Genomic DNA, 221,788 nt, shown 5'->3' with positions numbered 1-221,788 from the left:
CAGCTGGTCGCTGGACGGGGCCGCCATTGCGGAAGCGGAACTCTTCGACGGCAAGCTCGCGCTGCTGACCAATGCGCTGGCCGACATCGAGCGCGGCTTCCGGGTGCTGAAGTCCGATATCGAGATCGCCCCGGTCCACCACCGGCTGCCCGAGCGCATCCGCGCCCACGCGCTGATCTGCTTCCTGGCGCTCGTCCTCTACCGCGTCATGCGCATGCGGCTGAAGGCGAAGGGCCATGCGGCGAGCCCCCGCACCGCGCTCGATCTCCTCGCCCGCATCCAGAAGCACACCGCCCACGCCGGCAAGCGCAGCTTCCACGGCCTGAGCAAAACCACCCCGGAGCAACTCGACCTCTTTCACGCCCTGAGCCTGCCAAAACCGGCCTGACACCGCTCGTGTTGTCACATTTTCGGCGAATCGGCCTGAACGATGTCAAATGCTTAGCGACTTTGCTGATGAACTTGGGCGGGCCAGCACCACTGCCGCCGATCCATTCCCGGCGGGCCTTGCGGATGCGCGAGCCCGCGAATGGGACGGCGGTCTGGCAAGGGGCTCTGGAACAGGGTGCAGGTTACCCCGTCGGAGGACCAGGACCTTGGGGAAGGGGACGCGCCGCATCCCCGGCGGAACCAGCGGGAGCGGAAGATCATGATCCAACGTATTGCAACTGTCCTCTGGCTTTGTGCCTGTCCTGGCGGAGCGTCCATCGCGCAGGAGTGCCCGGCCGCCGTGCCCTTCGCGACAGCGGACAGTCTTGACGATCTGGCCGCGCGCTGCGGCGTGACAGCGGACGCGATCCTGCGGGCGAATGGCGCAAGCAGCGAGGCGGAGCTGCACGATGCGGGCGCGGTCGCCATTCCCGGTCGCAATGACGATACCGAAGGCAGCCTTCTGGTGCAGGCGGGTGAGGTTCTGGAAGACACCGCGCGCGAGGCCGGTGCCGTCGCAGCCGAGGCTGGCGATGCTGCCGCGGATCATCTTGCCGGGACGGAGTTCGGCCAGAGCCTCAGGTACGCCATAGACCAGCCGTCGGCGCACGGCGCGACCATGCTTGTCACGCGGACGTCCCCAGGCCGGTTCCAGATCGAGGTTTCGGGGCTGCGGGCAGGCCAGGAGGTCACCGTCACCGCCTTCAGGCGCGGCGAGTTGCTCGCGCTGGATGCGGCCGTCGCCGATGGCGCCCTGACCGCGCATCTCATGCTGCCGGGGCTCGACGAGGAGGAACAGGCGGCCTTTGTGCTCGAGGCGCGCGAGGAGGATCTTCGGCTGACCGCCACATCGCCGGACGGGTGACCATCGGCGCGCCCGTGCTCACCCCGGCCGAGGGCGTTCCGGCCCGTGGCTGCAGGACGGCGGCTGAGGCCGCCGCGGGTTCAGGGGCTTGCGTCCCGCCACCCTGCCCCTGAGACATTGAGCCGGCGCTTCCGCGCCCGGATCTTGTGCAGGAACCTCATGCCCGGCCTGCCGTTGACATGGCAGGAACCTTCGGAGCAGCCCATGGCGACGCGCAGTGATTGGACCCTCCCGCTCGTGAAGGGTCGGCTCCGGCAAGGCCCCCGGATCAACCGGGTCACCGCACCGCGAGCGACCGACGCTGATCATGGGTAAGGCCGCCTTCCTGAGCCGCGCCGCAGGCCTCTTTGCCCAGGCGCGTCAGTCGCTGTGGTTCACGCCGGCCCTCTATGCCATTGTCGCCGTCACGGTCCTGCTGCTGGCTCCGGTCATCGCGCCGTTCATTCCGCCCGAGCTTGTGGAGCTCATCGGCCTCGACGGGGTCTATGATCTTCTCGACGCCCTGGCCAACACGCTTCTGGCGGTGGCGATCTTCTCGCTCGGGATCATGGCCTCGTCGATGCAGGCGGCCGCCGGCGCGGCCACGCCGCGGGCCCGGCCCCTGCTCATGAAGGACCGGACGGCGCAGAACGCGATCTCGACCTTCATCGGAGGCTTCATCTTTGCGATCGTGGGCCTCGTCGGCCTCTCGACCGAATATTACAACGACGCTTCGCGGGTGGTTCTGTTCCTCGCCTCCTGCGTCGTGATCCTGGCGGTCATCCTCGCCCTGATCCGCTGGATCGGCCGGCTGACCGGTCTCGGCGACGTCTCGGAGGTGACGGACCTGCTGGAAGAGACGGTGAAGGAGGCGCTGGCTGCGCATGCCCGCGATCCCTTCTTCGGCGGCGTTCGCAAGGACAGTGCGGATCGCGGCGGCTTCGACCTCTTCCCGCGCGGCTTTGGTCATGTGCAGGCCGTCGATGGCGAACGGCTCGCAGCTCTCGTCGAGGACCGGCGCCTGTCCCTGCACCTTCTGGTGCGGCCGGGCGCCTATGTCGATCCGAAGCGGCCGGTGCTTCGCGCCGCCGAACCGTTCGACGAAGAGACAGCCGACGCGCTTCTGGCTACCCTCACGATCGGCCCGGAGCGGAGGTTCGAGACCGATCCGCGCTACGGGCTGATCGCCCTGTCGGAGATCGCGTCTCGCGCGCTCTCGCCGGGGGTCAATGATCCGGGCACCGCGATCGGCGTCATCGGCACGGCCGTGCGCGTGCTGGCCTACTGGAGTGACAAATTGCAGGCAACTCCCGAGGTGCGTCACCCGCGTCTGCATGTCGTGCCGCTGGCGGCTGCGGATGTGATGGAGGACGCCTTCCGCTGGATCGCGCGCGACGGAGCCGGCCAGCTGGAGGTGCAGATCCGGCTGCAGAAAGCCCTGGCCACGCTGGCCGCGCACGATCCCCGCCTGTTTGGTGCCGCCGCCCGGCTTCTGTCGCGGGAATCGCTGGCTCGCGCGGCACAGGCGATGAAGATGCATCAGGACCTGGACCGGCTCAGGCTTGAGGTGGCCCAACTGGCTGCTCTCGGCGAGCACCCCGAGCGGTAGCCCCCGCGTTCGCGCAGGGTCAGACCGAGCCGCCCATGTCCGAGGATCAGGTGGCAAATCGAGGAGTGTCGGCTTGTGGTGCGGGACTACCGTGAACAGCAGGGCGGTGTTCCCCGGGACGAAGCGGCCCGGATCGTGGAGACGAACCAGCCCGAGCGCCCGCCGTCGGCCCGTCCTCCAGAGCGAAGATGAGGTCGGCGGTGCCGCGCCAGCCTGCCTCGTCGCCGAGCAGGCGCAGGGTCATCGTCACACCGGGCGCGGCGTAGGTGGCGGTCCCGGTCTCCTGCGGCCTCTTATCGAGCGCAATGAGGATGCCGTTGAGCTTCATCGCCGCCCGGCTCTCCGGGCTCGCCCAGAGGATCGAGTCATCCTCTTCGCTGCGAGCAAACGCGCGCGCGCGAGGATCGCCAGGTTCGCGGTGCGGTTGCGGTACATCCCCGACATGAAGCCCAGCATGATGACCGCCATCGTGGCGCCCATGAGCAACGCCATCCAGGCGCGGGTCTCCGAGAAGAAGACATGCTCCCAGGCATAGGTGTTCAGATACATCAGCCCGAACATCACGACGGTCGAGGTCAGGATCATCAGGGCGAAGCGCAGGTACGACATTGAAGGGCCCTTTCGTCTCGCGCCCTCCGCCCGGCCCGAGGGCCGCTGCGCAGGAGGGCTGGCGCCCCGTTCCGGGGGAACAACGGCCGGGTCTGCCACAAGGTTTCCGGTCGCTGCCTTTCACCCCGGTGGCACGGCCATCCTGATGCGCCCCGTTCCCATCGGTGCTCCACATCCCCGCGGCCACCGTGGCCCGGCAGACGGCGGCCGCACCGGAGCCGTCGGGATCATTGCCCGCAGAAGCGGGTTGTTCTTGCGGTGAACAGCGGGAGTGCAAGGATGAACGAACCGATCTTCTTCGACAGCTGGGCGGGGCTTGCGCGGACCGTTGTGGTCGGAATTGCCGCCTACGGCTTGCTCATCGCGATGCTGCGGGCCTCCGGCAAGCGCACCCTGAGCAAGATGAACGCGTTCGATTTCGTCGTGACGGTCGCGCTTGGCTCCACTCTGGCGACGGTTCTGCTCAACCGGTCGGTGCCGCTGGCCGAAGGGGTCGCGGCGCTGGCGCTGCTGATCTGCCTGCAATACGCCATAACCTGGCTCGCCGTCCGGGTTCCGGCCGTGCAGGCGCTGGTCAAGAGCGAGCCGACGCTGCTGCTGCACGACGGCTGCTTCCTGGACCAGGCCCTGAAGCGCCAGCGCGTGACCCGCGACGAGGTGCTTGCGGCGCTGCGGCAGAGCGGCATGGACGATCCGGCTGGCGCGCGCTCCGTCGTGCTCGAGACCGATGGCAGCCTGAGCGTCATCCCCCGCTAGCACGTCGATCATCCAGTCGCGTTCCGCACCGTCTGCCGCCAGAGGGGCGGTGCCGGAGCGGGTGGGGACAAAGCGCCGCCGTCAGGTCGCCGAAATCTTGCACAGGCGACCTATTGAAGCAGCTTCTGGCAAGCGGTTGCAGAAGCTGCATGTTTCAATTACGACATCCGTGTCGGTTTCGATCGACCTGCGCGCCCTGCGCGCCGGCTCATCGGCTGCCTTGCGGTCGGTATGGCATGTGGCCCTGCGCCTCCCTGGTGCTTTCCCTTCGGGCCCGGACAATCAAACGGATCTCCGGTGACAGCGGCGCGCCGGTCTTCGTCACGAATGCGCCGCAGACAGGAGAAAGCCCATGACGAAGCGCATCGCTTCCGCCTGGCTTGCCGCGTCGCTTGCCGCCCTCGCCGCTCCGGCTTGGGCGCAGGAGACGTGCGGCCGGATCAGCATCGCCGAGATGAACTGGGCCTCGGCCGGGGTGGCGGCGCAGGTGGACCGGATCATCCTCGAGGAAGCCTTCGGCTGCGACGTGGAGCTGGTCACCGGCGACACGATGCCGACCTTCACCTCGATGAACGAGAAGGGCGAGCCGGACATGGCGCCCGAGATGTGGGTGAACGCGGTGCGCGCACCGCTCGACGCCGCCGTGGAGGAGGGCCGTCTGGTGATCGCGGCGCCCATCCTCGAGGAAGGCGGCATCGAGGGCTGGTGGATCCCGCGCTATCTGGCCGAGGCCCATCCCGAGATCGACAGCGTCGAGGCGGCGCTCGCCCGTCCCGAACTGTTTCCCGCGCCCGAGGATCCCTCGGTCGGCGCCGTCCACAACTGCCCGCCCGGCTGGAACTGCCAGATCTCGACCGAGAACCTCTTCCGGGCGCTCGATGCCGAGAGCCGCGGCTTCACGCTCGTTGATACCGGCTCGTCGGCGGGGCTCGACGGCTCGATCGCCAATGCGTACGAGCGCAGGGCCGGCTGGTTCGGCTATTACTGGGCGCCGACGGCCATCCTCGGCAAGTATGACATGGTGCGCCTGCCGTTTTCGGTGCCCCACGACAAGGCCGAATGGGACAGCTGCACCGCGGTGCCCGACTGCGCCGAGCCCAAGGTGAACGCCTATCCGGTGTCCGAGGTCTTTACCGTCGTCACCCCCGCCTTTGCCGAGAAGGCCGGCGTGGCCATGGACTATGTCGGCGCGCGCCGGTGGAGCAACGGCACCGTGGGCGAGGTGCTGGCCTGGATGGACGAGAACCAGGCCACGAACGAGGAGGCGGCGCGTCACTTCCTCGAAACCTACCCCGAGTTGTGGCGTGCCTGGCTTCCGGCCGAGGCCGCCGACCGGGTCGCCGCGGCGCTCTGAGCCGGGCGATCCGACGGCCGGGCCGCCCCCAAGACCGGCCCGGCCCCCTTCCGATCCGATACGAAAGGAGCCGAGATGGCATCCGCCTGCTGGGGCTTGCCCGACGCGTTCTGCCAGTTTCCCGCGATGGACGGCAAGAGCCTCCTCCTGATGCGCAGGACCATCGACGGCACCTTCCGCGACATCGTGCGCAGCTGGTCCGGGGCCATCGACGCGGCCACGGCGCCCCTGCAGATCGCGCTGAACGCGCTGGAGCGGGCCTTCACCTCGACGCCCTGGATCGTGGTGCTGGCCCTCGTGCTGGCCATCGTCTGGGCCGGCTCGCGCAGCTGGCGCATCGTGGCGGGCACGGCCGTGGCGATGCTCGCCATCGGCTGGTTCGGCCTGTGGCGGGACACGATGGTGACGCTGGCGATGGTGTCGGTCTGCACCGCGATGGCCGTGGTCATCGGCCTGCCGATCGGCATCGCCGCCGCACGCTCGGACCGGATGCAGCGCGTGATCAACCCGGTGCTCGACGTCATGCAGACGCTGCCGAGCTTCGTCTACTTGATCCCGGTGGTGGTGATCTTCGGCATCGGCAAGGTGCCCGGCATGATCGCGGTGGTGATCTATGCCGTGCCGCCGATGATCCGGCTGACCAACCTCGGGATCCGGCTTGTCGATGCCCAGGTGCTGGAGGCGGCCGAGGCCTTCGGATCGTCCGGGCGGCAGAAGCTCTGGAACGTGCAACTGCCGCTTGCGCTGCCGGCGCTGATGACCGGGGTCAACCAGACCATCATGATGGCGCTTTCGATGGTCGTCGTGGCCTCGATGGTCGGCGTGGGGGGCCTTGGCAAGAACGTGCTGCAGGCGATCAACAACCAGTTCTTCACCCTCGGCTTCCTGAACGGCTTCGCGCTCGTCGCCATCGCGATCATCTTCGACCGCACGAGCCAGGCCTTCGGCCAGCGGCTCCAGCAGTATCGGGGGGCGGCGCATGACTGACCAGTCGGTTCCGACCCTCGAGGACGAGGACGAGGTCGCCACCCGCCCGGGTCTGGAGATCCGCGGCCTCTACAAGATTTTTGGCCCCAGCCCGTCGCGCTGGATCGGCGCGGTGAAGGCCGGGATGACCAAGACCGACCTCAACCGCCGCCACGGCCATGTGCTGGGCCTGACCGACATCTCGCTGTCGATCCCGCCGGGGCGGATCACCGTCATCATGGGCCTGTCCGGGTCGGGCAAGTCCACGCTGATCCGCCACATCAACGGGCTGATCGCCCCCACGGCGGGCGAGATCCTGTTTGACGGCACCGATGTCTGCCGCATGAGCGCGGCCGAGCTGCGCGGCTTCCGCCGCAGCCGCACCGCGATGGTGTTCCAGAAGTTCGCGCTCCTGCCGCATCGCACGGTGCTGGAGAACACGCGCTACGGGCTCGACATCCGCGGCGTTCCGCGCGCCGAGGCCGAGAGGGCAGCGCGGCGCTGGATCGCGCGCGTTGGCCTCGGTGGCTACGAGAACAGCTATCCGTCGCAGCTTTCGGGCGGGATGCAGCAGCGCGTGGGGCTGGCGCGGGCGCTGGCCACCGACGCCGAGATCCTGCTGATGGACGAAGCCTTTTCCGCGCTCGATCCGCTGATCCGGCTGGACATGCAGAGGATCCTGCTGGAGCTGCAGGAGGAGCTGCACCGCACCATCGTCTTCATCACCCACGACCTCGACGAGGCGCTGCGGCTGGGCGACCGGATCGCGATCCTGCGCGATGGTCGGCTGGAGCAGGTGGGCACCGGGCAGGACATCGTGCTGCGGCCCGCGAACGACTACATTGCCGCCTTCGTCCATGAGGTGAACCGCGCCCGCGTGATCCGCCTCTCCGCCGTGGCGACGCCGCTGGCCGAGACGGAGGAGGCGCCGCGCCTGGCCCTGCCCGACCGCCTCGTGCTCGAGGAGGCCGCGCGCGAGATGCTGGCCGCCGGGGCCGAGCGCGCCCTTGTGGTCGGCCCGCGCCGCAGGCCGCTGGGGATCGTGCGGATCGGCGACCTGCTGGCGGGCATGGTCCGCCCGTCCGGCCGTCCCCCGACGGATCAAGCGCCGACCGGACCCAGGGGGAAGCCATGAACGCGGAAGATCCCGAACTGTGGTTCAGCGATGCGATCGCCACCTTCGGTGACCGCCTGGCTGCGGCGCGCGAGGCGGCGGGTCTGACCGAGGCGGCGGCCGCGGCCGCGCTGGGCGTCGCGCCCGCGACCTACGACGGCTGGGAGAAGGACGCGGCGATGCCTCGCGCCAACCAGGTCCACATCCTTTCCGGCATCCTCGGCGTGTCTCTGACCTGGCTGCTGACCGGAGAGGGGCCAGGACTGTCCGGCCCCGACGATGCGCACGCAGAGGCGGCGATCGCACGGCTGACCGAAGACCTTGCCGAAACGCAGGCCAGGATGCAGCTGCTGGAGGCCCGCGTCCGGCAGATGATGATGCGCCTCGAATAGCCCGACGGGGCGATCCACCGGCGCGCCATCCCGGGCCTGCCCCGCGAGGCGGCCGAAGACAGCCCCGCGGCCGCGATGTTCAGTGGAACAACCTTCCGCCTGCCGGTCAGGCGTTGCTGTCCGAGAGCGCGTGATCTTCGAGATCCATGACATCCTCGGACGACTTGTCCCAGCCGGCCCGTTCGTCATCGGTCGCCCGCGGAGAAAAGAAGCCGGTGAAGGCGTAGAAGACACCGATCAGCGGCGCCGTCCAGCAGGCGAAGGCGAGCGGGATGTAGAGCAGGTTCTGGATGTCGCCCGACATGATCCCGAGCCCCAGCGCCGAGATCACGAAGGCGCCGCCGGCGTTCCACGGGATCAGCGGGCTCATCAGCGTCCCACCCTCTTCGACCGCGCGGCTGAGGTTCAGGGTGGAATAGCCCATCCCGCGGTAAAGCGGCGAATACATCCGCCCCGGCAGAGCGATGGAAATATAGGGGTCTCCGGCCACCAGATTGGTGGCGAAGGCGGTGGCGATGGCCGAGCTTTGCACCGCCGCGAAGGTCTTCACGCGCGCGATGATCGCCGTGATGATCGCCTCGAGGCAGCCGGTGCGCTCCAGCGCGCCCCCGAAGCCGAGCGCGATCAGCATCAGCGAGATGGTCCACATCATCGACTGGATGCCACCCGAGTTCAGCAGCGAGTCTATTTCGGCCACCCCGGTGTCGATGGCATAGCCTGACTGGGCGTAGGTGAAGACGTCATGCACGCCCGCGCCCTGCTGGAAGATCGCGATCAGCGCCCCCACCAGCACCCCTGCGAACAACGACGGCAGCGGCGGCTTGCGCATCAGCGCCAGAACCACGACCACGAGCGCCGGCAAGAGCGGCACGAGACCGATCTCGAACCTCGCGTCAAGTTCCCGGGTGATCCTGTCGATGGCGCCGAATGAGGCCTCGTCCGATCCGATGAGCGCGTAGCCGGCGGCCAGATAGGCCACCAGCGCGATCAGCATCGCGGGCACCGTCGTCGGCAGCATGTTGCGGATATGATCGAAGATGTTCACTCCGGTGACTGCGGGGGCGAGGTTGGTCGTGTCGGACAGCGGCGAGATCTTGTCGCCGAAGAACGCGCCCGAGACGACGGCGCCCGCCGTCCAGTAGGCCGGAATGCCGAAGCCTGCACCGATACCCATCAGCGCAAGGCCCACCGTGCCCACCGTGCCCCAGCTGGTGCCCAGCGAGAGCGAGACGACCGAACAGAGGATCATCGCCGCGGCGAGGAAGATCGACGGGTTCAGGATGGTCAGCCCGTAGTAGATCAGCGTCGGCACCGTTCCCGAGGCGATCCAGACCCCGATGATCATGCCCACCACGATCAGCACCGAGAGCGAGGGCATCGAGACATGGATGACGTGGAAGACCCCCTCGCGGATGTCCAGCCATTCCTGCCCGCGCAGCACGCCGACAAGCCCGGTGATCGCCAGTCCGATGACCAGAGGAATATGCGGGGTGAAGTCGCCGAAATAGAACAACTGAACGGCCAGGAGTCCGAGTGTCAGCAGGACCGGCACAAGGGCGAGTAGCAGGGGCGGCGGGTCGGGCCTCGGCTTTTCCATGTCTGCCTCACGAATGACTGTGACTGGAGGGAAAGCACGGGAACCGCCTCTCAGGTTCCGCAGGCGCTTGCCTCCGTGTGTCCGCCAGCGCAATCGACCCAGGAGTTCAGGCCATGGATTTTCGGGGTCTTGATGTGTCGCTCGACGAGACGCACATCTGCGTCGTCACCGAAAGCGGTCGCGCCGCGGCGCGGATCTGGGGACAAGGCGACAGAGGGGCTCCGTTGCGCCCATGAAGCGGGACGGTTCTTCTGCAACCGCGGTCACACCCGCTCGAGGGCCACCGCAATGCCCTGACCCACGCCGACGCACATGGTCGAGAGCGACCGGCGCCCGCCGGAGAGCTGGAGCTGGAGCGCGGCGGTTCCGGTGAGACGCGCGCCCGACATGCCCAGAGGATGACCGAGCGCGATGGCGCCCCCGTTCGGGTTCACCCGCGCATCGTCCTCGGAAATGCCTAGGTGCCGGAGCGTCGCAACAGCCTGTGCGGCGAAGGCCTCGTTCAGTTCGATCACGTCGAACTCCGCCTCCGTCAGCCCGAGCCGGGCCATCAGCTTCCGCGCGGCGGGCACGGGGCCCATGCCCATGATCCGCGGCGGGACGCCGGCCGTGGCCCCTCCCAGCACGCGCGCGATGGGCGTGAGCCCGTGGCGCCGGGCCGCGTCCTCGCTCGCGAGGATCAGCGCCGCCGCGCCGTCGTTGACGCCGCTGGAATTGCCCGCCGTGACCGATCCGCCCGGAAAGAGCGGCTTGAGCCTTGCCAGCGCCTCGAGCGTCGTTGCCCGCGGATGCTCGTCGCGCTCGACCGGGATCGGCTCGCCCTTGGGCTGCGGAACGAGGACCGGCGTGATCTCCTGCGCAAGCCGCCCGCTCGCCTGCGCCGCCGCGGCCTTCACCTGCGAGGCGAGGGCCATCGCATCCTGCGCCTCTCGGCCGATGCCGAAATCGCCGGCGACATTCTGCCCGGTCTGCGGCATGGACTCGACGCCGTGGGCCGCCTCCATCGCCGGATTGACGAAGCGCCAGCCGATGGTGGTGTCGTGGATCTCGGCCGTGCGCGAGAAGGCGGTCCCGGCCTTGGCAAGCACGAAGGGCGCGCGCGACATGCTCTCGACGCCGCCCGCGATCACGAGTTCCGCCTCGCCCGCCGCGAGCTGGCGGGCGGCGATCAGCACGGCGTCCATGCCCGAGCCGCAGAGCCGGTTGATCGTCGTGCCGCTGACGCCGACCGGCAGCCCAGCCAGCAGCGCCGACATGCGCGCCACGTTGCGGTTGTCGTCGCCCGCCTGATTGGCGCAGCCGAAGATCACGTCGTCCACCGCCTCCCAGTCCACGGCGCCGTTGCGGGCCATCAGGGCCTTCAGCGGCACCGCCCCCAGATCGTCCGCGCGGACGGAGGAGAGCACCCCGCCGTAGCGGCCGATGGGGGTGCGGATATAGTCGCAGATGAAGACCTCTGTCATGTCGGTGCGGCTCCTCCCTTGCGTGGATCGGCGTTGGTCGGGCCGGGGCACGCCGGCCCTCCCGCACGGGTCGGACCCTTGCGGGCGGTGTGGAACATCGGGCCGCCCTTGTGGCGCGGGAACCCGTAGCCATGGACCTCGACCAGATCGATGTCCGCCGGGCCTTGCGCGAGGCCCTCGTCGCAGATCCTCTGGCCTTCCTCGGCCATCGCGCCGATGAGCCGCTCCGCGATCTCCATGGCGCTCGGCCGGGGGCGCGGGGTCACCAGAGGGGCGATGAGCGCGGCCACCTCGGCCGACGGATGGGGCTGGCGGCTCTCGGGGGCGTAATCGTACCAGCCGCCGCCCGACTTCCGGCCGAGGCGGCCGGCGCGCACCAGCCGGTCGCCCGGCCCCTCGGGCAGGTCCTGCCCCTGTGCGCGCGCCGCCTCGCGGGCACGGAAGGCGATGTCGAGCCCGGCCATGTCCTGCATCTCGAACGGGCCCATCCCGAAGCCGAAGGCGCGCATCGCCTGATCGACCTCGGCGGGGCTGGCGCCCGCGAACAGAAGGGCCTCGGCTTCGGCGCGGTAGCGCTTGAGGATGCGGTTGCCGATGAAGCCCTCGCCGTTGCCCGCCTGCACCGGGATCTTGCCCAGCCGCGCGGCGAGCGCGAAGCCCGTCGCGAGCGTCCGGGACGTGGTAGCGGCCAGGGGCACGATCTCCAGGAGCTTCATCACCTGCGCCGGGCTGAAGAAATGCAGCGCGATGAAGCGGTCGGGGTTGGGCAGGCCCGCCACGATCCGCTCGGGGTCGAGGTAGGACGTGTTTGTGGCGAGGATCGCGTCCGGTCGGCAGAGGCGGGTGAGGTCTTCGAAGACCCGCCGCTTGACGGCGAGATCCTCAAAGACCGCCTCGATCACCAGATCGCAGACCGCGAGAGGGCCGAGGCCGACCGTGCCGCTGACGCGGGCCAGCCGGTCCGCCGCGCCCGCCCGATCCGTCAGCCCCCGCGTCACCTGCGCCTCGAAGATGGCCCTGACCCGCGTGAGGCCCGCCTCGAGCGCATCGGACCCGGTTTCGGCGAGCGTTACCTCGAGCCCCGCCGCGGCAATGGCGGCCGCGATGCCGCTGCCCATCGTGCCGCCGCCGATCACGCCGATGCGGGCCATGGGCGCGGGCTCGATGCCGCGGAGAGCGGCCGGGCGCACTGCGGCACGCTCGGCGAAGAAGAGATGGCGCAGGGCCGCGGCCTCGTCCGAGCCGCGCAGCCTCAGGAAAGTCTCGCGCTCGGCGCGCAGGCCGGCGGCGAAGCCCTCTGCCACGCCCACGTGGATCGCCTCGAGCGCCGCGACGGGTGCGGGGTTGCCCCGGGCCGCTTTGGCGATGCGCGCGCGGGCCTCCTCCCAGAAGGCGGGCCCGGGATCGGCGAGCGAAGCCGCGCCGGCCGGCTGGGGCAGGGGACCGTCGAGGGTGCGGGCGAAGGCCTGCGCCTCGGCGATCAGATCGCCCGCCGCGATCCGGTCCGCGAGGCCCGCGTCCTGCGCCTCATTGGCCGAAAGGGTGCGACCCGCGGTGATGACCTCGATGGCGGGGGCGAGGCCGATCCGCCGCGGCAGGCGCTGCGTGCCGCCTGCGCCGGGGATGAGGCCCAATGCAGTCTCGGGCAAGCCGAGCCGGGCCTCTTTCGCGAAGATCCGGTAATGGCAGCCGAGCGCCAGCTCGGCCCCGCCGCCGAGGGCGGCGCCGTTCAGCGCGGCGACCCAGGGCTTCCGCGCCGCCTCGATGGCCGCGATCACGTCGGGCAGATGCGGCTCCTCGGGCGGGCGGTCGAACTCGCCGATGTCCGCGCCGCCGACGAAGACCCGGCCTTCGCCTGTCAGCACCACGGCGCGCACGCTGTCGTCGGCCTCCAGCTCGGACGCCAGGGCGGCGAGTTTCTGGCGGACGGCGCGGCCGAGCGCGTTGACCGGAGGGTTGGCAAGGGTCAGGAGCGCGATCTGGTCGATGTCCCTGCGCCGGATGAGGTCGGTGGTCATGGTGCCTTGGGCCTTTCGATGATCTTGCCACAGAGGATGCCAGATCCCGGCCGACCCGGGGGCGGCCACGGCCAGATTAACCATGGCAGAAAGGGGCGCGCAAGATTTTTGATTGATTGGGCAATCAAAAATGTTGACTTGTCCAGCCAGAGGGACCACAACTGACGGCGGAGGCGGTGCCCGGTTGCACGGGGCCGTCGGAGAATGACGCAAGGTGCGGATGACGGGGGGCGGCGATGGCGCTGAATGACGCGGCGAAAGCGGTCGGTGCGGTGGGCGCGGCGATGCGGGATCACGTTCTCCTGCCGGCGCAGGAGATGGCGAAGCTCGGGAAGGCGGCGCAGCCGGTGCTGACCCATGCCGAGGGCATCTATGTCTATGCCGAGGACGGCCGCCGCCTGATCGACGGGCCGGCGGGCATGTGGTGCGCGCAGGTGGGCTACGGCCGGCGCGAGATCGTCGATGCCATGGCGCATCAGGCGATGGTTCTGCCCTACGCCTCGCCCTGGTACATGGCATCGAGCCCCGCGGCGCGGCTGGCCCAGAAGATCGCCACGCTGACGCCGGGCGATCTCAACCGGATCTTCTTCACCACCGGCGGCTCGACCGCGGTGGACAGCGCGCTGCGCTTCTCGGAATTCTACAACAACGTGCTGGGCCGGCCGCAGAAGAAGCGCATCATCGTGCGCTACGACGGCTATCACGGCTCGACCGCGCTCACCGCCGCCTGCACGGGGCGCACCGGCAACTGGCCGAACTTCGACATCGAGCAGGACCGGATCTCTTTCCTGTCGAGCCCGAACCCCCGCCACGCGGGCAACCGCAGCCAGGAGGCCTTCCTCGACGATCTGGTGCAGGAGTTCGAGGACCGGATCGAAAGCCTCGGCCCCGACACGATCGCGGCCTTCCTGGCCGAGCCGATCCTCGCCTCGGGCGGCGTCATCATCCCGCCCAAGGGCTATCACGCGCGCTTCAAGGCGATCTGCGAGAAGCACGACATCCTCTATATCTCGGACGAGGTGGTGACGGGCTTCGGCCGCTGCGGCGAGTGGTTCGCCTCGGAAAAGGTGTTCGGGGTGGTGCCGGACATCATCACCTTCGCCAAGGGCGTGACCTCGGGCTACGTCCCGCTCGGCGGGCTCGCGATCTCCGAGGCGGTGCTGGCGCGGATCTCGGGCGAGAATGCCAGGGGAAGCTGGTTCACCAACGGCTACACCTACAGCAACCAGCCGGTGGCCTGCGCCGCGGCGCTCGCCAACATCGAGCTGATGGAGCGCGAGGGCATCGTCGATCAGGCGCGCGAGATGGCGGATCATTTCGCCGCGGCGCTCGCTTCGCTGCGCGATCTGCCGGGCGTGGCGGAAACCCGGTCGGTGGGCCTCGTGGGTTGCGTGCAATGCCTGCTCGACCCGACCCGTGCGGACGGCACGGCCGAGGACAAGGCCTTCACGCTGAAGATCGACGAGCGCTGCTTCGAGCTGGGGCTGATCGTGCGCCCGCTGGGCGACCTCTGCGTGATCTCGCCGCCGCTCATCATCTCGCGCGCGCAGATCGACGACATGGTGGCGATCATGCGGCAGGCGATCACCGAAGTGGGCGCGGCCCACGGTCTGACCGCGAAAGAACCGGCCGCCGTCTGAGGCGGCCGCGACGAAACTCCCTCCGACAGGATCCAGATGCTGCAAGAGATCGACTGGCACGCCCGCGCCAAAGCCGTGGCCCTTCCGAACCGCCCCTTCATCGACGGCCAGTATGTCGACAGCCTGTCGGGCGAGACCTTCGCCTGCATCTATCCGGGCGACGGGCGCCTGCTGACCGATGTGGCCTCGTGCAATGCCGCGGATGTGGATGTCGCGGTGCGCTCGGCGCGCAAGGCGTTCGAGTCAGGCGTCTGGTCGCGGATGGCCCCGGCCGACCGGCGGCGCATCCTGCTGCGCTTCTCCGAGCTGATCCTTGCCCACCGCGAGGAGCTGGCGCTGCTCGAGACGCTCAACGTGGGCAAGCCCATCGCCAACGCCTACAACGGCGACGTGGTGAGCGCTGCCGCCTGCATCGCCTGGTATGCCGAGGCGATCGACAAGGTCTATGGCGAGGTGGCGGCCACGGCGCATGACATGACGACGCTCGTCATGCGCGAGCCGCTGGGGATCGTGGCGGCCGTGGTGCCGTGGAACTATCCGATGTCGATGGCCGCCTGGAAGCTCGGGCCTGCGCTCGCCACCGGCAATTCGGTGATCCTGAAGCCCGCCGAACAATCGCCCTTCACCGCGCTGAAGTTCGGCGAACTCGCCATCGAGGCGGGGATGCCTCCGGGGGTCCTGAACGTGGTGCCGGGGCTTGGTCATATCGCAGGCAAGGCGCTCGGGCTGCATATGGATGTCGATTGCGTGGGCTTCACCGGCTCGACCGAGGTCGGCAAGTATTTCATGCAGTATTCCGGTCAGTCCAATATCAAGCGCATCGGGCTCGAGCTTGGGGGCAAGTCGCCTCAGGTGGTGCTGGCGGATTGCGACGATCTGGACGCGGCGGCGGCCGGGATCGCGGCCGGCATCTTTGCCAACACCGGACAGGTCTGCAACGCGGGCTCGCGCCTCATCGTGGACGAGACGATCCACGACCAGCTCCTCGAGAAGATCGCGGCTCAGGCCAAGGTCTTTGCGCCCGGCGATCCGCTCGACACCGCCACCCGCATGGGCTCGATGGTGAGCGAAGAGCAGATGGACCGCGTGCTGGGTTATATCGACGCCGGCCGCGCCGACGGCGCGCGACCCGTGCTCGGCGGCGGCCGGGTGAAGACCGAGACCGGCGGCTTCTACATCGAGCCCACGATCTTCGAGGGTGTGCGCAACGACATGAAGATCGCGCAGGAAGAGATCTTCGGGCCCGTGCTCTCGGCCATCCCGGTGAAGGGCTTCGATGAGGCGATGGCGGTGGCCAATGACACCGTCTACGGGCTCGCGGGCGCGGTCTGGACCGGGTCTGTGAAGAACGCCCATCGCGCGGCCAAGGCGCTCCGCGCGGGCGTGGTCTGGGTCAACTGCTTCGACCGCGGCTCGCTCGCCGTGCCCTTCGGCGGCTTCAAGCAATCGGGCTTCGGCCGGGACAAGTCGCTGCATGCGATGGACAAATACACGGACCTCAAGGCGGTCTGGTTCGCTCATTGACCCTCGCGCGCCCCGCCTGCGCTGCGGGCGGGGTGCCTTTCCCTATCGCCACGCCACTGACTGGAGTCCAGCGATGTGGAAGGATGACGTCCTCGCCCAGACCGTCGTGCCCTATGAGGAGCGCCGCCGCCGGATCGAGGCCGAGCCCTTGCCGGAGAATATCGGGGCGCTCATCGACGCGGCCGCCGCGGAGGCCGGCGACCGGGTGGTGTGGAACTTCTTCGAGAGTGGCGAGACCCTCACATACGCCGAGATGCGCCGCAGGGTGAACGGGCTGGCCGCGAGCCTCGTGGCCCTCGGGATCGGCAAGGGCACCCATGTGGGGGTGATGCTGCCGAACGTCGAGGCCTTTCCGCTGACCTGGCTCGCGCTCGGGCGGATCGGAGCGGTGATGCTGCCGATCAATCCCGGCTATACGCCGCGCGAGATCGCCCATGTGATGAAGGTCGCCGAGGCGGAATGGGTGGTGACCCACGACAGCACGCGGGCCGTGCTCGACGAGGCGGACGCCGCGGGCTTGATCGCGCTGCCCGCGCAACGGCTGATCGTCGTGGGCCGGGCCGAGGGCGGGGCGCACGACTGGGCCGAGCTTGCATCGACGCCGCAGGACGCCTTCACCCCGCCCGAGCCGGTTGGGCATGACGATCTCCTGAACATCCAGTTCACCTCCGGCACCTCGGGCTTTCCCAAGGGCTGCATGCTCGGCCAGCGCTACTGGATCTCGGCCGGGAAGGTGAACGCCTTCCGCGACGGCCGGACCTACCGGCGCATCCTCGCCTCGACCCCTTTCTTCTACATGGATCCGCAGTGGCTCCTGCTGATGACGCTCTATCAGCGCGGCACCCTGTTCGTTGCGGCCCGGCAATCGACCAGCCGCTTCTCGGGCTGGCTTGTTGAGCATGAGATCGACTTCTGCCTGCTGCCCTGGGTGCTGCACGGCATGGCGCCGCAGCCGCATGACGCGCACAACCGGGTCGTGCGCGCCAACATCTACGGCTGCCCGCGCGACCTGCACCGCGGGCTCGAAGAGCGGTTCGACCTGAACGCCCGCGAGGCTTTCGGCATGACCGAGATCGGCCCGGCGATGTTCGCCCCCATCGAGCGCGCGGACAAGGTGGGCTCGGGCTCTTGCGGGCTGCCGTGTCCGTTCCGCGAATGCCGCATCGTGGGCGAGGACGGCCAGCCCGTCGCGCGGGGCGAGATCGGCGAACTGCAGATCCGCGGCCCGGGCATCATGCTCGGCTATTACAACAATCCCGAGGCCACGGCCGAGGTGCTGAAGGACGGCTGGTTCTCTTCGGGCGACCTGTTCCGCCAGGATGAGGACGGGTTCTTCCACATCTTGGGCCGCAAGAAGGACATGATCCGCCGCTCGGCCGAGAACATCGCCGCGCGTGAGGTCGAGACGGTGCTGGCCGCAGCGCCCGGAGTGGCCGAGGTGGCGGTGGTGGGCGTGCCCGATCCGCTGCGCGGCGAGGAGGTCAAGGCCTGCATCCGCCTGAAGGAGGGTGTAGTCGCCGATGCCGCGATCCTTGAGGGCATCGTGGCCACCGCACAGGCCGGGCTCGCCCCCTTCAAGGTGCCGCGGTTCTACGCCTTCGTCGAGGATTTCCCTCGCACCGCCTCGCTCAAGATCGCCAAGCCGCGGATCACCGCGGGCGTCGCCGACCTGCGCGCGGGCAGCTACGACCGCGCCACCGGGGAATGGATCCCCGCGACCGAGGGAGCCTCCGCATGAGCCCGCCGTATGATGCGATCATCGTGGGCGGCGGCCACAACGGGCTGACCTGCGGCGCCTATCTCGCGCGCGCGGGCGTGAAGGTTCTGGTGGTGGAACGTCAGCCCGTTGTCGGCGGCGCGGCGGTGACGGGCGAGATCGCGCCCGGCTACCGCAGTTCGCTCGCCTCCTATTATCAGGGGCTTCTGCAGCCGAAGGTCATCCTCGATCTCGAATTGCAGAAATATGGCTTCGAGGTGATCCCCGCCGCGCCCACCGTCTTCGCGCTCGAGGGCGGGCGCACCTTTACGATGTGGGACGATCCGGAGCGGTTCGCGGCCGAGATCGCGAAATTCTCGAACATCGACGGCGCGGCCTATGCCGGCTATCGCGCGCACATGCTGAAGATCGCGCCGCACATGAAGCAGCTTCTGTGGGAGGTGCCGGTCGATCCCGGCAGCGGCAAGATCCGGGATCTGAAGCGGCTCGCGGGCTTCGTCTGGCGCTTCCGCAAGGTCGGGCCGCAATTCTACGACATCTACAATCTCCTCACGATGAGCGCCTGGGACTATCTCTCGCGCTGGTTCACCTCCGACGAGGTGAAGCTGGTCCTGGGCTTCTTCGCCGGCGGGGGCGGGGCCAATTCCAGCCTGAAGACACCCGGTTCGGCCTATATGCTCGCGCGCGGCATCGTGCGCGACGGCGGCACCGCCGCGGGGCCCGCCGGCTTCATGAAGGGCGGGATGGGCGCCATTTCCGACGCGATCCGCCGCTCGGGCGAGGCGCATGGCATGGAGGTGCGCACCTCCTGCCCGGTGGAGAGGATCCTTGTCGAGAACGGCCGCGCCACGGGCGTGCGGCTGGAGGGCGGCGAGGAGATCCGCTCGAAGATCGTGATCGCCAATGCCACCGCCCGGACGACCTTCACCAAGCTTCTCGATCCCGCCGAACTCCCCGAGGAATTCAACCGCGACATCCGCAACATCCGCTGCGAGAGCACGGTCTTCCGGGTCAATCTGGCTCTCTCGGCGTTGCCCGAGGCGCCCATCTTCGGCCAGACCAATCCGCAGGGCGCCACCGTGCCCCAGATGACCATCGCGCCGAACGTGGCCTACATGGAGCGCGCCTGGCATCAGGCGCAGGGCGGCGAGATCGCCGAGGCGCCCTTCCTGATCGTCAAGGTCCCCTCGATCGTCGATCCGACGCTCGCGCCCGAGGGCCATCACATCATGAATGTCTTCGGCGGTCATGCGCCCTACACGCTCGCGCGGGGCGACTGGGACAGCCGCCGCGAGGAGCTGTGGGGCCGGGCGCTGGCCGTGCTGAAGAGCCAGTTCCCGGACATCGAGGACAAGATCCTGCATCGACAGATCCTGACGCCGCTGGACCTCGAGCGGATCTTCGATCTGCCGAACGGCCATGTCCATCACGGCGAGATCAGCGCGGACCAGATGTTCTTCCGCCGTCCTTCGCCGCAGTTCGCCGACTACCGCAGCCCGGTGGACCGTCTCTATCAGGCCTCGGCCTCGGTCCACCCCGGCGGCGGCGTGACCGGCGTTCCGGGCCACAATGCGGCGAAAGTCATCCTCGAAGACCGCCGGAAATGGAGCTGACCCGATGCTGATCGATTTTTCCTCGCGTCCGCCGCACCCGGATTTCTCGCCCGCCGCCCCGCATCTGGAGAATTACCGCCGGGTCTATCAGGCGAGCGAGCGCCGCTCGGCCGCCTCGGATGCGGCGCAGGGGCTCGACAGCTGGCTCGAGACCTACGAGCGGCTCGGCGCGCGCCATGTGGTGCTGAAGGCGCGCGATCTCACCACGACCTTCGGTTTCCAGATCTCCAACGAGGCGGTGGCCGAGTTCATCCGGGCGCACGGCCCGCGCTATGTGGGCTTCGCCGGCGTCGATCCCTGGCAGGCCGATGCGGTGGACCGCTTCGATCACGCGATCCGCCATCTCGGGCTGCGGGGGCTCAACCTGCAATGTTTCGAGCTGAAGATGCGCCCCGACGACGAGCGGCTCTTTCCGCTCTACGAGAAGGCCATCGACCTCGGCGTGCCGGTGAACATCCATTGCGGCATCAACTTCTCGACCCACACGCCCATGTCGATCGGCCGCCCAGAATATCTCGACAATGTCATGGTGCGCTTCCCGGAGTTGCGCGCCGTGGCCTCGCCGCCCGGCTGGCCCTGGGTGCAGGAGCTGATCGGCGTCGCCTGGCGCCATCCCAACCTCTCCATCGGGGTCCTGGCCGTCCGGCCGAAACTTCTCGCCAAGGCGCATTCGGGCTACGAGCCGCTGCTGCAATACGGCCGCACCCTCCTGAAGGAGAAGATCATCTTCGGATCGGCTTTTCCAATGATGCCGGTCGAGACAGCTTTGGCCGAACTCGACACGCTGGGGCTCGATGCGGACACGCGCCGGCTCTGGCTCCATGACAATGCGGCGGGGCTTCTGGGGCTCGAACCTGCCGGAACTTGACATTGACTTTCCGCCCTTTATTCCCGAGGGGACTGCGCCGCTCCCCGATCCTGCCGCAAAGTGACCAGAGCTCCCATGACCGAGCCGAAACCGAGAGCGAAACGCAGCGGCACTGCCCCGACGAGGACCCGCGACGATCAGGTCGTGGACCGGCGCCGGTCGCTGTTGAAGGCGGCGGTGAAGGTGATCTCGAAGCGCGGTCTGACGGGCGTCACCATCAACTCCATCGCCGCCGAGGCGCAATGCTCCTACGGCGTGGTCGCCTTCCACTTCCAGTCGAAGGAAGGCATCATCTTTGCCGCGCTGGATCATTCTGCGGCGGAATACGAGGCCTATCTGGCCCAGTTGAACGCCTCGCAGCGCGGTCCGGCCGAGCGGATCCGGCACATGATCGACACGGACTTCAGCCGCAAGGCGGCCGGTCACGAGTCCATCGCCCTCTGGCTCGCCTTCTGGGCCGAGGCTGCGCGGGTGCCCAGCTTCCGCAAACGCTGTGCGGCGCTCCGGGTGCAGTATAACGAGGCGGTGGCCGCCGATGTGGCCGAGCTTGCGGCGCTGCGCGGGCGGGCGGTCGAGGCCGAGCAGGTGGCGCTGACGCTGAACGCCATGATCTCGGGGCTCTGGGTCGAGAACCTGCTCCTGCCCATCACCGTCGCCGAGGGGCAGAAGCGCGGCCACGACGCTGCCACGGCCTATCTGCGGCTGATCTTCCCCGAGGATTTCTGAACCCCGGGGGCGTGGCCCGCGCCTCAGCCGCGCGCCGCCTCGAAGCCTTCCAGCAGGTGGACGACATTCTCGCCGATCGCCTCGATGGCATAGCCGCCCTCCATCGCGAAGAGGGTGGGCAGGCCGAGGGCGGCGATCATCGCGCCGATCTGCGGATAATCCCCGCTCTCCAGCCGGAAATGCGAGATCGGATCGCCCGCGAACGTGTCCACGCCCAGCGAGACCACCAGCCGGTCGGGGGCGAACGCGCGGATCCGCGCCAGTCCCTCGGTCAGCGCGCGGCGGTAGGCCGCGAAATCCGCGCCCCAGGGCAGGGGCAGGTTCAGGTTCGTGCCCTCTCCGTCACCCTCGCCGGTCTCGTCCGCAAAGCCGATGTAATAGGGGTATTCCTGCACCGGGTCGCCGTGAACCGAGACGGTCAGCACGTCGCCGCGGTCGTAGAAGATGTCCTGCGTCCCGTTGCCGTGGTGATAATCGATGTCGAGCACCGCCACCCGCGCCGCACCGAGGCTGCGGAACTGCTGCGCGGCGATCGCGGCATTGTTGAGGAAGCAGTAGCCGCCGAAATAGTCGCGCCCGGCATGGTGCCCCGGCGGGCGGCAGAGGGCGAAGGCCGCGGGCTCGCCCGCCTCGATCAGCGCCACGCCGGTCAGGCCGCAATCGACGGCCGCCCGCGCCGCCTCCCAGGTGCCGGCGAGGATCGGGCTGCTCATGTCGACGGCATAGCGCCCGAGTTCCGCCCCCGGCCGGACAGTCGGGATCGACCGCGACCGGCGCGGCGGCCAGAGATTGGGATAGGCCGGGATCGGCCCCATCTCGGCCGTCCAGCTCTCCCAGGCGCCTTCCAGGAACCGCACGAAGGCCGCGTCATGGACGGCCAGCACGGGCCCGAGGTCGAACGGCTCGGGCGCCATCACCGGCCCGAGGCCCGCGCGGGTGACGGCGGCCCGCACAAGCTCGGCCCGGCGGGGGATCTCGAAGGCCTCGACCCAGCCGCCGCGGTAGAATTCGCGCTCCACGCTCTGCAACGCGTGCTTTTCGGAGAAGATCGTTTTCATGGGGGCCTCAGAAGGGCAGGGAGGGGCGGGTGGCGTCGGTGCCATACCAGCCGCCGGTGGCGGCCTCGTAGGCGAGGCCCGCGGTGAAGACGGTCTGGTCGTCGTAGGTCCGGCCCACCAGCTGAATGCCGGTCGGCACGCCGTTCGGGGCATGGCCCGAGGGCACGGAGAGGACCGGGCAGCGGCTGAGCATGTTGAAGGGCCAGGCCATGGTCCAGCCGAGATAGGAATCGATCTGCTGCCCGTTGATGACCAGCGGATCGGAGAAATCGAACTCGGCCGGCACGGCGGGGATCGCGAGCGTGGGGCAGAGGAACAGGTCGAACCCTTCCATCATCGGGCCGAAATGCGACCAGATCCGCCCCTCGACCTCCATCCCCGCGAGATAGTCGCGGGTGGTGGTGGCGAGCGACTCGCGGGCGAAGCGGCGGGCGTAGGAGGTCAGCCGGTCCTCCCGCTCGTCCAGATACTCGGCGAGCCAGGCGCCGAAGAGCGCCCTGTGATGGGTGGCGGCGGCCCGATAGACCTCCCAGGACCAGGGGAGCGCCACCTCCGTGACCTCGGCGCCGAGCGTGCGGAACACCTCCAGCGCGGCGAGCGTGTTGGCCCGAACCGCCCTGTCGATCTCCATGAAGCCGAAATCCAGCGAATAGGCGATCTTCCAGCCCTTCACCCCCGACCGGTCGAGGCGCAGCTCGAGCTTCGGCTTCAGCGAGGCGATGTCTTCGGGATGCGGCCCGGCGAGCACGTTCTGCATCAGCAGGCAATCCTCGACCGTGCGCGCCATGGGGCCGGGATGGTTGTAGGGATCGAGGTTGAAGGGCGGCGTGGAGGGCACGCGGCCGTAGGGCGGCTTGAAGCCCACGACCCCCGAGGCCGATGCGGGGATCCGGATCGAGCCGCCGATGTCCGAGCCCGTGGCCAGCGGTGCGAGGCCCGCCGCCAGCGCCACCCCGGAACCGCCCGAAGAGCCGCCGGGCGTGAAGGCGGGGTTCCACGGATTGCGGGTCACGCCCCATTGCCGCGAGTGGCAGAAGGGGGCGCAGGAGAATTCCGGCGTGGTGGTGCGGGCATGGATCACCGCGCCCGCCTCCACCAGCCGCTGCACGACCGGCGCGCTCTTCGCCGCCACATGGTCCGCATAAAGGAGCGAGCCGTAGGTGGTGACCTTGCCCGCCATCATGGTCTCGTCCTTGAGCGCGGTCGGAACGCCGTCGATCCTGCCCGGTTTCTGCGCGCCCGACATGTAGCGCGCCTCGGACTGCCGCGCGGCCTCCAGCGCCTCCTCGGCATAGGTGAAGCAGACCGCGTTCAGCGTGGTGGCACTGGCCTCGATCCGCGAGAGCAGCTCGCTCACAACCTCGACCGGCGAGATTTTCCGGGCGGCGTAAAGAGCTGTCAGTTGCGTGGCGCCGAGATAGGCGAGGGAGGTGTCGGACATGCTGGGATGGGCCTCGGGCAGGGGTGCTTGCGAGGCATTCTGGCGGTTGCTCGATTGATTGGTCAATCAGTTTGTTGACAGGTTCCGATTTCCGCGTATCGTCGCTTTGACAAGATCGCCGGCGCGACGGATGGCTGCCCAAGACAGCCGCAACCCGGTGGGACTTCCAACGATAACCGAATCTGACAGGGTGAACACATGAACAAATCGCACCACCTGATGATGGACGATCTGGTCACGCGACTGCGACGCGGACAGCTGTCGCGCCGCGAGTTTCTGGCCCGCAGTTCGGCGCTGCTGGCGGCCGGGGCCGTGGTCGGCCTGCCGGGTGGATTGCGTGCGCAGGAGGCCGCGCCCAAGGCCGGGGGCTTCATGCGTCTGGGCCTGCACAATGCCTCTCAGAACGATAATCTCGACCCCGGCAGCTGGTCGACGAGCTGGACCGGCGCCTCGTTCAACGGCGGTGTCTATAACAACCTTGTCGAGATCCTGCCCGACGGCTCGGTCGCGGGCGATCTCGCCGAGAGCTGGGAGGCCGAGCCCGGCGCAAAGGTCTGGCGCTTCAAGCTGCGGTCGGGCGTGACCTTCCACAACGGCAAGAGCCTCGACGCCGAAGATGTGCGCCAGTCGCTCGAACACCACATGAAGCCGGACTCGACCTCCGGGGCGCGCGCCATCGTCGAGCAGATCGAGACGATCGAGGTCGAGGGGTCGGATACGGTCCGCATCACCCTCTCGGAGGGCAATGCCGATCTGCCCTATCTGCTGTCCGACTATCACCTGTCGATCTATCCGGCCCTCGACGGCGGCGGGATCGACATGGAGAGCGCCAACGGCACCGGGGCCTTCACCCTCGAGAGCTTCGAGCCGGGCATCGCCACCCGCCTCAAGCGCAACCCGAACTATCACAAGAACAACAAGCCCTATCTCGACGAGGTGGAGTTCATCAACATCACCGACGCCACGGCCCGGCTGAACGCGCTGCTGACGGGCGAGGTCGATTTCATCCAGGATCTCGACATCCGCAACGTGGCGATGGTCGAGCGCAGCGGCGATTTCTCGGTGCAGCGCATCCCGAGCCTGCGCCATTTCACCTTCGACATGGACACGCGCGTCGCGCCCTTCGACAATCCCGACGTGCGGCTGGCGCTGAAACATGCGCTCGACCGGGACGACGTGATCGAGAAGGTGTTCCTGGGCGAGGCCACGAAGGGCAACGACAATCCGGTGGCCTCGATCCAGAAGTTCCACCACGAACTGCCCGCGCGCGACTACAGCGTCGAGAAGGCCAGGGAGCATCTGGCGAAGGCCGGGCTCGATCAGGTCAGCGTTGATCTGTCGGTCGCCGAGAATGCCTTTGCCGGCGCCATCGAAGCGGCGACGCTCTACCAGCGGCATGCGGCCGAGGCCGGCATCACGATCAATATCGTCCAGGAGGCGGCCGACGGCTACTGGGAGAATGTCTGGCGCAAGAAGCCCTTCTGCGCCGTCGATTACTTCGGCCGCGCCACGGTCGACTGGCTCTTCTCGACGAGCTATGTCACCGGGGCGCCCTGGAACTCGGGCTGGTCGAACGCGCGGTTCGACGAACTGCACCAGATGGCCCGCGCCGAGACCGACGAGGCCAAGCGCATGGCCTGCTACGCCGAGATGCAGGAGATCCTGCGCGACGACGGCAATGTCATCACGGTGGCCTTCGTGAGCTGGCGCAATGCCGTCTCGAACCGCATCGGCTTCGGCGAGGTCGGCGGGCTGATGCCGCTCGACAACATGCGGATGTGCGAGCGGTGGTGGGTCAAGGACTGAGGCCCGGCCGGTCCGTTCCCGGGAAGCGCGGCGCGCGCCGGGCTCACGTTCCGACATTATCGTTCAGGGCGGAGGAAACCTGATGCGCTACCCCACGGGCCCCATCGGCGGGCCGATCCCGGTGCGGGCCCTGGGCCTCGCACCCTCGCGGCGGGCCTTTCTCGGCGGCGCGGCCGTCCTGGCCGGCGCCTTCTGCCTGCCCGCCTCGCTCCGGGCCGAGGAAGGGCCGAAGCGGGGCGGCCGGCTGCGCTACGGCGTCAATGACGGCTCGCAGCAGGATTCGCTCGAGCCCGGAAGCTGGGCGACGGTGATGTGCGGCGCGGCCTTCAACGGGGCGCTCTGCAACAACCTCGTCGAGCTTTTGCCGGACGGGTCGCTGGCGGGCGATCTGGCCGAACGCTGGGAGGAGGCGGAGGGGGCGACCCGCTGGACCTTCACGCTGCGCAAGGGCGTGACCTTCCACGACCGCCGCCCCTTCACGTCCGAGGATGCGCGGCAATCGCTGCTTCACCACATGGGCGAAGACAGCACCTCGGGCGCGCTCGCCATCGTCAGCCAGATCAAGGAGATCGCGGTCGAGGGCGAGGACCGGCTGATCGTGACACTCACGCAGGGCAATGCCGACTTCCCCTATCTGCTGTCGGACTATCACCTGTCGATCTTCCCGGCGAAGGAGGGGGGCGGCATCGACTGGGAAAGCGGCATCGGCACCGGCGCCTTCCGGCTGGACAGTTTCGAGCCCGGCGTCGCGGTCCGGCTGGTCCGCAATCCCCGCTATCACAAGCCGGGCCTGCCGCATTTCGACGAGGTCGAGTTCATCGCGATCCCCGACCGGGCGGCCCGGCTGAATGCGCTGCTGACCGGCGAGGTCGATGTGATCGAGGATCTCGACATCCGCAACGTCCCCCTCATCGAGCGCAACCCCGATCTGGTGCTGCACCGCACGCCGAGCCTGCGGCACCTGACCTTTGACATGAACTGCCAGACGGCGCCCTTCGACCATCCGGCGGTGCGTCAGGCCCTGAAGCTCAGCCTCGACCGCGAGGATGTGATCGCCAAGGTCTTCCTCGGCGAGGGCGAGACCGGCAACGACAATCCGGTGGCGCGGATCATGCCCTTCCGGGCCGAGACGCCGCCCGAGCACCGCTACGACCCCGAGGCCGCGCGGGCGCTTCTGGCCGAGGCCGGGATCGAGGGGCTCACGGTCGATCTCTCGGTCGCGGAGTCGGCCTTCCCCGGCGCGGTCGAGGCGGGGGTGCTGTTCCGCGAGCATGCGGCGCGCGCCGGCATCACCATCAACCTCGTGCAGGAGGCCGATGACGGCTACTGGGACAATGTCTGGCTGGTGAAGCCTTTCAACGCCGCGGACTGGTATGGGCGGGTCACGCTCGACTGGCTGTTCGCGACCTCCTACACCTCCGACGCGCCCTGGAACAACACGGGCTTCCGCAACTCCCGATTCGACGAGTTGCATGCGGCGGCGCGGTCGGAGACCGATCCGACCACGCGGGGCGCGCATTATGCCGAGATGCAGCAGATCCTGCATGACGAGGGCGGCGTGATCACGGTGGCCTTCGTCTCCTGGCTTCTCGCCATGTCCCGTGCCATCGGCCATGGCGAGACCGGAGGGATCCTGCCCGCCGACAATCACCGCTGCGCCGAGCGATGGTGGCGCACCGACATCTGATGCCTTCGGGTGGGCGGACCTGCCCGACCGTGCCCTCTCACCCGATCCCTGCCGGAGACTGCCGAGTATGAACAGAACTTCCCATCCGATCTTGTCCATGGTGGTCAGTCGGGTCGGTCTGGGGCTTCTCAGCCTCCTTATCGTGTCTCTGGTGATCTTCTTTTCCGTAAGCCTGCTGCCGGGCAGCTATGCCTCGGCCATCCTCGGGCAGAATGCGACGCCCGAGGCGGTGGCGGCTCTCGAGACGAAGCTCGGCCTCGACCGGCCGGCGCTCTGGCGCTACCTGAGCTGGCTCGGCGCGGCGGCGACGGGCGAGCTCGGCCAGTCCTTCGCCGGCCGGCCGGTGATGGCGGTGCTGGGGCCGCGGCTGCTCAACACGATCACGCTGGCCTCGATCACGGCCGCCATCGCCGTGCCGCTCGCGATCACGCTCGGCGTGATCTGCGCGCGGTTCCGCGGCCGGTTCATCGACCGCTTCCTGTCAACCTCGACGCTCGCCTCGATCTCGCTGCCCGAATTCTTCGTGGCCTATCTCATGATGATGATCTTCGCCGTGAAGCTGCAGTGGTTTCCCTCGATGGCGGGGATCCGCAACAGCATGGATCTGGGCGAGCAGCTCTACCGCATGGTGCTGCCGATCCTGACGCTTCTCCTCGTCATCCTCGCGCACATGATCCGCAACACGCGCGCGGCGATCCTGTCGGTGATGTCGAGCCCCTATGTCGAGATGGCGCGGCTGAAGGGCGAGTCCGAGGGCCGGGTCGTGATGCGTCAGGCGCTGCCCAACGCCATCGGCCCCATCGCGAGCGTGGTGGCGCTGAACCTCGCCTATCTCATCTCCGGCGTCGTCGTGATCGAGGTGGTCTTCGTCTATCCGGGCGTGGGGCAGGCGATGATCGATGCGGTGCGCAACCGCGACGTGCCGGTGATCCAGGCCTGCGCGCTGATCTTCGCCACGGCCTACATCGGCTTCAACCTGTTGGCGGACATCGTCTCGATCGTCAGCAATCCGCGCCTGCTGCATCCGCGCTGAGAGAGGGGTATCATGGACCAGAGCATCGACGCCCGCCCCGCCACGCCGTCGCGCCTGACCCGCGCCCGCAGGCTCCTCGCAACCGCGCCCTTCACCGCGCGACTGGGAATGGTCCTCCTCGCGATCTACGCCTTCGTTGCGATCTTCGCGCCCTGGATCGCGCCCTATGGCGAGGTCGAGGTGGTCTCGCGCATACCCTTCGACGGCTGGAGCGCCGAGCATCTGCTGGGCACCGACCAGCTCGGCCGGGATTTCCTGTCGCGGCTGATCTTCGGCGCGCGGAACTCGATCTCCATCGCCCTCGTGACCACGCTGATCTCCTTCGGGATCGGCTGCCTGCTCGGTGTCTTTTCGGCGCTGATCGGCGGCTTCGTCGATCAGGCGATCTCGCGCTTCGTGGATGCGCTGATGTCGGTGCCGGATCTGATCTTCATCCTGATGATCCTGTCGATCTTCGGCAATTCGATTCCGAACCTCATCCTCATCATCGCCGTGCTGACCTCGACCCGCTTCTTCCGCATCTCGCGCGCGGCGGCGCTGAACGTGGCGAGCCTCGATTTCGTCGAGGCGGCCCGGGTGCGCGGTGAAAACCTGCTCTGGATCTCGGTCCACGAGGTGTTCCCGAACGTGCTGCCGCTGATCCTGTCCGAGCTCGGGATGCGCTTCTGCTTCATCTTCCTGTCCATCGCGGCGCTCTCCTTCCTCGGCGTGGGCATCCAGCCGCCGATGGCGGAATGGGGCTCGATGGTCCGGGACAATGCGGCCCTCATCAACATGGGCGATATCACGCCGCTGATCCCGGCGGCCTCCATCGCGCTCCTCGCGATTGCGGTCAATTTCGTGGTCGACTGGCTGCTGAACCGGGTCAGCGGCCTGAACGAGGAGGGCTGAGCCATGGCTTCCGACCAATCCCCCGCCGTCCTCGAGATCCGCGACCTGAGGATCGAGGCGAAATCCTCGGACCACTGGTCCCAGATCGTCCGGGGAGTGAGCCTGACCCTGCGCAAGGGCGAGGTGCTGGGGCTTGTGGGGGAATCCGGCGCTGGCAAATCCACGGTGGGGCTCGCGGCCCTCGGCTACCTGCGGCCCGGAGCGCGTGCGAGCGGCGGCTCGGTGCGGCTGATGGGCACCGAGCTTCTCGCCATCCCCGAGGAACAGCGTCGCCGCCTGCGCGGCACGAAGGTGGCCTATGTGGCGCAGAGCGCGCAGGCGGCCTTCAATCCGGTGCATCGCTTGATGGATCAGATCACGTTGGTGGCGGTGGATCGCGGCGGCCTCTCGCGCGCGGAGGCCGAGAAACGGGCGGTGGCCCTCTTCACCGCGCTGCAGCTGCCCGACCCGCAGAATTTCGGCGCGCGCTACCCGCATCAGGTGTCGGGCGGCCAGCTGCAGCGGGCGATGGTGGCGATGGCCATGATCTGCAATCCGGCGCTGATCGTCTTCGACGAGCCGACCACCGCGCTCGATGTGACGACGCAGGTCGAGGTGCTGATCTCGATCCGCAAGGTGATCGCGGAGTTCGGCGTGGCCGCGATCTATATCACCCACGATCTGGCGGTCGTGGCGCAGATCGCCCATCGCGTGGCGGTCCTGCGCTATGGCGAGGTGGTGGAGGAGGCGCCGATCGCCGCGATCATGGATCACCCCGAGCATCCCTACACGCAGAGCCTCTGGGCGGTCCACGAGATGCCCGCGAACGACCCGGAAACCCAGGAGACGCCCCGCGCGCCGCTTCTGTCGGTCGAGGGTCTCGGCGCGCGCTTTGGCACGTTCGAGGTGCTTCAGGACATCGACCTGCGGATCGGGCGCGGCGAGACGGTGGCGCTGGTGGGCGAATCCGGCTCCGGCAAGTCGACGCTCGGCCGGGTGATCGCGGGGCTGAAGGCGCCCTCGGCGGGGCGGGCCCTCTTCGACGGGGCGGCGCTGCCCCCAAAGCTGCGGCAGCGCCCGCTCGAGCTGTTGCGCCGCATCCAGATCATCTACCAGTCGGCCGATACGGCGCTGAACCCGCGCCAGACGGTGCGCGCCATCGTGGGCCGGCCGCTGACCCTCTATCAGGGGTTGCGGGGCGTCGCGCGCGAGAAGCGGCTGATCGAGCTTCTGCGCATGGTCGAGCTTGATGCGAGCCATGCCGACCGGCTGCCCGGCCAGCTCTCGGGCGGCCAGAAGCAGCGCGTGGCCATCGCGCGGGCGCTGGCGGCGGAGCCGGAACTCATCATCTGCGACGAGATCACCTCGGCGCTCGACAAGGTGGTGCAGGCCGACGTGCTGCGGATGATGATCGGGCTGAAGGAACGTCTGGGCGTGTCCTACCTGTTCATCACCCACGACCTCGAGGTGGTGCGCGCCATTGCGGACCGGGTGGTTGTGATGCAGCACGGCCGCATCGTGGAGCAGGGCGAGAAAGGCAGGGTCTTCGCGCCGCCGCACGAGCCCTACACCGGGCGGCTCCTGGCCTCGGTCCCGGACATGGCGGTGGGCTGGCTCGACCGGATCATCGCGGGCCGCGCGGCCTGACCCGCGGGCCTTGCGGATCCTGCGGCGGTGAACCTCAGGGCCTGTGGTGCGGGTGGCGTGACCCTCAAGTGGGCCATCCCCTTGCCGGAGCCGGCCCGTTGCGCACATATCGCGTCGCAAAGGCAGAGCGCGAGGACGAGATGACAGTGCGGGAAACGGTAAGAGCGTGGATTGAGGCGCCGGCGGTGCGGCAGGGGATCATCGCGGTGATCCTTCTGAATGCGGTCCTGCTGGGGATGGAGACATCGCCCACCCTGATGGCCGCGGCCGGATCGCTGATCCTGACGCTGGACCGGCTGTGCCTTGCGATCTTCGTGCTGGAGCTGGCCCTGAAGATCTATGCCGAGCGGCTGCGGTTCTTCCGCTCGGGCTGGAATCTCTTCGACTTCGTGATCGTGGGCATCAGCCTGTTCCCGGTTGGGCAGGGACTGTCGGTGCTGCGCGCGATGCGCATCCTGCGGGTGCTGCGGGTGATCTCGGTCGCGCCGCGGCTGCGCCGGGTGGTCGAGGGCTTCATCACCGCGCTGCCCGGCATGGGTTCGGTCTTCCTGCTGATGGCGATCATCTTCTACATCGCGAGCGTCATGGCGACCAAGCTGTTCGGCACGGCCTTTCCCGAGTGGTTCGGCGACATCGGCCAGTCGGCCTATTCGCTGTTCCAGATCATGACGCTGGAAAGCTGGTCGATGGGCATCGTGCGCCCGGTGATGGAGCTTTATCCCTATGCCTGGGCCTTCTTCGTGCCCTTCATCATGGTCACGACCTTTGCGGTCGTGAACCTGCTGGTGGGCCTTATCGTCAACTCGATGCAGGACGCCCATTCCGCCGAGGATGTCTCGCGGACCGATGCCTACCGCGACGAGGTGCTGACGCGCCTTGCCGCCATCGAGGCGCGGCTGACCGCGGGCGACGAGACGCGCGGCTGACCGCCAACGCCCCCTCCTGGGCGATGAGCGCCGACACGGTGCAGGTGTGGAGAGCGCCGCTTCGGGATCGAGCCGCTGGAGGTTCCGGATCTCCCCGCCCGCGTCGAGGATCCGGACGGCGAGGCGGCTTGCGAGGCCCCGGTGTATGCCCATGGCGCCGGCCACCCCCGGACCGGCGGACATGCCATGCCCAGGAACGATGCAGGGGCCGCTATGACCAACCTTTCCGCCACCCCCTCGGCAGCGCCGCACCGTGCGGTTGGGCGCCGCCGGTCGGGCGGATTGTGCGTTCGCTTCGGGATGACGCCTTCAATGTCCACCACCTACGGAACACGATCGCCGTCCTCGGAACCGTTGCCGTCATCAGAGCCCATCGGCGACATGTACCGCTTGTTGCGTGACGGAGATCAACTGCGCCAGCCTCGCGGCCTCGCGGTTGATGTCGTGCCGCTCCAGCACGCGGAGGCGCGCGAGGCGGCCCATCTCGGCCAGAATATCGAGCGGCGTCTCGGCGAGGCGCTTGATCGCACGGGCGAGCGCCGTCGCATCTCCGGCCGGCACGAGATGACCCGTCTCCTCGGGCAGAACCAGCTCGGGGATGCCGGCGACCATCGTGCCGATCACCGGACGACCGGCGGCCATCGCCTCCATCACGACCATCGGCAAGCCCTCGGCAAAGGAGGGCAGGATCAGCGCCTGCGCCGCGGCCAGCTCTTGACGGACCCGGCTCTCGTCGGTCCAGCCGGTGAGGGTGACACGGCGCGCAAGCCCCCGCTCGGCGATCATCGCCTCGATCCGGCCGCGCAGGGGACCGTCTCCCACCAGCGTGAGATGCAGGTCGGGAAGTTGCGGAGCGGCCAGTGCAATGGCCTCGATCAGGAGCGCGAAGCCCTTCTGCTCGGTGATCCGGCCGACCGCGACGAGGCGCGGCCCGGTGGCGGGCAGGGGCAGGCTCTCGGGGAAGGCTTCGGGCTCGATCCCGCAATGGACGACATGGATGCGCCGCCAGTCGGCCGGCTCGGCCCACCTGTAGAGCTGGCTGCGCCCATAGGAGCTGATGGCCACCGTGAAGGCCGCGCGTTGCATCTTGATCGTCAGGTTGAGGGCAACGGGGGAGTCGAACTCGTCGGGACCGTGAACGGTGAAGCTGAAGCGGGGTCCGCCAAGCGCCTCGCACAGCATGGCGATGCTGGCGGCGGCGCCGCCGAAATGGGCGTGGACATGGGTGATGCCGAGCATCCGGGCCCGCTGGGCAAGATGGGCCGCGAAAAAGAGAAACACGGCATACCGGAGCCGGCCGCCCTGCGAGCCGCAGCGCGCTGCCAGCCGCATCCCGCCCCAGCCGTCCCGCGGGTGCCGGACCAGCCAGCCCAGGGCCGAGAGGAGGAGGCGAAGGGGCGGCTCGCGCAGCAGATGTTCGGTGGCGTCGTCCTCAACGAAATCGGCCGGATCCGCCAAGGCTGTACGTTCGCTGCGCACGGCGAAGCGGTGGATGCGGTGGCCCGCCCTCTCCAGCGCGCGGATCTCGCGGCGGATGAAGCTGTAGGAGGCGCGGGGATAGGTATTGACGAGATAACCAAGGCGCATTGCTGGAAAACCGGCGGAAGAATGATCCCTGAATAGGCCGCGCCCAGACCTCTGCCTAGTCCCGCGGCCGAGTGACGCTGCGGGAAGCGCCGTCTGCCGAATCATCCGAAAGCGGTGCGATTGCCACGATTGCGCCGCAAACCTTCCGCCAATTTGCGCAGATCACCCCTCAGCTTCAGCCATAGGATCAAAGCAGCAGAGGATTTGCCGATGGCCTTCGGAATCGTCTTCTCCAGCCTCGTCACGGGCCTGAGTCTCGCCGTCTGGGGGCTTTGGCAGGGCTACTCGATCCCCGCGGCGTTGCTTCTGCACATGATGGGGGGAACGCTCGGGGCCCTGCTGTTCCTCGGCATCGCCGTGATGCGCCCCACCGCGCGGCAGCCCTACCTGCGCGCCGAGGGCGGCGCGGCCAACTGAGGCGCCCGGTGTCAGACTTCCGCCGGTCGCCGGATCTCCTGCGCGGCCTCGAGCACCAGGGGATGCAGGCCAGCCCGCCCCTCGTCGATCAGCGCCAGCAATTGCCGGCGCATCCGCGGCTCCCAGAAATCGTTGATGTGGGCCGCGGTGCCTGCGACGGCTTCCGCGCGCGGCCGGGACGCGAAGAAGGTGGCGATCTGGTTCGCCATGTAGATCAGCTTGTCAGGCGACATGGGCGGCCTCGTCGGGGGTGATGCGCTGGGGATGGGTGAAGACCTCGCAGCGGTCGCCGCGGGCCATGGCCACGAGAGTGAGGCCGGCGTCCTCGGCCATCCGCACCGCGTGCGCCGTCGGGGCCGAGACGGCGATCAGAACCGGCGCCCCGAGGCGGGCGCATTTCTGCACCATGTCGATCGACACCCGGGACGTCAGGACGACGGCTCCGCGCCCGGCGGCGACGCCCTGCCGAAGCAGCGCCCCGGCCAGCTTGTCGAGCGCATTGTGCCGGCCCACGTCCTCGCGCACGGCGACCAGCCCTTGTCCGGACATCCAGAACCCCGCCGCGTGAACCGCGCGCGTCGCGTCATGGAGCGGCTGGTGATCGACAAGCCCGCCCACGGCGGACAGGCAATCCCGCGCGCCGAGGCGGACAGAGCTCGCCACCGGGGGCGGCGGTCGCAGCGCCTCTTCGAGGCTGTCGATGCCGCAGAGGCCACAGCCGACCGGGCCCGCCATCCGGCGGCGGCGCGCGGCGAGGCGCGCCTCGGCCTCGGCCGTGAGCCAGATCTGCAGGTCGATCCCCCGCGGCGTCTCGACCGGGGTGAGGCTCTCGATCTCCTCCGGCCGAGCGAAACCTTCGGTCAGTGCGAAGCCTGTGGCGAAGTCCTCAAGGTCGGCGGGGCTGGCCATCATCACCGCCTGCGTCGTGCCGTTGAAGCTGAGCGCGACCGCCACCTCTTCGGGCAGGCAGCGGGCGCCCGGCTCGGCCCGCCCCGGCGAAAGGGCGAGCCGCGGCAGGATCTGGCGCGTCGCGGTCATTCGGCCGCCGGCAGGATGCGGCGGGCCAGTTCGGACTGCAGGCGGTAATCCTCCTGCCAGTCCGAGGGACCGTTCGAGGGCGAGACCTGCACCGCCGTCACCTTGTATTCGGGGCAGTTGGTCGCCCAGTCCGAAAAGTCGGTCGTGATGACGTTGGCCTGCGTCGCGGGGTGGTGGAAGGTCGTATAGACCACGCCCGGAGAGACCCGATCGGTGAGTTTCGCGCGCAGCGTCGTCTCGCCCGCGCGCGAGGCAAGCCGCACCCAGTCCTCGTCCTTGACCCCCCGCACCTCGGCGTCGTGGGGATGGATCTCCAGCACGTCCTCGGGGTGCCAGATGCTGTTCGCCGTCCGCCGCGTCTGGGCCCCCACGTTGTATTGCGAGAGGATCCGCCCCGTGGTCAGCAGCAGCGGGAAACGCGGGCCGGTCCGTTCATCCGTCGCCACATATTCGGTGCGGATGAACCGTCCGCGCCCGCGCACGAAACCTTCGACATGCATGAGAGGCGTGCCCAGCGGGTGCTCTTCGTCGCAGGGCCACTGGATCGAGCCCGCCTCTTCCAGCCGCTCGTAGGAGACCCCGGCGAAGGAGGGCGTGGTGGCCGCGATCTCGTCCATGATCTGGCTCGGGTGCGTGTAGCCCCAGCCCGCGCCGAGCGCGTTGGCCAGCATCTGCGTCACTTCCCAGTCGGCGAAGCCGTTCTTCGGCGCCATGACCTTGCGCACGCGGTTGATGCGCCGCTCGGCGTTGGTGAAGGTGCCGTCCTTTTCCAGGAAGGACGAACCCGGCAGGAAGACATGGGCGTAGTTGGCGGTCTCGTTCAGGAAGAGGTCATGGACGATCACGCATTCCATCGCCGCAAGGCCCGCCGCGACATGGCGGGTGTCGGGGTCCGATTGCAGGATGTCCTCGCCCTGGCAATAGAGACCCTTGAAGGTGCCCTCGACCGCGGCATCGAGCATGTTGGGGATGCGCAGGCCCGGCTCGGGGTCGATCTCGACGCCCCAGAGCCGCTCGAACACCTCGCGCGCGGCGTCGCTCTTCACATGGCGGTAGCCCGGCAGTTCGTGCGGGAACGAGCCCATGTCGCAGGAGCCCTGCACGTTGTTCTGCCCGCGGAGCGGGTTGACGCCCACGCCCGGCCGCCCGATGTTGCCGGTGAGCATGGCAAGGTTCGCGATGCCGATGACGGTGGTCGAGCCCTGGCTGTGCTCGGTCACGCCCAGCCCGTAGTAGATCGCGGCGTTGCCGCCGGTGGCATAGAGGCGGGCGGCGGCGCGCAGCTCGGCCGCGGGCACGCCCGTCAGCGCCTCGACCGCTTCGGGCGAATGGCGGGGATCGGCGGCGAACTCGGCAAAATCCTGGAACTCGTCCCAGTCGCAGCGTTCGCGGATGAATGTGTCATCCGCCAGCCCCTCGGTCACGATCACATGGGCGAGCGCCGTGACCACGGCCACGTTGGTGCCCGGTCTCAGCGCGAGGTGATGGGCCGCGGCGGCATGCGGGCTCCTGACGAGATCAATGCGCCGCGGGTCGATGACGATCAGCTTTGCGCCCTGACGCAGCCGCTTCTTCAGTCGGCTTGCGAAGACCGGGTGGCCGTCGGTCGGGTTTGCCCCGATCACCATCACCACATCCGAGGCCTCGACGGAATCGAAGTCCTGCGTGCCGGCCGAGGTGCCGAAGGTCTGGCCAAGCCCGTAGCCGGTGGGCGAATGGCAGACGCGGGCGCAGGTGTCGGTGTTGTTGTTGCGGAAGACCGCACGGGTCAGCTTCTGGACGAGGTAGGTCTCCTCGTTCGTGCAGCGCGACGAGGTGATGACGCCGACCGACTGGCGGCCGTGCTTCTGCTGGATCGCGGTCAGGCGACGCGCGGCAAAGCCCAAGGCCTCGTCCCAGCTCACCTCCTGCCACGGGTCGTGGATCGACTCGCGCACCATCGGCTTCAGGATCCGGTCCTTGTGCGCCGCATAGCCGTAGGCGAAACGGCCCTTGACGCAGGAGTGGCCGTGGTTGGCCTTGCCGCCCTTGTAGGGGACCATCCGAACCAGCTCGTCCCCCCGCATCTCGGCCTTGAACGAGCAGCCGACACCGCAATAGGCGCAGGTGGTCACGACCGCGCGCTCGGGCGTGCCGATCTCGATCACCGACTTCTCCTGCAGGGTGGCGGTCGGGCAGGCCTGCACGCAGGCGCCGCAGCTCACGCAGTCGGAGGTGAGGAAACTGTCGCTCGCCATGCCGGCCGACACGCGGCTGTCGAAGCCGCGGCCCTCGATCGTCAGCGCGAAGGTGCCCTGCACCTCCTCGCAGGCCCGCACGCAGCGCGAGCAGACGATGCATTTCGACGGGTCGTAGGTGAAATAGGGGTTCGACTCGTCCTTGGCCATCCACTGCGGGTTCAGGTCGCCGCCGGCGTTGCGCGGGGTGAAGTGGTTTTCCACCGCCTCGTAGCGCACGTCGCGCAGACCCACCGCGCCCGCCATGTCCTGCAACTCGCAATCGCCGTTGGCGGCGCAGGTCAGGCAGTCGAGCGGATGGTCGGAGATGTAAAGCTCCATCACGCCGCGGCGGAGCTGCTTCAGCTTGGGGGTCTGGGTGCGCACCTTCATGCCCGGCGTGACGGGCGTGGTGCAGGAGGCGGGCGTGCCCGCGCGGCCCTCGATCTCGACGAGACACAGCCGGCAGGAGCCGAAGGCGTCGAGGCTGTCGGTCGCGCAGAGCTTCGGCACCGAGATGCCCGCCTCGGCCGCGGCCCGCATCACCGAGGTGCCCGCAGGCACCGTCACCGGAAAGCCGTCGATCTCGAGCGTCACGGTCTCGGTCGCGCGCGAGGCGGGTGTGCCGAAGTCACGGTCGTCGGGAAGGATGAAGTCTTTCATTCGGCTGCCTCCTTCATCGGGGCGAAATCGTCCGGGAAGTGGGTGAGGGCGCTCATGACCGGATAAGGGGTGAAACCGCCCAGGGCGCAAAGCGATCCCGATTTCATCGTGGCGCACAGATCCGTGAGAAGCGGGATCGCCGCCGCGTCGCCGCGGGCGATCCGGTCCACCGTCTCCATGCCGCGCACCGCGCCGATGCGGCAGGGCGTGCATTTCCCGCAGCTCTCGATGGCGCAGAACTCCATGGCGAAGCGCGCCTGCTTCAGCATGTCGGCCGTATCGTCGAAGACGACGATGCCGGCGTGCCCCACAAGGCCCTCGGCGCCCGCGAACTCCTCGTAGCAGAAGGGCGTGTCGAAGAGGGCGCGCGGGAAATAGGCCCCCAGCGGCCCGCCGACCTGCACCGCCTTGACCGGCCGCCCCGAGGCGGTGCCGCCCGCGATGTCATCGACGATCTGGCCGAGGCTCATGCCGAAGGCGATCTCGAACAGGCCGCCGCGCTTCACATTGCCCGCGATCTGCAGCGGGATCGTGCCGCGCGACCGGCCGAGGCCGAAGTCGCGGTAGTAGGCCGCGCCCTTCTGGAAGATCACCGGGATCGAGGCGAGCGAGATCACGTTGTTGACCACCGTCGGCTTGCCGAGGAAGCCCTCGAGCGCCGGAAGCGGCGGCTTGGCGCGCACCACGCCGCGCTTGCCCTCGAGCGAGTTCAGAAGCGACGTCTCTTCGCCGCAGACATAGGCCCCCGCGCCGACGCGGATCTCCATGTCGAAGGCGCGCCCCGAGCCCATGACCGAGGGACCGAGCAGCCCGTGGCCGCGGGCGATGCGGACGGCCTCGATCATCACCTCGACCGCATCGGGATATTCCGACCGCATGTAGACATAGCCGCGCGTGGCGCCGGTGGCGAGGCCCGCAATGGTCATGCCCTCGATCAGGGTGAAGGGGTCGCCCTCCATGATCATCCGGTCGGCGAAGGTGCCGCTGTCGCCCTCGTCCGCGTTGCAGACGATGTACTTCTGATCCGCCTGCGCCTCGGAAACGGTCTTCCACTTGATGCCGGTGGGAAAGCCCGCGCCGCCCCGCCCGCGGAGCCCTGACTCGATCACCTCCTGCAGGATCTCGGCGCGGCTCATGCCGATGGCGCGGTGGAGCCCCTCGAAGCCGCCGTGCGCCTCATACTCCTCGAGGCAGAGCGGATCGGTGATCCCGCAGCGCGCGAAGGTCAGGCGGGTCTGCATCATCAGCCAGGGCAGTTCCTCGGTCGGGCCGAGCGCCAGCGGATGCCGTTTCCAGTCCGCATCGAACAGGGCGGGCACGTCCTCCGGGGTGACAGGCCCGAAGGCCATGCGCCCGGCCTCGGTCTGGATCTCGACCAGTGGCTCGAGCCAGACCATCCCGCGCGACCCGTTGCGCACCAGCGTGAGCGGCAGGCCGCGCCGCCCGGCTTCGGCCTCGATGGCCGCTGCGACCGCGTCAGCGCCCACCGCCTTTGCCGCCGCATCGCGGGGGACGTAGATCCTCATGCCCGCACCTCCTCGAGGATCCGGTCGAGCCGGGCATCATCCACCCGTCCCACGACGCGCCCATCGACCAGCGCGGCCGGTGCGCAGGCGCAGAGGCCGAGGCAGAAGACGGGCTCGAGCGTCACGCCGCCGTCGGCCGTCGTCTGGTGCCAGCCGATGCCCAGCCGCGTCTGCGTCGCCTCGGCCAGCCGGTCGGCGCCCATGGACTGACACGCCTCGGCCCGGCACAGCTTGAGGACATGCCGGCCGTGCGGACGGGTGCGAAAATCGTGATAGAAGCTCATCACCCCATGCACTTCCGCGCGCGAGAGGTTCAGCCGCTCGGCAATCCGGGGCAGCGATTCGAGCGGGACATGGCCGAACGCCTCCTGCACGGCATGGAGGATCGGCAGGAGCGGACCCTCCAACCCCTCGTGCGCATCGAGAATTTCATCGACGCGCGCGCAAAACTCCGCTTCGGCCAGACGCATGCGGCCCCTCCCCTCCCTGGATGAGCGACAAAAATACGCAGCCTGATAGACACATCAATATCAAGGATCCGTGGATCCATTGATGCCGTCTATCAATCCCCGGCCAGTCGGCGGGCGGCGTCGATCAGCGCGGCCAGGATCGGTGTGTGCGGCTCGCGGTGGGGCGCGATGAGGCCGACCTGATGCTCGACCTCGGGCTGCGCGATGGGCGTGGCCCGCAGCCGCCCGTCGGCGGCGAAGAGGTCGGCCAGCTGTTTCGGAAGGATGCTGGCCCAGCGGCCGGTCATCACATGAGAGATCAGCGCGAGGGGCGAGTTCGACTCGACCGACGGTGTGGCCGGAGCGCCGGGGCCCGCGAGATGCTGGTTCACGATGCGCCGGTTCTGCATGTCGGCGGTCAGCAGGCAGAGCGGCAGGCGCGCGACATCGTCCCAGCCGATGCTGTCGCCCGGAGGCAGCGGGAAGTCGGGGGTGCAGACGAGGCGGTAGCTCTCGGCATAGAGCGGGATCTGCGTGACCCGGCCGAGCGGCTCATTGTCGAGATAGGTGATGCCCGCATCGAACTCGAGGCTCTCGATCCCCGAAAGGATCTCGGACGAGGTGCGCGACAGGATGCGGACATGCACTCCGGGATGGCGCTCGAGGAAGGGCGCGGTGAGGTCGGCGACCATCGGCACGGCGGTCGGGATCACGCCGATCCGCAGGTTGCCCGACAGGCCCGACCGCACCGCGCGCATCTCGTCGCGCAAGGCCCGCACGTCCCCCACGATCCGGCGCGCCCAGTCCAGCACCCGCGCCCCTTCGGGCGTCAGGCCCTGAAAGCGCGAGCCGCGAAAGACCAGTTGCACCCCCAGCTGGTCCTCGAGCTGACGGATCGCCGAGGACAGCGTGGGCTGCGTGACCCGGCAGGCCTCGGCCGCGCGCCCGAAGTGCCGCTCACGCGCGAGGGCGATGAACATCTCCAGCTTGTCGATCACGCGCTCTTCCCCCCGGCCTCGCTCCTCGGATCGCCGTCCGGCCGATCCGCCGGCAAGTTTTGCCGGAAGTGCGGCGGCTCTCTTCTTGTTCCGCGCCGGGCCTCGGCCTACATCGGGCGGATGAAACAGTATATACCGTTCATCAGGAAGGACCCGGTTGTCCCGGTGATCCGGCTTCAGGGCGTGATTGCGACCGGCGCGCGCGGCGGCCTGTCCGATCAGGGCCTTGCCTCCTTGATCGAGAAGGCCTTCCGGCGGGGCAAGCCGGCAGGCGTGGCGCTGGTCATCAACTCGCCCGGCGGCTCGCCGGTGCAGTCGAGCCTCATTGCCGCCCGCATCCGCCGACTGGCCGAAGAGCATGAGGTGCGCGTTCATGCCTTTGTCGAGGATGTGGCGGCCTCGGGCGGCTACTGGCTGGCCTGTGCGGGCGACGACATCTGGGTGGACGAAAGCTCGATCGTCGGCTCGATCGGGGTGATCTTCGCCAGCTTCGGCTTCCACGACTTCATGACGCGGAACGGGATCGAGCGGCGCGTGCACACGGCGGGGCGCTCCAAGTCGCTGGCCGATCCGTTCCTGCCCGAAAAGTCCGAGGATATCGAGCGGCTGAAGGCCCTGCAGGAGCCGATTCACCGCGCCTTCATCGACCATGTGAAGCGCAACCGCGGGGCTCGGCTTGACGAGTCGGCGGATCTCTTCAACGCCGACATCTGGACGGGCCAGGAGGCGGTGCGGCTGGGTCTGGCCGATGGCGTGGCCCATCTCGTGCCCAAGATGCAGGAGATTTACGGCGAGAAGGTGCGGCTCGTGCCCTATGGCCAGCGGCGACCGCTGCTGCAGCGGCTGGGGATGAACCTCTTCGGGCATGTCCTGTCCGAGATCGAGGACCGAAGCCTCTGGGCGCGATACGGTCTCTGATGCTGGTCAAGATCGTCACCCTCTTCCTGATCGGGATGGCGGCCGTCGCGCTGATCGGCCGCTTCCGCTTTCCCCGGATCGGCCGGAGGAGCGCCCGTGTCGCGCCGCCCACGATCTGCGGCCATTGCGGGCGCTACATCCTGGGCAAGGCGGAGTGTTCCTGCCGGAAGGGCCGGGGCTGATGCGGGCGCTGGTGACGGGCGCCGCCCGACGGCTCGGGCGCGAGATGGCACTCTGGCTCGCGGCGCGCGGCCATGATGTTGCGGTGCATTACTCGGGATCGGCCGACGAGGCGGAAGAGGTCGTGCGCGAGATCCGGGCGCAGGGCCGACGGGGGGCCTGCCTGCAGGCCGATCTTCTGGTCGAGGCCCAGACGGCCAGCCTCGTTCCGCGGGCGGCCGAGGCGCTGGGCGGGCCGCTCGACCTGCTGATCAACAACGCCTCGATCTTCGAGCGCGACACGATCGAGGGCGCCACCCGCGAGAGCTGGGACCGGCACATGGAGTCGAACCTGCGGGCGCCCTTCGTGCTGATCCAGCAATTTGCGGCGCAGGCCCCCGATCCGGTGAGGGATTCTCAAGATGAGCCTCTTTCGCGGGCTCTGGTTGTCAACATGATCGACCAGCGCGTGCTGCATCCGACGCCCGACTTCGCAACCTACACGCTAGCGAAGGTCGGGCTCTGGACGCTCACCCGCCTTGCCGCGCAGGAGCTGGCGCCCCGTGTTCGGGTCAACGGCATCGGCCCGGGGCCCACGCTTCAGGGCGCCCACCAGACCGCCGCGGACTTCGCGGCCGAGCGCGCGGGCACCGTTCTCGGGCGGGGGGCGAATCCGTCGGATATTACCGCGGCGCTTGGATTTCTCATCGATGCCCCTGCCGTGACAGGCCAGATGATCTGCATTGATGCCGGTCAACACCTCGGTCCGAAGGAGGCTTGCGGCCCGGGTGACCAGGCGCTCTCTTGGAAGTTGTCCACTTTATGAATTTTCATGTATCGAGCATGTGAAAATCCTTGAGCTTTCATGACTTTGGAATGACGAGATAAAAATTATCGCGTTGTATCAGAGTCTTGAGATACCGCACAATTTTTGCGCAAATGGACGAAACTGCCATGAGACAAGGGAAAATACGCGCTCCGCGTAGGTTTCCCTCAGACTTATCCACAGAAACGGTGGACAGCTTTTCTCTTGTGGCCGGGTCGCTATCGTTGCAGCGGTCGGCAGGAATCGTGAACGCGTTACAAGGACGGAGTCGGACGTGCAGGATGACGATACGGAAGGCCGCACCGTGCCGACCGGACATGCGGTGATCCACGGCTACCTGCGGACGCTGGACGGTTCGCCCGGCGTCTACCGGATGCTCGATGCGCAGAGCCAGGTGCTCTATGTGGGCAAGGCCCGCAACCTTCGGGCGAGAGTGTCGAACTATGCCCGTCCGTCAGGGCATTCGGGCCGGATCGCCCGGATGATCCGCGAGACCGCGAGCATGATGTTCCTCACAACGAGGACGGAGACCGAGGCGCTCCTCCTCGAGCAGAACCTCATCAAGCAGCTCAAGCCGCGCTACAACGTGCTGTTGCGCGACGACAAGAGCTTTCCGAACATCCTGATCGCCAAGGACCATGCCTTTCCGATGCTGAAGAAGCACCGGGGCAAGAAGTCCGAGAAGGGCAGCTACTTCGGCCCGTTCGCAAGCGCCGGGGCCGTCAACCGGACATTGAACCAGCTTCAGCGGGTGTTCCTGCTGCGCACCTGCTCGGACGCGACCTTCGACAGCCGCACGCGGCCCTGCCTGCTCTACCAGATCAAGCGCTGCTCTGCGCCCTGCGTGGGCCGGATCACGCCCGAGGACTATGCCGGAATGATCGGCGACGCCGAACGGTTTCTGCAGGGGCGGACGACGAAGGTGCAGGCCAACCTCGCCGAACAGATGCGCGCGGCCTCCGAGGCGATGGAGTTCGAGCGGGCGGCGGCGCTGCGCGACCGGATCAAGGCGCTGACCCAGGTGCAGTCCTCGCAGGGGATCAACCCGCGGGGCGTGGCCGAGGCCGACGTGATCGCCGTTCATCTGGAGGGCGGGCTGGCCTGCGTTCAGGTCTTCTTCATCCGCGCCAACCAGAGCTGGGGCAACCGCGACTTCTACCCCCGCACCGGCGCGGGGGCGGAAGAGCCCGAGATCCTCGAGGCCTTCCTCGCGCAGTTCTACGACGACAAGGAGCCGCCGCGGATGATCCTGCTGTCGCATCCGGTGGACAACCCCGACCTGGTGGCGCAGCTTCTGTCGCAGCGCGCCGGGCGCAAGGTGACGCTGGGCGTGCCGCAGCGGGGCGAGAAGGCCGAACTGGTCGAGAATGCCGCCCGCAACGCGCGCGAAAGCCTCGCGCGACGCATGGCCGAGAGCGCCACGCAGAACAAGCTGCTGGCGGGGCTGGCCGAGGCCTTCGATCTCGATGCCCCGCCGTGCCGGATCGAGGTCTATGACAACTCGCACATCCAGGGCACCCACGCCGTCGGCGGCATGATCGTGGCCGGACCCGAGGGCTTCCTCAAAAGCCAGTATCGCAAGTTCAACATCCGCGGCGCGGCCGGCGCGCAGGGCGACGACTTCGGCATGATGAAGGAGGTGCTGACCCGCCGGTTCGAACGCCTGCTGAAGGAAGACCCCGATCGCAAGTCCGACGCCTGGCCCGACCTTCTGCTGATCGACGGCGGCGCGGGGCAGGTCTCGGCCGTGCAGGAGATCCTGCAGGAGCTGGGCGTGGATGACATCCCCTTCATCGGCGTGGCCAAGGGCATCGACCGCGACGCCGGCAAGGAAGAGTTCCACCGCCCCGGCGAGCCGCCCTTCGCGTTGCGGATGAACGATCCGGTCCTGTATTTCGTCCAGCGCCTGCGCGACGAGGCGCACCGTTGGGCGATCGGCGCCCACCGGGCCAAGCGGGCCAAGGCGGTCAGCGCGACACCGCTCGACGAGATCCCCGGCGTGGGCGCGGCGCGGAAACGCGCGCTGCTGGCGCATTTCGGCTCGGCCAAGGCGGTTTCTCGGGCCGGGCTGCCCGATCTCTGCGCGGTCGAGGGCATCTCGGAGACCCTTGCCCAGACCATCCACGACCATTTTCATGGGGCCTGAGGCGCTTTCGGGGACACATGAGGCGGGGCGCCGCTGCCCAAGCCTCTTCCCCCGGCGGCGGCGAATGGCTAGACCTGCGGCATGAACTGGTCGATCCCGAATATCCTTACCGTTCTGCGCCTGCTGGCCGCGCCCGGCGTGGCGGTGATGTTCCTCTATTTCCATAGGCCCTGGGCCGACTGGTTCGCGCTGGCCCTCTTCATCCTGGCGGCGGTGACCGATTTCTTCGACGGCTACCTCGCCCGGCTCTGGAAGCAGGAATCGAAGTTCGGCGCCATGCTCGATCCGATCGCCGACAAGGCGATGGTGGTCATCGCGCTGGTGATCATCACCGGCTATTCCGGCATGAACCCCTGGCTGATCCTGCCCGTCACCGTGATTCTCTTCCGCGAGGTCTTCGTGTCGGGCCTGCGCGAGTTTCTCGGCGCGAAGGCGAGCCTTCTCAAGGTGACGAACCTCGCCAAGTGGAAGACGACGGCGCAGATGGTGGCCATCGCGATCCTGTTCCTCGGGACGGGGCTTGAGCATCTCGAGGGCATCGCCCGCCGCGGCATGACCTGGGAGCAATATGCCCAGGCGGTCAGCGCGGGACTGGCCGATCCGATCCGCAGCTGCGGGATGCACGGCTGCTCGTCTTACGCGACCTGGGTGGGGCTCGGGCTGATCTGGCTGGCGGCAGCCCTTACTTTTGTCACCGGATGGGACTATTTCAGGAAGGCGCTGCCCTACCTGAAGGACGAGAAATGATCGACCTGCTCTATTTCGCCTGGGTCCGCGAGCGGATCGGGCTGCCGCGCGAGCGGCTGGCGACCGAGGCCGCCACCGTGGCCGATCTGGTCGAAGAGCTGCGCGCGCGCGAGGACCGCTATGCGCTGGCCTTTGCCGATCTCTCGAGCCTGCGCGTGGCTCTCGATCAGGAGCTTGCGGATTTCGACGCCCCCCTGGCCGGGGTGCGTGAGGTGGCCTTCTTCCCGCCCATGACGGGCGGCTGAGGTGCGGGTGCTTGTCCAGGGCGCGCCGTTCGACTTCGGCGCCGAGGCCGCGGCCTTTTCCGCGGCCGCCGGAGGCGCCGGGGCCGTGGTGACCTTCACGGGCCTCGTGCGCGACCTGTCAGGCCGCTTGCAGGCGATGGAGATCGAGCATTATCCCGGCATGACCGAGCGGGCGATCGCGGCCATCGCCTCGGAGGCGGTGGAGCGGTGGCGGCTGGTCGATGCCCTGGTGATCCACCGATACGGGCGCCTCGGGCCGGGCGAGCCGATCATGATGGTGGCCACGGCCGCGGCCCACCGGGCAGAGGCTTTCGCGGCGGCCGAGTTCCTGATGGATTACCTCAAGTCGCGTGCCCCCTTCTGGAAGAAGGAAGTGACCGCCGACGGCGCCGACTGGGTGGCGGCGAAGGACGCGGATGAGGCGGCGCTGGGGCGCTGGTAGAAGAGGTCTCCGGCCGGCTTGGCGGCGCGCCGGTTTCTGGCGTGGCTCGGGGGCTGTCTGCCCCCGGCCGCCCCTGCGGGGCGGCTCCCCCGAGGATATTTGGACAGAGTGAACGGGCGGGGCGCGCGCGCGCTCAGCCTACCAGTTCGCGCGGCACGACGAAATCGGCGGGCTCGGCCATGCCGTAGCCGGCGTCGGCCCAGGCGATGTCGCCGAAGTCGGCCACGAGCGTGGCGCCGGTCGGATATTTCTGGAACTCGGTGCTGAGAGGCGGATGCTTGACCAGCCGGTGGGCGAATTCCGCGATGCCGGGATTGTGGCCGAGTATGCAGACCGTGTCGGCGGTCGCGTGGCGCAGGACGGCGAGCATGACGTCCGAGCCGGCATGGTAGAGCGCGGGTTTCAGAACCGGCGCGGGAGCGCTCGGCAGGAAGGGGGCGATGCCGTCCCATGTGGCGCGGGTGCGCAGCGCGTCCGAGCAGAGCACCTCGCCCGGCAGATAGCCGCGGGAGGCAAGCCACTGGCCGAGGTCGCGCGCCGCGCCCTCGCCCCTGGGATTGAGCGGACGGTCGTGGTCCGGGATCAGTGGATCGTCCCAGGCCGATTTCGCGTGGCGGATCAGGATCAGGCGCTTGGTCATCGGTGGAACTGCCTCATGTGGTAGGCGGATTGCGCCTCCATCCTTGCATGGGCTTGCGAGCGGGGGCAAGCGCGGCGAACCGCGCAGCCGTGCTCGAGGCACGGGGCGCCCTCGGGACGGTCGAGGAAGGCGTGGCAGGCCGGCACGTCGTAGCCCTCGGCGCCGAGCGCCCCCACGGGGCAGGCCGAAAGGCAGGGCTGGCTGGCGCAACGGGCGCAAGGAGAGATCCCGGCCACGGGCTGCAGCCGTTCACGAAGCGCGAGCGCACCGCGGCAGGAGAAGAAGAGCCCGGCCTCGTCATGGACGATCAGCCGCACCGGCGAGGCGAAGGCGCGCCCGGTGCGCAGGGCCCAGGCGTAAAAGGGCCACCAGGGCGGCCCGCCGAAGGGAAAAAGTGCGGTCGCGCCGAACTCGGCGGCCAGGGCGGTGATCGTGCGGGCCGACCAGCGGTCCATCGGGTCGGGGAGGCCGTCCCGCCACTCGGGCTGTGCGGTCATGTAGCCCCAGAAGCCCGGCTCGCGCGGGCCGAGGAGGATCAGGCTTCCGGTGCCCTCGGGCAGGCCGTCGCCGGGCTCTGCGGCAAATCCGCCCAGGATCGCGAGGGCATGGTCGGCGGCCCGCGCCTCGATCCGCGCCAGCATCAGCGGATGCGCGGCTTGATCCGCGGCTCGGTCGAGCGGATGATCGTGCCCGCGCCTTCGTCGGTGAAGATCTCGATCAGGCAGGCGTTGGGGATGCGCCCGTCGAGGATCACCACCGCGCGCACGCCCGCGTCGAGGGCCGCGAGGGCGGTCTCGGTCTTGGGGATCATGCCGCCCGAAATCGTGCCGGTCGCCACCATCTCGCGGACCTGGCTGGGGGTGAGCTGGCTCAGCACCTGTCCGCTTGCGTCCTTCACGCCGGCCACATCGGTCAGAAGGAGCAGCCGGTCGGCCTGGAGCGCGCCCGCGATGGCGCCCGCCGCCGTGTCTCCGTTGACGTTGAAGGTCTCGTTGTCGGCCATGCCGGTGGCCACGGGCGCCACCACCGGAATGATCCCGGCATTGTAGAGATCGCGCAGGACCTGCACGTTCATCTCGACCGGCTTGCCCACGAAGCCCAGCTCGGGGTCGTCGGCCACGCAGACCATCAGATCGTCGTCCTTGCCCGAGATGCCCACGGCGCGCCCGCCCTGGTCGTTGATCGCCTGCACGATCCGCTTGTTCACGAGGCCCGAGAGCACCATCTCGACCACCTCGACGGTGGCCTTGTCGGTGACCCGCTTGCCGCGCACGAACTCCGACTTGATGCCGAGCTTGCCCAGAAGCTCGTTGATCATGGGCCCTCCGCCGTGAACGACGACCGGGTTCACCCCCACCTGCCGCATCAGCACGATGTCGCGCGCGAACTCGGCCATCGCGGCCTCGTCGCCCATGGCGTTGCCGCCGAACTTCACCACCACGACGGCGCCCGCGTAGCGTTGCAGATAGGGCAGGGCCTCCGACAGGGTGCGGGCGGTGGCGACAGGGTCTCGCGTCATGGCGGATGCCTCATCCTCGGGCGGTTGTGGGGATTGCGGACGTGGTAACGGCTTTGCGCGACACTGCCAAGCGGCGGCGCCTTGCAAAAGCGCCCCGCTCGCGTAGCTTCGCCGAAAAGGGGACCGGGCGATGGGCGAACAGAAGACGATGGTGCTGACCGGCGCCAGCCGAGGCATCGGACATGCGACAGTGAAGCGATTCTCGCGCGAGGGATGGCGTGTGCTGACCTGCTCGCGCCAGCCGTTCGATCCGCGCTGCCCCTGGCCGGGGGGCGAGGAGAACCATATCCAGGTCGATCTCGCGAGCCCCGAGATGACCATTGCGGCGATCGAGGCGATCAAGGGCAAGATCGACGGCAAGCTTCATGCGCTGGTGAACAACGCGGGCGTTTCGCCCAAGGGGCCGAAGGGCGAGCGGCTGAGCACGATCACCACCGACCTGCGCACCTGGGGGCAGGTGTTCCACGTCAACTTCTTCGCCTGTGTCGTGCTCGCGCGTGGGCTGCAGGCCGAGTTGACAGCCGGCAAGGGGTCGATCGTCAACGTGACCTCGATCGCGGGCAGCCGGGTGCATCCGTTCGCGGGAGCGGCCTACGCCACCTCGAAGGCGGCGCTTGCGGCGCTGACGCGCGAGATGGCGCATGATTTCGGCCCGCTCGGTGTGCGGGTCAACGCCATCGCACCGGGCGAGGTCGAGACGTCGATCCTTTCGCCCGGAACCGACAAGATCGTCGAGAAGCTGCCGCTCCAGCGGCTCGGCCAGCCGAGCGAGGTGGCGGACCTGATCTGGTTCCTCTGCTCGGACCAGTCGAGCTACATCTCGGGCGCCGAGATCGAGGTCAACGGCGCCCAGCACGTCTGAGCATCAGGTCAGCGTGGCGATGATCGTCCGCAGCGTCTCGATCCCGAGGCCCTTTTCGGAACTGGTCATCACCAGCTCCGGGTAGGCGGCGGGGTGCTTCTTCAGCGCGCCCCGCACCTGCCCGAGCACCGCCTCGCGTTCGGCCTGGCTGACCTTGTCGGCCTTGGTCATCACCACCTGGAAGGTCACGGCCGAGCGGTCGAGAAGGTTCAGGATCTCTTCATCGACGGATTTGATCCCGTGGCGCGTGTCGATCAGGACGAAGGCGCGACGCAGCGTCTGGCGGCCGGCGAGGTAGCCCTTGAGCAGCCGCTGCCAGCGTTCGACGATCGGCTTCGGGGCCTCGGCATAGCCGTATCCCGGAAGGTCCACGAGGTAGCGGCTGGGCCCGAGTGCGAAATAGTTGATCTCCTGCGTCCGGCCCGGCGTGTTGGAGGCGCGCGCCAGCGCCTTGCGTCCGGTCAGAGCGTTGATCAGGCTCGACTTGCCGACGTTCGAGCGGCCCGCGAAGCAGACCTCGATCCGGTCGGCGGGCGGCAGGGCCTCCATCGTGGTCACGCCCTTGACGAAGTCGCAGGCGCCCGCGAAGAGCAGCCGGCCCGCCTCGCGGCTCGCCTCGTCGGGCTCGGGGGTGAGGGGGAAAGGCAGGGACGTCACGATCTCACCTCGTCGCCGATGGTCAGGGGGCCGCCCTCAAGGACGGTTGCGTAGATGCCGAAGTCGCGGTGGCCGTAGTGGGCCTGAAGCGCGCCGAGCGTGTCGGCATCGACCATGCCGGTCTCGGGGTCGGCCATGGTGGCGCGGCAGCGGGTGATCCGCTCCTCGATGCGCAGGAGGGCGGCGCCCACGCGGATCTCGCGCCCGATCAGGTCGAACTCGGTCCAGGGCTTCCATCCCTCGACCCACAGATTGCCGCGCCAGCGATGGATCGACAGGGGCTGGCCCATCCGGGCGGACAGCTCTTCCAGGCTCGAGAGCGAGAGGATCGAGATCGAGGGAAAGGCGCTGTCGGTCATGCCTCGGTCGGCCGAGACGACACGCGCGGGCCGAGGGCGGCCTTCGGGCATCAGCGGGGCCACCCAGTTGAGGAAGCCGGGCGTCTCCTGCGGATCGTCGGGCCGGAAGGCGAAGGGGCCGAGGTCAGGGTGCGAGAGCCGGACGGTGGCCGTGGCCTCATCCAGCGCGGCGGTGATGGCCATCAGACCGGGCGCCTTCGCGCCGCGGGTGAAGTTCTGGCAGGCCGACCATCCGTCGGACAGCCGCGCCGCCTCGTGCGCGACCGCCCAGTGACGGTCCCACGGCAGGCAGGCACCCGGCGAAAGCAGAACGGACGCGAGTTCCTCGCGTCCGTGGGCCTTGATCGGGTGACGGCAGATGTGGCGAAGCCGCGCCGTCATGGTTTCCGCTTCTTCGCCGCAGGCGGACGGCTGTCGTTCGCAGCCTTGCCGGCGCCCTGCGCGGCCGACTTGCGGCTGAAACCGGCCTTGATGTTGCCGAACAGGTCCGGGTGGTGGCCGTGGCTGCGCATGATCACATACTGCTGCGAGAAGGTGATCACGTTGTTGACGATCCAGTAGAGCACCAGGCCCGAGGCGAAGTGGCCGAGCATGAACATGAACACCCAGGGCATCCAGGCGAAGATCATCGCCTGCGCCTTGTCGGTGGGTGCCGGATTTAGCTTCTGCTGAAGCCACATCGAGATGCCGAGCAGGATCGGCAGGATCCCGATGAAGATCAGCGCCATGGTCGAGCCGGGCGTCGGTGCCGCCCAGGGGGCCAGTCCGAAGAAGTTGAAGATCGAGGACGGGTCGGGCGCCGAGAGGTCCGTGAGCCAGCCGAAGAAGGGGGCGTGGCGCAGTTCGATCGTGACGAAGATCACCTTGTAGAGCGAGAAGAAGATCGGGATCTGGATCAGGATCGGCAGGCAGCCCGCGGCGGGGTTGACCTGCTTTTCCTTGTAGAGCCGCATCATCTCGCGCTGCATGAGCATCTTGTCCTCGCCCGCGCGCTCGCGGAGCGCCTCGAGCTCGGGCTGCAGCTCCTTCATCCGCGCCATCGAGACGTAGGACTTGTAGGCCAGCGGCAGGACGAGCGCCTTGAGCAGGAAGGTCAGGGCGATGATGGCCAGACCCATGTTGCCGATCATCTGGTTCAGCCAGTGCAGCACCGCAAAGATCGGCTTGGTCAGGAAGAAGAACCAGCCCCAGTCGATCGAGTCGATGAAGCCCGGGATCGGCTCGGCGCCCTCGGTCGGCTCGATCGCGCCTTCGTTCTGGTAGGCGCGGATGGCTTCCCATTCCTTGGCGCCGGCAAAGAGGCGCGAGCTGACTTCCGCCGTGCCGCCGGGTGCCACGGTGACGAGCTGCTCACGGGTCTCGGCCTGGTAGATGTCTGCGCCCGGGACGTATTTGGTCACGCTGCTGAAGGGCTGGCCCTGCTGCGGGATCAGTGTCGTCATCCAGTACTTGTCGGTGAAGCCGATCCAGCCGTCCTGCTGCGCCTCGACCACCTCGGCCAGCGCCCCTTCGCGCGCAACCTGCGGCAGCTCGGCGATGTCGTCGTAATTGGTCTCGGTCAGCTCGCCGTCGGCGCGGCCCACCGCACCCTCGTGCAGCACGAAGAAGTTCTGCAGGTTCAGAGGCTTGCCATGGCGCGCCACGATCCCGTAGGGCGCGAGGCGGACAGCCTCGCCCGTCCGGTTCTCGACCGTCTGCGAGATGGTGAACATGTAGTGGTCATCGACCGAGATCGTCCGCGTGAAGACGAGGCCCTGGCCATTGTCCCATTCCAGCGTGACCGGCTGGTCCACGCCGAGGGTCGCGCCGCCGACCTGGGTCCAGGTCGTGTTGGCGCCGGGCACATCCTCATAGTCGAGCGCACCGGCCGGGGTCCAGCCGTAGAGCGCATAGTAGGCATTCGGTTCGCCCACCGGCGAGAGCAGGCGGACGATCTGCGAGCCGGGGTCCAGCGTCTCGTGGTACGACTTGAGCGAGAGATCGTCGATCCGCCCGCCCAGCATCGAGATCGAGCCCTGCAGCCGGGGCGTGTCGATCGCGACACGCGGCGTCTCGGGCAGTTCTGCGTCGGGCGGCACCGCGGTCATGGGCGCATCCGGAGTGGCCGAAGGAGCCAGCGCCGTTTCCTGCGTCGCGACAGTGGCGGGCTCGTCCTGCGTCACCGCCTCGGGAGGCGGGAACAGGAAGAACCAGACCATGATCACGAGGAAGCTGAGTCCGGTCGCCAGGATGAGGTTCTTGTTCTGATCGTCCATGAAAGACACGCGGTTCCTGTTCAGGGGTGCGGTCGTTCAACAGAAGGGGGCTGCAAAGGTCAAGCAGTTTTCCCCTCCCGGCCGCGGTGGATCGCCTCGCCCCGGAGCGGCTGCGCGCAGCCGAAACCTCACGATCCGGCCCGCGCACCGGGACGGAATAGCTCCTTCCGGGCGGCCAGCCAGCCGGTTGCATCCGCGAGGGGCATGGGCCGCGCGATCCCGTAGCCCTGCAGATGGCCGCAGCCGAGGCGGGTGAGGGTGGCCAGTTCTCCGGGCGTTTCCACACCTTCGGCCAGCGTCTCCAGCCCGAGTTGCGAGGCCATGGAAATGATCGCGGCGAGCATGGTGCGCTGGTTGCTGTCGGAATCGGCCCGGGTCACGAAGCTTCGGTCGATCTTGAGCCGGCGGAGGGCGAAGCGGCGGATGGTGGTGATCGAGGCGTGTCCGGTTCCGAAATCGTCGAGATCGATGCCGCAGCCCAGGGCCGCGAGGCCCGCGATGTTGTGAACGACCACATCGCTCGCGCCCTCGGCCACCACGGTCTCGAGGATCTCGACCGACAGCCGGGACGGGAGCAGGTCGAATCGGTCGATCTCCCACTTCAGCCGCTCGACGAGCCGCGGATTGCGCAGTTCGGAGGCGGAGAAGTTCACGGCCACGCTCGGAACCCGCAGGTCGTCGCGGTCCCACTGGCGAAGCGCCGAGAAGGCCTGAAACAGCATGACCTCGCCCAGTCGCTCGGACAGGCCCGCCTCCTCGACGGCGGGAAGGAACTCGCCCGGCAGGATCAGTCCGCGCTCGGGGTGCTGCCAGCGCGCCAGCACCTCGAATCCGCCGATGCCGCCATCGACCGCGCGGATCTGGGGCTGGAACCAGGCCCGGATCTGTCCGCCGTCGAGCGCGGCTTCGAGCACCTCCCGAAAGGCGTCGCGGTCCGCGCGCTTGCGGGCCATTCCCGGTGCAAAGGCCCGCACGGCACCGGGGCCGTTGCGCACGGCTTCGTCGGCCGCAACCTGCGCGGCGTCGAGCAGCGCCTTGCCCGAAGCGGTCTCCGTCTGCCCGGGCAGGGAAAAGCCGATCGAGCAGGTCACATAGAGCCGCGATCCGTCGATGCTGATCGGCGCCGCCAGTGCCGACTGCAGCCGGCTTGCCAGCCGCACCAGCGACTCGAGATCCAGCCGCCGCACGGGATAGAGCGCGACGGCAAGCCCGCCGCCCTCGAGCCGGGCCACCACATCGCCTTCGCGAAGCGCGCTGCAGAGACGCTCGGCGCTGCGGGCGAGCATCTCGGACTGCACGGCGCGCCCATGACGGTCGAGGAGTTTCTCCATCCCGTCGAACTGCAGCACGAGGCAGGCTGTCGTCCGTCCGGTTGCGGCGCGTTCGCCCAGCACACGGTCGAGGGCGGCGACGACATGCGGACGCAGCGCCAGCCCCTCGCCCGTGGAGGGGCCGCGGTCGCGGAACGTGCCGCCTGCCGCGTAAAGAAGCGGCAGGCCAAGGGCCATGAGCACCAGGGACCGCTCGCCCCCCAGCCAGTAGGCCAGAAGCGTCAGGGCGGGGAGGAAGGCAAGAAGCTCGGGCCGGCGGAGCAGGTTTCCGATGCGGACGAACGCCGCGGACGATCCGCCCATGACCTGCATTTGCATTCCCCTTCCGTGGCAGCGGGCCGGAGGCCCCGACTGCGCACCATAGGAGACGAGTCTCAGCGGGAGGTTAATCCCCGCCCCGAAGCTGCGGCGGCTCCGCCCCGTTTCTGCCCGACGCCGTTCCCGTGGCGAGTCCTGCAAAGTCGAACAGGCCCGGATCGAGAAGATGCGAGGGACGCGCGTTCATCAGCGCGCGGAACATCACCTGCCGCCTGCCCGGCGAACGCGCCTCCCAGCCGTCGAGGATCTGCTTTACCTGCTGACGCTGCAGTCCGTCCTGCGAACCGCAGAGGTCGCAGGGGATGATTGGATAGTTCATCGAGCGGGCGAACCGCTCGCAATCGGCCTCGGCGACGAAGGCGAGCGGACGGTAGACGAACAGGTCGCCCTCTTCGTTGACCAGCTTCGGCGGCATCGTGGCCAGCCGCCCGCCGTGGAAGAGGTTCATGAAGAAGGTCTCGAGGATGTCGTCGCGGTGGTGGCCGAGCACAATGGCCGAGCAGCCTTCCTCGCGCGCGATGCGGTAGAGGTTGCCGCGCCGGAGCCGCGAGCAGAGCGAGCAATAGGTGCGTCCCTGCGGGATCTTGTCCACGACGATGGAATAGGTGTCCTGGTACTCGATGCGGTGGGGGATTCCCATTCGGGTGAGAAATTCTGGCAGAACCGTCGCCGGGAAGCCGGGCTGGCCCTGATCGAGGTTGCAGGCCAGCAGCTCCACCGGCAACAGCCCGCGCCACTTCAACTCGATGAGGGCGGCCAGGAGAGTGAAGCTGTCTTTCCCGCCGGACAGGCAAACGAGCCAGCGTGCATCCCGCCCATCCACCATGCCGTATTGGTCCAGGGCCTCGCGGACGTTGCGCACGATGCGTTTGCGCAACTTTCGGAATTCCGTGGTCTGTGGAGCGCCCTGGAGGATAGGATGGATGTCATCTAGCTCATCGGTCATAAGCGGCGCCTCATGGGATAGCATGGGTCATGAAAGGGTCATGTGCCATAGCTGCCACCGAACTGACAGTGGTCGCGTGGCCTGCCTTGCCCTGCTGTCGATCTGATGTGAGAGAAGCTCGGCGGGATACTTGACGTCTTACCCCCACAGAGCCGGATGCGACAGGTTCAGGGCGGACCGAGCCGTCTCTCTGGCCCATGCTCAAGCGCCAGCGGCCCCTCCGACGTGAGGTCAAGCACGCGTTCGAGGCCCGGATGGATGCCGCAGTCCACGACCGCGAGGTCGCTTGCGCTGATGTATCAACCGCTTCGCCGGTGTTCAGGCCGAACCAGGCGCGCTGCCCCGGGCAGGTCGGCCCTGCAGCCTGGGTCATCGAGTCAGGATCGTCTTGCTGCCCGACTGCACCGTCCTGAGGTGGGCTCCGGCAAGGGCGTCTCTGGTCGTACCTCGGGCGCGCGCGGTGTCATGATTCATGATAACCATGCCGGTAGAGGCAGCGGGCATCGTAGGCCGCCCGGCCATCGCGGCTTCGGAAGAGGCACGCTCCGGGCAGCTCCCATGCGGACGGCGGGCGCTGGATGCCCCGGACGCAGGGCATGCCGGGACGGCGGTCGTTGCCGCAGACCGGAGGCGGCGGATAGGGCCGTCCCCAACCGTCCGGCGCCCTGTGGCGGATCGGCGGCGCGGCAGGCAGGCCGAGGGGGCGGTCCACCACCACGACAGGCGTGCGGCCGGCTGGCTGCGCCTCGGAGCAGCCGGGCAGGAGGAGCACCGGCGCCACCAGCGCAAGGGCCACGAGGGGCGCGGATCGGGATCTGAGCGGGAACATGACATCCTCCTGAAGGCAACCGGCCTCCCGCCGGCGTCCCCAAGGCTGGGCACCGCGCCCCTTGCCGAGCAATAGCGGGCCCCTGTCAGGAGATGACCCGCCGCCTGATAGGCGATAACAAGAGCCGGGATCGGGCTCCGACATTGATTATCCCCGGCCCGCTCCCCATCATCGGGACCACGAGAAACCGGAGTCGCTCCATGAGACTTTCCGCCCTGCTGGCCGTGCTCGCGCTTGCCGGCGCGCTCGCCGCGCCAGCCGAGGCCGCCTGCTACGCCGACTACAAGGCAAAGCAGGATCGCCCACTCCGCCTTCATTACGGTGTGGCGCAGGTGCCCGACAGCGCCTGCAACCGCAAGGCCGCCACACGCGTTCTGAAGCCACGCCTCGAGCAGGCGGGCTGGACGCTCCTGAACGTTCTCTCGACGTTCGGGCCCGAGGGACTGGACGAAAGGAAAGCGAGTGCAGGACGCTACTTCCTCCGCTACTGACGCGCTGAAGGCCGGCAACCGGGTCGTGGCCGGCGGAATCGCGGCCATCGTCCTGATCCTGTCGGCTGCGGCGGTGTTCCTCTTCCTCAACCTGCCCGATGCCGACGCCTTCAACGCGCGGGTCGAGCGCCTGTTCGTCGAGGTGGATGCCCTGCGCTCGGGGCCCGAGATCCGGCTGCTGGAGATCATCGCCCAGTCGGGCACCACCTTCTCGGAGGTGCTGGCCAGCTACCGGATGGTGATCTTCGTACTGCTGGTCTTCTCGACCTCGCTGCTGGTGGCGGCGCTGGTCCTGCTTGTGACCATCGTCGCGCTGAACCGGCGTATGTCGGCGATCCAGCGGTCGGGCATCCAGGTGGCCTCGCTGATGATCTCGCGCGAGAGCCGGTCGGTCTATATCAACGACATGGAGTTCAGCCTGACCGAGGCCGCGATCGAGACGCTCTCGGTGCTGGCCGAGGCGCGGATGGACGATGACGTGCTGACCGGGGCGCAGATCGAGGCGATGATCTCGGGCAAGAGCGTGACCGACTGCGACGAAGCGGCGGGGGCGACGCGCGTCAAGCGGCTGCGCGACGCGCTTGGCAACCAGATGGTGAGCGAACTGCTGGTCAAGACGATCGCGCGGCGCGGCTACATGCTGGCCGTGGGCAAGGACGTGATCCGCATGGTCTGAGCCCTTGCCCGCCCGCTGCGGGGCCATTCGCCGCGCTTGTGGCGCATGGCGGGCGGGCATAGGCTTTCCGATGAGCAGAGGAGAGCGGACATGACCCAGATCGACCCGGCCTTCACCGGCCAGACCGTCATCACCACCTTCGAGATGACGCCCGGCACCTGCGCCGACCTGCTGGAAGAGCTGCAGGCGGCGCTGGAGGATTTCATCCGCCACCAGCCCGGCTTCATCTCGGCGAGCCTGCATGTGAACGATGCGCAGACGCGGGTGGCCAACTACTCGCAATGGCGCAGGCGCGAGGACTTCCAGGCGATGCTGCGGGCGCCCGAGATGCGGGAGCGCACCCGCCGCTTCGCCTCGCTCTGCCGCAGCTTCGAGCCCGTCATGTATGATGTCGTCGCGGCCTGCTGACGGGTCGGCGCGTCGTCGCTGACGTCTCCGGCGGGGCGTGACGGGCGCGCGTGCCAGCCGGATTCGGTTTCGGCGATCATTCTTGCGGACAGGCGGACCCCGCCTGCGGTCTTCCGCGTTTCCCAGCCGGATCAGGGGAGAAGATGATGGAAGAGTTCATGCAAGGGGTGGGCGTCGTGGGTCTCGTGGTGCTGGCGGTGGTCGGGCTTGCGGCGGGCTGGATCGCGAGCCAGGTGTCCGGCGGACGCCACCGCGGTCGCTACATGCTGATCGGGCTGGTGAGCGCGATTGCCGCGCCGCTTCTGCTCGTGGCGCTGGGAGTGACGGTGCTGGCGGCGTCGGGTCTCGTGGCGATGGTGGTGGCCGCGCTGATCGGCGCCGTGATCGTGCTCTTCCTCGCGAGGCTCCTGTTCGACTGAGGCAGCGGGTCAGAAGTCGAGCCAGATCCCGAGCTTGAGCGCCGGATCGGCGTGTCCGCTGACGGGCAGGATCACCCCGAGTTCCAGTTTCAGGGGCGTGCTCAGGTCATAGACCAGTGAGCTTGCGAGGCGGGCGTCGAACCCCGCTTCGCGCCCCTGCTCGAGCTGAAGCTGCTCGATCCACATGATCCGGTCGTGCGGCCTGAGGCCGAGCGTGATCTCGGCCTTGGCGCTGGTCTCGGGCATCAGGTAGCTGTAGGTCGCCACCGTCCGACCGTGCACCTGCTGCGAGAAGGTGACGTCGCGGGCGGTCACGACGGCGCGGGCTTCGGCGGCCAGCCAGCCGGGGCCGAAGCGGGTCGTGATCCCGCGCCCCCAGCCGCCACCGACCTGAACCAGCGGCGCGACATCGCCCGCGATGAGGCTTGCGCCGATGCCGGCCGAGGCCGCGATCCGGTGCGGCCCGCGCTCCCACGCCTTCTGCGCCCAGAGGATCAGCTTGCCGTCGCCCTGCGCCGAGCGTCCGGCGTCGAGGCCCAGCGTGATCCGCTCGGTAAGCCCATATTCGGCCCAGAGGCCCGTCCAGCTGTCCCGCGCCTCGTCCTGTTGTTGCGAGAGGGTGAGGAAGATGCCGCCCTTCTCGCGCGGCCAGGGGCCGGAGACGGCCGGCGCCACGCCCCAGAGGAACACCCCGGCAAATGCCACCAGCCCGGCAAGGCGCATGAGAGCGGTTCGCATGGATGACCCTCCGACGCGCTTAGCCTGCGCCCGGCGTGGTTAAGGGTCTCTTAAGGGCAACCCGGGCGTCAGCGCCCGCGGCGCTTGTTGCCGCCGCGTTGGCCGGCCCGCCCGGCGGTGCTGCGGCCCGAGCTTTTCACCGCGGCCTCGGCGGCGTCCTCCACCGCGCTCTGCCGCGCCAGCGGATCGTCGGCGACGGCCAGTTCCACCGCCTCGAGGCGCTTGATCTCGTCGCGCAGCCGCGCCGCCTCCTCGAACTCGAGGTTCTCGGCGGCCTTGCGCATCGCGGTGCGCAGCCCGTCGAGATGCGCCGCAAGGTTCGAGCCTACCATCGGCTTCTCGACCTTCGCCGTCACCCGGTTCATGTCGGTGTCGCCCTGCCAGAGGCCAGCCAGCACGTCCTCGACGTTCTTCTTCACCGTCTGCGGCGTGATGCCATGCGCCTCGTTGTAGGCGATCTGCTTCTCGCGCCGACGCTCGGTCTCGCGCAGGGCGCGCTCCATGCTGCCGGTGATCCGGTCGGCATACATGATCACCCGCCCGTCGGCGTTCCGCGCCGCCCGGCCGATGGTCTGGATCAGCGAGGTTTCCGAGCGCAGGAAGCCCTCCTTGTCGGCATCGAGGATCGCCACCAGCCCGCATTCGGGAATGTCGAGCCCCTCGCGCAGCAGGTTGATCCCCACCAGCACGTCGAAGGCGCCAAGCCGCAGGTCGCGCAGGATCTCGATCCGCTCGATCGTGTCGATGTCGGAATGCATGTAGCGCACCCGGATGCCCTGTTCGTGCAGATACTCGGTCAGATCCTCGGCCATGCGCTTGGTCAGCACCGTCACCAGCGTCCTGAGGCCCGCGGCCGCCACCTTGCGGATCTCGTCCAGGAGGTCGTCCACCTGCATCTCGACCGGGCGGATCTCGACCATCGGATCGAGAAGGCCCGTGGGGCGGATCACCTGCTCGGCAAAGACGCCTCCGGCCTGCTCCAGCTCCCACGCGGAGGGGGTGGCCGAGACGAAGACCGACTGAGGCCGCATCGCGTCCCATTCCTCGAACTTGAGGGGGCGGTTGTCCATGCAGGAGGGCAGGCGGAACCCGTGCTCGGCCAGTGTGAACTTGCGCCGGTAGTCGCCCCGATACATGCCGCCGATCTGCGGCACCGTCACATGGCTTTCATCAGCGAAGACGATGGCATTGTCGGGGATGAACTCGAACAGCGTCGGCGGCGGCTCGCCCGGAGCGCGGCCGGTCAGGTAGCGCGAATAGTTCTCGATCCCGTTGCAGACGCCGGTCGCTTCCAGCATCTCGATGTCGAAGTTGGTGCGCTGCTCCAGCCGCTGCGCTTCCAGCAGCTTGCCCTCGGCCACCAGCTGGTCGAGCCGCTGGCGCAGCTCCTTCTTGATGCCCTGCACGGCCTGCTGCATCGTCGGCCGCGGCGTGACGTAGTGCGAATTCGCGTAGATGCGGATCTGCTTGAAGCTGTCGGTCTTGGCGCCGGTCAGCGGATCGAACTCCACGACGCTCTCCAGCTCCTCGCCGAAGAACGAGAAGCGCCAGGCCCGGTCTTCCAGGTGGGCGGGCCAGACCTCGAGCGAATCGCCCCGCACGCGGAAGCTGCCGCGCTGGAAGCCCTGATCGTTGCGCCGGTATTGCTGCGCCACCAGTTCGGCGATCACCTGCCGCTGGTCGTAGCTCTGCCCCACCACCAGATCCTGCGTCATCGCCGAATAGGTCTCGACCGAGCCGATGCCGTAGATGCACGAGACCGAGGCCACGATGATCACGTCGTCGCGTTCCAGCAGCGCCCGGGTGGCCGAGTGGCGCATCCGGTCGATCTGCTCGTTGATCTGCGATTCCTTCTCGATATAGGTGTCCGACCGCGGGACATAGGCCTCGGGCTGGTAGTAGTCGTAGTAGGACACGAAATATTCCACGGCGTTGTCGGGGAAGAAGCCCTTGAACTCGCCGTAAAGCTGCGCCGCCAGCGTCTTGTTCGGAGCCAGGATGATGGCCGGGCGCTGGGTCTCTTCGATGATCTTGGCCATGGTGAAGGTCTTGCCGGTGCCCGTGGCCCCCAGCAGCACCTGGTTCTGCTCGCCCGCCCGCACGCCCGAGGCCAGCTCGGCGATGGCCGTCGGCTGATCGCCCGCGGGTTTGAACGGAGTCTTCATCTCGAAACGCCGCCCGCCCTCGAGCTTGGGGCGGGTCAGCACCTCCGGGCGGTGCATCGGCATGTTCATATTGTTGTGCGGCATGGTGATTCCCCTCGGCCGCCTAGATTTGATCCGTTTTTGTTCGCAAACAAGGGAGCTGAGGCTGCTTCTTTACCGGCGTTTAACCATTGGCGGCTAGAAGGAGGGGGCAAGCAGCAGAACGCTGTCGGTCGGTTGCACCACACACCCCACCCACCCCTCCGTGATCGATCGACAGCCGCTTGCAACGCGGTCTGGAGGTCTTGATCTGCGGCGGGAAAGCCGCCAATAACGGGGCATCTTGCACGGAGGCCCCATGCGCGCGCGTATCTATCAGCCTGCCCGAAACGCCATGCAGTCCGGGACCGGAAAGGCCAAGGGCTGGGTTCTGGTGTTCGAGAGCCGCGAGGCCCGCGACATTGACCCGCTGATGGGCTGGACCTCGTCGGCGGACACGCAGAATCAGGTGATGCTGCATTTCGACAGCCGCGAAGCCGCGCTGGACTATGCCAAGGCGCACCGGATCGAGGTCGAGGTGACGGAGTCCAAGCCGCGCCGGCCGAACATCCGCCCGCGTGGCTATGGCGAGAACTTCGCCACCGACCGTCGGGGCGCCTGGACGCATTGAGCCTGGGCGGCACCGCCTAGAGAAAGCCGATCTAGAGAAAGCCGATCCACCGCCCCGCCACGAGCGTCGAGAGCCACAGCGCAGCCGATGCAAGCGCCGCGGCGCGCGTGACGGGCGTGGCAGGGCCGCCGGCCACGAAGGTCCTCCAGCCGCGGCCCAGGTGCAGGGCGGCGACGTTCAGGACCGCCGCCGCGATCAGCGCGAGCTTGATCAGGAAGGCGCGGTTGCCGAGGTAGTTCGGCGGATCGACACTGAACAGCCAGAGGCCGGTGGTGAGCGCAACCGCAAGCCCCACGCCCGCGCTTCGCACGAGGAACGGCGCCACCTCTCCCGCGCGCCGTCCGGCAACGATCATCAGGTCGAGCGGCAGGATCGCCCCGACGAGCAGGGCAATCCCGAGGATGTGGGCGGCATTGACCAGCAGGTAGGCCGTGCCCGAGCCGCGGATCAGATCCGCACCGGGCCAGCCCGCCAAAAGCTGCAGCATCAGCCCTGCGGCTCGATCAGTTCCGGGTAAAAGTCATAGGGCGTGCCGTCGATCGTGATGCGGACGGCCTTCATCAGGTTCGTGCCGTCCTTGGCGCGATGCCCGAGGACATGCACCGCAACGCCGGGTTCCGCGGTCTCGGCGGTGAAGCCCGCACGCTGGGTCTGGTTCGGGTTGCCCAGCTCGATCTGCCAGAGGGCCCCGTCCGGGGCGAGGATCTCGATCTTGGGATGCGGCGGGTTCATCGAGACCGACTGCAGTTCGCCCGTCACCTGCGACTGCTGCTCTTCGGCCCAGTTCCAGCCGTGATGGGCGAGGGCGGCAGTGCCGACGAGCGCGGCGGCGGCAAGCGCCAGTCCGAGGCGGGGAAGGATCATCGCGGTTCTCCGTGCTGGTTCAAGTGCCAACGCACAAGGAGCGCTCTCGGGCGACCGCGCTCACGCCTTGTTGATCCGGCCCGGTTCGTCCGGCATTCGCGCCGGGAGCAGCCACCCGGCTGTCATCCTGGTGCTGCAAAACTCTTGCATCAGGGGGGGGGTGGCCCTATACGCCCCCGTTCTTCCTTCTCGCGCGGGGGGTCTCATGATCCAGACACCTTTCTACCTGATCGATTCCGCCAGCCTCAAGCGGAACATGGCGGTCATCGACCGGCTCCGCGAGGGATCGGGGGCCAAGGCGCTGCTCGCGCTCAAATGCTTCGCGACATGGCCCGCCTTCGACTACATGCGCGACCACATGGACGGGACGACCTCCTCGTCGCTCTACGAGCTGCGGCTCGGGCGCGAGAAGTTCGGCAAGGAGACCCATGCCTATTCGGTGGCCTGGCCCGATCACGAGATCGATGAGGCGGTGGGCTACGCCGACAAGATCATCTTCAACTCGGTGGGCCAGCTTCAGCGGTTCAGGGACCGCACCGGCGGGATCGCGCGCGGATTGCGGCTGAACCCCGGCCTCTCGACCTCGGGCTTCGATCTGGCCGACCCGGCGCGGCCCTTCTCGCGGCTGGGCGAATGGAGCGCCGAGAAGATCGAGGCGGTGCTGCCCGACATCTCGGGCGTGATGATCCATTACAACTGCGAGAATGCCGATTTCGACCTGTTCGACCGGCAGCTGGCCGAGATCGAGGGCCGCTTCGGCGCGATCCTCGACCGGCTCGACTGGGTGAGCCTTGGTGGCGGCATCCATTTCACCGGCGAGGGCTATCCGGTGGACCGGCTGGCCGCGCGGCTGAAGGCCTTTGCCGCGGCGCACGGGGTTCAGGTCTATCTCGAGCCCGGCGAGGCGGCAATCACCCGCTCGGCCACGCTCGAGGTGACGGTGCTCGACCTGCTTGACAACGGCAAGCAGCTGGCCATCGTGGACAGTTCGGTCGAGGCGCACATGCTGGACCTGCTGATCTACCGGCAGTCCGCAAAGGTTGAACCCGACGCGGGCGATCATAGCTACATGGTCTGTGGCAAGTCCTGCCTGGCCGGAGACATCTTCGGCGAGTTCCGCTTTGCCGAGCCGCTGAAAGTGGGCGACCGCCTCTCCATCGCGGATGCTGCGGGCTACACGATGGTGAAGAAGAACTGGTTCAACGGGGTGAAGATGCCCTCGATCGTGATCCGCGAGCCCGACGGATCGCTGCGCGTGGCGCGCGAGTTCGGCTATGGCGACTATGCCTCGAGCCTCGGCTGAGGCGCTTCCCTCTGTCCTTGAAGGAGACGGTTCGAAGTGAAGAAGAACGTGTTGATCATCGGTGCCGGCGGCGTCGCACAGGTGGTGGCGCACAAGTGCGCGCAGAACAACGACGTGCTGGGTGACCTGCACATCGCCTCGCGCACACTCTCGAAATGCGAGGCGATCATCGCTTCGGTGCACGAGAAGGGCGCGATGAAGGGGACGGGCCGGTTCGACGCCCATGCCGTCGATGCGATGGATACCGCCGCCGTGGCCGCCCTGATCCGCGAGACGGGCGCCGGGATCGTGATCAACGTGGGCTCGGCCTTCGTCAACATGCCGGTGCTCGAGGCCTGCCTCGAGACGGGCGCGGCCTACATGGACACGGCGATCCACGAGGATCCGGCGAAGATCTGCGAGACGCCGCCGTGGTATGGCAACTACGAGTGGAAGCGGCGCGAGCGTTGCGCCGAGGCGGGCGTCACCGCGATCCTCGGCGTGGGCTTCGATCCGGGCGTGGTCAATGCCTATGCGCGGCTGGCTGCGGACGAGTACCTCGACGAGGTCGCCTCGATCGACATCGTGGACATCAACGCGGGCAGCCACGGGCGCTGGTTCTCGACCAACTTCGATCCCGAGATCAACTTCCGCGAGTTCACGGGCACGGTCTATTCGTGGCAGGACGGGGCGTGGCAGGCGAACCGGATGTTCGAGGTCGGGCAGGAGTTCGACCTGCCCGTGGTGGGCCGGCAGAAGGCCTACATGACCGGCCACGATGAGGTGCACTCGCTGGCGGCCAACTATCCGCAGGCGGACGTGCGCTTCTGGATGGGCTTCTCGGATCACTACATCAACGTCTTCATGGTGCTGAAGAACCTCGGGCTTCTGTCCGAGCAGCCGGTGACGACGGCCGAGGGGCTCGAGGTGATCCCGCTCAAGGTGGTGAAGGCGGTCCTGCCCGATCCCTCGTCGCTGGCGCCCGACTACACCGGCAAGACCTGCATCGGCGACATCGTGAAGGGGACGAAGGACGGCCAGCCGGCCGAAGTCTTCATCTACAACGTGGCCGACCATGCCGAAGCCTATGCCGAGGTCGGGTCGCAGGGGATCTCCTACACCGCCGGCGTGCCGCCCGTCGCCGCGGCCATCCTCGTGGCCGAGGGGACATGGGATGTGAAGAAGATGGTCAATGTCGAGGAGCTGGACCCGAAACCGTTCCTCGCGCTTCTGAACCGGATGGGCCTGCCCACGCGGATCAAGGACGCCGCCGGGGATCGCGCGCTCGAGTTCTGAGGGCGCCAATCGCGCTCTTTCCAGACCCCGGCCGCAGGCGTGGCCGGGGTCCTTTCTTTTGAGCGTTTATCGGCCCCCCCCCGGGCTCGCCCGGGGGGCTGCCTTCTCCAGGCGGAGCCTTGTCAGCCTTTGGACTGCGGATCCTCCGGCGCCTGTCCGGGCTGTTTCTGCGAGCGATGCGGCCCCGCCTCGCCCGGATCCTCGCGATCCCGCCCGGTGGGGTCGATCTGCTGCTGGCGCTGGTCCACGCTGTTGCCCTCGCGGCGGCGATCGCCGGGTGCGGACTTGTCATTGTCGGTCATGGCATCCTCCTGCGCGGTGAAACCGCTCAGGCGCCCGTCCGTTCCGCGTCTTCGCGGAAGCGCCGCGTCTCGAGCGCGGCGGCCATCAGCGTGCGGGTGTAGCTCTCCTGCGGGCGGTCGAAGATGTCGGCGGTCGGCCCCTCTTCCACGATGCGCCCCTCCTTCATCACCACGATGTAGTCGGACAGCGCCCGCACCACCGCAAGATCGTGGCTGATGAAGAGGTAGGACAGCCCGTGCCGCGCCTGCAGGTCGCGCAGCAGGTCCACGATCTGCTTCTGCACCGAGCGGTCGAGCGCCGAGGTCGGCTCGTCCAGCACGATGACCTTGGGCTTCAGGATCATCGAGCGGGCGATGGCGATGCGCTGGCGCTGGCCGCCCGAGAATTCGTGCGGATAGCGGTTACGCATGTCGGGGCTGAGGCCGACCTCGGCCAGCGCCTCGCCCGCGCGGCGGTCCCGCTCGCGCGAGGACAGGCCGGGCTCGTGGATCTTCAGCCCCTCGGTGATGATCCGCCCCACCGTCATCCGCGGCGACAGGCTGCCGAACGGGTCCTGGAACACCAGCTGCATCCGCTGCCGAAGGGGCCGCATCGCGGCCGGGTCGCGGGCCAGTTCGCGCCCCTCGAAGGTCACGAGACCCGCCGAGGGCAGAAGCCGCAGGAGCGCCCGGCCGAGCGTGGACTTGCCCGAGCCTGACTCGCCCACCACGCCGATGGTCTGTCCTTGCCGCAGCCGCACCGACACCCGGTCCACGGCGCGCAGCTCCTCGGCCTTGCGGAAAAGGCCGCCGCCGCTCGAGAAGGTCACCTCGATGTCCCGCCCCTCCATCAGCACGGGGGCGGTCTCGGGCGGGGGGGCCTTGGTGCCTTCGGGTTCCGCATCGAGCAGCATCCGCGTGTAGGGATGGGCAGGCGCCGCGAAGAGGGCGCCGGTCTCGCCGGTCTCGACCACCTCGCCCGCCTGCATCACATAGACCCGGTCGGCAAACCGCTGCACGATCCCGAGATCGTGGGTGATGAAGAGGATCGCCATGCCGAGCCGCTTCTGCAGATCGGCCAGAAGCGTCAGGATCTGCGCCTGGATCGTCACGTCGAGCGCGGTCGTGGGCTCGTCGGCGATCAGGATGTCGGGATCGCAGGCCAGCGCCATCGCGATCATCACCCGCTGGCGCTGCCCGCCCGACAATTCGTGCGGATAGCTGTCGATCCGCCGCTCGGGCTCGGGGATGCCGACGAGGCGCAAGAGGTCCACGATCCGCGGCCGCGCGGCTCGTTTTGAAAGCCCGCGGTGGAAGCGCAAGGGCTCGGCCAGCTGGTCGCCGATCCGGTAGAGCGGGTCGAGCGAGGTCATCGGCTCCTGGAAGATCATGGTGATCTTGTCGCCGCGCACCTTGTTCAACTCGCGCTCGGGCAGGCCGATCAGCTCGCGCCCGCGGTAGCGCGCCGAGCCGGTGGCGCGGCCGTTCTGCGCCAGAAGCCCCATCAGCGCCATCGTGGTCTGGCTTTTCCCCGAACCGCTTTCGCCGACGATGGCCACGGTCTCGCCGGGCATCACCGAGAGGTCGATGCCGCGCACGGCCTCCACCTCGCCGTCGTTGGTGTCGAAGGTGACGCGCAGTCCCTTGACGTCGAGAACAGGCTCCATCTCAGCGGTCCTTCGGGTCGAGGCTGTCGCGCAATCCGTCGCCGAGGAAGTTCAGCGCGAACAGGATCGCGGTCAGCGTGAGGGCAGGCCAGATCAAGAGCCACGGCGCGCCGCGCATGTTGGCGGCGCCTTCCGAGATCAGAAGGCCCAAAGAGGTCAGCGGCTCCTGCACGCCGAGGCCGAGGAAGGACAGCAGGCTTTCCAGCAGGATGGCCTTGGGCACCAGCAGCGTGACGAAGACGATCACCGGCCCGAGCGTGTTCGGCACTATGTGCCGAATCAGGATGCCCGCGCGCGTGGCCCCCAGCGCCTCGGCCGCCTGCACGAACTCCTGCCGTTTCAGGCTGAGCGTCTGGCCCCTTACGATCCGCGCCATGTCCAGCCACTCGGTCGCGCCGATGGCGATGAAGATGATGACGATGTTCCGGCCGAAGAACACCACGAGCAGGATCACGAAGAAGATGAAGGGCAGCGAGTAGAGGATGTCCACGATCCGCATCATCACGTTGTCCACCCGCCCGCCGAGATAGCCCGAGATCGCGCCGTAGGTAACGCCCAGAAGGAGCGCCATGGCCGAGGCGAGAAGGCCGATCGCGAGCGAGATCCGCACCCCGATGAAGATGCGCGACATCAGATCCCGCCCCACGGCATCGGTGCCGAAGAGGAAGTAGAGCTGCTCCACATCGGCCGAGAGCGTGCCGCTCAATCCGTCGGGCGCAAGGTCGAGCCGCGGATTGATGAAGAGGTCGGACCGCTGGAAATAGCGCAGGATGCGTTCGTCGATCGGCTCGTCGTCGGCGATCTCGACCGAGACGGTGCCGTTCTCGAGCACCGGCGTCCCCTCGACCCGGGCGCGGGCCATCGTGCGTTCGAAATTCGGGATCACCACATCGGCGCGCGGGTAAGGCTCGAGGCTGGCGGGCGCGCGGACGAACTGGGGATAGACCCGCGTGTAGTCGTGCGGCGAGAGCATCGGGCCGAAGATCCCGACGAGGCCGAGGAAGATCAGCACCAGCGCCGAGGCGACCGCGGCGCGGTTCTTCCGCAGGCGGATCCAGGCGTCCTGCCAGAGCGAGCGGCCGACGAGGGCATCGGGTGCGGGCGCGGGCGTGCCCGGTGTGGGAATGGGCATCTCAGTCATAGCGCACCCGCGGGTCGAGAAGGGTGTAGAGCAGGTCCACGATCAGGTTGAACAGCAGGATGAAGAGCGCGATCACCACCACCGTCCCCATCACCAGCGTGTAGTCCCGCCCCAGCGCGCCTTGCACGAAGTAGCGCCCGATGCCGGGCAGGCCGAAGATCGTCTCGACCACGACCGAGCCGGTCAGAAGCCCCGCGGCCGTCGGTCCGAGATAGCTCACCGCGGGCAGCATGGCGGCGCGCAGGGCGTGCTTGACCACCACGGTCCGGGCGGGCAGCCCGTAGGCGCGGGCGGTGCGGACATGGTTCGAGCGCAGCGCCTCGATGGTCGCCCCGCGCACGAGGCGCGCGATCACTGCCACCTGCGGCAGTGCCAGCGTCACCACCGGCAGCACCCAGTAGGCGGGGTCCGACGCGGACCAGCCGCCCGCGGGAAGCCAGCGCAGGATCACCCCGAAGAACAGGCTGAGCAGCGGCGCCACCACGAAATTCGGCGTCGTGATCCCGAAGGTGGCAAGCCCCACGATCGTGTAGTCGAGCCAGGAGTTCTGCCTCAGCGCGGCAATGGCCCCGAGGACGGTGCCGATCAGCACCGCAAGCGAGATCGCCAGCCCGCCGAGCAGCATCGACACCGGCAGGCCCGAGGCGAAGAGGTCGTTGACGCTGAAATCGCGCTTCGTGAAGGACGGTCCGAGATCGCCCCTCAGCAGGTTGCCCATGTAGGTCAGATATTGCGACCAGAGCGACCCGTCGAGGTTATAGGCCCGCTTGAGGTTCTCCATGATGAGCGGATCGAGCGGCCGCTCGAGGTCGAACGGGCCGCCCGGCGCCAGCCGGATCATGAAGAAGGTGAGCGTGACGATGATGAAGACGGTCGGCACGGCCGAAGCGAGCCGTCGCAGCGTGTAGCGAAGCATCGGAAAAGCCCTCGCAAGGGGGGCGCGACGGAGGATCCGCGCGCGCCCCGTAACGATTACTGGGACAGCGAGAGCCAGCGGGTCTGGTGGACGTCGGGCAGGTTGTCCTCGTAGCCCTGCACCCGGTCCGAAACGAGCGCGCGCGAGGAGTAGGTGAGCAGCGGGATCGCCGGCACCTCGTCGAGCAGGATCGTCTCGGCCTCGGCCATGATCTGTGCCCGCGCGTCGAGATCCTGGGTCTGGGCGGCCCTGTCCATCAGCGCGTCGTAATCGGCGTTCTCCCAGCGCGGATAGTTGAAGGGCACGCCGCCCTCGAACAGGAACAGGAAGTTCTGCGGGTCGGAATAGTCGCCGATCCAGCCCGCGCGCACGATGTCGAAGGCGCCGCCTTCCTTGAGGTAGTTGAAGTAGTTCGTCCCCTCCATCTCGTTCAGCGTCGCGTTGATGCCGATGTTCTTCAGCATGTCGGCGATGGCGGTCATCGTGTTGCGATGGTTCTCGGACGAGTTGTAGGAGAGCTGCACGGTCAGGCTGCCCTCGGCCACGCCCGCTTCCTCGAGGAGCGCCTTGGCCCGGTCCTCGCGGTCGAGCAGATCCTCTTCGGCATAATCGAGCGAGGGAGGCGTCTCGACATAGTTCGAGATGCCCGGCGGGACGATCGAATAGCCGGACAGCATCGTCTCCTGCCAGACCTGCTCGGCGATGAAGTCGCGGTCGAGCACGAGCGAGATCGCCTGACGCACGCGCTTGTCCTTGAGCGGGCTGCCGTCGGCGCCCTTCACCGGCAGGTAGTAGGTGCCGAGATAGGGCGCGATGCGCAGCTTCTCGCCGAGGTTCTGGCGCATGTAGCTCATCTGTTCGGCGGGCACGTCGGTGCAGATCTGCACCTCCTGCGCCTCGAAGCGCCGCAGGCAGGCCGAGCGATCCTCGAAGGGCACCCATTCGACGCGATCGACGGCGATGTCCTGCGCGCCGTGGAAATGTTCGTTCTTCTCCATCACGATGCGATCGTTCGGCACGAAGCTGACCAGCTTGTAGGCCCCGTTCGTGACCATCACGCCCGGCCGCGTGAAGTTCGCGCCTTCCGCCTCGACCGTCGCCGGATGCAGCGGCAGCGAGGACTGGTGCGTGAGCAGTTCGAGGAAGTAGGGGGTGGGCGCGTTCAGGGTGATTTGCAGCGTATGATCATCCACCGCCTCGACCCCCAGCTCTTCCGGGGTCATCTGGCCCGAGGCGACGGCTTCGGCGTTCAGGATCGGGTAGAGGATGTTGGCATAGACCGCCGCTGTCGCGGGCGTCACGATCCGGCGCAGCGCGAAGACGAAGTCGCCGGCCACCACCGGATCGCCGTTCGACCATTTCGCATCGTCGCGCAGCTTGAAGCTGTAGGTCAGACCATCCTCCGAGATCTCCCAGCTCTCGGCTACCCCCGGCACCACCTCGCCCCGCGCATCCTGCACCACGAGCCCCTCGTAGAGATCGTTCAGGATCCGGCTCTCGGCCACGGTCGAGGTCAGGTGATGGTCGAGCGTCGCGGGATCGGTGTCGTTGCCCCGGACAAGGGTCACCTGCGCAGCGGCAGCGCCGGCGCCTGCAACGATCATCGCGAGAAGACAGGCCCCGGTGCGGAGCGGCAAGCGTGTCATGGCGGGAAGTCCTCCGTGTTGGTCCTTCTGGTTGAATCGATCCTTCTGCATGTTTGCCCGCCGCCGGAAGATCGGATGCCGTCACGGCACCCCGGCATGAGCAAGATCTTGCCGGTCCCGGTGAACGACCTGCCGCGGCAGCGGTTCCCGACGCCCTCAGGCGGGCTGCTTCGGCAGGCGTGACAGGCTGAGCCCTTCGGCCGCCCTGAGATGGTTGTGAATGTCGGTGGCCGCGATCTCGGCCTGCGCCATGGCCACCGCGATCTGGTTGAGACCCGTCACCACGTCGCCCGCGGCCCAGACGCCCGGCAGTTCCGTGCGCTGGTGGGCATCGGTGCCGATCCGGCCGTCGGGCTGAAGGGCCATGCCCAGCGACCGGGGGAGGGCGGTCTGCGGATCGTTCCCGAGGCCGGCATAGAGCGTGTCGAACCGGCCGGGCTCGCCGTCCGCGAAATGAATGGTGACCCGCCGCCCTGCGGCCTCGATCCGCCGGATGGGGCGGCGGTCCACCCGCACCCCGGCATCGGCCAGCGGTCGATGCGACGCCTCCGGCAGATCCTGACCCATCGAGACGAGCGTGATCCTCGGGGAGTAGCTGCGCAGGAAGAGCGCCTCGCTCACGGCGCAATCCTCGTGCCCCAGAACGGCAATGCAATGGTCGATCACCTCGAACGCATCGCAGACCGGGCACTGCCGGATGAGCCCCTCGCGCACATGGCGCACCACGTCGGGCAGATCGGGCAGCCGGTCGCGGACCCCCGTCGCAAGGATGAGGTGGCGCGCCTCCAGTGGCCCCTGCTTCGTCTCGATCCGCCAGCCCCCATCCGGCAGGCGGCGCCCCGACTCGGCCGCGAGGGGAGCAGGCGAGATGCCCAGCCGCCCCAGTTGTGCCCGCATCCGCGAGAGAAGCTCGGCGCCGCGGATGCCGTCGGGGAAGGCGGGATGGTTGTGCGAGCGCGGGATCAGCGAGGCCCGGCTCTCGCCGCCGTCAAGCAGCAGGACGCTGCGCCGGAAGCGGGCGAGGAAGATGGCGGCGGTCAGGCCAGCGGGGCCGGCGCCCACGATGATGCAGTCGGCCATGTCGATCTGTCTCTCCCGATCCGGTCGGGGCGGACCTCGCCCCCGCAGCGTAAGCCGCAGCAACCTCCGGGCCCGCGCGGCATGAGCCGCAGCAACCCCTAGAGCCTGCCATCGTTCCGACAAAAAATGTTCGTCCAATGTGAACCAAGTCGGGGTTCCGCGCGTTTCGCCGCCGGCGAGGATTGGGAAGAGCTTGATGATTGCGGCAGAAGATCCGTTGCAGGACAGCGTGACGAGTGCGGCCAGGGTTCCTACGGATGTCAGACTGATCGGGAGTGTGCGGGTAATGACCTGCGAGGCCTCTCCGATCGGCCCGCAACCGCCGCCTGCGGCCGGAGTCATGCTCCACCTCAGCCGCGATCCTCGGCGGCCTTTCGCCTCGAACGTGGTGCTGCTGGTCGATGAGGCCGGTGACGCGGTGGCCGAGATCCCGAGCCTTCCGGTGCGCGTGCTGGCGGCGCTTCTCGACAACGGCTGCCAGTCCCTTGCGCTTGTCGAGGAGAGCGGGCCCCGCCTCTCGGTGGGGATCCATCTGGCGGCCCCCTTCTGAACAGGGGGCGCGCTTCACCCGAGGCGCAGGTTGCCGCCCGGGTGGGGGCGACAACCGTCTCGTTTCTCAGCCGCGCGGCTTTTTCGGAGGCGTGAAACGGCGGCTCGTGTCCGAGGCATCCGCGCGCGGTTTCCGCGGAGCGTCCTTCTTGGCGAAGTCCTTCTTGGCGCCCCCTTCGGCGCGCGGCTTTGCGGGCCGGTCGTCGCGCGCGCCCTTGTAGCCCGACGGACGGGCCGGGCGGGCATCCGGGCCGCGCTCGCGCGGGCCTGTCTCGTCCCGAGCCGGCTTGTCATGGGATTTGAAGCCCGCCGCCCGCGGCGCGCCCTCGCCGCGCGGCTTGCCGCGGGGGGCGTCGTCGCCGGCAGCACCGTGCGACTTGTAGCCGGTGGACCGGCCGGCCGTTCCGCCGTGCGACTTGTAGCCGGCCGAGCGGCCGGTGCCCTCGGCCCGCGTGGCCGCGCCCTTGTAGGCGGGCCGCGCCGGACGTTCGCCCTGCGGCTGCCGCGGCTTGCGCCCCTCGTCAGAGCCCTCGCGGCGGGCGCCGGTGCCTTCCTGCATCTCGCGCTTCGCGACATGCCCGCTGTCCTCGCGCCGGGGGCGGGCGGGGCGGTCGTCGGGCGTCCAGCCGCTGCGCGGAGCCTCGTCCCGCTCCTCCTCGACGAAGCGCGAGGGCTTGGGCTGGTAAGGCGCCTTCTCGCGCCGCGGGGCCTCGTCCCGCGTGCGGGCCGTGCGCTCGGCGAAAGGCTTGCGCGGCGCGCGTTCCGGCCGCTCGAGCGAGGGTTCGCCCTCCAGCCGGACCATGCCCACGCCGGCCTCGATCTCGAGCGCGTCGCCGAACTTCTTGGCGGCCGCCTTGGCGATCTGGACGAAGGTCTGCTCCTGCTGGACGCGGATCGCGCCGATCTCGTTCTTGGTGACACCGCCCGCTTCGCAGATCTTGGGCAGCAGCCAGCGCGCCTCGGCGCGTCCGGTGTGGCCCACGCCCACCGAATACCAGACGGCCTCGCCGAACTCGCCCCGTTCGCGCGGCGCGCGCTGCGCGGGTTCGGGCGGGGCCACGTCCTGAAGCACCTCGGGCGCCGAACGCGCCTCGCGCCAGAGCCGCACGAAGGCCGACGCCATCTGCGCGGGGCCGAACCGCTCGAGCAGCTTCTCGGCCAGCGGCATCTCCTCGGACAGATCCTGCCCGAGCACCGGATGTTCGAGCAGCCGCGCGTCGTCGCGTTCCTGCACCTCGTCGGCCGAGGGCGGCTTGCCCCAGTCGGCCACGAGCTTCGCCCCGGACAGCAGCCGCTGCGCCTTGCGCACCTCGGAGGGCGCGGCGATCAGCACCGACACGCCCTTGGCGCCCGCGCGGCCGGTCCGGCCCGAGCGGTGCAGCAGCGTCTCGGAGTTGGTGGGCAGATCGGCGTGGATCACCAGTTCGAGCCCCGGAAGGTCTATGCCGCGCGCGGCCACGTCGGTCGCGATGCAGACCCGCGCGCGCCCGTCGCGCAGCGCCTGCAGCGCATGGGTCCGCTCCTGCTGCGACAGCTCGCCCGAGAGCGCCACGACCTGAAAGCCGCGGTTGCCCATCCGCGCGAGAAGATGGTTCACCGCCATCCGCGTCTTGCAGAAGACGATCGCCGAGGGCGCCTCGTAGAAGCGCAGCACGTTGAAGATCGCATGTTCCCGGTCGCGCGCGCTGACGGTCAGGACGCGATACTCGATGTCGGCATGCTGCTTGCGCTCGCCCGCGGTCTGGATGCGGACGGCGTCCTGCTGGAACTCCTTGGCCAGCGCCTCGATCTCCTTCGGCACGGTGGCCGAGAACATCAGCGTGCGGCGTTCCTCGGGGGCGGAGCCAAGGATGAACTCCAGATCCTCGCGGAAGCCGAGGTCGAGCATCTCGTCGGCCTCGTCCAGCACCACGGCGCGCAGGCCGGTCAGATCCAGCGAGCCGCGCTCGATATGGTCGCGCAGGCGGCCGGGGGTGCCGACGACGATATGGGCGCCGCGTTCGAGCGCCCTACGCTCGGTGCGGTAGTCCATGCCGCCGACGCAGGTGGCAATCTGGGCGCCGGCTTCGGCATAGAGCCAGCCAAGCTCGCGCGCGACCTGCAGCGCCAGCTCGCGGGTGGGGGCGATGGCAAGCGCGATCGGCGTGTCGGCGAACAGGAGCCGGTCGGCGCCCTGCAGGATCTGGTCGGCCACGGCGATGCCGAAGGCCACGGTCTTGCCCGAGCCGGTCTGGGCCGAGACGAGCGCGTCGCGTCCGGCCACGCCTTCGGCGAGCACGGCCTCCTGCACGGGGGTGAGGGACTCGTAGCCCTTGGCGGCAAGCGCCGCGGCCAGCGGCGCGGCAATATCGGTATGGGTCATGTATCTGCCAAATGGGGGACGCGCAGCGGCGCCCGGGTTGACGGCCAACCTTCTCCCATCGCGGCCAGGCCTCCTCGCCCGCCGTCCCGAGGTTCCGGGCCGTCCGGGGGCTCTACAGGATTCGGGCGGCCCTGTATAGCGGCTTGACCGCGACGGGGCTGTCGCAGACCGATCGGACCGGGCCGGCGGAGGGTCGGCCCGTCCCTGCCAGGCATGCCTGCCGGTCTTTGCGGGGACGGCGCATGGTTTGCCTCTTGGCCTTTGCCGGACCGGCGCGCATATAGGGGCACCACGTCAGACGGAGGATGAACCCATGCTCGGATTCGGTGACAAGCCCGCGAACGGCGCCGCTCCGAAGGGCGATCTCGTGAAGGACACGTCAGAAGCGACCTTCATGCAGGATGTGATCGACGCCAGCCGCGAAGTGCCGGTGATCGTCGATTTCTGGGCGCCCTGGTGCGGGCCCTGCAAGACCCTGGGACCGGCGCTCGAGGCCGCGGTGACGGCCGCCAAGGGCAAGGTCCGCATGGTCAAGGTCAACGTGGACGAGAACCAGATGATCGCGGCGCAGCTGCGCATCCAGTCGATCCCGACCGTCTATGCCTTCTTTCAGGGCCAGCCGGTCGATGGCTTCCAGGGGGCGCTGCCGGCCTCGGAGGTGACGAAGTTCGTGGACAAGATCGCGGCCATGGGCGGCGATGGCGGTCTGGGCGACGCGCTGGCCGCGGCCGAGGAGATGCTGGCCGAAGGCGCCATCGTGGATGCGCTCGAGACTTTCGCCGCCATCCTCGGCGAAGAGCCCGAAAATGCTGCGGCCTATGCGGGCCTGATCCGCTGCCATCTGGCGGCCGGCGATCTGGATCAGGCCGAGGCCTATGCGGCGGCCGCCCCTGCCGCCATCGCCAAGGCCAAGGAGATCGAGGGCGCGCGCGCGCAGATCGAGCTGGCCCGGCAGGCCGCCAAGGCGGGGCCGGTGACCGAGCTGAGCCGGGCCGTCGAGGCGGATCCCGCCAACCATCAGGCGCGCTTCGACCTTGCGCTCGCGCTCCATGCCTCGGGCAAGGTCGAGGAGGCCGTGGACCAGCTTCTCGAACTGTTCCGCCGCGATCGCGAGTGGAACGAGGGCGCGGCGCGGACCCAGCTTTTCACCATCTTCGACGCGCTGAAGCCGACCGATCCGATCGTGCTGAAAGGGCGCCGGCGGCTGTCCTCGATGATATTTGCCTGAACGATGGGGCGCTCTAGTTCAGAGCCCATGATCAAGCAGGCCGATCTTCCCGACGTCATTCCGGTGTTCCCGCTGCCCGGAGCCCTGCTCCTGCCGCGGGCACGCCTGCCCCTTCATATCTTCGAGCCGCGCTATCTGCAGATGCTCGAGGACACGCTGAAGACGCCGCAGCGGCTGATCGGCATGGTGCAGCCGCGCGACGTGCCCGGAGGCGCGGAGAAGCGCCTTCATGCCATCGGCTGCGCGGGCCGCCTGACGGGCTTTTCCGAAACCGAGGACGGGCGCTACATGATCACCCTCTCGGGCATCTCGCGGTTTCGCGTCCTGTCCGAGGTGCAGGGGTTCACGCCCTACCGCCGCTGCACCGTGGACTGGAGCGACTTCACCCGCGATCTGGGCCCGACCGAGTCTGACTGCGGCTTCCGGCGGGATGCCTTTCTCGAGCTGCTCGGGCGCTACTTCGCCGCGATGGAGCTTTCAACCGACTGGGGCAGCCTGCGCGAGGCCGAGGAAGAGCTTCTCATCAACTCGCTCTCGATGCTTTGCCCCTTCGATCCCGAGGACAAGCAGGCGCTGCTCGAGGCGCCGTCGCTGGAAACCCGGCGCGAGACGCTGGTGACGCTGATCGAATTCGCCCTCAGGGGCGGCAATGGTGAAGAGGTGATGCAATGACCGAGTCCCCCCAGTTCGACCGCCGGATGCTCGAGGCGCTCGTCTGCCCCGTGTCCCAGTCGGGGCTGAGCTATGACGCCGAGCGGCAGGAGCTGGTGTCGCGCCAGGCTCGGCTGGCCTTTCCGATCCGCGACGGGATCCCGATCATGCTGGTGTCGGAAGCGCGCGAACTCTGACCCGCGGGGCCTTGGGCCGGCGCCGGGGGCTGTCTGCCCCCGGACCCCCGAGGATATTTGGGCAGAGTGAAAGGCTCAGATCGGGCGGCCCTGGAGCAGCCGGGGGAGATCCCCCGTGAGACCGGCGGCCTGCCGGATGAAGCCGCGGCGCAGGCCCGGAACGGCGTTCACGATTCCCATGCCGAGGTCACGCCCCGCCCTCAGGATCGGATTGTCGTTCGAGAACAGACTGTTGACCATGTCCATTCCCAGCGCGAGCGCGGTGGCGTCGAAGCGGCGCCATTGTTGGTAGCGGTCAAGGACGAGCGGAGAGCCGACGTCTTCTCCGCGGCGGGCGGCGAGGGTCAGCACTTCGGCCAGGGCCGCCACATCGCGCAGGCCGAGGTTCAGCCCCTGGCCCGCGATCGGGTGGACGCCGTGGGCGGCGTCGCCCACCAGCGCCACGCGCGGCGCCACGAAGCTGTGGGCAAGCGACAGCGAGAGCGGATAGGTGAACCGCTCGCCGGCGAGGGAGATGGCGCCCAGGAAGTCGCCGAACCGCGGCCGGAGGGCGGTGAGATAGTCCGCGTCCGGCAGGCGCTGGATCTCGGCCGCGGCGGCGTCGCTCTCGCTCCAGACGATCGAGGAGCGGTTGCCGGGCAGCGGAAGGATGGCCAGCGGACCCGAGGGGAGGAAATACTGCCAGGCGGTGCCCTCGTGCGGGCGCTCGTGCTCGATCGCCGCGACGAGGGCGGTCTGGCCGTAGCCCCAGCCGGTGCGGCGGATGCCGGCGCGGCGCGCCGTGCCGCTCTGCCGTCCGTCGCAGCCCACGAGCAGCCGTCCCGAGAGGTGCGCTCCGGTCGAGAGGGTGATGGTGACGCCGCTCGCACCCACCTCCTGCGCCTCGACCGTGGCGCCCGAGATCAGGCGGATGCGCGGCTCGGCCTCCATCGCGGCGAGGAAGGCGGCGTAGAGAAAACGGTCCTCGAGCAGGTAGCCCATCGGCCCCTCCTCGATCTCGGCATGGTCGAAGGCCAGCACGAAGGGCGAGGGGCCGGTGGCGGTGGTGCCGTCCGAGGTCACGACCCGCAGGATCGGCTGGGCGCGGGGCGCAAGCCCGTCCCAGAGGCCGAGCGCCGCAAGCAGCCGCTGCGAGGCCAGCGCCAGCGCATAGGCGCGCCCGTCAAAGCCGGGCTCGGCGCGCTGGGGGGCGGGCCGCCCATCCACCACCGTCACGGAAAATCCGTTCCGCGCCAGCGCGAGGGCCAGAGCGGGGCCGTTCAGCCCGCCTCCGGCGATGAGGATGTCGGCATCTTGGGTCATGCGGGCCAATATGGCCGGGCGCGCGGGATTGTCCAGCCATGGCGCGGCGGTTACGGTTCCCGCGCGGGGCAGGGAGAGCGCGATGGACTGGCTGTGGATGACGGCGGCGGATCTGGGGCGGGGGATCGACGGGGGCCGGATCCATCCGGTCGAACTGGCCGAGGCGTTCCTTGACGCCGCGAGCGACCATCCCGAGGCCCCCCGGATCTACGCGCGGCTGACGCCCGAGCGCGCCCGTGGCGAGGCCATGGCCGCGGTCGAGCGTGCCAAGCTCGGCCTGCGCCGCGGGCCGCTGGATGGGGTGCCTGTCTCGTGGAAGGACCTGTTCGATACGGCAGGGATCCTGACCGAAGCGGGATCGCTGCTGCTGAAGGGGCGGCGGCCCGAGCGGGACGCCGAGGTGGTCGTGACGGCGACGCTGCAGGGGCTCGTCTGCCTCGGCAAGACCCACATGTCCGAGCTGGCCTTTTCCGGTCTGGGCCTGAACCCCGTGACCGCCACGCCGCCCTGCATCAACGATCCGGCGGCCGTGCCGGGGGGCTCCTCCTCGGGGGCCGCGGCCTCGGTGGCGTTCGGCCTGGCGCCCGCCGCCATCGGCTCGGACACCGGCGGGTCGGTGCGCATTCCCGCCGCCTGGAACGACCTGACCGGGCTCAAGACCACCGCCGGCCGGGTTCCGCTCGGGGGCGCCGTGCCGCTCGCCGCGCGGTTCGATACGGTGGGGCCGCTCGCGCGCAGCGTCGAGGATTGCGCGCTGCTGCTGGCGGCGCTGGAAGGCGGGCGGGCGCCCGATCTGCGTGGCGCTTCGCTGGCGGGGGCGCGGTTCCTCGTGCTCGAGACGGTCGCGCTCGAGGATCTCCGCGAGGCGCCGGCGCAGGGTTTCGACGAGGCCGTGGCGCGGCTGGCCCGTGCGGGGGCGCGGACCGAGCGGGGGGACGTGCCCGAGGTGGCCGAGGCGATGGCGCTGGCGGGCCCGCTCTTCACCGGCGAGGCCTACGGCACCTGGGCCGAGGTGATCGAGGCCGCGCCGCATCTCATGTTTCCGCGCATCCTTGAACGGTTCCGGTCGGGGACTCATGTCACGGCGGCGGACTATGTGGCCGCCTGGCAGAAGCTCGACCGGCTGCGGGCGGCCTGGAATGCGAAGACGGCGGGGTTTGACGCGGTTCTTGTGCCGACCTCGCCGATCCTGCCCCCGGATGCGGGTCGGTTGATGACCGACGAGGACTATTATGTCACCGAGAATCTGCTCGCGCTGCGCAACACGCGGATCGGCAACCTCATGGGGCTGCCGGTCCTGACCCTGCCGACGGGGCAGCCCTCGTGCGGGATCTCGCTCATGGGACAGCCCTTCCGCGAGGAGCGCCTGCTGCGCCTTGGCGCCGCGGCCGAACGGGCGTTGGGCTGAGGGGCGAAAAAGCCACAGCGCCGGGCGGGTCCGGGCCGCACCGGCCTTTTTCTGGACCCTCCGGCAAGTTGCCGCTATCCTGCGACAAACGGGGCGATACGACCCCGATCAAGAGGCAGTAGATGGCATTTCCCGAGCGGTTTTCGAACCTGCCAGATTACGCATTTCCGCGTCTGCGGAAGCTGTTGGACACGCACGCACCGGGCGGCGAGCCCGTCGCCATGACCATCGGCGAGCCCAGACATCCGATGCCGGAGTTCGTCGGACCCGTGCTGGCCGAGACTCTCCAGGGCTTCGCTGTCTATCCGCCGAACGACGGCACGCCCGAGCTGCTGGCCGCGATCGGCGGATGGCTGAAGCGGCGGTACCGGGTCGAGGTGGGGCCCGAGCGGCTCATGGTGCTGAATGGCACCCGCGAGGGGCTGTTCAACGCCGCGCTCGCGCTGGTGCCCGAGCAGAAGCGGGGCAAGCGCCCCGTGGTGCTGATGCCCAACCCCTTTTACCAGGTCTATGCGATGGCCGCGCTCGCCCTGGGGGCGGAGCCGGTCTATGTGCCCGCGCTTGCCTCGAACGGTTTCCTGCCGGATTACGCGGGCCTGCCCCGCGAGATCCTCGAGCGGACGGCGCTGGCCTATCTCTGCTCGCCCGCCAACCCGCAGGGCTCGGTCGCCTCGCGCGACTATTGGGCGAGCCTGATGGATCTGGCCGAGGCGCATGATTTCCGCATCTTCGCCGATGAGTGCTATTCCGAGATCTGGCGCACCGCGCCCCCAGCGGGCGCGCTCGAGGTGGCGGATGCGACGGGCGCGGACCCGGAACGGGTCTTCGTCTTCCACTCGCTGTCCAAGCGCTCGAACCTGCCGGGCCTGCGTTCGGGCTTTGTCGCCGGCGGGGCAGGGGGGATCGAGCGCATCCGGCAACTCCGGGCCTTTGCGGGCGCGCCGCTGCCCTTGCCCGTGCAGCGCGTCTCCGAGCGCGCCTGGTCCGACGAGGCGCATGTCGAGGCCAACCGCGCGCTCTATCAGGAGAAGTTCCGCATCGCCGATGCGGTCTTTTCCGGCCTTCAGGGCTATATGGGCCCCGAGGGAGGCTTTTTCCTCTGGCTGCCCGTCCCGGACGGCGAGGAAGCGGCGCTGAAGCTCTGGACCGAGACCGGGGTGCGGGTTCTGCCCGGTGCCTATCTCGCCCGCGAGGTCGGCGGAGAGAATCCCGGCAAGGGCTATATCAGGGTCGCCATGGTGGCCCCCAAGGACGAAATGCAGCGCGGGCTCATGCGGCTTCGCGACTGCCTTTACGGGTGAGGACGGTAGCATGGCATCCTATCACGCACGGCAGCGCGACCCGCTTCTGGACCAGAACATGCAGGCGATGCTGGAACGCCGCGGGCGGGAGTTGCTGGGCATCGGCCTGCTGATCACCGCCTTCGTCTTCATGCTGATGCTGGCCACCTATTCGCCCGAGGATCCCGGCTGGATGGTCGCCACCGACGAGCCCGCGCAGAACGCGCTGGGCCGGATCGGTGCGGCGATTGCCTCGACGCTGATGATCATCGCGGGCAAGGGCTCGTGGGGGCTACCGATCGTTTCGGCCGCCTGGGGGGCGCGGTTCCTGCTGCACCGGGGCGAAGAGCGGGCGCTCGGCCGCATCGTCTTTGCCGTCATCGCCGTCGCGCTGGGCTCGATCTACGCCGCCACCCATGTGCCTGGGCCGGAATGGAGCCATTCCTTCGGTCTGGGCGGCCTTTTCGGCGATACGGTGCTGGGCGCACTGATCGAGATCGTGCCGCTGCCGGCCGCCTATGCGCTGAAGCTGCTCTCGCTGCTGGTGGGCGGCGGACTGGTGGCGATGGGGCTTTTCGTCTGCGGCTTCGATCTGCGCGAGTTGCGCCAGGTGGCGCAGTTCCTGCTGGTGGGACTGGTCGTGACCTACAATGCGGTGCTGCAACTGGCCGGACGCGGCTCGGCGCAGGCCGCGCAGCTGCTGCAGGAGAAGATCCGCGCCCATCGCGAGGGCCGCGCCGCCGTCGATGCCGCGGCCGTGCGCTCGGATGTCCGGGCCGAGGCGATGCCGCGTCCGCGCGGCCGCTTCAGCGACCCCGAGCCCGAGCCGGAACCCGCCCCGCGCATGGGCTTTCTGAGCCGCCTCCGTGCCTCGCACCCGGTGGAAGACCCCGAGCCGGTGATCGAGGAAGCCGCCTGGGGCCGCCCCGCCACGCTGCGGGCGGACACGACCCGGCCGGCGGCGCTGCGTGCCGAAGGGCTGCGCGCCGAGCCGCGCTATGCCGAGCCTGCGCCGGCGCCCGCCGCACCGCGCGAGCGGACGGGGCTGCTTGCGCGGGTGCCCCAGATCATCCGGCGCGTCACCGATCCCGAGGCCGAACTTGTGGAGCCGAGGCTGTCGGACGCGGCCGCCAACGCCGAGGGCCCGTCCGAGGACCGGATCAAGGCCCGCATCAACGACGTGATCCGCTCGCGCGTGCGGCAGACCACCGGCCCCCTCTCGCCCATCGCCGCGGCGATCGCCCGCCGCGAGCCGCCGGTGGCGCGCCGCCGCGCCGGGCCGGCGCCTATGGTGGCCAGCCGCCGTGCGCCGATGGAACTGCCCCCCGAGCCGCCGCTCGTGGCCGGTGCGGGCGAGAAGATCCGTTTCGCCTCGGGCATGGTCGCCTCGCGCATCCCGGCCTCGGCAACCGCCCGCATTGCGGTGAGCGCGCTTCATGCCTCGGCCGCCGGTGCCGCGCCACGTCTCGTGTCGGAAACCTATCCCGAGATGGACGAGGTGGAGGAGCCGCTTCTCACCGCGCGCGAGCAGCTTGCCTATACCGACGAGGACGACGACGGCGCTTACGCCGGCTACGAGGAAGAGGCCGATCAGGAGACGGTGGCCTACGCCGAGGACGAGGCCGCCTGGCTGCCGCACGAGGATTTTGACGACAGCGCCGACTGGGCGGCGGAAGGCGCCGCGCTGACGGAGAGCCCGGCCCCCGCGCCGGCCCCGGTGGCGCCCGCGCGGCCGCAACCGGCGCGCCCGCCGGTGGTCGAGGCCCGGCCCAGGCCGCGCTTCGAGGAGGTGGAGACGGACTACGAACTGCCGCCGCTGTCGCTGCTGGCCTGCCCCTCGACCGTGGTCCGCAACACGCTCTCGGTCGATGCGCTGAAGGAGAATGCGCGGATGCTCGAGTCCGTGCTCGAGGATTATGGCGTCAAGGGCGAGATCGTGGACGCGCAGGCCGGGCCGGTCGTCACGCTTTATGAACTGGAACCGGCGCCGGGGCTGAAGGCCAGTCGGGTGATCGGTCTGGCCGATGACATCGCGCGCTCGATGTCGGCGCTTTCGGCCCGCGTCTCGACCGTGCCGGGGCGGACGGTGATCGGGATCGAACTGCCGAACGCCAGCCGCGAGAAGGTGATCCTGCGCGAGATCCTCGCCGCGCGCGACTTCGGCGACAGCGCGATGCGGCTGCCGCTGGCGCTCGGCAAGGACATCGCGGGCCGGCCTGTGGTCGCAAACCTCGCCAAGATGCCCCACCTGCTGATCGCCGGGACCACCGGCTCGGGCAAGTCGGTGGCGATCAACACGATGATCCTCAGCCTCCTCTACAAGCTCACGCCCGAGGAATGCCGGCTGATCATGATCGACCCGAAGATGCTGGAACTGTCGGTCTATGACGGCATCCCGCATCTGCTCTCGCCCGTGGTGACCGATCCGAAGAAGGCGGTCGTGGCCCTGAAATGGGTCGTGGGCGAGATGGAGGAGCGCTACCGCAAGATGTCGAAGCTCGGCGTCCGCAACATCGAGGGCTACAACGGCCGCGTGGCCGAGGCGCTCGAAAAGGGCGAGATGTTCAAGCGGACCATCCAGACCGGCTTCGACGAGGACACCGGCGAGCCGGTGTTCGAGACCGAGGACCTGCAGCCGGTCAAGCTGCCCTTCATCGTCGTCGTGGTGGACGAGATGGCCGACCTGATGATGGTGGCCGGCAAGGAGATCGAGGCCTGCATCCAGCGCCTCGCGCAGATGGCGCGGGCCTCCGGCATCCACCTGATCATGGCGACGCAGCGGCCTTCGGTCGATGTCATCACCGGCACGATCAAGGCGAACTTCCCCACCCGGATCAGCTTCCAGGTCACCTCGAAGATCGACAGCCGCACGATCCTGGGCGAGCAGGGGGCCGAGCAGCTGCTGGGCATGGGCGACATGCTCTACATGGCGGGCGGGGCCAAGATCACCCGCATCCACGGCCCCTTCGTCAGCGACGAGGAGGTAGAAGAGATCGTCAACCACCTCAAGAGCTTCGGCCCGCCGAAATACATGTCGGGCGTGGTGGAAGGCCCCGAGGACGAGCGGGCGGACGATATCGACGCGGTTCTGGGCCTGGGTGGGAACTCGGATTCCGAGGATGCGCTTTACGATCAGGCGGTGGCCATCGTCGCGAAGGACCGCAAATGCTCGACCTCCTACATCCAGCGCAAGCTGGGCATCGGCTACAACAAGGCCGCGCGCCTCGTCGAGCAGATGGAGGAGCAGGGCGTTGTGACGGCCGCCAACCATGTGGGCAAGCGCGAGATCCTCTTGCCCGAGCAATGAGACCGGCCCGGCCGGCCTGAAACCTTCCTCGCCGCAACGTGAAGGCGGCGGGGATGCGCAGCCCAGGGGGAGCGACTAGCTTCATCACCATGAAACCCATGCGTCTGATCCTCGCCCCTCTGGCGCTTCTCGCCCTCGCGCTGCCTGCGGCGGCCGAGAAGATCCCGCTTTCGACGATCTCGGCCTATCTCAACCGGCTGAGCACGGCGGAAGCCGACTTCACACAGGTCAATGCCGACGGCTCGATGTCCACCGGCCGGCTCTTCATCAAGCGCCCGGGCCGCGTGCGGTTCGAATATGCGCCGCCCGAGCGGAGCCTCGTGATGGCGGGGGGCGGACAGGTGGCGATCTTCGACGCCAAGTCGAACCAGCCGCCCGAGCAATATCCACTGAGCCGGACGCCGCTGAGCCTGATCCTCGCGCAGAACATCGACCTGGGCCGCGCGCGCACGGTGGTGGGCCACCGCGAGGACAGGAACACGACGCGCGTCGTGGCGCAGGATCCGGCGCATCCCGAATATGGCACGATCGAGATGGTCTTCACCGCCAATCCGGTGGCGCTGCGTCAGTGGGTCATCACGGATGACGCCGGCAGCCAGACGACGGTGATCCTCGGAGAGATGTCTCAGGGCGGAAACCTGCCGGCCTCGCTCTTCAGCATCCAGTCCGAGGCCGCCAGGCGCGCGCGCTGAGCGACCTCGGCGCCGCCATCAGCGGCGGCAGGAGGCGAGTTGTGCGCGGTAACGCTGCTCGCGCTCGCCGACCCGCTTGGAGACGGCGATCAGCCACGGCTTGCCGTTCTGGCTGCCGCGAGCGTAGCCGGTCCGGCCCTCGTGATAGGCCAGATACTGGTTGGTCGCGTCCCACTTGGGGATGCCGAGGCGGCGCGTCGTGCCGTCCATGTACCACCCCATGAAGTCGGTCGCATCCTCGATGCGGTCGCGGCGGGCCCGGCGCTTGTTGCGCTCGGCCATATATTCCTCCCAGGTGCCGTCAAGCGCCTGGCTGTAGCCATAGGCCGAGCTTTGCCGGCCCATCGGGATGATCCCGAGGAGAAATTGATGCGGCGTGCGCGCATTTCCGATGAACTTGGATTCCTGGTGAATCGTCGCCATCTGCACCGACACCGGGATTCCCCAGCGGCGCTCGGTGGCCTTCATGGCGCGATAATATTGCGGCCGTTCGGCGACGATGCTGCAGGCGTTTTCCAGATCGCGCGGCGGGGAATAGCGCCCGCCGCCGCAGGAGGCCAGAAAGACCAGCAGTATGGCCGCGCGGAGAAGTCTGCTCATCTGCCCCTCGCGTGTTCTCTTTTGCCGAAGGTTAGGGCAATTCCGCCGGGGAGGAAATGGCTGCGGCCGCGTCCCTTATCAGAAAAACGCGAGGCGCTGGAACTGTCGCGGGATCTTGCCATTGACCTCTGCGACAGGCCGGATCAGTGACGGCCGGCGGTGGGAACCTGTTCCCGGACGGTCCGGCGCCACACACTGTTTCCTGTCCGGCGCGGGGTCGAGGTGGACAAATGGATGGCAGGCGGAATAATGGAGGGGTCGGGGGTGCGTGACATGCTCAAGACAGAGGCGAAATATCATCTGGGACAGGTGCTCCGTCATCGGAAGCATCCTTTCCGGGGCGTTGTCTTCGACGTGGACGCGATGTTTTCCAACACCGAGGAATGGTATGACGCCATCCCCGAGGAGAGCCGCCCGTCGCGCGACCAGCCCTTCTATCACCTGCTCGCCGAGAACGAGCAGAGCTACTACGTCGCCTATGTCTCCGAACAGAACCTCGTGCCCGACGACACGGGCGAGCCGGTGGAGCATCCCGACCTTGCCGAGCTGTTCGGCGAGTTCGAGGACGGCCGCTATCCGCTTCAGTTCCAGTTCAACTGACCGTCAGGGACCCCTGAGGGCGACGGCTCAGTAACCCAGCGCGCAGCCGTCCTTGCGCGGGTCGGACGCGCCGACCAGAACGCCATCCTCGCCGATCAGGATCGCCTGCGCCCCGCCGATCGGCTCGTCGGGGATGCGGACATCGTGGCCCATGGCGGCGAGGGCGGCGCGCACCGGGTCGGGATAGCCGCGCTCGACCAGCATCCCGTCGGGGCCCGAGAAGCTGCGCGGCGCGTCGATCGCCTCCTGCGGGTCGAGCCCGAAATCCACGAGGTTCGAGACGAGCCGGGCGTGGCCGGCCGGCTGGTAGGCGCCCCCCATGACGCCGAACGGCATCACGAGCCGCCCGTCCCGCCGGATCATCCCCGGAATGATCGTATGCATCGGGCGCTTGCCGCCCATCGCCTCGTTCGGGTGGCCCTGTGTGAGGCAGAAGCCGGCGCCGCGGTTCTGGAAGTTGATGCCGAAGCGCGCGGAGGCGAGGCCGGACCCGAAGCTGTGATAGACCGAGCAGATCAGTGACACGGCCATCCGGTCACGGTCCACCACGGTCAGATAGACCGTCTCGCGGTGCACCGATTCGGACAGGGGCGCGGCCGAGGGCATGGCGCGGGTGCGGTCGATCAGGCCGGCGAGCTGCTCGGCCGTTCGGGGCGAGAGCATATGGGCAAGGCGGCTCATGTGCGAGGGATCGGCCATGAAGCGGTTGCGCGCGTCATAGGCCAGCTTCGCGGCCTCGGCCTCGAGATGGGCGCGCTCGGCGCCAAACGGATCGAGAGACGCCACGTCGAAATGCGCAAGGATGTTCAGCATCAGGATCGCCGTGGCACCCTGGCCGTTGGGCGGATGCTCCACCACTTCGACGCCCCGGTAGTGGCCCGAGATCGGCTCGCCATAGGTGCAGGCGGTGGCGGCGAAATCCTCGAGGGTGTGGGTTCCGCCGGCCGAGCGGAGCGAGGTCACCATGTCCTCGGCCACCTCGCCCTCGTAGAAGCCGGCCCGTCCCTGGGCCGCGATTCGGCGCAGCACCTCGGCCTGCCCCGGGGCGCGGAAGATCTGCCCGACGCGCGGGGCGGCGCCGTCGAAGAGGTAATACTGCCGCGCCGCGCCCTGCAGCTTGGGTTCGGCCACGGCCCAGTCGGCGGCGGTGCGGGGGGCGACGGGAACGCCCTCCTCGGCGTAGCGGATGGCGGGGGCCAGAACCTGCGCCAGATCGAGGTTGCCCCAGTCGGCCGAGAGGCGGCAGAAGGCATCGACCGCGCCCGGCACCGTCACCGACTCGGGCCCGTGCAGCGGCACGACCTCGTGCCCCTTCTCGCGCATCAGGGCGGCCGAGAGGCCGGCGGGCGCGCGGCCCGATCCGTTGAGGGCCACGATCCGCTCTTCGCCGGGCGGCTTCAGCAGCACGAAGCAGTCGCCACCGATCCCGGTCATCTGCGGCTCGCAGATCCCCAACAGAACGCCCGCGCCGATGGCCGCATCGGCCGCATTGCCCCCCGCCTGCAGGATGTCGAGGGCGACCTTGGAGGCCAGAGGATGGGACGTGGCGCAAAGGCCGTTGCTGGCATGAACGGCCGAGCGGCCCGGAAGCTGGAAATCGCGCATGTCATCCTCCTGATCGGGAGGAGCCTAGAAGCCCGCGCCGGAATTTCCAAGATGAGAACCTCGGCGCCGGACCAGGTGGGGGACGGGGAAACCCGGCGCCGAGGGAAGCGTGGAGTCGCTACAGGATCAGCCTGCGCGGCGGGTGGGGCGGATTCGCAGCCGGAATCCGGCCAAATTGCGGTCTTCTGCGATCCGGCGTGCGGGCCCATCATGGGCAACAGTCGGCCTCGGCGGGGCCGAGGCGGAAGGTCAGGCGGTTCACGCCGTTCTCGTTGCGGTAGGCGAGGTCGCGCGCCAGGGCCCGGATGATGGGCCAGCCGAACCCGCCCTCGGCCAGCGGCGGTGCAGCACCCGCCCGCAGGTCGCGCCGGGGCGGCAGCGTCCGGCCCGCCATCGGCCGACCGCGATCGACGATCTCGCAGGCCAGCCGCCCGCGCCGGAGCGCGAGCGACACCTCGATCTCGCCCTTCCCGTCGCCATAGGCATGTTCCACGCAATTGTTCAGCACCTCGGCCAGCAGGATCTCGGCGTTGAGCCTGTCTTCCTGCGGCAGAGAGCGGATCACGGGCGAGCCGACGAGGGAGGCCAACGCCTCGCGCACCGCGAGCGGAGCACTGGGCAGCGTGATGCGGCTGCTGAGGCCTCGGTCACAAGGCATCGCTCACCCGTTCGTGGATCGTGAAGACCCTATCCATCCGGGTGAGCCGGAACACCTTCTGCACGACCGGGCCAAGTGCCGCCAGTTCAAGACGCCGATCCGGCCCGAGCAGCTTCATCACCGACACGACCGCGCCAAGCCCGCTGCTGTCGAGGAATGTCACGCGGGAAAGATCGAGCAGAACGCGCGGGCAGGGCGCCGCCACCAGTTCGCGCATCCTGTCCTTGAACTGGATCGCGCTCGCCGCATCAATCCGCTCTTCCTGAACGCGCACCACCAGAAGGTCTCCGCGTGCTTCCGCCTCGAGGTTCATCGCCAGCTCCTGTTCTCCGCCGACGCAGGCTAGGGCCCATCCGTTGACATTCGGTAACCGGCGGCTTCCGTTCCGGTCGCGGCGGGCCTATCCTGCCCGCCCGGCCGCATCCGCGGCGGCACCCTGGAGGGAACATGGACTACGACCGGCTCGACCAGACCATCGACGCGCTCTGCCACGGCGAGCGTGATACGGTCGCGCTGATGGCAACCGTCGCCTGCGAGCTGCACCATGCGCACCCGCTGTCGGACTGGACGGGCTTCTACCGCGTGACCGAGCCCGAGGTGCTGAAGATCGGGCCTTACCAGGGCTCGCACGGCTGCCTCGTGATCCCCTTCGGGCGGGGCGTCTGCGGGGCGGCGGCGCGCACGGGCGAGATCCAGCTCGTCCCGGACGTGGAGGCCTTTCCCGACCATATCGCCTGCTCGTCCTCCACCCGCTCCGAGATCGTTCTGCCGGTCCGCAACGGCGAGGGCCGGCTGCTGGGGGTGCTCGACCTCGACAGCAACACGCCCGCGGCCTTCACCGAAGAGGACGCGCGGCGGCTTCAGGCGCTGCTCGACCGCACGTTCCGGGAGGCGTCGTGATGCGCGGCGCGTGCCTCTGGGGGGCTTCGGGGGCATGGCTGAGCCGGATGCCCCGGCCGGTCACTCCGAGACGAACTTGTTGAACCGGCTCTGCCCGCCGTCCTTCGTCTTGTCCTGACAGAGGAAGGACAGGCCGTTCTCGTCGAAGATGCGGAAGAACTCTTCCCAGTCGATCTGGGTCAGCCGGTCTTCCGGCTCGCCGAAGTCGATGCGCAGGATGCCGCCCTTGCCGCCCGTGTCCACCTTGGCCGGATGTCCGTCGCGGGCCTCGGCCCATTTGCGGATCGTGTCATGGTCGCGGGTGGTGATGGCTTCGCTCATGGTGTCTCTCCCGATGGGGTCGCCCGGTCCAATCGCGGGCAGCGGGCGATTGTTCCCGCGGGCGGCCTCGGCTATGGGGCGGGGATGACCGATCTCTATGCCCCGCCGGACGTGCCGCTTTCGCTGATCCACCACGACGCGCAGATCGTGGTGGTGGACAAGCCTGCGGGCCTCTTGTCCGTGCCCGGCAAGGGCGAGGACAAGGCCGACTGCCTGATCGAGCGGTTGCGCGGCGTCTTCCCCGAGATCCTGCTGGTGCATCGGCTCGACCGCGACACCTCCGGGGTGATGGTCTTCGCCCTGACGCGGGCCGCGCAGGCCGCCTTGGGCCAGCAGTTCGAGAAGCGGCAGACGAAGAAGGTCTATGTGGCCCGCCTTGAAGGCCGGCTGGAACCGCGCGAGGGTCGGGTGGACCTGCCGCTCTGCGTGGACTGGCCGAACCGACCGAGGCAGCATGTGGATCATGTGAACGGCCGACCGGCCCAGACCGAATGGCGGGTGGTGAAATATCTGCCGAACGAGACCCGCGTGCGACTGATGCCGGTCACGGGCCGCAGCCACCAGCTCCGCGTGCACATGGCCGAGACGGGGCATCCGATCCTCGGCGACGCGCTCTATGCGGCGGGTGCCGCGCGGGAGCATCCGCGCCTGATGCTTCACGCCGAGAGCCTGCGGGTGCGCCATCCCGACACGGGCAAGAGCCTCACCTACAGCGCGCCCTGTCCCTTCTGACGGGCGGCAGCCGGGGCAGGAAGCCTGCCCGCCCCGGCCCCTCGTCACTCCGCGGCCAGCGCCTCGGCCTCGGGGTCCCAGCCCGAGATGGCCTTGACCTCGAGGAACTCCTCGATCCCCCAGAGGCCGCCTTCCCGCGCCCGGCCCGAGGCCTTGACGCCGCCGAAGGGCGCGCCTGCGCCGCGCGATTTGCCGTTCATCTCGACCATGCCCGAACGCAGGCGCCGGGCCAGGCGGTTGCGCCGCGCGCCGTCCTGGCTCTGGACATAGTTGGTCAGGCCATAGGGCGTGTCATTGGCGATCCGCACCGCCTCGTCCTCGGTTTCGAACGGCAGGATCGACAGGACCGGCCCGAAGATCTCCTCGCGCTCGATGGTCATGCCGGGGGTCACGTCGGCAAAGACCGTGGGGCGCACGAAGAAGCCGCGGTTCAGCCCGTCGGGCCGGCCGAGGCCGCCCGCCACCAGCCGCGCGCCCTCGTCGATGCCCTTCTGGATGTAGGACTGGATCTGCTCGAACTGGCGCTTGTTCACCACCGGCCCGATATGCGGCCCCTCCTCATGCGCCGAGGCCACGCGGGTCTTCGAGGCCACCTCGGCCGCGATCTCGACCGCCCGGTCGTAAAGCGGGCGCTCGACCAGCATCCGGGTCGGGGCGTTGCAGCTCTGGCCCGAGTTGTTGAAGCAATGCTTCACGCCCCGCTCGACCGCGCGTTCGTCGGCATCGGCGAAGACCAGGTTCGCACCCTTGCCGCCAAGTTCGAGCGTGACGCGCTTGAGCGACTCGGCCGCGGCCTTCGAGATCGCCCGGCCCGCGCGGGTCGATCCGGTGAAGGAGATCATCTCGACATCGGGGTGCGAGGACAGCTGTGAGCCCACGCCCGCGCCGTCGCCGTTCACGAGGTTGAAGACGCCCGCCGGAATGCCCGCATCATGGACGAACTCGGCAAAGAGCAGCGAGGACAGCGGCGCCTCCTCGGACGGTTTGAGCACGCAGGTGCAGCCCGCCAGCAGCGCCGGGATCACCTTCAGCGTCACCTGGTTCATCGGCCAGTTCCAGGGCGTGATGAGCCCGACGACGCCGATCGGTTCCAGCGCGATACGGTCGTTCGGCGCGTGCGGGCCGAGCGGCCGGACCCACTCGATCTCCTCGAACGCCTTGAGGAAGTTCGACAGATGCCAGGGCAGGCAGGGCGCCTGGCTGTTGCGCGCAAGGTCGATGGGTGCGCCCATCTCGAGGCTGATCGCCTGCGCCATCTCTTCCTTGCGCGCCTCGTATTGCGCGAGGATCCCCTTCACGAGCCGCAGCCGCTCGGCCGGGGGCGTGGCGGCCCAGCCTTCGAAGGCGGCCTTGGCTGCGGACACGGCCGCGTCCGTGTCGGCCTGATCGCCGAGCGAGATCACCGCGCAGACCTCTTCGGTGGAAGGGTCCACGACCTCGCAATCCTTCCGCGTGACCGGCGCCACCCACCGGCCGCCGATGTAGAAGTCGCGTTTTTCGATCATGTCATCCTCCGCTTGGTGCCGGAGCGAAGGTGGCACCCTGCCGCGATGGCGTCCAGCGCGATCCCGGGTGTCACGAAAAGGAACAGGAAAAATTCGCCTTTCGTGCGCAGCCCGCGGCAGCCCGTCCTTGTGCGTCCGAAGCGGCGGCGCCGAGCCGAAGATGCGTCGAAGGTTTCGGAGATCGGGAGAGAAGTGGTGCCGGTGAAGGGACTGTCGCCCCAAAATCGCACTTCTGCTTCTTCCGCAATATCAAGGCCCTAGGAGGTAGCCTTCCCGTCCATGTGTCCCGGCCGGTGGCCCCATTGTGTCCCCGCCGGTGGCCGCAAAGATGCACCCGAAGGGCCTGATAGGCAACACCAGATGAACGGGAGGGTTGAGAATATTCCACCGCACACATGCGAGACCCAGAGATCATGTGAGCGGCTCACGCTGCACCCCCCGGTGCCCCCGTCGATCTTCCATGTGGCGCACCCAATGCGGATGCGGGCGACAGGACTCCACCACGGCTGGACGTCGGCGGCCGTCGTCGCCACGGCGTCCGAGGAAGCTGGCGGCTCCCTCGTGGACAGCGGCAGGTGACCGGATGGGTATACCTCAACGGCCACCGCGAAGAGGCCCGGAAACGGTGTCCACAAGGGTTGACTTCGGCTTTCGTATATGGATCTATGTGGTCAGCACCTTTATTGACATCTGAGGCACCATGTCCCGCACCGTCTTCTACGCCCGCGTCTCCACCGCCGAGCAGACCGTCAGCCACCAGCAGACGCAGGCCGAGGCGGCGGGCTTCACCTTCGACAAGGTTGTGGTCGATCATGGCGTCTCGGGCGTCTCAGTCCCGCTGGCCGAGCGCCCCGAGGGCAAGCGGCTCTTCGACATGCTGCACCGGGGAGACGTGCTGGTGGTGCGCTGGGTCGACCGGCTGGGGCGGAACTATCAGGACGTGACCGACACCATCCGGCATTTCATGCGCGAAGGCGTGGTGATCAGGACCATCATCAACAACCTGACCTTCGACGGCTCGACCTCGGACCCGATGCAGGCGGCCGTTCGGGATGCCCTGATCGCCTTCATGGCGGCCACCGCGCAGGCCCAGGCCGAGGCCACGAAGGAGGCCCAGAAGGCAGGCATTGCGGCGGCGAGGATCGACCGGACGAAGTACCGCGGCCGTCAGCCCAGCTACACCCGCGATCAGCTGGCCGTGGTGCGCGACATGCTCGCCACCGGGGCGGGAGCCTCGGCAATCTCGAAGGCCACGGGCCTCACCCGGCAGACCATCCTGCGGCTGCGGGCCGACATGGCGGCGGCCGAGGCGGCGCTGGTCCGTTGGGGCGCGGAGGCATGACGCTCACGGAAAGGCTCATTGGCAGGCCGTCGTATTCGCCCGCGGCGCACGTTGTGGTTGCAACGCAACAGAATGCCAAAGTTTCCGATAGAAATGGTATACGCAAAGACGATCTTTTTCATCGCAAGTAGGTCGACGGGGCGCGATCAAGCGCGTCACATTATGGACCGAACGATGAACGAAACGATCAGAGACGATCAGCTGGCCGCAGCCATTGAGGCTCAGAGCTACCTGAACTCCACGGCAGTTGCGCTTGAGCGCATTGACACTGCGCTTCGCGACAACACCGAGAAGATGGCCGCCCTGAAGTCGCGGGAGCTGCTGCTGCAAGCGGCAAGAGGAGAGATCATCCAGCGTGATCGAGCGCGCGAAGCGCTTCTAAGTGTATGCCTCGCTGCCGGCTACACGTACGACCCGTGTGAGGAAGTGGACGATGGTTCCTTCGACGGCGGCTGTGACAGCATCGGTGAATGCCATTGCGATGTTGAGATCACCGCTGAAGACGAGATCGTCTCCATGCTTGGCGAGCGTCTGATCGACTGCGTCCAGGGCATCCGCGATTGCGCTGATCGGGTCGACGCCTGACCTGAGCCACACCGCAGGCTGGTCTCGGCTGTGTCCGAGGGAGTAGAGCCTCGCATTGGCGTCACGGCCGAACTCTGCTGGAAGATGAAGGAGAAGCTTTCAGCGCTGGGGTCGGCGACACGGTCGGGTTTGGCTGGTCCACGCCCTGCCGTGATCTTGAGGTGCGGCGCTCGGAGGCCGCGTAGAAGACCGCTGCGGCCTCGCGTACGGGCAGCGCCGGGGTTGAAGCCGGAGAAGGCCACGGGGCGCCGGTGAATCGCTCCGGGCCGCTGCGGGGGCAATTTCCCCCCATACATGGCCTGACGAACCCGCGCGCCAACGGAGCCTGCCCGCGCACCCGCCGCTAACCCGCCACGAAAGGACAGCCGCGCTCGCCTTCGCGGGGGCGGACAATCCATTCTGCGCCGCCTTCGCCTCGCGCCGACACGGTCACCCGGCCAGTCCCGCGCCCGCCTTCCCCTGACCTGAACCCGCCCGAACTCCCGCCCGCCTCTCGCGCCAAACCGGCCGAGGGGTTTTCGGCGTTCGCATCCCAAGGACAGCCATGTTCGACATGACCCGGCCCGACGAGGCCAACCCCACCTGCCCGAACTGCGGCAGCATCTTCAGCCCCCGCCGCAAGGACCAGAAGTTCTGCGCCAAACCCTGCGCCAAGGCGGCGACCCGCAACACCACACGAGGCTCCCGCGCCCACGGCGAAAGCGCCGCCGCCCGCCACCGTCACGAGTCCCGCAAGGGACGCCTTCGTGGCCTCGCTCACGCCTTCCACGAGACGCCACCCGCCTACCGAGCCAAGTTCCTCGTCCGGCTGATCGTGGAGGGTCGCAAGCTGGCCGAACTGCGCTGCTTCGTCACCCTGCGTTCCCTGCTGCGCAGCTGGTCTTGCGACGAAGGCACTGGCCGCCTCAACATCGCCCATGTGCTCGACCACTTCTGCCGCGAGGTCTACGGGCTGCGCTCCTTCGAGGTGCTGGACCCCGCGCGGGTCTTGCCGCCCGAGGCCGAGCTTGGCTTCCCGGCCACCTACTTCGGCCCCGACGCCCCGTCGATCTACGAGGACGGCAGCCTAAGGCGCGGCTTCGGCGTCACGGCGTCACGGCAGGACTGGTCGGTGCCCGCGCCGTACGTCATCGAGCGGACGCCGACGAACGTCTACGACTGGCGGGCCATCGGCCGCGCGATGCGTGATCACGGGTGGACTCGCTACGCTGACCCGAAGGACCCCGACACGCCTTCGCCGTTCCACTTCGGGAAGCCCGTCGCCAACCCCCGGAGTCGTCCCTCCGCCAAGATGAAGGAGAACCCGAACGCGAACCCGCTGCGGGGCTACCTGAGGCGCGACCCCCAGGAGTTCTTCGGGCAGCTTCGGGTGGACCGCGAGGAGCGCCCGCTGAAGCCCATGACGGAGGACGCGGCGCTGGCCGTGCGACAGACCGAGTTCCCCGACGGCATCGGCACCGACACCCGGCTGGCCGAGGCCGCCTGAAAGTCCCTCCTCCAGTATAAAGGGAACCTTCGCGGGTACCCTGAACGGGGCAACGTGACGAGGAAGACCTTCGTCGTCTCGACGACCTGCACTCCCGCTGATCGCTGCACCCGAAGGCGGCACCTGATGCCGACCCTCGGCCCGAGGATGACTATCAGGTCCAACCTCGCCGGCAACTCCGCCTCGGCGGCTGCCGAGAAGACCCCGGCTTTCATGGTCTCGACCGGCGCAACCGGATGAACGGCAACCTGAGGCTGACCCTCGTCCCAGCATGCCGATCACTTGCACGCTTACCGGCACCGCCGCACCTGCGGCCCCCGAGAATGCGCATTCTACGGATGATGGGCATCGATTCCACGCGATGGTGGGCACGGATTCCACGGCATCGTGGGCAGCCGTTCCACGGCTCGGGCAGCTTGGCCGACCCGCACATGGAGTCAGGCTTGATCGGTAGGGTCAAGCGGTTTCAGCCTCGTTGCGCGCCTACGCATGCTTTCACCCGCCAGCGTCAGGCGGTGGGCATTGTGAACGAGCCGGTCCAGAATGGCGTCGGCCAGCGTCGGGTCGCCGATGGCCTCGTGCCAGTGCTCGAGCGGGAGCTGGCTGGTGACGATGGTAGCGCCGCGGCCGTGGCGGTCCTCGAGGATCTCCAGCAGGTCGCGCCTCTCGAATGATGTCAGGACGGCAAGTCCCCAGTCGTCGAGAATGAGCAGATCAGTCCGCGCCAGAGCCTTGAGCATCCGGGCGTGCCGTCCGTCGCCCCGGGCGATGGCAAGCGCTTCGAAGAGGCGCGGGACCCGGTGGTAGACTACCACTCGCCCGTCCCGGCAGGCCTTTTGGCCGAGTGCGCAGGCGATCCAGCTCTTGCCGAGGCCGGTGGGGCCGGTGATGAGCAGGTTCTCGTGGCGGGCGATCCAGGCACCGTCGACCAAGTGGGCCATCACGGTGCGGTCTATGCCGCGCGGGGTGCGCAGATCGAGATCCTCAACGCAGGCGGCCTGCCGCAAGGCGGCGAACTTGAGCCGGGCAACCAGCCGCTTGGCGTCCCGCTCGGTGGCCTCGCGATCGACCAGAAGGCCGAGCCGCTCTTCGAAGCCGAGGCTGTCGAAGGTGGCCGGGGCGTAGCGCTGCTCGTCCAGCGCCTTCGCCATGCCGGTCAACCCGAGGGCGGTGAGGCGCTCGGAAGTGGGATGGGTCAGCAAGGTCAGTCTCCTTTCAATGATAGTAGCCTTGGCCGCGGATGTTGGGGTGCTGCAGGGGAAGCTGCCCGGCCTCCTCCTCAAGAAAGGCGCGGTCGAGCCCGCTCTGCAGGATCGACCGGATCGAGGCGACCGAACGCGCGCGGATGGACAGGCCTCGCCGGCAGGCCGCGTCGAGACGCGCCGGACCGAAGCTTCTGGCGAGGGCGAGGACGCCGAGGCAGGTGCGAAATCCCTGCTCGGGGTGGGGGCGATCGGCCATCACCACCTCACAGAAGGCGGCAACCGAGGGGCCGAGCTTCGCCGCCTGCGCCAGCATGCGTGCCGGTGTCCATTCGGCGTAGCGGCGATGCGCCGAGGGCATGTGCTCGGGCACCGTGACATGGCTGCGCCGTCCGGAACTGCGGGCGTGGCTGGCAACCCGTTGGCCCTTGTGGAAGATCTCGACGGTTCCGCCGCAGATGCGGACATCCACCTCCTGGCGGATCAGCCCGAACGGCACGGAATACCAGCAGCTGTCGACCTCGACGTGGTAATCCGGTGCGATGCGGGCGCGCTTCCAGCGGGCGAACATGTAGGGCTCCGGCGGCAGCGGTTGCAGGTTCGGTCGGTCGAGGGTGGCGAAGAGATCGGCACGGCTGGCGCCGTAGCCACGCATCACGCGCATGTTCAGTTCATCGACCAGCTGCCGGATCGCAGCGTTCAGCTCGGCCAGCGAGAAGAACCGCCGATTGCGCAGACGCGCCAGGATCCAGCGCTGCGCGACCTGCACCGCGACTTCGACCTTCGCCTTGTCGCGCGGCCGGTAGGGACGCGCCGGCAGGACAGCGGTGCCGTAGTGGCCGGCCATCTCGGCGTAGGTTCGGTTCAGTCCCGGGTCGAACCGATCCGCCTTGAACACTGCCGACTTGAGGTTGTCAGGCACCACCACCTTCGGCACGCCGCCCAGGAAGGCAAACATCCGGACATGTGCGCCGATCCAGTCCTCGAGGCCCTCCGATGCCACGGCTTCCGCGTAGGTGTAGTTTGACGCTCCCATCGCGGCGACAAACAGCTTCACCGCCTGGACCTCGCCGGTCTCCGCGTCGATCAGCTCGGCCGTGTCGCCCGCGAAGTCGACGAAGACCTTCTCGCCGGCCACATGCGTCTGGCGCATCGTGGGGCGGACCCGGCCCTTCCAGGCCTCATAGTGCTCGCAGAACCAGGCGTAGCCAAACCCGAGGGGATGGGCCGCGCGGTATTCCTCCCAGAGCAAGGCCCGCGTGACGCCGGGGCGCCGCAGTTCCCTGTCGACCACGGACCAGTCAGGCACGGGACGCTCGTGATCCGGAACGGAAGGTGCCGCCGGGAACAGCAGCAACTCAAGGTCGTCGTCGGTCAATGTCTCGGGAAGCGGCCATGTCAGGCCGGCCTTCCGCGCCCGGCCCAAGTAGGCTCCCACGGTTCCCTTGCCCAGCCCGAGCGAGGCGGCGATCGCCCGCTCGCTCAGCCTCTGGGCATGCTTCAAACGCAGCACATCACGTATCAGGCGCATCGACAGTCGTTCCGTTGGCATTCAGGTTCCCTCGCTCAAACGAGGGCACCGTAGCTTCAGACTGTCGGCCAGAACTGCCCACCATCCCGTGGAACGCGCGCCCACGATCGCGTGGAATCGCTGCCCACGATCACGTGGATCCCGCGCCCATCATCCCGTGGAATCCCTGCCCACCATCCCGTGGAACACGCAGCCGAGAAGACACCGCCTTCATGGTCTCGACTGGCGCAGCCGGATGAACGGCAGCCTGATGCCTGTCCTCGTCCCGAGCACGCCGATCAGGTCCGACCTCACAAGCGCCGTCGCACCGGACACAGTCAATACGACAACCCCAACGTTTCAATTCCAACCGGTCAGCCCGAGGCACTCCGCCTAGGCCACCTGACCGGGCATCCCCATGCTTCCCCGAAAGGAGCCACCATGACTATCACGACCAACATCGCCACCATCTTCCAGTTTCAGCCTGACTCCGGGGCCTCTCGCGGGGTCCGAACGCTGACCCTCGACGGGGAACCTTGGTTCGTCGCCAAGGACATTTGCGACGTGCTGGGCTATACCAACGCCGCCGATGCCGTAGCTCGTCACTGCAAGGGGATAGCGAAACGCGATACCCTCACCTAAGGCGGGCTTCAGGAGATGACCATCATCCCGGAGCGCGACCTATACCGCCTCATCATGCGCTCGAAACTTCCCAGTGCTGAACGCTTTGAGGAATGGGTTGTCGGCACCGTCCTTCCTGCCATACGAAAGACCGGCTCCTACGTCCGCGGGGAGGAGTCCCTAGACTCAAACGCCCCCGACTATCTGGACCGGCTGAAAGACCTCCTCATCAAGGCACAAGAGCGGAAGTTGGAGGAAGCCGAAGCCAGGATCGCGGCATTGAAGCCAAAGGCAGAGGCCTTCGGGGTCATAGAGCAAGCGTCGGGGTCGCTAACCGTGACGGAGGCCGCCAAGGCGCTGAAGGCCAAGAGGGTGAACCTGTTCGGTTTCCTTGAGGGGCACCGCTGGCTGACCACCAAGAAGGGGAACCGGCAAGCAACCGCTGCGGCCATCCGCGCCGGTTACATGACCACCCGGACGCACACCGACACGGCGGGTCGCATCCACACCACGCCCCTCGTGACGCCGAAGGGCCTCGCGCGTCTCGCCCAGATCAAGGCCGAACGTGTTGCCTAGTGCGCCGTCCATGCTCCGCGCGCTGAGGCGGTAATGTTCCGCAGCAGGGCGCAGTACCTCGTGACCAACTATAAGCAGTGACTCCCCGGCTGGACCGACAAGGGCTGGCTCAAGAGCGACAAGAAGCCGGTCGAGAATTGGCACTTATGGAAGCTCCTGATCGAACAGACCGAGGCGCTTATCGGACTGTAACTTCCTGCTCTTCTCGGCCGCACGCATCGGAGAGAAACATGCCATGCGAAGAGAGCAGAGGTTATTGATCTCGGACAGACATCGAAATGGATGCCGCTTGTGCTCTTTCGACCAAGGAAGACATCAAGCTCCTTGAAGGCGCATACGGACTTGACGGAATTTGGGCGCAAGATTAATGCCGCTAAAGAGGTGGCTGAATCCGTGCCTTGGCCGGAAAGATGGCGGCGGCTCAGGGCGGAGTTCCTAGGGTTCTACCGGAGTATCACTTCTCAGGAGGAAGACAAAGCGTCAAGCCCGTCAGTACATGAATAACCAATTTTCTCGCTCAGCGAGAAAATATTGCAAGCAAATGCATGTCGAGAGACTGCGCCGTGATCGGAACTCCGATCATCATTGCTGAGAAACCACGAGGGACTTGGGCCGAACCTTTATCAAGTGTAGGCTTGGCAAGAACATGTCTACTGCGACAGCATTGGCGGAAAGTTGGCGCTTGGGTTCCATCTATCATCTAAGCCAGTAAAACCTCGTTTGGGGGGGGGAATCTTGAAGTTTATCGAAATAGGTCGGGGCGCGTCGGTAGGTGCGGAAGTTGAGGTCGCTCTAGAGAAAGACGGTTGGGATGACAACGGACGTTACCAGACCCTCTACCGCCTTCGAGCCAACATTGAAGGCACCTTCCAAAATATTGGCAAAGTAAGGATTGGCTACCGCGGGCAGAAAAATAAGCGGGAAGGTCAAGGCATCACCTCCCTCGGCGATCAGCCTTTTACTCAACTACCCGACGACTGGATTTCTCTCGGAGTTGATGAGGATTATTACGAAACCTTGCACTCACACGGAGCGCGCTTCGCGCGCGAGGTGCTTAAAGGCTTGAATGACCTTGCTTTTCTTGGCGCACTTGATGAAAAGTGGAAGGAAGAAGATGTGGTCCGCTACTCCATCATGCGCGGCAAGGATGATGCCGAATATCAAAAACTTAGGAGGCTGGCGCAAGGTGATCGCACTAAGATCCCCTTCGAATTGACCTACGTGCCTCTGCGAGCGTTTTTCAACGGCGAAAATCTAACGTTTTCTGTTACTCCGAACTCCACTCCAAGTACCAATGTCCACGCCATCATCGGCAGCAACGGTGCCGGTAAGAGTTCATTACTGCGGGACATCGCATATATCGCTCTCCAAGATAGTCGCGCGCTAGGCAGCATCACGATCTCGTCCGCCGACAACAGTCCAGCCTCAACGCTGAACCAGCTAGTTTTTGTGTCATATAGTATTTTCGATGAGGCTGAATTGGGTCGCAAGATACGTGATGCAAGAATGGGTAACCGCGTGGAGTATGTTGGAATTGATTCGTCTGGGAACAGTGAAGACTACTCAGTGATTGATGGCGGAGAAGAAAGTGGCGCTGAGCGCCCTACCGCAAACGTCGATTTGCGCGAAAAGATCGCGAACGATTTTAGCGCCGCGGTAAATCTTTGTGCTTCGGGATATCGAAGGACGCGGTGGCTTAAGGCCATTGAAGCACTGAAAGTTGATCCTGTTTTCGAGCATATGGATCTCGAAAGTCTTGTCGCTCCGGACCGTGACGCACGCTCAGTGCCTGCTGAATTGTTCCAGGGGTGCAGTTCCGGACATGCAATATCACTGCTAATTATCACAAAGCTGATAGTCCATGTTGGAGAGCGCTGTTTGGTTCTCGTCGACGAGCCCGAGACTCACCTGCATCCGCCTCTTCTGTCTGCTCTCCTCAACGCCATCTCGGAAATCGTAAGCGATAGAAACGGCCTCGTTATCCTCGCGACCCATTCTCCAGTAGCTCTTCAGGAAATTCCGGCAGGTTGTGTCTGGGTGCTGAATCGCTTTGGAGATCAAGTGACCATCAGCAGGCCTAGAATTGAAACCTTTGGGGAAAACTTGAGCACATTGACGCGGGAGGTCTTCCGGCTCGAACTTCACAAATCTGGCTTTCACAAGACCATTGTCGATATGATAAATGACGGGAAGGACCACTCCGACATCTTCGAGATGATACCTTCGATGGGAAGTGAAGCGCGGGCGCTTACAATCAATTTGGCTTTCAACGCGAACGGGGTGAAGAAATGATTCGCGTGCCAAGAATTGCCGCAACAACACGCGACATAATCTGCTCCGCCACTTCGAACGCCGATACCGACTTCAAGCGCTTTGTTAGAAAGGAAATCGCGCGGTTTGAGAAGGAGGCGGAGCACTACAAGATTCTTGCGAGCTTAATTCGCTGTATAAAGTTGCGCCGCACAGCGAAGTTGGTCTCTCTACACGAGACAACTTCAAGGCAATCTACTCGGAAGAGCTTTCTTCGGCCGGAGGAGCGGCAAGATCCCACTATGACTTGATCAGGGCCTCTGCGCCCTATGGTCTATGCCCCTACTGCGGAGTTGGCTATGTCGATCAGGTTGATCATTTCCTGCCGAAGAGCAAATTCCACGAGTTTGCCCTCACATCGGTCAATTTGGTACCCATCTGCTCTCGCTGCAATAAGAACAAAGGCGCGAAATTCGCCAAGCGAGGATGCGATCAATACATTCATCCCTATTTCGACCTCGTTGAAGGTATTTGGCTCAACTGCAAAATCGTCTTTGCGCCGGAAGTTAAAGTGAGATTCGTCATTAGTGCAGAGGATGTTGGGGAGGCTATGGCGAATCGACTTGAGAGGCATTTTGATGATTTGAAGATTGGCGAGCTTTATGCTGCATACAGCTCTAGTTACCTATCCGTCATGAGGCAGCAGTTTCTTGACCTATTGGATAAGCGCGGAGTCAATGCACTAAAGTTCGACGTGTCTGAACAACTCAAGCAGGCGGAGCGGGAGAGTAGCACAGGAAATGACTGGAAAGTCGCGCTTTTGAGGTGCCTCGTCTCGCTGCCCGAGTTCTTAGAAAGAGATAACATAAAGGCAATTCCCAGCCCTGAAAACTACCCTGCGTGGCGGTGTACCGCGCCAAGCTAGAAGCGGCTTGCAAAATCCGCGTGAAGCCACAGCGAGGCGTCCGAGAGCCAGAACTGAAGCAGATAGGTGGCGTTCGCAAAGACAACTTTATTCGCATTAGGGTGACCGCCATCACTCCAGTGTTTGTCCTGTCCGAACGACTATGCCAAGGAGGACAACTCTATCGGGCGGCCACCTTCAGGAGCGCGCGATGGGCCACCTCCAGCCTCGCCGCCTCGCCGCCATAGATCTCTCCGATGGAGGAGGAAGCATGACCAAGCACCAAGTCCTGAACCGTCTTCTCGACCCCGGCCAAGCGGAGGCTGTCCTTCATGTTGTGCCGAAGGGAATGGACGACATGGCGCGGGTTCGTCGTCTCCTTCCTCACATGCTTCATCAGGGCAGCGGAGGCCGAGTCAGCGCCCCGAGGGCGGGCGTAACGCTCGAAGACCATGTTCCGTTCACGGGGCAACCTGAGAGCTTCCCGAGCGGCCTCCATAGCATCGCCGAGGAGGGGGACCGAACGGATAGAAGCCTTGGTTTTTAGCCTCCGGTCTTCATGCCACGTTACACGGATGTGCGGGATGACCCCTGACAGCTTCACGTCCTGAACCCGGAGGCCCACAACTTCGGACAGGCGACAGCCCGTGCCGACCAGCAAGCGCCAGATCAACCGAATTTCCGTCAGCACCGAATCGCTTCGGGTCGCTGGGGCAGCTAAGCGGATTGCTATCGCCGTGATGACTTCAGCGGGAAGCGGGTCGCCCAAGTTCGACAAAATCCACCCGGGACTGGCGCGATTCCGGCGGGCTGTTCGAGTCGTTTCAATGGGTTGGCCGTCAGCACGCCGAGGTTTCATGTAGTTACATGGAGCGCAGCTAAAAGTTCTTGCTTAGAAGGCGCAATGCTGCGATTTCGTAGGGATGTTCATTCGCATCACCGAAAATGGCGGCCGGCGCTACCTCCAGATCATGGAGTCCTACCGTAACGACGCCGGCAAGCCGCGCAGCCGCGTGATCGCGAACCTCGGGCGCATCGACGACAGACCGGACGGCCATCTCGACTCCCTGATCCGGGGGCTGTGCAAGGTCACGGGGCGCGATGCGCCGGAGGCCCTCAGGATCGAGCAGGAGCCCGGCCGCGCCTTCGGCGACGTCTTCGCCCTCCACGAGCTGTGGAAGGACCTCGGCTTCGACCGCGCGCTGGCGCGGGCACTGCGGTCGGGCAAGCGGCAGCTTGATGTGGAGGCGCTCGTCAGGGCCATGGTTTTCAATCGGTTGTGCGAACCGGACTCGAAGCTCGGCTGCCTGCGCTGGCTGGAGACGGTGGCGATGCCGGCCATGCCCGAAACGGTGACGCATCAGCATCTGCTGCGCGCGATGGACGCGCTGATGGACCATGCGGAGCGGGTCGAGATCGAGTTGGCGAAACAGATCCGGCCGCTGGTCGACCGGGATCTGGCGGTGGTGTTCTACGACCTGACCACCGTGCGCATCCACGGCGAGGCGGAGATAGAGGATGATCTCCGCGCGTACGGCATGAACAAGGAGAAGGGCGGCATTGCCCGCCAGTTCGTGCTGGGCGTCGTGCAGACGGCGGAAGGCCTTCCGCTCATGCACACCGTCCACCCCGGCAACGTCGCGGAGACCAAGACGCTGCAGGCCATGCTGACCACCGTCCTGCAGCGTTTCCCGGTCGAGCGGGTCGTGCTGGTCGCCGACCGTGGGCTCCTGAGCCTCGACAACATCGACACGCTGACCACGCTCGCCGATCAAGGAGGGCGGAAGCTCGAGTTCATCCTGGCCGTCCCCGCCCGCCGCTACGGCGAGCTCGTCGAGACTTTCCGCGGCCTTGCCTTCGACAAGACGGGCCTCTCCGAGGCTCGCTTCGCGGGTCACCGGCTGATCGTGGCCCACGATCCGCTGCGCGCGGCCGAGCAGTCCGAGAAGCGCCGAGCCCGCATCGCCGAACTTGAGGTCATGGCCGAGCGCATGGTCGGCAAGCTGAATGCACAAGACGCGGGGCAAAGCGACCGGGGCCGGCGGGCCTCCGACCGTGGTGCCTACAGCCGCTTCACCCGCGCGGTCGCCGAGGCCGAACTCACCCGCTTCCTCAGGGCCGACTTCACCGCCGACCGCTTCAGCTGGTCGCTGGACGAGACCGCCATCCACGAGGCCGAGCTCTTCGACGGCAAGCTCGCGCTGCTGACGAATGCTCCCGACCTGACGCCGGCCGAGGCCGTCGCGCGCTACAAGGCGCTGGCCGACATCGAGCGCGGCTTCCGGGTGCTGAAGTCCGACATCGAGATCGCCCCGGTCCACCACCGCCTGCCCGATCGCATCCGCGCCCACGCGCTGATCTGCTTCCTGGCGCTCGTGCTCTATCGCGTCATGCGCATGCGCCTGAAGGCCAAGGGCCACACGGCCAGCCCCCGCACCGCGCTCGATCTCCTCGCTCGCATCCAGCGCCACCGCGCGAAAATCGGTGAGCGCACGGTCAATGGGCTCTCTGTGACAACGCCTCAACAGATGGAACTCTTCGACACCCTGAACCTGCCAAAACCCCTCTGACGAACGCCGTGTAGTCACATAATGGCTCATTCCGCCATAATGACATCAATTGCTTAGCGGTTTTGCTGTCGAACTTGGGGGGTCGCGCTTGTCCTCATCAAGGTCGGCAACCCCGACTTCGCTTCCTGCGATCTTCAGCTTCTCGAACGGGTTCACCGCCTTGCCCCGAAGGTCGAACTCGGTGAGGCCGAAGTTGGCCACCGCGACCAGCACGTTCAATTCGCGCCGCACGGAGGCGGGAGACAGGGTTCCGCCGCCGCTTCTTTCGCTTGAGAGCATGTGGTCTCGGACCGCGCGCGCGTCCTCCCGCTTCAGGTCTTCCAGCGGGCATGTCCTGACCCGCTCCCCGAGGGCCTTTCGGACACGGGCGAAGATGCGCTCCAGCCGTATCGCCGCAGCACGGTTATCGTCTCCCACGCCGCCCGCCAGCTTCTCCTTCAGATACAGCTTTCGGGCATCCTCAAGGGTGTGCTTGGGAACCGCAGGAGGTTCCTTGAGGGCCTGGACGACAGCCGTTCGGCCCTGCCGGTGCATCTCCTCCGCAAGGTGGTCGCGAAGTTCGTCCTCATCAAGACCCGTGCCACCTTGAGAGACCAGAGCCTCGGCCTCGGTCTTCGCTGCCTGCCATTCCTCGCGAGGTGTCGCCGTTGCCGCAGGCCGCCATGGGGCAGGGGCGGGAGCCACGATGCTTACCAGCCGCTCGAACTCGGTCTCAAGCTGCCCATACTCCCGCCGCAGGGCTGCACCGCTGGTGGCCTCCAAGACCCGCTTGAAGGTCTTCATCCCGGCTCGCTCCTGCGCCTCCTTGGGGATGCGCCTGCGATACTGCCACTTGCCCGAGCGGGCCTTCTGGAGATGCTCCAAGGTCATCGCTACAGCCACCGTCTGTGTCCCTTCCGTGTCCCGGCCTGTGTCCCGAGCGAGAAGGTAACCCTGCGAGTTCCTTAGATATTTGGGGAAGATAAAGGAGAAGTGGTGCCGGTGAAGGGACTCGAACCCCCGACCCCATCATTACGAATGACGTGCTCTACCAGCTGAGCTACACCGGCACTTCTCTGGAAGGTCCGCAGGGCGGACCTGTCCGTCGCTTCTCCGGTCCAAGCCGCTGATGTTGCGGTCTTACCGGGGATCCGGCGCACAGCGGCTGGTCCGCCTGCGCCCGATCCGGCGATGTTGCGGGCTTCTAGCAAAGTCCCGCGGCGGTGGGTAGCCCTATTTTGAGGCGGGCTCAACCGCTTTTTCGTCGATCACGTCATCATCCACGGCCGCGGCCTGCGCCGCCGCGGGCGCGCCCACGATCAGCGGCAGAAGCTCGGTTCCGGTCGCGCTCGGCGTGGATTTCCGGGTGGGTTCGCGCCAGCTGAGCGTGTCGAAACCGCCGCAGTTGTCGCAGATCGGCGCCCAGTTGGCGTGGACTGTCTGGCAGTTGTCGCAGCACCACTGCGGACCCCGAGGCGCCGACAACGCGCGCGCCAGCCAGCCGCGCACCACAGCCTCGTCGCCGCCTTCGCCGCGTTCGACCGCCGCCATGATGGTCAGCGACCGCTGCGTCGGATGGCGAGAGACGATGTCGCCGAGCGCGCGCCGCGCGGCCGGGAAATCCTCGGCGGCCAGCGACAACTCCGCGGTCAGCAGCCTCGACTCTTCATGATCGGGATTGATCGACGTGAGCGTGCGGAACCGCTTGAGCCGCTCGACCGGGGTCTCGTTCGGCTCGATCTCGGCGAAGGCCGCGGCCAGATCGGGGTGGGGCTCGGCCTCCCACGCCTTCTTCAGCACCCGCGTCGCGTATTTCTTGTTGCCCTGTGCCAGGTAGCTGCGCGCCGCCATGGCGGCGGCCGGGATCAGGTCCGGCGACTGCTTGTTGGCCAGGATCGCCGCCTCGCGCGCCTCGATCGAGGCATTCTCGTCGAACACGTCCTTGGCTGTCTGCAGCGCCAGCACCGCGTCGCGCCGCTTGTAAACGGCCTTGGGCAGGGCGCCCGATTTCATCTTGGCGGTGAGGGTGCTGCGCGCGCCCGACCAGTCGTGGCGGTCGGCCTGCAGCTTCAGCAGGATGTCCTGCGTTTCCGAATGCTTGGGGTTGATCTCGAAGGCCTTCTGGGCCAGCGCCAGCGCGGTTTCGGTGTCGCCCTCGTCCAGCTTCTGCTTGAGAAGGCCCCGGATGCCGACGAACTTCGTCCGCTCATCCTGCAGAAGCAGCTTGTAGGATTCCTGCGCGCGGCGCGAATCGCCCGCCTGCTGGGCCGCCTGCGCGTTCAGCAGCGTCGTCATCGCGTTCTGCCCGAGGTATTTCCGCGCCTTCGACGCCCGCGACATCGCCATGCGCGGTTCGCCCGCGGCCAGCGCCATCATGCCCTCGGACAAGGCCCGCAGCCCCTTTTGCTCGCGCGAGCGGTCGAAGTAGCGCGAGACGGCGGTCTCGTCGCCGTTCAGGAAGCGCAGCACCGCGAAGAGGAACCCCATGATCTTCAGGAACAGCCAGACCGTGAAGATCAGCAGCAGCGCCGCGATCACGGCCTGCAACGGCCCGAGGTTCAGCTCGAGGTTGCCGACGGCCAGACGCAAGGCGCCGCCGCTCTCCATCAGCATCGAGGCGCCGAACGTGAGCCCCACCACGAGGGCCACGAAAATCAGGATCTTGATCAAGGACCAAAGCATGGAACCGGCCTCACTTCCCTTCCGCGGCTGCGGCGAGGGCCGCGACGGCGTCGATTGCCTCAATGCGTGTGCGCGCCGCCTCGGTCCAGCCGGCCATGGCCTCCTGACCCTCGGGCGGCAGCGCCGCGATCTCTTCCAGCGCCTTCCGCAGATCTCCCGTGCGGACGGCGGCCTCTGCGCGCGACAGCACGGCGTCGGGATCGTCGCCGGCCCGCGGCGCCAGCGAACGCACGCCCGCCTCCGAGAGCAGGAAGGCCTGCGCCCGCGAGGTCCAGCTGTTGCCCATCGTCGCGCGGCGGGAAACGGCCAGCGCCTCGCGGGCGGCGGCCGGGAACTCGTCCTCGAGCGTGTCGAGGGTTGCAACGCCCCCTTCGGCGTGGGTGCCGAGAGCCGCGGGCGGCTCGACGCCCCGCTCGGAAAGCTGCTGCAGCGGCTCGGCGAAGGGCGAGCCCGCGTCAATGGCGGCCTCGACCTGTGCGAGGGCCGCGGCGGTGGTGGCGGCCCGCGCCTGCGACTCGGCCTCGGCCTTGAGGTCGGCCGCGGCCCGCTCGGCCTCGGCGATCCGGGCCTGCGCCTCGGCCTGCGCGTCGCTGACCGCCGAGCCCGAAGCTTCGGCGATCTGTTGGCGAAGCGCCTCGATCTCGGCCTCGAGCGATCCGGTATCCGCAGCCGGAGCCTGTTCGGACGGCGCCTCGGCCAGTTGCGCCTCGAGTTCGGCCACACGGGCCTCGGCCGCTGCGGCGCGATCCTGCGCGGCCGTCAGCTCTTCCTGCGAGGGGCCGGCGACCGGAGCGGGTTCGGCGGCCGGGGCCGCCTGCGACGCCGCGGCGAGTTCGGCGCGAAGCTGCTCGATCTCGCGCTGCTGCGCCGCGGACTGGTCGGTCTGGCCGTAGTTGGCAAGCGGCCAGTCGGGCTGGGCGTGGCGGGAATAGGCGAAACCGCCCGCCGCGCCTGCAATCCCACCCACGAGAAGCAGCACGAAGCCGGCCGGCCCGCTGCCGCTGCGCTGCGGCTCGGGCTTGCGCGGTGGCGGCGGGGGCACGGGCGCCGGCTCGTCCAGCTCTTCGCGGTCGTGGGCGGGCGGCATCTCGGCGATGATCTCGGCTTCGTCGGGCAGCGTGCGATCCCGATCGGCGGGTTCGGCGGTGGCGCCCTCCGTGGTCAGACCCTCGGCCCCTGATTCGGCGGGTGCGGGTTCGGCGGGCTCTCGCGCCTCCACAGGTTCCGGGTTGGAAAGGGACTGGGGATCGGGCGCGTCGTCGTCCCGATTCTTCTCACCAGGTTCGCGGGACTCCGGTTCTGACATCGCCGTGCCTTCCAGTTTTTCAGGTGTTTTGTGACCGCAGTCACCCTAGCGACTGCGGCGGGTTGCCTCAAGCATCTGCCTCTGCGTCAAGTAGCGCCTTGACCGCATCGAGAAGCGCCTCGGCATCGGGACGGGCCGCGACGCGCAGACGGGCCGGAAAGAGAGCGCCGGCGGCCTCGGCCACGGCCGGGCTCATCGCGGCCACCCAGAGCTGCGGGGCCACACCCGCCCGCGCCAGTTCGAGCCCCAGCAGCCGGGCCGTCCGAGGCGAGAACAGCGGCGCCAGCACCGGCGCCCCGCCGGCCAGCAGCGCCAGCGCCTCGGGCAACAGCGGTTGCGGGCGCTGGTCATAGACCACGGCCTCCACCACCACGAGCCCCTGCGCCGCAAGCCGGGGCGCCACCTCTCCGCGCGACTCCGCGCCCCGCAGGTGAAGGAGCGGCCCCCTCTCGCCCGCGGCGACGATGGCGGCGATCAGCGCCTCGGCATCGCCTTCGGCCGACTGCGCATCCAGCCCCGCGGCCCGCGCGGCCCGCGCGGTGCGGTTGCCCACGCACCAGGCGCGACCCACGCCCGCCAATCCGGGCGCGGCGAGGCGGCGAAAGCCTTCCACGCCGGTCTCGGAGGTGAAGATCAGCGCCTCGGGCCGCAGCGCAATCGGGGGAGAGAGGAACTCGGGCACCATCAGCGGCGAGGTCACCAGCCGCACCGGCCCGAGCGCCTCGCGCAGCGCCACGGCAAAGCGCGCGCCCTGCGCCTCGGGGCGGGTGAGAAGGACGGCCGGAAGGAGGGGGCGGGATTGTGGGGCCATGAGCAAGGTGTTACCTGCGGTCAGAACCTTCGGCAACGGCGCCCCATGTCTCACCCGCTCACCTTCCTCGGCATCGAGAGCAGCTGCGACGACACCGCGGCGGCCGTGGTGCGCGCGGCCGAGCGGGCCGAGATCCTGTCCTCGGTGGTGGACGGGCAGGCCGCGCTTCACGCGCCCTTCGGCGGCGTGGTGCCGGAAATCGCGGCTCGCGCCCATGCCGAGCGGCTCGACCTCTGCGTCGAACGCGCGCTGCAGGAGGCCGGGCTGGGTCTTGGCGATCTCGACGGGATCGCGGTGACGGCGGGGCCGGGCCTGATCGGGGGCGTGCTGTCGGGCGTGATGCTGGCCAAGGGGCTGGCGGCGGGAACGGGCCTGCCGCTCGTGGGGGTGAATCACCTCGCGGGCCACGCGCTCACACCACGGCTGACCGACGCGCTTGCCTTTCCCTATCTGATGCTTCTCGTGTCGGGAGGTCATTGCCAGTTCCTGATCGCTCGTGGAGCGGAAGCATTCTCGCGCCTTGGCGGTTCCATCGACGATGCGCCGGGCGAGGCTTTCGACAAGACCGCCAAGCTTCTGGGCCTGCCGCAACCCGGAGGCCCCTCGGTCGAGGCCGAGGCGGCCACGGGCGATCCGCGCCGCTTCGCCTTTCCGCGACCGATGCTGGACCGGCCGGGGTGCGACATGTCCTTCTCGGGGCTGAAGACCGCGCTGCTCCGGGCCCGCGACGGGATCGTGGCGGAGAAGGGCGGGATCACGCGGCAGGATCGGGCCGATCTCTGCGCGGGCTTTCAGGCGGCCGTGGTGGATGTGCTGGCGGAAAAGACCCGCCGCGCGCTCGCGATCTATGCGGAGGAACAGGCGCCCGTGCCCGCGCTGGCGGTGGCCGGCGGGGTGGCGGCCAACGGGCCGATCCGCGCGGCGCTGACCCGCGTGGCCGAGGAGGCGGGCGTGCGCTTCCTCGCCCCGCCGCTCCGGCTTTGCACGGACAATGCGGCCATGATCGCCTGGGCGGGCATCGAGAGGTTTCGGGCGGGCGGTCGCGACGGGATGGATCTGCAGGCCCGTCCGCGCTGGCCGCTCGACCAGAGCGCGCCGGCCCTGATCGGGTCGGGCAGGAAGGGGGCAAAGGCATGATCGGCATCCTCGGCGCAGGCGCTTTTGGCACGGCCCTTGCCGTCACCCTCGGACGCGAGCAGCCCGTAACACTCTGGGCGCGGCGCGGCGTGGCGAAGCTCGAGCTGGAGCTTCCCCCGCTGGTGCGGCTGACGTCGGACATCGAAACCGTCACCGAGCCGACCGTGCTGCTTGCGGTGCCCATGCAGGCCCTGGGCGGGCTTCTGCGGGAGCATGCGGCCCAACTCGAGGGCCGGGCGCTGGTCGCCTGCTGCAAGGGCGTGGATCTTGCCACCGGCCACGGCCCGACCGCGCTGATCGCCGAAGCCTGCCCGCGCGCCACGGCCGCGATCCTGACGGGGCCGAGCTTTGCCGCCGACATCGCCCGCGGACTGCCGACCGCCCTGACCCTTGCCACCGCGGACGAGGCCGCGGGCGAGGCGCTGCAACGCCAGCTTTCGACGGCGACGCTCCGGCTTTACCGCACGACGGATACGGTGGGGGCCGAGCTGGGCGGCGCGCTGAAGAACGTGATCGCCATCGCCGCGGGCGTCGTCATCGGCGCGGGCCTCGGGCAATCCGCGCGGGCCGCCCTGATGACGCGGGGCTATGCCGAGATGCAGCGGCTGGCGCTGGCGCTCGGGGCGCGCGCCGATACGCTCGCGGGCCTGTCGGGGCTGGGGGATCTGGTGCTGACCTGCACCTCCGAACAGTCGCGGAACTTCCGCTACGGGCAGGCGCTCGGCGCGGGCGCGGGCTTCGATCCCGCCGTGACGGTCGAGGGCCGGGCGACGGCGGCGGCGGTCGTGGCGCTGGCCGCGCGGCGCGAAATCGACATGCCGATCACGGCGATGGTGGATGCGCTGATCGACGGGCGCGTGACGCTGCCGCAAGCCATCCAGACCCTTTTGTCCCGCCCCCTGAAACAGGAGTAGCCCATGCGCGTGGCCCTGATCTGCACCGACCGGCCCGGTGCGCTCCAGACCCGGCTCGACAACCGCGCCGCCCACCTTGCCTATATCGCCGAAACCGGCGTGGTCGAGATGGCCGGTCCGTTCCTCTCGCCCGAGGGGCAGATGACCGGCTCTCTCGTGGTGCTCGAGGTGGAGACGCTGGCCGATGCCGAGGCCTGGGCCGCTGGCGATCCCTACGCCCGGGCGGGGCTGTTCGAGAGCGTGACGATCTCGGAGTGGAAGAAGGTGGTGGGCTGATGGCCTTCTGGCTGTTCAAGTCCGAGCCCGACGCCTGGTCGTGGGAGCAGCAGCAGGCCAGGGGCCAGGCCGGAGAGGAATGGACCGGCGTGCGCAACTATCAGGCGCGCAACCACATGCGGGCCATGAAACTCGGCGAGCGCGGGTTCTTCTACCATTCCAACATCGGCAAGGAAGTCGTGGGCATCGTCGAGGTCTGCGGCCTGTCCGCGCCCGATTCCACCGCCGACGATCCGCGCTGGGACTGCGTGACGGTCCGGGCGGTGGAGCCGATGCCGAGGCCCGTCACGCTCGAGGCCATCAAGGCCGAGCCGCGGCTGGCCGGCATGGTGCTCGTCACCAATTCGCGCCTCTCGGTCCAGCCGGTCGGCGACGAGGAATGGCGCGTGATCTGCGAGATGGGCGGCCTCTGAACCATCTGCGGTCCGCGGGACAGCAAAAGGCCCCGCCGCGGATGCGACGGGGCCAAAGCCTGAGCGGCAGGCGCCCGGAAGATCAGGCCTCGGTGGCCTCTTCCTTCTTCTCGGGCGCGATCTCCTGCCCGGTCTCCTGATCGACCATCTTCATGCCGAGGCGGACCTTGCCGCGCTCGTCGAAGCCGAGCAGCTTGACCTTCACTTCCTGGCCTTCCTTCAGCACCTCGTTGGGGTGCGTCAGGCGCTTGTTGGCGATCTGGCTGACATGCACCAGACCGTCGCGCTTGCCGAAGAAGTTCACGAAGGCTCCGAAATCGACCAGCTTCACCACCTTGCCGGTGTAGATCTGGCCCTCTTCCGGCTCCGCCACGATCGACCAGATCATGTCGTAGGCCTTCTTGATGGCCGCCTGATCGTTCGAGGCGATCTTGATCACGCCGTCGTCGTTGATGTCGACCTTGGCTCCGCTCGTTTCCACGATCTCGCGGATCACCTTGCCGCCCGAGCCGATCACTTCGCGGATCTTGTCGGTCGGGATCGTCAGCGTCTCGATCTTCGGCGCATAGGCCGAGAAGGAATTGGCCGAGGACAGCGCCTTCGACATCTCGCCGAGGATGTGCATCCGGCCGTCCTTCGCCTGCGCGAGGGCCTGCTCCATGATCGCCGGCGTGATGCCCGCGACCTTGATGTCCATCTGCAGCGAGGTGATGCCGTTCTCGGTGCCCGCCACCTTGAAGTCCATGTCGCCGAGGTGATCCTCGTCGCCGAGGATGTCGGTCAGCACCGCCCATTTGCCATCATCCTCGAGGATGAGGCCCATGGCCACGCCTGCGACCGGCGCCTTCAGCGGCACGCCTGCATCCATCATCGAGAGCGACCCGCCGCAGACCGACGCCATCGAGGACGAGCCGTTCGATTCCGTGATCTCGGACACGACGCGGATCGTGTAGGGGAAGTCGGTCGCGGCCGGCAGCACCGCCTGCAGCGCGCGCCACGCCAGCTTGCCGTGGCCGATCTCGCGCCGGCCCGGAGGTCCGAAGCGGCCCACTTCGCCGACCGAGTAGGGCGGGAAGTTGTAGTGCAGCAGGAAGTTCGAGCGTGAGTTGCCGTGCAGCGCGTCGATGATCTGCTCATCCTCGCCGGTGCCGAGCGTGGTCACGACCAGCGCCTGAGTCTCGCCGCGGGTGAAGAGCGCCGAGCCGTGGGTGCGCGGCAGGACGCTCGTCTCCGAGATGATCGGGCGGACGGTCTTCGTGTCGCGGCCGTCGATGCGGGCGCCACCGTTGATGATGTCGCCGCGCAGGATCGAGCTTTCCAGCTTCTTGAAGGCGGTGCCGAGGTTCTCGTCGGCCAGTTCCGCGTCCGACAGCTGCGCCTTGATCGCGGCGCGGGCGGCGTCGATGGCGTTCACCCGCTCCTGCTTCTCGCGGATCGCGAAGGCGGCGCGCATCTGCGCCTCGCCGAGCGACTTCACCTTGGCGTAGAGCGCGGCATAGTCCGGCGGCGAGAAGTCGAAGGGCTCTTTCGCGGCTTCCTCGGCAAAGTCGATGATCATGTCGATCACCGGCTGCATCGCCTCGTGGCCGAACTTCACGGCGCCCAGCATCTCGGCCTCGGACAGCTCGTAAGCCTCCGATTCGACCATCATCACGGCGTCCTTGGTGCCGGCGATCACCAGATCCAGCCGCTGCTCGGGGTTCTCGCGCAGCTTCTGCATGTCATCGACGTCGGGGTTCAGCACATATTCGCCGTTGGCATAGCCCACGCGCGCGGCCCCGATCGGACCCATGAAGGGCACGCCCGAGATCGTCAGCGCCGCCGAGGCGGCGATCATCGCCACGATGTCGGGCTCGTTCACGAGGTCATGGCTGAGCACGGTGACGATCAGCAGCACTTCGTTCTTGAAGCCGTCCACGAACAGCGGGCGGATCGGGCGGTCGATCAGGCGGGAGGTCAGCGTCTCCTTCTCGGAGGGGCGGGCTTCACGCTTGAAGAAGCCGCCGGGCACCTTGCCCGCGGCGTAATAGCGTTCCTGGTAGTGAACCGTGAGCGGGAAGAAGTCCTGGCCCGGCTTCGCGGCTTTCGCGAAGGTCACGTTGGCCATGACCGAGGTCTCGCCCAGCGTGGCGATGACAGAGCCATCCGCCTGACGGGCGACCTTGCCGGTCTCGAGGGTCAGCGTCTCGCCGCCCCATTCGATCGATTTCTTTGTAACGTTGAACATCTCGTTTCCTGTCCTGACCGGGGGACCCTCCGCCCGGCCTGTTGCGTACGGGCCGCATGCCCGTGGCTCCTGTCTCATGCCGTGGCCTGTCCCGCGGAGCCCGTCGGGGAGGCCGTCATCCGCGGAGAAGCCTCCCCGCATCCGGAATAGGAAAACGCGCCCCGCAGGGCGCGCTTCAAGGTCAGCGGCGGAGGCCCAGACGCGCGATCAGCGCGGTGTAGCGGGCTTCTTCCTTCTTCTTGAGGTAGTCGAGCAGCTTGCGGCGCTGCGCCACCATCATCAGGAGACCCCGACGGGAGTGGTTGTCCTTCTTGTGGGACTTGAAGTGCTCGGTCAGCGTCGCGATGCGCGAGCTGAGGATCGCCACCTGGACTTCCGGCGAGCCGGTGTCGCCTTCCTTGGTGGCGTATTCCTTGATGAGACGGGCTTTTTCTTCGACGGTGATCGACATCGGATACTCCATGTTCTGTGTGTGACGGCGCAAGCCGGGATGTCGTCCAGCAGGGCCCTGTAGCTCCGCCACCAGGGGCGGATGCGCGCCTATACGGGAAAAACGCCTGAAAGGAAAGCGTCTTCTCCGCCGAGGGGTGGCGCGCGGGCGATCCGTGGCGGGCGGCGGCGGCGTCACTCCCAGAGGATCGGCGGCTGGTGATAGCCGATGTAGAGCGGGTGCCTCGGCTGGCCGTCCTGGTTCAACCCGAGATGGTGGAGCGGCAGGCCGGTCGCCCGGAGCAGCGCCTCGACCTGCCGCCCCCGGTCGAGAAAGGCGCCGTGCGTGCCCCAGGCGCAGACGATCCGGTCGGCCCAGGGGGCAGAGTGGGCGATCGCCTCGTCATTCTCGGGATTGCCCACCGGATCGGGCGCCGCGCGCATCTTCTTCGGGTCGGTGTCCCGCCAGGCAAAGATGTTGCAGACACGGAACCCCCCGAACCCGAGCGCCCGGGCCCGCCGCTCGCAGCGCTCCACCGTCGGGTCGTTCTGGTATTCGGTGGCCGTGGAGGGGTTGAGCATGATGAACAGCGCCTTCGCCCCCGCCGGGTCCCAGATGCGCGTCAACAGATAGCGGTAGCGTTCGCAGTCGGAATAGACGGCGGTCGAGGGCGCATCGCCCTTCACGAAGCTGCGCGTGATCATCTGCCCTCCGGTTCGGCCGCCTCCACCTAGGCGGCCGCGCCGGGAAGGGCAAGGGCGCGGGTTCGGCCGCCTCCACCCGGGCGGCCGCGCCGGCAAGGGCAGGGGCGCCGGTTCCGTAGCCGAGGCCCCGGATCGGTTCGTCCCCGGCAGGGCCGCGCGAGGGGGTTCGATGCCCCCTCGCGCGGCGCCTCCGCCCGGTCGGTCCGCCTCAGAGTTGGAAGCTCGGGGTCGAGGCCGAAAGCGCCTGTTCTTCCTCGTCCATGTCCTCGCCGATGGCCTGGAAAAGCGGGGTGGACATGTAGCGCTCGCCCGTGTCGGGCAGCATCGCGAGGATCACCGACCCTTCCGGCGCCCGCCTGGCCACCTCCAGCGCCACCGCAAAGGTCGAGCCGCCCGAGACCCCGGTGAGGATGCCCTCCCTGGCCGCCAGTTCCCTGGCCCACTTCATCCCGTCCTCGCCCGAGACCGGGATCAGCTCGTCATAAGCCGCGGCGTCGAGCCCCTCCTGCAGCACCTTCGGGATGAAGTCCGGTGTCCAGCCCTGAATCGGATGCGGCTCGAAGGCCGGGTGGCCCGAGGCCGCCGTCCCGTCCGCATTCCGCTCCTGCGGCACGCCCGATCCGACGAGCTGGGCATTGGCGGGCTCGCTCAGCACGATCTTCACCTCGGGGCGCTCGCGGCGCAGGACGCGCGCCACACCCGTCACCGTCCCGCCGGTGCCGTAGCCGGTCACGAACCAGTCGAGCCGCTGACCCTCGAAATCCGCCACGATCTCGCGCGCAGTGGTCGATTCGTGGATGTCGGCGTTGGCGTCTGTCTCGAACTGGCTGGCGAGGAACCAGCCGTTCGCCTCGGCCAGCTCCTGCGCCTTGCGATACATCCCGAAGCCCTTGCCCGCCCGTGGCGTCAGCACGACCTTGGCGCCCAGGAGCCGCATCAGCCGCCGCCGCTCGACCGAGAAGGCCTCGGACATGGTGATGACCAGCGGATAGCCCTTCTGCGCGCAGACCATCGCAAGGCCGATCCCGGTGTTGCCGCTGGTCGCCTCGACCACCGTCATCCCCGGCTTCAGCTTGCCCGACCGTTCCGCCGCCTCGATGATGTTCAGCGCCAGCCGGTCCTTCACCGAAGCGGCGGGGTTGAAGAACTCGGCCTTCACATAGATCGTCACGCCCTTGGGCGAGAGATTGTTGATGCGGATGACGGGCGTGTTGCCCACCGTGTCGAGCACGCTGTCGTAGAGCCTGCCGCGGCCCTCGGTCGTCCGGATCTTCTGGGCATCCATGATGCTTCTCCTGTCACTCTCGGTTGCCGCAGCTTAACCCGTTCCGGCGCGGCGTGTTTCCCCATTTTCGCCGCGCCGGTGGAGGGTTGTTCCGAAGGGGCCGCCGCGCGTGGAACGCGGTTGCCCCGCCGCCCGCATCCGCGGCGGCCTCGGATGTGACGGAGTGCGGCCGCAGACTGCCGCTCAGAGGTTGAACACCCGCGTCGGATGCAGCTCTCCGGCCTTGTAGATCCCGACCGCGACCGGCTGGCCCTGAAAGCTGGCCCAGGCTTCCTCGCCGAACTCCACGTCCGAGGCGATCACCATGCCGGGGTTGCCGCACTTCAGCCGCGCGGCGCCCTCGGCCGTGGCGGGCAGCTCCGGCAGATCGGCCAGCCCGCAGGCCAGCGGCATCACATGCGTGAGCAGTTCCTCGCTCTTGGCCAGCTCGTCGATCGTCGCGACCGAGATCCCCTCCTCGGCCTCGAACGGCCCCGACCAGGTCCGGCGCAGCCACTCGACATGGCCGCGGCAGCCCAGCGCCTGCCCGAGATCGCGGGCGATCGAACGGACATAGCCGCCCTTGCCGCAGACCATCTCCAGTTCGACATGGTCCGCATCCGGCCGGGAGATCAGCTCGAGGCTCTCGACCCAGAGCGGCCGGGCGGCAAGATCCAGCCGCTCGCCCTCGCGCGCGAGATCATAGGCGCGCTCGCCCTCGACCTTCACCGCCGAGAACTGGGGCGGCACCTGCATGATCTCGCCGCGGAAGGCCGCCAGCGCCGCCTCGATCTCCGGGTCTTCCGGCCGCGCCTCCGAGGTGGCGATCACCTCGCCGCTCGCATCGTCCGTCCGCGTGCCCACGCCCAGCCGCACCATGAAGCGGTAGCATTTCAGCGCATCGGTGATGTAGGGAACGGTCTTGGTGGCTTCCCCCAGCGCGACGGCCAGAACCCCCGTCGCATCCGGGTCGAGCGTTCCCGCATGGCCCGCCTTCTGCGCCCCGAGCGCCCAGCGCACCTTGTTCACGACCGCGGTCGAGGTCATGCCCGCGGGCTTGTCCACCACCAGCCAGCCAGAGATCGCCCGGCCCTTGCGCGTCCGTCCCATGCTCGTCCCTCCAGAAAGAAGGCCGCCTGCTAGCCCCTCGCGCCGGTCGCGTCAACGGCGCCCGAGGTCAGGGCGTAGGAACCACCAGCCCCACGATGGGGCCCATCGGCGTGCCCCAGTCCGACCGGCGCGCGCCGCGGTCGTAGAGGCGCGAGATCGAGCCGTCGAAATAGAGTGCGTCGGGCAGCTCCAGGGCATCCCGGAAGAGGCGTCCGAACTCGTGGAAGGTGATCGGGCGATTCGAGATCGCGAAGACGGCGCGGCTGCCGTCGGCGCTGACGCCCACGCCGTTGCGCACATAGCGCGAATCGCTGTCCACCAGAAAGCGCGGATGCAGCTTGCCCCCGATCACCAGCATCGGGCCCGACTGGCTGGCAAAGCGGCAGGCGGGCCGCTCGGCCGCAAAGGCGCGCGACTCGATCACGCGATAGCCCTCGCCCACGCAGAAGACGCCGTTGGGCAGCATCCCGAAATTGCCCGGCCCGGCCGAGGTCACGATCGGCGCACGCTCAAAGCCCTCCTCGACCAGCAGCCCCACCGGCCGGCGGTCGGCGTGATACATGCCCGCGTTCATCGCAAAGGCAAGCTGCCGCCCCTCGGGCGCCAGCGCGCTGTTGATCCGCTCGAAGCTGCCGTAGGGCTTGCCGTCGGGCGCGGTCTGGAACAGGCGGATGTCGTCGCCGGCCTGTGCTTCGCACAGGCTGTAGCGCGTGCCCTCGAAGGTCAGGTCACGGCAGGCCGGCTCGGCCGTCGCACAGGCCGCCGGCCAGAGCGCGAGGGCGAGCGCGACGAGCCTAGTCCTCATCTCCGTCCCCGCTGCCGCGGATGTCGCGCTGCACCGTCTCGTCCGAGAACAGCCGTCTCGTCTCGTCCAGCCGGTCAAAGGTCTCGTCCGGCCGGAAGCGCAGGTCCGGCGCGTATTTCAGCGTCATCTGCCGGGTGATGTGGTGGCGCAGCTCGCCGCGGTGCTTCGACAGAAGCGCGATCGCTTCCTCCACATCCTTGCCGCCCAGCGGCATGACATGGACGGTCGCCACCTTCAGGTCGGGCGAGCAGCGCACCTCGCCCACGGTGATCGACATCCGGTTCAGGTCAGGATCGTGGATCTCGCCACGGTTGAGCACGTCCGCAAGCGTGCGGCGGATCAGTTCGCCGACGCGAAGCTGGCGTTGCGAGGGGCCGGTGCCGGTGTGGGATCTGTGTGCCATCCGGCCCATGTAGGCCGTTTCGCGCCGCCCCGCAACGCCGCTTGCAGGGACCGGTCTCGACGCAGCCGCACCCCCGTCCCCCACCCGTCCCCCCCCGTCCGCCGCCCGCCGGGCACGCCCCCGTCGCACCGCCCTTTGCGCGCGCCGTGCGAAGCCGCTAGGAAGGCGCAAAAGCAAGGGAGCGCGTCATGTCGGATCTGCCGGGTATCGTCGTCACCGGGGCCTCGGGCCGGATGGGCCAGATGCTGATGAGGACCGTGCTCGCCTCGGACAAGGCCCGCCTCGTGGGCGCGGTCGAGCGGCCGGGCAGCGAGTGGGTCGGCCGCGACGCCGGCGCCGCCATGGGAGGCGCCGCGATCGGCGTCACCGTTACCGACGACCCGCTCGAGGCCTTCGCCCAGGCGCAGGCCGTGATCGACTTCACCTCCCCCGAGGCGACGGTGCATTTCGCCGAACTGGCGGCCCAGGCCCGCGCCGTCCATGTGATCGGCACCACCGGGCTCGATCCCGCCCATCTCGAAAAGCTCGAATGGGCGGCCCATCACGCGGTCATCGTGCGGGCCGGCAACATGAGCCTCGGGGTGAACCTGCTCACCCGGCTCACGCAGAAGGTGGCCGAAGCTCTCGATGCCGACTGGGACATCGAGGTGGTCGAGGCGCACCATCGGATGAAGGTGGACGCGCCCTCCGGCACGGCGCTGATGCTGGGCGAGGCCGCGGCCCGCGGCCGGGGGACGGATCTGGACCGCGCCCGTGTCTCGGGCCGCGACGGCATCACCGGCCCCCGTGCGCCGGGAAGCATCGGCTTCTCGGCCATCCGAGGCGGCGACATCGTGGGCGAACATGACGTGATCTTCGCCGCGGCCGGAGAGCGCATCGTGCTGCGCCACGTCGCCACCGACCGGGCGATCTTCGCGCGCGGCGCCCTCAGGGCGGCGCTCTGGGGCCAGGACAAGCGTCCGGGCCAGTATGACATGATCGACGTCCTGGGCCTCTGACCCGCCCGAACCGTCGCGCGCTCGCCAGGCCTGCCCTTTCATTCTGGCGGAAATATCCCGGGGTCCGGGGCAGAGCCCCGGCGGCCGGCCCCTCGGGCGCGGTCAGAAGTCGATTGCGATCCCCTTCTTCTCCCAGTCGCCGAAACGCACCGGCTCGGGCCCGTTGCGCCCGCCGATCTCCTTCGGCAGGTCGAGCGCCTTGGCCTGCCGGCGGCGCTCCTCGGCCTCGGCCAGCGCGCGCAACGCCTCGGGCGGAAGGTCCTTGCGGGTCTCTTCGGTCATGTCGGGCTTCCTTGTAAGGGCTTGCCGCATGATATACCGCCGGAGAGCGGCGGAACAAGGAGGCGGCATGGCGGACGAGGCGCGGGGCATGGCGGTGGCGCTTCTCGATGCGGTGCTGGGCGAGCGGAGGCTCCTGTCGCAGGCGGTGGGCGAGCTTCCGTCCGCCGGCCCGGCCGAGCGCGCGCGGGCGCAGCGGCTGGCGCTGACGGCGCTGCGCCATCTCGACCCGGCCGACCGGCTGCTTTCAGCGCATCTCCGCAAGGCGCCCCCGCTCACGGTGCGCAACATCCTGCGGCTCGCCGTGGTCGAGATGGCGGTCGAGGGCGCCGCTCCGCACGGCGTGGTCAATGCCGCCGTGGATCTGGCCCGGCGCGGGCGCCGCACGCAGCATCTGGCGGGGCTGGTCAATGCGGTGCTGCGCAAGATCGCGCCCGCCTCCTTTGCCGGCCTGCCCGCCCGGCCGATGCCGATGTGGCTCCGCCAGCCGCTCGTCCGGCGCTGGGGCCGCGGCGTGGTGGCGGCCATCGAGGCGGTGCAGGCCGCGGCACCTCCGCTCGACCTGACGGCGAAGCCGGGGCGCATCGCGCCGGGCGAGCCGCTGCCCACCGGCAGCTTCCGGCTGCGCGAGCCGGGGCAGGTCTCGGCCCTTCCGGGTTTCGAGGCGGGCGACTGGTGGGTGCAGGATGCGGCCGCGGCGCTGGCCGTGCGGCTGCTCGACCCGCAGCCGGGCGAGCGGATCGCCGATCTCTGCGCGGCCCCCGGGGGCAAGACGCTCCAGCTCGCCGCCGCGGGCGCCGAGGTGACGGCGCTCGACCTGTCCGAGCCACGCCTCGTCCGGCTGCGCGAGAACCTGGCCCGCACCGGGCTGCAGGCCGAGGTGGTGGCCGCCGATCTTCTGGCCTGGCAGGGCGGGCCGTTCGATGCGGTCCTGCTCGATGCGCCCTGCTCGGCCACCGGCACGATCCGCCGCCATCCCGACCTGCCCTTCGTCAAGGACGGCAGCGAACTGCCGGCGCTGGTCGCGCTTCAGTCCGCGATGCTGGACAGGGCGCTCGGGATGCTGAAGCCCGGTGGACGCCTCGTCTTCTGCACCTGCTCGCTCCTCGAGGAGGAGGGCGAGGCGCAGCTTTCGGCGCTTCTCGAACGTCACCCCGCCCTCAGGGTCGAGCCCCCGTCGCTGGCGGGGGTCGAGCCCGGCTGGGTCGGCCCCGAGGGCGGACTGCGCCTGCGCCCCGACCATTGGGCCGAGGCCGGGGGCATGGACGGCTTCTACATGGTGCGGGTGCGCAAACCATGAGCCGGAAGAGCGGAGCGGGGGCAGTGTGAGCGAGGGCAGGGTCGCGCTTCTCGATCGGCTCGCGGTCTGGCGCGCGCGGCTCAGCCGCCCGGCGCGCCGCTTCACGCTTCTGCCAGAGCCCGGCTGCCTCGGCCTGCCCGAGCGCGGGCGCTGGCTGGTCGCGGGCACCTACCTTGTCGAGGGGCGGCTGGTGCAGGCGCCCGGCACGGCGCCGTGGGACCTGCCGGGGGCCGGCGCCGCCCAGCTTGCCGACGCCCATGGTTTCGGCTGGCTCGATGATCTCGCAGGGCTGGGCGACCGCCCCGCGCGGGCCCTTGCGCGCGACTGGACCTTCCGCTGGATCGCCCGCTTTGGCCGCGGCCGGGGACCGGGCTGGACCCCCGCGCTCGCGGCGCACCGGCTCGGGCGCTGGATGAGCCATGCGGCGCTGCTGGCCGAGGCCGGCGAGCGCGATCAGGCGACGCTGGCCCGCGCGGCCTCGCAGACGCTCCGCTTCCTCGAGCGGCGCTGGACCAGCGTCCGCGGCCCCGCCCGGATCGAGGCGCTGTCGGCGATCCTGCGCGCAGGCCTCGCGCTCGAGGGGATGGAGCGCCATGTGACCGCCGCCGCCGTGGCGCTGGGGCGAGAGGCCGAGGCGCAGGTCGATGCCCACGGCGCCGTCGCCTCGCGCAGCCCCGAGGAACTGGCCGAGCTGTTCGCCATCCTGGCCGAGGCCGAGGCGGCCCTTGTGGCCGCGGGCCGTCCGGTGGCCGAGGCCCACCGCGCGGCCATCCACCGGATAGTGCCCGTCCTGCGCGCCCTCAGGCATTCCGACGGCGGGCTCGCCCGGTTCCACGGCGGCGGCCGCACCGTGGCCGAGAGGGTGGAGCGCGCCCTCGCCACCGCGGCGGTGCCCGCCGTTCCCGCCGAGGGTGCGGCCATGGGCTTCCTGCGCCTCTCGGCCGGGCGGACGAGCGTGCTGGTCGATGCGGCGGACCCTCCGGCCGGTCCCCACGCCCATGCCTCGACGCTGGCCTTCGAGATGAGTTCGGGCCGGCGGCCGGTCGTCGTCTCCTGCGGTTCGGGCCGGGCATGGGGCACGGAATGGCACCGGGCGGGACGCGCGACTCCCTCGCATTCGACGCTGGCGATCGAAGGCTTTTCCTCGTCCCGTCTCGGCCGGTCGGGCGAGGAGATGACCGAGCGGGCCCGCGTCCTTTCCGCGCACCGCCAGCGCGGCGCGGCGGGGACGCAGCTCAGCCTGGTCCATGCCGGATGGGCCGAGACGCACGGCCTGACCCACCGGCGCGAGCTGCTGCTGGCGCCCGACGGGCGCAGCCTCTCGGGCTCGGACACGCTCGCCGCCCTGACGCCAGCCGAGAAGAAGCGGCTCGACGCCGTCCTCAAGTCGGCGCGCGGGCAGGGCATTTGCCTCGCCCTGCGGTTTCACCTGCATGCGGACGTGCGGGCGAGCCTCGAGCCCGCCGGGCTCGGCGTGGGGCTGACGCTCGCCAGCGGCGAGCGATGGACCTTCCGGTTCGAGGGCGCGGCGCGGCTGACGCTCGATCCTTCGGTCTATCTCGACCGTGCCCACATGCTCCCCCGCGCCACGAAGCAGATCGTCCTCCACGCCGTTCTTGTGGGGCACGAGGCCCGGATCGGCTGGACCTTGGCCAAGACAGAGGATACTCCGCTGGCCATTCGTGACCTGGACCGGGACGATCCCCCCGCGACCCGGCCCTGACCTGGCTTTGACCTGGAGGCAATGTGATGACGAATCTTGTTCCCGTTGGCCGCGCCCTTCTGTCGGTTTCCGACAAGTCGGGGCTCCTCGACCTCGCACGCGCCCTGGCCGAGCTGGAGGTGGAGCTGATCTCGACCGGCGGCACGGCCGCCACGCTGCGGGCCGCGGGGCTCAAGGTGCGCGACGTGGCCGAGGTCACGGGCTTCCCCGAGATGATGGACGGCCGGGTCAAGACGCTGCATCCGATGGTCCATGGCGGGCTTCTGGCGCTGCGCGACGATGACGAGCATCTGGTGGCGATGGCCGCGCACGGGATCGAGCCGATCGATCTGCTGGTGGTGAACCTCTATCCGTTCGAGGCGGCGGTGGCGCGCGGCGCCTCCTACGATGACTGCATCGAGAACATCGACATCGGCGGTCCGGCCATGATCCGGGCGGCGGCCAAGAACCACCGCTTCGTGAACGTCGTGACCGACACGGCCGACTACAAGGCGCTGCTCGACGAGCTGCGCGCGCACGACGGGGCCACGACGCTCGCCTTCCGGCAGAAGCTGGCGCTGACGGCCTATTCGCGCACCGCCTCCTATGATGCGGCGGTGTCGGCCTGGATGGCCGGGGCGCTGAAGTCCGAGGCGCCGCGCCGCCGCACCTTTGCCGGCACACTGGCCCAGACCATGCGCTACGGCGAGAATCCGCACCAGAAGGCGGCCTTCTACACCGACGGCTCGCACCGGCCGGGCGTCGCCACCGCGAAACAGTGGCAGGGCAAGGAGCTCTCCTACAACAACATCAACGACACCGATGCGGCCTTCGAGCTGGTGGCCGAGTTCGATCCCTCCGAGGGTCCGGCCTGCGTGATCGTCAAGCACGCCAACCCCTGCGGCGTGGCGCGGGGCGCGACGCTGGCCGAGGCCTACGGGCGCGCCTTCGACTGCGACCGCGTCTCGGCCTTCGGCGGCATCATCGCGCTGAACCAACCGCTCGACGCGGCGACCGCCGAGAAGATCACCGAGATCTTCACCGAGGTGGTGATCGCCCCCGGCGCCGACGAGGACGCCCGCGCGATCTTCGCCGCCAAGAAGAACCTGCGCCTGCTGACCACCGAGGCCCTGCCCGATCCGCTCGCGCCGGGGCTGGCGTTCAAGCAGGTGGCGGGCGGCTTCCTCGTGCAGGACCGCGACGCGGGCCATGTCGATGCGCTCGACCTGAAGGTGGTGACGAAGCGCGCGCCTTCGGACGCGGAACTGGCCGACCTGCTCTTCGCCTGGACCGTGGCCAAGCATGTCAAATCCAACGCCATCGTCTATGTGAAGGACGGCGCCACCGTGGGCGTGGGTGCGGGCCAGATGAGCCGGGTCGATTCCACCCGCATCGCCGCGCGCAAGTCCCAAGACATGGCGCAGGCGCTCGGCCTCGCGCAGCCGCTGACGCAAGGCTCCGTCGTGGCCTCGGACGCCTTCTTCCCCTTCGCCGACGGCCTTCTCGCCGCGGCCGAGGCGGGGGCGACGGCCATCATCCAGCCCGGCGGCTCGATGCGCGACGACGAAGTGATCGCGGCGGCCGACGAGGCGGGCCTTGCGATGGTCTTTACCGGCCAGCGGCACTTCCGGCACTGAGATGCGGCTGACGGCGCTCACGGCCCTCATCGTCTTTCTGATCGACCAGGCGACGAAATGGATCGTCGTCTGGGGGCTCGGGCTGGCGCACCGGGGGGCGATCGACCTCGTCGCGCCCTGGCTGACCTTCCGCATGGCCTGGAACCGGGGCATCAACTTCGGCATCGGCTCGTCCGATCAGGAGATCGTGCGCTGGGGCCTGATCGCGGTGTCGCTGGCGATCTCGGCCTGGGTCTGGCGCTGGGTCGGGCGCAGCGAGCCGTCGCGGATGGCGCGCGTTTCCGGCGGGCTGCTGATCGGCGGGGCGATCGGCAACGTGGTGGACCGCATTCTGTATGGCGCGGTGGCGGACTTCCTCAACATGTCCTGCTGCGGGATCGAGAATCCCTATGCGTTCAACGTCGCCGACATCGCGATCTTTGCGGGCGCCTTCGGTCTGGTGCTCTTCACGCGCGAGACGAAGCCCGCGCCGGGCAAGGCCGCGGCTGGCGCCGCAAAACGCAAGCCCTCGGACGGCAAGTCGAACGGCACGGGCCGGCGCGGGGGCGGAAAGACCCCGTGACGGCTCGGAACCTTTGCGCTAAAGACGGGCACGAGGCAGCAAGGAGACGAGGCATGCGGGCAGCTCGAGGCGCAGGGGCGGGTGCGGCACTGGCGATGCTCCTGCTGGCCGGCTGTGGCGGCGGAGATCCGAAGCTGATGAACCTGCGCGCCAGCGGACCCGGCCCGGACGAGTTCGGCATCCTGCCCGTCAAGCCGCTCGAGATCCCCGAGACGATCGGCGCGCTCCCGCCTCCGACGCCCGGTGGCGCGAACCGCGCCGACCCGAACCCGCTGGGCGATGCGGTCGCGGCGCTGGGTGGCAGCCCGGCGGCATCGGCCGCCATTCCCGCCGCGGATGCGCCGGTCGTGGCGCACGCCACCCGCTTCGGCCGCGACGCCACGATCCGCCCGACCCTCGCCGCCGAGGACTACCAGTGGCGGCGGGACAATGACGGCCGCCTGCTCGAGCGGGTGTTCAACGTGAACGTCTATTTCGACGCCTATCGCCCCATGGCGCTCGACCAGCAGGCCGAGCTGGCCCGCTGGCGTGCGGCGGGCGCGCGCAACCCCTCGGCGCCGCCTGTCGCCGGGCGCGAGTGATCACAAGCCCGTAGGGGGACTTGCGGCGCCGCGGCCCCACGGTAGCTTTCGCGCAGATCCATCTTCTGGAAGGACATGATGATGCTGCGCCGCCTGGCCCTTCCGGCCGCCACCTGGCTCATGCTCTCGCTCCCCGCGCTGGCCGAGACGGTGAGCGATTTCCGCCTGCCGAACGGGCTCGAGGTGGTGGTGATCGAGGATCACCGCGCCCCTGTCGTGACTCACATGGTCTGGTATCGCGTGGGCGCCGCGGACGAGCCGCCCGGCCATTCCGGCATCGCCCATTTCCTCGAGCATCTGATGTTCAAGGGCACGGACGAGCTGGCCGCGGGCGAGTTCTCGGCCACGGTCGAGGCGCAGGGCGGCGATGACAACGCCTTCACCTCGTGGGACTACACGGCCTACTTCCAGCGCGTCGCGGCCGACCGGCTCGATCTGATGATGAAGATGGAAGCCGACCGGATGCGCGACCTCGAGATGACCGAAGAGGATGTGCGCACCGAGCGGCAGGTGGTGCTGGAAGAGCGCAGCCAGCGCATCGACAGCGACCCCGGCTCGATCTTTTCCGAGCAGAGCCGCGCGGCGGCCTACCTGAACCACCCCTACGGCATCCCGATCATCGGCTGGCGGCACGAGATCGAACAACTGGACCGCGAGGACGCCTTCAGCTTCTACCGGACCTACTACGCGCCGAACAACGCGATCCTCGTGGTTGCGGGCGACGTGGACCCGGCCGAGGTGCGGCGCATGGCCGAAGCGCATTACGGCCCGCTCCAGCCATCGGCGAACCTGCCCGAGCGGCTGCGCCCGCAGGAACCGCCGCAATTGTCCGAGCGGCGCCTGACCTTCACCGATCCGCGCGTGGCGCAGCCCTATGTCTCGCGCAGCTACCTTGCGCCCGCCCGTCAGAGCGGTGCGCAGGAGAAGGCGGCGGCCCTCACGATCCTGGCCGAACTTCTGGGGGGCAGCCCCACCACATCGCTTCTCGCGCGCGAGTTGCAGTTCGGCGAGCGGCCCCGCGCCGTCTGGGCGCAGGCCTGGTACAATGGCGGGGCGCTCGACTCGGGCAGCTTCGGGCTTGCGGTCGTGCCGGTGCCCGGCGTGCCGCTCGACGAGGCCGAGGAGGCGATGGATGCGGTCGTCGCGCGCTTCCTCGAGGAGGGGCCCGACCCCGAGGATTTCGAGCGGATCAAGATCCAGCTCGGCGCGCAGGACATATATTCGCGTGACAATGTGGACGGGCTGGCCCGCCGCTACGGCGCCGCTCTGACCACGGGGCTGACGGTCGAGGACGTGAAGGCCTGGCCCGATGTGCTGCAGGCGGTGACGCCCGAGGACGTGATGGCCGCCGCGCGCGAGGTCTTCGACCGCCGCCGCGCCGTCACCGGCTGGCTGATGCAGGCCGACGAGGAGACAAGCCAATGATGCTGCGCCTGACCTTTGCGTTGATCCTGTTCGCCCTGCCGGTGCGGGCCGATGTCCAGATCCAGGATGTGACCTCGCCCGGCGGCATTCACGCCTGGCTGGTGGAATCGCACGACCTGCCCTTCACCGCGCTCGAGATCCGGTTCCGGGGCGGCACCTCGCTCGATCCCGAGGGCGCGCGGGGGGCCGTCAACCTGATGGCGGGCCTGCTCGAGGAAGGCGCGGGCGATCTCGACGCGCAGGGCTTTGCCCGGGCCCGCGACGGGCTGGCCGCCAGCTTTTCCTTCCGACCCAGCACGGATGCGGTGGCCGTCTCGGCCCGCTTCCTGACCGAGAACCGGGACGAGGCGGTGGATCTCCTGCGCCTCGCGCTGGTCGAGCCGCGGTTCGACGCCGACGCCATCGAGCGCGTGCGGGGGCAGGTGCTGTCGGGGCTGGCCTCGGATGCCAAGGATCCGACGCGGATCGCGGGCCGGACCTTCGACGAAAAGGCCTTCGGCGCCCATCCCTACGGCAGCGACGGGTCAGGCACGCCCGACAGCGTCCGGGCGCTGATGCGCGACGACCTCGTGGCGGCGCATCGTGCCGCGCTCGCCCGCGACCGGATCTATGTCGCGGCGGCGGGCGACATCACGGCGGAAGACCTGGGCACGCTGCTCGACCGGCTGCTCGGCGACCTGCCGGCCGAGGGTGCCCCCATGCCCTCGCGGGCCGAGTGGCGGATCGGCGGCGGGGTGACGGTGGTCGAGTTTCCGACCCCGCAGGCCTCCGTGCGCTTCGGGCATGAAGGGATCAAGCGCGACGATCCCGACTTCTTCCCGGCCTATGTCCTGAACGAGATCCTCGGCGGCGGCCGGTTCGGATCGCGCCTGATGACCGAGGTGCGCGAAAAGCGCGGGCTGACCTACGGGATCGGGTCCTATCTCGCGCCGATGGACCATGCCGAGCTGATGATGGGGCACTTCGCCAGTTCCAACGCAACGGTGGGGCAGGCCGTCGAGATCGTGCGCGAGGAATGGCGCCGCGCGGCGGCCGAAGGCGTGACGGCCGAGGAACTGGAGGCGACGAAGACCTACCTCACCGGCTCCTATCCGCTGCGCTTTGACGGAAACGGCCCGATCGCCAGCATCCTCGTCGGGATGCAGATGGAGGATCTGCCGATCGACTATCCGGTAACGCGCAACGCAAAGGTCGAGGCGGTGACGCTCGAGGATGTCAAGCGCGTGGCCGCGCGCCTCCTCAAGCCCGAGGCGCTGCATTTCGTCGTGGTGGGCGAGCCCGAGGGGCTCGCGTCCGACGGCTGAGGCCGATCGGTTGTTCCCGGTGGCGAAGCGGCGGCTCTTCTGCTAAGGCTGGTAGCATGACGCTCCTCAGCCCCAAGATAGGCGCCGCGCGCCCGGTAATCCGGCAGCTCGATGAAGCCGCCATCAACCGCATCGCGGCCGGCGAGGTGGTGGAGCGTCCGGCCTCGGCCGTCAAGGAACTGGTCGAGAACGCGCTCGATGCCGGCGCGCGCCGGGTCTCGGTGGACATCGCCGACGGGGGCAAGACGCTCATCCGCGTGACCGATGACGGCTGCGGCATGACGGCCGAGGATCTGCCGCTCGCCCTGTCACGCCACGCCACCTCGAAGATCGACGGCTCGGACCTGCTCGACATCCGCAGTTTCGGGTTCCGCGGCGAGGCGCTGCCCTCGCTGGCGGCGGTGGGGCGGCTTACGATCACCTCGCGGGTGGCCGGGGGCGAGGGGGCGGCGGTGACCGTCAGCGCCGGCCGGATGGAGCCCGTGCGCCCCGCCGCGCTGGGGGCGGGCACGGTGGTCGAGCTGCGCGACCTTTTCTTCGCCACGCCCGCGCGGCTCAAGTTCCTGCGCACCGACCGCGCCGAGACGCAGGCCATCGCCGAGGTCGTCCGCCGTCTGGCGCTGGCCGATCCCGAGGTGGGCTTTACCCTGACGGACCATTCCGCGGGCGAGCCGCGTCTGCTGTTCCGCGCCGAGGCCGAGGGGGGGGATCTCTTCGACGCCCTCCACCGCCGGGTGGCGCGGGTCGTGGGCGCCGATTTCGCCGAGAACGCGCTGCGCATCGATGTCGCGCGCGAGGGGCTGCGCCTGCAGGGCTACGCCGCGCTGCCGACCTATTCGCGTGGCTCGGCCGTGGCGCAGTTCCTGTTCGTGAACGGCCGTCCGGTGCTCGACCGGATGCTGCTCGGCGCGCTTCGGGCGGGCTACATGGATGTGCTGAGCCGCGACCGCTATCCGGCGGCCGTGCTGAACCTGATCTGCGATCCGCAGCGGGTCGATGTGAACGTGCACCCCGCCAAGGCCGAGGTGCGGTTCCGCGAGTCGGGTGAGGTGCGTGGGCTGATCGTCACCGCGCTGCGTCACGCGCTGGCGGGGGCGGGTCACCGGGCCTCGACCACGGTCGCCGGGGAAACGCTCGAGGCCTTCCGGCCCGAGGCCGCGGCCCCGCCCGCCGCGCGCATCTACCAGATGGACCGCCCGTCCGCCGCCTCGGTCGCGCGCAGCTTCGCCTTTCAAGCGCCGCAGGCGGCCATGCCGGGACTGGCCGAGGCGCCCGCCGCACGGGTTGAGGAGCCGCCCGTTGACGCGGCCGAGGATCGTCCGCTCGGGGCGGCGCGCGCGCAGATCCATGGCAACTGGATCCTTGCGCAGACCGCCCGCGGCCTCGTGATCGTGGATCAGCACGCGGCGCACGAGCGGCTGGTCTATGAAAGGCTCAAGCGGCAGCGCGACGGGTCAGGCATCGCGCGGCAGGTGCTGCTGATCCCCGAGATCGTCGAGTTGTCGCCCTCGGATGCCGCCCGGCTTCTCGAGGCGGCGGACGAGCTGGCGGCCCTCGGCCTCGTGCTCGAGCCCTTTGGCGGGGGCGCGGTCGCCGTGCGCGAGGTGCCCGCGATCCTCGGCAAGGTCGAGGCGGCGCCGCTCCTGCGCGACATTCTCGACGATCTGGCCGATCTGGGCAGCTCTGACCGGCTTCAGGCCCGTATGGATGCCGTGCTCTCGCGCATGGCCTGCCACGGATCGGTGCGCTCGGGCCGCGCCTTGCGGGCCGAAGAGATGAACGCGCTTCTGCGCGAGATGGAGGCGACGCCCCTCTCGGGTCAGTGCAACCACGGCCGGCCCACCTATGTCGAGCTGAAGCTGGCCGACATCGAGCGGCTGTTCGGCCGGCGATGACCCGCCCGCAATGATCCGCATCGGCGACCGGACCTTCGGCTGGGACGACCCGCTGGTGCTTGGCGTGGGCGCGGGACTGGTCCTTCTGGTGATGCTCCTGCTGATCCTGCGCGCGGCCGGGCGGTCGGCGCGGATGGTCGCGCCGATGCTGAACGAGCTGGGGTGGCTCGGCCAGCAGGTGCAGATGCTCTCGGACGGGCAGGAGCGGCTGGCGGGCGGGCTGCATCATGTCTCCGAGGCGCAGGCCTCAAGCCAGGGCGCCATGCTGCAGCTGATGGAGCGGCGGCTCGCCGAGGTGCAGCGCGGCATGGCCGAGAGCCTGCACGGCACCGCGCTCCGCACGGCGCGCTCGCTTGGCGATCTGCATCAGCGGCTTGAGACCATCGACCGGGCGCAGGCCAACATCGAGAAGCTTTCGGGCGACGTGCTGGGGCTGCAGGACATCCTGTCCAACAAGCAGACGCGGGGCGCCTTCGGCGAGATCCAGCTGCATGACATCGTGCAGAAGGCCTTGCCCTCAGACAGTTACACGATGCAGGCGACGCTTTCGAACGGGCGGCGGGCCGATTGCCTGATCCATCTGCCCGAGCCGCCGGGGCCGATCGTGATCGACTCGAAGTTTCCGCTCGAAGCCTACGAGGCGCTGAGGGCGGCCGAGAATCCGGCCGCGCAGATGGAGGCGCAGCGGATGATGCGGGTGGCCGTTCGCGCCCATATCCGCGCCATCGCCGAGAAATACATCCTCGAGGGCGAGACGGCGGACGGGGCGATGATGTTCCTGCCCTCCGAGGCGGTCTATGCCGAGCTTCATGCCAACTTCGGCGACATCGTGCGCGAAGGCTTTGCGGCGCGGGTCTGGATCGTCTCGCCCACCACCTGCATGGCGGTGCTGAACACGATGCGGGCGGTGCTGAAGGACGCACGCATGCGGGCGCAGGCCGGGGCGATCCGGCGCGAGCTGGCCGAACTGGGCCGCGAGATCGACCGGCTGACGGACCGGGTGGGCAACCTCGACCGCCACTTCACCCAGGCCGCGCGTGACGTGGAAGAGATCCGCATCTCGGCCGGCAAGGCGGGCAAGAAGGCGCGGAGGCTCGACAATTTCGACTTCGAGGACATGAGCCCGCGCACCGACGCGGCCGAATGATCGCCCGCGTCATTCGCGCGTCGTGAAATGCACGGCCCCTCTGCCCACGACCAATGCGCGCTCAGATGCGGAAGAAGGGCTGCACCAGCTTGGGCAGGAAGCTGTTGAAGCGCAGCGGCGCGTCCGTGGCCGCAAGGCAGATGCAGTCGATCCCGGCCTCGGCCGCCGGCGTATGTTCCAGCTCCTGATCGGCAATCTCCAGATCGCCGGGGCCGAAGCGGTCCGTCTCGTCGCGGAAGGCGCCCTGCAGCACGAGCGTCAGCTCCATTCCCCGGTGGCCGTGGTCGGGCACGGCCTGACCGCCCGGTATCCACAGAAGCCGCGCGATGGCCTCGCCTCCGGTCGGCAGGATCGCCTGCCGCACGCCACCGCCGAGCGCCCGCCAGCGGACATCCTCGAGCCGGCCGCCCACATAATCGGCCAGAGGCGCGGGGGCGCGGGGATCGGCGCGGCGGGCAGGCCGCGCGGGCACCTCGATACGGCGGTCAAGCCGGGACATGACGGCGGCAAGGCTGCCCTCGGAGAGGGCGACCGGCGCCGCCTCTTCCATCAGCCGCCCGCCCACCGCATCGAGGGCCGCCGCCCGCGCGCGGCAGTCGTCGCAGAGCGAAAGATGCGTGGCCACCACCAGCGAGAATGCCTCGGGAAGCGAGCCTGCCGCATAGGCCGTCAGAAGGGCGTCGGAAATATGGTGCCGGATCGTCATGGTCTCGTTCAACTCATGTGCTGGCGCAGACGTTCCAGCGCGAGCCGGATGCGCGACTTGATGGTGCCTAGGGGAAGCCCGGTCTCGACCGCAAGTTCCCGGTGGGTGAGGTCGCCGAAGAAGGCGCGCTCGATAAGGGCGCGCTGCGCCTCGGGGAGGAGGGCGATCGCGCGGCCGAGGCGGTCGTTCTCCTGCTGCATTTCATAGACGTCGGCCTGATCGGGCTCGGCGTCCGGCCCCCAGAAGAGATCCTCGGGCTCTGGCTGGCGCGATTTCCGCAGCCCGTCGATCCGCCGGTTTCGCGCGATCGTGAAGATCCAGGTCGCGGCCGACGCCCGCGACGGATCGAAGAGATGAGCCTTCTGCCACACCGTTGCCATCACATCCTGCGCACATTCCTCGGCCTGTGACTCCGTGCTGCCGGATTTCATCAGGAAGCCCTTCACCCTCGGCGCGAAGTGCTGGAACAGCTCCGCGAAGGCTGCCTCGTCCCGATGATCCCGGATCGCACGCATGAGTGCCACCCAGTCCGTCCCGTTACTCTTGTCCGTCACAGCAGGCCTTTCCCTCGTCGCCCGCGGGAGAGGATAGGCAACCGGTCGCCCGCTTGCATCCGTATTTTTCGGTCGGTCCCTGCCGTGGTCCTTACGCCCTGTTTACGCCCCGCGGGGCCGTCTGGATCACTCGGGCGGATCGAGAAAAACTCCCGACCGACTGATCCGGGCCGCGTGACGCCGCGTATCAACCGCACATAAGAGGGAAGGTGCAGGGCATGCCATTCGAGACGTCTGAGTTCGCGCGCCGGCGCGTCGCTGTAATCGGTGGAGGGGTCTCGGGGATGGCGGCGGCGCATCTGCTCGCCCGCGATCACGCGGTGGTCCTGTTCGAGTCCGAGAAGCGCCTCGGCGGCCATGCAAGGACGGTTCTGGCCGGCAAGCGCGGCGATCAGCCGGTGGATACGGGCTTCATCGTCTTCAACAAGGTGAATTACCCGCACCTGACGCGGCTCTTCGACGAGCTCAAGGTGCCCGTCGTCAAGAGCGACATGAGCTTTGGCGCCTCGGTGCGCGGCGGGCGGCTGGAATACGGGCTCAAGGACCTGAAGGCCGTTTTTGCGCAGAAGCGGAACGCCCTCGATCCGCGCTTCCTGAACATGCTGATGGATGTGCTGCGCTTCAACGCGCACGCGATGGAGCATGCCGACGATCCCCGCATGACGATCGGCGAGCTTCTGGCGCGGCTCGAACTGGGCAACTGGTTCCGCGACTATTATCTGCTGCCGATCTCGGGGGCGATCTGGTCCACGCCCTCGCGCGGGATCCTGGATTTTCCCGCGCAGGCGATGCTGCGGTTCTTCGAGAATCACGCGCTGCTGTCGCACACCGGGCAGCATCAGTGGTACACGGTGGCGGGTGGCTCGATCGAATATGTGAGCCGCCTGCAGGCGTCGATGGCGTCGCGCGGGGTGGATCTGCGGCTCGGCGCTGGAGTGGCGGGCGTGCGGCGCGAAGGTGGCGGCGTGCGCGTGCGTGCCGAGGGCGGCGATTGGGAGGCGTTCGACGAGGTCATCTTCGCCACCCATTCCGACGATACGCTGCGGCTGCTGTCGGATGCGACCGAGGCCGAGCGCTCGGCGCTCGGGTCGGTGCGCTATCAGCCGAACCGGGCGGTGCTCCATTCGGACACGTCGGTCATGCCCAAGCGTCGGGCGGCCTGGGCCTCGTGGGTCTATCTTGAGCCCGAGGATCCGCAGGCGCCGATCGACATCACCTACTGGATGAACTCGCTTCAGCCGATCCCCGAGGACGATCCGCTGTTCGTGACGCTGAACGGCAACCGGCAGGTGCGCGAAGAGCTGGTCCATGACGTCGTGACCTTCCGCCATCCGGTCTATGATCTGGCCGCGCAGCTGGGCGTCGCGGCGCTGCGGATGATGAACGGCGAGCGGCAGACCTGGTTCGCCGGGGCCTGGATGCGGAACGGCTTCCACGAGGACGGCTTTGCAAGCGCCGTGGATGTGGTCGAGGCGATGCGCCGCCGCGCCGCCACCCCGGTCGCGGCCTGAGGCGCGCCATGTGGGCCGAGCATGTTCAGGGTGAGACCTTTCATGAGCGCAAGGGCGCGCTCGGGAACAGCTTCCGCTACGGGGTGGATTACCTGATCGTCGATCCCGAGGCGGTCGAGGGGCCCGCGCTCTTCTCGCGGAACCGGGCCAACCTGATCGCGCTGCACGACCGCGACTACGGCGGTGAGCCGGGGCAGGGCCGGGGCGTCGCCTGGGTGCGCGAGGTGCTGGCGGCGCAGGGGATGGCTCCGGCCGCACGCATCCTTCTGCTGACACAGCCGCGGGTGATGGGGCATGTGTTCAACCCGGTCAGCTTCTGGCTCTGCCACGATGCCGAGGGGGCGCTGCGCACCGTCATCGCCGAGGTGAGCAACACCTTCGGCGACCGTCACTGGTATCTCTGCGCCAAGGAAGACGGCTCGGTCATCGAGCGGACGGATACGCTGACGGCGGCCAAGATCATGCATGTCTCGCCCTTCCAGCCGATCGAGGGCGGCTACCGCTTCCGCTTCGACATCCGCGAGGACCGGGTGGGGGTCTGGATCGACTACAACTTCGCCGAGGGCGGGCTCTATGCCACACTGACGGGGCGCCGGGCGCCGCTGACGAACGCCGGCATCCTGCGGGCCTGCCTGCGCCGGCCCTTCGGCTCGCGGCGGGTGCTGGCGCTGATCCACTGGCAGGCGCTGAAGCTCGCGCTGAAGGGCGCCCGCTACCGCAGCCGGCCGGCGCCGCCGCTGCAAGACGTGACCCGGTGACGGCGAGGCTTCTGCCGTGGTCGCTTCTTGCGGGGCTGATCGCGGCTGCGGGCCTGCCGATCTACATCCATGCGCCGAAGGTCTATGTGGACGAATACGGCCTGAGCCTGGGTGCGCTGGGCGCGGTGCTGGCCGCGCTCCGGCTGGTGGATGTGGTGCAGGATCCCGCGCTGGGATGGCTGGCCGAGGTGACGCGCCGACGCAGGGCCGGCATGGTGGCGGGGGCGGTGCTGCTGCTCGCGCTGGCGATGGTGGGCCTCTTTGCCGTGACGCCGCCGGTCGCGCCGCTCCTGTGGTTCGCGCTGATGCTGGTCGTGCTCTTCTCGGCCTTTTCCTTTCTCACCATCGCCTTCTACTCCGAAGGGGTGGGCAAGGCCGCGCGGCTGGGACCGGGCGGGCATCTGCGGCTGGCCGGCTGGCGCGAGGCCGGGGCCTTGGCGGGCGTCTCTCTGGCGGCTGTCGCGCCGGTCGTGCTGGGCAGCTTTGCCCTCTTTGCCTGGGGCTTTGCGGGGCTTGCGCTGGTGGCATGGTTCGCCATGCGCCGTGAATGGGCGGGCCTGGCCGAGCCGCCGCGGCCCGACCTGCGGGCGGTGCTGCGCGATCCGATGATCCGGCGGCTTCTGCTGCTGGCTCTGGTCAATGCGGCGCCGGTGGCGGTGACCTCGACGCTTTTCCTGTTCTTCGTCGAAAGCCGCCTCGACGCCGCCGGCTGGGAGGGACCGCTGCTTCTGCTGTTCTTCCTCGCCGCCGCGGCGAGCGCGCCCGGCTGGAGCCGCGCCGCCCGCACCCGAGGCGCGAAACCCGTGCTGCTGGCGGGCATGGCGCTGGCCGTGGCCTCCTTCGTCTTCGCCTTCACGCTGGGGCCGGGCGAGATCGTGGGTTTCGCGCTGATCTGCGCGGCGTCGGGTGCGGCGCTTGGGGCCGACATGGTGCTGCTGCCCGCGATCTTCGCGCGCCATCTCGCACGCACGGGATCGGGAGAGGCCACGGCCTTCGGCCTCTGGTCCTTCGCCTCGAAACTCGCGCTTGCGCTGGCGGCGGCCTCGGTCCTGCCGCTGCTGCAACTGGCCGGCTTCACGCCGGGCAGCACCGGGCCCGAGGGCGCGCTCCTCCTTCTGTCGGTGCTCTACGCCCTCGTGCCCTGCGCGCTGAAGGTCTTCGCCATCCTCCTCCTGCTTGCCACCCCCATTCCGGAGAGCTGACCCGTGACCCCGTTCCTGTTCCTCGTCCTCGGTGCCCTCGTGATCCTCGGCCTTGCCCTCGTGCGTCACCGGACGCTGGCCTTCGCGGCGCAGCGGCCGGCGGATTATGCCGGCAAGGGGCCGGTGCTTGACCCGCGGCGTGATCTGGCCGGGCCCCTGCTGTGCGAGGGCGTGATCTACGGGCCGACCGGCCGCGTCACCTCGCGGTTCGTTGCGGACATGGAGGGGCGCTGGGACGGAACCTCGGGCGTGCTGACCGAGCACTTCCGCTACGACAGCGGCGCCACCGACCGGCGCGAGTGGCGCTTCACCCTCGGCAACGATGGGACGCTGCGTGCACAGGCCGATGACGTCGTGGGCACGGGACTGGGAAAGGCCGAAGGATCAGCCCTTTGCCTGCGCTACCGGCTGCGGCTTCAAGATGACGCAGGGGGGCATGTGCTGGATGTGATTGACTGGATGTACCGTCTGGAGAATGGCACGATCATCAATCGGAGCCAGTTCCGCAAGTTCGGGATCAAGGTGGCCGAGCTTGTGGCGACACTGAGACGGATCGAGAGATGAGAGACTTTGTAGGTAAGCGGTATTGGCTCATCGGCGGAAGCGAGGGCCTCGGTCTCGCGCTGGCGAAGAAACTGAGCGGGGCCGGGGCGCGGGTCATCCTGTCGGGCCGCGACGAGGCGCGTCTGGCGGAAGCGGTCGAGGCGATGCCCGCCCCGGCCGAAGCCGTCGTGATGGATGTGACCTCGGAGGCCTCGATCGAGGCGGCGCTGGCCAAGGTCGGGGCCTTCGACGGCGTGGTCTATCTCGCGGGGACCTACTGGCCGATGAAGGCGCAGGAGTGGGAGACGGCCAAGGTCGAGGCGATGATCGACACCAACCTGTCGGGGCTCGTGCGGCTGGTCTCGGCGACCCTGCCGGGCATGATCGCCGCGAACCGCGGGCATCTTGTGGTGGTGGGCAGCATCGGCGGCTATCGCGGCCTGCCCGGCGCCATCGGCTATTCCGCGAGCAAGGCGGGCGTCATGGCGCTGACCGAGTCGCTCTACGCCGACCTGCGCGGCACGGGCGTCGAGGTGCAGCTGGTGAACCCCGGCTTCATCCGCACGCGGCTGACGGAGAAGAACAGGTTCCGCATGCCCTCGATCATGGAGCCGGAGAAGGCCGCGCAGCACATGTTCGAGCATATGTGCTCGGACAATTTCCGCATGAACTTCCCGCTGATGTTCGCCTCGTTCTTCCGCTTCTCGCAGTTGCTGCCGGACGGGCTGTTCTACCGGCTGCTCGGGAAGGGCTGAGCGCGCGCCTGCGGAACGGCGGGGGGCTGTCTGCCCCCCGCGCCCGTCCGGGGGACGGGCTCCCCCCGAGGATATTTGTGCCAGAATGAAAGGCGCGGGGGCCGGCTAGAGAGCGGCCGCGTGGCGGTCGAACTCGACCTTTGCGCGGGCCCAGACGCCTTCGTCGAGGCGGTCGAGCGCCAGAAGCGAGGGAAGCAGCTGGGCCGCATAATCCTCGCTGCTCTCGACGGGCAGGAGCGAGGGCAGGTTGTCGATCGCCATCACGTCGAGCACCGGGTCGGCATGGACGCGAAGCGCCGGCGCCGACCAGCGGGTAACGCGGTCATAGACCCTGATCGGCGAGAAGTCCGAGGTCGGGTCGCAGGCGATGTCTCCGATGACGCGCAGCGCGCGCGGGGCGTCGAGCGCCTCGGCCGGCACGAAGACCGGGCAGCCCGGCCGCGCGAGGATGCAGTTGAGAAAGATCTCGTGCTCCAGCACCTCGGGGAAGGGGCCGCCGTGCGCGGTTTCGGCCATGTCCCAGCGGGTGACGGCGAGGCCCATGGACTCGCAGAGGTCGGCCGCGCCGGTGCCGACGCGGCCCTGCGCGCCGATCACCAGCGCACGCGGCTGCTGTGCATTGGAAGCGGTCAGTTCGGCGGCGAGATCGGCCAGCAGACCCTCTCGTCCGGGCCAGGTCGAGACGGGATCGCAGATCCCGCCCCGCGCCTGCGCCGCCCAGCATTTCAGCGCGACGGCGGCCCCGGCGTAGCCCGCCCAGTAGCCGAAGGCGGCGACGCGGCGTCCGGTCTCGTCCACCAGCGACTCAAGATCGTAGAGCGTACCGCCGGCCGCCTTGAACCGCTGGAGGAGGATGCGCCCTGCGGGCTGGCCCTTGTAGGCGTGGCCGAAGAGGATGTGGCGGTGGGGGAGGGGGCTGCCGTCCTCGGGCAGCTCCTTCAGGCCGAAGATGATCGCGTCGGCGGGTGCGGAGGGCCAGGAGTTCTCGGGGGCGATGGCGCAGCCCGCGGCGGCGTAGCCTTCGATCGAGAGGGCGCGGACGCGGCTGGCCTCGACCGTCACCCGGATGCCTTTGGCCACCAGCGCCGCTGCGCCTGCGGGCGTGAGCCCCACGCGTTCCTCGTTCGGCCGCTGTTCGGCCCTCACCCACAGATGCGTCATGCGCTGCCTTCGATGGTGGTGCGGTAGCCGCGCCGCCGGGCGCGCTGGTGCCAGCGCTCCGCCGCAAGGCAGGCATCCCGCAGGTTGGAAAACCAGGTGACGAGCCTCCGGCCGGCCCGCCCGGGGCTGCGGCGGCCCCATTCGCGCAGGACGGTGTATTCGCCGAAGAGGTTGTAGGCGAGTTCCACCCGGTAGAAGCGGGCGGGGCCGTCGGTGTCGCTCAGACAGAGATATGTCAGCATCTGGGGCCTCCGGTGGCGGTCTTGTTGCCAGAGATACCAGATCTGCCACGGCTGGACAGGGGGGAAAGGCTGCCCGGCCGGGGGATCAGGCCGGAAAGCGGCCGCCCTGCCTCATGCCGAGGGGGCGTTCGCGGCGCTCGGCGCAGGGTTGGGACAACTCGGAGGAGAAAAGCTCTTTCAGCTCTTCGCGTGTCAGGATCTTGGGTGTCTTGAGGCTGATGGCGGGCTGGCGTGGGGCCCTGAGAAAGAAGGGCCAGCCCAGGCGGAAGGCGGGTTTCTCGCCGTCGTGGATAAGTGTCATTCCATCGTCTCCCCAGAACGAAGCGCTTGCGCGAGCCCTCTCCATCATCCTGCAGCGCGTGGCAGCCACTGCTCATCCGGATAATGATTCGTTACCCACTCTACCCTCAAACAGGTACTAAGCGGATTTGTGCCGATTATGCGAAAGGGGGTAAAAGCTCCATCCGTCCGATAATTTCGGCCCGTCCTTGCAAAAAAGTCACAGATGAAGAAAGCGAGCGACGCCAACAGGTTGCGAAATTTTTTGTGGCACAACTAAAAGGTGTTCAGCTTCCGCCGTTTCCCTCCTTGAGCGCAAATCCAGCCGTTCGACAGGAGACCGACAGAATGACGGCTGCCCTGATCCAGCTTGCCCGGACACGCCGTCTGCGCGCACTTCGATATCTTCATCGGGAAGGTCTCGAGACGCGGAACGTGTTCGTGGCCGATCCGTCGCCCGAACGGATCCGGGAACGCGCGCCGCGCACGGCGGAACCTTCAGGCGTTGCCTCTCAGGGAAAACACGCTAAGGTTGTTTCGATGGTCAGGTGACGGAAGTCGGAGTAACGGATGGTCCCGTGCGTCCTTGCACTCGATGACGAGACCTCGGTGCTGACAGTGGTGCAGGAAGTGCTGGAAGAGCGCGGGTTCCGGGTGATCACGGCCAAGACCCTGGCGCAGTTCCGCCGGATCCACGCGCAGGAGCAGGTGGATCTCTTTCTGATCGACACGTCGCTGCCGGACGGAAACGGGCTCTCGCTGGTGCGCGAATTGCGGCAGGTCACGGATCGCGGCATCATCCTTCTCGCGCCCCGCCGCGACGAAGGCGATGGCGTCCTGGGGCTGGAGCTTGGCGCGGATGACTCGCTCACCAAGCCGTTCCTCGGGCGGGAACTGGCTGCACGGGTCGGGGCGGTCTTCCGCCGGACGGGCCGGGCGGCGGCCCTTCCCGCCGGGCGCCCCCGCGTCGATCACGAATTCGAAGGCTATGGCATGAGCCTTCAGGCGCGGAAGGTCTGGTCATCCGACGGCGTCGAGATCGAGCTGACCACCTCGGAGTTCGAGCTGCTGGCGGCGCTTCTGGCGCGGCGGGGGCAGGTTCTCAGCCGCGACCAGATCATGAACGCGATCAAGGGGCGGAGCTGGGAGAGCTACGATCGCGTGGTGGACGGAATCGTCAGCCGGCTGCGCCGGAAGATGCCCTCGACGAAGAGCGGAAGCCACTTCATCCGCACCGTCCACGGGGTGGGCTACGCCTTCACGGCCTGAGGCGCTTGCCGCCCGCGGATCGGTGCGGGCGGCGTCTCAGGCTTCGTCCCGGACGAGGGCGCCGTTGTCCACCGGCGCATCGCGCAGGGCGCCGAGGAAGGTCCGGCACCACCAGAGCACGTCATGCGCCTCGAGATGGTCCATCATCCGCCTCCAGCGCGCCATCCTCTCGTCGAGCGGCATGGAGAGCGCGCGTCCGATCGCGTTTGCCGTCTGCTCGGTGTCATAGGGGTTGATCAGGATCGCCCCGTCGAGCTCGCGCGCGGCGCCCGCAAAGCGCGACAGCACGAGGACGCCGGGATCCGCCGGATCCTGCGAGGCGATATATTCCTTGGCAACCAGGTTCATCCCGTCCCGCAGCGGCGTCACCAGACCGACCTTGGCCAGCCGGTAGAGACCGGCCAGCACCGGCCGCGTCAGCGACTGGTTCACATAGCGGATCGGCACCCATTCGATCGTGCCGTGGGCGCCGTTCACCCGTCCGCAATGCGACTCGACCTGCCCCTGCATCTCGAGATACTCGGGCACGTCCGAGCGCGAGTGCGGTGCCACCTGAAGCAGCGTGACCTTGCCGGCCTGGTCGGGATTGCGGGTGAGATACCGCTCGAACGCGTCGATCCGGGCGGCGATCCCCTTGGAATAATCCAGCCGGTCCACCCCGATGATGAGGGAGCTGCCGTGCAGGCTCTGCTGCATGTCGGTGACCAGATCGATCCCGTCGGTCTTGGCCGCAAGACGGGCGAAATCCTCGGTCTCGATCCCGATGGGGAAGGCCGCCGCCGCCACCTCCTTGTCGAAGGCGGTGAGCCAGCCGGGCGCGGACCAGTCGCCCCAGCCCTCGCGGCGCAGGCAGCCCACGAAATTGTCGAGGTCGTAGTCGGTCTGGAAGCCCACGAGATCGTAGGCCGCAAGACCGCGCATGATGATCTCATAGACGGGCAGGGCGGTGAGGATGTCGGCCGGCGGCCAGGGGATGTGAAGGAAGAAGCCGATCCGGTTGCGCACCCCGCGCTTGCGCAACTCCTGCGCCAGGGGGATCAGGTGGTAGTCATGCACCCAGATCACGTCGTCCGGTTCCAGCATCGGCACCAGCCGGTCGGCAAAGAGGCGGTTCACGCGGAAATAGCCCGCCATCTCCTGCCGGGCATATTCGGCCAGATCGAGCCGGCAGTGGAAGATCGGCCAGAGCACCCGGTTGGCGAAGCCGTTGTAATATTCGTCGAGATCGGCCTGCGACAGATCCGTCAGCACATAGCTGATCCCGTCCTGCTCGAGCGTGCTGAGGCCCTGCGGCTCGCCCTCGCCGGTCGAGCGGCCGGACCAGCCCATCCAGATCCCGCCGTTCTTCCGCAGCGCCGCATGGACGGCGACCGCAAGCCCTCCGGGCGGGGGATTTCCATTCTCGTCCGGCAGCGGCACGCGATTCGAGACGACGACCAGCCGGCTCATGCCGCAAGCTCCGCCACGAGATCCCGGAGCGTCTGCGGCGAGTTCAGCCGCGCGGCGGCCAGCGTCGGCGCCTCGGTCTCGCAGATCCTGACCGAGAGGCCGCCGCGGGCGTTGGCAACCCGGAACATCTCTTCGTCGGTCACGTCGTCGCCCACGGCAACGGGGCGGCGGCCCGCGAAGGGCGACTCGGTCAGAAAGGCCTCGACCGCCGTGCCCTTGTTGGCCGAGGCCGGTCGAAGTTCCACCACCATCTTGCCGTGCTGCAACACCCAGCCGTCACCCATTACCTTCAACGCCATCTCCATCATCGCCCGCACGTCCCGCTCCCGTTCGGGTGCCTGACGGTAATGCAGCGCCACCGCCGCCACCTTGTCCTCGAGCAGCACCCCCGGCATCCGCGCCGTGCGCCGCCCGAGATCCTTGCGCAGCGCATTGAGCGAGGGGGTCAGCGCCGCCCTGTCCAGCTCGCCCGAGGCCCGCCGCCGTTCTACGCCATGCAACCCTGCGGCCGGGAACAGGTGAGGGCCGAAGTTCGCGTCGATCCAGTCCACGCGCCGCCCCGTCACAAGGGCGAGCGCGCCGCCCATGCGATCGGCCAGGCTTGCCAGATCCTGGGGCAGGCCGGGCTCGACCCGGACATCGTGCGGCTGCTCGGCAATGTCCACCAGCGTCCCGTCGATGTCGAGAAACAGGGCCCACTCTCCGGGAGCATCGCGCAAGGCCGCGCGGAGGATGGCTTTGCCGTCATCATGTTCGGGATGCAGGGCGGGTTGATTCATGGTGCCTCCGGCGGATGTTGCGGACAGGGGGGAACGCATGAGGGGGCGATCCGGTTCACGAAAAAGTTCGCGGCAGCCGCGGAAGATTGCCACATCTTTCATGCGCACCGCGCAGTCTGGCGCTCCGAGGCGCGAGGTGACGGCGTCGATCGGACGGCACAGCAAGGGCGTGGAGCGGACGATTGCGCCCTCGGCGCGATCCTGCCTGTCCTTCCGATCTGGCGAGGGAGCGGCGTGATGTCGCCCATGGCCCGATGAGGCGCTCGGCGACTTGACGCAGCCGCGCCCCGGCGGCAACGGTGAGGACTGGCCCAGCTTGCATGTATGGAGGCACACATGCCCGAAGTCTCTGAACTCGCCTTTCGCCTGATGATGGCCGCGGTAATCTTCGTCGGCGTGGGCATCATGTTCGCCTTTGCCGGCGGTCACTGGTTCGTCGGCATGGTGGTGGGCGGCCTCGTCGCCGCGCTGTTCGCCGCGACCCCGCCCAAGCAGTAAGTCCCGGCAAAGCCGGTTCCGGCAGCGTCAGCGCCATCTTGCGGAACGCTGACGGCCCGACGGATCTCCACTGCGGTTTCGCGGTGGGTCCGAACATTCCTGCCACACATACTCTGGCAGATCCGGCGAGGGGCGCGGCAGCCCTTCGCTGAACCGCTGCTCTCGGCGCGCATCCATCGCGCGAGTTCCCGCCGAGATCATGGCAGCCCGCGGTTGAATCCCGCGCGCAGGGCGGTTCAAGTGGAACTCTCACGCTCGAAAGCGTTTGTCTCCGGCAGGTCTCTCTGCCTAACCTGTCCGTGCAGCCTGCACGCTCGCCACGGCGAGGAGCGGCGGCGGTTTTGACCTATCGCTTTTTCTTCAGGATCTTTTCAACATGAGAACGGCGATCATCATTCCCTTTTACCAGAGGGACAGGGGAATCCTGTCGCGCGCCCTCGACTCGGTCGAGGCGCAGCGTCTGCGTGACGACGACAGTCTGACGGTCTTCGTGATCGACGACGAGTCTCCCGTTCCCGCCCGATCCGAGCTGGCCGCCTGGCAGGGCAAGGTGCCCGTGCGGCTTATCGAGCAGAAGAACGGCGGGCCCGGCGCGGCGCGCAACGCCGGGCTCGACGCCGTCGAGGCCGAGGGCTACGACCATGTGGCCTTCCTCGACTCCGACGACATCTGGCAGCCCACGCACCTGCGGGACGCGCTGGACCTGCTTGAACAGGGCTATGACTTCCACTTCTGCGACCACCAGCGGACCGACGACGACATCACCTATTTCGAGCGGACACCGGCGCTGCGGGAGATGCGCGAGGCCCGCCATGCGGGCGTGACGGTGATCGACGCCGAGATCCCGATCCTCGCCTTCGACCAGCCGTCGATCATGACCGCCTCGATCGGCACCTATCTCAGCCAGACCTCGACGGTCGTGGTGCGGCAGAGCTTCGTGCGCCAGCTGAGGTTCGAGCCGCGCCTGCGCAACGCGGGTGAGGACCAGCTCTTCTGGTTGTCGCTCATCGAGGCAGGGGCGCGAACGGTCGTTTCGTGGAAGCTGAACGTCCTGTGCGGGCGCGGCGTGAACGTCTATTTCGACGCGTTCGACTGGCGCTCGACCAAGGTGGTGGACCGCACCGGCTACATGCTGATGTTCTTTCACACCGTCGCCCGGAGGCTCTCGCTGTCGCCCGAGGATCGCAGCATCGTGGCGGACCGTGTCCGGCGCTATCGGCGCGCCTACAGCTATCTCTTCCTGCGCGCCCTGCTTCAGCGCCGGGTTCCGTCCCTGTCCCTTGCATGGAAGCTCGTCGCGCTTGATCCGGGCCTTCTGCCGGCCATGCCGATCCGGTTTCTCGCCGTCCTGCCCCACCGCGAGCAGGAAAGCCTGCAGTGGTAGGCCGGTCCCGGTGACCTGCGGCACCGGGACCGGCACTCCGGGCTAGTCCCAGATCTTCCAGGGCGCCTTGCCCTTCTCCCACATGCCCTGCAAGAGGGTCTTGTCGCGGAGCGTGTCCATGTTCTGCCAGAAGCCGTCGTGGCGATAGACGGCCAGCTGGCCATCCTGCACCAGCCCCTGCAGCGGCTCTTCCTCCCAGACGGTGCTGTCGCCCTCGATATAGTCGAAGACCGACGGCTCCAGCACGAAGAAGCCGCCGTTGATGGTCTGGCCATCCATCACGCTCTTCTCGCGCAGGCGGTTCACGCGCGTGCCATTGGAGAGGTCCAGCGCCCCGAAGCGGCCGGGCAGGCGGACGGCGGTCACCGTGCCCGCCACGCCCTGTTCCTTGTGGAAGGCCACCAGCTTGCCGATGTCGATGTCGGACACGCCGTCGCCGTAGGTCAGGCAGAAGGGCTCGTCGCCGATATGGTCGCGGATGCGCTTGATGCGTCCGCCGGTCATCGTCTCCAGCCCGGTATCGACCATCGTCACGCGCCACGGCTCCGAGACGGGGCGGTGCAGTTCGATCTCGTTGGTGCGGACGTCGATGGTGATGTCGCTGTTGCGGTGGAAGTAGCTCAGGAAGTAATCCTTGATCATGTGCCCCTTGTAGCCACAGCAGATCACGAAGTCCGTGATGCCGTGGGCGGCATAGATCTTCATGATGTGCCAGAGGATCGGCCGGCCTCCGATCTCGACGAGGGGCTTGGGCACGACGCCCGTCTCCTCGCTCAACCGCGTTCCATAGCCACCCGCAAGCAAAACGGCCTTCATGCAAATGCTCCTGTCAAAGGGTCGTGGTCTCAATGAAGCCCGGTCGGGGAAAGCGCGCGGTCCGGGCGGCCCGCATCGGAAACTGGTCGTTCAGGGTCTGTGGCACCTCGCGTCCTGCGGTGCGGCCGCGATGCACAGCTCAAATACAGGTCTCTCATCTCAAATCCCGCGGTCGCAACAGACTGCACCCGGCCCAAGGGAAAAGCCCGTCGGAGAGGCCGACGCCGGGTCACATGGAGAAAGATACGCGCCCCGGGCTTCAGGGCGAGTGCTTTCTGCAAAAGGGCGGAAACTTTTTGGCGGGACTGGCCCGTGGCGGCGAGGGCGCGAGGCGCTCCGGTCCCGCAGCGGCGGGGGGGCGCGCCCCCCGCCGGCATCGCGTCAAAGGACGTAGCGGCTCAGATCGGTCGAGCGGGCCAGTTCGCCAAGGTTCTTCTCGACATAGGCCGCATCCACCGTGACCTCCTCGCCCGAGCGGTCAGGCGCGTGGAAGGACAGCTCCTCGAACACCCGCTCCATGACCGTATAGAGGCGCCGGGCGCCGATGTTCTCGACCGAGCGGTTGACCTCGGCCGCGATCGAGGCGAGCGCCTTGATCCCGTCCTCGGTGAAGGTGATCCCCACCTTCTCGGTCTTCATCAACGCCTTGTATTGCCGTGTCAGCGCATTGTCCGTCTCCGAGAGGATGCGGACGAAATCCTCTTCGGTCAGCGCGCGCAGTTCCACCCGGATCGGCAGGCGGCCCTGAAGCTCGGGCAACAGGTCCGAGGGCTTGGCGATGTGGAAGGCGCCGCTCGCGATGAAGAGGATGTGGTCGGTCTTGACCGGGCCATACTTGGTCGAGACCGTCGTGCCCTCGATCAGCGGCAGCAGGTCGCGCTGCACGCCCTCGCGGCTGACGTCCGCCCCCCGCATGTCCGACCGCGCGCAGACCTTGTCGATCTCGTCGATGAAGACGATGCCGTTCTCCTGCACGGCCTCGAGCGCGGTGGCCTTCACCACCTCATCGTCGAGAAGCTTGTCGGCCTCCTCGTTCATCAGGATGTCGTGGCTTTCGGCCACCGTCATCCTGCGCCGGGTGGTGCGGCCGCCGAAGGCCTTCCCGAAGATCTCGCCCAGGTTCATCATCCCCATCTGGCCCTGGCCGGTCGGGTCGAGCATCTGCATCGGGTTCGAGGTGTCGGCCACCTCCACCTCGATCACGGTCGCGTCCAGTTCGCCCCGCTTCAGCTTGCCGCGGAACATCTCGCGAGTCTGCTCGCGCGCATCCCGGCCCGCGATCGCCTCGATCACGCGATCCTCGGCGGCCTTCACCGCGCGGCTCTTCACATCCTCACGCATCCGGGCGCGGGTCTCGACGATGGCGGCATCGACCAGATCGCGGATGATGCTGTCCACGTCGCGGCCGACATAGCCCACCTCGGTGAACTTGGTGGCCTCGACCTTCAGGAAGGGCGCCTTCGCCAGCCGGGCCAGACGGCGCGAGATCTCGGTCTTGCCGACGCCGGTCGGGCCGATCATCAGGATGTTCTTCGGGTAAACTTCGTCGCGGATGTCGTCGGACAGCTGCTTCCTGCGCCAGCGGTTGCGCAGCGCCACGGCCACGGCGCGCTTGGCGTCCTTCTGGCCGATGATGAAGCGGTCAAGCTCCGAGACGATCTCGCGCGGGGTCAGGTCGGTCATTTCGAGATACGCTCCACCGTCAGGTTGCCGTTGGTATAGACGCAGATGTCGGCCGCGATCGCCATGGCCTTGCGGGCGACCTCCTCGGCCGGCAGGTCGGTGGCCATCAGCCCCCGCGCCGCCGCCAGGGCGAAGTTGCCGCCCGAGCCGATCGCCGTCACGTCATGCTCGGGCTCGAGCACGTCGCCCGCGCCGGTGATGACGAGAAGCGTCTCACCGTCGGTCACGATCAGCATGGCCTCGAGGTTGCGCAGATACTTGTCCATGCGCCAGTCCTTGGCCAGTTCGACGCAGGCGCGGGCCAGCTGGCCCGGCGCCGCTTCGAGCTTCTTTTCCAGCCGTTCGAGCAGCGTGAAGGCGTCGGCCGTCGAGCCCGCGAAGCCCGCCACAACCTCGTGCCCGCCGGGCGACAGCCGGCGTACCTTGCGCGCCGTGCCCTTGATGACCGTCTGCCCGAGGCTCACCTGCCCGTCGCCCGCGACGACGACCTCGCCACCCCGGCGCACGGCGAGGATGGTGGTGCCGTGCCAGCCGGGAAACCTGTCTTCTGCCATGAAACCCTCCGTTTGCGCCTATATGGAGCCCCGCCGCGGGGGGCACAACCCGAGCGACGGCGGTTCACTCCGTCCGCGTCGTCAGGTGCATCTCGGCCTTCTTGGCGCATCGTCCGGGGCCGTCGGAAGGGGAAAGATGCCGCAGAGCCCCGATCCCGACCTGTCCGCCGACCGCGGCCAAGAGCCCGCGGAACAACGAAAAGGGCGCCCGAAGGCGCCCCGCGTCGGTTGATCCCGGGCCCTGCTCAGAGGGCGGAGGCGATCCAGCTCGCCAGCGCGGCCTTGGGCGCGGCGCCGACCTTGTTCGAGACCACCTGGCCGTCCTTGAACAGGAACAGCGCCGGAATGCCGCGCACGCCCAGCATGGCCGGGCTTTCCGGGTTCTCGTCCACGTTGACCTTCACGATCTTGACCTTGCCGGCGTATTCGTTCGACAGTTCCTCGAGCGCCGGGCCGATCTGCCGGCAGGGGCCGCACCATTCGGCCCAGAAATCGACGACGACGGGCACGTCGGACTTGCGCACTTCGGTGTCGAAGGTGGCGTCCGTCACGGGAACGGTGGACATATTCAATTCTCCTGATCCGTAGGGCTTGGTTGGAAGGTAAGGACCGCCCGTCGCCGCGTCAAGTTGTCGTGGCTCGGGCAAGGGCCGACCTCACGATATCGCGTGGCAGCCGCATCAGGCTCGCCGTCCGCGTCCAGAGGATCGCGGTCTCGACCTCGCGATCCGGGTAGATCCGGGCCAGGGCTTCGGCGTAGGCGCCCATCTGGCGCAGGATGCCCTCCGGCACCTCCTCGGGACGCGCCGGCACCACCATGTTGGTCTTGTAGTCCACGGCCAGCACCCGGTCCGGGTCCACCACCAGCCGGTCGATCGTGCCGAAGAGCCGCCGCCCGGCAACCTCGGCCGTCACCTGCACCTCGATAAGCGCATGGGGCACCAGCGCCGCGCCCAGATCCTCGGCCGAAAGAATCGCCCGAACCTCCTCGAGCACGTCCCCGAGATCCCCCAGGTCGGGCAGAAGCCCCCGTGCCACCTCGTCCCACGTCTCCGGCGGATGGAGCGGCAGATGCTCGAGCAGCCGGTGAACGGCCGAGCCGCGGGCCAGCGCCAGTTCGGTGGGTAGGGCCTCGCCCGGCAGCGCCTTTGCCCCGCCCAGATCCGACGGCAAGAGCAGCCCCGGCGCGGCCACGGGTGCGGCCGCATGGGTCCGGGCCCAGGCGGGCAAGGCGGGGCGCCCGGCCTCGGCCACGGCGGGGCGCGGCGCGGGGGCGGGCCAGTCGCCTTCGACGAGCAGCAGCGTGCCGTCCGCCCGCCGTTCAGCGCCCGCGGCCTCCATCCCCTGCCGGATCAGGTCGTGCCAGGCGCCGCCGCTCTCGAGCTTGCCGGCCGCCGCCGCGATCAGCCAGCATTGCGCCCGCGTCATGGCCACATAGAGCAGCCGCAGGTTCTCGGCCGCGTCCCGCGCCCGCCGGGCCTCACGCGCGGCGGCGATCTGCGGCGGGCTCTCGGGGGCCGGCGTCTTCCAGACCCGCGCGCCGCAATCGAGCGTGAAGATCTCGTCATGCTCGCGTGGCTTGCGGTCGGCCGTGTCGGGCAGGATCACGATCGGCGCCTCGAGCCCCTTCGAGCCATGCACCGTCATCACCCGGATGCGCCCGCCCGCGGCCTCCATCTGCCGCTTCACCTCGACCTCGTCGGTCTGCAGCCACGTCAGGAAGCCGGTCAGGCTCGGCACGTCGGTCCGCTCGTAGGCCAGCGCCTGGCTCAGAAGTTCGTCGATGCCATCCTCGGCCTCTTCGCCCAGCCGCGCCAGCAGCCGGCGGCGGCCGTCGTGGCGCGTCAGCGCGCGCTCGATCAGGTCGAACGGGCGCAGGAAGTCGGCCTGATCGCGCAGGTCGCGCAGGATGGCGACCGTCTCGGGATGGGTCGCCTCGCGCTCGCGCAGCCGGCGCCAGAGATAGCCCTCGCGCCCGTGCGCCAGATCGAACAGCTCCGCCTCGCTCCAGCCGAAGAGCGGCGAGCGCAGCACGGCCGCGAGCGAGAGATCGTCCTCGGGCGTCGCGAGAAAGGCCAGGAGCGCCGACAGGTCGCGCACCGCAAGCTCGGCCCCCAGCTTCAGCCGGTCGGCCCCGGCGATGGGCAGGCGCGCCTCCTTGCAGGCGCGGATGATCTCGCCAAAGATGTCCGACCGCCGCTGCACGAGGATCAGGAAATCGCCCGCCGCGACGGGGCGGAAACCGCCCGGCTGCGGGATCTGCACGCCCTCCTCGATCATGGCGCGGATGCGGGCGGCTACCTGCCGCGCCAGCCGCGCCGCGTGATGCTCGTCCGAGACGAGATCGACCGGATCGAACCAGTTCTCGGGTTCGGGCTCGGTCGCGGCCTCGACCAGCGGCCAGAGTTCGGCCCGCCCCGGCATGTCCGAGCGGAAGGCGATGTGACGGACCTCGCCGCCCAGATCCTGCCGGCGCCGCTCGTCGAAGGTCAGATCCACCAGCCGCAGGATCGCAGGCGAGGAGCGGAAGGAATGGAGCAGGTCCAGCTCTTCCAGCCGCCGCTCGGCCCCGGCGAGGCGCTCGCCGAACTCGGCCCGCATCCGGTCGAAGGCCGCCACGTCCGCGCCCTGAAAGGAATAGATCGACTGCTTCTTGTCGCCCACGACGAAGATCGTCCGCTCGACCTCGCGCGCGCCGCGGCCGGCGGTGAACTCCTGCGCCAGAAGCTCGATCACCTTCCACTGGTCGGGGCTGGTGTCCTGCGCTTCGTCCACGAGGATGTGGTCGATGCCGCCGTCAAGCCGGAACAGCACCCACTGCGCCACGGACGGATCGGTCAGCAGCCCCTTGGCGCGCTGGATCAGGTCGTCGAAATCGAGCCAGCCGCGCGCGGCCTTGCGTGCCTCGTAGAGCGGCAGGAAGACGCCCGCGAAGGCGTGGATCAGCCGCGCGCGCTCAGCCGCCAACAGGCAGCAGCGGACCGGGCGCGCCGCCTCGACCCGGCGCATGAGCGCCTCGAGCCGGTCGGCGAGCGGCCCGAGCGCGCCGCGCGTGGCCTTGGTCGGAAAGCTGCCGATCTTGGCCGTGTAGGGCTCCTTTGCCGAGGCGCCCGTCAGCAGCACCCCCTCGAGCCCCGCCAGCGTCGCGGTCGTCGGCGCCGAGAAGGACAGAAGCCGCAGCTTCGCCGCCGCCTTCTGGTCGTTGGCCGATCCCGCCTCGAGCGCGGCGATCAGGCCGGGCATCCACTCCTCTTCGCCGCCGAGGAAGACCTGCGCCAGCAGCTCGTCCGCCCCGCCCGTCACGCCATAGAGCGCGCGGCAGGCGGCGGCGTCCAGCGGCGGCACGAGGCCCGCCCGGTTGCGCGCCACCTCTTCGGCCAGCGCGCCGAACTCCTCGCCCGTGTAGGCGCGGGCCAGCTCGGCCACCAGCGCGGGCGCGGTGCGGTCGGCCATCTCTTCAAGGATCTCGTCGCGCAAGAGGCGCGCCGCGCGGTCGTCGAGTTCGGTGAATTGCGGCGAGACGCCCGCCTCGAGCGGGAAGCGGCGCAAGAGCGTCGCGCAGAAGGAGTGGATCGTCTGGATCCGCAACCCGCCCGGCGTCTCGATGGCGCGGGCGAAGAGCCGGCGGGCCTGCGCCAGAACCTCGTGCCCGACCGCCTCCACCCCCAGCGCATCGAGCGCGGCGCGCAACGCGGCGTCCTCGAGCATCGCCCATTCGCCCAGCCGCCGGAACAGCCGGTTCTGCATCTCGGAGGCGGCGGCCTTGGTGTAGGTCAGGCAGAGGATGCGCTGCGGCTCGACCCCGTCCAGCAGCAGCCGCGCCACCCGGTCGGTCAGCACCCGTGTCTTGCCCGAGCCCGCGTTGGCCGAAAGCCACGTCGAGGCCCGCGGGTCGGCGGCCTGCACCTGCCGCTCGGACGCCTCGTCCCTGCGGCGGCTCATGGCGCGGCTCCGGCGGACTCGGACGGGCGTCTCATGCGGCATCCTCCGGGCGTGTCCTGTCGCGTGGGCGGGCCTCGCCGGACGGCGCGCCCGCCTCTTCCCCCACCGGCACCGGCACGGGGCTGTCGCTCATCTCCCACTCGCCGAACCGCGCGAGATGGTCGTAGTCGCCGGGGAACCGCTCGCCGAACATGGCCCGGCGCGAGACATAGCCCTGCTCGCGTCGCAGGTAGCGGCCGACAAGGGCGTGAAGCCCCTCCCAGACCTGCCCCAGAAGGGCTGCGTCGGTCTCGACACTCTCCACCTTGGGGCTCGATCCGAGGCCGATGTAGCTGATCCGCGCCACGTCCGTGGGCCCCAGTTTGCGAAAGCCGCCGTGCTCGGCCATCGCCGCCTCGAGCAGAAGCTGCTTGTCGAACTGCTCCTGCTGCTTCCTGGTGGGCGGGGTTCCGGTCTTGTAGTCGAGGATATGCAGCCGGCCATCGGGCAGCCTGTCGATCCGGTCCGGCTTGGCCGTCAGCGTGAAGCGCAGGGGCGCGAGGTCCACGCGGCCCTCCTCTTCCAGCACGACCGGGGTTCCGCCATGCGCCGCCTCGGTCTCGAGGAAGAAATCCGCCGCCCGGTCGAGCCGGGCAAGCCACAGTGCGCGGGCGGCGGGCCATGGCACCTCGTCCGTCAGCACCGTTTCGGCGATCCGCATCAGGCGCGCGCGCTCGGCGGCGCGGTCGGTCCCCGGCGCGCGGTCCTTCACGAACTCCTCGAGGATGCGGTGCAGGATCGAGCCGCGCAGCCGGGCATCCGGCGCCCGGTGCAGCGGATCGAGCGGATAGAGCCGCAGGATGTGGCGGGCATAGATCGCGTAAGGGTCGCGGATCAGCGTGCGGATGCCGGTCACGGCCAGCCGGTCGGGCCGCGCCGAAACGGGCGGCTGCGGCGCGGGCCGCGCGGCCAGCGGCACCGGCGCCTCGGGCTGCTCCAGCGCCGAGGCGAGCGCCAGCCAGCCGCGTCCCCGCGCGCGCATCGCCTCCAGCGCCTCGGGCCCGCCCTGCGTCTTCAGCCCGCTCATCAGGTTCATCAGCCGGTTCAGCCAGCGCGACGGCACCGTTTCGGCCTCGGCGTTGCGGGTGGCGCGGGTCAGCACCACCTCGGGCGCGGCGACCGCCTGGCTGTAGTCGTGCGCCGAGAGGCCGATCCGCCGTTCGGGGAGAAGAAGCCCCGCCCGGAGCCGCATCTGCCGGTTGAGCCACGGATCGGGCGGCGGCAGTTGCGGCCATGTCCCGTCATTGAGGCCGCCGAGGATCACGAGATCGGCCCCCTGCACGCGCGCCTCGAGCGTGCCCCAGATCATCAGGCCGGGGTGGGCCTGCACCGCCTCGCGCACCTCGCCGCGGGCGAGGATCGCGTCGAAGAGGTCGGTGTAGTCCGCGGTGGTCAGTTCGCCCCCGTGCGGTGCCTCGCGGCGCAACTCCTCGACGGCGGCGCGCGCGGCCTCACCCGCCTCCTTCAGCCACAGCTCGCCCGTGTCCGTGCCGGCTGGTCCCGCGGCCAGCGCCTCGGCCAGCGCCAGATGGGCGGCGACATGATCGGACAGGGGACGGGTGCCCGCCGCATCGAGCCCCTCGATCCGTCCGCCCAGCCAGCGCGCCCAGTCCGCCACCCCGTCGTCGGGCCGCGCCCCGGCCCAGAGATCCAGATCGGTGCCCGTCGGGAAGGGCGGCCCCTTGCGCCGCAGGTGCAACTCCAGATCCCGCGTCCAGCGCAGGTGGTTGCCGCGGTCCGAGCCGGTGGCCGTCAGCGGATGCTTGAGCAGCGTGAGCAGCGCCTCGCCGGTCAGCCGCTGTCCGAAGAGGCGCGCCACATGCCGCAGGAACCGCCCCGGCGCCGAGAGCGCAAGCGGGCGGCCCGCGGAATCGTCCGGCACGATCCCCCAGCGGTCGAGCGCCGCCGCCACCTGCCGCGTGAGCCCCCGGTCCGAGGTGATGAGAGCCGCGCGCCGGCCCTCTTCGGCGGCCTTGCGCAGGATGATCGCCACGGCCAGCGCCTCGGCCCGCGGCCCTGCGGCCTCGATCAGCGTCATGCCCTCGGCCGCAAGCGCGAGATCGGTCAGGCGCTGCCCCTCGGTCAGCCACTGGTCCGTCACCGGCGCGGGCCGCAGCGAGAGCGAGATCAGCCGGTTCCGCGCCGGGCTCGGCGGGTCCTCGTCGGTCCAGCGGTGCACCTGAGAAGGCGCAGCCCCCACGAGACCCATCAGCCGGTGAAAGCGGAACTGGGGATGGTCCTCGGCGGTCAGCGCATCGCCCAGCCCGTCCCAGACCTCGGCGGGCAGGTCGAAGTCGAAGCCGGGCAGCACCAGCGCGCCCTGCGGCAGCCGCGCCACCGCCTGCATGAAGAGCGCCGTCGTCCCGCGCGAGCCGGTGGAGCCCGCGACGATCACCGGATGATCGGGGGGCGCCTCGGCCCAGCGGGCGGCGATCCGCTCGACCGTCATCCGCGCCAGCGCCTGCGCGTCGGGTGCGTCCGCCCCGAACATCGGCGCCACGATCGCCATGAAGGTCTGCGTCCGCTGCCAGTGCGCCGAATGGTCGGCGACGTCGAGCCGCGCGATGGCCTCGGGCGGCACGCCCTCGCCCTGCATCTCGTCGATCAGGTCGGCAAGGCTGTCCGAGAGGTCAAAGAGCGCCGAGCGGGGCGCGATGTCGGGCTGCGCCTCGATCAGCCGCGCCACGAGCTGCGCAAGCTCCAGCCGCCGGCGCAGCGGCGGAACCGGGGCGGGCAGGCCGGGCACCGGCGGCAGTTCGGTCACGAGGCGGATGCGCGGCAGGAAGCCCGCGCCCTCGGCCGTCATCAGCTCGACGACCCGCCGCCGCATCCGCTGCGTGTTGACGTAAAGCTCGACCCGCGCCATCGCCTCGGGTGGGGCGCCGGCCATCCGGGCGCGCAGACCCCGCACCAGCGCCGCCGGGAAATCCACGCCGGGCGGCAGCCCGAAGAGGCGGGGGCCCGGCCCTTCGAACAGGGAAGACGCGTCAAGCATGGGTGAGCATCGCCTCGGCCTCGGCGATCCCCTCGGGGCGTCCGACATCGCACCAGCCGCCGCGGTGCACGAGACCGAAGGCCGTGCCGGCCTCGATCATCTGGTCCCAGATCAGGTTGAGCGAGAATGCGCGCGCGTTGACGGCCGCCAACCGCTCTGTCCGCAGGATCTGCGCCCCGAGATAGGTGTAACCCGGCGCGCCCTGCGGGCGGGCGATCCGGCCCCCGGCATCCATGGTGAAGTCGCCCCGCGCCGCCCCGGAGGGCGCAAGCAGGAGAAGCGCCTCCATCCCCTCGCTCCAGCCCTGTGCGAGCCGGTCCAGAGGGTTCTCGCCCGTCCAGACCGCGTCGCTGTTCAGCGTGAAGACCGGCCCCCGCCCCAGCAGCGGCAGGGCGTGACGGAGGCCGCCGCCGGTCTCGAGGATCTCCTCCTCGTGCGAGATGTGGGCGCGGCCGGCCAGATGGGCCTGAAGCGTCGCGGGCAGATAGTGGGTGTTGGCCACGATGCGCGCCACGCCCGCCGCCTCGGCCAGCGCCAGTGCATGGTCGATGAGCGGGCGGCCCGCCACCTCGATCATCGGCTTGGGCCGGGTGGCGGTCAAGGCGCCCATGCGCGTCCCGAAGCCCGCCGCGAAGATCATCACCGCATCTGGCCGCATTGCGCGCGGATCCTTTCCAGAACGGCCGGAGCGGGCTCCGGCAGAAGGGCGCGGCACTCGGCCGCCAGCGGCGCCAGCGCCGGATGCGCGAGGTTGCGCCAGAGCTGGCCCCAGACCCGCGGGATCAGCGCGACATAGCCCGGCTTGCCCGCGACGAGGCAGAGCCGCGCGAAGATGCCCAGGATGCGCAGCGCCCGCTGCGCGCCGAGAACCGCATGGGCCGCCTCGAAGGCCTCCGGCTCGGCGCCGGTGGCTGCGGCGAAGCGGCGGATCATGGCGCGTTCCATGGCCTCGGGCACATCGCGCCGCGCGTCCTGCACCAGCGAGACGAGATCGTAGCCCGGCTGCCCCATCTGGGCGAGCTGGAAATCCAGCAGGCCGACCCGCGCAAGGCCCGCCCTCCCGGGCAGCCAGAGCAGGTTCTCGGCGTGATAATCCCGCAGGATCAGCACGCGCGGCCCGTCGGCATGGCGGCGGAGCGCCTCCTCGAGCAGGGTCGTGAAGCGCGCGGCATCGGGGGCCGTTCCGGTCGCGGCGCGCGCATACCAGTCGGGCGCCATCGCCGCGGCCTGCGCCCATTCCGCCGCCGACAGGTCGGGCAGGCCCGCGGGCGGGGCCGCGCGCTGAAGGTGGATCAGCACATCGGTCGCCGCTTCGTAGAGCGCGGGCTCGGCCGGGCCACCGGCGCCGGAGAGAAGGCGGGCGAAGAGCGCGTCCCCCAGATCCTCGAGGAGCAGGAAGCCGTTCGCCAGATCGCAGGCCAGCACCTCGGGCGCCGAGAGGCCAAGGCGGCGCAGATGGGCGGCGATGGCCACGAAGGCGGCCGGATCGTCGCCCCTGCCGGGCGGCGCATCCATCAGGACCGCCGTCTCGGGCCCCCGCTGCAGCCGCTGGTAACTCCGGTCCGAGGCGTCGCCCGCCAGATGGTGCCGCAGCGCCGTGCCCCAGCCCGAGCGCGCGAGAAAGGCCTGTGCCAGCGCCTCGCGCGTGGCGGGTGCCGCATCATCCATGCCAGTCATGCTCCAGCTGTGCGAGCAGGCCCGGCCGACCGCCCGAGAAGACCGCGCGCCGCCCCTCGCCCTCGGCCTCGAGCCGCAGGCGAAGCGCGTCGGGTGGGGCAAGACCGCCCAGCCGGTCCGGCCATTCCACGAGACAGACCGCCGTCGCGAAGGCCGCTTCAAGGCCCAGTTCCAGCACTTCGTCGGGGTGGGTCAGGCGGTAGAGGTCGGCGTGCCAGATCTCGTGATCCGCGGCCTCGTAGGTCTGGACGAGCGTGAAGGTCGGCGAGGGCACCTCTTCCTCGCGGCCGAGCGCGCTGCGGATCAGCGCGCGCGAGAGATGGGTCTTGCCGGCGCCGATCGGCCCTTCGAGCAACAGCACGTCGCCGGGCTGCAGCCGCCGGGCCAGCCGCGCGCCCAGCTCGGCGGTCGCGTCTTCCGAGGGAAGGGAGAGGGTGAGGGAGGCGGGCGCGGACATGGGCGCGACCATGCCCAGAGCCGCGTCCGGGCGCAAGGGCCGCAGGCGGGTCGGCCGTGGCGCTCACGCGCGGCGGAGGGTGGCCGCCTCGGCGGAAGCGCCCTCATCGGGCCGGTTGATGCGGAAGAGAACCAGCGTCGCCCCGCCCGTCAGCGGCGAGAAGCGGCAGGAGATCAGGCGGCCGTCGTCCAGCCGGACCTCGCCGCTCCAGGGGCGCCGGCTGCCGAGGTCGGCCACGAACCGCTCGGCCTCGGACCAGAGCGGCGAAGGGGCGGTGCGGGCGCGCCATTGCTCACAGAGTTGCACGATCGAGCCGCTGCCCACCGTCTCGACCGGATCGTGCCCCCAGAGGGCGCCGTAGGCCGCGTTGGTCATCACCAGTTCCCCCGCCTGCGAAAAGACGGCGATCGCCTCGTCCATCGCATCGACCACGGCCTGCCCGAGTTCGAGATCCGCCCGATAGCGCCGGGTCCGGCTCATCTCGGTCGAGATGTCCTCGAACATCAGCGCGAGGGCCCCGTTCGGGTGGGGCCGCCCGATCACGCGGTAGGTCTGGCCCGAAGGCAGGCTCCAGGTCTCGGTGTAAAGGCCGCTGGAGGCCGCCTTCTCCAGTTCGAGGATCTGGCGGCGCCAGCTGGGATAGTCCTTCGGCTCGGGGATCATCTGCCGGTCGCGCAGCGCCTCGAGGAAGGAGAACAGCGAGGGTTGCAGCGCCAGCATGTCGGGCGGCAGGCTGGTGAGGTCGAGCAGGGCCGGGTTGAAGAGCGCCAGCTTGCGGTGCTGGTCGAAGATCGCAAGCCCGATCGGCAGGTGCGCGAAGGTCTTGGCCAGCGTCTGCATGAAGTCGCGCAGCGAGGCCTCGGCCTGCACGGCGGCATCGGCGGGCAGCGCGAAGAGAAGCCGGCCCTCGCCCTCGGCAAAGCCCACCAGCTCGAACCAGCGGGCGGTGCCCTGCGTCTCGAGCTTCTGGCGCTGCCCCGGCGCGCCCTGCGCGGTGGCGGCGCGCTCGAAGAGGCGGGGGAGTGGCCAGCTCAGGTCTTCGCCGGCGTCGAGCCGTTTCGCCGCCTCAAGGAGATAGGCCGCGTTGGCCCAGATCACCTCGCCCCGCCCGCTCTCGCGCCACATCATCAGCGGCGCCTGCGAGACGGTCGCGCGGAGCTGGTCCAGCTCTTCCACCAGCGCGCGCTGCGCCAGATGGTCCAGCCGGGGCCGCTCGGCGCTGGTGGGATCGTCGAGCGTCAGGCGCGTCACGCCGCCCCGCATCTCGGCCATCAGGAGGAGCGGATCGGCCTCGCCCGTCGAGGCGAGCGTGAGCCGCCCGTCCCCCGCCAGCGTGGCAAGGCGGGATTCGAGATCGGGAAAGCGTGGCACGAGATAGGCGAGCAGCCGCAGCCACGGCCCGCCGCGGGCGGGCGAGAGGGCGAGAATGGCCCGCGCCCCGGGCGTCGCGTCCAGAAGCGTCTCGCCGTCGAACAGGAAGACCGTGCCGGACTGCGGGTCGGAGAAGATCCCGCCCGTCCGCCGACCGGACCGAGCCTGCAGCACGCCCGCCAGCACGATCGCGGCAGAGGCGGCCATTGCTGCGGTCAGGATAAGCCCGAGCGCGAGTGCCCAGTCAAACTCCATCTGCCGTAACCCCGGACTGAATGGTCAAGCGCCCGCACCTTGCGGCGCAGAGGGTTAACAGCCCGTTAAGGCAGCAACAACCGCAGGCTGCGGCGTGTGCCGCCGTTCACCCCTGGATCAGGACGTTTTCGCCCAGCGGCGCATTGTGCACCACCACGAGCCGGCCCACCGGCCAGATCACCTCGACGATGGCGCCGCAACGCTCGGGGCGCTCGTGGCTGCGCAGGAACGGATCGGCGGCATTGGCAAAGCTGAGTTCGGCGCCCGACCGCTCGAGCAGCGTCTTGGCGATGAAGAGACCGAGGCCCATGCCCTCGTAGCCCGGACGGCGCGACTGGCTCTCTTCGCTGCGGCGCTGGCGGACGAACGGGTCGCCGATACGGCCGATGATCGCGGGCGGATAGCCCTCGCCATCGTCCACGATGCGGATGGCGATCCGGTCGCCCGTCCATTCGCCGTCGATCCAGACCGTCGAGCGGGCGAAATCCACCGCGTTCTGGATCAGGTTGCGCAGCCCGTGGATCACCTCGGGTCGGCGCAGGATCACCGGCTGGCGTTCGTCACCGTCGCGGCTGGGATAGAGGTCGAACTCGACTCGCTTGCCGCGACCGACATGCGGCTCGGCCGCCTCGCGCAGCACCTCGCCCAGGGGCGCCTGCCGCATCTGGAGATCGTCCTTCCCGGCGCGCCCCATCGAACGCAGGATATCGCGGCACCGATCCGCCTGCGCGCGGATCAGCTCGGCATCGTCGCGCAGCGACGGCTGGTCCGACAGCTCTTCGGCCAGTTCCGAGCTGACGAGCTTGATCGTCGCGAGCGGCGTGCCCAGCTCATGCGCGGCCGCGGCCACCACGCCGCCGAGGTCGGTCAGCTTCTGCTCGCGGTCGAGCGCCATCTGGGTCGCCAGAAGCGCGTCGGACATCGAGCGGATCTCGATCGCCACCCGCCGCGAATAGAGGCCGAGAAACAGGATGCCGATGACGATGGCGAGCCAGAAGCCGAACTCGAACATGCGCGGCACCGTCAGGCTCGACCCGTCCGACAGGATCAGCGGCAGGTGGAAATAGGCGGTGAAGGTCAGAAGGCCGATGGCGATCGCGCCGAGGATCACCGTGGTGCGCAGCTCGAGCGCAAGCGCCGAGATGGTGACGGGCGCGAGGATCAGCAGCGCGAACGGATTGGTCAGCCCGCCCGTCAGGAACAACAGGAACGACAGCTGCGTGAGGTCGAAGAGCAGGATCATCAGCGCCTGGAACTCGGTCAGGCGGCGGTTCTGCGGGAAGACGAAGGTGGCGATGACGTTGGCGATGACCGAGGCGCCGACGGCCATGAAGCAGAGCCCCATGGGCAGGCGCACGCCCAGATACCAGTCGGTCACGATGATGGCGGCCAGCTGGCCCGCCACCGCCATCCAGCGCAGCAGGATCAGCGTGCGCAGCCGGACCCAGTCGCCGCGGGTGTCACGGTTCAGAATGCCGTCGGGACCGAGTATCATTGCAGCCCATGTCACTTTGCCTGTATCGGGACCTTGTTAGGTTGCCGGGCCCGCGGGATCAATCGGCAACCGCAAGCGTGGAGGAACATCTCATGACGAAGCTCTATGCCGGTGCTGCCGCGGTGGCTGTCGTCGCGCTTCTGGCAGGGTCGGCGGCATGGGTGCTGCTGCGCCAGCCCGAGGACCGTTTCGCGCAATGCGGAGCCAATCAGGTGGCCGGCGGCGCGATCGGCGGAGCCTTCACGCTGGTGAACCAGGACGGCGAGACCGTGACCGACCGCGAGGTGCTGGCCAAGCCCGCGCTGGTCTATTTCGGCTATACCTTCTGTCCCGATGTCTGCCCCTTCGACATGGCGCGCAACGCGCAGGCCGTGGACATCCTGACCGAGTGGGGCATCGACGTGACGCCGGTCTTCATCTCGGTCGATCCCGCCCGCGACACGCCCGAGCAGCTGAAGTTCTTTGCCGAGGCGATCCATCCAGCGACGGTGGCGCTGACCGGATCCGAGGAGCAGGTCAAGGCGGCGTCACAGGCCTACAAGACCTTCTTCCGCGTGCAGGAGGCCGAGGATGAGTATTATCTGATTGATCATTCCACCTTCACCTACTTCATGCTACCCGGCGTTGGTTTCGTGGACTTCTTCAAGCGTGACGACACGCCCGAACAGATCGCGGAGCGAGTTTCGTGCTTCGTGAATGACAGCCATGTGTCAACTTCCTTTGACGCTCGGCGGCAGAAGTCCTATCAAGCATCGAGGGGAACGCAGATGGGCGACAATCATGGCTGAGGATCTGGTATTCGAACTCGGGGCCGATCGGTCCCTTCTTCTCGTGGACGATGACGAGCCCTTCCTGAAGCGGCTTGCCAAGGCGATGGAGAAGCGGGGCTTCGTGCTGGAAACCGCGCAGAGTGTCGCCGAGGGCAAGTCCATCGCGCAGGCGCGTCCGCCGGCCTATGCGGTGGTGGACCTGCGTCTCGAGGATGGCAACGGGCTCGACGTGGTCGAGGTGCTGCGCGAGCGGCGGCCGGATTGCCGCATCGTCGTCCTGACGGGCTATGGCGCGATCGCGACCGCGGTCGCCGCGGTGAAGATCGGCGCGACGGATTATCTGTCCAAGCCGGCCGACGCCAACGAGGTGACCCACGCGCTGCTCGCCAAGGGCGAGAGCCTGCCGCCGCCTCCCGAGAATCCGATGTCGGCCGACCGCGTGCGGTGGGAGCATATCCAGCGCATCTACGAGATGTGCGATCGCAACGTCTCGGAGACCGCACGGCGGCTGAACATGCACCGCAGGACGCTCCAGCGGATCCTGGCCAAGCGCAGCCCGCGCTGAGGCGACCGCCGTCGAACCGGCGCCCGTGCCTCTCTGTGTCCGGTGCCGCGCCGAGGTCGCCCGGAACGAGGAGGGTGCGCGTCCCGAACGGCCGGCCCGTTCGTCCCTTGAAGGGACGTCATGACCATGGCAGCCGTCCCGGGGCGCTGCCCGCCTTGAGGCGGCGCGCCGCTGGGGCGGGTGCCGTTCACGCGACCTGAGGGCCGGTTGGGGCCTCGGGCGTCCGAGCGACGCATATCCCTACAGGCTCTTGCCCGGCCGGCCGCGGGGCATCCTGAACCGGGGTGCCGGTGCAAGACGGCGCGGAGCGTTCAATACTCTGAACAGGCGGCGGCAATACCTCAGTCGCATTTCAGCGGTCATGGGGCTGCATGCCGTGGAAAGCGGTTCTTCCGGGCGAGACTGTTTCTAGCGCAGGGTGAATAATCCAGCCTTCCAAAGGCGTGCCATTCCGGCATCTCCTACCTGAAAGTATAAGGCTTGATGGAATTCCTGTGACGCAATCGGTCGAAAATCAAAATTTTTCCTGTAATCCGATTGACCTTTGCCTCCCGTCGTAAAAGTAATTGACTGCATGGTTTGTATGACGGGAAGAATGAATGGATATCGATCTCGACTCCATGAGCCTCAAGGAACTCAAATCGCTGCAGGCGCAGGTTGCCAAGGCAATCTCGACTTATGAGGACCGGCGGAAGCGGGATGCACTGGCCGAACTGGAAGAAAAGGCCCGTGAGCTCGGTTTCTCGCTATCGGAACTGACGGGCGCCGCCGCCACCAGACGCCGCGCGGCGGCCCAACCCAAATATGCCAATCCGGAAAACCCCTCGGACACCTGGTCCGGCCGGGGTCGCAAACCGCGCTGGTTCGAGGCCGCGATCAAGGCCGGAAAGCCGGCCGAAAGCATGGCGATCTGACTTCAACGGCGATCCAGCGCCAATTGAAGCTCCTTGTGTCGGGCGGTGAAGGCCGCCCGCACTTCAACCGGCGGCCGCAGACGGATCTGCAGGCCACCGAGCAGCGCCTCGGCGGGGCGCCCGAAGAAGCGATCCGCTTCGGCCTCGGTAAATCCGGCGATCTGCACCGCTTCCAGCCAGGCCGAGATACGATCAGCCCTCTTGATGTCCCGCTTGACCTGCAGGGGCAATTGCGCGGGAAGGCCGAAGCGGATGTGAATGGCCGCCGCAAGGCGTGCATCCAGATCGCCATATTGTGCCCCGATGGCATCCTTTACCGGGCTGATCATGTCGCCGATGACATATTCCGGCGCATCGTGCAGCAGGGCCGCCAGACGCCAGCGCATCGCCGCTCGCGGGTGGCAGCGGCTGAAGATCTCCTCGACCAGAAGGGAATGTTCGGCGACCGAAAAGGCGTAGTCGCCGCGTGTCTGGCCGTTCCAGCGCGCCACGAAGGCGAGACCATGCGCAATGTCCTCGATCTCGATATCCACGGGCGTCGGGTCCAGCAGGTCCAGCCGCCGCCCCGACAGCATCCTCTGCCACGCGCGTTTCATGGGCCTACCGTCAGGTCCGAAGGGAAACGCTCGAGATAGCGTGCAAGTCTCCCGGAGGAGAGAAGGTGCTTCATCAGCATTCGACGCATGGCGAGAGAGTCGGGGCGCATTCCGGGGCCAAGGGGAAGGGGTGGATGATTGGGGAAATGGCGGGCGAGGAAGATTTGCAGATCCCGTGCGAACTGCGGAGAGAGGAGATTGTCCGGGTCGCACCACGGTTTGCACCGGCCGATGAAATGGATGATGTTCGGGCCGAGCATGGCGGCGAACAGCCGTGAGGACCATGTATATTGCCAGTTCCAGGATGGGCTGAGTTCGGCCCAGTTACCCAGCATGGTTGCATTCAGCAGGGACTGGTCGTGTCGAACAAGCTGCCGGCCTTGGGATCGTCCGATGCGGAGCGCCTCCTGCAACAGGTTGGCTGCGCGAAAGGCAGGAACGTCAAAGAGCAGGACGCCCGAGTTGAAATAGGGCCTTTGAGGCAATCCCAGCCGGTCGAAATCGACCATGCGTCGTGAGGGCGTCCGCCACTGCTTGTTGTCGCGCACCGCCGCCAGGGGGCGTGCTGCCAACGGCAGGGCGAGCAGGGCCGCAAGGTCTCCTCCCTGTATATAGATGTCCGAGTCCAGATAGAGGATCCGGTCATAGTCCTCTGAAAAGGCATCGGGCAGCACGAGCCGCAGATAGGTGACGGCCGTCCGGCGATCGTCGAGCCCGAAATCGGCAAAGAGGTGAGCGGCGTCTATCGTGCAATGCCGCACCGCCAGTTCCGAGAGGGAATGCGGTTCTTCGATCGCCTCCAGGGATGCGATGCAGATGTCGAAGCCGCGATCCGGATGCCGCCCTGCGATCTGCGCCGCCGCGAACATGGCATAGGGATAATAGTTCCGGTCGCAGCAGAAGATCACTGCCTGCCGCGCCCGCGCCGGCCGCGATGCTTCCACATTCAGGGCCATGATCGTCCTTTCGTCCTTGCGGCCCGCATTGCTTCGAAAGCCGCAGGGTGCGCGGATTGCTCCGATCCCGCGTCGATGCTAAGGCAGGGCCGACTTAGTGATCAGGAGCCGAAAGCCCATGGCCGATTTCATCGTCAAGGATCTATCGCTCGCCGACTTCGGGCGCAAGGAACTGGACATCGCCGAAACCGAGATGCCGGGACTGATGGCCCTGCGGGAAGAGTTCGGCACCTCGAAACCCCTCAAGGGCGCCCGGATCGCCGGATCGCTGCACATGACCGTGCAGACCGCCGTGCTGATCGAGACGCTGGTGGCGCTGGGCGCGGACGTGCGCTGGGCCTCGTGCAACATCTTCTCGACCCAGGATCATGCCGCGGCCGCCATCGCGGCCTCGGGCGTGCCGGTCTTCGCGATCAAGGGCGAGACGCTGGAGGACTACTGGGCCTATACGGATAAGATCTTCCAGTTCCCCGAGGGCACCTGCAACATGATCCTCGACGACGGCGGGGACGCGACGCTCTATGTCCTTCTCGGCGCGCGGGTCGAGGCGGGCGAGACCGACCTGATCGCCGTGCCGACGAGCGACGAGGAGGTCTGCCTCTTCAATCAGATCAAGAAGCGCATGGCCGAGACCCCCGGCTGGTTCACGAAGCAGCGCGACGCGATCAAGGGCGTTTCCGAAGAGACGACCACGGGTGTCCACCGCCTCTATGACCTGCACAAGAAGGGCCTGCTGCCCTTCCCGGCGATCAACGTGAACGACAGCGTCACCAAGTCGAAGTTCGACAACAAGTACGGCTGCAAGGAATCGCTGGTGGACGGCATCCGCCGCGCGACCGACGTGATGATGGCGGGCAAGGTCGCCGTGGTCTGCGGCTATGGCGACGTGGGCAAGGGCTCCGCGGCGTCGCTCCGCGGCGCGGGCGCCCGCGTGAAGGTGACCGAGGTCGATCCGATCTGCGCGCTGCAAGCCGCGATGGACGGGTTCGAGGTCGTGGTGCTGGAAGACGTGGTGAAGGACGCCGACATCTTCATCACCACCACCGGCAACAAGGACGTGATTCGCATCGAGCACATGCGCGAGATGAAGGACATGGCCATCGTCGGCAACATCGGCCACTTCGACAACGAGATCCAGGTTGCCGCGCTGAAGAACCACAAGTGGACCAACATCAAGGACCAGGTGGACATGATCGAGATGCCCTCGGGCGCCCGGATCATCCTTCTGTCCGAGGGGCGTCTGCTGAACCTCGGCAACGCCACCGGCCACCCGTCCTTCGTGATGTCGGCCAGCTTCACGAACCAGGTGCTGGCGCAGATCGAGCTCTGGACCAAGGGTGGCGAGTATGCGCCCGGCGTCTACATCCTGCCCAAGGCGCTGGACGAGAAGGTGGCCCGCCTGCATCTGAAGAAGATCGGCGTGAAGCTGACCGAGCTGCGCCCCGAACAGGCCGACTACATCGGCGTCAAGGTCGAGGGCCCCTACAAGGCCGAGCATTACCGCTACTGAGCGCGCCCGCCGCGCGAGAAGCGCCGCCCGGGAGACCGGGCGGCGCCTTGCATTACAGCCCGTCGCCGAATCCGTGGGTCTCGGTCACATAGTCGATGTCCTTGTCGCCCCGGCCCGAGAGGTTGATCAGGATCGACTTGCCCGGATGGTTCTTCGCCTCGCGCATGGCGAAGGCGACGGCATGGGCGCTTTCCAGCGCCGGAATGATGCCTTCGTGCCGCGACAGGGCATAGAAGGCTGCCAGCGCCTCCTTGTCGTCGGCGCCCGTATAGGTCACGCGGCCCGAGCGGTGCAGGAAGGCGTGTTCCGGCCCGACGCCGGGATAGTCGAGGCCCGAGGCCACGGTATGCACCGGCGCCGGGTTCCCCTCGGCGTCCTTCAGCACCATCGTGCGGAAGCCGTGGATGTCGCCATCCTCGCCGTAGGTGATGGTCGCCGCGTGCTCGCCCAGCTTTGACGAGGTGCCGCAGGGCTCGATCCCGTAAAGCGCCACGTCGTCGTCGATGAAGCCCGAGAAGATGCCCATCGCGTTCGACCCGCCGCCGACGCAGGCCGCCACCATGTCGGGCAACTCGCCCGTCATCTCGAGGAACTGTTCGCGCGCCTCGACGCCCACGACATGTTGGAAGTCACGCACCATCATCGGGAAGGGGTGCGGCCCCACGACCGAGCCGATGGCGAAGAGCGCGGTGTCGGCCTGGCTCAGGTAGCTCTGGAAGCAGCTGTCCACCGCCTCCTTCAGCGAGCGGCCGCCAAAGCCCACCGGCACCACCGTCGCGCCCAAGAGCTTCATGCGGGTGACGTTCGGCGCCTCCTTGGCAATGTCGATCTCGCCCATGTGGATCTCGCACTCCATGCCGAAATAGGCGGCGGCCGTCGCCAGAGCCACGCCGTGCTGGCCGGCCCCGGTCTCGGCCATCAGCTTCTTCTTGCCCATGAAGCGCGCCAGAAGCCCCTCGGCCATGCAGTGGTTCAGCTTGTGCGCGCCGGTGTGGTTCAGATCCTCGCGCTTTGCGTAGATCTGCGCCCCGCCGCACTGGCCCGAGAGGTTCTTGAGGTAGGAGACGGGCGTCGGCCGGCCCTGGAAATGCTTGCGGATGTAGCGCAGCTCGTTAATGAAGTCGGCCGATTTCGAGATCCGGTCGTAGGCCTCGCGGATCGCCGCGAAATGCGGCTCGAGCGGCGGGGGCAGCATGGCGCCGCCGTAGGGGCCGAAGAAGCCTTCGCGCGTGGGATGGGATTTCATGTAGGCGCTCATTCGGCCCCTCCTGCTCTGGGTTGGTCGCAGGGACTATCTGCCGCCCAACGCGCGGCTTCCAGCCGGATCGTCGTCGCAGGGAAGAACGGGCGCTCGCTGCCGGATGGCCGCTTGCATTCGACTCGAATACCGGAAGCTTCGCCTTTGCGCAGCGCCGCTCGCCGCGCTAACTTGACCTCATCAGGGCAGGACGCCCGGGGACCTTCAGAGACACATGTGGTGCCGGATGGGAGCATGTGGGGTGGATGGAGGGCCCCTCTGGGGTGGGGCCCTCCATTTCAGGATCCTGGCCGTCTCAGCCGGAGGGTGACGTCAGGGCGCGCACCTCTTCCTGGCCTGCAACCATGCCCGGAAGCAGTTCACCGGCGGTGTCTCTAAGGGCGCCCGCCTGACCCGCCGTGGCAAACCCCTGATAGAGTGTCACCTCCTCATCCATGGCGCGGCGCTGGCCCGCGAGATAGAGGTCATCGAACAACTGGTCATTGGCGGCGCGCAGCGTCTGGGCCTCGGCCTCGTGACGGGGCGACATGCGGGCATTGAGGGACAGGCTGTCCTGTTCGGCCGCCTTCACAAGCCGCTCCGCCGTGGCGCGGCGTTCGGCCAGCACCTTCTCGGCAAAGGCACGGACCTGCTCGTTCCGCGTGCGCTGGAGGGCGGTTTCGCTGGCCTCAACGCTGAAGAGCGCGGTGGACACCGCCATTCCGGCGAAGACTTCGGCATTGTCCACGACGACGAGCGGCGGCCCTATCGCATCGGACTGCGAGAAGGCCACCGGCGTGGCAAGCAGCAGGGCCCCAAGGGCCATCGGCACAAGTCTCATCTTCAGGCTCCGGCAGTTCTTCGAGTCATTCCCGCTCTTGTCCGGCTCAACCGCTGCCGTGACGCTCGGTTCCGACGGGGGCACGGTCGGCGGCTGTCCGCCGAGGCTGTCCCGCAGGGGCCGCCGCCCTCTGGAACAAGGCCGGCGCGACGCCGTTGCCCCCGCGAACCGGCCGCCTTCCACCCCATCGACGCAATCCGAGGTCTCGTCATGCCAGCCAGATCCAAGGCTCAGCAGAAGGCTGCCGGAGCAGCCCTGTCGGCGAAGCGCGGTGACACGAAGAAGACCGAGCTGAAAGGCGCGTCAAGAAGCATGGAAAAATCCATGTCCGAGAGCCAGCTCGAGGAAATGGCCTCGACACCGCGGAAGGGCAAGCCGGAGCACAAGTCCGGCTGATCCGCTTGTCCGAGGCCCGCGCCGCGCCGTCGCTCCCCGGCGCGGCGCCGTTTGCCTTTGTGGGCGATCAGGAGCGCAGGAAGCCCAGCATGATCCGCTCTTCGCGGCGCAGTTCGGCCAGATCGGTCGGCTCCATCGCGGCGAGCTGGTCCCGCCTGTCCTCGGGCTTCAGGTCCGCGAGGCCGAGAATGCGGGGATGGATGTAGGAGGTGCGGCTGATCGTGGGCGTGTTGTGCAGCCGCTCGGCTGCGGCCTCGGCCATCATCTTCACGGTCAGCCGCCCTTCTGTGGCGCGGGCCAGACCGAAGGCCGCGAGCGACCCGCCCCAGGTGCGGAAGGTCTTGGCGCTCGCGCCGGGAAGCTCGGTGGCTTCGACCAGATAGTCGTTCACATGGTGCGAGGCCACGCGGCGGACCTGACCTTCCTCGTCGATCCAGGTGAAGAGGTTGCGGCCGGGGAGATCCTCGATCTCCTGCAGGATGCGGTGCAGGCGGCGGTCCTTCAGCACCTGCCGCACGCGCTTGCCCCCCTTGGCGCGGAAGTCGAGGCGGACCTCGCCCTCGCGAAGCTTCACATGGCGGGAGAGGAGCGTGGTGGCGCCGAAGGTGCGGTTCGCTTCGGCGTAGGCCGAACTTCCGACGCGCAGCCAGGTCCGGTCGATCAGCATGGTGAGGGCGGCCAGCGAAAAGGCAAGCTCGCCGGCCTCGGCCTTGAGGTCGTGCGACACGCGGCGGCGCAGCCGTGGCAGCGCCTCGCCGAAGGCGGGCAGCAGGGCGTATTTTGCCTGGGATCGCCAGCTTCCCCAGTCGGGGTGGTAGCGATACTGCTTGCGGCCGCGCGCGTCGAACCCGGTCGCCTGAAGGTGCCCGTTCTCGAGCGGGCAGATCCAGACCTTCTCGTAGGCGGGCGGCACCCCCAGCTTCAGGATCCGTGCCCGCTCTTCGCGCCCGAGAATCCGACCGTCGGGGCCGCGATAGACAAACCCCCGTCCGCAGCGGCGCCGCGTGATGCCGGGCGCGGAGTCGGTGACATAGACGAGACCGCGGGGCACCGATGCCTGGGTGCCGTCCGCCATTTCGACGAGAACGCAGCCGTCCTTCACCTTCCGTCCTCCTGTCGCGGCCCTGGTCCCTGGGCAGGCCGTCGCGGTCAACCGGCGGAACGGGTGCCGGTTCCCGGCGTTGTCGGAGGATTTCGGGCGGCCTTCGGGGCATCCCTTGCCAGCCGCGCCCGCGCGCCCTACCCATTGGGCAGCCGGCCCGACAGAAGGTTGTCCCTTGCCCGACCGTGTCTCACCCCTCGCGCCCTTCCGCCTTCCGACCTACCGCAACCTGTGGATGGCGAGCATCGTCTCGAACTTCGGCGGGCTGGTGCAGGCCGTGGGCGCAGGCTGGATGATGACGGAACTCACCCATTCCGCGGGAATGGTGGCGCTGGTGCAGGCCTCGACCACGCTGCCGATCATGCTCTTCTCGCTGCCGTCGGGCGCCCTGGCCGACAGCCTGAACCGGCGGCGCCTCATGCTGACGGCGCAGCTGTTCATGCTGACCGTCTCGGCGGCGCTGGCATTTGCGGCCTTTGCCGGGCTGCTCACGCCCTGGCTGCTGCTGACCTTCACCTTCCTGATCGGCGTGGGGGTGGCGCTGCACAATCCCTCATGGCAGGCCTCGGTCGGAGATATCGTCCCGCGTGCGGACCTGCCGTCGGCGGTCGCGCTCAACAGCATGGGCTTCAACCTGATGCGCAGCGTCGGGCCGGCGCTGGGCGGGCTGATCGTCGCCGCCGGCGGCGCGGCCGCAGCCTTTGCAATCAATGCGGCGAGCTACCTGCCGCTGGTCCTCGCGCTGTTCTTCTGGCGGCCGGACTATGCGCCGCGCCGCCTTCCGCGCGAGGCGCTGGGATCGGCCGTCGCGGCGGGTCTGCGCTATGTCTCGATGTCGCCGGTGCTGCTGAAGGTGCTGTTCCGGGGCTTTCTCTTCGGACTGGCCGCGGTCAGCCTGCTTGCGCTTCTGCCCATCGTGGCCCGCGACCTGGTGGCCGGGGGCGCCTTCACCTACGGGGCGCTGCTGGGCTGCTTCGGGGTGGGGGCGATCGGCGGGGCCTTTGCCGGTGCCCGCCTGCGCGAACGGTTCCAGAACGAGACCATCGTGCGCGCGGGCTTCCTGCTCTTTGCGGCGGCGCTGGTGGGCCTCGGCCTTTCGCGGGACCTCTGGCTGTCGGGGCTGATGCTGTTGCCGGCCGGTGCGGCCTGGGTGCTGGCGCTGTCGCTCTTCAATGTGAGCGTGCAGCTGGCGACTCCGCGGTGGGTCGTCGGGCGAGCCCTTGCGCTCTATCAGACGGCGACCTTCGGCGGGATGGCAGCGGGCAGCTTCCTCTGGGGTCAGGCCGCCGAGGCGGGCGGCGTGGCCCAGGCGCTGTTCGGCGCCGCGGCCGTGCTGGTGGTGGGGGCGATCGTTGGCCTGCGGATGCCGTTGCCCGCCTTCGGGATGGAGGACCTCGATCCGCTCGGCCGCTTTGTCGAGCCGAAGCTGCCGGTCGATCTGAGGACGCGGTCGGGCCCGATCATGGTGACGGTGGAATATGATGTCGCACCGGAGAATGTGGAGCCGTTCCTCGCCGCGATGGCCGACCGGCGCCGGATCCGGATCCGGGACGGGGCCCGGCAGTGGGTGCTGCTGCGGGATCTGGAACGGCCCGGGATCTGGGCCGAAAGCTATCATGTGGCCACCTGGGCCGAATATCTGCGCCACCACGAGCGGCGGACGAAGGCGGATGCCGAGGTGACCGACCGGCTGTTGGCGCTGCATGAGGGGCCGGGCAAGCCGCGCGTCCGCCGGATGATCGAGCGCCAGACGGTGCCGCTGCACGACGATCTGCCGCTGAAGCCCGAGGAGCTGACCTGAGAGCGGGGGCGCTGCCCCCGCACCCCCGGGATATTTGGGCAGAGTGAAAGGGGCAGGCTTTCGGGCGGCTCAGCCCATGCGTTCGGAGGCGTGGGCGCCGGGCGAGGCGGGAAAGACCACCGTCTTGTTGCCGTTCAGGAAGACCCGGTGGTGGATGTGGGCGTGGATCGCGCGGGCGAGCACCGAGGCTTCCACGTCGCGGCCGAGGCTCACATAATCGTCCGGGCTCTGGGCGTGGGTGATGCGGACCGTATCCTGCTCGATGATCGGGCCTTCGTCGAGGTCGGCGGTGACATAATGGGCCGTGGCCCCGATCAGCTTCACGCCGCGCTGGTAGGCCTGCTTGTAGGGGTTCGCGCCCTTGAAGGAGGGCAGGAAGGAATGGTGAATGTTGATGATCCGGCCCGACATCCGTTCGCAGAAGGAATCCGACAGGACCTGCATGTAGCGGGCGAGGACCACCAGTTCGGCGCCCGTCTCTTCCACCAGCGCAAGCAGGCGCGCCTCGGCGTCGGGCTTGTTCTCCTTCGTGACCCGGATGAGGTGGAAGGGAATGTCGTGGTTCACCACGAGCTTCTGGTAGGTCAGGTGGTTCGAGACGACGCCCACGATCTCGATCGGCAGCGCCCCGATCCGCCAACGGTAGAGCAGGTCGTTCAGGCAGTGGCCGAAGTTCGACACCATCAGCAGGACCTTGAGTTTCCGGGAGCTGTCGAAGATCTGCCAGCCCATCTCGAAGTCCGGGGCGATGCGGGCGAAGCTGTCGTTCAGCGCATCAAGGGTGGCGCCGGTCTCGGACTGGAAGCCCACGCGCATGAAGAAGCGCCCGGTTTCCTGATCGTCGAACTGCGCCGAGTCGGTGATGTTGCAGCCATTGTCGGCGAGGAAGTTCGAGATGGCGGCGACGATGCCCCGGCGGGTCGGGCAGGTGACGGTGAGGACGAACTTCGACATGGGGCTCCCTCGGATTGGTCTTTCCGAAGGGGCTATAGCGCCGAGGCCCGCACGGCACATCACAAAGCGACGTGCGAAACGCGAAATCTGACATCGGGTCGCAGGCGCCCGAGGCCATGCCCCGGGCGCCGCTGTTTCAGCCGAAGACGCGGGTCAGGGCGCGGTCGATCGCATCCGTGATCTGGTCGATGTCGTCGGGCGTGGCGATCAGCGCCGGAGACAGGCAGAGCGTGTTGTTGAAGCCCGGCAGGCTTCGGTTGGTCATGCCGATGATGACGCCCTGTGCGTTCACGTCGGCCACCACGGCCGCCACGCGCCTTTCGTCCATCGGCTCCTTCGTGGCCCGGTCGGCCACCAGTTCCGCCCCGCAGAACAGGCCCTTGCCGCGCACGTCACCGATCACGGCGTGCTTCTCCTGCAGCGCGGTGAGGTTCGCGATCACGCGCGCGCCCATCTTCAGCGTGTTCTCGAGAAGGCCCTCCTCCTCGATGATCCGCATGTTCTCGAGCGCCGCGACCGGCCCTGCGGTGCAGCCGCCGAAGGTCGAGATGTCGCGGAAGTAGCTCATCGGATCGTCCGGGTTGTCCTTGAACATCTCGAACACGGCCTCGGTCGTGACCGTGCAGGAGATGGCGGCGTAGCCCGAGGCCACGCCCTTGGCCATGGTCACGAAATCGGGCTTCACCCCGAAGTTCTGGTAGCCGAACCAGGTACCGGTGCGGCCGAGACCGCAGACCACCTCGTCGATGTGCAGAAGGATCTCGTATTTCCGGCAGATCTCCTGCACCCGCTCCCAGTAGCCGGCCGGGGGCACGATCACGCCGCCGCCCGCCGTCACAGGCTCGAGGCAGAGCGCGCCGATCGTGTCGGGGCCCTCGCGCAGGATCACCTCTTCGATCGCGTCGGCCGCCCGCTCGCCGTAGTTCTCGACGTCCCATTGCTTGCGGTATTCGAGGCAGTGCGGGACCATCACGAAGCCCGGCGTCAGGGGGCCGTACTGCTCGGCGCGCTGGGGCTGGCCGGAGGTGGCGAGCGCGGTGATCGTGGTGCCGTGGTAGTCGCGTTCGCGGAACAGGATCTTGTTCTTGCGCCCGCCGTGGTGCCGGTGCGAGATCTGGCGCACCATCTTGTAGACCTTCTCGTTCGCCTCGGAGCCCGAGTTCGAATAATAGACGCGCGAGAGGCCCGGCATCTTCTCGATCAGCCGCTTCGAGAAGAGCGAGGCCGGGATCGAGCCCGCGGAATGGGCGAAATAGTTCATGCGGATCAGCTGGTCGCGCACGGCGTTGGCGATGCTCTCGCGGCCATAGCCCACGTTGACCGTCCAGACGCCGCCCGAGACCGCGTCGAGATACTCCTTGCCCGCCGCGTCCCAGACGCGCATGCCCTTGCCTTCGACGATGATCCGGGGATCGACCGTCTCATACTGCTTGTGCTGGCTCAGGTGGTGCCACATGTGCGCGCGGTCGGCCTCGATGACCTCGCTGAGGTCGTTCGCCTGTGCCAAGCCTTCCATCATCCGTGCTCCCTGTCGGTGTGTCCGGTCGAGTTTGAGGGGCGATCCGCTGAAAAGGCAACAGGCCGGTTGAGCCGGCCTGTGCATTTCGCGCTTCGTGAATGTCAGTGCTGCGGACGCTCGGCCCAGCCGGCGAAGATCCGCTCGAGCGCGACCACGGCGTAGTAGAGCAGGATCCCGAGGAAGGCGAGCGCGATGAGGACGGCGAACATCAGGGGATAGTCGCCGTTCGTCTCGCCCGACTTGAAGAGCGCGCCGAGGCCGCGACCGTGCGGGCTGACGATCTCGACGAGGTTCGTGCCGATGAAGGCGAGCGTGACCGAGACCTTCAGCGCGCCGAAGAACTCGGGCAGGGTCTTGGGCAGGGCGATCTTCCAGAAGATCGTGAGCTTCGAGGCGCCGAGCGACCGGAGGATGTCGCGGTATTCCGGCTCGAGCGTGGAAAGGCCGATGCCGACCGAGACCGCGATCGGGAAGAACGAGATCAGGAAGGCCATCAGCACGGTGTTGAAATCGTGCTGGCCGATGAAGATCAGCGCCAGCACCGGCACCAGCGTGGCCTTGGGAATGGCGTTGAAGCCTACCAGCAGCGGATAGAGCCCGTCGCGGGCGATGCGCGAGAAGCCCATCACCATGCCCAGAAGCGTGCCGAACAGGACGGCGAGCCCGAGGCCCGCCACCGTCCGCCACAGCGTCTGCCAGCCCATCGTCAGGAACAGCTCCCAGTAGCGGGCGTAGGCGGGCGGCAGGTCCGAGGGCGAGGCCATCTTGTAGTTGGGCCAGCCGTTCCACCAGACGATCCCCTCCCAGAGCGCGAGGAACATCAGGATCGCGGCGAGGGGCACGCCGATCTTGCGGGCGACTTCCATCAGTGCACCTCCCCCTCGCGCCCCTGCGCGATGCGGATCTGGTCGCGCAGGATGTGCAGCATGTCGGTCGCCTCGGGCGTGTAGAGGACGTCGATGCGCCGGTCGGCGGGCAGGCCCACGTTCAGGATGAACTGGGTGCTGGCCGGGCGGCCCGACAGCACGATCACCTGATCGCCGAGGAAGACGCTCTCGCGCAGGTCGTGGGTGATCAGCACGCAGGTGAAGGGCTCGGCGGCGCGCAGGTCGCGCATCGTCTGCCACAGATCCTCGCGGGTGAAATTGTCGAGCGCGCCGAAGGGCTCATCCATGATCAGCACGTCGGGCTTGTGCACGATCGCGCGGCAGAGTGAGGCGCGCTGGCGCATCCCCCCCGAAAGCTGGCTCGGGCGCTTGGCCTCGAAGCCCTTGAGGCCCACCATTTCCAGCAGCGCCATCGCGCGGTCCACCCGGTCCTTGCGTGGCATCCGCGGGGCCACGATCTCGAGGGGCAGGATCACGTTCTCGAGGATCGTGCGCCATTCGAGCAGCACCGGGTTCTGGAACGCCATCCCCACCGTCCGGCGCGGCGAGGTCACGCGCTCGCCATGCAGCCAGACCTCGCCGCGGTCGGGCTTCATCAGCCCCGCCACCAGCCGTGTGAGGGTGGACTTGCCGCAGCCCGAGGGGCCCACGACGGCGCAGAACTCGCCTTCGGGAACGGCGATGTTCAGATCCTCCAGCACCGGCAGCGGGCCGAGCGGCGTCCGATAGGCGTGGGTCACGCCCCTGATGTCGATGAGATTGGCCATGCGCTTTCCGGCAGGGAGGGACGCCGGGCGGCGTCCCCGATCATTCGAAGGTCACTCGAAGGTCAGGCTGCCGTCGGCGGGCAGCCACTGCGGATCGAAATAGAGCGCGGCATCGGGCGCGTTCTGGAACTCATAGACGGATTTCGTCTGCTCGATGGCGCGCGCCATCCGGTCCGGGTCGATGTTGCCCATGCCGTTGGCCTTCACCCAGTCGGTCACGACATTGTCCGCGATCGACATCTGCAGCCGGCGCTCTTCCAGCGCGGCATCGGCCGCCGGGTTGCGCTGGATCAGCGCGGCGATGGCGGCCTCGGGATCGGCGACGCTGTCCTTCCAGCCCTTGGCCACGGCGCGCAGGAAGCCGGTCACCGCCTCGGGATTGGCCTCGGCGAAGTCGGTGTTGACGATGATCGCATTGCCATAGAGCGCCACGCCATGATCAGCCATCAGCAGGGTCGAGATGTCGTCCTCGGGCACGCCCAGCCGGATCAGGTTGAGCGTGGACGAGAAGGAGAAGCCCGTCACCGCATCGACCTGACCCTCGGCCAGCATCGGCTCGCGCGTGGGGAAGCCCACCGGCTCGACCGTGATGGCGGCCATGTCGAGACCGTTCTCGGCGGCAAAGATCGGGAACTGCGCCCAGGCGCCATCGGGCGGCGGCGCGCCGAGCTTGCGGCCCTCGAGATCCTTCGGCGCCTCGATCCCCTGCGACTTTCGCCCCACCACCGCGAAGGGGGGCTTGTCATAGATCATCATGGCGGCGATCACCGGCGCGCCGGGGTTCTGGTCGAGGAACTTCATCAGGCTGTTGATGTCGGCAAACCCCACCGGAAAGGCGCCGGTCGCGACCTTCGGAATGGCGTCGAGCGAACCCGCCCCCTCGGAGATCTGCACCGAGAGATCCTCGGCGGCGAAATGGCCTTCGTCGAGGGCCACGAAGTAGGGCGCCGCGGGGCCCTCGAACTTCCAGTCGAGCGCGAAGGGCATCGCGGTCTCGGCCCCGGCCGTGGCGGCAGTGACGGTAAGGGCCGCGGCAAGGGCGGCGGCGGAGGCGCGGAACATCACTCTCTCCTCATGCGCGAAATCACAAGCGAAGCTGCCCTCCTGTGGCGCAGGTGCAAGGCGGGCACCCGTCCGGCGGACAGCACATGGCCCAAGGTGCCCAAAAAGACTGCAGATGTCGATGGTTTGCCTGCACGGCGGGCGGCTTGTTCAGGAGGTGCGACGGATCAGCGCCTCGGCCGCCACCGGATTCGCTGCCTTGAAGCCGGAGATCACATAGAGAAAGACCTCGCACGGGCGCGAGCCGGTCTGCGCGAGGCGAGAGAGGCCTTCGGGCGCACGACCGGCCTCGAGGCTGCGGGCGCGCTCGGCCCAGCGGTCGAGCAGGTCGGGCGGGTAGCCCTCGGGCTCTCCCTCGCGGGTGCCCATGAGGCGCAGATAGGCAAAGTCGGCGGTCTGGTCCGCGATCTGGGGGTGCTCGCTGTCGCCCGCCAGGACCACCGCCACGCCCCTTTCGGCGGCCATCTCGACAAAGGCGGGATCGCGGAAGCTGTCGTGCCGGACCTCGACGGCATGGCGCAGGCGCCGGCCCCGATGCTCGGGCGGCAGCAGGGCGAGGAAGGCCGCGAAATCCTGCCGGTCGAAGGCCTTGGTGGGAAGGAACTGCCAGTTGATCGGCCCGAGCTTGTCGCCCAGCCGCAGGAGGCCGCTGTCGAGGAACCGGGAGACCGACTCGCCCGCCTCGGCAAGACGTTTGCGGTTGGTGGCAAAGCGCGGGGCCTTCAGCGCGAAGATGAAATCTTCGGGCACCTCGTCGTGCCAGCGCGCGAAGCTGTCGGGCTTCTGCGAGCGGTAGTAGGTGCCGTTGATCTCGATGGTGGTAAGGCGGCGCGCGGCGTGCTCCAGCTCGCGCTTTTGCGGAAGGCCCGCGGGATAGAAGCTGCCCCTCCACGGCGGGTAAACCCAGCCGCCGATGCCTGCGCGGATCATCTGTCGCTTGCCTCCGAAGGATGGCGGCTCGTGCTGGGGCAGGGGTTGGGCCCGCGCAGCGTGGCCGGGATGCGGCACGGATGCGAACGGGCGCAGAGCGATCCGCGCCCGCGCGCCCGTCCCTGCCGCCTCACTTGCGGTCGGGGTCGTGCGTGTGGTGGCGATCCTTCTCGCCGCCTCCGCCCGACACCTTGCTGTGGTGGCGCTCGTCGCTGTCGGCGGGCGGCTTCGTGACCTCCGGCGGCTCCTTGGCGTTTTCGTGCGCGGCACCGGGGCTGCCGTGCCTGCCGCGCTTGTCGCGGTTGGACAGCACCGAGTTCGCCGGGATCTCGGTCATGTCGGCCTCGGCTCCTGCGCCGTCGCCCTTGCCCTGCACGCCCTGACCGAAGTGCTTCTTGTCCGCATGTGCCATAGGTTCCTCACTTCGGCGCCGTTCCGGGCGCCGTCAGAGCGAAACCGGGGGCACGGGCCGATGTTCCCGGCGACCCCAGCCCTGCCTCCGTGGCGGTCAGACCTCGAACCGGACCCAGCGGAGGCCGTAGCCCTCGAGTTCGACCGTCAGTTCGGTCTTCTTCACCGAGATCTTGCCGCTGCCGAGGATCGGGCGGAGCGTGCCGATCGAGTCGATGTCGGAGAGGGAACAGGTCACGGTCTGCTCCTGGCTGCCCAGGTTCGCGAGCGCGATCAGTGTCCGATCCTGCCAGTCATGGCGGATGGCGAAGACGGGGGCCTCGGCCATCGGCAGGACGGCATGGGTGCCGAAGGCGATCTCGGGACATTCCCGCCGCCGCCGCATGAGCTGCTCCATGAACTTGAAGAACGAATCCGGCCGGTCCTGCTGCTCGGCGACGTTGACGCGGGCAGGGGACCAGCGGCCCTCGGACACCACCGGGCGCAACAGCCTGTCGGCCGGCGCGGGCGAGAAGCCGCCGTTGTGCCCGCTCTCCCACTGCATCGGCGCCCGCACCGCGAGACGACCGGGGATGTCGAGGTTCTCGGCCATGCCGATCTCTTCCCCGTAGAAGAGCACCGGCGCCCCCGGCATCGAGGTCATCAGCGCATAGGCCATCCGCATCCGCGCCTCGTTACCCTTGAGCATCGTCGGCATCCGCCGGCGCAGCCCGCGCCCGAAGAGCTGCATGTCGGGATCCGGCCCGAAGCTGGCAAAGACCTCCTGACGCTCGGCCTCGGTCAGCTTGTCGAGCGACCATTCGTCATGGTTGCGCAGGAAATGCGCCCAGCCGTCATCCGGCGCCAGCTCGGGCATGTGGCGCAGCCCGTGCACGATCGGCCCCGCATCTTCGCGCGCCAGCGCCAGCGCCATGGCCTGATTGAGGTTGAAGTCGAGACACATGTGCAGCTCGTCGCCGTCCTCGTCGCCGAAGAAGCGCCGCACGTCGGGATAGTCGAGGTTCACCTCGCCCAGCAGCACCGCCTCGCCTGAGCGCCGGTTGATGAAGGCGCGCAGGTCGCGCAGCCAGCGGTGGGGCGCAAAGCCCTTGTCCTCGGTGGACATCTGCTCGAGCAGGAAGGGCACGGCGTCCACCCGAAATCCCGACAGGCCGAGCTGCAGCCAGAAGCCGACGATGCGGCGGATCTCGTCCCGCACCGCGGGGTTCTCGACATTGAGGTCGGGCTGGTGGCTGTAGAAGCGGTGCAGGTAGTATTTCCGGGCCTTCGGGTCCCAGCTCCAGCTGCTGTCTTCCTCGCCCGGGAAGATCAGCGACGAGGCGTCCTCCTCGGGCTTCTCGTCGCGCCAGACATACCAGTCGTGGTAGGGCGAGGCCGGATCCGAGCGCGCCGCCTGAAACCAGGGATGCTCGCGCGAGGTGTGGTTCACGACAAGGTCGGCGATGACTCGCATCCCGCGATCCCGTGCGCTCCGAAGAAACTCCACGAGATCGCCCATCGTGCCGAGCCGCGGATCGACGGCGTAATAGTCGGTCACATCGTAGCCGTCGTCGTGGTTGGGGCTCGGGTAGAAGGGCATCAGCCAGATACAGCTCACGCCAAGGCGGTCCAGATGGTCGAGCCGCCGGGTCAAGCCGGCAAAGTCGCCGACTCCGTCACCGTTGCTGTCCTGGAATGTCTCGACATCAAGGCAGTAGAAGACCGCGTTCTTCCACCAGACATCACTCGTGCGGCTGATATCCATCCTCAGCCTGCCCGAACACGCATGAAAACCTCCGCTTCTTTACGGAAGAGAACGCGGGCCGCGCGCAGGAGGTTCCCGGCAACCCTCAGACTGTTCTGGAAGAAATGGTGAGCGGGGTGGGTATCGAACCCACGACCAGCTGATTAAAAGTCAGCTGCTCTACCACTGAGCTACCCGCCCTCACCATGTCGGAAGCGGCGGTACGACCGTCGTTCCTGACTGCGCCGCTCTCTACGCAACCGGCTCCGGGGGGTCAAGGGCCAATCGTGAAGAAAGATCGCCCGCTCTGGCAAAAAGATCCCGAGGGGCGTATAGGGTGCGGCATGATGGACATGGGCGCTACCTCTGGCCTCGGCTTCATGAAGATGCATGGGGCGGGCAATGATTTCGTGGTGATCGACTCGCGCGGGCGCGGGGCGGTCATGTCGGCTGGCCTTGCGCGGGCGCTGGGCGACCGGCACCGCGGCGTGGGGTTCGACCAGTTGGCCGAGATCCGCGACCATGAGGGCGCGGATTTCGCGCTGGACTTCTGGAACTCGGACGGGTCCCGCGCAGGCGCCTGCGGCAACGCGACCCGCTGTGTCTGCGATTACATCATGCGGGATCTGGGCCGGGACGCGGTGGCACTGGTCACCGCGCGCGGCCGTCTGCACGCGGTGCGCCGGACGGACGGGCTGGTGTCGGTGAACATGGGGGCGCCGCAGCTGCTGTGGTCCGAGATCCCGCTTGCCCGCGAGGTCGTCCCCGACAGCCTGCCTCTGGCCGGCGCACCGGCGGCGGTGGGGATGGGCAATCCGCATTGCGTCTTCTTTGTCGAAGATGCCGAGGCGGTCGATCTTGCGGGGCAGGGGGCGGCGGTCGAGACCGATCCGCTCTTCCCCGAACGGACGAACGTGGAGTTTGCGAGCCTCATCGGGCCGGACCGGTTGCGGCTGCGCGTCTGGGAGCGCGGGGCAGGCATCACGCTGGCCTGCGGCTCGGGGGCCTGCGCGACGGCGGTGGCCGCGGCCCGGCGCGGCCTGACGGGACGGCAGGTGGTGCTCGAGATGGACGGCGGCCCGCTCGAGGTGGACTGGCGCGAGGATGGCGTCTGGCTTTCGGGCCCCGTCGCCCATGTCTTCGAGGGGCGGCTCTCGCCCGCGATGATGGCGCTGGCATGAGCGCGCCGGTCTTCTCCACGCTGGGCTGCCGGCTCAACGCCTATGAGACCGAGGCGATGAAGGAGCTGGCCTCGGCCGCCGGCGTGGACAACGCCGTGGTGGTCAACACCTGCGCCGTGACCGCCGAGGCCGTGCGCAAGGCCAAGCAGGAGATCCGCCGCCTGCGTCGCGAGAATCCGGGCGCCACGATCATCGTCACCGGCTGCGCCGCGCAGACCGAGCCTGCGACCTTCTCGGCCATGCCCGAGGTCGACCGGGTGATCGGCAACACCGAGAAGATGCAGGCCTCGACCTGGGCTGCGATGGCGCCCGACCTGATCGGCGAGACCGAGCGGGTGCAGGTGGACGACATCCTGTCGGTGCGCGAGACGGCCGGCCACCTGATCGACGGCTTCGGCCGCCACCGCGCCTATGTGCAGGTCCAGAACGGCTGCGATCACCGCTGCACCTTCTGCATCATCCCCTACGGGCGGGGCAATTCGCGATCCGTCCCCGCCGGGGTGGTGGTCGAGCAGATCCGCCGGCTGGTGGACCGCGGCTTTGCCGAGGTGGTCCTGACCGGGGTGGATCTGACCTCGTGGGGTGCCGACCTGCCGGCGCAGCCCCGCTTGGGCGATCTGGTGATGCGTATCCTTCGGCTGGTGCCGGATCTGGCGCGGCTCAGGATCTCCTCGATCGATTCGATCGAGGCGGACGAGGCGCTGATGGGCGCCATCGCGACCGAGCCGCGGCTGATGCCGCATCTGCATCTCAGCCTCCAGCATGGCGACGACCTGATCCTGAAGCGGATGAAGCGCCGCCACCTGCGCGACGACGCCATCCGCTTCTGCGAGGAGGCGCGGCGGCTGCGCCCCGACATCGTCTTCGGCGCCGACATCATCGCGGGCTTCCCGACCGAAAGCGAGCAGGCGTTCGAAAACTCGCTGAAGCTGGTCGGGGAGTGCGGGCTGACCTTCCTGCATGTGTTTCCGTTCTCGCCGCGCACGGGCACGCCCGCGGCGCGGATGCCGCAGCTGGCCGGTCCCCTGATCCGCGAGCGGGCGGCGCGGCTGCGCGAGGCTGGTGACGCGCGGCTTCTGGCGCATCTTGAGGCGCAGCGCGGCCTTTCCCATCGCGTGCTGACCGAGGGCCCGCGCATGGGGCGCACCGAGCAGTTCACCGAGGTCGCCTTTGCCGCCGACCTGCCCGAAGGACGGATCATTTCCGCCACCGTCACCGGCCATGCCGAGGGCCGCCTGACCGCCACGGTTGCCGAGGCCGGTCTCGCGGCGTAAAACCCGGCCATTCCAGTGAAAGGCCCTTCCATGACCGCACCGAAACCCGTCGTTCTCTGCATCCTCGACGGCTGGGGTCTGCGTGCCGAGCGCGAGGCGAACGCCGTGGCGCTGGCCAATACCCCGACCTTCGACCGGCTGATGGCGACCTGCCCCAATGCGACGCTGATCACCCACGGCCCCGACGTGGGCCTGCCGCGCGGGCAGATGGGCAATTCCGAGGTGGGGCATACCAACATCGGCGCGGGCCGGGTGGTAGCGATGGATCTCGGCGCCATCGACCTCGCCATCGAGGAGGGCACCTTCGCGCGGAACCCGGCGCTCTGCGACTTCATCGCAAAGGTGAAGGCCAAGGGCGGCACGGCGCATCTGATGGGCGTCGTCTCGGACGGCGGGGTGCATGGCCACATCCAGCACCTGATCGCCGCGGTCGAGGTGATCGCGGCCTCGGGCGTGCCGGTGGTGATCCATGCGATCACCGACGGCCGCGACGTCGCGCCGACCTCGGCGGGCGGTTTCGTGCAGCAGCTGGCCGAGGCGCTGCCTGCGGGGGCCAGCATCGGCACGGTGATCGGACGCTACTGGGCGATGGACCGCGACAAGCGGTGGGACCGGGTCAAGCGGGCCTCGGATGCGATGCTGCACGGGCAGGGCGAGCGGGCGGCGGACGCCGTGGCCGCCGTGGCGGCGGCGCTGGCCCGCGGCGAGACCGACGAGTTCATCGCGCCGACCGTGATCGGCAGCTATACCGGCGCCATGGACGGCGACGGCTTCTTCTGCCTCAACTTCCGGGCCGACCGCGCGCGCGAGATCCTTGCCGGCCTCGCCCAGCCCGGGTTCGACGCCTACGACACCGGCCGGCGCCCGGACTGGTCGGGCTTCCTCGGGATGGTGGACTATTCCACCGAGCACGACCGCTTCATGACCACCGCCTATCCCAAGCAGGTGATCCGCAACACGCTGGGCGAATGGGTGGCCAGCCACGGGCTGCGCCAGTTCCGCATCGCCGAGACCGAGAAATACCCCCATGTCACCTTCTTCCTGAACGGCGGCAAGGAGGTGCCCGAGGCGGGCGAGGACCGCTACATGGCCAATTCGCCCAAGGTCGCGACCTATGACCTCAAGCCCGAGATGTCGGCCCCGGATGTCAGCGACCATCTCGTGCAGGCGATCGGCGAGGGCTATGACCTGATCGTGGTGAACTACGCCAACCCCGACATGGTGGGCCATACCGGCGATCTGAGGGCCGCCATGGCCGCCTGCGAGGAGGTGGACCGCGGGCTCGGCCGTGCGGTCGAGGCGGTGTGCCAAGCGGGCGGGGCGATGATCGTGACCGCCGACCACGGCAACTGCGAAACGATGATCGATCCCGAGACCGGCGGGCCGCACACGGCGCATACGACGAACCCGGTGCCGGTGATCCTCGTCGGCGGGCCGGCGGGGGCGCGGCTGCGCGCCGGTCGGCTGGCCGATCTGGCCCCGACGCTGCTTGAGCTGATGGGCCTGCCGCAGCCCGAGGAGATGACCGGCCGGAGCCTGATCGAGGCATGATCCGCGCGCTCGTCCTTGCGCTGGGCCTTCTCGCCACGCCGGCCTCGGCCGTGACCGTGGCGCAGGAGGCAGCGCAGGCGGCGCGCGATCTTCAGGCCGCGGTCACGGCGCTGCAACAGGCGCAGGGCGCGCGCGACCGGGTGGCCGCGCTGACCACCACGATCCGCGCCTACGAGCGCGGTCTGGCGGCCCTGCGCGAGAATCTGCGTCAGGCGGCCATCCGCGAGTCGGTGCTCGAGATGCTGCTCGAGGCCAAGCGCGACGAGATCTCGCAGCTTCTGGGCGTGCTCGCGCGGATGGATGCGCGTCCGGGGCCCTTGCTGCTGATGCATCCTGCGGGGCCGCTGGGCACCGCGCGGTCGGGCATGATCCTGTCGGACGTGACGCCCGCGCTGCTGGCCCAGGCCGAGTCGCTGCGCCAGCAGGTGCGCGAGATGCGCGACCTGCGCGAGTTGCAGACCGCAGCCGGAAAGACGCTGGCCGAGGGGCTCGCGGTCGCGCAGGAGGCGCGGACGGAGCTGAGCAAGGCCATCTCGGATCGGGTGGATCTGCCGACGCGCTTCACCGAGGATCCCGAGGTGCTGAGGGGGCTGCTGGAAAGCGCCGACACGCTCGACGCCTTCGCGGGCGGGCTGGCCACCGGCGATCCCGATGCCGCCGCGCGCGATTTCGAGGGCGCGCGGGGCCGCCTGCCGCTGCCGGTGCTGGGCACGATCCTGCGCCGGGCCAACGAGGCCGATGCGGCCGGGGTCCGCCGGCCCGGCATCCTGATCGCCGCGCGGCCGCAGGCGCTGGTGACCGCCCCCTGGCCGGCCACGATCCGCTACCGCGGACCGCTTCTCGACTACGGAAATGTGATGATTCTCGAGCCCGGCGCCGGTTATCTGCTGGTGTTGGCCGGACTGGGCACCGTCTATGGTGACACGGGCGAGGTCGTCGCCGCAGGGGCGCCGCTGGGGCTGATGGGGGGCGAGCCGCGCGCGACCGATCCCGCCGCAACCGGCGGGTCGGGCGCTGGCGCTCGGGATACGGAAACGCTTTACTTGGAACTGAGACAAGGGGCCGAGCCGGTCGATCCGGCGGACTGGTTCGAGGCAAACGGGGAATAGGACCGGCATGAGGAAATACATGATGGCCGCGCTGGGCGGCACTGTCGCCGGCGTGCTGATGGCGACCCAGGTGGCCGGGCCCCTCATCGCGCAGGAGCAGCAGCGGTCGAAGACGGTTTATGAACAGCTCGACCTGTTCGGCGACATCTTCGAGCGCATCCGCGCGCAATATGTCGAGGAAGTCGAGACCGACAAGCTGATCGAGGCGGCGATCAACGGGATGCTGACCTCGCTCGACCCCCATTCCAGCTATCTGCCGCCCGATGATTTCAACGACATGCAGGTGCAGACCCGCGGCGAGTTCGGCGGGCTCGGCATCGAGGTCACGCAGGAAGAGGGCTTCGTCAAGGTCGTCTCGCCGATGGACGGCACGCCCGCCGATGCGGCCGGGATCGAGGCCGGCGACTTCATCACCCATGTGAACGGCGAGACGGTGCTGGGCCTCACGCTCGATCAGGCGGTGGACATGATGCGCGGCCCCGTAGGCTCGGAGATCATCATCACCGTGGTGCGCGAGGGCACGGCCGAGCCGTTCGACGTCTCGATCATCCGCGACACGATCAAGCTGGTGGCGGCGCGCAGCCGGGTGGTGGGAAATACCGTCGTGGTGCGCCTGACCACCTTCAACGACCAGACCTTCTCGGGCCTCAAGGAGGGGCTGGAGAGCGGTGCCAAGGAACTCGGCGGGCTCGACAAGGTCAACGGGATCGTCCTCGACCTGCGCAACAACCCGGGCGGGCTGCTCACGCAGGCGATCCAGGTCTCGGACGCCTTCCTCGACAAGGGCGAGATCGTCTCGACGCGGGGCCGCGCCGCGGGCGACGGCGAGCGGTTCAACGCGACGGCCGGTGACCTGATCGGCGGCAAGCCGATGGTCGTGCTGATCAACGGCGGGTCGGCCTCGGCCTCGGAGATCGTGGCGGGCGCGCTGCAGGACCACCGCCGCGCCATCGTCGTCGGCACCAAGAGCTTCGGCAAGGGATCGGTCCAGACGGTAATCCCGCTGCGCGGCGAGGGCGCGATGCGGCTGACCACCGCGCGCTACTACACGCCGTCGGGCCGCTCGATCCAGGCGCTGGGCGTGGCGCCGGACATCGTGGTGAACCAGCCGCCGAGCCGGCCCGCCGGGACCGAGGAAGAGGACGCCGCCGCGCCGGGCCCGGCGGCCCGCAACCGCTCGGAGGCGGATCTGCGGGGCGTGCTCTCGAACGATTCGATGAGCGATGACGAAAGGAAGCAGCTCGAAGCCGAGCGGGCGCGCGCCGAAGAGGCGGCCAAGCTGCGGGACGAGGATTACCAGCTGGCCTATGCGGTCGATATCCTCAAGGGCCTCGCCGCCATCGAAGTGAAACCGTGAGGCGGCCATGGAGCGCGTGATCGACCCCGAGGCCTTGCCCTACCGCCCCTGCGTGGGCATCGTGCTGATCAACCGCGAGGGGCTCATCTTCGCCGGCCAGCGGATCGACAGCCCGGTGCCGGCCTGGCAGATGCCGCAGGGCGGCATTGATGCGGACGAGAAGCCGCGCCAGGCGGCGCTTCGCGAGCTGCAGGAGGAGACCGGCATCCCCGAGGATCTGGTCGAGTTCGTGGCCAAGGCGCCGGAATGGGTAACCTACGATCTGCCGCCCGATCTTCTGGGCCGCGTGTGGGGCGGGAAATACCGCGGGCAGCGGCAGAAATGGTTCCTGTTCCGCTATCTGGGCACGGACGAACAGATCGGGATCGCAACCGAGCACGCCGAATTCTCGTGCTGGCGATGGATCGGGGCCGAGGAGATGGTGGCCTCGATCGTGCCGTTCAAGCGCCCCGTCTATGAGCGGGTGGTGGCGATGTTCCGCGAGCACCTGTCCTGACCCTTTGAAGGGCGCGCGTCGGCCGGCGGTGGACGGGGGCTTCGCGCCCCCGATGCCCCGCCCTGCGGGCGCGGCGGCTCCTCACTGCCTTCGTCGCATCCCCCGCGGGATATTTGGACAGAGTGAAGGGACGGAAGGGGCGTTTCAGCCGTTCTCGCGCAGGATCGTGCCGGCGAGGTAGAGCGAACCGCAGATGAGGACGCGCGCGGCCGGGTCCTGCCGGGCGATGCCGGCGAGGGCGTCGGCGACCGACGGCGCGGTCGAGGCGGCCAGTCCGATGGCTTCGGCGGCGGCCCGGGTCTCGTCCGCGGGCAGCGTGTTCTTCTCGCCGGGGATATCAACCGCGTGGAGCCGCGCCGCATGGGACGCGAGGGGGCGCATGTAGCCCGCCACATCCTTGGTGTTCAGCATCCCGCAGATCAGATGCGTGGTCCGCGGCGGCATCCGCGCCAGCGTCGCGGCCACCGCTTCGCCGCCGGCCGGGTTGTGCCCGCCGTCGAGCCACAGTTCGATCCCCGGAGCGCTCTCGGGCAGGGGGCCGCGGCGGAGGCGCTGCATCCGGGCCGGCCAGTCGGCGCGGGTGACGGCGGCCTCGCAGGCGGGTTCGGGGGCGCCGAGGTGGCGCAGGGCCATGAGGGCCGCGCCGGCGTTCTGGATCTGATGCGGGCCCGGCAGGTTCGGAAGCGGCAGGTCCAGGAGGCCGGACTCGTCCTGGAAGATCATCCGGCCCCGCTCTTCCCAGACCTGCCACTGCTGGCCGTGGGCGAGGAGCGGCACGCCGAGCCGCGCCGCCCGCGCCTCGATGACCTCGAGCGCGGCCGCCTCCTGGGGCCCAACCACGCACGGGATGCGCCGCTTGAGGATGCCGGCCTTTTCGCCCGCAATCTCGGGCAGGGTCTCGCCGAGAAACTGCTGATGGTCGATCGAGACCGGGGTGATGATGGTCAGGCGGGGTTCATCGACCACGTTGGTCGCGTCGAGCCGGCCGCCGAGGCCCACCTCGAGGAGGGTGCAATCGGCCGGCGTGCGCGCGAAGGCGAGGAAGGCTGCGCAGGTCGTGATCTCGAAGAAGGTGATCGGGTCGGGGCCGTTGGCCTCGAGACATTCGTCCAGGAGCGCGGCGAGCGCCGGCTCGGAGATCAGCTCTCCGGCAAGGCGGATGCGCTCGTGGAACCGCGCGAGATGGGGCGAGGTGTAGGCGTGGACCCGAAGCCCCTGCGCCTCGAGCCCGGCCCGGATCATGGCCTGAGTCGAGCCCTTGCCGTTCGTCCCGGCGATATGGATCACCGGCGGCAGCGACCGTTCGGGATGACCGAGCCCCGCCAGCAGACGGTGCACCCGGTCCAGCGTCAGGTCGATGACCTTCGGATGAAGCGACATCATCCGGTCGAGGATGATGTCGGAGGCGGGCAGGCTCACTCGGCGGCCTTGTTTTCGACAACGGCCTCGGGCGTGGGCGGCGGCGGCAGGTCGATCACCGGCCGCGGCTCGGGCGCGGGCAGGTCGCCCTTGATCGCCGGCGGCTGGTTCATCAGCATGCGCAGGATCGTGACGAGTTCCTCGCGCATCGCCTTGCGGTGCGTCACCCGGTCGAGCATGCCGTGATCCAGCAGATATTCGGCGCGCTGGAAGCCTTCGGGCAGCTTCTCGCGGATCGTCTGCTCGATGACGCGGGGGCCGGCAAAGCAGATCAGCGCGTTCGGCTCGGAGATCTGCACGTCGCCCAGCATCGCGTAGGAGGCGGTCACGCCGCCGGTCGTCGGATGGGTCAGGATGCAGATGTAGGGCAGGCCCGCCTCGCGCAGCATCTGCACGGCGACGGTCGTCCGCGGCATCTGCATCAGCGAGAGGATCCCCTCCTGCATCCGCGCACCGCCCGCGGCGGCAAAGAGGATCAGCGGGCATTTGAGCCGGACCGCACGTTCGGCCGCGGCAATGATGGCGTTGCCGACATACATGCCCATCGAGCCGGCCATGAAGCTGAAATCCTGCGCGGCCGCGACCACCGGCGTCCGGGCGATCTCACCCTCGGCGACGAGCATCGCCTCCTTCTCGCCGGTGGCCTTCTGCGCGGCCTTCATCCGGTCGGGATATTTCTTCTGGTCGCGGAACTGGAGCGGGTCGGCCAGCGGGACCGGCACCTCGACCTCGGTGAAGATCCCTCCGTCGAACAGCGCCGCAAAGCGGTCGCGCGGACTGATGTTCATGTGATGGTCGCAGGTCGAGCAGACATTCAGGTTCTCGGCCAGCTCGCGGTGGAAGAGCATCGTCCCGCACTCGGGGCACTTGGTCCAGAGGTTCTCCGGCACCTCGCGGCGCGAAAAGAGCGAATTGATCTTCGGGCGGACGTAGTTCGAGATCCAGTTCATGCGGGCAAGCCTTCCGGTCGCGGCGTTGCTGCCGAGATAGTCCGCAGGGGCGGGAAATGCAATCGGGCGGGGCGCCCCTGTGACGCCCGCGCGCGGGCTGGAGAGGGGGGGCTGCGCCGATGCGGCTGTGGATGCCGGGGCCGGTGTGGGGGCCGCGAGGGATCTGCTTGCTCTGCCGCGGGGTGGCCGGTATCTCCTGTTGCCGGAAGAGACGAGGAAGGCCGTGAAACATCCTTGCATCAGACGCGTCGCCGGGGCTGCCCGCAAGACATGAGGCGCCTTCTGTTCGCAGTCGTCCTGGCCGGTCTTCCCGCGCTGCCCGCGCTTGCGGAAGGGGTGCGGGTGGCGGCCCCCTCCGGCTATTGCATCGACCGTGAGGCGGGAACGGGGCTCGGTCTCGTGCTGATCGGCCGCTGCGAGGGCGTGACCGACCGGCCGCCGGCCGTGCTGACGGCCACCGTGGGCGGTCCCGGATCCGGGATCGACGTGGCGGGCCGGGGGCAGGAGCTGGCCGCCTACTTCCAGTCGGAGGCCGGCCGTCGGGCGCTGAGCGCATCGGGCAATCCGCGCCATGTCCAGCTGCTCGAGGCGGTGGGGAGGGGGAACGCCTTCCTGATCCGCCTTCGCGATTCCGGCGGGCGCGCGGCACCGGAAAGCTGGCGGGCGGTGCTGACGCTGAACGGGCGTCTGGTGACGCTCACGGCCTCGGGCACGGGCAAGGCGCCGCTTGGGCGCGAGAATGGCAAGAGCCTCATCTCGGCCTTCGTGGATGCAATGGAGGGTGCGAACCGGCGCCAGCCACGTCTGGAGGAGTGATGCGCCCCGAATGACCGGGCTCGGCTCCGGCCCGAAACGGCGGGATCTTTGCGCGGGGGATCCGCTGCGTGCCGAGCGCGATCTGCTGGATCACCGATCGGCGCCACCTGCCGCGACCGCATGGCTGGTCGGAAACGGGGATGGCTGGAGTGATTGACGCTGGTGCGTTCAGGCGGCCGGACGAACAGCGGGTGGAAATCCGGCAGTGGAAGCCTCAGACGACGGGCCAGACGCCCGCCGTCCCGGCGGATCGGATCAGTCGCGGTTGTAGTAACCGTACATCTGCTCGAGGGCGCTGATGTTCCGCAGCTGGCGGGTGTTGCGCTCGGGGGTGAAGTAGGCGGGAACCGTTTCGGCGGCCTGAGCGGCAGTCAGGGTGCGATGATCATGTTTCATGGTCGTTCTCCTTTGGCCTTCGATATAAACCTCACAGTTTTCTTGACTTCTCCCTAATGCTGCATGCCTCCCATGCTGTCGCTGCAACGCAGCGCGACAGTCTGACGCAATTTTATTGCGCATTCGGGTTTGGGGAGGTGGCATTCTGTCGTCGTACCGCGCGCCGCCCCGCGACAGGTCGCCGCAAGCCCCGGAAGGGGTGCTGCGAATCGGGTGGGGCTCCGTCCTGTCCCGGACTTGCCTGCCCCTTTCCGCAATGCTGCCTGAATTGCCCCTCAATCAGAGGCATCAGCCCGGGACTGTGCGCAAGGGGACGGCCATGGATCGACTGACGGAAATGGAGGCCTTCGCCACGGTCGTGGATCAGGGAGGTTTCACCGACGCCGCCAAGAAGATGGGCATCTCGAAGTCGGCGGTCTCCAAGCATGTCTCGGCGCTCGAGGCGCGGCTTGGCGCGCGGCTGCTGAACCGGACGACGCGGCGCGTCTCGCCGACCGAGATCGGCCTGGCCTACTACGACCGGGCCCGGCGCGTGCTGAACGACGCCGGAGAAGCCGACGCGCTGGTGACCTCGATGCAGATCGCGCCTTCGGGCCTGTTGCGCATGTCGGTGGCGACCGATTTCGGCGTCAGCCTGCTGTCGCCGATCCTTGGAGAGTTCCTGCAGGAATATCCCGGGATCACCGTCAACATGGTCCTGAACAACCGCTATGTGGAGTTGATCTCGGAGGGGTTCGACATGGCGATCCGCGTCGGCGAGCTGGAGGATTCCAGCCTGCGCGCGCGCAAGCTGACCGAGACGACGCGGCGGATGATCGCCTCGCCGCGCTATTTCGAGCGCCACGGTCGGCCGCAGAAGATCGACGACCTGAACGAGCACAAGCTCCTGCATTACTCCAATCAGGCGAATGGAAACGTCTGGAAGATCACCTCGCCCACCGGCGAGAAGCGGCAGGTGCGGACGGCCGGCTGGCTGACGGTCAACGACGGGCAGTCGCTGCTCAACGCGGCGATCTCGGGCCTGGGCATCGCCTATCTGCCCTCGTTCCTCTTCGCGGATGCGATGCGCGACGGGCTGGTCGAGGAGGCCATCCCCGGACTTCCGGTCGAGACCCTCGGGATCTATGCCGTCTATCCGCCGGGCCGGTTCACCCAGCCCAAGGTCCGGGCCTTCATCGACTTCCTGGCGAAACGCTACCTCGACAAGGGGCCGGACGTCTGGTGAGGGTTCCCGTCACCCCGCCAGCAGCATGACCTCGACGCGGCGGTTGCGGCTGCGTCCCTCTTCGGTGCGGTTGCTGGCGCGCGGCGCGAGATAGCCGACGCCCTCGGCGCTGACCTGCGCGTCAGGCACCCCATGCCGCGACACGAGCCGCTGGCGGACCGAGGCGGCGCGGGCCCGGCTGAGGCTCACGTTCCCCTCCAGCCCTCCTGATGCGTCGGTGTGGCCGACGATCACCACCTGTCGCGCCGGATCCTGCTTCAGCCACTCGGCCAGTTCGGCAAGCGCCGGATAGGTGCTATCCTCAAGGTCGGCCGAGCCGCTGGCAAAGGCCAGATCCTCCAGCACCACCGACCCCGATTGCTCGAGCCGCGCGACGAGATCGGCCTGCGGCGGGTCTTCGGGGACGGGTTCTGCCGCGGATGGGGCGGGCGACGGGGCCGCAGCCCGCGGGCCCGCCTCGATGATCTGGGCAAAGGCCGTGCCGCCGGACCGGCTGACGAAGAGGCTGATCGCCTCGGGGTCCGCGGCCCCCTCGCGCAGGGCGGCGTAGAACCGGAAGTCCCCCAGATCGACATGCATGTCCGGTTCCGGCAGAACGTCGGTCGCGTAGCGAAAGTCGAAGCCACCGCAGCCGCGCGTCTCGCATTGAAAGACGGGGCGGAAGCCCTCGGCCTCAAGGGCGGAGCGCAGCGGAGCGAGCAGGTCGAGCGTCGAGGCTTCGCCCGCGTCGCTGCGCCAGACGCTGCGCCGGATGTGGCCCTCGATCACGCGCACCGGCAATCCGGCCTCGGTCCAGGGGCCGGTGGGCAGGCGGTAGCTGGACGCGCCGTCCTCCACCCGTTCGGCGAGCACCCAGGGCGGTCCGGGTTCCAGCGCGGCCGCACCTCCAGGACCGATCAGCAGCGCCGTGGCAAGGGCCAGCGCCCGGCCGCGCGCCGATCGCATGATCCGGGCGCTCATTTCATCCGGTAGTGGTATTGCCCCACCTCCTCCATGCCCAGCGATCCGTAGAGGGTGCGGGCCGGTCCATTCGCGCTGGTCACGACGACCGAGAACCACTCGGCGCCCTGCTCCTGCGCCCAACAGGCGCCGCGGCGGAGGATGGCCCCCGCCGAGCCAAGCCGCCGCAGTTCGGGCGCGACCTCGAGCGCATGGAGCATGGCGAACCGCCCGTGCAGGGCGACGAAGGCCGCGCCCGACGCGCGGTCGTTCTGCCGGCCAAGGATCGCGCATCTGGGACCGGCGGCGCGCTCCATCACCGCGACGCGCGCCGGGCCGATCCCGCCCTCGGCCCAGAGGTCGCGCACGATGCCCAAGGGTGGCCAGTGCGGGAAGGCGGCCATGTGCGGCGGCGGGTCCGCCGCAAGCCGCGCCGCGGGGCAGGCGTAGGCCGTGACGGGATCGACGATCCGGTAGCCTCGGCCCGCAAGGGTCGCATCGAGCGCCTCCTCGCCCGCGCGCAGCAGGAAGAGCGGCGTCTGCCCAAGCTCCTCCATCGCCTGTTCGGCCGCCGGCAGGTCATCGGGACGCCACGGGCCTTCGGCGGTGGCGGCCGAGACGCGCTTGCCGCCGCCCTTGCCCTCGCGGATCGCCCAGGGGCCGGTGCGGGCCAGGCGCGCGGCGGGCCAGGTGGCCTCGAGCGTGGCGTAGATGTCCTGCGGTGTCATCGGGCCTGCGGGAAGAGGGCGGCAAGCCGGATCATCGCCTCGGAGATCCGTCCTGCATCGGTGCCGCGGATCACGAGGTTCGAGCCGTAGGCGCCGTTCTGGATGAAGGGGTAGCTGCCCATCTGCAGGTCCGGGTATTCGGCCGCCAGGGAACCGAAGGGCCCCGCGATCTCGCCCTCGCCCCGATCCACGCGCAGGGACTGGCTGAGAAGCGGGGCACCCCCGAGGAGGGTGGGCACGACCGAGGCCACCATCGCCTGGAAGATGTTCGGCACGCCCGCCATCACATGCACGTTGCCAAGCGTGAAGCCCGGCGCCGTCGAGACGGGATTCTCGATCAGCGTGGCGCCGTCGGGGATGCGGGCCATGCGCTGCCGGGCCTCGTTGAACTCGAGCCCCGTGCGCGCATAGTGCGCGGCGAGCAGGTCGTAGGCGTCCTGCCGGATGCCGACCGGCACGCCGAAGGCCTCGGCCACGGCCTCTGCGGTGATGTCGTCGTGCGTGGGCCCGATGCCGCCCGAGGTGAAGACATGATCCCAGCGGGCGCGCAGCGCATTGACCGCCTCGATGATGGCCGCGCGGTCGTCGGCCACGCAGCGGATCTCGCGCAGGCAGATGCCGTGGCGGGTCAGTTCGCCGGCCAGATAATGGCTGTTGCCGTCGCGCGTGCGGCCCGAGAGGATCTCGTCCCCGATCACGAGCATGGCGGCGGTGGGGTTCGCGGGCATCGGCTCCTCCTTCGGCTGGGTCAAGCTATAGGGCCCGGCGCAGGGCGTTTCAAACCTTTCGCAAAGGGCGCAGGTATGGCAAAGGAGCCGAAGCTTGACTATCTTGAGACGACACCGAGACCAGAAGGATCAGGCCCAGTGGACGAGTCGCGCGGGCGCATCACCAAGAACGGCATCCGGATCTACGAGCCCGAGGATTACGCCGGCATGCGCAAGGCCGGGCAGGCCGCGGCCGAGATCCTCGATCTCGTGGGGCCGCTGGTGCAGCCCGGCGTGACCACCGCCGAAATCGACCGCTTCATCACCGAAGAGATCGAACGGCGCGGGATCACCTCGGCCACGATCGGCTACAAGGGCTACCAGCATGCCTCGTGCATCTCGGTCAACCATGTGGTCTGCCACGGCATCCCCGCCCAGAAGCTGCTCAAGGACGGCGACATCCTCAACATCGACGTGACGGTGATCGTGGATGGCTGGTTCGGCGACACGAGCCGGATGTATGTGGCCGGCACGCTGGGGCGCAAGGCCGAGCGGCTGCTCGAGGTCACGCATGACGCGCTGATGAAGGGTATCGAGGTCGTGAAGCCGGGCGCCACCTTCGGCGACATCGGGGCCGCGATCCAGACCCATGTCGAGAACAACCGCATGTCGGTCGTGCGCGACTTCTGCGGCCACGGGCTCGGGCGCGTCTTTCATGCGCCGCCGAACGTGCTGCATTATGGGCGCCCCGGCACCGGCCCGGTGCTCGAGGAGGGCATGATCTTCACCATCGAGCCGATGGTGAACCTCGGCCGTCCCGAGACGAAGGTGCTGGCCGACGACTGGACCGCGGTGACGCGGGACAAGTCGCTCTCGGCGCAGTTCGAACATTCGGTTGGCGTGACGGCGGACGGCTGCGAGATCTTCACCCTTTCCCCCGCGGGCCTCTTCTACCCGACCTGGCCCGTATCGGGTTAGGCCAAGGCCGGAGTGCGTTCCGGCGTCCGGCGCCGCATTGGCTTGACCGGCCTGCCGGCTCGCGTCAGCGGGCGAAGGTGATCGGCAGGGTGAAGGTGTAGCTCGGATCGGTCAGGGCCGCGGGAGCGGCCGGGAAACGTCCCGCCGATTGCACCGCCCGCAACGCGAGTTGGTCGAGCCGGGCGTCACCCGACGAGCGCAGGATCGCAACACCGCCCAGCGAGCCCCCCTGCGCCACGGTCAGGCGCACGGTCACCTCTCCCGTCATCCCGCGCGCGCCGCGCGTCCGGCGCTGGATCCGCTGGCGGATCTCGGCGCCCCATTTCGCCGTAAGATTTTCGATCTGCCCGCGCGAGGCCGTGGCTGCGGCCCGGCCCGGCGTCTGGGCCGGTGGCGCAGCCGCCTGCCGCGACGGCGGAGCGGCGGCCTTCTTCACCTCGCGCGTCGGCGGGTCGGGTTTCCTCTCGGCCGGCGTCTCCCGCTCGGGTCGCGGGACGGGACGGACGTCCGGCGGGATCTCGGCCACCTGCTCCTCCTCGGGGGGAGGGGGCGGGGGCTCGTAGGAAAAGGTCTCGGGCGTGGGTACCGGGATGTCAGGCAGGTCCACCGTCTCGGTCGGCGGGCGCAGGTCGGGCGGCGGCGGGCTGAGGTCCGGCTCGGGCTCGGCCATCTCTTCGGGCTCGGCGGCTTCGGGCGCGTCGATCTGCGGCACCTCGGGGGCCGGTTCGGGGGCGGCAAGTGCCGCGGGCGCGGGCGGCGCGGGCTCCAGGTCGAGATAGACCGCCTCCTGAAGCGCGTCGGGCCGGCCGGGCTCATCGGCGCGGAAGACAGCCGTTGCCGCGGCCGTTGCGGTGGCCGCCACGGTCAGCGCGGCCAGCGACCAGCCCGCCGCCTCGCGCCGCAGCCGGCCGGGTCCGAGGCTCTGCCGCCAGTCCGCGTAATGGTTCATCGGGGGCCTCCGCCGGGCAGGGCCTCCAGCCCGACCAGCGCCACCTTGAGATAGCCGGCACCCCGCAGAAGGTTCATCACCTCCATCAGGTCGCCGTAGGCGACGGCCTCGTCGGCGCGCAGGAAGATGCGCGTGTCGCGGTTGCCCGCCGTCGCCGCGTCCAGCTGCGGCTGGACACTGTCCCTCGCGATGGGCTCGTTCTTCAGCGAGAGGTTCAGATCCTTCTGAAGGGTCAGGAAGATCGGCTCGTCCGGCCGCTGGCTCTGGCTTGCGGTCGAGCCGGGCAGGTCCACCGGCACATCCACCGTTGAAAGCGGCGCCGCCACCATGAAGATGATGAGCAGCACGAGGATCACGTCGATGAAGGGCGTGACGTTGATCTCGTGGTTCAGGTCGTCGTCGCCGCCGCCGCGGAAGCCCGCCATGAGTCAGAGCCTCCCTGCGGTGCGGAAGTCGAGGTCGCGGCTCAGCATCCGCTCGACCGCGGCGCCGGCGTCGGCAAGGCTCAGCCGCCAGGAGGCGATGGAGCGGACGAAGTGGTTGTAGATCACCACCGCCGGAATGGCCGCGACGAGCCCGAGGCCGGTGGCCAGCAGCGCCTCGGCGATGCCCGGCGCCACGACGGCGAGGTTCGTGGTCTGGCTCTGCGAGATGCCGATGAAGGCGTTCATGATGCCCCAGACGGTGCCGAACAGCCCGACGAACGGGCCGACCGAGCCGATGGTGGCCAGCAGGCCGATACCCCGCCGCAGCCGCTCGCCCGCCTGCGCCTCGACCCGCTCGAGGATCGAGCGCACGCGCTCCTTGAGGCCCGCGGTGCCGGCAAGATCGAGCGCCGCATCCGAACGCTGCAGCTCTTCGAAGGCGGCCCGCGCCATGAAGGCGGCGGGGTCGCGGCGCCCGGAAAGCCGCTGAACCGCCTCGTCCAGCGTGGCCGAGCCGCGGACGGTTCCGGCGGTCGAGGCGAGCCGGCGGCGGGCGATCGCGATCTCGACCAGCTTGAAGAGCAGCACGGTCCAGGTGACGAAACTGGCCGCGGCGAGCACGATCATCACGGCCTGCACGACCCAGTGGGCGGCCTCGAACATCCCCCAGGGGGTCAGGTCGTGCGGGATCGGCACCGGGGGCAGGCCGAGGGCCGGCTCGTCCGCCGTGGGCCCCTGTGCCGGGTCGGCTTCGGGCGCCGCGCCGGCCTGGGCCTCGGGGGAGCCCGTCGGATCGGCCGCTGCGCTGGCCGGGGCCTCGAGGGAACCCGCCGGATCGGCCGCCGCGGGTGCCGGCGGCTCCGGTGCGGTGTCCGACGGGGGCGGAAGCACGGGGCCTGTCTCGGCCGGATCTTGCGACGGCACGACCGGAGCGGGCGCGGCGGGCTCCTCTGCCGGAGCCTGCAGTTGCGGCGACAGGTCGGGGATGGCCGGGGGCTCTTCCTGCGCCTGGGCCGCAACGGCGGTCAGAAGGATCAGCAGGAACGGGCGCAAGAGCAATGCCATGAATTCTTCCGGTCTTCGACCGCCCGGTGGCGGCTTGTGGGTCTCTGGCTTGCCTCCTGCCGTGCGTCTCGGGTCGACTCGGCAGGTTGCGGCTGCCCGTCGTCTAACTTATGTTTATCAAAATAGTCAAGTTTCTAGAAAATTGATCGGGTTGCGCCGGCGATGCCGACGAGCCCAGCCGATCGGCAGCCTGTTCTGGTGCGGAGGTTGGGCGCCGGACGTCCGGCGCCCGGTCCGTCAGATGATCGGCTTGCCGCCTGTCACGGCGATGGTCGCCCCCGAGGTGTAGCTCGACAGCGGATCGGCCAGCATCACATAGGCGGTGGCCAGTTCGGCCGGCTGGCCCGGGCGCTGCATGGGCACCTGCTTGCCGAAGTTCCTGACCTTCTCGGCCTCCATCGTGGAGGGGATCAGCGGCGTCCAGACGGGGCCGGGGGCCACGCAGTTCACCCTGATCTCCTTTTCGGCCAGCATCTGCGCCAGCCCGCCGCTGAAGTTCTGGATCGCGCCCTTGGTCGTGGCGTAGGCCAGAAGGTGCGGGCTCGGCGAATCCGCATTGACCGAGGCGGTGTTGATGATCGCGCTGCCCGGCCGCATGTGCGGGACCGCGGCCTTCGAGAGATAGAACATCGCGTGGATGTTCACGCGGAAGGTCAGCTCCCACTCCTCGTCCGAAATGTCGCCCACGTCGGAAAAGCTCGCCTGATGGGCGGCGTTGTTCACGAGGATGTCGATGCGGCCGAACTCCTGCACGGCGCGGTCGATGATGGCGCGGCAGTGCGACGCTTCCTGAATGTCGCCGCGCATCAGGATCGCCTTGCGTCCGGCCTCGGTCACGAGCCGTTCGGTCTCGGCGGCATCCTCGTCCTCCGAGAGGTAGGAGATCAGCACGTCCGCCCCCTCGCGCGCATAGGCCAGCGCCACCGCGCGGCCGATCCCGCTGTCGGCGCCGGTGATGACGGCCTTCAGATCCTGAAGCCGGCCCGAGCCACGGTAGCTCGTCTCGCCGTGATCGGGCTGCGGGTCGAGCCGGGCGGTGCGGCCGGGCATCGGCTGCTCCTGGTCGGGGAACGGTGGTTTGGGATGATCGGTCATCGCGGCCTCCTGTTGGGCAGGGTTGGCGGTCGCAACCGGAAAGGAGGTGCGATGTTCCGGTGGGGGCGGGGCGCCCCCGGTCTCAGGGCAGGTCCACCATTCCCTTGATCGCCTCCACATGGCCCGGCCTGGCCGCCAGCGCGTCGGCGGCCAGGGCCTCGGCCTCGGCCAGCAGGTCCTCGGACGGCACCAGCCGGTCGATCAGACCCCAGGCCAGCGCCTCTTCGGCGCTGGCCTTGACGCCCGCCATGAGGATCATCTTGGCCCGCGCCGGGCCGACGAGCGTCCTCAGCCGGCGCACGTCCGAGGGCTGGGGGCGAAATCCGAGCTTCATCACCGGGTAGAACAGCTTCGCCCCCGGCACCGCGATCCGCAGATCGCAGGCCAGCGCCATTCCCATGGCCCCGCCTGCGAGCGTGCCGTTCAGCGCGGCGATCGTGAGGCAGGGAAGCGCCGCGACCGCGGCCGACAGCCGCTCCCACACCGGGTCGGTAGCGAGACCCGCGCGCGCCTCGTCGAGGTCGGCCCCGGCCGAGAAGACCTTGCCCGCCCCCGTCAGCACCAGCGCACGGACCCCGTCCTCCGCGGCCGAGCCCACGGCGGCCTCGATCTCCAGCAGCATGGCGCGGGTCAGCGAGTTGGCCTTGTCGGTCCGGTCGAGCGTCAGCGTCCGCAGCCCGCCGGCATCGGTCACGCGGATCATGCGCCGAGACCCACGGCCCGCCGGATGCTCTCGTCGCGCAGCGAAATCTCCTGCCCGAGCCAGCGGTCGGCGCCGGGCCCGCACATCCACAGCAGTGCCCTTGCCGGCCAGTCGGCGGGGATGTGGGCCGAGGGATCGAGACGGCTCACCGGATTGACGCCGCTCTCGCGGATCTTGTCCTGCATCTCGGTCGCGACCGTCCCGGGCGAGAGGCCCATGATGCGGATGCGGTTGACCGCCTCTTCCAGATGGGCGCAGCGCGTCAGCATCGCCGCCCCCGCCTTCGAGCTGCAATAGGCGCTCCAGCCTTCGAGCGCGTTCTGCGCGGCGCCCGAGGAGACGGTGATGATCGTGCCGCCCGTGCCGCGCATGTGCGGCACGGCGGCGCGCATCCCGTGGAACACGCCCTTGAGGTTGATGTCGATGGCGCTCGCCCAAGCCACGGGGTCGGCGTCGGCCATGCGCGCGATCGGCTCGATCACGCCCGCGTTGTTGATCAGCACGTCGATGCGGCCGGCGGTCGAGACCACCTGATCGATCGCCGCGCGCGTGCCCTCCCAGTCGGCCACGTCGCAGCGGATGGCGAAGGCGCCGTGACCGGCTTCGGCCGCAAGCGCCTCGATCTCGTCCGCGCTTCGGGCCAGCAGCGCGACCCGCGCCCCCGCCTCGGAAAAGACGCGCACCGCGGCCGCGCCGATCCCGCGACTGGCGCCCGTGATTGCCACAACCTTGCCCTGCAGAGTTGCCATCGAACCGCTCCTTCCCTGGCCTTCTGACAAACGTGTTAGCCGATGATTGCATTCGACGGAAAGGCTTGACCCTTCAGTACCCGCGGAAGAATGTGGGCCCATCGTTCGCGTTGGGGAAGGCATATGAAGTATTTCTGGACACTGGCTGGCACAACCGCCCTTGCGACGCTGGTCGCGGCGGGTTCGGCTTCGGCCGATGTGACGCCCGAGCAGGTGTGGCGGGGCTGGCAGGAGCTCGGCGCCACCTATGGCCAGACCCTGACCGCCGCGAACCAGAGCCGCACGGGCAACACGCTCCGGCTGCAGGATGTCCGCCTCCATCTCGCGCAGGACGGCACCGTGATGGAGAGCACGATCCCCGAGGTGAACATGACCCAGCGCGGCGACGGCAGCGTGGAGATCACCATGTCGCCGGAGTTCCCCGTCGCGATGACGATCCCAAACGAGCCCGAGGCCGAGAACCCTGCGCCCGAGCCGACGCGGCTGGGGCTTGCCATGCGGCAGCCGGGCATGGTCATGGTGGCCAGCGGCGACGATCGGGTTTCGACGCTGGCCTTCGACGCGCCCTCGACGACGATCGCGCTGACCGAGGTGGATGGCGAGCCGGCGCGCAGCCGGAACCTCCGGGCCGAGGTCACCTTGAGCGACGTGGCCGGCACCTACCGCACCGACGGCACCGGAACACGCACCATCACCAACGATTTCACCGCCTCGGTGGCCGAGATGGTCCTGGCGATGACCGACCCGGACCAGGGCGGCCGGCTGAACCTCCGCGCCAGCGCGACCGATCTCAAGGGCAGCTCGAGCGGGACCATGGTGGGCCCGCTGGGCATGACCGATCTTGCGGCGGCGCTCCAGGGCGGTGCGGCCTCGAACGGCAGCTTCACCTACGGGCCGGCCACGCTCGAGTTCGATTTTGCCGATGCGACCGACACGGCCAAGGGTTCGGCCAGCGCCGCGGGCGGCAATCTCGACGTGTCGATGAGCGGGGACAGCCTCGCCTATGGCGGCGGCACGCGGAACGTGAACCTGACGGTCAGCGGCAGCCAGATCCCGTTCCCGCAATTCAACATGAGCTACGCCGAAGCCGCCTTCCAGCTCGTCACGCCTGTGGTGAAATCCGAGGCCGCGCAGGACTTCCGCCTGCTGACAAGGCTTGTGAACCTCAAGGTGTCGGACGAGATCTGGGCCATGTTCGACCCGCAGGAGCGGTTGCCGCGCGATCCGGCGACGCTGGTGGTCGATGCCCGGGGCAAGGCCCGGCTGGATGTGGACCTGATCGACCCCAAGGCGATGGAGGCGCTCGGCGACCGGGCGCCGGGCCAGCTCGAGGCGCTGGACGTGGACGAGCTGAAGCTGACCATCGCCGGGGCTGAACTGACCGGCGACGGTGCCTTCACCTTCGACAACAGCGACTTGACGACCTACGGCGGCATGCCCGCCCCGACCGGCCAGCTCGACCTGAAGCTGGTGGGGGGCAATGCGCTCATCGACCGGCTGGTGAGCATGGGCCTCGTTCCGCAGGAGCAGGCGATGGCCGCCCGCATGATGCTCGGCATGTTCGCGCGCCCCGGCGAGAGCCGGGACACGCTGACCTCGACGCTCGAGTTCCGGGACAAGGGGTTCTACGCGAACGGCCAGCGCCTGCAGTAGGGCGCCAAAGCCTCGGGAGACCGGCGGCCCCCTCGGGGGCCGCTTCTCATTTGGGGCGGGGCGCTTGTCATGGCAGCCCCTCCCGATTACCTCGGAACTGAACCAGAGGAGGTGCCCATGACCGAACCGCTCGACAGCCTGACCGCCCGGCTGCTTGAGGCCGCCCGCCGCGCCGGGGCCGAGGCCGCCGATGCGATCGCGGTGCGCGGCACCTCGCTCTCGATCGACATCCGCGAGCGGGCGCTCGAACAGGCCGAACGGGCCGAAAGCCTCGAGGTGGGGCTGCGCGTGCTGCTGGGCGGGCGGCAGGCTTGCGTCTCGGCCTCGGACGTGTCCGCCGGCACGCTCTCGGCCATGGCCGAGCGCGCGGTGGCAATGGCGCGCGAGGCGCCGGACGATCCCTTCGCGGGCCTCGCCGATCCGGCCGAGATCGCGCGCGGCTGGGATCTCGCCGCGCTCGAACTGGTCGATGACTCCGCAGAGCCCTCGCCTGCGGCGCTGGAAGAGGATGCCCGCGCGGCCGAGGCCGCGGCGCTGGCGGCGGACGGGATCTTCCAGGTCGAGGCGAGCGGCGCCTGGTCGCGGCGCGAGATGCACCTCGCCGCGACGAACGGCTTTGCGGGCGGCTATGCGCGCAGCTCGCGCTCGATTTCGGCCGTGGCCTTCACCGGCTCGGGCACGCAGATGGAGCGGGACTGGGCCGCCGAAACCCGCATCTTCGGCGACGACCTGCCCGGCGCGGCCGAGGTGGGGCGCCTTGCCGCCGAGCGGGCGCTGGCGCGCGTCGGTTCGCGCAAGCCGCCGACCGGCCACTTCCCGGTGCTCTATGACGAACGGGTGGCGGCGTCGCTGATGAGCCATCTTCTCTCGGCGGTGAACGGGGCCACCATCGCGCGCGGCGGCTCGTGGCTGCGCGATGCGCTGGGTGCGCAGATCCTGCCCTCGCATCTTTCCTTCATCGAGGATCCGCTGCGGCCCCGCACCGGATCCTCCCGGCCGTTCGACGGCGAAGGGCTGCCCACCCGCCGCCGCGCCATCATCGAGGACGGGATCCTCACCGGCTGGACGCTCGATCTTTCGACCGCTCGGAAGCTGAAGATGGAAAGCACCGCCAACGCCGCCCGCTCGACCTCGCAGCCGCCCTCTCCGTCGGTGTCCAACACCGAACTGACGCAGGGCACCGCGTCGCGGGCCGATCTTCTGGCGCAGATGGGGACGGGGCTGCTCGTGACGTCGCTGATGGGCTCGTCGATCAACGGCAACACCGGGGACTATTCCCGCGGCGCGGCCGGCTTCTGGGTCGAGGGCGGCGAGATCGCGTGGCCCGTGAACGAATGCACGATCGCGGGCAACCTGCGCGAGATGCTGCGGACGATCCAGCCGGCAAACGACGCGCGGCCGCATCTGTCGAACCGCGTGCCGAGCCTGCTCGTGGAGGGTCTCACGATTGCCGGCGCCTGACCTTGCGCTGCTGGCCGAGGCCGCCCGGGCCGCGGGCGAGGTGGCGCTGCGCTACTGGAAGAACGCGCCCCGCGCGTGGGAGAAGGCCGAAGGGGCGGGGCCGGTCACCGAGGCCGACCTTGCGGTGAACGACCTGCTGGAGAGCCGCCTTCGCGCCGCCCGGCCGGACTATGGCTGGCTCTCGGAGGAGAGCGCCGACAGCGGCGCCCGCAGGGGCGCGCGGCGGGTCTTCATCATCGATCCGATCGACGGCACGCGCGCCTTCATGGCGGGCGAGGACACGTTCGCCCATTCGCTCGCCGTGGCGGAGGCCGGACAGATCGTGGCGGCGGCGGTCTATCTTCCGGCGCTCGATCGTCTTTACACGGCCAGCACCGCCACGCCGGCGATGCGCGACGGCCAGCCGATCCGCGCCAGCAGCCGGACCGAGGCCCGGGGCGCCACGCTTCTCGCCACGCGGCCGATGCTGGGCGACAGCTACTGGCCGGGCGGGGTGCCGGACGTGAAGCGCAGCTTCAGGGCCTCGCTGGCCTTCCGCCTCTGCCTCGTGGCCGAGGGGCGGCACGACGGGATGCTGACGCTGCGCGAGGCGTGGGAGTGGGACATCGCCGCCGGCAGCCTGATTGCCGCGCGCGCAGGCGCGACGGTGACGGATCGTCTCGGCCAGCCGCTCGTCTTCAACTCCGAACATCCCCAGACCGCCGGGGTGATCGCCGCGGCGCCCGGGCTTCACGCCGACCTGATGGGGCGGCTGACGGCCTGAGGCTGTCAGATGTCCGTCCAGGACCGCGCGGCCTCTTTCAGGTGGGCGAGGAAGTTCTGCACCTTCATCGTCCGGTGGAGATCGACATGGGTCACGATCCAGATCGGGGCCTCCCATTCGGGGCGCGGCGGCAGGATCTCGATCAGGTCCGTCCCCGCCGCCTGCATCACCGGCAGGAAGCCGAGCCCCGCCCCCTCGCGCACCGCATCCTCGAGGGCGGCCGCCTCGGTGCCGCGGAAGGTGATCCGGTCGGGTGCCACCTCGTCGCGCAGCCATCGGTGATGGGGTGCGCGCGGAACATCCGCGCCCACGAAGCGGTGATGCAGGAACTCCTCGGGGCCCGAGGGGAGGCCGTGCGCCGCCGCATAGGCGCGCGAGGCATAGAGCGCGTGCCGCATCCGGGCGAGAGGCTGCACCACATTGTCGGGTTCCTCGGGCGTCGAGCCGGCCCGGATCGCCACATGGGCCTCGCCATATTCCAACCGGAAGAGCCGCATGTCGGTCAGGTAGCGCACGATCACCGCGGGATGCCGCTCCTGGAACGAGGTGAGGACGGGCGTGACCAGCGGGGAGAATCCGGGCAGCGAGGTGACGACCAGTTCCCCCGCCACCGTCTCGCCGTTGCCCTTGATGCGGCTTGCGAGTTGCGCAAACTGCTCTTCGGTGGTCTGCGCGACGAGAAGCAGATCCCGGCCGGCTTCGGTGGCGGTGTAGCCGCGCGCGTGCCGCTGGAAGAGCCGCGCGCCAAGCCGCTTCTCGAGCGCGTCGATGTGGCGGATGACCGTCGCATGATGCACCCCCAGCACGTCCGCCGCGCCCGAAACGGTGCCGAGCCGCGCGACCTGATAGGCTGTGCGCACCTCGTCCCAATTGTCGAATCCCATCGCCGTCCCTTCCGCCGTTCCGCGCCAGAGCGCCCTGCGCCTTGCAGGCCATACAGTCTGGCAGAGCATAGTGCACGGCGGCCGGATCGTCAGGGTCCCGGAATTGCACGCTGCCTTTCCCGATGGCTCGCAGGTCCCAGATCGGCCGGACCCTGCAGATGACGACGGCCTGCATCGCAGCGCTCCGGGAGCGCCGGTGCGCTTCGGCCTGATTGCCTGCATGTCCCGGGACAATGTGCGCCGGAAGGCGGCTTCGGGCTCTTCCCATCGGCGGGACAAGGTCCTAGAGAGGGAGGGGCGGAGTGTAGCGCAGCCTGGTAGCGCGCCTGCTTTGGGAGCAGGATGTCGGGGGTTCGAATCCCTCCACTCCGACCATGTCCGTCCTTATGGCCGCGTGCGGCTCCGGGCGCGGTGAAGCCGTTTGGTAACGGCGTGCGCGCGTCGCTGTTGGTGTCCTCGACCATGCGAACTGCCGTGGGCCCCTTGCGGGAGGACTTCAGTGATTCCGGCCAGATGGCCGTGAAGGCAGCGATTGCCTGCGCCCGGGGCGCGAAGCGGCCTGCCGCTCCGCGTTTCTGAAGCGGTCAGAGCCCCATGAGCGACGGCAACGCGCGCATGTCGGCGAAGGGTCGCGCCCCTTCGGCCGCCAACGCCGCCGCGTTGCCGTTCGGCGCGTAGCCGAAGCAGGTCATGCCCGCCGCCCGTGCGGCGCGGGCGCCGGTGGGGCTGTCCTCCACGACCGTGCAGCGCGACGGCTCCACCCCCAGCGCGCGGGCGGCATGGAGATAGAGATCCGGTGCGGGCTTCGGGGCACCCAGCGACTGGCCCGAGAAAAGCCGTCCGTGCAGCCGCGCCATCAGCGAGGGATGCTGCCCCAGCGTGACCTGCATCTTGCGGTCCGATCCGTTGGAGCCCACCGCATAGGGGATGCCGGCCCGGTCCAGCGCGGCCACCACCTCCTCGACATGCGGGATGAGCGGCGTGCCCTCGCCGAGGCGGGCGTAGAGCCTCTCGTAGAAGTCCTCGACCCACCCGGCCGGCAGATCGGCGCCGAGCTGACGGGCCTTGGCCGCCGCGCCGGGGATCGTGCCGCCGAGGAAATGCGCCTCGAGTTCCTCATGGCCCAGAATGAGGCCATGGCGGACGAGATCCTCGCCCAGAAGGGCGAAGGCTGTGGGCTCGCTGTCCACAAGAACGCCGTCACAGTCGAAGATCACCGCCGCGATCATGGCGCCTCCAGAAGGGTGACCAGCGTATCGCCGTAGCGCCGCTGGTCGAGCTGCGTGAAGCCCGCAGGCGGGGCAGGGGGATGGTTTTCCTCCCAGACGATGATCGCGCCGGGGGCGAGCCAGTCGGAATGGGCGGCCAGCGCCTTCTCGCCCATCCCCTTGCCATAGGGCGGGTCAAGAAAACAGAGCGTGACGGGGGCCGCCGGTGCGGGGGCGGGGCGCGTTGCGTCGCGCCGCTCGATCGCCGTCCTGTCCTCGGCCTGCATCAGGGCGATGTTGCGCTTGAGCAGGGCAAGCGCGGGCGGTCCGCTCTCGACGAGGATCGCGTGCCCGGCCCCGCGGGAAAGCGCCTCGAGCCCGAGCGCCCCGGTGCCCGCGAAGAGATCGAGGACCCGGGCGCCGGCCACGGGATTGCCATAGCCGCCATTGATCAGAAGGTTGAAGATCGCCTCGCGCACCCGGTCCGAGGTCGGGCGCAGATGGGCCCGAGCGTCCCCCTCGCCCACCTCGGCCAGCTTCAGCCCGCGCTTCTGTCCGCCGATGATCCTCATGCGAGCAGCGACTTGAGCGCCGTGGAGGGATTGGCCACCGTGTCGGGTGCCGGGCTCCGTCCGGCCTCGATCAGGCGCTTGCCGACCATGTAGGCGCGGGGATCGTTCACCGCATCCACGGCCAGAAGCTCCGGCCCGCGGTAATACCAGAAGGAGACCGAGTCGCCCTCGGGCCCTCGCGTCACCACCCGGTCGTATCCGAGATTGAGGCCCGCGATCTGGAGCTTGGTGTCGAACTGGTCCGACCAGAACCAGGGCATCGGCCGGTAGGGCCGGTTGGCCCCCAGCAAGTTGGCCGCCACCGCTTCGGCCTGATCAATGGCGTTCTGAACCGATTCGAGACGCAACCGGCCGCCTTTCCAGGGAAAGGAGGCGCAGTCGCCCGCCGACCAGATCGCCGGGTCCGAGGTGCGCCCCATCTCATCCACCGCGATCCCGTTGTCGAGCGCGACGCCCGCAGCCTCGGCCAGCTCCGTGGCGGGGCGGATGCCCACGCCCGCGATCACGAAATCGGCCGGAAGCTCGGTTCCGTCGGCCAGCCGGGCCCCCGTCACCCGCGTTTCGCCGATCAGGCGGTCCAGGGCCACGCCCTCGCGGATGCGGACGCCGCGCGAGGTGTGCAGCGCGCGGAACCAGTCGGCCGTCTCGGGGGCGGCCACGCGCTGCAGGATGCGCGGCGCCATCTCGACCACGGTCACGTCGAGCCCCAGTTTGGCCCCCACCGCCGCGGCCTCCAGCCCGACATAGCCGCCCCCGATCACCACGAGCCGCCGCCCCGGCTGGAACTCGGGCCGCATCGCATCGACATCGGCAAGCGTGCGGACGGTGAACACGCCGTCCAGCCCGCCGCCGGCGGCCTCGGGCAGGCGGCGGGCGATGGACCCCGTCGTCAGGACAAGCTGGCCGTAGGGCATATGCTCGCCGCCCACGGTGACGGTGCGGGCGGTCCGGTCGATGGCGGTGACGGGCGCCCCCAGACGCAGTTCGATCCCGGCCTCGGCGTAGAAGGCCCGGTTGCGCAGCCAGAGCCGCTCTTCCTCCATCGTGCCAAGCAGGTAGGCCTTGGACAGCGGCGGGCGCTGGTAGGGCGGGCTCGGCTCCTCGCCCAGAAGCGTGATGCTCCCCTCGAACTTCAGCGCGCGCAGCTTGGCCACCAGCGCCGCTCCCGCCTGTCCCGCTCCGACCACCACGATGTCCGGCATGACCCCTCACTCCTTCACCCTGCGACAAATCGACTGGCCGGGCGTCCGGCGCGACCCTATAACTCGCGGCATCGGGAACGCAACGAGATGGGGACAAGAGATGGTGATTTCGGTGGGAGACCGGCTGCCCGAGGCGGCGCTGGTGCGGATCGGGGCCGAGGGGCCGGAGCAGGTGCAACTGTCCGAACGGCTCAAGGGCCGGAGCGTGGTGATCTTCGCCGTGCCGGGTGCCTACACGCCCACCTGCCATTCGGCGCATGTGCCCTCGTTCATCCGCACGAAGGAGCAGTTCGCCGACAAGGGTGTCGAGGAGATCCTCTGCATCTCGGTCAATGATCCGTTCGTGATGAAGGCTTGGGGCGAATCCACCGGCGCGTCCGAAGCCGGCATCACCATGCTGTCGGATGCGGATGGCGCCTTCACCAAGGCGCTTGGACTTTCCTTCGACGCGCCGCCTGTGGGGCTGATCGGCCGCTCGAAACGCTACGCGCTCCACGCCCGCGACGGGGTGGTCACGGTGCTCCATCTCGAGGAGAGCCCCGGCGTCTGCGAAAGCTCGGGCGGCGAGGCCCTGCTGGCGGCGATCTGATCGGGGCCGCGGCGTGACGGTCCCGCGGGCAGGCCGTCACGCCGCGAACGCGCTTGGGTCGCGCGCCGTGTGACGGTGGGCATCGTCACACGGCTGCGCCGATGACCTGCCGGCGGCCCTTCGGGCCTGCTGGCGAAGCGCGTTGTTCCGGTGCGGCGGAGGGCTTACTCCGCCGCGAGGGCCGTCCGGTCCACGAGGCCCACGATGTCCATCATGATCCGGTTCAGCTCGAAATCCTTGGGCGTATAGACGGCGGCCACGCCCATCGCGCGAAGCTGCTCGGCATCCTCTTCGGGGATGATGCCGCCCACGATCAGCGGAACGTCGAGCGAGACGCGGCGCATCTCGGCCAGCACCTCCGTCACCAGCGGCATGTGCGAGCCCGAGAGGATCGACAGGCCGATCACATGCGCCTGATCCTCGACGGCCTTGGCGACGATCTCGCCGGGCGTGAGGCGGATGCCGTCATAGGTGATGTCCATTCCGCAATCCCGCGCGCGGGCGGCGATCTGCTCGGCGCCGTTGGAATGGCCGTCGAGCCCCGGCTTGCCGACGACGAACTTCAGCGGCCGGCCGAGGCGCGCCGAGACCGCCTGCACCGCCTCGCGGATCGGGTCGAGGCCGTCGGTCCGGTTCGAGGGCGCGCGCGAGACGCCGGTGGGGCCGCGGAACTCGCCGAAGGCGCGGCGCAGTTCGGCCGCCCATTCGCCGGTGGTGGCGCCCGCCTTGGCGGCGGCGATCGAGGCGGGCATCACATTCTCGCCCGAGGTGGCGGCGCGGCGCAGTTCGGCCAGCGCGGCGGTCACGGCGGCCTCGTCGCGCGCGGCGCGCCAGGCCTTCAGCCGCTCGACCTGATCGCGCTCGGCTTCCGGGTCGGCCACCATGATCGCGCCATCGCCCGTGGTGAGCGGCGAGGGCGCGCCACTGGTCCAGCGGTTCACGCCCACCACCACCGTTTCGCCCGATTCGACGCGGGCGATGCGCTCGGCGTTCGATTCGACGAGGCGCGCCTTCATGTAGTCGATCGCCTCGATCGCGCCGCCCATCGCGTCGATATGGGCCAGCTCTTCCCGCGCGCCGGCCTTCAGCGCCTCGACCTTGCGCTCGACCGCGGGGTTGCCGTCGAACAGATCCTCATATTCCAGCAGGTCCGATTCGTAGGCGAGGATCTGCTGCATCCGAAGCGACCATTGCTGGTCCCAGGGCCGCGGCAGCCCCAGCGCCTCGTTCCAGGCGGGCAACTGCACCGCGCGGGCGCGGGCCTTCTTCGAGAGCGTCACCGCCAGCATCTCGATCAGGATGCGATAGACGTTGTTCTCCGGCTGCTGCTCGGTCAGGCCGAGCGAGTTCACCTGCACGCCATAGCGGAAGCGGCGGTATTTCTCCTCCTCGATGCCATAGCGGTCGCGGCAGATCTCGTCCCAGAGATCGACGAAGGCGCGCATCTTGCACATCTCGGTGACGAAGCGGATGCCGGCGTTCACGAAGAACGAGATCCGGCCCACCATCGCCGGGAAATGCTCGGCCGGAACCTTCGTGCGCAGGTCGTCGAGCACCGCGATGCCGGTGGCCAGCGCGAAGGCCAGCTCCTGCTCGGGCGTGGCCCCGGCCTCCTGCAGGTGGTAGGAGCAGACGTTCATCGGGTTCCACTTGGGCAGGTGCACCCGCGTGTAGGCCGCCACGTCGGTGATCATGCGCAGCGAGGGCTTGGGCGGGCAGATGTAGGTGCCGCGGCTGAGATACTCCTTCATCAGGTCGTTCTGCACCGTGCCCTGCAGCTTCGAGACATCCGCCCCCTGCTCCTCGGCCACCGCGATGTAGAGCGCGAGCAGCCACGGCGCCGTGGCGTTGATCGTCATCGAGGTGTTCATCTGCTCGAGCGGGATCTGGTCGAACAGCGTCCGCATGTCGCCCAGGTGGCAGATCGGAACGCCCACCTTGCCCACCTCGCCGCGCGCAAGCTCGTGGTCGCTGTCATAGCCGGTCTGGGTCGGCAGGTCGAAGGCGACCGACAGACCCGTCTGCCCCTTGGCAAGGTTGGTGCGGTAGAGTGCGTTCGAGGCCCTTGCCGTGGAATGGCCGGCGTAGGTCCGGAACAGCCAGGGGCTATCCTTCTGGGTCATGGCGAGAAACCTCCACTCTGGCGGGCAAGGAAGTTGCGGTTGGATGTGGATACGCGAAACATAATGTCCCTGTCAATTCGCCGCAACGCGGCGAGGTTCCGCAATCGCGCATCGGAAAATCCTGTCCGCCGGTTCGATCGACCGGACCTTTGTCGGGCAGGCAGGTGATCAGCCGTTGACAAACCGATGGGGCGGACGACGGCAAGTTACGCTGCGTCGCAGCAGACAGAATATTACAAAAATGGTACTTCTGACTATTGCAATCTTGCTGAGCCGGTCGTATTTCAGTCCATCAATGCCGCCGATTCTGCGTTGCGGCACTTCCCTCAGGCCCCAGAGGAGGCAAGCATGGCCCTCGACGTTCAGAGCGACATCGTCGCCTACGACGCTCCCAAGAAGGACCTTTACGAGATCGGCGAAATGCCTCCGATGGGTCATGTGCCGAAGCAGATGTATGCCTGGGCCATCCGCCGCGAACGCCACGGCGAGCCGGACAAGGCCATGCAGATCGAGGTGGTCGAGACGCCCGCCATCGACAGCCACGAGGTCCTTGTCCTCGTGATGGCCGCGGGCGTGAACTACAACGGCATCTGGGCCGGCCTCGGCGTGCCGATTTCGCCCTTCGACGGCCACAAGGCGCCCTATCACATCGCGGGCTCCGACGCTTCGGGGATCGTCTGGGCCGTGGGCGACAAGGTCAAGCGCTGGAAGGTCGGCGACGAGGTCGTGATCCACTGCAACCAGGACGACGGCGACGACGAGGAGTGCAACGGCGGCGACCCGATGTATTCGCCGAGCCAGCGGATCTGGGGCTACGAGACACCCGACGGCAGCTTCGCCCAGTTCACCCGCGTGCAGGCCCAGCAGCTGATGCGCCGCCCCAAGCACCTGACCTGGGAAGAGGGCGCCTGCTACACGCTGACGCTCGCCACCGCCTACCGGATGCTGTTCGGCCACAAGCCGCACGACCTGAAGCCGGGGCAGAACGTGCTGGTCTGGGGCGCCTCGGGCGGGCTCGGCTCCTACGCGATCCAGCTGATCAACACCGCGGGCGCGAACGCGATCGGCGTGATCTCGGAAGAGGACAAGCGCGATTTCGTCATGGGCCTCGGCGCCAAGGGTGTGATCAACCGCAAGGACTTCAAGTGCTGGGGGCAGCTGCCCAAGGTCAACTCACCCGAATACAACGAGTGGCTGAAGGAAGCGCGCAAGTTCGGCAAGGCGATCTGGGACATCACCGGCAAGGGCGTGAACGTCGACATGGTGTTCGAGCATCCGGGCGAGGCGACCTTCCCGGTCTCGTCGCTGGTGGTGAAGAAGGGCGGCATGGTGGTGATCTGCGCCGGCACCACCGGCTTCAATTGCACCTTCGACGTCCGCTACATGTGGATGCACCAGAAGCGCCTGCAGGGCAGCCACTTCGCCAACCTCAAGCAGGCGTCCGCGGCCAACCAGCTGATGATCGAGCGCCGGCTTGACCCCTGCATGTCCGAGGTCTTCCCCTGGGACGAGATCCCGGCCGCGCACATGAAGATGTACCGGAACCAGCACAAGCCCGGAAACATGGCCGTGCTGGTGCAGTCGCCGCGCACCGGCCTGCGCACCTTCGCCGACGTGCTGGAGGCAGGCCGCAAGGGCTGACCGCACGGAAGGCAGCTTACTGGCCGCCGCGGCACGGGTCGCGGCGGCTTTTGATTGCCTTGGAAGAAAAGCGCGGTTGACAGCGCGCGCCAGCCGCGCTCGCCTTGCGGTAGAATGACCTGCTCCGAAGGGCGATTCCGGCGCCGATGCCGCAATGACACATGACTGGATACTCGACGTGCTGAGCGACCTCCGCAGGTATGCCGAGCGGAACGCGCTTCCCGCGCTGGCGGCTGGCCTGGATGAGACGATCCGGCTGGCCCGGGCCGAGATCGGGGCGCCGCCGCCCGGTCCCGAACAGGACGAGCCGCCCTCGCGGCCCAACTGAACGCCGGCGCTGGTCTTGCCCCGCGCCTGCGGCTATGGTCGCGCCCATGCTGGCCATTTCCTTTTCCGACGATCAGGCGGAAGCCTACGACCGCGTGGCCGAACAGCTGCGCGGGATGGGCGTGGATCTCGCCAACGGAAGCCATTCGGCGCCGGTCGAGGGCAAGAGTTCGGTGCTCGCGGTGGTGGGCAAGGCCGGATCGGGCAAGACGATGCTGCTCGCCTCGCTGACGAAGGCGCTGACCGAGGCGGGGCTCGAGGTGGTCTCGGGCGACTGGGAGGGCCGCAAGCGCAAGGAACGGCGCACCCTCGCCATCCTTGCGCCCACGAACAAGGCGGCCAGCGTGCTGCGTCTGCGCGGCGTGCCGGCCACCACGATCCATCGCATCCTCTATTCGCCGCTCTACGATCCGCAGTATGAGCGGATTGCCGAATGGCTGGCCGGAAACGGCAAGCGGCCCGAGGTCGAGGGCCTGTCCGAGACGGCACTCGACCGGGCCAAGGCCTTCTACGAGCAGGTGGCCTCCATCCCCGGTGCGCTGGCGGCGGCGGGCCTGCGCGGCTCCGACTTCATCAAGGGCTGGAAACGGCGGGACGAACCGCTCGACGTGGGCTTCGTGGATGAGGCCTCGATGCTGGACGAACGCCAGTTCGATGACCTGCGCGAGATCTTTCCGACGCTGGTCCTGTTCGGCGATCCGGCGCAGCTGGCGCCGGTGGGCCAGTCGGGCAAGATGGTCTTCGAGACACTGGGGGAGGCGCGGACGCTGTCGCTCTCGCGCATCCATCGACAGGCCGAGGACAATCCGATCCTCGATCTCGCCCATGCGCTGGCCGACCCGGACCTGAGCTTCGAGCAGTTCGAGGCGATGGTCGAGCGGGCGGCCCGCCGGGACGACCGCGTGCAGGTGGCGCAGAGGGTCGATGCCGGTTTGATGGCGCGCTCTCCGGCGCTGGTCTGGCGCAACCAGACGCGGATCCGCCTCATCACCGCCTTCCGCGCCGCCCATGGCGCGCCCGAGACCGAGCTTCTGCCGGGCGAGCCGCTGATCTGCGACGGGATCGAGTTGCCGCTGAAGCATCGCAAGAAGCGGATCGACCTCGAGGCGCGCGGGCTGATCAAGGGCGCGCAGGTGATCTATCTCGGCCCCGGCAACCGCGAGGGGTTCGCGAAGCTGCATGTGGTGGGCGCCGAGGATCCGCAGGTCTCGGCCGCCTCGATCATCAAGATCGAGAAGCCGGGCGAGGAAGAGCCCTTCATCCCCTCGGCCGCCCGGATGGGCGCGGCCTTCCTGCACGGATCGGCCGTCACGATCCACAAGGCGCAGGGCTCGCAATGGGAGGTGGTGCAGGTCTTCGCCCCCGATCTCTGGGCCGCCGCGCAGGCGGGCCGGACCGAGGCGGGCGTGCCGCTCTGGAAGCGGCTGGCCTACGTCGCCATCACCCGTGCCGAAAAGCGCCTGATCTGGGTGGTTCGCAACCGCCTCGCCCTGCCGCAGCGGCCGCTCTCGGTCGAGGATCTGCCGCGCACCGCCCCGCGGCTGAAGCTGCAGGCGGAGGAGTAGGTCCCCTCCGTCCGGGCGGGCGTGACTTCGCCCTCGGCCAAGGCTAGAGTCGGGCCAAAAGTGCAAGGGAGCAAGCACATGCGCTGCGTCTTCGTCCAGTTCCGCTGCGTGCCCGGCAAGACCTACGAGGTCGCCGACGCGATCTACGACCGCGAGGTCGTTTCCGAGCTTTACTCGACATCGGGCGACTTCGACCTGATGGCCAAGGTCTATGTGCCCGACGATCAGGATGTCGGCCGGTTCCTCTCGGAAAAGCTTTTCGACATTCCGGGAATCCAGCGCACGCTGACAACCATGACCTTCAAGGCCTTCTGAGCAGAGGCCCTCGTAACGGCCGAAAAGATTTTTCTTTCCGACCGCTACCCGGACAGCCAGTCCGAGCGGCCGGTCCCGACGGCTTCGGAGACATTGCCGAACCCATCCTGCTCGAGAAGCCGGTCAAGGTCCCGGGCGATCCGGGCCGCCAGCCCCACGCCCTCATAGACCATGGCCGTATAGAGTTGCACGGCCGAGGCCCCGGCGCGGACCTTGGCATAGGCTTCTTCGGCGCTCGAGATCCCGCCCACGCCGATCAGCGGCAGGCGCCCTTCGGTCAGATGCGAGAGCCGGGCCAGCACCCGGGTCGAGCGTTGGAAGAGGGGTGCACCCGACAGGCCACCGGCCTCGCCGGCGTGCGCGCTCTGCAGCCCCTCGCGCGAGAGGGTGGTGTTGGTCGCCACGATCCCCGCGATGCCGGACTCCATGGCCACCTCGGCAATCTCCGCCAGATCGGCGTCCGACAGATCCGGCGCGATCTTGAGGAACACGGGCACCGAAAGAGAGAGCGTCGCCCGCACCTCCATAACGCCGGAAAGGAGGGCGGTCAGCGCTTGCCGTCCCTGAAGATCACGCAGCCGTTCGGTGTTGGGCGACGAGACATTGACCGTCGCGAAATCCACATGCGGACCGCAGGCCGCCAGCACCGCGCCGAAATCGGCGGCACGGTCGGTGCTGTCCTTGTTGGCGCCCAGGTTCAGCCCCACCGGAACCGGCCCCCGAGGCCGCATGGCCAGCCGGGCGCAGATCGTGGCCGCGCCGTCGTTGTTGAAGCCGAATCGGTTGATCGCGGCGCGGTCCTCGGTCAGCCGGAACAACCGGGGCTGCGGATTGCCCGGCTGCGGCCGGGGCGTCGCCGCGCCCACCTCGATGAACCCGAAGCCGGCGCGCATCAGCGCGGGCAGCGCCACCGCATTCTTGTCGTAGCCGGCGGCCAGCCCCACCGGGTTGGGAAGCAAAAGGCCCGCGACCGAGGTGGCCAGCCGAGGAGACGTCACCGGCCCCGGCAGCGGCACAAGGCCCGAGCACAGGGCGGACAGGGAAAGGCCATGGGCCTTCTCCGGGTCCATCCGGTGAAGGGCCGTCAGCGCCGCGCGTTCCAGGATGTTCACCAGAGCCCCTCGGGGAAGATGTGGCCGGTGGCGCCAAGCGGGAGCGACTTGTCCCACACCACGTCGTCGAGCGTCATGCGGCGGTAGAGGTGCGGAAAGAGCTGCCCGCCGCGCGACGGCTCCCACTTCAGGGCGGGGCCGGCGCGGTCGGGATCCACCGCCACCAGAACCAGATCGCTCTCGGTGCCGAAGTGCCGGGCCGCCGTCTCGGCCACCTGCGCCGCGGTCGAGAAATGGATGTAGCCGTCCGCCCGATCGACGGGCGCCCCGGCCGTGGCCCCGGCGTTGCGGAACGCGTCCCATTCAGTGCGGCGGAAAATCTTGAAGATCAGCATGTCAGCCTCATGCACCCGGACCGTGCGCCGGTCAATATCGCCGTTGCCCGATGCTCCCTGTTGCCCCTGCGTCAACCAGGCCTCGCCTTTGACAGCGGGCGTCGGTCCCCGCACTCTGGCCGCACCTGTCCAGACCGGGAGCTTAGACATGAAATCCACCCTTCTCGCCTCGGCCGCACTGCTGGCGCTTGCGGCCGGCGCGGCGCGGGCCGACTTTGCGCTCACCATCCTGCACACGAACGATTTTCACGACCGTTTCGAGCCGATCTCGAAACATGATTCGACCTGTCCTCCCGAGGACAATGAAGCGGGCGAGTGTTTCGGCGGGATCGCACGGCTGGTGACGGCCGTCGCCGAGGCGCGGGCGCAGGGCGGCACGCGGCTTCTGCTCGACGCGGGCGACCAGTTCCAGGGCTCGCTCTTCTACATGCGCTACAAGGGAGAGCTGGCCGCCGAGTTCATGAACGGGCTGGACTACGACGCGATGGCCGTCGGCAACCACGAGTTCGACGACGGCCCGGAGGTCCTGACGGACTTCGCCCGCCAGCTCGAGGCGCCGCTTCTGATGGCCAACGCCGATCTGACGTCCGAGCCCGAGCTGCGCGAGCAGGTCCAGAAGTCGGTGGTGGTCGAGAAGGGCGGCGAGAAGATCGGCATCGTGGGGCTGACGCCGCTCGATACGGCCGAGCTGGCCAGCCCCGGGCCCAACGTCGTCTTCACCGAGCCGGTCGAGGCCGCGCAGGCCGAGGTGGACCGGCTGACCGAAGAGGGCGTGAACAAGATCATCGTGCTCTCGCATCTGGGCCACGAGGCTGACAAGCAGATCGCCGCGACCCTTCGGGATGTCGATGTGATCGTGGGGGGCCATTCGCACACGCTCCTGTCGAACGAGGACGAGGACGCCGCCGGCCCCTATCCGACCATGGTCGGCAAGGTTGCCATCGTCACCGCCTATGCCTACGGCAAGTATCTGGGCGAGCTGAACGTGACCTTCGACGACGCGGGCGCGCTTGTCTCGGCCGAAGGGGCGCCCAGGCTGCTCGATGCGTCGGTGGCTGAGGATGCGGCGACGCTGGCGCGGGTCAAGGAACTGGCGGCCCCGCTCGAGGAGATCCGCGCGCGCGTGGTGGCCGAGGTGTCCGGGGACATCGACGGCTCCCGCGAGAGCTGCCGCAGCGGCGAATGCGAGATGGGCAATCTCGTGGCCGACGCGATGCTCGACAGGGTGCGCGAGCAGGGGGTTCAGATCGCCATTGCCAACGGCGGCGGGCTGCGCGCCTCGATCGAGGGGGGCACGGTCACGATGGGCGACGTGCTGACGGTGCTGCCGTTCCAGAACACGCTGTCCACCTTTCAGGTCTCGGGTGAAACAGTGGTGGCCGCACTCGAGAACGGGGTGAGCGAGGTCGAGGAGGCAGCCGGCCGGTTCGCGCAGGTGGCCGGGCTGACATACGCGTTCGATCCGGCCGCCCCCGCAGGTTCGCGGGTCTCGGAGGTGATGGTGATGGAAGAGGAGGGCTGGCAACCGATCGACCCCTCGCGCACCTACGGCGTCGTTTCGAACAACTACGTCCGGCAGGGCGGGGATGGCTACGCGATGTTCGTCGAGGCCGCCAACGCCTACGATTTCGGCCCCGATCTGGCCGACGTGACGGCCGAATATCTTGCGGCCCATGCGCCCTACGCGCCGGTGATCGAGGGCCGCATCACCCGCAAGTGACGCCCCGTTCCTGATCAAGCCAACGGCCGCGGACGCCTCGTGCATCTGCGGCCGTTCGCGTTCCCGGCAATCGGTGCGATAATATTTCAACCGGCATCGGCATGGTTGAGCGGGATCAGCCGGAAGGCGAGTAAGCGGAAATCTGCCGTTATCGGGATAATTATCAGAAAATCTTTCGGCAATTGAGGCTCAAATCCGCACCGCGCGTTAATCTGTTTCCGAGGCAGGAACAACAAGGCGCAACGCGCGCGGAGGTGGGGGCATGCGGCTTCTGGTGATTGATCATGATCCGGCTTTCGTGCTGGTTCTGCGCCAGATGCTTGACGGGCTCGGCCTGCCGGATCCCGACTGCACGGCCACCGCGCGCGAGGCTCTGCGGCTCCTCGGCGCGGGGGCGCGATTCGATTGCATCATCCTTGACCTCGACCTGCCCGGAGGGGCCGCGGCGCTCTGCCGGAGGCTGCGCCTCCTGCCCGAACATGGCGCGACGCCGATCCTTCTGATCGCCCGCCCGCCGAAGGACGGCGATCTGGCCGAGGCGCTGGCCGCCGGGGCATCCGACTATGTTTCGCGTCAGATTGATCCGTTGGAGCTGCGGGCGCGACTCGGCATGGCGGCCCGCCTGACCGATGAGCGGCGGCGGTCGCGCGCCCTTGCGCTCCGGCTTCACGGGCTGGCGGCGGCCGGCTTCGGCGATCCGCAGCCGGTGCTCGGGCTCGAGGGGGTGATGGAGCTTGCCGCCTTCGAGGACCGGCTGCGCCATGGGCACACCGGCCAGACCGCACTGGCCTTTCGGATCGGCAATGCGGGGGCGATCGCCGCGGCCGCAACCGCCGGGCAGTATCATGACATGCTGACCCATGTGGCGGCGGTGATCCTCGACCGGCTGAGGCCGGAGGGGCTGGTGCTGGCCCATGCCGGGCAGGGCGAGTTCATGGGGCTCATGCCCGCCCCCCCGACCGAAAGGCCGCATGTGCTGGCCGAGGTGCTTGGCCTCCGGCTGGCGGACCGCGCGCCGATCTACGACCGGCTTGCCCTGCCGCGGCCGGTCCTGCAGGTGGGCAAGCCGATGCGCCCCGGCCTCTTCTTCCGCTCGACGCCCGAGCGGCTGATCCGCCGGGCGCGCGAGACGCTCCGCAGTCCCGATCCCGCTCCTCAGGTTCTGGTCTAGCCGCGGAGTCATTGCCCAACCTTTGGGCGATCCCTGCCGGCGCGCCGGTTTTTTCGCCGTGTGCGCCATTGGCCCATTGGCAGCCCACCGCGATCCGTGGAACCGTCGGGCCGACCGGGCAACGGACGAGCGAGATGTCGATCAAGGCCAGCATCCACCACCTGACCCATTACCGCTACGACCGGCCGGTGACGCTCGGGCCGCAGGTGATCCGCCTGCGCCCCGCGCCCCATTCCCGCACGCGCGTCATCTCGCATTCGCTGAAGGTTTCGCCCGGCGGCCATTTCGAGAGCCACCAGCAGGACCCTTACGGCAACTGGCTGACGCGGATCGTATTTCCCGAGCCGGTGACCGAGTTCCGCATCGAGGTCGATCTGGTCGCCGATATGGCGGTCTACAACCCGTTCGACTTCTTCGTCGAAGAGTCGGCCGAGCACTGGCCCTTCGATTATCCCGACGACATCCTCGAGGATCTCTCGATCTACCGCACGCCCGAACCGGCGGGGCCGCACCTGCGCGCCCTTCTCGACACGATCCCGCGCGAGCGGCGGCGGACGGTGGACATGGTCGTCGATCTGAACGCCCGCCTCGCGCGCGAGATCGCCTATGTGATCCGCATGGAGCCCGGCGTCTTCAGCCCGGAGGAGACGCTGGCCGAGGGCCGCGGCTCGTGCCGTGACAGCACCTGGCTGCAGGTGCAGATCCTGCGCCATCTGGGGTTCGCCGCCCGCTTCGTCTCGGGCTACCTGATCCAGCTGAAGCCCGACCTCGAGGCGCTGGATGGTCCTTCGGGCACCGATCACGATTTCACCGACCTGCACGCCTGGGCCGAGGTCTATCTGCCCGGCGCGGGATGGATCGGGCTCGACGCGACTTCGGGGCTCCTGACGGGCGAGAGCCACATCCCGCTGGCCGCGACCCCGCACTATCGCAACGCAGCCCCCATTGCCGGCATGGCGAGCTACGCCGAGGTGGATTTCGCCTTCGACATGACGGTGGCCCGCGTCGCCGAGCATCCGCGGATCACCATGCCCTTCTCCGAGGACAGCTGGGATCGTCTGAACGCGCTGGGGCACAGGGTCGATGCCGCGCTGACGGCGGGCGACGTCCGGCTGACGATGGGGGGCGAGCCCACCTTCGTCTCGATCGACGATTTCGAGGCCGGCGAGTGGAACACCGAGGCCGTGGGTCCCACCAAGCGCGCCTTTGCCGATCGGCTGATCCGGCGGCTGCGGGACCGGTTTGCGCCGGGTGGCTTCCTGCATTACGGGCAGGGCAAATGGTATCCGGGCGAGACCCTGCCGCGCTGGACCTTCTCGCTTTACTGGCGCGAGGATGGCCAGCCGATCTGGCACGATCCCGCGCTCGTGGCGGCCGAGGCGGCCCCGGCCGACCTTGGCGCGGCCGAGGCCGAGCGTCTCATGCAGGGGATCGCCGCGGAACTGGGGCTCGAGCCTGATCTCGTGGTGCCCGCTTACGAGGATCCGGGCGAGTGGCTGCTGAAGGAGGGCAACCTCCCCGAGAACGTGACGCCCGAAAACTCGGAACTGAAGGACCCCGAAGAGCGGCTGCGCATGGTCCGCGTCTTCGAGCGTGGCCTGACCGTACCTTCGGGCTTCGTGCTGCCGGTGCAGCGGTGGCAGGCGCAGGACGCCGGCCGGCGCTGGCGGTCCGAGCGGTGGAAGCTGCGGCGCCGGCATCTGTTCCTCGTGCCCGGCGACAGCCCGGTGGGCTACCGCCTGCCGCTCGGCTCGCTGTCCCATGTGCCGCCCTCGCGCTATCCCTACATCAACCCGACCGATCCCACCGTCGAGCGCGGGCCGCTGCCGCCCCCGGCGCAGACCGTGCCGCTCCAGACGCCCGAAGCCGGGGTGGCGAGCTTCACCGCCGCGACGCCCGGCCAGACCTTGGTCGAGCAGATCCTCGGCGACGAAGACGCGGTTCGCACGGCGCTGGCGGTCGAGGTGCGGGACGGGCGGCTCTGCATCTTCATGCCGCCCGTCGAGGCGGTCGAGGATTATCTCGATCTCGTGGCTGCGGCCGAGGCGGCGGCGGCCCGGCTGAACCTGCCGGTCCATGTCGAGGGCTACGCGCCCCCGCACGACCCCCGGCTGAAGGTGATCCGCGTCGCCCCCGATCCGGGCGTGATCGAGGTGAACATCCATCCGGCCGCGAGCTGGGAGGAGTGCGTCTCGATCACCACCGCCGTCTACGAGGAGGCGCGCCAGTGCCGCCTCGGCGCCGACAAGTTCATGATCGACGGCCGCCATTGCGGCACGGGGGGCGGCAACCATGTGGTGGTGGGCGGGCGGACGCCGATGGACTCGCCCTTCCTGCGCCGGCCCGATCTGCTGCGCAGCCTGATCCTGCACTGGAACCGGCACCCGTCGCTCTCCTGCCTCTTCTCGGGCCTCTTCATCGGCCCGACGAGTCAGGCGCCCCGGATCGACGAGGCCCGCCACGACAGCCTGTATGAGCTTGAGATCGCGCTGGCGCAGATCCCGGGGCCGCAGGATCCGCGCGCGCCGCTCTGGCTGCCCGACCGGCTCCTGCGCAACATCCTGACCGACGTCACCGGCAACACCCACCGGGCCGAGATCTGCATCGACAAGATGTTCTCGCCCGACGGACCGACGGGCCGGCTCGGTCTGGTGGAGTTCCGCGGCTTCGAGATGCCGCCCGATCCGCGGATGAGCCTCGCCCAGCAGCTTCTGATCCGCGCCCTCATCGCGCGGATGTGGCAGAGCCCGGTCACCGGCGCCCTGACCCGCTGGGGCACGGCGCTGCATGACCGCTTCATGCTCCAGCACCATGTATGGGAGGATTTCCTCGACGTGCTGGCCGACCTTCGGGCCCACGGCTTCGACCTCGACCCCGAGTGGTTCCGGGCGCAGGCCGAATTCCGCTTCCCCTTCTGCGGCGAGGTGACCTGTGAAGGCGCGCATCTCGAGATCCGTCAGGCGCTCGAACCCTGGCATGTGCTGGGCGAGACCGGCGCCATCGGCGGCACGGTGCGCTACACCGACAGCTCGACCGAGCGGCTGCAGGTGACGCTCTCGGGCGCCGATCCGGCGCGCTACCGCGTGGCCTGCAACGGGCGCGAGGTGCCGCTGCAGCCCGTGGCCAACGGCCGGGCGGTGGCGGGGGTGCGGTTCAAGGCCTGGCAGCCGGCGGCGGCTCTGCATCCGAACCTGCCCGTCGATGCGCCGCTCACCTTCGACCTCTACGACACCTGGTCGGGGCGCGCGCTGGGCGGCTGCGTCTATCACGTCGCCCATCCCGGCGGGCGCAACTACGAGACCTTCCCCGTGAACGGCAACGAGGCCGAGGCGCGCCGCCTGGCCCGCTTCATGCCCCACGGCCACAGTGCCGGGCACTGGCCCCTTCGGCCCGAGCGTCCGCACCCGGAGTTTCCGATGACGCTCGACCTGCGCCGGCCTGCGGGGCTCTGATGGAGAGACGGTCCCGACCCGCGCCGGGTCTGCCCGGCCTGACCGCCGGCTACCGCCCCCGGCCCGGCGTGCCGGACGAGATGATGGACGCCGCAGGTGGGATCCGCCCCGTCTGGGGCGGCTTCATGCGGCATCTGGCGGGGCTCGCGCCCGAGGAACTGGCCCGCCGCTGCGCCCGCGGCGACCAGTATCTGCGCGATGCGGGCGTCTTCTTCCGCCAGTATTCCGCCGAGGGCTCGGACGAGCGCGTCTGGCCGCTCAGTCACATCCCGGTGCTGATCGACGAGGCCGAGTGGCAGCGTCTGGCCGAGGGGCTCGTGCAGCGGGCGCACCTGCTCGAGGCGCTGATGGCCGACCTCTACGGGCCGAACCGGCTGGTGGCCGAGGGCGTGCTGCCGCCGGCGCTGGTGGCCGGCAACCCCGAGTGGCTGCGCCCGATGGTGGGCATCGCGCCCCGCGGCGGGCACCATCTGCATTTCCTCGCCTTCGAGGTGGGACGCGGGCCGGACGGCGAC

The 221,788-nt window shown here is 68.7% G+C and carries 209 protein-coding genes, 3 tRNA genes and 2 pseudogenes (2 of these 214 running past the window's edge); 106 read left to right on the top strand and 108 right to left on the bottom strand.

Features of this window, described 5'->3' with window-relative positions:
• From LV780_RS13840 to LV780_RS13830, 3 genes and pseudogenes are all read left to right on the top strand, one after another.
• Positions 1-388: pseudogene (locus tag LV780_RS13840) on the top strand (IS1634 family transposase) (its annotated part extends 436 nt beyond the left edge of the window); the annotation flags it as partial.
• A 342-nt stretch (positions 389-730) separates the two neighbouring features.
• Positions 731-1,294 (top strand): LysM peptidoglycan-binding domain-containing protein, encoded by a 564-nt coding sequence (locus LV780_RS13835; protein ID WP_117345038.1) that lies wholly within the window; start codon positions 731-733, stop codon positions 1,292-1,294.
• 307 nt (positions 1,295-1,601) lie between these two features.
• On the top strand, positions 1,602-2,882 hold the full coding sequence (locus tag LV780_RS13830; protein ID WP_117345037.1) for a DUF2254 domain-containing protein: 1,281 nt from the start codon (positions 1,602-1,604) through the stop codon (positions 2,880-2,882).
• A 46-nt stretch (positions 2,883-2,928) separates the two neighbouring features.
• Here LV780_RS13830 and LV780_RS13825 read toward each other — a convergent pair whose 3' ends face one another.
• Entirely contained in the window at positions 2,929-3,210 is a 282-nt protein-coding gene (locus LV780_RS13825; RefSeq protein WP_181318541.1) for a hypothetical protein, read from the bottom strand.
• Positions 3,207-3,491, bottom strand: a complete 285-nt coding sequence (locus LV780_RS13820; RefSeq protein ID WP_233863830.1) for a hypothetical protein — start codon at positions 3,489-3,491, stop codon at positions 3,207-3,209. The genes LV780_RS13825 and LV780_RS13820 overlap by 4 nt, the downstream gene beginning before the upstream one ends.
• Before the next feature lie 279 nt (positions 3,492-3,770).
• On the opposite strand from LV780_RS13820, the gene LV780_RS13815 reads away from it, so the two are divergent.
• The 5 genes from LV780_RS13815 to LV780_RS13795 all read left to right on the top strand — a co-directional run bounded on the left by LV780_RS13815 (position 3,771) and on the right by LV780_RS13795 (position 8,073).
• The gene (locus LV780_RS13815) at positions 3,771-4,247 is read left to right on the top strand and encodes a DUF421 domain-containing protein (protein WP_108222035.1); all 477 of its coding nucleotides are present in this window, start codon (positions 3,771-3,773) and stop codon (positions 4,245-4,247) included.
• A gap of 352 nt (positions 4,248-4,599) precedes the next feature.
• Positions 4,600-5,601: an ABC transporter substrate-binding protein gene (locus LV780_RS13810; protein ID WP_108222033.1), complete on the top strand. Its 1,002-nt coding sequence runs from the start codon at positions 4,600-4,602 to the stop codon at positions 5,599-5,601.
• A 75-nt stretch (positions 5,602-5,676) separates the two neighbouring features.
• The gene (locus tag LV780_RS13805) at positions 5,677-6,588 is read left to right on the top strand and encodes an ABC transporter permease (RefSeq protein ID WP_101340208.1); all 912 of its coding nucleotides are present in this window, start codon (positions 5,677-5,679) and stop codon (positions 6,586-6,588) included.
• Positions 6,581-7,702 carry a quaternary amine ABC transporter ATP-binding protein gene (locus LV780_RS13800; protein ID WP_108222031.1) on the top strand — a complete coding sequence of 374 codons (1,122 nt, stop codon included), beginning with the start codon at positions 6,581-6,583 and terminating at the stop codon, positions 7,700-7,702. The genes LV780_RS13805 and LV780_RS13800 overlap by 8 nt, the downstream gene beginning before the upstream one ends.
• Positions 7,699-8,073, top strand: a complete 375-nt coding sequence (locus LV780_RS13795) for a helix-turn-helix domain-containing protein (RefSeq protein WP_108222029.1) — start codon at positions 7,699-7,701, stop codon at positions 8,071-8,073. The genes LV780_RS13800 and LV780_RS13795 overlap by 4 nt, the downstream gene beginning before the upstream one ends.
• Positions 8,074-8,179: 106 nt before the next feature.
• On the opposite strand, the gene nhaC is transcribed toward LV780_RS13795, so the two are convergent.
• The 3 genes from nhaC to LV780_RS13780 form a co-directional block, all read right to left on the bottom strand.
• Positions 8,180-9,670, bottom strand: coding sequence for a Na+/H+ antiporter NhaC (gene nhaC, locus LV780_RS13790; RefSeq protein ID WP_108222027.1), 1,491 nt, complete (start codon positions 9,668-9,670; stop codon positions 8,180-8,182).
• Positions 9,671-9,933: 263 nt separating this feature from the next.
• A complete protein-coding gene (gene pcaF / locus LV780_RS13785; protein WP_108222025.1) occupies positions 9,934-11,133 on the bottom strand; it encodes a 3-oxoadipyl-CoA thiolase in 1,200 nt (399 codons plus the stop codon).
• Positions 11,130-13,151, bottom strand: a complete 2,022-nt coding sequence (locus LV780_RS13780) for a 3-hydroxyacyl-CoA dehydrogenase NAD-binding domain-containing protein (RefSeq protein WP_108222023.1) — start codon at positions 13,149-13,151, stop codon at positions 11,130-11,132. The genes pcaF and LV780_RS13780 overlap by 4 nt, the downstream gene beginning before the upstream one ends.
• A gap of 236 nt (positions 13,152-13,387) precedes the next feature.
• On the opposite strand from LV780_RS13780, the gene LV780_RS13775 reads away from it, so the two are divergent.
• From LV780_RS13775 to LV780_RS13750, 6 genes are all read left to right on the top strand, one after another.
• Positions 13,388-14,791, top strand: coding sequence for an aminotransferase (locus tag LV780_RS13775; protein WP_108222021.1), 1,404 nt, complete (start codon positions 13,388-13,390; stop codon positions 14,789-14,791).
• Between the two features lie 36 nt (positions 14,792-14,827).
• Positions 14,828-16,315: an aldehyde dehydrogenase gene (locus tag LV780_RS13770; protein WP_108222019.1), complete on the top strand. Its 1,488-nt coding sequence runs from the start codon at positions 14,828-14,830 to the stop codon at positions 16,313-16,315.
• Between the two features lie 73 nt (positions 16,316-16,388).
• Positions 16,389-18,053, top strand: a complete 1,665-nt coding sequence (locus LV780_RS13765; RefSeq protein ID WP_108222017.1) for a class I adenylate-forming enzyme family protein — start codon at positions 16,389-16,391, stop codon at positions 18,051-18,053.
• A complete protein-coding gene (locus LV780_RS13760) occupies positions 18,050-19,645 on the top strand; it encodes a phytoene desaturase family protein (protein WP_108222015.1) in 1,596 nt (531 codons plus the stop codon). Before LV780_RS13765 ends, LV780_RS13760 begins: the two co-directional genes overlap by 4 nt.
• Positions 19,646-19,649: 4 nt before the next feature.
• Positions 19,650-20,513 (top strand): amidohydrolase family protein, encoded by an 864-nt coding sequence (locus LV780_RS13755; RefSeq protein WP_108222013.1) that lies wholly within the window; start codon positions 19,650-19,652, stop codon positions 20,511-20,513.
• Between the two features lie 75 nt (positions 20,514-20,588).
• Entirely contained in the window at positions 20,589-21,239 is a 651-nt protein-coding gene (locus LV780_RS13750; RefSeq protein ID WP_011909785.1) for a TetR family transcriptional regulator C-terminal domain-containing protein, read from the top strand.
• A gap of 23 nt (positions 21,240-21,262) precedes the next feature.
• Here the strand turns inward: LV780_RS13750 and LV780_RS13745 are convergent, their stop codons facing one another.
• Both LV780_RS13745 and LV780_RS13740 read right to left on the bottom strand, forming a co-directional pair.
• Complete coding sequence (locus tag LV780_RS13745; RefSeq protein ID WP_108222011.1) at positions 21,263-22,297, bottom strand: histone deacetylase family protein; 1,035 nt, start codon at positions 22,295-22,297, stop codon at positions 21,263-21,265.
• A gap of 7 nt (positions 22,298-22,304) precedes the next feature.
• Entirely contained in the window at positions 22,305-23,738 is a 1,434-nt protein-coding gene (locus tag LV780_RS13740; RefSeq protein ID WP_108222009.1) for an amidase, read from the bottom strand.
• 198 nt (positions 23,739-23,936) lie between these two features.
• On the opposite strand from LV780_RS13740, the gene LV780_RS13735 reads away from it, so the two are divergent.
• From LV780_RS13735 to LV780_RS13710, 6 genes are all read left to right on the top strand, one after another.
• Positions 23,937-25,544, top strand: coding sequence for an ABC transporter substrate-binding protein (locus LV780_RS13735; protein WP_108222007.1), 1,608 nt, complete (start codon positions 23,937-23,939; stop codon positions 25,542-25,544).
• 82 nt (positions 25,545-25,626) lie between these two features.
• Positions 25,627-27,231 carry an ABC transporter substrate-binding protein gene (locus LV780_RS13730; RefSeq protein WP_108222005.1) on the top strand — a complete coding sequence of 535 codons (1,605 nt, stop codon included), beginning with the start codon at positions 25,627-25,629 and terminating at the stop codon, positions 27,229-27,231.
• Positions 27,232-27,298: 67 nt separating this feature from the next.
• Entirely contained in the window at positions 27,299-28,264 is a 966-nt protein-coding gene (locus LV780_RS13725) for an ABC transporter permease (protein WP_108222003.1), read from the top strand.
• 12 nt (positions 28,265-28,276) lie between these two features.
• The gene (locus tag LV780_RS13720; RefSeq protein ID WP_108222002.1) at positions 28,277-29,155 is read left to right on the top strand and encodes an ABC transporter permease; all 879 of its coding nucleotides are present in this window, start codon (positions 28,277-28,279) and stop codon (positions 29,153-29,155) included.
• 3 nt (positions 29,156-29,158) lie between these two features.
• The gene (locus LV780_RS13715; RefSeq protein ID WP_108222000.1) at positions 29,159-30,781 is read left to right on the top strand and encodes an ABC transporter ATP-binding protein; all 1,623 of its coding nucleotides are present in this window, start codon (positions 29,159-29,161) and stop codon (positions 30,779-30,781) included.
• 140 nt (positions 30,782-30,921) lie between these two features.
• Entirely contained in the window at positions 30,922-31,707 is a 786-nt protein-coding gene (locus tag LV780_RS13710) for an ion transporter (protein ID WP_108222044.1), read from the top strand.
• Positions 31,708-32,070: 363 nt separating this feature from the next.
• On the opposite strand, the gene LV780_RS13705 is transcribed toward LV780_RS13710, so the two are convergent.
• Positions 32,071-33,294 carry a glycosyltransferase gene (locus LV780_RS13705; RefSeq protein WP_108221998.1) on the bottom strand — a complete coding sequence of 408 codons (1,224 nt, stop codon included), beginning with the start codon at positions 33,292-33,294 and terminating at the stop codon, positions 32,071-32,073.
• A gap of 210 nt (positions 33,295-33,504) precedes the next feature.
• On the opposite strand from LV780_RS13705, the gene LV780_RS13700 reads away from it, so the two are divergent.
• Complete coding sequence (locus tag LV780_RS13700; RefSeq protein ID WP_011909795.1) at positions 33,505-33,711, top strand: hypothetical protein; 207 nt, start codon at positions 33,505-33,507, stop codon at positions 33,709-33,711.
• An 11-nt stretch (positions 33,712-33,722) separates the two neighbouring features.
• On the opposite strand, the gene LV780_RS13695 is transcribed toward LV780_RS13700, so the two are convergent.
• The 6 genes from LV780_RS13695 to LV780_RS13670 form a co-directional block, all read right to left on the bottom strand.
• A complete protein-coding gene (locus LV780_RS13695; RefSeq protein WP_108221996.1) occupies positions 33,723-33,944 on the bottom strand; it encodes a formate dehydrogenase subunit delta in 222 nt (73 codons plus the stop codon).
• Positions 33,934-34,749 carry a formate dehydrogenase accessory sulfurtransferase FdhD gene (gene fdhD / locus LV780_RS13690; protein WP_108221994.1) on the bottom strand — a complete coding sequence of 272 codons (816 nt, stop codon included), beginning with the start codon at positions 34,747-34,749 and terminating at the stop codon, positions 33,934-33,936. Before fdhD ends, LV780_RS13695 begins: the two co-directional genes overlap by 11 nt.
• Complete coding sequence (fdhF, locus tag LV780_RS13685; RefSeq protein ID WP_108221992.1) at positions 34,746-37,628, bottom strand: formate dehydrogenase subunit alpha; 2,883 nt, start codon at positions 37,626-37,628, stop codon at positions 34,746-34,748. The genes fdhD and fdhF overlap by 4 nt, the downstream gene beginning before the upstream one ends.
• Positions 37,625-39,154 (bottom strand): formate dehydrogenase beta subunit, encoded by a 1,530-nt coding sequence (locus LV780_RS13680; protein WP_011909799.1) that lies wholly within the window; start codon positions 39,152-39,154, stop codon positions 37,625-37,627. Before LV780_RS13680 ends, fdhF begins: the two co-directional genes overlap by 4 nt.
• The gene (locus tag LV780_RS13675; protein WP_108221990.1) at positions 39,151-39,624 is read right to left on the bottom strand and encodes a formate dehydrogenase subunit gamma; all 474 of its coding nucleotides are present in this window, start codon (positions 39,622-39,624) and stop codon (positions 39,151-39,153) included. Before LV780_RS13675 ends, LV780_RS13680 begins: the two co-directional genes overlap by 4 nt.
• Before the next feature lie 92 nt (positions 39,625-39,716).
• Positions 39,717-40,601 (bottom strand): LysR family transcriptional regulator, encoded by an 885-nt coding sequence (locus LV780_RS13670; RefSeq protein ID WP_011909801.1) that lies wholly within the window; start codon positions 40,599-40,601, stop codon positions 39,717-39,719.
• Between the two features lie 120 nt (positions 40,602-40,721).
• Here LV780_RS13670 and LV780_RS13665 point away from each other — a divergent pair, with 120 nt between their 5' ends.
• The 7 genes from LV780_RS13665 (at position 40,722) to LV780_RS13635 (ending at position 46,084) form a co-directional block, all read left to right on the top strand.
• Positions 40,722-41,519 carry a S49 family peptidase gene (locus LV780_RS13665; protein ID WP_011909802.1) on the top strand — a complete coding sequence of 266 codons (798 nt, stop codon included), beginning with the start codon at positions 40,722-40,724 and terminating at the stop codon, positions 41,517-41,519.
• The gene (locus tag LV780_RS13660; RefSeq protein WP_101340232.1) at positions 41,519-41,701 is read left to right on the top strand and encodes a hypothetical protein; all 183 of its coding nucleotides are present in this window, start codon (positions 41,519-41,521) and stop codon (positions 41,699-41,701) included. The genes LV780_RS13665 and LV780_RS13660 overlap by 1 nt, the downstream gene beginning before the upstream one ends.
• Entirely contained in the window at positions 41,701-42,504 is an 804-nt protein-coding gene (locus tag LV780_RS13655; protein ID WP_101340233.1) for an SDR family oxidoreductase, read from the top strand. The genes LV780_RS13660 and LV780_RS13655 overlap by 1 nt, the downstream gene beginning before the upstream one ends.
• A gap of 274 nt (positions 42,505-42,778) precedes the next feature.
• Complete coding sequence (gene uvrC, locus LV780_RS13650) at positions 42,779-44,650, top strand: excinuclease ABC subunit UvrC (RefSeq protein WP_108221988.1); 1,872 nt, start codon at positions 42,779-42,781, stop codon at positions 44,648-44,650.
• A gap of 81 nt (positions 44,651-44,731) precedes the next feature.
• Positions 44,732-45,397, top strand: a complete 666-nt coding sequence (gene pgsA / locus LV780_RS13645) for a CDP-diacylglycerol--glycerol-3-phosphate 3-phosphatidyltransferase (protein ID WP_011909805.1) — start codon at positions 44,732-44,734, stop codon at positions 45,395-45,397.
• Complete coding sequence (gene moaD, locus LV780_RS13640) at positions 45,394-45,642, top strand: molybdopterin converting factor subunit 1 (protein ID WP_108221986.1); 249 nt, start codon at positions 45,394-45,396, stop codon at positions 45,640-45,642. Before pgsA ends, moaD begins: the two co-directional genes overlap by 4 nt.
• Before the next feature lies 1 nt (position 45,643).
• Positions 45,644-46,084: a molybdenum cofactor biosynthesis protein MoaE gene (locus LV780_RS13635; protein ID WP_101340235.1), complete on the top strand. Its 441-nt coding sequence runs from the start codon at positions 45,644-45,646 to the stop codon at positions 46,082-46,084.
• A gap of 133 nt (positions 46,085-46,217) precedes the next feature.
• Here LV780_RS13635 and LV780_RS13630 read toward each other — a convergent pair whose 3' ends face one another.
• The 3 genes from LV780_RS13630 to argB are packed head-to-tail and all read right to left on the bottom strand — an operon-like array spanning position 46,218 to position 48,243.
• Positions 46,218-46,724: a SixA phosphatase family protein gene (locus LV780_RS13630; protein ID WP_011909808.1), complete on the bottom strand. Its 507-nt coding sequence runs from the start codon at positions 46,722-46,724 to the stop codon at positions 46,218-46,220.
• Positions 46,721-47,365 (bottom strand): ferredoxin, encoded by a 645-nt coding sequence (locus LV780_RS13625; protein ID WP_108221984.1) that lies wholly within the window; start codon positions 47,363-47,365, stop codon positions 46,721-46,723. The genes LV780_RS13630 and LV780_RS13625 overlap by 4 nt, the downstream gene beginning before the upstream one ends.
• Positions 47,365-48,243 (bottom strand): acetylglutamate kinase, encoded by an 879-nt coding sequence (gene argB / locus LV780_RS13620; protein ID WP_011909810.1) that lies wholly within the window; start codon positions 48,241-48,243, stop codon positions 47,365-47,367. Before argB ends, LV780_RS13625 begins: the two co-directional genes overlap by 1 nt.
• 130 nt (positions 48,244-48,373) lie before the next feature.
• Between argB and LV780_RS13615 the strand changes: the two genes are divergently transcribed.
• A complete protein-coding gene (locus LV780_RS13615; protein WP_011909811.1) occupies positions 48,374-49,105 on the top strand; it encodes an SDR family oxidoreductase in 732 nt (243 codons plus the stop codon).
• Positions 49,106-49,108: 3 nt separating this feature from the next.
• On the opposite strand, the gene yihA is transcribed toward LV780_RS13615, so the two are convergent.
• The 6 genes from yihA to LV780_RS13585 form a co-directional block, all read right to left on the bottom strand.
• The gene (gene yihA, locus LV780_RS13610) at positions 49,109-49,762 is read right to left on the bottom strand and encodes a ribosome biogenesis GTP-binding protein YihA/YsxC (RefSeq protein ID WP_011909812.1); all 654 of its coding nucleotides are present in this window, start codon (positions 49,760-49,762) and stop codon (positions 49,109-49,111) included.
• Positions 49,759-50,502: an MOSC domain-containing protein gene (locus tag LV780_RS13605; RefSeq protein WP_108221982.1), complete on the bottom strand. Its 744-nt coding sequence runs from the start codon at positions 50,500-50,502 to the stop codon at positions 49,759-49,761. The genes yihA and LV780_RS13605 overlap by 4 nt, the downstream gene beginning before the upstream one ends.
• Complete coding sequence (yidC, locus tag LV780_RS13600; RefSeq protein WP_044248405.1) at positions 50,499-52,376, bottom strand: membrane protein insertase YidC; 1,878 nt, start codon at positions 52,374-52,376, stop codon at positions 50,499-50,501. Before yidC ends, LV780_RS13605 begins: the two co-directional genes overlap by 4 nt.
• A gap of 128 nt (positions 52,377-52,504) precedes the next feature.
• On the bottom strand, positions 52,505-54,019 hold the full coding sequence (locus LV780_RS13595; protein ID WP_108221980.1) for a putative bifunctional diguanylate cyclase/phosphodiesterase: 1,515 nt from the start codon (positions 54,017-54,019) through the stop codon (positions 52,505-52,507).
• Between the two features lie 73 nt (positions 54,020-54,092).
• Positions 54,093-54,971 carry a tRNA 2-thiocytidine(32) synthetase TtcA gene (ttcA, locus tag LV780_RS13590; RefSeq protein WP_101340241.1) on the bottom strand — a complete coding sequence of 293 codons (879 nt, stop codon included), beginning with the start codon at positions 54,969-54,971 and terminating at the stop codon, positions 54,093-54,095.
• A gap of 463 nt (positions 54,972-55,434) precedes the next feature.
• Positions 55,435-55,800, bottom strand: a complete 366-nt coding sequence (locus LV780_RS13585; protein ID WP_108221978.1) for a hypothetical protein — start codon at positions 55,798-55,800, stop codon at positions 55,435-55,437.
• 200 nt (positions 55,801-56,000) lie between these two features.
• Here LV780_RS13585 and LV780_RS13580 point away from each other — a divergent pair, with 200 nt between their 5' ends.
• The 4 genes from LV780_RS13580 to LV780_RS13565 all read left to right on the top strand — a co-directional run bounded on the left by LV780_RS13580 (position 56,001) and on the right by LV780_RS13565 (position 57,794).
• Positions 56,001-56,291, top strand: a complete 291-nt coding sequence (locus LV780_RS13580) for a hypothetical protein (protein ID WP_011909819.1) — start codon at positions 56,001-56,003, stop codon at positions 56,289-56,291.
• Positions 56,263-56,967, top strand: coding sequence for a winged helix-turn-helix domain-containing protein (locus LV780_RS13575; protein WP_011909820.1), 705 nt, complete (start codon positions 56,263-56,265; stop codon positions 56,965-56,967). Before LV780_RS13580 ends, LV780_RS13575 begins: the two co-directional genes overlap by 29 nt.
• Positions 56,968-57,057: 90 nt before the next feature.
• Positions 57,058-57,375, top strand: a complete 318-nt coding sequence (locus LV780_RS13570; RefSeq protein ID WP_011909821.1) for an antibiotic biosynthesis monooxygenase family protein — start codon at positions 57,058-57,060, stop codon at positions 57,373-57,375.
• A 146-nt stretch (positions 57,376-57,521) separates the two neighbouring features.
• Positions 57,522-57,794: a hypothetical protein gene (locus tag LV780_RS13565; protein ID WP_011909822.1), complete on the top strand. Its 273-nt coding sequence runs from the start codon at positions 57,522-57,524 to the stop codon at positions 57,792-57,794.
• A 9-nt stretch (positions 57,795-57,803) separates the two neighbouring features.
• Here the strand turns inward: LV780_RS13565 and LV780_RS13560 are convergent, their stop codons facing one another.
• Together LV780_RS13560 and uvrB are read right to left on the bottom strand one after the other, a co-directional pair.
• Positions 57,804-58,532, bottom strand: a complete 729-nt coding sequence (locus LV780_RS13560) for a hypothetical protein (RefSeq protein WP_108221976.1) — start codon at positions 58,530-58,532, stop codon at positions 57,804-57,806.
• 68 nt (positions 58,533-58,600) lie between these two features.
• Complete coding sequence (gene uvrB, locus LV780_RS13555) at positions 58,601-60,781, bottom strand: excinuclease ABC subunit UvrB (protein WP_101340245.1); 2,181 nt, start codon at positions 60,779-60,781, stop codon at positions 58,601-58,603.
• 253 nt (positions 60,782-61,034) lie between these two features.
• Here uvrB and LV780_RS13550 point away from each other — a divergent pair, with 253 nt between their 5' ends.
• Positions 61,035-61,346: an ETC complex I subunit gene (locus LV780_RS13550; RefSeq protein WP_011909825.1), complete on the top strand. Its 312-nt coding sequence runs from the start codon at positions 61,035-61,037 to the stop codon at positions 61,344-61,346.
• A gap of 31 nt (positions 61,347-61,377) precedes the next feature.
• On the opposite strand, the gene LV780_RS13545 is transcribed toward LV780_RS13550, so the two are convergent.
• Both LV780_RS13545 and LV780_RS13540 read right to left on the bottom strand, forming a co-directional pair.
• Positions 61,378-61,833 (bottom strand): DUF2214 domain-containing protein, encoded by a 456-nt coding sequence (locus LV780_RS13545; RefSeq protein WP_108221974.1) that lies wholly within the window; start codon positions 61,831-61,833, stop codon positions 61,378-61,380.
• The gene (locus LV780_RS13540; protein WP_011909827.1) at positions 61,833-62,210 is read right to left on the bottom strand and encodes a DUF6152 family protein; all 378 of its coding nucleotides are present in this window, start codon (positions 62,208-62,210) and stop codon (positions 61,833-61,835) included. The genes LV780_RS13545 and LV780_RS13540 overlap by 1 nt, the downstream gene beginning before the upstream one ends.
• Before the next feature lie 205 nt (positions 62,211-62,415).
• Between LV780_RS13540 and nspC the strand changes: the two genes are divergently transcribed.
• Both nspC and LV780_RS13530 read left to right on the top strand, forming a co-directional pair.
• A complete protein-coding gene (gene nspC / locus LV780_RS13535; RefSeq protein ID WP_108221972.1) occupies positions 62,416-63,513 on the top strand; it encodes a carboxynorspermidine decarboxylase in 1,098 nt (365 codons plus the stop codon).
• Positions 63,514-63,549: 36 nt separating this feature from the next.
• On the top strand, positions 63,550-64,788 hold the full coding sequence (locus LV780_RS13530) for a saccharopine dehydrogenase family protein (protein WP_108221970.1): 1,239 nt from the start codon (positions 63,550-63,552) through the stop codon (positions 64,786-64,788).
• Positions 64,789-64,910: 122 nt separating this feature from the next.
• Here LV780_RS13530 and LV780_RS13525 read toward each other — a convergent pair whose 3' ends face one another.
• The 6 genes from LV780_RS13525 to LV780_RS13500 all read right to left on the bottom strand — a co-directional run bounded on the left by LV780_RS13525 (position 64,911) and on the right by LV780_RS13500 (position 71,519).
• Positions 64,911-65,090: a hypothetical protein gene (locus LV780_RS13525; protein ID WP_101340250.1), complete on the bottom strand. Its 180-nt coding sequence runs from the start codon at positions 65,088-65,090 to the stop codon at positions 64,911-64,913.
• Between the two features lie 26 nt (positions 65,091-65,116).
• On the bottom strand, positions 65,117-66,736 hold the full coding sequence (locus LV780_RS13520) for an ABC transporter ATP-binding protein (RefSeq protein WP_108221968.1): 1,620 nt from the start codon (positions 66,734-66,736) through the stop codon (positions 65,117-65,119).
• A 1-nt stretch (position 66,737) separates the two neighbouring features.
• Entirely contained in the window at positions 66,738-67,877 is a 1,140-nt protein-coding gene (locus LV780_RS13515; protein WP_108221967.1) for an ABC transporter permease, read from the bottom strand.
• On the bottom strand, positions 67,870-68,793 hold the full coding sequence (oppB, locus tag LV780_RS13510; RefSeq protein ID WP_011909834.1) for an oligopeptide ABC transporter permease OppB: 924 nt from the start codon (positions 68,791-68,793) through the stop codon (positions 67,870-67,872). The genes LV780_RS13515 and oppB overlap by 8 nt, the downstream gene beginning before the upstream one ends.
• A 56-nt stretch (positions 68,794-68,849) precedes the next feature.
• Positions 68,850-70,439 carry a peptide ABC transporter substrate-binding protein gene (locus tag LV780_RS13505; protein WP_108221966.1) on the bottom strand — a complete coding sequence of 530 codons (1,590 nt, stop codon included), beginning with the start codon at positions 70,437-70,439 and terminating at the stop codon, positions 68,850-68,852.
• A gap of 156 nt (positions 70,440-70,595) precedes the next feature.
• A complete protein-coding gene (locus LV780_RS13500) occupies positions 70,596-71,519 on the bottom strand; it encodes an NAD(P)/FAD-dependent oxidoreductase (protein ID WP_108221964.1) in 924 nt (307 codons plus the stop codon).
• Positions 71,520-71,859: 340 nt separating this feature from the next.
• Here LV780_RS13500 and LV780_RS13495 point away from each other — a divergent pair, with 340 nt between their 5' ends.
• Positions 71,860-72,069 carry a hypothetical protein gene (locus LV780_RS13495; protein ID WP_233863825.1) on the top strand — a complete coding sequence of 70 codons (210 nt, stop codon included), beginning with the start codon at positions 71,860-71,862 and terminating at the stop codon, positions 72,067-72,069.
• Positions 72,070-72,135: 66 nt separating this feature from the next.
• Here the strand turns inward: LV780_RS13495 and LV780_RS13490 are convergent, their stop codons facing one another.
• Positions 72,136-74,430, bottom strand: a complete 2,295-nt coding sequence (locus tag LV780_RS13490) for a DEAD/DEAH box helicase (RefSeq protein WP_108221962.1) — start codon at positions 74,428-74,430, stop codon at positions 72,136-72,138.
• A 313-nt stretch (positions 74,431-74,743) separates the two neighbouring features.
• Here LV780_RS13490 and trxA (LV780_RS13485) point away from each other — a divergent pair, with 313 nt between their 5' ends.
• The 3 genes from trxA (LV780_RS13485) to LV780_RS13475 are packed head-to-tail and all read left to right on the top strand — an operon-like array spanning position 74,744 to position 76,506.
• A complete protein-coding gene (gene trxA, locus LV780_RS13485) occupies positions 74,744-75,658 on the top strand; it encodes a thioredoxin (RefSeq protein ID WP_108221960.1) in 915 nt (304 codons plus the stop codon).
• A gap of 27 nt (positions 75,659-75,685) precedes the next feature.
• Positions 75,686-76,330: an LON peptidase substrate-binding domain-containing protein gene (locus LV780_RS13480; RefSeq protein ID WP_044248408.1), complete on the top strand. Its 645-nt coding sequence runs from the start codon at positions 75,686-75,688 to the stop codon at positions 76,328-76,330.
• Positions 76,327-76,506, top strand: coding sequence for a Trm112 family protein (locus tag LV780_RS13475; RefSeq protein ID WP_011909841.1), 180 nt, complete (start codon positions 76,327-76,329; stop codon positions 76,504-76,506). Before LV780_RS13480 ends, LV780_RS13475 begins: the two co-directional genes overlap by 4 nt.
• Before the next feature lie 75 nt (positions 76,507-76,581).
• Here the strand turns inward: LV780_RS13475 and LV780_RS13470 are convergent, their stop codons facing one another.
• Positions 76,582-77,808 carry a UbiH/UbiF/VisC/COQ6 family ubiquinone biosynthesis hydroxylase gene (locus LV780_RS13470; RefSeq protein WP_108221958.1) on the bottom strand — a complete coding sequence of 409 codons (1,227 nt, stop codon included), beginning with the start codon at positions 77,806-77,808 and terminating at the stop codon, positions 76,582-76,584.
• A gap of 82 nt (positions 77,809-77,890) precedes the next feature.
• On the opposite strand from LV780_RS13470, the gene LV780_RS13465 reads away from it, so the two are divergent.
• The 4 genes from LV780_RS13465 (at position 77,891) to LV780_RS13450 (ending at position 84,495) form a co-directional block, all read left to right on the top strand.
• Positions 77,891-79,216, top strand: coding sequence for an amidase (locus tag LV780_RS13465; RefSeq protein ID WP_108221956.1), 1,326 nt, complete (start codon positions 77,891-77,893; stop codon positions 79,214-79,216).
• A 122-nt stretch (positions 79,217-79,338) separates the two neighbouring features.
• Complete coding sequence (locus LV780_RS13460; RefSeq protein WP_108221954.1) at positions 79,339-80,517, top strand: aminotransferase class I/II-fold pyridoxal phosphate-dependent enzyme; 1,179 nt, start codon at positions 79,339-79,341, stop codon at positions 80,515-80,517.
• Between the two features lie 10 nt (positions 80,518-80,527).
• Positions 80,528-83,803: a DNA translocase FtsK gene (locus tag LV780_RS13455; RefSeq protein WP_108221952.1), complete on the top strand. Its 3,276-nt coding sequence runs from the start codon at positions 80,528-80,530 to the stop codon at positions 83,801-83,803.
• Positions 83,804-83,856: 53 nt separating this feature from the next.
• On the top strand, positions 83,857-84,495 hold the full coding sequence (locus tag LV780_RS13450; RefSeq protein WP_108221951.1) for a LolA family protein: 639 nt from the start codon (positions 83,857-83,859) through the stop codon (positions 84,493-84,495).
• A gap of 18 nt (positions 84,496-84,513) precedes the next feature.
• Here LV780_RS13450 and LV780_RS13445 read toward each other — a convergent pair whose 3' ends face one another.
• Entirely contained in the window at positions 84,514-85,095 is a 582-nt protein-coding gene (locus LV780_RS13445) for a transglycosylase SLT domain-containing protein (protein ID WP_011909847.1), read from the bottom strand.
• Between the two features lie 273 nt (positions 85,096-85,368).
• On the opposite strand from LV780_RS13445, the gene hspQ reads away from it, so the two are divergent.
• Positions 85,369-85,695: a heat shock protein HspQ gene (hspQ, locus tag LV780_RS13440; protein ID WP_044248910.1), complete on the top strand. Its 327-nt coding sequence runs from the start codon at positions 85,369-85,371 to the stop codon at positions 85,693-85,695.
• Between the two features lie 27 nt (positions 85,696-85,722).
• Here the strand turns inward: hspQ and LV780_RS13435 are convergent, their stop codons facing one another.
• The 3 genes from LV780_RS13435 to LV780_RS13425 all read right to left on the bottom strand — a co-directional run bounded on the left by LV780_RS13435 (position 85,723) and on the right by LV780_RS13425 (position 88,271).
• Positions 85,723-87,300 carry a gamma-glutamyltransferase family protein gene (locus LV780_RS13435; RefSeq protein ID WP_108221949.1) on the bottom strand — a complete coding sequence of 526 codons (1,578 nt, stop codon included), beginning with the start codon at positions 87,298-87,300 and terminating at the stop codon, positions 85,723-85,725.
• 208 nt (positions 87,301-87,508) lie between these two features.
• Positions 87,509-87,958, bottom strand: coding sequence for an ATP-binding protein (locus LV780_RS13430; protein WP_101342189.1), 450 nt, complete (start codon positions 87,956-87,958; stop codon positions 87,509-87,511).
• On the bottom strand, positions 87,948-88,271 hold the full coding sequence (locus tag LV780_RS13425; protein ID WP_108221947.1) for an STAS domain-containing protein: 324 nt from the start codon (positions 88,269-88,271) through the stop codon (positions 87,948-87,950). Before LV780_RS13425 ends, LV780_RS13430 begins: the two co-directional genes overlap by 11 nt.
• 134 nt (positions 88,272-88,405) lie before the next feature.
• Between LV780_RS13425 and LV780_RS13420 the strand changes: the two genes are divergently transcribed.
• On the top strand, positions 88,406-88,858 hold the full coding sequence (locus LV780_RS13420; protein WP_108221945.1) for a GAF domain-containing protein: 453 nt from the start codon (positions 88,406-88,408) through the stop codon (positions 88,856-88,858).
• A 60-nt stretch (positions 88,859-88,918) separates the two neighbouring features.
• Here the strand turns inward: LV780_RS13420 and LV780_RS13415 are convergent, their stop codons facing one another.
• Entirely contained in the window at positions 88,919-89,179 is a 261-nt protein-coding gene (locus LV780_RS13415; RefSeq protein ID WP_108221943.1) for a hypothetical protein, read from the bottom strand.
• An 84-nt stretch (positions 89,180-89,263) separates the two neighbouring features.
• Between LV780_RS13415 and LV780_RS13410 the strand changes: the two genes are divergently transcribed.
• Entirely contained in the window at positions 89,264-89,911 is a 648-nt protein-coding gene (locus LV780_RS13410; protein ID WP_108221941.1) for an RluA family pseudouridine synthase, read from the top strand.
• A gap of 44 nt (positions 89,912-89,955) precedes the next feature.
• On the opposite strand, the gene LV780_RS13405 is transcribed toward LV780_RS13410, so the two are convergent.
• Entirely contained in the window at positions 89,956-91,416 is a 1,461-nt protein-coding gene (locus LV780_RS13405) for an aldehyde dehydrogenase family protein (protein WP_108221940.1), read from the bottom strand.
• A 700-nt stretch (positions 91,417-92,116) separates the two neighbouring features.
• Here LV780_RS13405 and LV780_RS13400 point away from each other — a divergent pair.
• From LV780_RS13400 to LV780_RS13390, 3 genes are all read left to right on the top strand, one after another.
• Positions 92,117-92,758, top strand: coding sequence for a recombinase family protein (locus LV780_RS13400; protein ID WP_108221938.1), 642 nt, complete (start codon positions 92,117-92,119; stop codon positions 92,756-92,758).
• Positions 92,759-92,932: 174 nt separating this feature from the next.
• Positions 92,933-93,343 carry a hypothetical protein gene (locus LV780_RS13395; RefSeq protein ID WP_146172318.1) on the top strand — a complete coding sequence of 137 codons (411 nt, stop codon included), beginning with the start codon at positions 92,933-92,935 and terminating at the stop codon, positions 93,341-93,343.
• Positions 93,344-93,887: 544 nt separating this feature from the next.
• Positions 93,888-94,829, top strand: a complete 942-nt coding sequence (locus LV780_RS13390) for a hypothetical protein (RefSeq protein ID WP_108221934.1) — start codon at positions 93,888-93,890, stop codon at positions 94,827-94,829.
• A gap of 437 nt (positions 94,830-95,266) precedes the next feature.
• On the opposite strand, the gene istB is transcribed toward LV780_RS13390, so the two are convergent.
• Positions 95,267-96,031, bottom strand: a complete 765-nt coding sequence (istB, locus tag LV780_RS13385) for an IS21-like element helper ATPase IstB (RefSeq protein WP_117345027.1) — start codon at positions 96,029-96,031, stop codon at positions 95,267-95,269.
• A 13-nt stretch (positions 96,032-96,044) separates the two neighbouring features.
• Positions 96,045-97,583, bottom strand: a complete 1,539-nt coding sequence (istA, locus tag LV780_RS13380; protein WP_117345026.1) for an IS21 family transposase — start codon at positions 97,581-97,583, stop codon at positions 96,045-96,047.
• Between the two features lie 399 nt (positions 97,584-97,982).
• On the opposite strand from istA, the pseudogene LV780_RS13375 reads away from it, so the two are divergent.
• The 4 genes and pseudogenes from LV780_RS13375 to LV780_RS13360 all read left to right on the top strand — a co-directional run.
• Positions 97,983-98,240, top strand: a pseudogene (locus tag LV780_RS13375) (BRO-N domain-containing protein); the annotation flags it as partial.
• Entirely contained in the window at positions 98,238-98,738 is a 501-nt protein-coding gene (locus LV780_RS13370; RefSeq protein ID WP_233863966.1) for a phage antirepressor KilAC domain-containing protein, read from the top strand. The pseudogene LV780_RS13375 and the gene LV780_RS13370, both read left to right, overlap by 3 nt.
• Before the next feature lie 735 nt (positions 98,739-99,473).
• Positions 99,474-101,030 carry an AAA family ATPase gene (locus tag LV780_RS13365; protein WP_146172317.1) on the top strand — a complete coding sequence of 519 codons (1,557 nt, stop codon included), beginning with the start codon at positions 99,474-99,476 and terminating at the stop codon, positions 101,028-101,030.
• 265 nt (positions 101,031-101,295) lie between these two features.
• Positions 101,296-101,913, top strand: coding sequence for an HNH endonuclease (locus LV780_RS13360; protein WP_181969629.1), 618 nt, complete (start codon positions 101,296-101,298; stop codon positions 101,911-101,913).
• Positions 101,914-102,073: 160 nt separating this feature from the next.
• Here the strand turns inward: LV780_RS13360 and LV780_RS13355 are convergent, their stop codons facing one another.
• A complete protein-coding gene (locus LV780_RS13355; RefSeq protein ID WP_108221927.1) occupies positions 102,074-102,751 on the bottom strand; it encodes a tyrosine-type recombinase/integrase in 678 nt (225 codons plus the stop codon).
• Positions 102,752-102,815: 64 nt separating this feature from the next.
• Here LV780_RS13355 and LV780_RS13350 point away from each other — a divergent pair, with 64 nt between their 5' ends.
• A complete protein-coding gene (locus LV780_RS13350) occupies positions 102,816-104,462 on the top strand; it encodes an IS1634 family transposase (protein WP_117344998.1) in 1,647 nt (548 codons plus the stop codon).
• A 45-nt stretch (positions 104,463-104,507) separates the two neighbouring features.
• Here the strand turns inward: LV780_RS13350 and LV780_RS13345 are convergent, their stop codons facing one another.
• From LV780_RS13345 to LV780_RS13325, 5 genes are all read right to left on the bottom strand, one after another.
• A complete protein-coding gene (locus LV780_RS13345) occupies positions 104,508-105,344 on the bottom strand; it encodes a hypothetical protein (protein ID WP_147326424.1) in 837 nt (278 codons plus the stop codon).
• Between the two features lie 91 nt (positions 105,345-105,435).
• Positions 105,436-105,511, bottom strand: a tRNA-Thr gene (locus LV780_RS13340).
• A 163-nt stretch (positions 105,512-105,674) separates the two neighbouring features.
• Positions 105,675-107,123 (bottom strand): heme biosynthesis protein HemY, encoded by a 1,449-nt coding sequence (locus LV780_RS13335; RefSeq protein WP_011909856.1) that lies wholly within the window; start codon positions 107,121-107,123, stop codon positions 105,675-105,677.
• 10 nt (positions 107,124-107,133) lie between these two features.
• On the bottom strand, positions 107,134-108,429 hold the full coding sequence (locus LV780_RS13330) for a COG4223 family protein (protein ID WP_108221298.1): 1,296 nt from the start codon (positions 108,427-108,429) through the stop codon (positions 107,134-107,136).
• 67 nt (positions 108,430-108,496) lie between these two features.
• The gene (locus LV780_RS13325; RefSeq protein ID WP_108221299.1) at positions 108,497-109,240 is read right to left on the bottom strand and encodes a uroporphyrinogen-III synthase; all 744 of its coding nucleotides are present in this window, start codon (positions 109,238-109,240) and stop codon (positions 108,497-108,499) included.
• Positions 109,241-109,285: 45 nt separating this feature from the next.
• Between LV780_RS13325 and tsaD the strand changes: the two genes are divergently transcribed.
• Genes tsaD through LV780_RS13305 form a run of 4 tightly spaced genes read left to right on the top strand, consistent with a single transcriptional unit; the run spans position 109,286 to position 111,980 of the window.
• Entirely contained in the window at positions 109,286-110,377 is a 1,092-nt protein-coding gene (tsaD, locus tag LV780_RS13320; RefSeq protein WP_108221300.1) for a tRNA (adenosine(37)-N6)-threonylcarbamoyltransferase complex transferase subunit TsaD, read from the top strand.
• Positions 110,374-111,291, top strand: a complete 918-nt coding sequence (locus tag LV780_RS13315) for an NAD(P)H-dependent glycerol-3-phosphate dehydrogenase (RefSeq protein WP_108221301.1) — start codon at positions 110,374-110,376, stop codon at positions 111,289-111,291. The genes tsaD and LV780_RS13315 overlap by 4 nt, the downstream gene beginning before the upstream one ends.
• A 3-nt stretch (positions 111,292-111,294) precedes the next feature.
• A complete protein-coding gene (locus LV780_RS13310) occupies positions 111,295-111,567 on the top strand; it encodes a YciI family protein (RefSeq protein WP_011909861.1) in 273 nt (90 codons plus the stop codon).
• Positions 111,567-111,980, top strand: coding sequence for an EVE domain-containing protein (locus LV780_RS13305; protein ID WP_108221302.1), 414 nt, complete (start codon positions 111,567-111,569; stop codon positions 111,978-111,980). The genes LV780_RS13310 and LV780_RS13305 overlap by 1 nt, the downstream gene beginning before the upstream one ends.
• Positions 111,981-112,062: 82 nt before the next feature.
• Here the strand turns inward: LV780_RS13305 and pnp are convergent, their stop codons facing one another.
• The 7 genes from pnp to rbfA form a co-directional block, all read right to left on the bottom strand.
• Positions 112,063-114,207 (bottom strand): polyribonucleotide nucleotidyltransferase, encoded by a 2,145-nt coding sequence (gene pnp, locus LV780_RS13300; protein ID WP_044248416.1) that lies wholly within the window; start codon positions 114,205-114,207, stop codon positions 112,063-112,065.
• A gap of 181 nt (positions 114,208-114,388) precedes the next feature.
• The gene (rpsO, locus tag LV780_RS13295) at positions 114,389-114,658 is read right to left on the bottom strand and encodes a 30S ribosomal protein S15 (RefSeq protein ID WP_011909864.1); all 270 of its coding nucleotides are present in this window, start codon (positions 114,656-114,658) and stop codon (positions 114,389-114,391) included.
• 173 nt (positions 114,659-114,831) lie between these two features.
• Positions 114,832-115,341 (bottom strand): DUF1643 domain-containing protein, encoded by a 510-nt coding sequence (locus tag LV780_RS13290; RefSeq protein ID WP_011909865.1) that lies wholly within the window; start codon positions 115,339-115,341, stop codon positions 114,832-114,834.
• Positions 115,342-115,549: 208 nt separating this feature from the next.
• Positions 115,550-116,626, bottom strand: a complete 1,077-nt coding sequence (gene cysK / locus LV780_RS13285; RefSeq protein WP_101342178.1) for a cysteine synthase A — start codon at positions 116,624-116,626, stop codon at positions 115,550-115,552.
• Between the two features lie 183 nt (positions 116,627-116,809).
• Positions 116,810-117,715, bottom strand: coding sequence for a tRNA pseudouridine(55) synthase TruB (gene truB, locus LV780_RS13280; protein WP_108221303.1), 906 nt, complete (start codon positions 117,713-117,715; stop codon positions 116,810-116,812).
• A 67-nt stretch (positions 117,716-117,782) separates the two neighbouring features.
• Positions 117,783-118,520, bottom strand: a complete 738-nt coding sequence (locus tag LV780_RS13275; protein WP_108221304.1) for a phosphodiester glycosidase family protein — start codon at positions 118,518-118,520, stop codon at positions 117,783-117,785.
• Positions 118,510-118,923 (bottom strand): 30S ribosome-binding factor RbfA, encoded by a 414-nt coding sequence (gene rbfA, locus LV780_RS13270; RefSeq protein ID WP_181318508.1) that lies wholly within the window; start codon positions 118,921-118,923, stop codon positions 118,510-118,512. The genes LV780_RS13275 and rbfA overlap by 11 nt, the downstream gene beginning before the upstream one ends.
• Before the next feature lie 188 nt (positions 118,924-119,111).
• Here rbfA and dapB point away from each other — a divergent pair, with 188 nt between their 5' ends.
• A complete protein-coding gene (gene dapB / locus LV780_RS13265) occupies positions 119,112-119,921 on the top strand; it encodes a 4-hydroxy-tetrahydrodipicolinate reductase (protein WP_101342174.1) in 810 nt (269 codons plus the stop codon).
• Between the two features lie 102 nt (positions 119,922-120,023).
• On the opposite strand, the gene LV780_RS13260 is transcribed toward dapB, so the two are convergent.
• Complete coding sequence (locus LV780_RS13260; protein ID WP_009563153.1) at positions 120,024-120,203, bottom strand: DUF1674 domain-containing protein; 180 nt, start codon at positions 120,201-120,203, stop codon at positions 120,024-120,026.
• A gap of 67 nt (positions 120,204-120,270) precedes the next feature.
• Here LV780_RS13260 and LV780_RS13255 point away from each other — a divergent pair, with 67 nt between their 5' ends.
• The 9 genes from LV780_RS13255 to LV780_RS13215 all read left to right on the top strand — a co-directional run bounded on the left by LV780_RS13255 (position 120,271) and on the right by LV780_RS13215 (position 131,753).
• Positions 120,271-121,500: an RsmB/NOP family class I SAM-dependent RNA methyltransferase gene (locus tag LV780_RS13255; RefSeq protein WP_108221305.1), complete on the top strand. Its 1,230-nt coding sequence runs from the start codon at positions 120,271-120,273 to the stop codon at positions 121,498-121,500.
• A 25-nt stretch (positions 121,501-121,525) separates the two neighbouring features.
• Positions 121,526-123,223: a heparinase II/III family protein gene (locus LV780_RS13250; RefSeq protein ID WP_117345034.1), complete on the top strand. Its 1,698-nt coding sequence runs from the start codon at positions 121,526-121,528 to the stop codon at positions 123,221-123,223.
• Between the two features lie 26 nt (positions 123,224-123,249).
• The gene (gene purH / locus LV780_RS13245; protein ID WP_108221307.1) at positions 123,250-124,839 is read left to right on the top strand and encodes a bifunctional phosphoribosylaminoimidazolecarboxamide formyltransferase/IMP cyclohydrolase; all 1,590 of its coding nucleotides are present in this window, start codon (positions 123,250-123,252) and stop codon (positions 124,837-124,839) included.
• Between the two features lies 1 nt (position 124,840).
• On the top strand, positions 124,841-125,401 hold the full coding sequence (lspA, locus tag LV780_RS13240) for a signal peptidase II (protein ID WP_108221308.1): 561 nt from the start codon (positions 124,841-124,843) through the stop codon (positions 125,399-125,401).
• A gap of 53 nt (positions 125,402-125,454) precedes the next feature.
• On the top strand, positions 125,455-125,982 hold the full coding sequence (locus LV780_RS13235; RefSeq protein ID WP_108221309.1) for a DUF3035 domain-containing protein: 528 nt from the start codon (positions 125,455-125,457) through the stop codon (positions 125,980-125,982).
• Positions 125,983-126,060: 78 nt separating this feature from the next.
• A complete protein-coding gene (locus LV780_RS13230; RefSeq protein ID WP_181318509.1) occupies positions 126,061-127,407 on the top strand; it encodes a M16 family metallopeptidase in 1,347 nt (448 codons plus the stop codon).
• Positions 127,404-128,711 (top strand): M16 family metallopeptidase, encoded by a 1,308-nt coding sequence (locus LV780_RS13225; RefSeq protein ID WP_108221310.1) that lies wholly within the window; start codon positions 127,404-127,406, stop codon positions 128,709-128,711. Before LV780_RS13230 ends, LV780_RS13225 begins: the two co-directional genes overlap by 4 nt.
• 56 nt (positions 128,712-128,767) lie before the next feature.
• Positions 128,768-130,606: a DNA mismatch repair endonuclease MutL gene (gene mutL, locus LV780_RS13220; protein ID WP_108221311.1), complete on the top strand. Its 1,839-nt coding sequence runs from the start codon at positions 128,768-128,770 to the stop codon at positions 130,604-130,606.
• Between the two features lie 10 nt (positions 130,607-130,616).
• A complete protein-coding gene (locus tag LV780_RS13215) occupies positions 130,617-131,753 on the top strand; it encodes a DNA recombination protein RmuC (protein WP_011909879.1) in 1,137 nt (378 codons plus the stop codon).
• A gap of 61 nt (positions 131,754-131,814) precedes the next feature.
• On the opposite strand, the gene LV780_RS13210 is transcribed toward LV780_RS13215, so the two are convergent.
• Together LV780_RS13210 and rpoE are read right to left on the bottom strand one after the other, a co-directional pair.
• Positions 131,815-132,459: a ChrR family anti-sigma-E factor gene (locus tag LV780_RS13210; RefSeq protein ID WP_011909880.1), complete on the bottom strand. Its 645-nt coding sequence runs from the start codon at positions 132,457-132,459 to the stop codon at positions 131,815-131,817.
• 8 nt (positions 132,460-132,467) lie between these two features.
• Positions 132,468-133,013, bottom strand: coding sequence for an RNA polymerase sigma factor RpoE (gene rpoE, locus LV780_RS13205; RefSeq protein WP_085996592.1), 546 nt, complete (start codon positions 133,011-133,013; stop codon positions 132,468-132,470).
• 218 nt (positions 133,014-133,231) lie between these two features.
• Between rpoE and LV780_RS13200 the strand changes: the two genes are divergently transcribed.
• Genes LV780_RS13200 through LV780_RS13180 form a run of 5 tightly spaced genes read left to right on the top strand, consistent with a single transcriptional unit; the run spans position 133,232 to position 137,782 of the window.
• Entirely contained in the window at positions 133,232-134,524 is a 1,293-nt protein-coding gene (locus LV780_RS13200; RefSeq protein WP_101341102.1) for an NAD(P)/FAD-dependent oxidoreductase, read from the top strand.
• A gap of 8 nt (positions 134,525-134,532) precedes the next feature.
• A complete protein-coding gene (locus LV780_RS13195) occupies positions 134,533-135,282 on the top strand; it encodes a DUF1365 domain-containing protein (protein ID WP_101341103.1) in 750 nt (249 codons plus the stop codon).
• Positions 135,279-136,484, top strand: coding sequence for an MFS transporter (locus LV780_RS13190; protein ID WP_108221312.1), 1,206 nt, complete (start codon positions 135,279-135,281; stop codon positions 136,482-136,484). The genes LV780_RS13195 and LV780_RS13190 overlap by 4 nt, the downstream gene beginning before the upstream one ends.
• A gap of 3 nt (positions 136,485-136,487) precedes the next feature.
• Positions 136,488-137,048 (top strand): DUF3833 domain-containing protein, encoded by a 561-nt coding sequence (locus tag LV780_RS13185; RefSeq protein ID WP_011909885.1) that lies wholly within the window; start codon positions 136,488-136,490, stop codon positions 137,046-137,048.
• Entirely contained in the window at positions 137,045-137,782 is a 738-nt protein-coding gene (locus LV780_RS13180; RefSeq protein ID WP_011909886.1) for an SDR family NAD(P)-dependent oxidoreductase, read from the top strand. Before LV780_RS13185 ends, LV780_RS13180 begins: the two co-directional genes overlap by 4 nt.
• A 105-nt stretch (positions 137,783-137,887) precedes the next feature.
• On the opposite strand, the gene LV780_RS13175 is transcribed toward LV780_RS13180, so the two are convergent.
• From LV780_RS13175 to LV780_RS13165, 3 genes are all read right to left on the bottom strand, one after another.
• A complete protein-coding gene (locus tag LV780_RS13175) occupies positions 137,888-138,943 on the bottom strand; it encodes a saccharopine dehydrogenase (protein WP_108221313.1) in 1,056 nt (351 codons plus the stop codon).
• Complete coding sequence (locus LV780_RS13170) at positions 138,940-139,185, bottom strand: WGR domain-containing protein (protein WP_044248423.1); 246 nt, start codon at positions 139,183-139,185, stop codon at positions 138,940-138,942. Before LV780_RS13170 ends, LV780_RS13175 begins: the two co-directional genes overlap by 4 nt.
• 85 nt (positions 139,186-139,270) lie before the next feature.
• On the bottom strand, positions 139,271-139,486 hold the full coding sequence (locus LV780_RS13165) for a hypothetical protein (protein ID WP_044248914.1): 216 nt from the start codon (positions 139,484-139,486) through the stop codon (positions 139,271-139,273).
• Between the two features lie 326 nt (positions 139,487-139,812).
• Between LV780_RS13165 and LV780_RS13160 the strand changes: the two genes are divergently transcribed.
• Together LV780_RS13160 and LV780_RS13155 are read left to right on the top strand one after the other, a co-directional pair.
• Positions 139,813-140,016 (top strand): hypothetical protein, encoded by a 204-nt coding sequence (locus LV780_RS13160; RefSeq protein WP_146172307.1) that lies wholly within the window; start codon positions 139,813-139,815, stop codon positions 140,014-140,016.
• A gap of 18 nt (positions 140,017-140,034) precedes the next feature.
• Positions 140,035-140,733 (top strand): winged helix-turn-helix domain-containing protein, encoded by a 699-nt coding sequence (locus LV780_RS13155; RefSeq protein ID WP_101341107.1) that lies wholly within the window; start codon positions 140,035-140,037, stop codon positions 140,731-140,733.
• A 36-nt stretch (positions 140,734-140,769) separates the two neighbouring features.
• Here LV780_RS13155 and otsA read toward each other — a convergent pair whose 3' ends face one another.
• Both otsA and otsB read right to left on the bottom strand, forming a co-directional pair.
• A complete protein-coding gene (gene otsA / locus LV780_RS13150; protein ID WP_101341108.1) occupies positions 140,770-142,182 on the bottom strand; it encodes an alpha,alpha-trehalose-phosphate synthase (UDP-forming) in 1,413 nt (470 codons plus the stop codon).
• On the bottom strand, positions 142,179-142,961 hold the full coding sequence (otsB, locus tag LV780_RS13145; RefSeq protein ID WP_011909890.1) for a trehalose-phosphatase: 783 nt from the start codon (positions 142,959-142,961) through the stop codon (positions 142,179-142,181). Before otsB ends, otsA begins: the two co-directional genes overlap by 4 nt.
• Positions 142,962-143,297: 336 nt before the next feature.
• Between otsB and LV780_RS13140 the strand changes: the two genes are divergently transcribed.
• Positions 143,298-143,459, top strand: coding sequence for a hypothetical protein (locus tag LV780_RS13140; RefSeq protein WP_085996593.1), 162 nt, complete (start codon positions 143,298-143,300; stop codon positions 143,457-143,459).
• Positions 143,460-143,835: 376 nt separating this feature from the next.
• Entirely contained in the window at positions 143,836-144,843 is a 1,008-nt protein-coding gene (locus LV780_RS13135; protein WP_101341110.1) for a glycosyltransferase family 2 protein, read from the top strand.
• A gap of 42 nt (positions 144,844-144,885) precedes the next feature.
• Here LV780_RS13135 and rfbF read toward each other — a convergent pair whose 3' ends face one another.
• From rfbF to regB, 11 genes are all read right to left on the bottom strand, one after another.
• Positions 144,886-145,659: a glucose-1-phosphate cytidylyltransferase gene (gene rfbF, locus LV780_RS13130; protein ID WP_011909892.1), complete on the bottom strand. Its 774-nt coding sequence runs from the start codon at positions 145,657-145,659 to the stop codon at positions 144,886-144,888.
• A 381-nt stretch (positions 145,660-146,040) separates the two neighbouring features.
• Complete coding sequence (gene hslU / locus LV780_RS13125; protein ID WP_108221314.1) at positions 146,041-147,342, bottom strand: ATP-dependent protease ATPase subunit HslU; 1,302 nt, start codon at positions 147,340-147,342, stop codon at positions 146,041-146,043.
• Positions 147,339-147,896, bottom strand: a complete 558-nt coding sequence (hslV, locus tag LV780_RS13120; RefSeq protein ID WP_108221315.1) for an ATP-dependent protease subunit HslV — start codon at positions 147,894-147,896, stop codon at positions 147,339-147,341. The genes hslU and hslV overlap by 4 nt, the downstream gene beginning before the upstream one ends.
• A gap of 245 nt (positions 147,897-148,141) precedes the next feature.
• Positions 148,142-148,462, bottom strand: coding sequence for a thioredoxin (gene trxA / locus LV780_RS13115; RefSeq protein ID WP_011909895.1), 321 nt, complete (start codon positions 148,460-148,462; stop codon positions 148,142-148,144).
• Between the two features lie 58 nt (positions 148,463-148,520).
• Entirely contained in the window at positions 148,521-151,838 is a 3,318-nt protein-coding gene (gene addA, locus LV780_RS13110) for a double-strand break repair helicase AddA (protein WP_108221316.1), read from the bottom strand.
• A gap of 31 nt (positions 151,839-151,869) precedes the next feature.
• Positions 151,870-154,854, bottom strand: a complete 2,985-nt coding sequence (gene addB / locus LV780_RS13105) for a double-strand break repair protein AddB (RefSeq protein ID WP_117345054.1) — start codon at positions 154,852-154,854, stop codon at positions 151,870-151,872.
• A gap of 10 nt (positions 154,855-154,864) precedes the next feature.
• Positions 154,865-155,530, bottom strand: coding sequence for a nucleotidyltransferase family protein (locus LV780_RS13100; RefSeq protein ID WP_108221317.1), 666 nt, complete (start codon positions 155,528-155,530; stop codon positions 154,865-154,867).
• Entirely contained in the window at positions 155,512-156,540 is a 1,029-nt protein-coding gene (locus LV780_RS13095; RefSeq protein ID WP_108221318.1) for an aminoglycoside phosphotransferase family protein, read from the bottom strand. The genes LV780_RS13100 and LV780_RS13095 overlap by 19 nt, the downstream gene beginning before the upstream one ends.
• Complete coding sequence (gene tsaE, locus LV780_RS13090) at positions 156,533-157,018, bottom strand: tRNA (adenosine(37)-N6)-threonylcarbamoyltransferase complex ATPase subunit type 1 TsaE (protein ID WP_181318510.1); 486 nt, start codon at positions 157,016-157,018, stop codon at positions 156,533-156,535. Before tsaE ends, LV780_RS13095 begins: the two co-directional genes overlap by 8 nt.
• A 51-nt stretch (positions 157,019-157,069) precedes the next feature.
• Positions 157,070-158,632 carry a PAS-domain containing protein gene (locus tag LV780_RS13085; protein WP_108221320.1) on the bottom strand — a complete coding sequence of 521 codons (1,563 nt, stop codon included), beginning with the start codon at positions 158,630-158,632 and terminating at the stop codon, positions 157,070-157,072.
• Positions 158,633-158,738: 106 nt separating this feature from the next.
• Positions 158,739-160,127, bottom strand: coding sequence for a sensor histidine kinase RegB (gene regB, locus LV780_RS13080; protein WP_101341397.1), 1,389 nt, complete (start codon positions 160,125-160,127; stop codon positions 158,739-158,741).
• A 92-nt stretch (positions 160,128-160,219) separates the two neighbouring features.
• Here regB and LV780_RS13075 point away from each other — a divergent pair, with 92 nt between their 5' ends.
• From LV780_RS13075 to LV780_RS13065, 3 genes are all read left to right on the top strand, one after another.
• Positions 160,220-160,915 (top strand): SCO family protein, encoded by a 696-nt coding sequence (locus LV780_RS13075; protein WP_108221321.1) that lies wholly within the window; start codon positions 160,220-160,222, stop codon positions 160,913-160,915.
• Complete coding sequence (locus tag LV780_RS13070; RefSeq protein ID WP_011909904.1) at positions 160,908-161,462, top strand: ActR/PrrA/RegA family redox response regulator transcription factor; 555 nt, start codon at positions 160,908-160,910, stop codon at positions 161,460-161,462. Before LV780_RS13075 ends, LV780_RS13070 begins: the two co-directional genes overlap by 8 nt.
• A gap of 599 nt (positions 161,463-162,061) precedes the next feature.
• Positions 162,062-162,376, top strand: a complete 315-nt coding sequence (locus LV780_RS13065; protein ID WP_011909906.1) for an H-NS histone family protein — start codon at positions 162,062-162,064, stop codon at positions 162,374-162,376.
• Between the two features lie 2 nt (positions 162,377-162,378).
• On the opposite strand, the gene LV780_RS13060 is transcribed toward LV780_RS13065, so the two are convergent.
• Positions 162,379-162,972 carry an HD domain-containing protein gene (locus tag LV780_RS13060; RefSeq protein ID WP_011909907.1) on the bottom strand — a complete coding sequence of 198 codons (594 nt, stop codon included), beginning with the start codon at positions 162,970-162,972 and terminating at the stop codon, positions 162,379-162,381.
• On the bottom strand, positions 162,969-163,928 hold the full coding sequence (locus tag LV780_RS13055; protein ID WP_108221322.1) for a glycosyltransferase family 8 protein: 960 nt from the start codon (positions 163,926-163,928) through the stop codon (positions 162,969-162,971). The genes LV780_RS13060 and LV780_RS13055 overlap by 4 nt, the downstream gene beginning before the upstream one ends.
• 118 nt (positions 163,929-164,046) lie before the next feature.
• Between LV780_RS13055 and ahcY the strand changes: the two genes are divergently transcribed.
• Positions 164,047-165,438 carry an adenosylhomocysteinase gene (ahcY, locus tag LV780_RS13050; protein WP_108221323.1) on the top strand — a complete coding sequence of 464 codons (1,392 nt, stop codon included), beginning with the start codon at positions 164,047-164,049 and terminating at the stop codon, positions 165,436-165,438.
• A gap of 52 nt (positions 165,439-165,490) precedes the next feature.
• Here ahcY and trpB read toward each other — a convergent pair whose 3' ends face one another.
• A complete protein-coding gene (gene trpB, locus LV780_RS13045; protein WP_108221324.1) occupies positions 165,491-166,696 on the bottom strand; it encodes a tryptophan synthase subunit beta in 1,206 nt (401 codons plus the stop codon).
• 295 nt (positions 166,697-166,991) lie between these two features.
• Positions 166,992-167,516 (bottom strand): DUF4142 domain-containing protein, encoded by a 525-nt coding sequence (locus LV780_RS13040; RefSeq protein ID WP_108221325.1) that lies wholly within the window; start codon positions 167,514-167,516, stop codon positions 166,992-166,994.
• A 210-nt stretch (positions 167,517-167,726) separates the two neighbouring features.
• Between LV780_RS13040 and LV780_RS13035 the strand changes: the two genes are divergently transcribed.
• A complete protein-coding gene (locus LV780_RS13035) occupies positions 167,727-167,912 on the top strand; it encodes a DUF3008 family protein (RefSeq protein ID WP_011909912.1) in 186 nt (61 codons plus the stop codon).
• Positions 167,913-167,979: 67 nt separating this feature from the next.
• Here LV780_RS13035 and LV780_RS13030 read toward each other — a convergent pair whose 3' ends face one another.
• Positions 167,980-169,014 (bottom strand): DNA topoisomerase IB, encoded by a 1,035-nt coding sequence (locus LV780_RS13030; RefSeq protein WP_108221326.1) that lies wholly within the window; start codon positions 169,012-169,014, stop codon positions 167,980-167,982.
• A 175-nt stretch (positions 169,015-169,189) separates the two neighbouring features.
• On the opposite strand from LV780_RS13030, the gene LV780_RS13025 reads away from it, so the two are divergent.
• Positions 169,190-170,815 (top strand): MFS transporter, encoded by a 1,626-nt coding sequence (locus LV780_RS13025; protein ID WP_101341389.1) that lies wholly within the window; start codon positions 169,190-169,192, stop codon positions 170,813-170,815.
• 69 nt (positions 170,816-170,884) lie between these two features.
• On the opposite strand, the gene purU is transcribed toward LV780_RS13025, so the two are convergent.
• The 9 genes from purU to LV780_RS12980 form a co-directional block, all read right to left on the bottom strand.
• Positions 170,885-171,769 (bottom strand): formyltetrahydrofolate deformylase, encoded by an 885-nt coding sequence (gene purU, locus LV780_RS13020; RefSeq protein ID WP_011909916.1) that lies wholly within the window; start codon positions 171,767-171,769, stop codon positions 170,885-170,887.
• Between the two features lie 136 nt (positions 171,770-171,905).
• On the bottom strand, positions 171,906-173,288 hold the full coding sequence (gene tpa / locus LV780_RS13015) for a hypotaurine--pyruvate aminotransferase Tpa (protein WP_011909917.1): 1,383 nt from the start codon (positions 173,286-173,288) through the stop codon (positions 171,906-171,908).
• A 101-nt stretch (positions 173,289-173,389) separates the two neighbouring features.
• The gene (locus LV780_RS13010) at positions 173,390-174,154 is read right to left on the bottom strand and encodes an ABC transporter permease (protein WP_101341387.1); all 765 of its coding nucleotides are present in this window, start codon (positions 174,152-174,154) and stop codon (positions 173,390-173,392) included.
• The gene (locus LV780_RS13005; protein ID WP_011909919.1) at positions 174,154-174,942 is read right to left on the bottom strand and encodes an ABC transporter ATP-binding protein; all 789 of its coding nucleotides are present in this window, start codon (positions 174,940-174,942) and stop codon (positions 174,154-174,156) included. The genes LV780_RS13010 and LV780_RS13005 overlap by 1 nt, the downstream gene beginning before the upstream one ends.
• Before the next feature lie 51 nt (positions 174,943-174,993).
• Positions 174,994-176,004, bottom strand: coding sequence for an ABC transporter substrate-binding protein (locus LV780_RS13000; RefSeq protein ID WP_011909920.1), 1,011 nt, complete (start codon positions 176,002-176,004; stop codon positions 174,994-174,996).
• A 150-nt stretch (positions 176,005-176,154) separates the two neighbouring features.
• Positions 176,155-176,934 (bottom strand): DUF72 domain-containing protein, encoded by a 780-nt coding sequence (locus LV780_RS12995; protein WP_108221327.1) that lies wholly within the window; start codon positions 176,932-176,934, stop codon positions 176,155-176,157.
• A 130-nt stretch (positions 176,935-177,064) separates the two neighbouring features.
• On the bottom strand, positions 177,065-177,346 hold the full coding sequence (locus LV780_RS12990; RefSeq protein ID WP_233863823.1) for a hypothetical protein: 282 nt from the start codon (positions 177,344-177,346) through the stop codon (positions 177,065-177,067).
• A gap of 96 nt (positions 177,347-177,442) precedes the next feature.
• Positions 177,443-179,089, bottom strand: a complete 1,647-nt coding sequence (locus LV780_RS12985; RefSeq protein WP_108221328.1) for an alpha-amylase family protein — start codon at positions 179,087-179,089, stop codon at positions 177,443-177,445.
• 105 nt (positions 179,090-179,194) lie between these two features.
• Positions 179,195-179,269, bottom strand: a tRNA-Lys gene (locus tag LV780_RS12980).
• A gap of 143 nt (positions 179,270-179,412) precedes the next feature.
• Here LV780_RS12980 and dapF point away from each other — a divergent pair.
• The 6 genes from dapF to LV780_RS12950 are packed head-to-tail and all read left to right on the top strand — an operon-like array spanning position 179,413 to position 186,036.
• Positions 179,413-180,249 carry a diaminopimelate epimerase gene (dapF, locus tag LV780_RS12975; RefSeq protein ID WP_108221329.1) on the top strand — a complete coding sequence of 279 codons (837 nt, stop codon included), beginning with the start codon at positions 179,413-179,415 and terminating at the stop codon, positions 180,247-180,249.
• The gene (gene mtaB / locus LV780_RS12970; protein ID WP_108221330.1) at positions 180,246-181,523 is read left to right on the top strand and encodes a tRNA (N(6)-L-threonylcarbamoyladenosine(37)-C(2))-methylthiotransferase MtaB; all 1,278 of its coding nucleotides are present in this window, start codon (positions 180,246-180,248) and stop codon (positions 181,521-181,523) included. The genes dapF and mtaB overlap by 4 nt, the downstream gene beginning before the upstream one ends.
• A gap of 30 nt (positions 181,524-181,553) precedes the next feature.
• Complete coding sequence (gene gpmI / locus LV780_RS12965; protein WP_108221331.1) at positions 181,554-183,074, top strand: 2,3-bisphosphoglycerate-independent phosphoglycerate mutase; 1,521 nt, start codon at positions 181,554-181,556, stop codon at positions 183,072-183,074.
• Positions 183,071-184,183 carry a murein hydrolase activator EnvC family protein gene (locus LV780_RS12960; protein ID WP_101341380.1) on the top strand — a complete coding sequence of 371 codons (1,113 nt, stop codon included), beginning with the start codon at positions 183,071-183,073 and terminating at the stop codon, positions 184,181-184,183. The genes gpmI and LV780_RS12960 overlap by 4 nt, the downstream gene beginning before the upstream one ends.
• Before the next feature lie 7 nt (positions 184,184-184,190).
• Complete coding sequence (locus LV780_RS12955; protein WP_011909928.1) at positions 184,191-185,540, top strand: S41 family peptidase; 1,350 nt, start codon at positions 184,191-184,193, stop codon at positions 185,538-185,540.
• A 7-nt stretch (positions 185,541-185,547) separates the two neighbouring features.
• Complete coding sequence (locus LV780_RS12950; protein ID WP_011909929.1) at positions 185,548-186,036, top strand: RNA pyrophosphohydrolase; 489 nt, start codon at positions 185,548-185,550, stop codon at positions 186,034-186,036.
• A gap of 144 nt (positions 186,037-186,180) precedes the next feature.
• Here the strand turns inward: LV780_RS12950 and LV780_RS12945 are convergent, their stop codons facing one another.
• Entirely contained in the window at positions 186,181-187,455 is a 1,275-nt protein-coding gene (locus LV780_RS12945; RefSeq protein ID WP_108221332.1) for a bifunctional folylpolyglutamate synthase/dihydrofolate synthase, read from the bottom strand.
• Positions 187,452-188,405 (bottom strand): acetyl-CoA carboxylase, carboxyltransferase subunit beta, encoded by a 954-nt coding sequence (accD, locus tag LV780_RS12940; RefSeq protein WP_011909931.1) that lies wholly within the window; start codon positions 188,403-188,405, stop codon positions 187,452-187,454. The genes LV780_RS12945 and accD overlap by 4 nt, the downstream gene beginning before the upstream one ends.
• 270 nt (positions 188,406-188,675) lie before the next feature.
• On the opposite strand from accD, the gene LV780_RS12935 reads away from it, so the two are divergent.
• Complete coding sequence (locus tag LV780_RS12935; RefSeq protein WP_108221333.1) at positions 188,676-189,221, top strand: cation transport ATPase; 546 nt, start codon at positions 188,676-188,678, stop codon at positions 189,219-189,221.
• A 255-nt stretch (positions 189,222-189,476) separates the two neighbouring features.
• Here the strand turns inward: LV780_RS12935 and LV780_RS12930 are convergent, their stop codons facing one another.
• Positions 189,477-189,617: a hypothetical protein gene (locus LV780_RS12930; protein ID WP_085996595.1), complete on the bottom strand. Its 141-nt coding sequence runs from the start codon at positions 189,615-189,617 to the stop codon at positions 189,477-189,479.
• Positions 189,618-189,936: 319 nt separating this feature from the next.
• On the opposite strand from LV780_RS12930, the gene LV780_RS12925 reads away from it, so the two are divergent.
• The gene (locus tag LV780_RS12925; RefSeq protein ID WP_108221334.1) at positions 189,937-190,842 is read left to right on the top strand and encodes a LysR family transcriptional regulator; all 906 of its coding nucleotides are present in this window, start codon (positions 189,937-189,939) and stop codon (positions 190,840-190,842) included.
• 9 nt (positions 190,843-190,851) lie between these two features.
• On the opposite strand, the gene LV780_RS12920 is transcribed toward LV780_RS12925, so the two are convergent.
• Genes LV780_RS12920 through LV780_RS12910 form a run of 3 tightly spaced genes read right to left on the bottom strand, consistent with a single transcriptional unit; the run spans position 190,852 to position 193,237 of the window.
• Positions 190,852-191,787, bottom strand: coding sequence for an OmpA family protein (locus LV780_RS12920; RefSeq protein ID WP_233863820.1), 936 nt, complete (start codon positions 191,785-191,787; stop codon positions 190,852-190,854).
• A gap of 11 nt (positions 191,788-191,798) precedes the next feature.
• A complete protein-coding gene (locus tag LV780_RS12915) occupies positions 191,799-192,509 on the bottom strand; it encodes a GNAT family N-acetyltransferase (RefSeq protein ID WP_108221336.1) in 711 nt (236 codons plus the stop codon).
• Positions 192,506-193,237: a competence/damage-inducible protein A gene (locus LV780_RS12910; protein WP_108221337.1), complete on the bottom strand. Its 732-nt coding sequence runs from the start codon at positions 193,235-193,237 to the stop codon at positions 192,506-192,508. Before LV780_RS12910 ends, LV780_RS12915 begins: the two co-directional genes overlap by 4 nt.
• 75 nt (positions 193,238-193,312) lie before the next feature.
• On the opposite strand from LV780_RS12910, the gene map reads away from it, so the two are divergent.
• Entirely contained in the window at positions 193,313-194,194 is an 882-nt protein-coding gene (gene map / locus LV780_RS12905; RefSeq protein WP_011909938.1) for a type I methionyl aminopeptidase, read from the top strand.
• A gap of 64 nt (positions 194,195-194,258) precedes the next feature.
• Here the strand turns inward: map and LV780_RS12900 are convergent, their stop codons facing one another.
• From LV780_RS12900 to LV780_RS12875, 6 genes are all read right to left on the bottom strand, one after another.
• Entirely contained in the window at positions 194,259-195,143 is an 885-nt protein-coding gene (locus LV780_RS12900) for an energy transducer TonB family protein (protein ID WP_011909939.1), read from the bottom strand.
• Positions 195,140-195,568: a TonB system transport protein ExbD gene (gene exbD / locus LV780_RS12895; protein WP_011909940.1), complete on the bottom strand. Its 429-nt coding sequence runs from the start codon at positions 195,566-195,568 to the stop codon at positions 195,140-195,142. The genes LV780_RS12900 and exbD overlap by 4 nt, the downstream gene beginning before the upstream one ends.
• 3 nt (positions 195,569-195,571) lie before the next feature.
• On the bottom strand, positions 195,572-196,633 hold the full coding sequence (gene exbB, locus LV780_RS12890) for a tonB-system energizer ExbB (RefSeq protein WP_108221338.1): 1,062 nt from the start codon (positions 196,631-196,633) through the stop codon (positions 195,572-195,574).
• A gap of 237 nt (positions 196,634-196,870) precedes the next feature.
• Positions 196,871-197,728 (bottom strand): glucose 1-dehydrogenase, encoded by an 858-nt coding sequence (locus tag LV780_RS12885; protein WP_108221339.1) that lies wholly within the window; start codon positions 197,726-197,728, stop codon positions 196,871-196,873.
• 82 nt (positions 197,729-197,810) lie between these two features.
• A complete protein-coding gene (locus LV780_RS12880; protein ID WP_108221340.1) occupies positions 197,811-198,431 on the bottom strand; it encodes an enoyl-CoA hydratase/isomerase family protein in 621 nt (206 codons plus the stop codon).
• Positions 198,428-199,180, bottom strand: a complete 753-nt coding sequence (locus LV780_RS12875; protein ID WP_101341368.1) for an SDR family oxidoreductase — start codon at positions 199,178-199,180, stop codon at positions 198,428-198,430. The genes LV780_RS12880 and LV780_RS12875 overlap by 4 nt, the downstream gene beginning before the upstream one ends.
• Before the next feature lie 123 nt (positions 199,181-199,303).
• Between LV780_RS12875 and LV780_RS12870 the strand changes: the two genes are divergently transcribed.
• The 3 genes from LV780_RS12870 to LV780_RS12860 all read left to right on the top strand — a co-directional run bounded on the left by LV780_RS12870 (position 199,304) and on the right by LV780_RS12860 (position 203,057).
• Positions 199,304-200,833: a DUF2125 domain-containing protein gene (locus LV780_RS12870; protein WP_108221341.1), complete on the top strand. Its 1,530-nt coding sequence runs from the start codon at positions 199,304-199,306 to the stop codon at positions 200,831-200,833.
• 117 nt (positions 200,834-200,950) lie between these two features.
• The gene (locus tag LV780_RS12865) at positions 200,951-202,294 is read left to right on the top strand and encodes a TldD/PmbA family protein (protein WP_108221342.1); all 1,344 of its coding nucleotides are present in this window, start codon (positions 200,951-200,953) and stop codon (positions 202,292-202,294) included.
• Positions 202,281-203,057: a 3'(2'),5'-bisphosphate nucleotidase CysQ gene (locus LV780_RS12860; protein WP_108221343.1), complete on the top strand. Its 777-nt coding sequence runs from the start codon at positions 202,281-202,283 to the stop codon at positions 203,055-203,057. Before LV780_RS12865 ends, LV780_RS12860 begins: the two co-directional genes overlap by 14 nt.
• A gap of 5 nt (positions 203,058-203,062) precedes the next feature.
• Here the strand turns inward: LV780_RS12860 and LV780_RS12855 are convergent, their stop codons facing one another.
• Positions 203,063-203,941, bottom strand: coding sequence for a LysR family transcriptional regulator (locus LV780_RS12855; protein ID WP_181318511.1), 879 nt, complete (start codon positions 203,939-203,941; stop codon positions 203,063-203,065).
• Positions 203,942-204,239: 298 nt separating this feature from the next.
• On the opposite strand from LV780_RS12855, the gene LV780_RS12850 reads away from it, so the two are divergent.
• Positions 204,240-204,316 (top strand) — tRNA-Pro (locus tag LV780_RS12850).
• A gap of 209 nt (positions 204,317-204,525) precedes the next feature.
• On the opposite strand, the gene LV780_RS12845 is transcribed toward LV780_RS12850, so the two are convergent.
• From LV780_RS12845 to LV780_RS12835, 3 genes are read right to left on the bottom strand one after another with little or no spacing between them, the layout of a single operon-like run.
• Positions 204,526-205,170: an HAD-IA family hydrolase gene (locus LV780_RS12845; protein ID WP_108221345.1), complete on the bottom strand. Its 645-nt coding sequence runs from the start codon at positions 205,168-205,170 to the stop codon at positions 204,526-204,528.
• Complete coding sequence (gene rsmD, locus LV780_RS12840; protein WP_101341363.1) at positions 205,167-205,721, bottom strand: 16S rRNA (guanine(966)-N(2))-methyltransferase RsmD; 555 nt, start codon at positions 205,719-205,721, stop codon at positions 205,167-205,169. The genes LV780_RS12845 and rsmD overlap by 4 nt, the downstream gene beginning before the upstream one ends.
• Positions 205,718-206,923 carry an NAD(P)/FAD-dependent oxidoreductase gene (locus tag LV780_RS12835; RefSeq protein WP_108221346.1) on the bottom strand — a complete coding sequence of 402 codons (1,206 nt, stop codon included), beginning with the start codon at positions 206,921-206,923 and terminating at the stop codon, positions 205,718-205,720. Before LV780_RS12835 ends, rsmD begins: the two co-directional genes overlap by 4 nt.
• 100 nt (positions 206,924-207,023) lie before the next feature.
• On the opposite strand from LV780_RS12835, the gene LV780_RS12830 reads away from it, so the two are divergent.
• Positions 207,024-207,512, top strand: coding sequence for a peroxiredoxin (locus LV780_RS12830; protein ID WP_011909952.1), 489 nt, complete (start codon positions 207,024-207,026; stop codon positions 207,510-207,512).
• A 164-nt stretch (positions 207,513-207,676) separates the two neighbouring features.
• On the opposite strand, the gene LV780_RS12825 is transcribed toward LV780_RS12830, so the two are convergent.
• The gene (locus tag LV780_RS12825) at positions 207,677-209,635 is read right to left on the bottom strand and encodes a protein meaA (RefSeq protein ID WP_108221347.1); all 1,959 of its coding nucleotides are present in this window, start codon (positions 209,633-209,635) and stop codon (positions 207,677-207,679) included.
• Positions 209,636-209,983: 348 nt separating this feature from the next.
• Between LV780_RS12825 and ccrA the strand changes: the two genes are divergently transcribed.
• The 4 genes from ccrA to LV780_RS12805 all read left to right on the top strand — a co-directional run bounded on the left by ccrA (position 209,984) and on the right by LV780_RS12805 (position 213,483).
• Positions 209,984-211,276, top strand: coding sequence for a crotonyl-CoA carboxylase/reductase (gene ccrA / locus LV780_RS12820; RefSeq protein ID WP_011909954.1), 1,293 nt, complete (start codon positions 209,984-209,986; stop codon positions 211,274-211,276).
• Positions 211,277-211,430: 154 nt separating this feature from the next.
• Positions 211,431-211,604 carry a hypothetical protein gene (locus LV780_RS12815; RefSeq protein WP_101341360.1) on the top strand — a complete coding sequence of 58 codons (174 nt, stop codon included), beginning with the start codon at positions 211,431-211,433 and terminating at the stop codon, positions 211,602-211,604.
• A 34-nt stretch (positions 211,605-211,638) separates the two neighbouring features.
• A complete protein-coding gene (locus tag LV780_RS12810) occupies positions 211,639-213,168 on the top strand; it encodes an ATP-dependent DNA helicase (protein WP_181318512.1) in 1,530 nt (509 codons plus the stop codon).
• Positions 213,169-213,246: 78 nt separating this feature from the next.
• On the top strand, positions 213,247-213,483 hold the full coding sequence (locus LV780_RS12805) for an Lrp/AsnC ligand binding domain-containing protein (protein WP_011909956.1): 237 nt from the start codon (positions 213,247-213,249) through the stop codon (positions 213,481-213,483).
• A 44-nt stretch (positions 213,484-213,527) separates the two neighbouring features.
• On the opposite strand, the gene LV780_RS12800 is transcribed toward LV780_RS12805, so the two are convergent.
• Together LV780_RS12800 and LV780_RS12795 are read right to left on the bottom strand one after the other, a co-directional pair.
• Complete coding sequence (locus tag LV780_RS12800; RefSeq protein ID WP_108221348.1) at positions 213,528-214,595, bottom strand: quinone-dependent dihydroorotate dehydrogenase; 1,068 nt, start codon at positions 214,593-214,595, stop codon at positions 213,528-213,530.
• Complete coding sequence (locus tag LV780_RS12795) at positions 214,592-214,930, bottom strand: DUF952 domain-containing protein (RefSeq protein ID WP_011909958.1); 339 nt, start codon at positions 214,928-214,930, stop codon at positions 214,592-214,594. The genes LV780_RS12800 and LV780_RS12795 overlap by 4 nt, the downstream gene beginning before the upstream one ends.
• 148 nt (positions 214,931-215,078) lie before the next feature.
• Between LV780_RS12795 and LV780_RS12790 the strand changes: the two genes are divergently transcribed.
• From LV780_RS12790 to LV780_RS12775, 4 genes are all read left to right on the top strand, one after another.
• Entirely contained in the window at positions 215,079-216,650 is a 1,572-nt protein-coding gene (locus tag LV780_RS12790) for a bifunctional metallophosphatase/5'-nucleotidase (protein ID WP_108221349.1), read from the top strand.
• Between the two features lie 262 nt (positions 216,651-216,912).
• Complete coding sequence (locus LV780_RS12785) at positions 216,913-217,821, top strand: response regulator (RefSeq protein WP_108221350.1); 909 nt, start codon at positions 216,913-216,915, stop codon at positions 217,819-217,821.
• A gap of 134 nt (positions 217,822-217,955) precedes the next feature.
• Positions 217,956-221,273: a transglutaminase family protein gene (locus LV780_RS12780; protein WP_108221351.1), complete on the top strand. Its 3,318-nt coding sequence runs from the start codon at positions 217,956-217,958 to the stop codon at positions 221,271-221,273.
• Positions 221,273-221,788: the start of a circularly permuted type 2 ATP-grasp protein gene (locus LV780_RS12775; RefSeq protein WP_108221352.1), read on the top strand. It continues 1,869 nt past the right edge of the window; 516 of the gene's 2,385 nt are visible here — the first part of the coding sequence; it begins with the start codon at positions 221,273-221,275; its stop codon lies off the right edge, out of view. Before LV780_RS12780 ends, LV780_RS12775 begins: the two co-directional genes overlap by 1 nt.

The organism is Cereibacter azotoformans (genome assembly GCF_021391315.1).
Taxonomy (GTDB): Bacteria; Pseudomonadota; Alphaproteobacteria; order Rhodobacterales; family Rhodobacteraceae; genus Cereibacter_A; species Cereibacter_A azotoformans.
This window is presented reverse-complemented; position numbering and strand designations above follow the sequence as displayed.

Bases quoted from the DNA above. Each gene is read 5' to 3' on its own strand.
- LV780_RS13065 (WP_011909906.1), top strand. From the start codon at position 162,062: ATGGATATCGATCTCGACTCCATGAGCCTCAAGGAACTCAAATCGCTG.
- LV780_RS13710 (WP_108222044.1), top strand. From the start codon at position 30,922: ATGACAGTGCGGGAAACGGTAAGAGCGTGGATTGAGGCGCCGGCGGTG.
- yidC (WP_044248405.1), bottom strand. From the start codon at position 52,376: ATGGACGATCAGAACAAGAACCTCATCCTGGCGACCGGACTCAGCTTC.
- LV780_RS13830 (WP_117345037.1), top strand. From the start codon at position 1,602: ATGGGTAAGGCCGCCTTCCTGAGCCGCGCCGCAGGCCTCTTTGCCCAG.
- LV780_RS13695 (WP_108221996.1), bottom strand. From the start codon at position 33,944: ATGTCGCCTGACAAGCTGATCTACATGGCGAACCAGATCGCCACCTTC.
- LV780_RS13730 (WP_108222005.1), top strand. From the start codon at position 25,627: ATGCGCTACCCCACGGGCCCCATCGGCGGGCCGATCCCGGTGCGGGCC.
- pnp (WP_044248416.1), bottom strand. From the start codon at position 114,207: ATGTTCAACGTTACAAAGAAATCGATCGAATGGGGCGGCGAGACGCTG.
- LV780_RS12790 (WP_108221349.1), top strand. From the start codon at position 215,079: ATGAAATCCACCCTTCTCGCCTCGGCCGCACTGCTGGCGCTTGCGGCC.
- pcaF (WP_108222025.1), bottom strand. From the start codon at position 11,133: ATGACAGAGGTCTTCATCTGCGACTATATCCGCACCCCCATCGGCCGC.
- LV780_RS13630 (WP_011909808.1), bottom strand. From the start codon at position 46,724: ATGACCAAGCGCCTGATCCTGATCCGCCACGCGAAATCGGCCTGGGAC.
- LV780_RS13815 (WP_108222035.1), top strand. From the start codon at position 3,771: ATGAACGAACCGATCTTCTTCGACAGCTGGGCGGGGCTTGCGCGGACC.
- LV780_RS13515 (WP_108221967.1), bottom strand. From the start codon at position 67,877: ATGACTGAGATGCCCATTCCCACACCGGGCACGCCCGCGCCCGCACCC.
- LV780_RS13460 (WP_108221954.1), top strand. From the start codon at position 79,339: ATGGCATTTCCCGAGCGGTTTTCGAACCTGCCAGATTACGCATTTCCG.
- fdhD (WP_108221994.1), bottom strand. From the start codon at position 34,749: ATGACCGCGACGCGCCAGATCCTGCCGCGGCTCGCCCTTTCGCCGGGG.
- oppB (WP_011909834.1), bottom strand. From the start codon at position 68,793: ATGCTTCGCTACACGCTGCGACGGCTCGCTTCGGCCGTGCCGACCGTC.
- LV780_RS13540 (WP_011909827.1), bottom strand. From the start codon at position 62,210: ATGATCCTTCCCCGCCTCGGACTGGCGCTTGCCGCCGCCGCGCTCGTC.
- nspC (WP_108221972.1), top strand. From the start codon at position 62,416: ATGATCCAGACACCTTTCTACCTGATCGATTCCGCCAGCCTCAAGCGG.
- otsA (WP_101341108.1), bottom strand. From the start codon at position 142,182: ATGAGCCGGCTGGTCGTCGTCTCGAATCGCGTGCCGCTGCCGGACGAG.
- LV780_RS13795 (WP_108222029.1), top strand. From the start codon at position 7,699: ATGAACGCGGAAGATCCCGAACTGTGGTTCAGCGATGCGATCGCCACC.
- LV780_RS13200 (WP_101341102.1), top strand. From the start codon at position 133,232: ATGCCATTCGAGACGTCTGAGTTCGCGCGCCGGCGCGTCGCTGTAATC.
- LV780_RS13800 (WP_108222031.1), top strand. From the start codon at position 6,581: ATGACTGACCAGTCGGTTCCGACCCTCGAGGACGAGGACGAGGTCGCC.
- LV780_RS13475 (WP_011909841.1), top strand. From the start codon at position 76,327: ATGACCGAGTCCCCCCAGTTCGACCGCCGGATGCTCGAGGCGCTCGTC.
- trxA (WP_011909895.1), bottom strand. From the start codon at position 148,462: ATGTCCACCGTTCCCGTGACGGACGCCACCTTCGACACCGAAGTGCGC.
- LV780_RS12950 (WP_011909929.1), top strand. From the start codon at position 185,548: ATGGAGCGCGTGATCGACCCCGAGGCCTTGCCCTACCGCCCCTGCGTG.
- LV780_RS13390 (WP_108221934.1), top strand. From the start codon at position 93,888: ATGTTCGACATGACCCGGCCCGACGAGGCCAACCCCACCTGCCCGAAC.
- LV780_RS13720 (WP_108222002.1), top strand. From the start codon at position 28,277: ATGGACCAGAGCATCGACGCCCGCCCCGCCACGCCGTCGCGCCTGACC.
- LV780_RS13545 (WP_108221974.1), bottom strand. From the start codon at position 61,833: ATGCTGCAGCTTTTGGCGGGCTGGCCCGGTGCGGATCTGATCCGCGGC.
- LV780_RS13170 (WP_044248423.1), bottom strand. From the start codon at position 139,185: ATGCTGACATATCTCTGTCTGAGCGACACCGACGGCCCCGCCCGCTTC.
- LV780_RS13405 (WP_108221940.1), bottom strand. From the start codon at position 91,416: ATGATCGAAAAACGCGACTTCTACATCGGCGGCCGGTGGGTGGCGCCG.
- LV780_RS13335 (WP_011909856.1), bottom strand. From the start codon at position 107,123: ATGCTTTGGTCCTTGATCAAGATCCTGATTTTCGTGGCCCTCGTGGTG.
- LV780_RS12900 (WP_011909939.1), bottom strand. From the start codon at position 195,143: ATGAACCATTACGCGGACTGGCGGCAGAGCCTCGGACCCGGCCGGCTG.
- LV780_RS13560 (WP_108221976.1), bottom strand. From the start codon at position 58,532: ATGCGAACCGCTCTCATGCGCCTTGCCGGGCTGGTGGCATTTGCCGGG.
- LV780_RS13135 (WP_101341110.1), top strand. From the start codon at position 143,836: ATGAGAACGGCGATCATCATTCCCTTTTACCAGAGGGACAGGGGAATC.
- exbD (WP_011909940.1), bottom strand. From the start codon at position 195,568: ATGGCGGGCTTCCGCGGCGGCGGCGACGACGACCTGAACCACGAGATC.
- LV780_RS12930 (WP_085996595.1), bottom strand. From the start codon at position 189,617: ATGAAACATGATCATCGCACCCTGACTGCCGCTCAGGCCGCCGAAACG.
- LV780_RS13655 (WP_101340233.1), top strand. From the start codon at position 41,701: ATGCGGGCGCTGGTGACGGGCGCCGCCCGACGGCTCGGGCGCGAGATG.
- LV780_RS12920 (WP_233863820.1), bottom strand. From the start codon at position 191,787: ATGCGATCGGCGCGCGGCCGGGCGCTGGCCCTTGCCACGGCGCTGCTG.
- LV780_RS13420 (WP_108221945.1), top strand. From the start codon at position 88,406: ATGGACTACGACCGGCTCGACCAGACCATCGACGCGCTCTGCCACGGC.
- LV780_RS13775 (WP_108222021.1), top strand. From the start codon at position 13,388: ATGGCGCTGAATGACGCGGCGAAAGCGGTCGGTGCGGTGGGCGCGGCG.
- LV780_RS12870 (WP_108221341.1), top strand. From the start codon at position 199,304: ATGAAGTATTTCTGGACACTGGCTGGCACAACCGCCCTTGCGACGCTG.
- LV780_RS13745 (WP_108222011.1), bottom strand. From the start codon at position 22,297: ATGAAAACGATCTTCTCCGAAAAGCACGCGTTGCAGAGCGTGGAGCGC.
- LV780_RS13810 (WP_108222033.1), top strand. From the start codon at position 4,600: ATGACGAAGCGCATCGCTTCCGCCTGGCTTGCCGCGTCGCTTGCCGCC.
- LV780_RS13480 (WP_044248408.1), top strand. From the start codon at position 75,686: ATGATCAAGCAGGCCGATCTTCCCGACGTCATTCCGGTGTTCCCGCTG.
- fdhF (WP_108221992.1), bottom strand. From the start codon at position 37,628: ATGAAAGACTTCATCCTTCCCGACGACCGTGACTTCGGCACACCCGCC.
- LV780_RS13715 (WP_108222000.1), top strand. From the start codon at position 29,159: ATGGCTTCCGACCAATCCCCCGCCGTCCTCGAGATCCGCGACCTGAGG.
- nhaC (WP_108222027.1), bottom strand. From the start codon at position 9,670: ATGGAAAAGCCGAGGCCCGACCCGCCGCCCCTGCTACTCGCCCTTGTG.
- LV780_RS13550 (WP_011909825.1), top strand. From the start codon at position 61,035: ATGCGCGCGCGTATCTATCAGCCTGCCCGAAACGCCATGCAGTCCGGG.
- LV780_RS13155 (WP_101341107.1), top strand. From the start codon at position 140,035: ATGGTCCCGTGCGTCCTTGCACTCGATGACGAGACCTCGGTGCTGACA.
- accD (WP_011909931.1), bottom strand. From the start codon at position 188,405: ATGAACTGGATCTCGAACTACGTCCGCCCGAAGATCAATTCGCTCTTT.
- addA (WP_108221316.1), bottom strand. From the start codon at position 151,838: ATGAGCCGCCGCAGGGACGAGGCGTCCGAGCGGCAGGTGCAGGCCGCC.
- purU (WP_011909916.1), bottom strand. From the start codon at position 171,769: ATGTCGAAGTTCGTCCTCACCGTCACCTGCCCGACCCGCCGGGGCATC.
- LV780_RS13100 (WP_108221317.1), bottom strand. From the start codon at position 155,530: ATGCGGCCAGATGCGGTGATGATCTTCGCGGCGGGCTTCGGGACGCGC.
- LV780_RS13450 (WP_108221951.1), top strand. From the start codon at position 83,857: ATGCGCAGCCCAGGGGGAGCGACTAGCTTCATCACCATGAAACCCATG.
- LV780_RS13255 (WP_108221305.1), top strand. From the start codon at position 120,271: ATGGCGGACGAGGCGCGGGGCATGGCGGTGGCGCTTCTCGATGCGGTG.
- mutL (WP_108221311.1), top strand. From the start codon at position 128,768: ATGACGCTCCTCAGCCCCAAGATAGGCGCCGCGCGCCCGGTAATCCGG.
- LV780_RS13330 (WP_108221298.1), bottom strand. From the start codon at position 108,429: ATGTCAGAACCGGAGTCCCGCGAACCTGGTGAGAAGAATCGGGACGAC.
- LV780_RS13495 (WP_233863825.1), top strand. From the start codon at position 71,860: ATGCTCCACCTCAGCCGCGATCCTCGGCGGCCTTTCGCCTCGAACGTG.
- LV780_RS13400 (WP_108221938.1), top strand. From the start codon at position 92,117: ATGTCCCGCACCGTCTTCTACGCCCGCGTCTCCACCGCCGAGCAGACC.
- LV780_RS13760 (WP_108222015.1), top strand. From the start codon at position 18,050: ATGAGCCCGCCGTATGATGCGATCATCGTGGGCGGCGGCCACAACGGG.
- LV780_RS12985 (WP_108221328.1), bottom strand. From the start codon at position 179,089: ATGGATATCAGCCGCACGAGTGATGTCTGGTGGAAGAACGCGGTCTTC.
- LV780_RS13765 (WP_108222017.1), top strand. From the start codon at position 16,389: ATGTGGAAGGATGACGTCCTCGCCCAGACCGTCGTGCCCTATGAGGAG.
- LV780_RS13490 (WP_108221962.1), bottom strand. From the start codon at position 74,430: ATGACCCATACCGATATTGCCGCGCCGCTGGCCGCGGCGCTTGCCGCC.
- LV780_RS13075 (WP_108221321.1), top strand. From the start codon at position 160,220: ATGACGAAGCTCTATGCCGGTGCTGCCGCGGTGGCTGTCGTCGCGCTT.
- truB (WP_108221303.1), bottom strand. From the start codon at position 117,715: ATGGGACGGACGCGCAAGGGCCGGGCGATCTCTGGCTGGCTGGTGGTG.
- LV780_RS12885 (WP_108221339.1), bottom strand. From the start codon at position 197,728: ATGACCGATCATCCCAAACCACCGTTCCCCGACCAGGAGCAGCCGATG.
- tpa (WP_011909917.1), bottom strand. From the start codon at position 173,288: ATGATGGAAGGCTTGGCACAGGCGAACGACCTCAGCGAGGTCATCGAG.
- LV780_RS12960 (WP_101341380.1), top strand. From the start codon at position 183,071: ATGATCCGCGCGCTCGTCCTTGCGCTGGGCCTTCTCGCCACGCCGGCC.
- otsB (WP_011909890.1), bottom strand. From the start codon at position 142,961: ATGAATCAACCCGCCCTGCATCCCGAACATGATGACGGCAAAGCCATC.
- LV780_RS13310 (WP_011909861.1), top strand. From the start codon at position 111,295: ATGCGCGTGGCCCTGATCTGCACCGACCGGCCCGGTGCGCTCCAGACC.
- LV780_RS13070 (WP_011909904.1), top strand. From the start codon at position 160,908: ATGGCTGAGGATCTGGTATTCGAACTCGGGGCCGATCGGTCCCTTCTT.
- LV780_RS13595 (WP_108221980.1), bottom strand. From the start codon at position 54,019: ATGCAGGTCATGGGCGGATCGTCCGCGGCGTTCGTCCGCATCGGAAAC.
- exbB (WP_108221338.1), bottom strand. From the start codon at position 196,633: ATGGCATTGCTCTTGCGCCCGTTCCTGCTGATCCTTCTGACCGCCGTT.
- LV780_RS12910 (WP_108221337.1), bottom strand. From the start codon at position 193,237: ATGCCCGCGAACCCCACCGCCGCCATGCTCGTGATCGGGGACGAGATC.
- LV780_RS13605 (WP_108221982.1), bottom strand. From the start codon at position 50,502: ATGACGGCGCGGCTTCGCCACATCTGCCGTCACCCGATCAAGGCCCAC.
- LV780_RS13445 (WP_011909847.1), bottom strand. From the start codon at position 85,095: ATGAGCAGACTTCTCCGCGCGGCCATACTGCTGGTCTTTCTGGCCTCC.
- LV780_RS13060 (WP_011909907.1), bottom strand. From the start codon at position 162,972: ATGAAACGCGCGTGGCAGAGGATGCTGTCGGGGCGGCGGCTGGACCTG.
- LV780_RS13140 (WP_085996593.1), top strand. From the start codon at position 143,298: ATGCCCGAAGTCTCTGAACTCGCCTTTCGCCTGATGATGGCCGCGGTA.
- LV780_RS13000 (WP_011909920.1), bottom strand. From the start codon at position 176,004: ATGTTCCGCGCCTCCGCCGCCGCCCTTGCCGCGGCCCTTACCGTCACT.
- ahcY (WP_108221323.1), top strand. From the start codon at position 164,047: ATGGCCGATTTCATCGTCAAGGATCTATCGCTCGCCGACTTCGGGCGC.
- ccrA (WP_011909954.1), top strand. From the start codon at position 209,984: ATGGCCCTCGACGTTCAGAGCGACATCGTCGCCTACGACGCTCCCAAG.
- LV780_RS13680 (WP_011909799.1), bottom strand. From the start codon at position 39,154: ATGAGGATCTACGTCCCCCGCGATGCGGCGGCAAAGGCGGTGGGCGCT.
- LV780_RS13230 (WP_181318509.1), top strand. From the start codon at position 126,061: ATGATGCTGCGCCGCCTGGCCCTTCCGGCCGCCACCTGGCTCATGCTC.
- hslV (WP_108221315.1), bottom strand. From the start codon at position 147,896: ATGGCAGAAGACAGGTTTCCCGGCTGGCACGGCACCACCATCCTCGCC.
- LV780_RS13525 (WP_101340250.1), bottom strand. From the start codon at position 65,090: ATGACCGACAATGACAAGTCCGCACCCGGCGATCGCCGCCGCGAGGGC.
- LV780_RS13455 (WP_108221952.1), top strand. From the start codon at position 80,528: ATGGCATCCTATCACGCACGGCAGCGCGACCCGCTTCTGGACCAGAAC.
- LV780_RS13665 (WP_011909802.1), top strand. From the start codon at position 40,722: ATGAAACAGTATATACCGTTCATCAGGAAGGACCCGGTTGTCCCGGTG.
- LV780_RS13425 (WP_108221947.1), bottom strand. From the start codon at position 88,271: ATGAACCTCGAGGCGGAAGCACGCGGAGACCTTCTGGTGGTGCGCGTT.
- rfbF (WP_011909892.1), bottom strand. From the start codon at position 145,659: ATGAAGGCCGTTTTGCTTGCGGGTGGCTATGGAACGCGGTTGAGCGAG.
- LV780_RS13820 (WP_233863830.1), bottom strand. From the start codon at position 3,491: ATGTCGTACCTGCGCTTCGCCCTGATGATCCTGACCTCGACCGTCGTG.
- LV780_RS13410 (WP_108221941.1), top strand. From the start codon at position 89,264: ATGACCGATCTCTATGCCCCGCCGGACGTGCCGCTTTCGCTGATCCAC.
- LV780_RS12785 (WP_108221350.1), top strand. From the start codon at position 216,913: ATGCGGCTTCTGGTGATTGATCATGATCCGGCTTTCGTGCTGGTTCTG.
- LV780_RS13055 (WP_108221322.1), bottom strand. From the start codon at position 163,928: ATGGCCCTGAATGTGGAAGCATCGCGGCCGGCGCGGGCGCGGCAGGCA.
- LV780_RS13180 (WP_011909886.1), top strand. From the start codon at position 137,045: ATGAGAGACTTTGTAGGTAAGCGGTATTGGCTCATCGGCGGAAGCGAG.
- LV780_RS12830 (WP_011909952.1), top strand. From the start codon at position 207,024: ATGGTGATTTCGGTGGGAGACCGGCTGCCCGAGGCGGCGCTGGTGCGG.
- LV780_RS13215 (WP_011909879.1), top strand. From the start codon at position 130,617: ATGATCCGCATCGGCGACCGGACCTTCGGCTGGGACGACCCGCTGGTG.
- dapF (WP_108221329.1), top strand. From the start codon at position 179,413: ATGATGGACATGGGCGCTACCTCTGGCCTCGGCTTCATGAAGATGCAT.
- LV780_RS13275 (WP_108221304.1), bottom strand. From the start codon at position 118,520: ATGAGGACTAGGCTCGTCGCGCTCGCCCTCGCGCTCTGGCCGGCGGCC.
- LV780_RS13735 (WP_108222007.1), top strand. From the start codon at position 23,937: ATGAACAAATCGCACCACCTGATGATGGACGATCTGGTCACGCGACTG.
- LV780_RS13260 (WP_009563153.1), bottom strand. From the start codon at position 120,203: ATGACCGAAGAGACCCGCAAGGACCTTCCGCCCGAGGCGTTGCGCGCG.
- LV780_RS13570 (WP_011909821.1), top strand. From the start codon at position 57,058: ATGACCCAGATCGACCCGGCCTTCACCGGCCAGACCGTCATCACCACC.
- LV780_RS13700 (WP_011909795.1), top strand. From the start codon at position 33,505: ATGGCCTTCGGAATCGTCTTCTCCAGCCTCGTCACGGGCCTGAGTCTC.
- LV780_RS13770 (WP_108222019.1), top strand. From the start codon at position 14,828: ATGCTGCAAGAGATCGACTGGCACGCCCGCGCCAAAGCCGTGGCCCTT.
- LV780_RS13780 (WP_108222023.1), bottom strand. From the start codon at position 13,151: ATGACCACCGACCTCATCCGGCGCAGGGACATCGACCAGATCGCGCTC.
- LV780_RS12990 (WP_233863823.1), bottom strand. From the start codon at position 177,346: ATGGCACATGCGGACAAGAAGCACTTCGGTCAGGGCGTGCAGGGCAAG.
- dapB (WP_101342174.1), top strand. From the start codon at position 119,112: ATGTCGGATCTGCCGGGTATCGTCGTCACCGGGGCCTCGGGCCGGATG.
- hspQ (WP_044248910.1), top strand. From the start codon at position 85,369: ATGCTCAAGACAGAGGCGAAATATCATCTGGGACAGGTGCTCCGTCAT.
- LV780_RS12835 (WP_108221346.1), bottom strand. From the start codon at position 206,923: ATGCCGGACATCGTGGTGGTCGGAGCGGGACAGGCGGGAGCGGCGCTG.
- LV780_RS12780 (WP_108221351.1), top strand. From the start codon at position 217,956: ATGTCGATCAAGGCCAGCATCCACCACCTGACCCATTACCGCTACGAC.
- LV780_RS13740 (WP_108222009.1), bottom strand. From the start codon at position 23,738: ATGTCCGACACCTCCCTCGCCTATCTCGGCGCCACGCAACTGACAGCT.
- LV780_RS13395 (WP_146172318.1), top strand. From the start codon at position 92,933: ATGAACGAAACGATCAGAGACGATCAGCTGGCCGCAGCCATTGAGGCT.
- map (WP_011909938.1), top strand. From the start codon at position 193,313: ATGGCAAAGGAGCCGAAGCTTGACTATCTTGAGACGACACCGAGACCA.
- tsaD (WP_108221300.1), top strand. From the start codon at position 109,286: ATGTCTCACCCGCTCACCTTCCTCGGCATCGAGAGCAGCTGCGACGAC.
- LV780_RS13085 (WP_108221320.1), bottom strand. From the start codon at position 158,632: ATGGAGTTTGACTGGGCACTCGCGCTCGGGCTTATCCTGACCGCAGCA.
- LV780_RS13430 (WP_101342189.1), bottom strand. From the start codon at position 87,958: ATGCCTTGTGACCGAGGCCTCAGCAGCCGCATCACGCTGCCCAGTGCT.
- rsmD (WP_101341363.1), bottom strand. From the start codon at position 205,721: ATGAGGATCATCGGCGGACAGAAGCGCGGGCTGAAGCTGGCCGAGGTG.
- LV780_RS12825 (WP_108221347.1), bottom strand. From the start codon at position 209,635: ATGACCCAGAAGGATAGCCCCTGGCTGTTCCGGACCTACGCCGGCCAT.
- LV780_RS13350 (WP_117344998.1), top strand. From the start codon at position 102,816: ATGTTCATTCGCATCACCGAAAATGGCGGCCGGCGCTACCTCCAGATC.
- lspA (WP_108221308.1), top strand. From the start codon at position 124,841: ATGCGGCTGACGGCGCTCACGGCCCTCATCGTCTTTCTGATCGACCAG.
- LV780_RS13165 (WP_044248914.1), bottom strand. From the start codon at position 139,486: ATGACACTTATCCACGACGGCGAGAAACCCGCCTTCCGCCTGGGCTGG.
- hslU (WP_108221314.1), bottom strand. From the start codon at position 147,342: ATGACCGACCTGACCCCGCGCGAGATCGTCTCGGAGCTTGACCGCTTC.
- LV780_RS13470 (WP_108221958.1), bottom strand. From the start codon at position 77,808: ATGACCCAAGATGCCGACATCCTCATCGCCGGAGGCGGGCTGAACGGC.
- LV780_RS13415 (WP_108221943.1), bottom strand. From the start codon at position 89,179: ATGAGCGAAGCCATCACCACCCGCGACCATGACACGATCCGCAAATGG.
- LV780_RS13010 (WP_101341387.1), bottom strand. From the start codon at position 174,154: ATGGAAGTCGCCCGCAAGATCGGCGTGCCCCTCGCCGCGATCCTGATG.
- LV780_RS13235 (WP_108221309.1), top strand. From the start codon at position 125,455: ATGCGGGCAGCTCGAGGCGCAGGGGCGGGTGCGGCACTGGCGATGCTC.
- LV780_RS12935 (WP_108221333.1), top strand. From the start codon at position 188,676: ATGAGGCGCCTTCTGTTCGCAGTCGTCCTGGCCGGTCTTCCCGCGCTG.
- LV780_RS13705 (WP_108221998.1), bottom strand. From the start codon at position 33,294: ATGCGCCTTGGTTATCTCGTCAATACCTATCCCCGCGCCTCCTACAGC.
- regB (WP_101341397.1), bottom strand. From the start codon at position 160,127: ATGATACTCGGTCCCGACGGCATTCTGAACCGTGACACCCGCGGCGAC.
- LV780_RS12995 (WP_108221327.1), bottom strand. From the start codon at position 176,934: ATGATCCGCGCAGGCATCGGCGGCTGGGTTTACCCGCCGTGGAGGGGC.
- cysK (WP_101342178.1), bottom strand. From the start codon at position 116,626: ATGGATGCCCAGAAGATCCGGACGACCGAGGGCCGCGGCAGGCTCTAC.
- LV780_RS12915 (WP_108221336.1), bottom strand. From the start codon at position 192,509: ATGACACCGCAGGACATCTACGCCACGCTCGAGGCCACCTGGCCCGCC.
- gpmI (WP_108221331.1), top strand. From the start codon at position 181,554: ATGACCGCACCGAAACCCGTCGTTCTCTGCATCCTCGACGGCTGGGGT.
- LV780_RS13305 (WP_108221302.1), top strand. From the start codon at position 111,567: ATGGCCTTCTGGCTGTTCAAGTCCGAGCCCGACGCCTGGTCGTGGGAG.
- LV780_RS13160 (WP_146172307.1), top strand. From the start codon at position 139,813: ATGACGGCTGCCCTGATCCAGCTTGCCCGGACACGCCGTCTGCGCGCA.
- ttcA (WP_101340241.1), bottom strand. From the start codon at position 54,971: ATGACCGATGAGCTAGATGACATCCATCCTATCCTCCAGGGCGCTCCA.
- LV780_RS13325 (WP_108221299.1), bottom strand. From the start codon at position 109,240: ATGGCCCCACAATCCCGCCCCCTCCTTCCGGCCGTCCTTCTCACCCGC.
- LV780_RS12855 (WP_181318511.1), bottom strand. From the start codon at position 203,941: ATGGGATTCGACAATTGGGACGAGGTGCGCACAGCCTATCAGGTCGCG.
- LV780_RS13615 (WP_011909811.1), top strand. From the start codon at position 48,374: ATGGGCGAACAGAAGACGATGGTGCTGACCGGCGCCAGCCGAGGCATC.
- LV780_RS12925 (WP_108221334.1), top strand. From the start codon at position 189,937: ATGGATCGACTGACGGAAATGGAGGCCTTCGCCACGGTCGTGGATCAG.
- LV780_RS12810 (WP_181318512.1), top strand. From the start codon at position 211,639: ATGGTCGCGCCCATGCTGGCCATTTCCTTTTCCGACGATCAGGCGGAA.
- LV780_RS13315 (WP_108221301.1), top strand. From the start codon at position 110,374: ATGATCGGCATCCTCGGCGCAGGCGCTTTTGGCACGGCCCTTGCCGTC.
- LV780_RS12815 (WP_101341360.1), top strand. From the start codon at position 211,431: ATGACACATGACTGGATACTCGACGTGCTGAGCGACCTCCGCAGGTAT.
- uvrB (WP_101340245.1), bottom strand. From the start codon at position 60,781: ATGCCGCACAACAATATGAACATGCCGATGCACCGCCCGGAGGTGCTG.
- LV780_RS12955 (WP_011909928.1), top strand. From the start codon at position 184,191: ATGAGGAAATACATGATGGCCGCGCTGGGCGGCACTGTCGCCGGCGTG.
- LV780_RS13565 (WP_011909822.1), top strand. From the start codon at position 57,522: ATGGAAGAGTTCATGCAAGGGGTGGGCGTCGTGGGTCTCGTGGTGCTG.
- LV780_RS13435 (WP_108221949.1), bottom strand. From the start codon at position 87,300: ATGCGCGATTTCCAGCTTCCGGGCCGCTCGGCCGTTCATGCCAGCAAC.
- trpB (WP_108221324.1), bottom strand. From the start codon at position 166,696: ATGAGCGCCTACATGAAATCCCATCCCACGCGCGAAGGCTTCTTCGGC.
- LV780_RS12875 (WP_101341368.1), bottom strand. From the start codon at position 199,180: ATGGCAACTCTGCAGGGCAAGGTTGTGGCAATCACGGGCGCCAGTCGC.
- LV780_RS13585 (WP_108221978.1), bottom strand. From the start codon at position 55,800: ATGTTCCCGCTCAGATCCCGATCCGCGCCCCTCGTGGCCCTTGCGCTG.
- LV780_RS13755 (WP_108222013.1), top strand. From the start codon at position 19,650: ATGCTGATCGATTTTTCCTCGCGTCCGCCGCACCCGGATTTCTCGCCC.
- LV780_RS12805 (WP_011909956.1), top strand. From the start codon at position 213,247: ATGCGCTGCGTCTTCGTCCAGTTCCGCTGCGTGCCCGGCAAGACCTAC.
- LV780_RS13520 (WP_108221968.1), bottom strand. From the start codon at position 66,736: ATGGAGCCTGTTCTCGACGTCAAGGGACTGCGCGTCACCTTCGACACC.
- rpsO (WP_011909864.1), bottom strand. From the start codon at position 114,658: ATGTCGATCACCGTCGAAGAAAAAGCCCGTCTCATCAAGGAATACGCC.
- LV780_RS13290 (WP_011909865.1), bottom strand. From the start codon at position 115,341: ATGATCACGCGCAGCTTCGTGAAGGGCGATGCGCCCTCGACCGCCGTC.
- istA (WP_117345026.1), bottom strand. From the start codon at position 97,583: ATGCCAACGGAACGACTGTCGATGCGCCTGATACGTGATGTGCTGCGT.
- mtaB (WP_108221330.1), top strand. From the start codon at position 180,246: ATGAGCGCGCCGGTCTTCTCCACGCTGGGCTGCCGGCTCAACGCCTAT.
- LV780_RS13195 (WP_101341103.1), top strand. From the start codon at position 134,533: ATGTGGGCCGAGCATGTTCAGGGTGAGACCTTTCATGAGCGCAAGGGC.
- LV780_RS13580 (WP_011909819.1), top strand. From the start codon at position 56,001: ATGAGACTTTCCGCCCTGCTGGCCGTGCTCGCGCTTGCCGGCGCGCTC.
- tsaE (WP_181318510.1), bottom strand. From the start codon at position 157,018: ATGGTCGCGCCCATGTCCGCGCCCGCCTCCCTCACCCTCTCCCTTCCC.
- LV780_RS13040 (WP_108221325.1), bottom strand. From the start codon at position 167,516: ATGAGACTTGTGCCGATGGCCCTTGGGGCCCTGCTGCTTGCCACGCCG.
- LV780_RS12845 (WP_108221345.1), bottom strand. From the start codon at position 205,170: ATGATCGCGGCGGTGATCTTCGACTGTGACGGCGTTCTTGTGGACAGC.
- LV780_RS13175 (WP_108221313.1), bottom strand. From the start codon at position 138,943: ATGACGCATCTGTGGGTGAGGGCCGAACAGCGGCCGAACGAGGAACGC.
- LV780_RS13750 (WP_011909785.1), top strand. From the start codon at position 20,589: ATGACCGAGCCGAAACCGAGAGCGAAACGCAGCGGCACTGCCCCGACG.
- LV780_RS12795 (WP_011909958.1), bottom strand. From the start codon at position 214,930: ATGCTGATCTTCAAGATTTTCCGCCGCACTGAATGGGACGCGTTCCGC.
- LV780_RS13625 (WP_108221984.1), bottom strand. From the start codon at position 47,365: ATGCTGGCGCGGATCGAGGCGCGGGCCGCCGACCATGCCCTCGCGATC.
- LV780_RS12865 (WP_108221342.1), top strand. From the start codon at position 200,951: ATGACCGAACCGCTCGACAGCCTGACCGCCCGGCTGCTTGAGGCCGCC.
- LV780_RS13095 (WP_108221318.1), bottom strand. From the start codon at position 156,540: ATGGATGATGCGGCACCCGCCACGCGCGAGGCGCTGGCACAGGCCTTT.
- LV780_RS13805 (WP_101340208.1), top strand. From the start codon at position 5,677: ATGGCATCCGCCTGCTGGGGCTTGCCCGACGCGTTCTGCCAGTTTCCC.
- LV780_RS13825 (WP_181318541.1), bottom strand. From the start codon at position 3,210: ATGAAGCTCAACGGCATCCTCATTGCGCTCGATAAGAGGCCGCAGGAG.
- LV780_RS13465 (WP_108221956.1), top strand. From the start codon at position 77,891: ATGGACTGGCTGTGGATGACGGCGGCGGATCTGGGGCGGGGGATCGAC.
- LV780_RS13355 (WP_108221927.1), bottom strand. From the start codon at position 102,751: ATGAAACCTCGGCGTGCTGACGGCCAACCCATTGAAACGACTCGAACA.
- LV780_RS13035 (WP_011909912.1), top strand. From the start codon at position 167,727: ATGCCAGCCAGATCCAAGGCTCAGCAGAAGGCTGCCGGAGCAGCCCTG.
- pgsA (WP_011909805.1), top strand. From the start codon at position 44,732: ATGAACTGGTCGATCCCGAATATCCTTACCGTTCTGCGCCTGCTGGCC.
- LV780_RS13660 (WP_101340232.1), top strand. From the start codon at position 41,519: ATGCTGGTCAAGATCGTCACCCTCTTCCTGATCGGGATGGCGGCCGTC.
- moaD (WP_108221986.1), top strand. From the start codon at position 45,394: ATGATCGACCTGCTCTATTTCGCCTGGGTCCGCGAGCGGATCGGGCTG.
- LV780_RS13225 (WP_108221310.1), top strand. From the start codon at position 127,404: ATGATGCTGCGCCTGACCTTTGCGTTGATCCTGTTCGCCCTGCCGGTG.
- argB (WP_011909810.1), bottom strand. From the start codon at position 48,243: ATGACGCGAGACCCTGTCGCCACCGCCCGCACCCTGTCGGAGGCCCTG.
- LV780_RS13500 (WP_108221964.1), bottom strand. From the start codon at position 71,519: ATGGCCGACTGCATCATCGTGGGCGCCGGCCCCGCTGGCCTGACCGCC.
- LV780_RS13505 (WP_108221966.1), bottom strand. From the start codon at position 70,439: ATGACACGCTTGCCGCTCCGCACCGGGGCCTGTCTTCTCGCGATGATC.
- LV780_RS13675 (WP_108221990.1), bottom strand. From the start codon at position 39,624: ATGCGTCTGGCCGAAGCGGAGTTTTGCGCGCGCGTCGATGAAATTCTC.
- LV780_RS13725 (WP_108222003.1), top strand. From the start codon at position 27,299: ATGAACAGAACTTCCCATCCGATCTTGTCCATGGTGGTCAGTCGGGTC.
- LV780_RS13370 (WP_233863966.1), top strand. From the start codon at position 98,238: ATGCGCTCGAAACTTCCCAGTGCTGAACGCTTTGAGGAATGGGTTGTC.
- LV780_RS13005 (WP_011909919.1), bottom strand. From the start codon at position 174,942: ATGGCCAATCTCATCGACATCAGGGGCGTGACCCACGCCTATCGGACG.
- LV780_RS12880 (WP_108221340.1), bottom strand. From the start codon at position 198,431: ATGATCCGCGTGACCGATGCCGGCGGGCTGCGGACGCTGACGCTCGAC.
- LV780_RS13210 (WP_011909880.1), bottom strand. From the start codon at position 132,459: ATGACGATCCGGCACCATATTTCCGACGCCCTTCTGACGGCCTATGCG.
- rbfA (WP_181318508.1), bottom strand. From the start codon at position 118,923: ATGGCACACAGATCCCACACCGGCACCGGCCCCTCGCAACGCCAGCTT.
- purH (WP_108221307.1), top strand. From the start codon at position 123,250: ATGACGAATCTTGTTCCCGTTGGCCGCGCCCTTCTGTCGGTTTCCGAC.
- trxA (WP_108221960.1), top strand. From the start codon at position 74,744: ATGCTCGGATTCGGTGACAAGCCCGCGAACGGCGCCGCTCCGAAGGGC.